Source organism: Actinoplanes sp. NPDC004185, assembly GCF_053603475.1.
Genome location: NZ_JBSGFR010000008.1, coordinates 1 through 221,345, shown reverse-complemented (window position 1 = coordinate 221,345; position 221,345 = coordinate 1). Strand labels below are relative to the sequence as shown.

Sequence of the window (221,345 nt, the reverse complement as noted above, 5' to 3'; positions counted from 1 at the left end):
CGTCTGGCTACACACCTACAACCACCACCGCGCCCACACCGCACTCGGAGGCCAACCACCCATCACCCGCGTCAACAACGGTCTTGGTCCCTACAGCTAGGTCCTGTTCGCGGCGGGTTCCCGCCGGCATCCGGCACAGGTAGAACGTTCGTTCTTGACAGTGGCGCAGGCTCTCTCTACGGTGGCAAGCAGAACGTTCGTTCCACCAGTGGGGGTTGATGACTCCTGCCGTCGGATCAAGGAGAGCGCCATGCCCACGAAGATCACGCTCATCATCGACAACCCCACGGACCCCGAAGCCTTCGAGCGGAGCTACGAGGACGTGAAGCGGGCCGCGGAGAAGTTCCCGAAGCTCCAGCGGCTCGAGTCGGCCAAGGTGTGGCCGAAGGAGGACGGCACGGCCACCCCCGCGTACCGGACCCTCGATCTGTACTTCGACAGCTACGAGGACGCCTCCGCCGCAGTCGCCACGGAGGCCGCCGCCGACCTCTTCGGTCGCCTCGTGGGAACCCAGGTCCCGTTCAAGGGAATTTTCTCCGACATCGAGGCGTAGCGTCGCCGAGGCGCCGGCGCGTTCGCGCAAGGCCGGACGGGCCGAATCCGATGCAGATCATCGAGCGGAGCGGGTCTGAACTCATGTTGGAACAACGCACATTCGCGATCGAGGCGTGGGCGATCCGGGAGACCGGGTTCGACCCCGGCAACCTCGGCCACACCGAGTCGGTCTTCGCTCTGGCCAACGGCCACATCGGACTGCGGGGCAACCTCGACGAGGGCGAACCGTACGGGCTGCCCGGCACGTATCTCAACTCGTTCTTCGAGTACCGTCCGCTGCCCTACGCCGAGGGCGGGTACGGCTATCCCGAGTCCGGGCAGGCCATCCTGAACGTCACCAACGGCAAGGTGCTGCGGCTCATGGTCGACGACGAGCCGCTGGACATCCGCTACGGCGACCTGCGTGGCCATGAACGGGTGCTGGACCTCCGCGCCGGCACCCTGACCAGGGAGCTGGAATGGGTCTCGCCCGCCGGCAAGGCGGTGCGCGTCCGCTCCGAGCGCCTGGTGTCGCTGGCGCAACGCGCCGTCGCGGCCATCCGGTACACGGTCAGCGCGGTGGACCAGCCCATTCTGGTGGTCGTGCAGTCCGAGCTCGTGGCCAACGAGGAGCTGCCCACCGGCGGCACCGACCCCCGGGTGGAGGCGGCGCTGGTCCAGCCGCTGCGGCCGGCGGCGCACTACCTCGACGACTCCGGAGTGACGCTGCTGCACCGTGTCGAGCAGTCCGGCCTGCGGATGGCCGCGACCATGGCCCACGAGATCGACGCCCCGGACGGCTTCCAGGTGCACACGTCGGCGCACGAGGACCTGGGCCGGACCACGGTCACCTGCCGGTTGCTGCCCGGTCAGCATCTGAGCATCGTCAAGTACCTCGCGTACGGCTGGTCGTCGCGGCGATCCCTGCCGGCCCTCAACGATCAGGTTCGCGCCGCCCGCTACCACGGCTTCGAGGGCCTGCTCGACGAGCAACGCCGCTACCTCACCGACTACTGGGACGGTGCCGACGTCGAGATCGAGGGCGACCCGCAGCTGCAACAGGCGGTCCGGTTCGCGCTCTTCCACGTGCTGCAGGCCGGGGCCCGGGCGGAGCGACGCGCGATCGCGGCCAAGGGCCTCACCGGTCCCGGGTACGACGGGCACACGTTCTGGGACACCGAGACCTTCGTGCTGCCGATGCTCAGCCACACCGCGCCCGAAGCCGCGGCTGACGCGTTGCGCTGGCGGCAGAGCATCCTCCCGCAGGCCCGGGACCGGGCCGGGCAGCTCGGCCTGTCCGGCGCCGCTTTTCCCCTGGCGCACCATCCGCGGCGCCGAGTGCTCCGGTTACTGGCCGGCCGGCACCGCTGCCTTCCACCTCAACGCGGACATCGCCGACGCGGTGATCCGGCACGTGCAGACGACCGGTGACATGGACTTCGAGCGGGAGGCCGGTGTGGAACTGCTGGTGGAGACCGCCCGGCTGTGGATGTCGCTCGGTCAGTACGCTCCGGACGGCGGTTTCCGCATCGACGGCGTCACCGGCCCCGACGAGTACAGCGCGGTGGCCGACAACAACGTCTACACGAACCTGATGGCGCAGCGGAACCTCGTCGGCGCCGCCGCGGCCTGCGACCGTCACCCCGGCAAGGCGGCTGAACTCGGTGTCGCCGCCGAGGAGCCGGCCGCGTGGCGGAGAGCCGCCGATAAGATGGTCATCCCCTTCGATGACAAGCTCGGGGTGCACGCTCAGTCGGAGGGTTTCACCAGCCATGGGCTGTGGGACTTCGCCGGCACCCCGGCCGGCCGGTATCCGCTGATGCTGCACTTCCCGTACTTCGACATCTATCGCAAGCAGGTCGTCAAGCAGGCCGACCTGGTCCTGGCGATGCAACTGTGCCCGGAGGCCTTCACGCCGGAGCAGAAGGCCCGCAACTTCGCCTATTACGAGCAGATCACCGTACGGGATTCCTCGTTGTCCGCTGCCACGCAGGCGGTCATCGCCGCCGAGACCGGCCACCTCGATCTGGCTTACGACTACCTGTGCGAAACCGCCCTGCTGGACCTCGGCGACCTGGCCGGCAACACCCCGCACGGCCTGCACATCGCCGCACTGGCCGGCGCCTGGAACGGCGTGGTCGCCGGCTTCGGCGGCCTGCGCCACCTCTCGGCCGGCCTCGCCCTCGCGCCGCGGCTGCCCGCGGCCCTGACCCGGATCGCGTTCCGGCTGCGCTGGCGCGGCCGGTGCCTGCGGGTGGAGATCACCCCGGACCAGGCGGTCTACCGGCTGGTGTACGGCGAAGACCTCCAGCTGCGTCACCACGGTGAGCCGATCACCGTGTCCCGGCACGGCTCGACTGCCCGAGCGATCCCCGCCCCGGGACCGGTCGAGCCGGTCCGCCAGCCACCGGGTCGTGAGCCGCTGGCCCGCCGCCTCCACAACGGACACGTCTGACCGCCGGCACGCTCCCCTCCGCATTGACGTAAATGAATCGCGCTGTTTGTATGTGTGCTAAGTCGGTCGTGCTGATGCTCGGAGGCGTGCGATGGCGTTCGTTCACGTGGGAGTCGTTGCGGTCATGGCCGCCGGTCTCCTCGCCCCCGCCCCGCCGGTGTATCCGCCGGTCGGCACGACGACCACCATCCTCGACCACGCCGCCCTGCTCGGCTCCACGCCGGAGCCGGCGTGGTACGAGGCGAACATCCCGTTCGTCGACGTGCCGGACACCGAGATCCGCGACACCTACTACTACCGGTGGCGCACCTTCAAGGAGGCCCTCAAGTACACCGGCCCGGCCGACGGCTGGATCGTCTCGGAATTCCTCGGCCCGGTCGGCTACTCCGCGCCCTCCGGTGGCATCGACGCGGCCGCCGGGCACCACCTCTACGAGGGGCGCTGGCTGCGCGACAGCCGCTACCTCGACGACTACCTGGACTACTGGCTCACCGGATCCGGCTCGGGCCCCAAGCCGGCCACCGAGGACCTGAACAGGAACACCACCGACTGGGCCCATCAGTACTCGTTCTGGGCGGTCGACGCGGCGGTCGCGCGGGCGCAGGTGAGCGGCGACTGGGGGTTCCTCATCGAGCGGCTGCCGGCGCTGCGCAAGCAGTACGAGGGCTGGAAGGCGACCAACTTCGACGCGGCCAAGGGCGTCTACTGGCAGACCCCGGTCTGGGACGCGATGGAGTACACCGCCGGGTCGTACCAGAGCTCGGATCCCTACCACGGCGGCGACGCCTACCGCCCCACGATCAACGCCTACCAGTACGGCGACGCCCGCGCCCTCGCCCAGGTGGAGCGCAAGGCCGGGAACCGCGGCAACGCCGACCGCCTCGACAAGCAGGCCGCCGACCTGCGCACCGCCGCCGAGAAGGTCCTCTGGGACCCGGAATCGTCGTTCTACAAGCACGTCCCGCTGGGCGGCACCGCCATCGCCGACCGGGAACAGATCGGGTACGTCCCGTGGTACTTCCACATGGCACCGTCGGGCAACGCCGCCGCGTGGGCCCAGCTGACCGACCCGCAGGGCTTTTCCGCCCCGTACGGGCCGACCACCACGGAGCGGCGCAGCCCGTGGTTCATGCACGACGCGCTCGCCGGCTGTTGCCGCTGGGACGGCCCGAGCTGGCCGTTCGCCACCAGCCAGACCCTGACCGCGCTGGCCAACCAGCTCATCGACTACCCGGCGCAGCCGTACGTGACCACCGCCGACTACGTCGATCTTCTGCACCGCTACGCCGTGACCCAGCGCAAGAACGGCCGGCCCTACGTGGCCGAGGCGCACCACCCCGACGAGGACCGCTGGATCTACGACGGGGCCGGGCACAGCGAGGACTACAACCACTCCACCTTCACCGACCTGGTGCTCTCCGGGCTGCTCGGCATCCGCCCGCAGGCCGGGAACACCGTACGGATCAACCCGCTCGCCCCCGGGTCGTGGACGCACTTCGCGGCGGAGAACGTGGCCTACCACGGGCACAACCTGAGCATCGGGTGGGACCGCGACGGGACCGCGTACGGCCGCGGCAGCGGCTTCCGGGTCTGGGTCGACGGTGTCCTGAAGCTGCACCGGCCCACGGTGGGCGACGTGACCATCGCGGTGCCGGCCGGCCCGTCCACGGCCCAGCCCGAGCTGGTGGACGATCTGGCCAACGTGACCGAGACCGGCTATCCCGCGGCTACCGCCTCCTACACCTGGTCCGGGGACACCCCGGCGAACGCCGTCGACGGCCAGGACTTCCACCTCGACGTGCCGACCACGCGCTGGTCCTCGTACGGCTCGCCGAACCGCAGCGACTGGCTCGCCGTCGATCTGGGCGCGGCCACCGTGATCTCGGACGTCCGCGTCGACTTCTACGACGACGGCGGCGGGGTACGCGTCCCTGACTCCTTCGCTCTGCAGTACCAGGACAGCGCCGGTTCCTGGCGCGACGTGCCCGGCCAGCAGCGGACACCGGCGACGCCGGTGGCCCGCGCGATCAACCGCATCCTGGTCGACCCACCCCTGACGACCGACCGGCTGCGCGTGGTGGCCGTCCGCGCCGACGGCGGCGCCACCGGCATCACCGCGCTGCAGGCGTGGCGGCGGCCCGACCCGCAGGTCTCGGTCGGCTTCGCCGAGACCTCGGTCGCCGTGAAGCCGGGGCAGCCGGTCACGGTGCATCCACAGGTACGGGCCGACCGGCCGGCCCGGCTCAGCCTCGAGGTGCCCCGCGGCTGGACGGCCCGGAAGCTGAACGACACCAGCTGGGCAGTCACCCCGGCGGCCGACGCGGACCCGGCTGCCGGTCTGCCGATCCGCGCGCTGGCCACCACGGATCGTGGCGTGAGCAGCGCGACCCTGGCGACCCGGTTCCAGTTCGACCCGGCCGACTATCCGGCCGTGGTGTGGGACGACGACTTCTCGACCGACCGGCTGTCCTCGTACCGTATCGACCGTCCGGCGGCCGAGCCCTCCCCCCGGCTCGCCGTGACCGACGGTGCGGTGGTCGCGACGGCGGACTCGCGCGCGTTCGCCGTCCTGGCCGCCCCGGTGAGTGGGGGCACCGTGGCCATCCTCGAGCCGTCCCGTTTCGCCGGCTCCGGTCCGGAGGACAGCGTGTTCCTGGGCTTCTCCTCCGGCGCCGCGAACAACGCACTGGCCTGGTACAACAACAATTTCGGTACGTCGGGCGCGGACGTGCGGACCGACGGCGCCGGCCGGCCCGAGGCGACCGGGGGTTGTTGCGCCGCGGTCCGGTGGAGCAGCGGTGACCGGATCGCCGTCCTGAACCGGTCCGGCAAGCTCACCACGTGGTGGGAACACGCCGGGCAGTGGTCGCTGCTGCACACCGCCCCGGTCGCGGCCGCGGTGCCTTCGAGCACGCTGGAGACCTGGTCGCCGGCCTTCGGGCTGCGGCTGGACGGCAACGCGCTGGCAGTCACCCGCTTCACCGTGCGCCGATAGCGCCGGCCCGGCCCGCTCCCCGATCCCTAGGTCAGATCAACGACCTCGTGCAGCCGCAGCCGCCGGTTGAAGGCGCCGGCCACCCGCGCGACCGCTCTGCGCGGCAGCAGGCGCGCGGCCCAGGTCATGAGCCGATTGATGCCGCGGCCCGGGTAGGAGGCGGTGCGGCCCCGGGCGTAGTCGTCGAGTGACTGGGCCGCGACGGTGGCCGGGGTGTCGGCGGCCGCCGGGTCGATCGTGGCCGAGGTGCCGTCGAAGAAGCCGGTCGCCACCGCGCCGGGATGCGCGGCCATGACGTGGACGCCGGTGCCGCGCAGCTCCTCGGCCAGGGCCTCGCTGAACGAGAGCACGAACGCCTTGGTGGCGGCATAGCTGGCCTGGTAGGGCAACGGCTGGAACGCCGCGGTGGAGGACACGTTGATGATCCCGCCGGAGCCGCGCGCGGCCATATCGCCGCCGATCGCGTGGGTCAGCGCGAGCACGCCGCTGATGTTGAGTCCGACCGTACGCAGCTGGGCCTCGAGGGGACGGCTGAGGAACGGGCCGGCGCTGCCCGAAATCCAGGCCGCGCTGGCAGGCAATCCCCTGGCGACGCTGAACGGCGACGAGCTACGCCGGCTCGTCATCCTGCTCAACCGCGCCCTCGGCACGACGCCCAGCCAGGGCTGAGCTCGCCGCCGGGTCTAAACATGGCCTCTGGCCACCCATCCCGCGACGGGTGACACCTACGAACAGCTGCACCAGGCCGGGCGATCTGTACGTCCGAGAATGTCGAGCGCGATGTCACGGCCACGCCGCGGTCAGCGGCCGTAGGTCTCCAGCAGGCGCAGCCACACCTCGCTGACGGTCGGGTACGACGGCACGGCGTGCCACAGCCGGTCCAGGGGAACCTCGCCGACGATGGCGATGGTCGCGGCGTGGATCAGCTCGGCGACGTCCGGCCCCGCGAAGGTGACACCGACGATCACCCGCCGGTCCTCGTCCACGACCATCCGGGCCTGTCCCTGATAGTCGTCCTGGTGCAGTGCGGAGCCCGCCACCGCACCCAGGTTGTAGTCGACGACCCGGGTCCGCAGTCCCGCCGCCTCGGCGGCGGCCGCGGTCAGCCCCACCGACGCCACTTCCGGATCGGTGAACACGACCTGCGGCACCGCCGCCTGGTCGGCCGTGGCCACGTGCCGGCCCCAGCGGCCGTCGTCGACCGCCTTACCCTGGGCGCGCGCCACGATGACGTCGCCCGCCGCGCGGGCCTGGTACTTGCCCTGGTGGGTCAGCAGCGCGCGCCGGTTCACGTCCCCCGCGGCATACAGCCAGCCGTCACCGTCGACCACGCGCAGAGTGTCGTCGACCGTGAGCCAGGTGCCGGGCTTGAGGCCGACGCTGTCCAGGCCGATGTCCACCGTGTTGGGCGTACGGCCGATCGCGACCAGGACCTCGTCGGCGTCGACCCGCTCGCCGTCGGTGAGCGTGAGGTGCACCGTGCCGTCACCGTCGCGAGTCACCGACGCGGCTTCGACTCCGGCGCGCACCGACACACCGGCTTCCCGGAGCGACGCGGTGACCAGCTCGCCCGCGAACGGCTCGGCCTGATGCAGGACACCGTCGCGGGCCAGCACAGTCACCGCGGAGCCGAGACTCGCGTACGCCGTCGCCATCTCCGCGGCGACCACGCCGCCACCGATGATGGCGAGCCGTCCGGGAATCTTGCTCGCGGCGGCCGCCTCACGGCTGGTCCACGGCTGCGCCTCCCGCAGACCCGGGATGTCCGGCAGCAGGGCGCTGCTGCCGGTCGCCACGACCACCGCATGGCGAGCGGTGAGAGTGACCACCGCGCCGTCGGCACCGGTCACCTCGACGACCCGGTCACCGGCGATCCGTCCCTGACCACGGTGCAGCGCGATCCCGGCCGACTCCAGCCAGGACACCTGACCGTCGTCCTTCCAGTGCGAGGCGAAGGAGTCCCGGCGGCGCAGCACGGCCGCCGCGTCCAGGTCACCGGTCACCGCCTCCCGGGCACCGGGCAGGCGGCGGGCCGCCCGGAGCGCGGAGGCGCTGCGCAGCAACGCCTTGGTCGGCATGCAGGCCCAGTACGAGCATTCACCGCCGACCAGTTCCCGCTCCACGATCGCGGCGGTCAGACCGCCCTGGACGACCCGGTCGGCCACGTTCTCCCCGACCGGACCGGCGCCGATCACCACGACGTCGTACGTGATGGTCTCCATGTCAGTTTCCCTTCGCGCCGCGGCCGAGCCGCAATGCCGAGATGAGGAAGAAGACGCCACCCGCGATGGCGTAGCCCGCCGCGTTCGCGAGCGTCGGATCGTCGGCACCGGCCGATGCGAGGAACGACCCACCGACCAGCACCGACAGGCCCCCGCTGATGATCATCGGCCACTGGCCGCCCAGCTTGCGGCGCGTGACGCCCACGATCAGCTGGACCAGGCCGGCCAGGATCGCCCACGCACCCCACACCCGCAGCACCGCCGGAATGCCGGATGCGGCGGCAGCACCCACGCCGATCGCCGTGACCAGGCTGACCGCCATGTTGACGTACAGCAGCGCGGGCGAGCCGGACGTGCGTGACGAACGCGCGTCGACGACGGCCGCACCGGCGTCGAACAACGGATACAGCACGAGCAGGACGGCCGCGAGCGGGCCGATCTCCTTGGCGGTCGTGAACAGCAGCAGGGCCCAGACGACGGCGAACGCGAAGCGGACGAAGTACAGCCGCCGGAGGGCGGACGCGGTTGGCGAGAGACCGGGCGAAGCAGTAATAGAGCTCATCGTGATCCTTCCTGAGCTGGGAAGAACGATCGTTCTGTCCAGATCACCATCGCAGGCCGGTCTCACGATTGTCAAGACGGAACGTTCTACCTATCGATGGGGAGGGTCTCGTAGCCGCCACACCCGCACGGGGGCCTTCAGGCCGATCGAAAGGCCAGTCGAACTGGTTCTAGAGTGGCGCGGTGAGCAGTGAGTCGGTCCGTGATGCTTACTCGGACATGTCGGAGCAGTACATCGCCTTGTTCGGTGGTGACTGGCAGGCACACGCGGAGGACACCGCCCTCGTCCGAGGCCACCTCGGCGGCATGGACGGCACGGTGCTCGATCTCGGTTGCGGGCCCGGGCATTGGACGGCCTACCTGCATGCACTGGGTACCGACGTGACCGGCGTCGACTGGGTGCCCGAGTTCATCGACTACGCCCGGACGCACTTTCCCGGGCCGGAGTTCCGGCTCGCATCGATGACCGGCCTGGACCTTCCCGACCGTTCGGTGTCCGGCATCCTCGCCTGGTACTCGACCATCCACCTACCGCCGGCCGAGCTGGACGCTGTGCTGGCTGGCTTCCACCGGATCCTCTCCCCTTCCGGAAGGCTGGTGATCGGCTTCTTCGACAGCGATGACGGGGTGGCCGCGTTCGACCACAAGGTCCATACGGCGTACCGCTGGCCTGTCGACGAGTTCTCCGCCCGCCTGAGCAGAGCCGGCTTCACCGAGCTTCAGCGCATCAGGCAGCAATTCCCGGACCGTCCGGACCGCAAGTACGCCGCCATCGCGGCAACGGCCGTCGCGTCATAGCCTCCGGCGGACCCGGTCAGTCCCGAGGCTGTGTACTGCCGGTACCACGGACGGACGGGTGTCTGCCCATCGCACCGCCACCGGCCGATCCTTGATCACATGACCACAGCACTGATCACCCGAACCGACCGCACCGTCCCGATCACCGTCCTTACTCGCACCTCCGCGAGCCCGGCGACGACGTTCCGGATCGTCGCGCCGATCGATCTGGCTCGTGTCTTCCGGCCCTTCGGCCCGCTGCCCGGGGTGGCGCGGGTGGAGGGCCAGACCGCCGCGTGGGACCGGTCGGGCGTGTCCCGCAGCCCGGTCTTCACCGACGGTTCGCGGGTTCGCGAGGCGCTCACCGAGTACGTCGACGGGCACGGGTTCGCGTACGAGCTGACCGGATTCACCAACGTCCTGGCCCGGTTGGCGGCCGGAGTGCGGGGCGAGTTCTCCTTCCTGCCGGACGGCACGGGCACGGTGATCCGGTGGACGTACGAGTTCAAGCCGCTGACCGGGCGCCGATGGGTCATCGCCGGCCCGTTCGCGCTGTTGTGGAGCCGGTACATGCAACGCGCGCTGGACCGGATGGCGGCCGTGGTCGAGGAGTCGGCGATCATGGAGGGGTGAACGTGGTGAGCTTCGGTGTGCTGCTGCGCGGGTGGCGGGACCGGCTGGACCCGGCCGACGCCGGACTGCCCCGGTCCCCCCGACGCCGTGCCCGTGGCCTGCGCCGGGAGGAGCTGGCCCAGCTGGCCGGCCTCTCGGTCGAGTACGTTCTGCGCCTCGAGCAGGGCCGCGCCACGAACCCGTCGGCACAGGTCGTCGCCGCGATCACCCGCGCCCTGCAGCTGACCCGCGGTGAGCGCGACCAGCTGTACCGGGCCGCCGGGCTGTTGCCGCCGCAGGACAGCGTCGTCGACGACCACGTGCCGCCCGGCATCCAGCGGCTCTGCGCGCGGCTCGGGGACGTTCCGATCGGGGTGTTCGCCGCCGACTGGACCCTGCTCTGGTGGAACGACATGTGGACCGCCCTGCACGGCGACCCCTCCACCGTGCCGGAACAGGAACGTAACCTCGCCCGAATGGTGTTCGGCACCGGCGAGGGACACGCCTACCTGCGGCCGATGCGTTCCTCGGCCGGGTGGGACAGGTTCGAGACGGCGCTCGTCGCCGATCTGCGCGACGTCGTCGCCCGGCATCCCGGCGACGCGCACCTCGCCACGCTGATCTCCGCGCTGCGCCGGACGTCCCCGTCGTTCGACCGGTTCTGGCGGACGGTGGCAACGGCCACGCTGGCCAGCGACGAGAAGACCATCACGCACCCCACCGTCGGCGAGATCACGGTCGATTGCGACGTCCTCACCGTCCCCGGTGCTGATCTGCGCATCGTCACCTACACGACGGCGGCCGGCAGCGAGAACGACGCGAAACTCGACCTGTTACGCAACACCGCCGCCAGGTTCCGAGCGGGCTGAACCTCGTCGGATCAGGTGCGGAGGGTCCAGCGCTGATTCGTACCACCGCTGCACGACCAGAGGATCAGCTTCGTGCCGTTCGCGGTGGCGGCGTTGCTGGCGTCCAGGCACAGGCCGGACTGGGCACTGGAGATGCTGCCGTCGGTGTTGACGTTCCATTGCTGGTTGGCCCCGCCGTGACAGTCCCAGATGATGACCGCGGTGCCGTTCGCCGTGCCGTTGCCGTACGCATCCAGGCACTTGTTGCCGTACACCGTCAGTTGCCTGCCGGTGCCGTAGGCCCACCGCTGCTTGCTGCTGCCGTCGCAGTCCCACAGCTGCACCTGCGTGCCGTTGGCGGTCGCGGCGTTGGGCACGTCGACGCACCGGCCGGACTGGCCCCCGACGAGCTGCCCGGCCTGCGGGGAGCCGCCGCCACCCTGCTGCCGGACGAGCGACCGGGACTCGGCCGACCGGTTGCCCTGGGCGTCGAGGACGAAGAGCCGGTAGTCACCCGGCGACGACGGAACAGCGATGGAGGTGGCGTTCCCGGCGGCCGAGGTCATCGTCGGCCCAGCCGTGAAGGTCGTCGTGCCGGACGGCGCCAGCCAGATCGTCCGGGTCGCGTCGCCGGTGCCACGGACGGGGATCGTGGCGCTCCCGCCGCCGACGAAGGTGCTGGCCGGCAGGACGTGATCCGGTACGGCGCGCGGGGCGAGGTCCCGGAAGGGCTCCTGCAACCCGGAGTTCACTGCGATGGCGTACGCCGTAGCCGGCCAGACATAGTCGGACGACACCAGGATGTCCTGCACGGTGCTGTTGGGCAGGTTCTTGTTCGACACCTTGTTGATCGGCCCGTATGTCGTCGTGATGCTCAGGTCGTGCTTGCGACCGAAGTCGTCGGAGTTGATCAGCCAGGTGACGTTCTTGTCGACGCTGAGGACGTTGTTCCGGAAGGTGAGGTACGCCGAACCCTCGTCGGGATGCAGGCCGTACTTGTGGCCGGCCGGCACGCCCTGCAGATAGTTGTCGGTGATGGTGGTTCCGGGCTGGCTGCCGAGCGTGTAGATCGGGGCCGTGTCGCTGAGGCGCTGCACCGTGTCGATGATGTGGTTGTGGCTGATCGTGTTGTTCCGCGCCGTCGTGGTGGGACGGTTCGGCGCGATCGAGCCGGATGACCCGTCGAAGTTCCACCAGCCCCAGCCGAGGGTGATGCCGGACCAGGGTGCCTTCTCGATCCGGTTGTACTGCACGGTCAGGGTGTCGACGAAGTACGCCGACACGGGACTGTGACCGTTGAAGAGCACCGCACTGTCGTACAGGTAGTTGTTCTTGATCTCGATGTTCTTCGGCAGCCCTTCGACCTGGGCCGGGTACTTCTCCCGGTTGGCGGAGGTGTGGTCGCCGATGTAGACGTGCTGCGGGTGCCCGACCGAGACTGCGGAGCCGGCCACATCGTTGGTGTAGTTGCCGATCAGCTGACTGCCCTGGACGTCGTTGAGCAGGCTGATGCCGTCGGCGCCGGTGTGCTGGAAGCGGTTGCGCTGAAAGAGAATTCCGTCGGCGTTCTGCACCTCGATCATGCCGGGGGTGACGTCGACGTTGCGGTAGTAGTAGACGTGGAAGTTCTGCTTGGCGTACGCGATCGCGCCGAGGTTGCCCTGCTGCGCCTGCTTGAACGACGATCCGGCCACGGTGAAGAGGTTCCAGTCGGAGTGCTGGACGGTGAGGCCGGAGAAGGTGATGTTGCGGGCGTGGCTGCTCGTCGAGGTGCCCGAAACCCGCAGCAGGGTGGTCACGTTGCCGGGTGCGAAGACCGACGCGGTCGACATGTTCTCGGCGTCGGCCTTGTAGTAGTAGAGCGTCCGGCTGGTCTTGTCGAAGAAGAACTCGCCCGGCGCGTCCAGGAACTCGTAGGCGTTCATCACCTTGTGGGAGCCGCCGACCTGTGCGTTGCCGTTGAAGGCGCCCTGGGCGATGGCCGCGCCCGGCTGCTGGAACAGCGCGATCCGGCTGCCGCCCTCGGTCGTCACCTGACGGACCCCGACGATGGCCGAGGTCCAGGTCGTCGACGTTTCGATCTCGAGGTCATCCTGGTTGGCGGCGATGGCCGGGAAGTCAGCCGTGCTGTATCGGGAGCCGGCGCACTGCGAGCCCGATTCCCACGCCCACGCCGCCTGCCCGGCGGTGATCGTGTACGACCCGTAGCAGCCGGACGAGGCGATCGTCTTCGAGGCCATGGACGCCCGCTTGTCGTTGACGTAGAGCGCGCGCAGCTTGTTGCTCCGGTCGAGCGGGGCCTTCCAGATGTTGCCGGCGTGCTGGCTCCAGCCGGTCACCCGGGTGCCACCCTCGAGAATCGGGGTCTCGCCGGGATAGGCGGCGTAGCTGACCCGGTAGTTGTTGGTCCCCGAATCGAGCGGCCCGAATTCGATGGTGCTGCCCACGGGGTAACTGCCACCGCGCACATACACCTGGATGTCGCCGGTCATGTTCCCGTTGACAGTCCGGACCACGTCGCGAGCGCGTTGCAAGGTCCGGAACGGTGCCGAGATCGATCCTGGGCCGGCGTCGTCCCCGTCGGCCGCGACGTAGTAGGTCGCCTGCACCGCGGCGGCGGCCGGAGCGCCGCGACCGGCCACACCCACCGACGTGGCGGCGATGACCATCGCGGCGGCCAGCAGCGACTTCCCCAGAATCTTCACGTGGCGCTCCCTCGCTTCATCCAGGATCGATCGCACCGTTCCGATGTCATTGAGCGCCGACAATATAGACAGATGATTTCACGCTTTACAAGGCGGCAACGTTAAGGGAATTCGGTTTACCCGGCGCTCTCGGCGTAACACTTTTTGAAGTCATTTTCATCGTTCGTCAAAACGCTTGCTTTCCCGATCGTGCCGCCCGCGAGCAGGAGCTCATCGATGCCCGGCCACCGATGCTGGCCGACTTCCGGGCCGATCGCGCCGGCTCCGGGGCGACCCCGACCAGCCGGAACTCTCACCGAGGCGTTCGCCGGCGTGCAGACCCTGTGGCTGCTCACGCCGATGGCCAGGAGGCGCCGCCGACGGCCCGGTGACCGGCCGGCGGATCCTCGTGACGGGCGGGCCGGCCGCGGCGGCGCCACGGTGGTGGCCACCGTCCGGCACGAATCGCAGCTCGCCGCGGCCCTGGATGCCGGCGACCACCACGGTCCGCTTCCTCAGCAACGACGACTTCCCGGAGGAGGCCAACGACCAGGCGGCCCGCGACCTGACCGACGCGCGGGTCGCCGCCGACCGCGCTGTCCGATGGCCGCGACCCTGCCGCTGACCGAGATCGTCCGGGCCCACGAACTGGTCGAGGACCACCCCACCGCCGGTCGCCTGGTGCTGGAACTCTTACCGGAAGCCCTGTCGGCAGTGGGCCGTACGGGGTCCCGCCCACTGCTGACAAGGCATAGGTTGACAGCAGGGGGTAGCCATGGACGCCAGGATGAGACTGCTCGGGGCAACCACGATGGCCGCCGTGCTGGTGCTGCCGGGATCTCCGGGGGTTGCGGCCGGTGCGACCCGAGGCGCGACGACGGTACGGGTGAGCGTGTCGACGACCGGCGCCCAGGGCAACGACTACGCCGACGGGCCGGCGCTGAGCGGCAACGGCCGGTACGTCGCCTTCTACGCCTCGTCGGCGAACCTGGTCCCCGGCGACACCAACGGCGTCGAGGACGTGTTCGTGCGCGATCGGCGGTCCGGTGTCACCCGCCGGGTCAGCGTGACGAGCAAAGGCCTGCAGGGCAACGCCGCCAGCGCCGAACCGGCGATCAGCCCGGACGGCCGGTTCGTCGCGTTCCACTCCGGGGCGTCCAATCTGGTGCCCTGCGACACCAACGGCGTCGACGACGTGTTCGTCCATGATCTGCGGTTGCGGACGACCCGCCGGATCAGCGTCTCCAGCGCCGGCGTCCAGGGCGACCAGGAGAGCGGATGGCCGGCGATGAGCCCGGACGGCCGCTTCGTGGTGTTCCACTCGCGGGCCACCAACCTGGTGGCCCGGGACACCAACGCCAACAGCGACGTGTTCCTGTACGACCTCCGGACACGGACGACCCGCCGGGTCAGCGTGTCCAGCAGCGGTGCGCAGGCTGTCGGCCAGAATGAGAACGCCGGGGTCAGTGCGGGCGGCCGGTACGTGGTGTTCTGGTCCACCGCGGACAACCTGGTGCGCCGCGACACGAACGGGCTGGTCGACGTCTTCGTCCGCGACGTCCGGGCCGGCACCACGACCCGGGTCAGCGTTTCCGACACTGAGCAACAGGCACTCTCGGATGGGCCGGCGTCCGGCAGTTTCTATCCGGGCATCAGCGCGGACGGCCGCTGGATCACCTTCGTGTCGGGCGCGTCCAACCTGGTCCACGGCGACACGAACAGGTTGGAAGACGCATTCGTGCGCGACCGGCGCCGCGGCACGACGACCCGGATCAGCGTCTCCAGCCGACGGACCCAGGCCGACGGCTACAGCTACCAGACCAAGATCACCCCCGGCGGACGGTACGTCGTGTTCGGCTCGGCGGCGTCCAACCTCGTGCCCGGTGACACCAACGCCGAGCAGGACGTCTTCGTCCATGATCTCCGGACCCGCAGGACAATCAGGGAAAGCGTCACCGCCCGAGGCGCACAGGCGAACAGCACGTCTCTGGAGCCGGCGATCAGTGCCGACGGCCGGCACGTCGGTTTCCTGTCGCTGGCCAACAACCTGGTCCCGAACGACACCAACGACAGGACCGACGTCTTCGTCCGCGACCTCTGAGCAGGGAGGCACCATGGGCAAGGTGGTAGCGCAGGCGATCATGTCGCTTGACGGGTACGTCGCCAAGCACGACAACACCATCGGCCGGTTGTTCGACTGGCTGCAGAACGGCGAGATCGAGATCCCGACTCCCGCCGGCGACTTCGATGTCCACCTGACGCCGTCGAGCGCGGAGCACTGGCAGCGTTGGGTGTCCTCGATCGGCGCCCTGGTGTGCGGCCGGACTTTGTTCGAGGTGACCGAAGGCTGGCAGGGCCGCCACACGCTGGACGTCCCCGTGGTCGTCGTGACCCACTCCGTCCCTTCGGACTGGGTCGAAGCGCATCCGGAGGCACCGTTCACCTTCGTCACGGATGGTGTCGCAGCCGCGGTCGCTCACGCACAGGCGCTCGCCGGCGACCGCGTCGTCGCTGTCACCGGTGGCACCATCGCCCGGCAGTGCCTGGAACTGGGACTGCTCGACGAGGTGGCCGTCGATCTCGTCCCAGTGGTGATGGGCGAAGGCAACCGCCCCTTCTTCGGCGACCTCTCCGGGCAGGACATCCTGCTCGACAACCCGACGACGTGCATCCAGGGCGATCGGGTCACGCACCTCGTGTTCCCGGTGGTGCGGTGACCCACGGCGTCCCTGCACCGCCGTTTCCTCCACGGACGAATGTGCCGCACTGCCGAGGCGCGGCAGTGCGGCACGGTCACGCCCTGCGTCAGGCCCGCGTCTTCATCCAGATGGCCGGAACCGTCGTGTCGGCGACGGTGAGCTGGTCAAGCGGTACGTGGGTGCCGCCGGGACGGTGGAACAGTCGTACACCGTCACCGAGCAGGACGGGTGCGATGAACACAAGGATCTCGTCGAGCAGCCCGGCCGCGAGGCATTGGGCCGCGACGTCCGCGCCGAGGATGTTGACGTACCGGTCGCCGGCGGCGGCCTTGGCCGCGATCAGCCCCCGGGTCAGGTCGTCGACGAAGGTGATGCCAGGCAGGGGGCTGCTGGGCGGGCGGTGGGTGAGCACGAACTGCGGGCCCGTCCACGCGCCTTCGAACGCACCCTCCTTGTCGGTGTTGCGATGGGGGTCGTCGCCGCGGAACGTGCGGGCCCCGATGAGCAGAGCGCCGATCTTTCCGACGATGTCGGCGGCCACCGGGTTGGGGCCACCGAGGTGTTCGGTGAGCCAAGACATGTCGCCGCCCGGCCCGGCGATGAAGCCGTCGAGGGACATGGTTGCGGAGTACAGAACTTTGGTCATGGTTGTTGAGACGGTGCTCGTCGGAAAGTTCATCGGTCGGGGCCGTCCGGCAGGCTCGGCGGTAGCAGAAACGCCGGGAAGAGCGCCGGCGTGTGGAACGCGGTGATCTCGACGATCTGGGTTGCTTCGATGTGCAACACACCGATCGCGAACGGCGCGTACGAGGGCTCGGCCGGATGCCGGACGTACGCCGCAACGGCAGGTTGGCCGTTGGCGCGCGTCGGTAGCATCCGGAACGCTCCTACGTACCCCGAGGAGCCGGCGTCCCAGCTTGCCGACAGAGCTGCGAGCACCGCCTCGCGGCCGGCGAACCACGTCAGATACGGCGGCATCGTCGTTCGTACGTCCTCGGCCAGGAGATCGGCGAGCCCGGCGAGATCGCCCCGCTCGACCGCCGTCATGTACTGGCGCAGCACCGTGCGCTCTTCATCTGTGGGAGGTGCGGACCGCCCCCAGTCCATCCGGCCCGGTGGCAGGTGCTGACGCAGCGTTGCTCGTGCCCTTTGCAGAGCGCTGTTGACCGATGCGACGCTCCCGTCCAGAACGTGGGCTGTCTGCCGGGCCGGCCAGCCGAGCACATCGTGCAGGATCACCGCGGCGCGCTGCCGGGGCGGCAGGTGTTGAATCGCCGCCAGGAGACCCCAGCTCCAACGTCTCCTTCGCGACGAGCGCCGCCTCCGGTTCACCCGAGCGGGCCGCGACCGGCTCCCACAGACGGTCGGGAAAGGGCTGCAGCCAGGAGATGTCTCGAGTCGCAAGGTTCGGCTGGTCCGGCTCATTCGGGGGACCGACGTGGTGCGGAAGCACGCGCCGCGATCGACTGTCGAGGACGTCGAGGCACGCGTTGGTGGCGATCCGATACAGCCACGCACGGAGCGAAGAACGCCCTTGAAACCCGTTTCGACCTCTCCACGCCCGCAGCAGCGTCTCCTGGACCAGGTCCTCCGCTTCGTCGAACGACCCGAGCATCCGGTAGCAGTGCACTCGCAACTCGTTCCGATGGCGTTCGGCACGTTCAGCGAAGCCCTTGTCATCGTTCACCCAGCGACGGTATCCGAGCCGGCAGATCGGAAATCCGAGTCTCCCTCGCGTCGGCCGAAAGCAGCCCGCTCATCGGCGATGAGGGCGCGGAGAAGATGTGCCCTGCAGCGTTGGGGGCGCGCCGTGCTGGGAGAATCAGGCAAGAAGGTGGAAGTCAGCGCCCTGTCGGACCGGTCGCTCCGGCCATAGCTTTTCCGGCATGACTGCACCGTCGAACACCGCCGGCCATGACGTGGATGCCACTCTTGACGCCTTCGCCAAGGGGCTCGCTTACACCTCACGCTCCCCCGTGCTTCGCACGCCCGCGGATGAAGGACTCGCGTATCAGGATCTGACGTTTCCGTCCTCGGATGGCGTACCGCTCGAGGCATGGTTCATCCCGCGCGACGACTCCGGCATGCTCATCCTGGCGATGCATGCCTTCGGCTTCAACCGGTACGGATTTCCCGCCCACCTCGAGCCGTTCCGGTCGGCCTTCGGGCCCGGTAACGACATTGAGATCGACTTCATCAAGGATTACAAGATCCTCCACGATGCGGGCTACAACGTCCTCGCGTTCGACTTCCGCAACCACGGCCGGAGTGCCGATGCGAACGGCGGGCTGTCGCTGGCCAACATGTTCGAGGCCCGGGACGTGATCGGAACGATGGAGTACATCCGGTCGCGGGCCGATCTCGCGGCGATGGAGGTGGGACTTTTCGCCCGGTGCATGGGCGCCAACGCCACGTTCCGCGCTGTGCACACCGAGCCGGCCCTCTTCGCCGACGTGCGCTGCCTGGTGGCACCGTTGCTGCTCTCCCCCCGCGCCTTTCTGGAGACCGGTCTGCAGAACGCGGGCCTCAGCGAGTACGCCGACGAGGTCGACCATCGCTACCACCTGCTCACCGGCGGCCGCTTGACCGACGGCCGTACGAGCGCATGGGCACCCGCCGTGACGATGCCCACCCTCACGTACGGCGTCCACGACGATGCCCTGACCAGGCCGTCCGACCTCGAAGAGGCGTACGCGGCGATCGGCGCGACGGACAAGGACATGTTCTGGATCAATGACACCCCTCGTCGCTGGGACGGTTACAAGTGGTTCCAGCGTCACCCGGACCGGATCCTCGACTGGTTCGCGACGTACCTGAAGTGACGCGATGAGGTGACGCGGAGGAAGTACCGTGGGGCACGTGAGCCTGGAGCGGATCGGCCGTCTGCTGGCGGCCATCGCGCCCACCGACACCACCGATGTCCCGGAGCTCGGCGTCCGGGTGCACGTGGCCCTCCATCCCTCACCGCCCGCTCCGGTGATCTTCGAACCGATGCTCTACCTGGTGTTCCAAGGCTCCAAGCGACTGCTGCTGCACGGTGGCGAGATCTCGTACGGCCCGGGTGATGTGGTGACGACGGCTGTGCACACTCCCGCCCTGGCCCAGGTCGTGACCGCATCGGCCGACCAGCCCTACCGGGCCCTCGAGATCCCGTTCGACCAGCAGCTGGTCACCGCGCTGATCGCCGAGCTGGGGACACTGCCGTCGACGCCGGCGGAGGTGGTCGCGGTGCACCCGCTGCCCGAAGCGGTCCTGGATCCGGTGCTCCGGCTGTTGCAGCTGGCCCACGACCCCACCGCAGCCAGAATTCTGGCCGACGGCGCCAAGCGGGAGATCTGGTACCGGGTCATCACCGGAGCCAACGGCGGCGCGTTCATCGACCTGACGAGGACCACTTCGACTCTGGCTCGCGTCCACGAGGTGACGACCTGGATGCACCAGCACCTCGACGAACCGCTCGACACCGGCCGGGTCGCAGCGCTGGCCAACATGAGTGTCACGTCGCTGTACCGGCTCTTCAAAGCGGCCACCGGCGCCAGCCCGGGCTCCTACCACAAGCAGCTGCGCCTCATGGAAGCACGACGCCGCGTCGCGGAACGGACGGACACCATCCAGCGAATCGCGTCTTCCGTGGGGTACGCGAGTGCCTCCCAGTTCACCCGTGATTACCGGCGGAACTTCGGAACGGCTCCGACGACCGATTTCCCGTCCCCCCGTTAGCCCGACGCCTCAAGAGTCGTCTCAGGTTCGCGCGGCAGGAAGAGGGTCCGTCCTGTGGCCTCTGGTCCCGGCCGGCCACCCTGAGCACCGCATTAATGATCGTCTCAGATTCGCTCGGTACGAAGTCGGCATCAGAAAAGCGATCCGTATGTAGGAGGCTCTTGATGTCAGTCAACGCAGCGTCGCCCACGAAGGCACCGCCCGGTCGGTGGATCCCGTGGCTGGTGATCGGCCTGTGGATAGCACTGGCGGCGGTCATGGTGCCGCTGAGCGGGAAGTTGAGCTCGGTCACCAAAGACAGGGCCGTGGACTCCCTGCCCGCCAGCGCCGAGTCCACCAAGGTGGCGACGTTGGAGGACAAGCTTCCCGGAGGCGAGGACAACACGTTCGTCTTCGTGTACCACCGCGCCGGCGGTGTGACCGACGCCGACCGCGCGGCGGTCGAGCGTCACTACCACACCCTGGCCAAGCGGTACCCGCCGAAGGAGGCGCCGCCGGCCGGCGAGAATGACGAGGGCCCGCCGACGCAACGCTCCAACGATGGCCAGGCGATGGTGTTCAGCCTCAACGTGAGCACGACCTACGGCGAACCGGCGGTCCTCATCGGCCCGATACGTGACACCGCGAAGGACCGCCCCGCCGGCCTGGACCTCGACGTGACCGGCCCGGCCGGGATCGACGCCGACATGGACGCTGTCTTCGACGGCATCGACGTGCAGGTCCTCCTCACCACCGTCATCGTCGTCACGCTCCTGCTCATTTTCACCTACCGCAGCCCGGTGTTGTGGTTCGTCCCGCTGTTGGCCGTGAGCGCGGCCGCACTGACCGCGATGGCGACCGTCTACCTGATGGTCAAGGGCTTCGGGCTCGTGATCAACAGCCAGAACTCGGCGCTGCTGACGATCCTGGTCTTCGGCGTCGGCACGGACTACGCGCTGTTGCTCATCGCCCGATATCGGGAAGCGCTGCACCACCACGAGAACGTCCGGGTTGCGATGCTCCACGCACTGCGCCGCGCGGCGCCGGCCATCGTCGCGTCCGCGGCCACCGTGGTCGCCGGCCTGCTCTGCCTGCTCGCCGCGGACCTGAACGAGACCCGCGGATTGGGGCCGATCGGTGCGGTCGGCATCGTGTGTGCGCTGGTGGCCATGCTGACGCTGTTCCCGGCGGTGCTGGTGGTGCTCGGCCGGCGAATCTTCTGGCCGGCGATCCCGCGGTTCTCCGCCACGATCGTGGAGCAGAAGCCGGGGCTGTGGGGACGTCTCGGCGCCGCCATCAACCGCCGCCGGTGGGTGGCGACGCTCGTTTCGCTCGGAGTCCTCGGCGTGCTCACCGTCGGGCTGTCGGGCAACACCAGCATCCTGCGGGAGCAGGACCAGTTCCTGTCCACGCCGGAGTCGGTCGCCGGCTTCACCGTTCTGCGTCAGCACTTCCCGGAGCTCGGCGGCCAGCCGATGACGGTCTTCACGCGGGCGGCGGACCAGGAGCGGGTCCTCAACGTCGTCAAGGGCGTCCCCGGTGTGGCCCAGGCAACCCCGGGTGAGACCAGGGGCGGCTGGGTCGACATCTCCGTGTTCCCGAAGGACGCGCCGGACACCACCGCGGAGTACGACACGATCAAGCGGGTGCGCACCGCCGTACACACGGTGAACGGGGCGGAGGCGATCGTCGGCGGGCCGAGTGCGGAGCACCTCGACACCGACGTGACCACCAGGCGCGACCAGAAGCTGGTGATCCCGCTGGTACTCGCCGTCGTCCTGATCATCCTCGGGCTGCTGCTGCGCGCGTTCGTGGCCCCGCTGATCCTGATGGCCACCGTGATCGTCTCCTTCGCCGCGGCCTTCGGCGGCAGCGTGTTCGTCTTCGACACGATCCTCGGGTTCAAGGGCATCGACTATTCGGTGCCGCTGCTGGCATTCCTGTTCCTGGTGGCGCTCGGCGTGGACTACAACATCTTCCTGACCCACCGGGCCCGGGAGGAGAGCGCGCGTCTCGGCACCAGAGACGGCATCCTCAAGGCCCTTTCGGCCACCGGCGGCGTGATCACCTCGGCCGGCCTGGTCCTGGCGGCCACGTTCGCGGTGCTCGTCTCACTTCCGCTGGTGATGCTGGTCGAGCTCGGGTTCCTGGTCGCCTTCGGCGTACTGCTGGACGCCCTGCTGGTGCGGTCGGTCCTGGTGCCCGCCCTCACCCTGCTGATCGGGCGGCGGATCTGGTGGCCGGGCCGGCTGTCCCGGCCGGTGGAGCTGCCGGACGACCGACCGGCGTTCGTGGATGAGGAGGAGCCCGCGCTGCAGCGGTGAGCCTTCGGCACAGACGAGATCCGGTACGGGCTCAGGCCCGTACCGGATCTTTGTCATGACCCGGCGGCGTCACCGTGCCCACCGCCCTGTCCGGCACCGCCCGCCGCGGCGGGTCAGCGCACCATCGTGTCCTCGCCGGCGATGGGCCGCGTGGTCCGAGCGGGCGAGGCAGCGGCGGGCAGGCCGACCTGCAGCAGCGCGCCGCCGCGGGCGGATCGGGCGACGGTGACCCGGCCGCCGTGGGCGTCGACGACCCGCTGGACGATCGACAGCCCCAGACCGGATCCCGGCATCGCCCGGGCGCTGTCGGCACGGTAGAACCGGTCGAACACCCGCGGCACGTCGGCGGCATCGATGCCCGGCCCGGCGTCGTCGACCTCGAGCACCGCCGAGACGCCCTCGGCGCGGAGCCGGACCTGGACCGGCTGGTCCGCGGGAGACCACTTGCCGGCGTTGTCGATGAGGTTGAGCACCGCCCGCTGGAGCGCGGCGGGACGCCCGCTCACCCACACGGACGTGACGTCGAGCGCGATGTCGATGTCGGGCGCACGGGAACGCGCGCGGGTCACGGCGGCCAGCACGACGTCGGCGAGGTCGAGCAGCTCGGTGCTCTCGTCGTTGACGTCACCGCGCGCCAGGTCGGTCAGCTCGGCGGCCAGGGTGCTCAGCTCGGCCACCTGGGAGCCGAGATCGTTGAGCAGCCGGGTCCGGCTCTCCGCCGGCAGCGCGCTGTCCAGGGTGCCGCGCCGATCGAGCCGGATCAGCAGCTCGACGTTGAGGCGCAGGCTGGTGAGCGGGGTCTTGAGCTCGTGGGCGGCGTCCTCGGCGAGCAGCCGCTGGGCCCGGCGGGAGTCCCGGAGCGCGGCGAGCATGTCGTTGATCGACCGGATCAACCGCCGGATCTCCCCACCACCCTCGTCCGGGATGTCGGCGTCGAGGTCCCGGGTGTGCGCGACACGCACCGCTGCGGCGGTCAGCCGGTCGATCGGGGCCAGCCCGGCCCGCGCCACGGTCCGCCCGACAAGGGCACCGCCGACCACGCAGAGCAGCCCGATCAGCAACATGCCGAACCCGAACTCGTTGATCGGGCTGTCGTCGGCGAGGTCGGCCACCTGGACCGCGCCGTTGCCCGCCGGCAGCGTGTAGATGCGGTAGCCGTCGTTCCAGTCGTTCGACTCCAGGGAGTCGGCCGACGCGCCGTGCGCCACGCGCGTGGCGCGCTCGCTGACCGGGGGCAGCTCGGGTTGGCCGGCCGGCGTACGGGTCGAGCCGTCGGGCAGGATGACGCGCACCAGCCGACCGGATCCCGGATACGGCGGCAGCTGGACCTGCACCAGACCGGCGCGCTCCGCGTTCGCCGCCAGGACGCGGGAGTCGGCGCGTAGCTGATTCAAGGCGGTGTCCCGCAGCTGCCGGTCCATGAGCTCGCTGGCCACCTGGAAGCTCACGAACACGCTGAGCGCGATGGCCGTCGCCGAGATCACCGTCATCCTGGTCCGCAGGGACTGCCGGCGCCACCAGCGGGTCAGCCGGCGCGGTTCCCGGCCGGCGGACCGGCTCACGGAGGAGTCTCCCGCAACGTGTACCCCAGGCCGCGCAGCGTGTAGATCAGTCGCGGCTCACCCTCGGCCTCCATCTTGCGGCGCAGATAGCTCACGTACACCTGAAGGTTGTTGGCGGTGGCGCTCATGTCGAAGCCCCAGATCGCCTCGAACAGCGCGTCGCGGGTCAGCACCCGGGTCGCGTTGCTCAGGAGGACCTGCAGCAGGGAGAACTCGGTCCGGGTCAGGTGCAGTGGCCGACCGCCCCGCCACGCCTCGAACCGGTCAGGATCGAGCCGGACGTCGGCGAACGTCAGGATCTGCGACTCGTCGTCGCCCGGCGCGCGGCGGCGCAGCAGGGCCCGGACCCGGGCCAGCAACTCCTCGGTGGCGAACGGCTTGGGCAGATAGTCGTCGGCGCCCGCGTCCAGCCCGGCGACCCGGTCGGAGACCTGATCCCGGGCGGTCAGCATGAGGACCGGCAGATCCTGGCCCGCCGCCCGTAACCGCCGGCAGGTCTCCAACCCGCCGAGGCGGGGCATCATCACGTCGAGGATCAGCAGATCCGGCGCGTCACCACCGACCCCGTCGAGCACGGCGAGACCGTTGGCGACGGTGCTGATGTCGTAGCCCTCGACCTGGAGCACCCGCTCCAGCGACTCCCGGATGGCCGCCTCGTCATCCGCGATCATGATCCGCACGCCGGACCGCCCTCCGCAGTCGATGCTTTTCGCTCATCTTCCCCGGCCAACCTGAGGCCAACATTAGAGCCGTCGCCGCTGCGGTGCCCGCGAGCTGTGCTTTTGCGGACGCCTGAGCAGCGAAACGTCAGCGAAGCCCGGTCACGCCGGCGTGGCGGTCTTCGGTGAGCTCATCAGCGACTCCGGCCGGCACAGCACGGTGATCCGGTACGACAGGCCGACGTTGGACCAGATCTGGCCCCGCAGGGTGAGGCAGATGCCGACCCGGTCCTCGTGCTCGGGGTGCTCGAAGAAATCCGCCCGCGGGTCCGCGATCGCGCCGACCAGACCCTGCGTGCCCTGCGTGGTGCCGGGCACCTGGAGCAGGCCCACGACAACCTGCACCTCGGCGTCGTCGAGCTCGGAGACGGAATACCAGTGGGTATCGGGCAGAAACAGTTGCGAGTCGACAGCGCGCCGCTGGTACCGCGGTCCCATCATTCCGGATGCCGGGTCGGGGATGTCGCCGATCCAGGCCGTCCCGGCGAAGTCGGTGCGCAGCCGCTGAGCGTCGGAGGGAAACACCGTCACGAGCGTGTCGAGGCGAGGCTGGGCGGCGAGGTACACGGATGCTTCGGTCACGATCGCACTCTAATCTCGGTCCGAATCTTCGCTTCTGCCGCGTGTCACCTCGGAGAACAGGGTGCGGGTGGTGTGTCCTCTGCGCCTAATGTGAGTCTGTGGACTTCGCCGGATCGATTCCCGCCATCTACGACCGCCATCTGGGCCGTCTGCTGTTCCAGCCGTACGCCGAGGACCTCGTGGCCCGGCTGGCCGCTGAGCGGCCAGGGCGGGTGCTCGAGCTTGCGGCCGGCACGGGCATCGTGACCGCCCGGGCGGCGCAGGCCCTGCCCGGCGCGCACCTCGTGGCCACCGACCTCAGCCCGGCCATGCTGGATGTCGCAGCCGGCCGCGAGGAAACGTCCGGGGTCATCTTCCAGGCCGCCGACGCCCAGGATCTGCCGTTCGACGACGGGAGCTTCGATGCGGTCCTGTGCCAGTTCGGCGTCATGTTCCTGCCGGACAAGGCGCGGGCGTACGGCGAGATGCGCCGGGTTCTGCGCCCTGGCGGCACACTGCTGATCAGCGTCTGGAAAGGCATCGAGGACAACCCGATCGCCGCGACCGTCCAGGCGGCGCTGACCGGCTACTTCCCCGAGGATCCGCCGCGGTTCCTCTCCCGGACACCGCACGGCTACCACGACTCTTCCACGATTCGCGGCGCGCTGCGCGCCGCCCGTTTCGACCAGGTCGACGTGGCGACGGTGACGCTGCCGAGCGTCTCGCCTTCCGCCGGGGACGCGGCCATCGGCTTCTGCCAGGGCACCCCGATCCGCAACGAGATCGTCAGCCGCGGCGCCGACCTGGCCGCGGTCACCGACGCGGTGCGCTCCGCCCTGACGGACACCTTCGGCGACGGCGAAATCCGTGCCGACATGGCCGCTCTGGTCGTCACGGCACGTTGATCGCCCCGCTCCTTCCTGCTCGAAGGGTGTTGCCGGTGTCTACTCTCCGCGCGTTGGTCCTGTGCTGCTCCCTCAAGCCGTCACCGGCTTCTTCCAGCTCAGAGCTGCTGGGCCGACAGGTGTTGACGGCCTCGCCACCCCCATCTGGATGGGGCAGCCCGCCAGCGTGTGCAAAATGGTGCTCGAGCGCCTGGACGCCGAGCTGTCGGAGACCGACGATCAAGGGCGCCTGCTGACGTACGGCAAGGTCGCCGCCGTCGCCGTCGTCGGCAACGAGGACGGCGCCCACCACGTCACCGCTGAGGTGCTGCAAGCGCTCAACGACGTCGGATTCAGCGTCGGGCTGCTACCGGCAGGCGCGTCAATCACTCGCCAAGGGTGACGTTTGCCGCCCTCGGCTTGCCGAAGACTGAGCGGGCCAGGGATGCCCGTTCCCGCCGCGTACCCGCTGTCGTCCGTCGTGCGTTCCTGGCTCGAGAGATTCGTTCCCCCAAGAGGGTGATTGCCGATGGCCGCCGAAGCCGCATACCAGCCGGGCATCCAGGTTGGCCCGACGAGTGAGTTCAGCCTGTTCTTCCACGTGAAGCCCGGGCACGGCGAGGCGCTGCGGGAGAGCCTGCGGACGCTGCAGGCGAGCCCGGGCTACCGGCCCGGCGACTACGACCTGCCGATCGCGACCATCCACGAGGCCCGGTTCGTGCCGTTCGACAACGACACCCGGCTGCTCTTCGCCACCAGCTTCGACGGCCCCTGGGAGGCCTACATGCTGGATTTCGCGTCCAAGCCGCTGCAGCTGTTCGCTCCATCTTCGCGCACGTGGAGGGCTTCGAAGGCCTGCCCGACCTGGAGGCGGTGAAGAAATTCATCTCGTCGGCGCAGGTCACCGCGGGCGGCTACGCGCGCAACTACGGCGGAACGGTGAAGGAGATCCGCAAGGCCGAGCGCGTGAACAAGGCGTTCCAGCGGGTCCTGGATGATCCGGCGGCGGCCGGGCCGCTGCAGTCGCCGGCCCTGGCCCCGTTGCTCGCCGTGGCGGCCGACTGAGCGCGGACGGTCGAGGAGGCAGGCATGTCTGATCACATCTCGGGCCCGCGCGCGCTGGCCGAGCCCATCGCCGACATCACCGACGTCTACGCGTTTCCCAGCCCGGAGACACCGGAACGCCTGGTCCTGGTCATGAACACCCTGCCGTTCGCGCCGCCCGACGGCCGCTTCTCGGACGGGCTGATCTACCGGTTCCGGCTCCGGCCGCTCACGCCGGCCGGCGGGCCGCCCGGATCGGCGCCGTTCGAGGTGGGCGCCGGGGAGTCGGTCGTCGACTGCGTCTTCTCCGACCAGTCCGCCGAGGCGGGACCCCAGTCGGGCTTCTGCCGCACACCGGCCGGTGACGAGGTGGTCTTTCCGGTGGGTGATCCCGAGGGAGGCAAGGGCGCCGGGGTACGGGTGTTCGCCGGCCCGCGCTGGGACCCGTTCATCCTCGACGCCCCTGCCGCGCTGAGGACGGTCGCGACCGGAACGCTGGCCTTCACCGACCCGTCGGCGATCTTCCTCGACGGTAAGAACGTGCTGGGCATCGTCGTCGAACTCGACTGCGCGCAGCTGCTCGGCCGGCGGACGGGACTGGTCGGGGTGGTCGCGGAGACGCTGACCCGGGGCCGGCACCACATCCGGATCGAGCGCACCGGCCGGCCCGAGGTCAAGAATCTGCTGCTGGGACCCCAGCAGTTCGATCGGGTCAACCGGGACCTGGAGATCCGCGACATCTACAACATGGAGGACGGGTTCCACCTGGCCGACGGCTATCTCGGCGCGTACCGGGCCCGGCTGAACGCCAACCTGGCCTTCTGGGACGGGCTGGACGGCGCCGTCGACTGGCCCGCCGACGACAACGGCGACCACCCGCTGACCAGGCTGGTGCTCGCCGACCACCTGGCGGTCGACATCGGCAAGCCGTATCAGGCGCACGGGTCGTTCCTGGAGATCGAGCAGGCTGTCCTGGCCGGGCGGGAGCACACGACCTGCGGCGGGCGGGCGCTCAACGACGACGCGATGGACACCTTCTTCACCCTGTTCATCAACGGCGGCAACGGGCCGGTGATCCGGGACGGCGTCGACCGGTCCTCGCGGCCGGCCACCGGCGTCTTCCCGTACCTCTCGCCCCCGAATCCCACGCCTCCCCAGCCACCCGAACACGTGTAGGCGGCCATGAGTGACGCTCTCGACCTCGACGACATCCAGGCCGGCGCTCTGCACGAGCGGCCCTCGCCGTACGTCGGCACGTACGTCCTGCTCCGGGTGAACGACCCGCAGCAGGGCCGTGACCTGATCCGCCGGCTGATCCCGCTGTTGTTGCCGGCCCGGTCCGTCCTGGACCGCACGCCGTCGCCGTGGATGACGGTCGCCTTCACCTATCACGGGTTGAAGGCGCTCGGCGTGCCGCGGGAGTCGCTCGACAGCTTCGCCCCCGAGTTCCGGCAGGGCATGGCGGCCCGCGCGGCCCAGCTCGGCGACGTCGGGGCGAGCGGCCCCGACGACTGGGAGGAACCACTCGGCCGCCCCGACGTGCACATCGCGCTGGCCACGCTCAGCCCGGACCAGGCGAGTCTCGACGAGTTGGTGGAACGGGCGCGGCGCGCTCAGGAAGAGTTCCCGGCGATCGACGTGATCTGGCGGCAGGACTGCTACCAGCTGGCGACCGGCCGTACCTCGTTCGGCTTCAAGGACGGGATCGGGCAGCCGGCCGTGGAGGGCGCCGGACGACCGCCGACCAACCGGAGCGAGCCGCCGATCAAAGCCGGCGAGATCATCCTCGGCTACCCGGACGAGACCGGGGCGCTGGCGCCGATGCCCGCACCGGACGTGCTCGGCCGCAACGGCACCTATGTGGTGTTCCGCAAGCTGCACACCCGCGTCGCCGCCTACCGCCGATATCTGCGGGACCGCTCGGCCAACCGGAAGGAGGAGGCGCTGCTCGGAGCGAAGATCGTCGGCCGCTGGCAGTCCGGGGCGCCGCTCGCGCTCGCTCCGGACCACGACGATCCCGAGCTCGGTGAGGACCCGGAACGCAACAACGACTTCGTCTACCGCGACGATCCGCGCGGCTTCAAATGCCCGGCCGGGGCACACGCTCGGCGGGCCAATCCGCGCGACGCTCTCGACGCCGAGAACTCCGTCGACGTCCGGCTGCATCGCATGATCCGCCGCGGCACGAGCTACGGCCCGCCGCTGCCCGACGGCGTGCTCGACGACGACGGACAGGACCGGGGCATCATCTTCGTCTTCGCCGGGGCGCATCTGGGGCGGCAGTTCGAGTTCGTCAAGACGCAGTGGCTCAACGACGGCATCTTCATCGGCGCCCCGCCGGAGAGCGACCCGCTCGCGGGCCCCCGGCACAGGACGGGAACCTTCACCGTTCCGCAGCGGCCGATCCGGCGCCGCCTGAACGACGTTCCGCCGTTCGTGGTCACCCGCGGCGGCGAGTACTGCTTCGCTCCCGGCCTCCGCGGCCTGCGCTGGCTGGCCGACCTCACCGAGGAGAGCCGATGACTCACACCACCGGCACGGACCGCTGGAAACTCCTGGACTTCGCGCCACCCGCACCCGACGACGCGGACCCCGCCGACTCGGTGCTGCTGGACTACACGTCCGGCGGCGCCGTCGCGGTCATCACCCTGAACCGGCCGCAGGCCGACAATGCGATCACCACTGAGCTGGGCGCCCGGCTCACCGAGGTCCTCCAGACCATCGCGGTGGAGCCGGCGGTCCGCGTCGCGATCCTCACCGGCGCCGGTACCCGCGCCTTCTCGGTCGGCAGCGACCTGCGCCAGCGCAAGAGCATGACCAAGCAGCAGTGGTTGCGCCAGCGGCAGGACTTCGACCGCACGCTCTACACCCTGCGTCAGCTCCGTAAACCGATCTTCGCCGCGGTCAACGGGATCGCCTACGGCGGTGGTTCCGAGATCGCGCAGAGCACCGACTTCATCATCGCCTCGGACAACGCCACCTTCGGTCAGCCCGAAGCGATGATCGGGCTCGCGGCCGGCGGCGGCTCACCGGCTCTGCTGCCCCGGGTCCTTCCGCCCGGCAAGGCTCTGCAGATGCTGATGACCGGTGACCCGATCACCGCCCAGGAGGCATACCGGTTGGGCATGGTCAACGAGCTCCATGCCGTGGACGAGCTGATGCCGGCGGCCCATCGTGTCGCCGCGAAGATCGCCGGCAACTCGCCGACGGCCGTGCAGGCGGTCAAGCGGGCGGTCCAGATGGGTGCGGGCCAGCCCATCGAGCAGGCGATCTCGATCATGATGGAGGCCCACTGGCGCTCCGCGGTGCACCCGGACCGGGTCGAGGGAATCGGCGCCTTCAACGACGACCGGGACCCGCACTTCCAAGATCCCGACTACTGATCCATCGAGGAGCGCTTGCCATGTCCCTCACCACCGCCGACGCGATCGCCGCGAACCGGGCCGCCCTGGTCATGATCAAAGAAGAGCCGTTCAACGCCGAGGCGCCGCACGCCGCCCTCCGCGATCACATCACCTCGACCGATGAGCATTACGTACGCAGCAACTTCGCACTGCCGGAGCACGACGGAACCCTGCATGTGGGCGGCGCGGTCGGCACGGAACTCGCGCTCACCCTCGACGACCTGCGGGCGCTGCCGGCCGTGGAGCACGCCGTCACTCTGGAGTGCGCCGGCAACGGCCGCCTCGACACCAGGCCATTGCCGACCGGTGAACCGTGGGGCGGCTACGCGGTGTCGACGGCCCGCTGGAAGGGCGCCCGCCTCGCCGACGTCCTGGCCCGGGCACGCCCCGGCGCGGACGGCGTCGAGCTGCGCTGCGCCGGGGCCGACCACGGCAAGTACCACCTCAGCTCGGTCCTTGACGACGTCGACGACCTGACCTTCGTCCGCTCCCTGCCGCTGACGCACGCGACGGACCCGGCCGCCGAGATCCTCATCGCCTACGAGATGAACGGCGAACCGCTGCGGCCCGACCACGGCGCGCCGTTCCGTCTGGTGGTGCCGCACTGGTACGCGGTCGCGTCGGTGAAGTGGCTGGCCCGGCTCGACGTGCTCACCGAGCCGTTCGTGGGCGAGTTCCAGACCGGCCACTACATCTACCAGTGGGCGGACCGGCCGTTCGAGCCGGTCACGCACATGCGGGTGCGGGCCCGGATCACCGACCCGGCGCCGGGAACCACCATCCCCGCCGGCACGTACACGATCCGCGGCAAGGCCTGGTCCGGCGCGGGCGCGATCACCGAGGTCGGGCTGAGCTTCACCGGCGACAGCGGCTGGGCGCCGGCCACCGTCGAGCCGGCCCGGAATCCCAGCCAATGGCAGGACTGGTCCTTCGACTGGCAGGCCACTCCCGGGCGGCACAGCCTCCGAGCCCGCGCAACCGACGCCGCCGGCAACGTGCAACCTGACGTGCCACCGTGGAACCGCCTCGGCTACGGCAACAACGCGATCGAGGTCTTCTATGTCGACGTCCGGTGAACCAGTGCAGCCGTCGAGCAGGGCATGAGCGACGTCACCGCTGGTGAGCTACCCGAGCTGACGTTCGTTCCCCCGACCATCCCGGCTTCCGCCGGAGCCCTGGTTCGTGGCCGCAAGGGCCGGTTGCTCATCCTGAAGCCGACCTACAAGGGCGGTTGGACGATTCCGGGTGGGATCGTCGAGCTCGGCGAATCACCCTGGGATGCGTGTCGCCGCGAGACCAAGGAGGAGTGCGGCCTCGACGTCACCACGGGGCGGCTCGTGTGCGTGGACTTCCTGCGCCCACGGCCCGACCGTCCGGGTGGCATGCGTTTCCTCTTCGACTGCGGCGTCCTCGACGATGCCGTGCTGGACACCGTGGTCATCCAGCCGATCGAGATCGCCGAGAGCCGGATCCTGCCGATCGACACGGCGCTGCCCTTGCTCAGCGGACCGGTCCGACGTCGGGTGCGCGCCGCCTGGAAAACCAAACGGGTGCGCTATCTCGAGGACGGTCGCCCGGTGGAGGGAATCAGCTCTTGACGATGCTTTGCCGCGGCGTGGCGGCGGCTGGATCATGGGTCGGCGACAGGCCGGGCGCGGGCCAGGTGGGCGGACAGCCAGTCGAAGGCGGGCGATTCCATCTGCCGCCAGACGGCGTGGCTGTGGCCGCCGGTGGGCAGCACCGCCGTCGTGGTGATCAGTGGGGCACGGGCCAGCCGTACGACCTCGCGCGAGCCCGCCGCCGCGTCGGTGTCGTCGGCTGCCCACGCCACGTACAGGGATATCGCCGGCGGCGGGAGGTGCGTGAGCCGCCAGGCCACGTTGTTCGTGGTTTTCTCGGTGCCGTCACCGATGGTGATACCCGGATCGGGGTAGCCCGAGAGGCTGGCCGCGGCGGCGTAGCCGTCGGGGTGCCGGAGGCCCAGGTTCAGGGCGCAGAAGCCGCCGGCCGAGTAGCCGATCAGGCCCCAACCGGCGCGGTCCGTGCGGACCCGCAGATGCGTACGGGCATAGCCGGGGACATCCCGGGTCAGGAACGTTTCGGTACGGGGCCCACCGGCCAGGTCCGTGCACTCGGTGTCGAGCAGCCGATCCGGTGTCTGATAAGGCAGCAGGACGACAGTGGGCGCCATCCGCCCGGCGGCCATCTCGGTGTCGAGGTGGTGCACGACGTCGAGACGCCGGACCCAGCTGCTGGGCGATCCCGGATAGCCGTGCAATGCCTCGATGACGGGGAACTGCCGGTGCAGTCCCTCCGGGGTCGAGTAGGCCGCCGGCAGATAGATGTACATGGACAGCCGCAGTCCGCTGGCAGCACCGGGCACCGTGACATTGAGCAGGCTGCTGCGGCCCGGCGCCGGGTGGCCCGGTTCGGTCGCGTCGCCCGCGCGAACGGGTTCGGAGGCGGTCAACGGCAGCGGGACGCCTTCGGCCGGTTGGCCCGTCAGCGAGGCCCAGGTCGGATACGTCTCAGTCAACCGGTTGAGTTGCAGCGCCGCTGTGGCAGTCAGGGTGAGCACCACCAAGGAGACCGCGAGGGCGCGACCGGGGACGCGACGGCGATCCCAGGTGCCGGCCAGCAAGGTGGTGGCGGCCAGCACCGCGATCACGCCGGCGGCGATGGTCAGGTGTCCATCGATGGTCACGATGGAAGCCGCATCGGCGGGGCCAGCGGTGCCGCGAGCCCGCTGACAGCCGTGTCCACCGCCGCCTGGCGCCGCGTCCGATGCACGGCCACCACCGTGGCGAAGCGGTCGGGCGCTCGGTCGTGCAGCTGCTGGGCCACCCGCAGGTATGCCGGATCCGCCACGACGGCCCAGCCGCGTCCGGTGACCCGGGCGTCGACATCCAGCTGATCAGCGACTGTGGCCATCGCCGCGCTGGTCGTGGCGTGGGTCGGTGACACGATCACGGTGACCGCGTCCGGCGTTCGCCCGGCCAGCGAGCGCACGACGGCCGGCTGGTCACCGGCGACCAGCAGGAGAACGACCGGGAAGGCGCGATCGGTGACCCGGTGATATCCGGGCGGCAGGATCAGGACTGGTGGTACCGCGGGGCGCCACGAGGTTGCGGCAGACGACGTCCAGGTCACTTCGGACCGCGCTTGATGCACCGCGCTGTCGAGACGACCCGCGGGTCGTGCGGCCGGCACCGCTGTGGCGCCGGTGTCCCCACCGAGCGCGCGCCACGAGGGGTAGAAACCCTCGACCCGGTTGGCCACGAGCGCGATGGCGACCACGCTGGTCAGCTCGAGCGTCACCAGCGTGCCCAGGCGTGCCGCAAGCCGCCACCGTCCGGCGCGCGACCACAACCGCACCGTCGCGACCGCCGCCAGCACCACGCTCGCGGCGGCGATCAGGACCACGGGCATGCCGGTCAGTGTCACTGCGAATGCGCCCGCTGCGGCAGGAACGACTCGGCGCCCAGCACGGCGAACGCGATCCGGGGCAGGTCCCGCGCCGACGGGAAGCACAGGAAGCGAGGCTGCCAGCTCGGCTGGTACTTGGCGTTGGCGCGGTACAGCGACTCGATCTGCCAGAAACGCGAGACCCGGCTCAGCACTCGCGACCACAGCCGGACAACCGGCCCGGCACCGAGTTGCTCGGCCCGGGCGAACACCGAGCGCAGGACGGCGAAGTTGAGCGAGACCCGGCTGATCCCCAGCGTCGCCGCCGCCTCGACAGCGGAGACGATCATGAGCTCGGTGAGCCCGTTACCCGCGCTTCGGTCGCCGCGCATGAGATCCAGGGACAGACCGTCGCGACCCCAGGGCACGAAATGGAGCAGGCCACGGAGCCGGCCCTCAGCATCACGGCACAGCACGTAGAGGCAGTCGGCGTCGGCGGCTTGACCGAGCCGGGACAACGCCATCGAGAAGCCGCGTTCCACCTTGCCGTCGCGCAAGGCGTTCGCACAGTGCACGGCCTCGGCGAGCACCTCGGGGCTGAGGTCGCGGCGGCGGATCACTTCGCAGGTGTAGCCGGCGCGCCGCATCCGGCCGACGGCTTGACGGACGCCGCGCATGGAACGGCCCTGCAGGGAGAAGCCGGGCACGTCCACGATCGCCTCGTCACCCAGCTCGATGACGTCCAGTCCGGCCCGCCGGTACGCCGTACCGCCGGGGGTGCCGCAGGCCAGCACGGCCGGGGTCCAGCCCTGCCGGGTGCAGTCGTCCAGCCAGGCGGCGATCGCCTCGGGCCAGGCCGACGGCGGACCGAGCGGATCGCCGGCGGCGAGGCTGACGCCGTTCACCACCCGGTAGGCCACGGCGGCCTTGCCGGAGGGCGCCCAGATGAGCAGCTTGTCCGTCCGCAGCGCGAAGTAGCTCAGCGAGTCACCGCTGCCGTACCGGTCGAGGAGGTTCCTCAGCCGGGCCTCGTCCTCGGGCTCCGGCCGCTGCCGGCGAGTGCCTGGGCGGAGCAGCAGAACGGCCGCGGCGGCGAAGGCCACCATGCCGAAGGCACCGGTGGTGATACTGACGGCCGCCGCACCCATCGGGTGATGGAAGTGCACAGGTCCGGTGACGCCGATCAGACCGAGCGCCGCGTGTTCGGCCCAGGCCACCACACCCGGGTGCCCCTCGAGCCGGTTCGCCCGTACCGCGATCTCGGCGAAGCCGAGCAGAAACCCGGCGCCGAGAAACAGTGCGCCCGCACGCACCGCACGCCACCGGTTGCGGAGGTCGCCGAGCGCGGTGAAGTGGTCCCGCTTCCAGATCAGCACGGCACAGAGTGCGATTCCGATCGCGGCCGCTCCGGCGAACCCCTTCAGCAGGTGCAGGAACGCACTGATGACGGACAGTCCCACGGCGAGCTGCCAGGCCCGCCGTTTCCCGCGTCGCAGACCGGCGCCGAGATACACCAGCAGGACACCGACGACTCCGGCGGCCGCACGGGCGGTGAGGATGCCCGCGGTGGGCACCAGGTCGGCCAGCAACGGCAGGTGGTGCCGGGCGGGCAACACCGAGAGCACAGCGTCCGCGGCGCCGACGAACTGGACGAACCGGGCCACCGCTGCCCGTGAAGACGGCGGCCGACGCGACCATGACCGCCCCGGCTCATCTGACGGAGTATCAATCGGATGCCCGCCGGACGGCCGTGCCAGCACGGTGTCCGCCGGCGGGCCGACGCGCTCAAGGACCATGCGGATCAGCGTGTCGCATCGCTGCGACCCGGGCATCCGCCTCGAGTCCGGTTCGACGACGTCCTCTGCGACCTTCGGCCGACCGCCGGATAAGCCCGTCACCTCGATACGGGCGGCGGAATCGGCCGGTCTTCGCGGGCACCGATGCTAGAAGGATATCAATTTACGCCGATTTCACCGCCTTGTCGGCAAGGTCCACGTCCGACCGCCGGACAGGGAGGAAATCGATAGTGCGTTCATTGAGACAGTGGGGGTGGGGTCTCGGCATCGCGACCGTCACCGCGGTGACCGCCTTCGGGGTGGCCTCGTGGCAGGCGTACGCGTCGCCGGGCACACCGTCCCCGTCAAGTCCGCCGCTGACGCTGCCCCGGGTGTCCGACCCGAAGGCCGGGCCCGAGCCGGCCGCCGGGACCGGAGACGATGCGCTGACCAGCGCCGAGGTCAGCAAGGCCCGCGCCGCCGCCGTCACCCCGCAGCTCGCCTCGGATGCCCGTGACGCGGCCGGAGCGGCCGGGCCGGAGTACCTGATGGCCGACCTCGACGAGGGCACCGGCCGGCAGGCCGAGTTGTACTACTACGACTACCGCACCGACAAGCTGATCAAGCAGGTCGTCGACGTGGCGACAGGCAAGCTCGTCAAGTCCTACTCCGCCAAGGGGATGCAGCCGCCGGCCTCGCCGCGGGAGGCTTCCGTGGCCTTCGACCTGCTGGTCGCCGACCCGCTGGGCGCCGATTTCAAGAAGGCCTACCACGACGCCACGGGCAAGGACCTCGCCGGCAAGGAGGGGCTCACCGTCACAGCTCACATCTACACCGCCAGGCCGGCCGACAAGGGCGCGCCTCAGTGCGGGGCCAAGCGGTGCGTGCAGCTCATCGTGCAGACCGCCGACGGTCACTTCATCAGCGTGAACGACCTGATCATCGACCTGTCCGGGCGCACGGTCGCCCGCCTCACGTGAACGGGGATCCCGGCCGCATGACGTACCGAAAGCCTGCCGGCGCCGCCGTGATGCTGGCCGTAGCCGCCCTGGGTCTGGCCGCACCGGCCCCGGCGCTCGCGGCGCCCGAGCCGTCACCCTGCGGCGCGGCGGCCATGGTCAAGGAGACGCTGCCCAACGGCACCACCTGGCAGCTCTGCTGGCGCATCAACGACCGGGCGGGACTGGTCCTGACCAACGTCTTCCTCTCCACCAAGCGTCAGCCCGAGCCGGTGCAGGTGCTCAACTCGATCCGGCTCGCCCAGCTCAACGTCCCGTACGACACCGGTGAGACCGAGTACAACGACCTCACCTCGTACGGCTTCGGCGGCTACGACATGGAGACGCTGACCGGGGACGACTGCAAGGGCGGCTCCGCGCGTACCGGATCGGACGGCGGTGAGGTCCCGCAGCAGCGCGAGCTGCTCTGTGTCAGCGCCGAGCCGGCCGGCCTGGCGAACCGCCTGCACGACTACGACTACAACGAGGAGACCGGGGAGGAGAAGGAGACCGTCTACTCCCAGCAGGGCCACGACCTGGTCCTGCGGACCATCAGCAAGGTCGGATGGTACGAGTACGTCTCCGAGTACCGCCTCGGTGACACCGGGCAGATCTCGGCCCGCCTCGGTGCGACCGGCGATCTGGCCCCGGGCGAGTACTCCGAGGCTGATCGCGGCTGGCCGATCGGCAAGCAGGCCCGCGACTACGCGTCCATGCACTACCACAGCGCGTTCTGGCGGGTCGACTTCAACATCGGCGGCCAGGGCGGTGAGACCGTCGAGCAGTACGACACGAAGCTCGACGGGCAGGGCACCATGGCCGCCAAACTGACCACCACGAAGAAGACGATCGCCAAGGAGGGCAGCTTCACCAAGACGGACCGCCGGTGGTGGCGCCTGGCCAGCAAGAAGAGCCTCAACGCCGACGGCCACCAGCGCTCGTACGAGCTGGGCCTGGGCGCCGACGACCCGTACGAGGGCCACCCCGAGACGCAGCCCGACGTGACCTTCACCCAGGCCGACCTGTGCGAGAAGTGGGCCAGCAGCAATGCCGCGGACCCGGAGTGCCCGCTGGACAAGAAGACGATCATCGACTTCGCCGCCGACAAGCAGAAGCTGGCCGACCCGGTGATGTGGGTCCGGGTGGGCTTCCACCACGTCCCCCGCGACGAGGACCAGAGTCCGATGCCGATGCACTGGCAGGGTTTCGACCTGCTCCCCCGCGACTTCACCGCGATCAACCCGATCGCCCCGGACGGCCGCGAGAACGTCAACGGCAATCCGGCCCCGGAGGAACCCTCCACGGAACCGTCCGCTCCGACGGACTGACCTGAAGCCGGCCCGGGTCGCGATGACCGGGCCGGCTCACCCTCGTACCGGAGGAAGTTCTCGTGGCTCTTCGCCGCCTCGCCGTCGTGCTGGTCCTGGCCCTCACCGGCCTGACCGTGTCCGTTCTGACCGGCCGCGCGGACAAGCCGGTCCCCCGGCAGCCGGTCTCGGCATCCGTCGTGGCGCCTTCCGGCGCCGACGTGCACTACGCGCAGATGATGGTGGACCATCACGAGCAAGCGGTACGGATGAGCCACACGCTCATCGCCAAGGCGCAGGTCCCGGAGCGGATCCGCCGGATAGCCGACTTCGTGGCCCACGATCAGCAACGTGAGATCGACGAGACGAACGCCTGGCTGACCGCGTGGGGATCACCGCCGCCGAGCCCGGGCCCGGGGCACGGCATGCTGACCGAGGCGCAGCTGGCCGGGCTCGACCGGGCCGGCACCCAGGAGGCCCCGGCCCTGTTCCTGCGCCTGATGATCGAGCACCACGAAGGCGCGATCACCATGTCCCGGTCCCTGCTCGACGGCCCCGCCGGCAACGTCTACGTCCACGGCCTGGCCAAGCACGTCATCAACGAACAGTCCGCGGAGATCGACGCCATGCGGGCGCTGCTGGCAGGCGGTTGACGGCACCGACCGGCCATCGTCTCAGGCGTGACGGACCGCGATGACCAGGCCTACACGGTGAGGCGCAGATCGGCCCACACGCGCTTCCCGATCTCGGTGTGCTGCCGTTGGACGCCCCATCGGTCGGCTATCGCCTCGATCAGACGCATGCCGCGCCCGTTGGGCCGGTCGACGCGGGGTGCCCGGATCGCGGGCCCGCGCGGATCGTTGTCGGCGGCGATCAGGCGCAGATGGTCACCGGTGTTGGACAATTGCGCCTCGCACAGCCCTCCGCCGTGCCGGACGGCGTTGCTGAGCAGCTCCGTGAAGACCAGGTCCACGTCGTCGTACAGGTCGCGGCGGGGTTGATCCGTCAGGATCTCCGGCAGCATGCGCCGAGCCCAGTTGCGCCCTTCGGTACTGATGGTGGCGGCCCGGGGGTGCGGCGGTCGCCAGGTGGCGCACCGCTGATCGCCGGTCTCCGGCGCCGGAGGTGCAGCGGTGACCGTCGCTATGCGGGAGGCGTCGAGTGCCTCGGCGGCCGATCGGGCGAACTGCTCGGCGGCCAGCACATCTTGCGGGGTGAACGGCTCGCGGGTGTCGAGCTCACGCAGCAGTGTCATGGCGCCCAGCACCGCGCCGGTCGAGGTGTACAGGGGCACGACGATGGAACTGGTGATGCCCAGGCGGCGGAACTGGGCCACTTGCTGCGGATCGGTGACCGCGGCATGCACCATCGTCGGTGCGACGTGAGGCATGTAGCGGGTCTTCCCGGTGGCGGTGACCCGTCCCGCGCCGTAGACGTCGCCGGTGCGTACCGGTCTCTCGGCGGCCCACTGCCGGATGATCGGCTCACGCTCGGCGTCGCGGTGACGCAGCGTGACCATTTCCAGCAGCTCGCCGTCGACCGGCTGGGCCAGGCCGAGCTCGGCCAAGGGAACAGCCGCGCCGGCGCGCAGGGCCTCGACGACGGAGGCCCGCACGTGTACGGCACACCAGTCCGCCAGCACGGGGACAAGTTCGTCGCCCAAACCGTCCGCGGTGGTGAACCAGTCGGCGGACGTCGGGAGCCGTTGCCCGGTGGGAAGGTCCATGCCCTTGCCTTTCGGCCAGGCGGCCGAGGCTTGCAGACAACTTCGGTCGCGGTTCGCGGCCCTATGCTGACACGCGCCGGCGATCTCGGGTCAACGAGGGGAGAGCTGCGCGGTACGGGCAGGGACCGCCGCACGACGGAAACGTTGCGTTCTGTGCCGGCGAAATATTGCGGCCGAAAAGGTCAAGTTCTCGCCGTCGCCGTCGATCGAGTGGCTGCAAACCTGACGACGAGATGACGGCCCCTCCCCCGGCCGCGCACCGGCGTCAACTGAAGGAGTGACCGATGCGGGCGAGAACCAAAGGCAGAACCGCAGCCACCGGGCTGGCAGCGCTGCTCACGCTCGGCGCCACTGTCGCCACAGCGACCCCGGCCGCAGCGAGCCGCGCAGCAGCCACGGCCGTCGAGGTGACCGATGAGTCAGTCGTGCCGGTGGTGGTGCGCGCCGACTCGCGCGCATCGATGACGGCCGCCAGCACGGTGGTGCGGCGCAGCGGCGGCACAGTGCGACAGGATCTGGCTCTGATCCAGGGCTTCTCGGCCACCGTGCCGGCCGCCGCGGTGGGCCGGCTGAGCGCCCTCCCCGGTGTACGGGTCAGCCGCGACGCCGCCGTACGGATGAAGGGCATGAACAGCTGGGCCGACCAGGTCGGCATCACCATGCTGGCTCCCGTCATCAAGGCCGCGGGAGGCGACAAGGCCGACAAGGCCAACCCTGATGACGGCATCGCGGCGACCGGATCGGTCCTCACCGGCGCCGGCGTCGGTGTCGCTCTGATCGACTCCGGAGTCGCGCCGGTGAAGGGGCTCTACAACGTGGGCCAGGTCGTCTACGGCCCCGACCTGTCGTTCGAGTCGCAGAGCGACAACCTGCGCAACCTCGACACCTACGGCCACGGCACCCACATGGCCGGCATCATCGCCGGCAGCGATCCCACCAGCAGCGGACTGCACGGCATGGCACCCGGTGCGAAGATCATCAGCTTGAAGGTCGCCACGGCCGACGGCGCCACCGACGTCTCGCAGGTCATCGCCGCCATCGACTGGGTGGTGGCGCACCGCGGCGACCCCGGGCTCAACATCCGCGTCCTCAACCTGTCCTTCGGGACCGACTCGGTGCAGCCGGCCGCGCTGGACCCGCTGTCGTTCGCCGTCGAGCAGGCCTGGAACAAGGGCATCGTGACGGTGGTCGCGGCCGGCAACGACGGCTTCGCCGCCGGCAACCTGACCATGCCGGCCGCCAACCCGAAGGTGATCGCGGTGGGCGCCGCCGACCCGATGGGTACGGAGGCCCGCGGCGACGACACGGTCGCCGCGTTCACCAACCGCGGCAACGCCGCACGGCACCCCGACGTCCTCGCTGCCGGCCGATCGCTCGTGTCGCTGCGGGCTCCCGGCTCCTACATCGACCGCACCTACCCCAGCGCCCGGATCTCGGCCACGCTGGATCCGGAACAGCGGCTGTTCCGCGGCAGCGGCACCTCGCAGGCCGCCGCGGTCGTCTCCGGCGCCGTGGCGCTGCTGCTGCAGCAGCGCCCCGCCTTGACGCCCGATCAGGTCAAGAAGCTGCTGATGTCCACCGCCGCGCCGATCAAGAACGGTGACCCGTACGCCGCCGGCGCCGGCCAGATCGACGTCGTCAAAGCCGCAGCCACGAAGACACCGGCCTACCAGCAGACCACCACCGCCGCCACCGGCCTGGGCAAGCTCGAAGCCGCACGCGGCTCGGCGCACATCTACGACTCCGTCACCGGCGCCGCGCTGGCCGGGGAAGCGGACATCTTCGGCAAGCCGTGGGTCGCGACGACATGGACTGCCGCGTCCAAGTCCCAGCGCAGCTGGACCGGCGGCACCTGGAACGGTTCCGCCTGGACCGGCACCGCCTGGGGCACCGCCGTGGTCGGCCAGCAGACCTGGGCCCCGGTGACCTGGAACGGGCGATCCTGGTCCGGCGCAAGCTGGACCGGGAGAAGCTGGTCCAGCGCGGTGTGGACCGGGCGCAGCTGGTCGTCCGACACCTGGCTCGGCCGGTCCTGGAGCGGTCGTAGCTGGTCCTCGGCCGGCTGGCCCGGCGAGCCCTGGCAGTAGTACGGCGAGTCACACCACGCCAGACCGGAAGACCGGGGATGCGGCTACCGGACGACGCCACCGTGCTGCTCGCCGCACGCAACTCCGCTTTCGGCACCAAGCTCCGACCTGGCCCTCTGGTAACGGACATCGGCCGTCGTCCTGCGGACTTGACAGTGCGCCGCGACGGACGATGAAAGAGTGTCCGAGACGGCTGGGCCGGAGCTCAGGCTACCGGCTTGCCCGGACGAGGCCGTCCGTCGAGGAAGGCCAGCAAGGTTCGGCTGTAGACCTGCGGTTGCTCGGAGACCAGGGCATGCCCGGCGGCCGCGACCGTGACGAGCTCAGCATCAGGCAGCAGATCTCGGTACTCCCGGGCGATCGGCGCAGGCACGAAGTCGCAGCTCCCCCGCATGATCAGGGCCGGTGCCCCCGCTCGGCGCAGCGCGGGCCGCGGATCGGGAATGGCGGCGAAGTCGGCGACGGTCAGCTGATTGACGTAGAACCCCTGGTGATTGCCGTGCACCGGGCCGGGTGCTACTCCGGGGCAGGTGCCCGCGTCCTTGCCGATGACGGCGAACCGGTGCATGAGCTCGTCGGCCTCGTCGTCGCCGACCAGACGGTGCGCGGCGTTGGGATCGATGCTCTGCAGGACACTCTGAGCGATCACGCGCGGGCTGCTGAACACCTCGTCGCGTTGACGAAGCTGCTCCGGCGACGCGTGCGCCCAGATGTCCCCGGTGCCGCCGCCGGGCCAGGCCGCCGGCCAGATCGGGCCAGGGCTGGTGAACACCGCCTTGTGCACGCGGTCCGGGTGCGCCGCCAGATACTGGGCTGCGAGCGAGGCGCCCCAGGATCGGCCCACCAGGATCAACCGGTCGGTGCCGAGCTGCGCGCGGATGGCTTCCAGGTCGGCCACCTGGCGGGCGACGGTGTACCCGGTGACGTCACGCAGCCGGGTGGAGCGGCCGGCGCCGAGCTGGTCGTAGGCGTAGACGTCGAAGCCGTCCGCGGCCAGGTCCGCAGCGACCGCGGGCAGGCCTTCACCGGGCGTTCCCGGCCCACCGTGCAGGAACACGACGGGATACGGCTTCGCCGGACCCGCCGCCGGCCGGTGCACGTAGGCGATGCGGGAGCCGGTCGTCAGCTGCCAGTAGCTGATCGGGTACGGCGGGGTTCCGGCGGCCGGTCGCGGGCCGGGCACCAGGACTGTCAGCGAGAACAGCGTGCCGACCGCGACCGCGGTGAGCACGGTGAAGCCGGCCGCGTACCGGTGGCGGTGCGTGCGGCGGGCCAGCGCCCAGCCGGGTCCGGCGAAGGCGTAGGTCACCAACGCGGTGGTCGCCAGCCCGCCGGCGCAGAGCAGCCGCGGGTCGGGCGTCAGAAATGCCGTGAGGAAGAACGCCGCCACACCGGCGACGCCGGCCACGACGGGTCCGATGATCAACAGCAGGACGGCGCCGAGACGGCGCAAGGGGTGGGTCATGACGTCAGCGTCACAGCGGGCCGGGCGCCGGGCAGCGCCCGCGCGACGGGACTTGCGGTATCGGAACATCCGCCTGTCCGGGGATGACACCCCCGCCGTACGGCGCCGGGGCGATCAGCCGGTCCCGGGGCGGACCAGCCCTCCCTCGTACGCGGCGATGGTCGCCTGCACGCGGTCGCGGACCCGCAGTTTGGCCAGCACCGCGGCGACGTGGTCCTTCACCGTCGCCGCGCTGATCCGCAGCTCCGCGGCGATCTCGGCGTTCGACAGTCCTCGGGCCACCAGGGTGAGGACCTGACTCTCGCGGGCGGTCAGGCCACTGAGCCGGGCCGTGTCGGCGGGGTCGGGTGCTGGGGTGAATCGGTCGACGAGGCGGCGGGTGAGCGCGGCGTCGAGCAGGGCGCCGCCGGTGACCGCGGTCCGCACCGCGGTCACCAGTTGTTCGGGTTCGGTGTCCTTGAGCAGGAATCCGCAGGCGCCGGCACGGAGCGCGGTGTAGACGTACTCGTCCAGGCCGAAGGTGGTGAGCATGATGATCCGGGTCGCCGGCCGCCCGGCGTGCACTGCCGCGGCCACCGCGACACCGTCCAGACCGGGCATCCGGATGTCCAACACCGCCACGTCAGGGCTCGTCTCGTGCACCAGGCGCAGCGCCGCTTGGCCGTCGGCGGCCTGACCGACGACGGTGATGTCCGGTTCGGCCTCGAGGATCGCGGCGATACCGGCGCGCACCACCGACTGGTCATCGGCGACCACGGTCCGGATCACTGCGGCGCGTTCGGGAGCCATACCCGGACGCTACCGCGGCCCGGGTCGCCGGCGAGGTTGCCGTCCGCGTCGGTCACCAGCCGCCGCAGCCGCCGCACGGCCGGCGGATCGAGCGACCGTCCCCGCCGCACCGTCAGGTCGACGCCGTCGGTACCCAGCTCCAGAAGCAGCTGGGCACCGTCACCCAGCAGCATGGCCGCAGTGCGGTACGCGACGACTTCCGCCGCGGCCGAAGGGGCGTGCGGAGAGCCGGTCACGGTGCACGCGGCGCGATGGCGTGCGGCCAGCGCGTGCAGCCCGGCGAGCCCCGGCGGCGGTTCCCGGTCGTCCGGCGGCGGGGCCTGGACCACCTCCCGCAGTGCGGTGAGGGCTGCCCTCGCGGCGGTGACGACGCCGCTGAGATCGGTCGCGTCGGCAGCGGTCACGACTTCCCGGGCCCGTCGACGGGCATCGCCGCGCAGCCGCTCGGCCAGTTGCCGGCGAGCCTGGCGAGTGGCGTCGTCGGCACGATCGCGTTCCCTCATCAGGCTTCGGGCGGCCGAATCGGCCCGGCGCCGGCGCCGGGCCCGGACGAGCAGTCCGGCTCCCCACACCGCTGTCGCCGGTGCCAGCACCACGCCGGCCAGAACCGCGGCGGCGGCCGGCCGACTGCCCTCGATACCCGGAGCCGCCGCCAGGGCGGTCCCGCCGAGTGTCGCCAGCGCTGCCGGCGCCCACCAGCTGCGCCACCCGCCCGCTCCGTACGCCGCGACCGAGTACACCAGCACGAGCTCGATCCACCAGGAGCCGAGGAACAGCGACGTACTCTCCGGCCCGCGCCATGCTGCCGAGATGGTGATCCAGACACTCAGCACAGCGATCGCCACCGTCGTCGCCCGGGCCGGCCGGGTCCTGCGCCACGCCACCGTCGACGCGTGAGCGAGGAGCGCGAGCAGCAGAAAGGCCGCCGGGCCCGGCTGCGCCAGGAGGTCGGTGTCGTCCGCGGCCGGCAGCAGGACGACGCTCAGCGAGGTGCCGGCGGCCAGCACGACCAACGCCCGGTCACGGACGACAGTTCGCCCGCGGCGAGGACCCGCGAGCGCTGCGTCCGACGCCGGCAGCGGCAGCGGCACATCGGCTCGTACTCGCCATCCTGTGCGGTAAGGGGCCGCCGTCACCGTCCCGCCCATGGTCCTGGCTCTCGCGGCCAGCCCGGCGAGTCCGTTCCCGCCCCCCAGCCCTTCCACGGAGGCTGCGCCACCGCTGTCGACGACCACGATCCGCAGGCGGTCCCGGTCGGCGGCGACGCGGACGCGCACCGCCGCTGTCGACGCGTAACGGCTGATGTTGGTGAGAGCTTCGCGCACGACGGCGTAGGCGAAGGCCTCGGCTTCCCGGTGCAGCCGCGGACCGGTACGCACGAAGTCGCCGGCCCCGGACGCGGCGACCAGTTCCTCGATCCGCTCCTCGGCATCCGGCCCGGGCTGCTCCAGTGACACCAGCTGGTCAAGTTCGTCGACGGCTTGCCGGCCCGCCTCCGCTGCGTACGCTGCCGCCTCCGCGCGGCGCAGCGGCTCGCCCAGCCGTAGCCCCGCGGCCGCCGCCACCGCGATGCCGGTCAACCGGTGCGCCGCCACGTCGTGCAGCTCAGCTGCGAGCCGGCGCCGTTCGGCCGCCGCCATCCACTCCGGTACGGCGGTTACGGAACGCTGGTACGTCCGCTCGGCACGTCGCCGCGCCCGCCGGGACCGGTGGCCGAGCCCGACCGCCCAGACCAGCGCACACGCCGCCCCGAGGAACAGGCCGATACCGAGGGCGGTGCGTGGTGGCGCTCCGCGCCCGGCCATCAGCACGGTGAAGATCACCGGAACCACACAGGCCGCGACCGCGGACGCCGTTCGTGACACCCGCGCGGTCAGGGCGAACAGAGTCACGACGACGGCCAGCGGCCCGGCGACCGCGTCGGCGGGCCGCACGCCGCCGTCCCCCAGCAGCGCGATTCCCGCCACTGTGCTGGTCACCGCCGCCGCGAGCGCAACCACCGGCACAGCTCGGCACACCACCACGGCCGCCGCGGCGAGGAAGCCGAGCAGGGTCACCGGCCACAGCGCCGCGGCGTCGACGGTCTCGCCGAGCCACGACGGCCCCAGCGGCCACCACAGAACCTGTGCGAGCACGACACCCGCACCCGACCAGGCCTCGGGCCGGCCCACTCCCCGCCACGGCTCCGTCTCCATGGCATCGCAGCGTACGGCTCGGCCGGGCGTTCGTCGTTCCGCCGGAAGTCGGCCCATGACCCCGCCGCGCGGCGGGGGTCAGGCCGGTCCGGTCCGGCCTCCGGACCGAGGTGCCGACCGGGTACGGGCACCTAGCGTCGGTGCGAACCGCCGCCCTTCGAGTAAGGAACCACCGCATGCGCCTCGGCCCGTTCACCGCGATGTCAGCTGTCCTGGCGACAGGTATGTCCCTGTGCCTGCCCGTCCCGGCCGAGGCGGGGCCGATGCCGGCGGTTACGCCGCCGTTGGACCCGACGGCGGTCCGCGCGTTCATCGACCGGACCGTACCGGCGCAGCTGGCGAAGTGGCACATACCTGGCGCCGCCGTCAGCGTGGTCTCGGCCGGCCGCCCACTGATGGCGGCCGGCTACGGCGTCACCGACCTGACCAGCACGCGGCCCGTGGATCCGGGAAACACCGCGATGGAACTGGGCTCGGTGGCGAAGGTCTTCACCGCTGTGGCCGTCCTGCAACAGGTCGAACGCGGCACCCTGGACCTCGACACCGACGTCAACCGCTATCTGCGCCGGTTCGCCGTCGCCGACACGTACCCCGGTCGCCCGGTCACGCTGGCGCATCTGCTCACCCATACCTCCGGGTTCCAGACCTTCACCGTGGGCATCGCGGCGGACGAGCCGGTACCGGCCGGGGATCTCGAGGCCTGGCTGGCGGCTCACCAGCCACGTCGCGTCCGGCCGCCGGGCCTGCTACCCGCCTACGACAACTACGGCGTCGCGCTGGCCGGGCATCTGGTCGAGCTGGCGTCGGGCGAGGACTTCGCCGGGTACGTCGACCGGCACATCCTGCGGCCGCTGGCGATGAGCGGCACCTCGTTCGCCCAGCCGTTGCCACCGCGGCTGGAAACCGGCCGGGCCACCGGCCACCGCTACCGGGGCGGACGCCAGGTGGTGGCCCGGGCCCGGTTCGGGCCACTCGTTCCCGCCGGGTCGGGACCGGTGACGACGGCGGCGGACATGGCCCGCTTCGCCGCCGCCCAGTTCGGCACAGCGACATCCGCACCGATCCTCAGCCGCGCCATGCTCGAACTGCTGCAGCGCCGCCGGTTCGCGGTGGACGACCGGCTCTCCGGCATGGCTCTGATCTTCGAGGAGCACCGGCACGGCAGCGACCGGATCCTGCTCAAGGACGGCACCACGACGGGCTTCCACGGCAAACTGGTTGTGGTGCCCGAGCGCGGCGTCGCACTGTACGTCTCGTACAACGGTCTGGGTGATGCCGGAGGTGCCCACCTCGCCGGCGCCCAGCTCGTCAGCTCGTTCCTGGACACCTTTCTCCCGTCGACCGCCGCACCGGCCGTCACCGTCACGGCGCCGGCCGACCGGTACGCCGGCACCTACCGCACCACCCGGACCCCCGCCGACATCACCCGCATCCAGGCGCTGTTCGACAACGTGACCGTCACGGCCCGCCCCGACGGCACCCTGAAGGTCTCCGGTGTGCCGACCCCCGACCCGGCCCAGGCGTCACGCCGGTGGCGCCCGATCGGCGACGGCCTCTTTGCGGACATGGCCGGCGCCGACCGCATCGCGTTTCACCGCGATCGGGCGGGACACCTCACCATGGTCGCCGGCCAGGAACCCAGCGAGGCCTACGAACGGCTCGGCCCGCTGGACTCCCCCGAGCGCGATCTGGGACTGCTGCTGACCGCCTGGGCGATCGCCGCGGTGACCGTCCTCGCCGTTCCTGGCCGCGTCGGCGTCCGGAGGATCGCCGGGCGATACCGGCGGGCCCGGCTTGACGGGCGCAGCGCGTCCCTGGGCCTGATCTGGGGCTCCGCGGTCGGCACGGTGGCCACCGCAGTGGTCCTGATCCTGCTGCTCGGTGACGACTCCTACGAGGCTCTGGTGACAGGGCGATCGCCGCTGCTGGTGACGCTGAAACTGCTGACGCCGGTAACCGCGGCTCTCGCTCTCGGCGCCACCTGTGGCCTGGTGCCGGCCTGGCGGCGACGTTGGTGGGGGCTGCCGACGCGGCTCGTCCTGACGCTCGCCGCGGCGGCTCCGGCGGTCGCGGTGCTGGTGATCAGCCGGTACGGGACAGGCCCCTGGTGAGACCGCGCCCTCAACGCCGAAGATCAGCGTATCTCGCCGCCGTCCTGCCGGACGTCGACCCGGTCGACACGTGGACTGGTGCCGTCCACGTATGGACCGTACATCGGTGTCGCTTGGGCCGGCGACGGCAATACAACGGACCCGCGCTCGGCGTCAGAAGAGGAAGACGGACGTCGATAGGGGTACGATACTTAATCGATGAGCATCAGTGGCCAGCATCGCAGCGTGCCCCAGAGACGCCTACTCGTAGTGGCCGGCCTGGCGCTCCTCATCGCGGTGTCCGGGACGGCGGCTTTTCCCCATCTCGTCGCGGCCAGCGCCGCTCCCGCGACCCTGACAGCGCTGCGGGCTTTGATCGTTCTCTGCTTCGCGGCGGCCCTGCTCCTAGCGGTAGTGGCCATCGTCAGGCGACTCGTACGCTGAACCCGCCCGAGCAGTCGGCGACTGCTGACATTTGAAGCGGCAAATGAGTGCGTAGAAAAATTCTCGAGCGCCAACGGCGTCGTCGGATGGGATGACGGATCGATCGGGTGACATCGCGGCGTTCCGGGCGCGCGGACGCAGGTCTCCGGCCGTCGGCGTTACGGTGCGTATCAACCGGAGAACGGCCATGAGAGCGGTCGGAGTGAGCGCAGGTTATCGAACGGCTGTCGTCCTCGCGACCGTGACGGCAGTGCTGGGTGCGGCGGTTACCTTCGCGCTGCGCATGAACTCGGCCGATGACCGGCGGTACGCGGCTGAGAGAAGGATGGACGGCACGACTCAGAGGCTCATGCAGATGGTGAACGACGAGGTTCGGCGCTACCAGGAGATCACCGGGTGGATCGCTGCGTCGTTCGGAAGCCACTCCAAGCTCGACGCAGCTACTTTCGTGCGCGTCACCGCGCCGTTCGAAACGGCCGTTCTGCCGGCCGCGTCGTCGATCGCCTTCATCGTCCGCGCCGACCGGAACGTTCAGGCTGCGCAGCACTCGTGGCGTTCCCGGGGCTCCCGACACCTTGTCCTGCGGGGGCATCCTGACAGAGCCGAGCACGCATTCGCGGTCCTCCGGACGAGCCTGTCGGGTCCCGGAGCCACCGGCGACGACATGGCGGGCGTGCCCGGCGGGATGCAAAGCCTTGCGGAGGCCGCGAGCACCGACTCGACGGTCGTCACCGGGTCTTATGCGACGGCGGGACCCGCCCGCAGGGCTATCGGCATCATTGCGCCGGTGCGACGCTTCGAGGAGGGCCGCGGGACGTTGACGGGCTGGATATGGCTCGAGCTCGTACCGCAGGCGCTGCTCAAGCAGATGGCGTCCATCACTTACGACCAGGTCGGCGCCACGCTGAGCGACTTCTCGGGCGGACTCGGGATGGTCGAAGGTGTCAGCACGGACGGCAAGTCGGCGGTCTGGCGGCGAACAGCCTCGTTTCCCGTGGCGAACAAAGTGTGGACGATAAGCCTGGCGACAACCGAAGATGCGATGTACGTCGATGACGGCGCGGATCTGCGGTTCCTCCTCGGGGCCGGAGCTGTGATTTCGTTCCTTCTCGCGGCATTCGTCTTCACCCTCGCCGCGGGGCGGAGCCGGGCCCGGATGGCGGCGGATGTCCTGCGGCGCAGCGAATCGATGCTGCAGCACCAGAAGTCGGAGCTGGCGGCTTTCGCGGGCGTGGTGGCACACGACTTGAAGGGTCCGCTGGCCGGTGTGGCCGCCAACGCGGAGGTGCTGCGGCACGGACTGGCAGGCGGAGGCGAGCCGGGCGTCCTTCAGCCGGCGCTCGGCAAGGTGATTGCCAGTGTCGTGCGGATGGGCGGCCTCATTGACGACCTGCTGGCCTATGCCGCGGCGCGCGATGCCGCCGTCCACCTTGTTGATGTCGACCTTCGTGCGCTGGTGGAACACGTCGCCACCGACCATCGGGACGCAGCTGTCACCAACGACGCGCAGTTGCCGCAGATCGAGATCGATATTGAACATACGGTCATGGCCGACCTCCCGATGCTCCGGCAACTGCTCGACAACCTCATCGGAAACGCGGTGAAGTACGCGATACCGGGCTGCGTCCCGCAGATCGCCGTCACCACCCGCCTCGAGGCGGACGCCGGCAAGGTGCACGTCATGGTCGCCGACAGGGGAAGGGGCATTCCCACTGGGCAGCACAAGAAGGTGTTCGATGCCTTCTACCGTGCGCACGACCACGCAAGTGTGCCGGGCACCGGATTGGGCTTGGCCATCTGCCGGCGCATCGCGGAGCGTCATGGCACCAGCCTCAAGGTCCGGGATGCCCCCGGAGGCGGTGCCGAGTTCAGCTTCGTGTTGACATCGGGCTTCGGCGTCGACCGCACACTTCGGAGAGAGTGATCATGGCAACGGTGGTGGTCGTCGATGACGACGGGGACCTCGCGGAGAGCTGCGCGACCTTGGTCCAGGCCCGTGCCGGTCTGGAGACGCTGTGGACCACGTCGCCGGACGATGCTCTTCGCCTCCTGGCGGAGCATCCGGTCGAAGTAGCCGTGCTGGACCAGAGGATGCCGGGGCGGACGGGAACCGACCTGCTCAAGGAGATGCGCCGGCTGAATCCTCAGCTGCGGTCGATCATGCTCTCAGGGGAGGCAACGGCGGAGGAGGTGGGCCGAGGCTTCGATCTGTTCAATGGCTTCGTGGCGAAACAGCGGATCTCGGAGCTGCCCGGCCAGGTGCTCAGACAGACAGTTGCCTTTCACGCCGCGCTGGCTGAGGTCGGATGCATCGGTGAGGTCATCCACGTCGAACGTAGGTACGGATTCCTGCGGCCTGTGATGGTGTACCGGCTGGTCCGATCCGACGTGCTCGACGACTACTACGTCGCCCCCGAAAGCTGGGAGTCGTACCTCCAGCTCGAGGCGGGCGAGTCCAGGAAGTATGTTCAGCAACGGTACAGCGGGCGCAAAATGCAGCTGGAGACGCAGAGCCGGGTCAGCCTCAAATCGTCCTTCGGCGCATCTGCCGCCAAGACGTTGTCGAACAAAATAGAGAATGCGCTCGAACGGACGAGGAAACATGTCGGAATCGACGAGCTTTCACGGACCGAGTCCACGGAGCGGAATCTCTCGCTGCCGGCGGAGCCGGCCTCGCTCACCAAGGTGTACGTCAAGTCCCGGCACCTCAGCCGAGCGCCCCTCTTCACCAGGGTGCGTGTCGTTCTCACTCGTGAATGCGTCTCCTGCAACGACAGGAAACTCGTGCCTGTTGTGCTGCACAAATACACCGGCTTCTACGCCACCCGGCACGAGGACCACACCAGCGACGGTCTGACCAGAATCACCGACACGGGACGGATTCCGGTCGCAGCGGCATAGCTGCGCAACCGTTACGTCCCTTCTACGCAGCCAGGCAACATGGTGATGAATACAAGGAGCTTGACGCCCGGTTTGCGAGGGTGCGCAACGTCCAACGGTCGGGTACCGGGTTGCGGCTCGGTTGGTGGCATGCTGCCGATGGCCCCGTAAGCATGCGTCTCCCTCAGCAATCCGATGCCGGGCACGCACACGACTTTGCTGGGGTCGGTCCAGGCAGACACAGGCTTCGGGCCAAATGCTCATCCACTCCGTGCCGTACCCGATGGTCAAATACCCCCAGGCCGAACCTAGTGGCACCGCCAGATCGCCGGCCGGCCGCGGCCGCCGCCGAGAACGGTGCCCCCGATGGTGTTGCCGTCGGCGCTGATCGCTGTCGCCATCGTCGTCTCACCGCCGGGGCCTCGCAGCTCGTCAACGGGAACCGGACCCTTGTTGTCGAGGCCGATCCGCCCGGCCGGCTTCTCCAGACCGTCCCCGGCCAGCAAGGCAGTACCGTCGGCGGTGCCGGCCCGGGCTCCGAGCTCACCGGCGTCGGGCAGGCTGGCCATGCTGAACAACGAGCCGTCCTGCAGTGCCCAGCGGGTCTCGACGCCGTCGCCACTGCCATAGACATACCGGCCCGCGATCGCCCACGCGACCCCGCTCTTGTTCTCGTCTCCCCACGGCGTTCCGAGCCCCTCCGGGGTGCCGTCGGGCCACCACAGCATGGGAAACCCGTCGGCCTCGCCGACGATCGTGCCGTCGTCGGCGATGTCGCGCGCAGTCCCCGAGCGCTCGCCCGGCCGGTTCGACGGTTGCAGCCGCAGCTTGTGCACTGTGCCGTCGGGCGACCAGGTGACGGGGACCGTGTCGTCCGGCGTCGGGCCGTAAACCCACCCGGCGATGACTCCCTTCGCGTTGACTGCGTGCGGGCGGGTCCACGAGTAGCCCTTGACCTTCGCCAGCGTGGTCACCTTCCCGTCCCGCCACACCCAGCCGGTGCTTTCGTCGTCCGGTGTCGTCGCATACCCGACGACCGTGTCGCCGACCACGTCCGCGATCGTCCCGGTCGCGCCGGTCGGCAGGTCGACCACCTTGCCGTCCCGCCACAGGATCGCCTGCGGGGGGTTCACGTCCAGCCGGCCGCCGACCTGCGCGCCGTCCGGGTCGATGGTCGTGACCGTGCCGGGAGCCCCGCCGGGTGTCTCCAGCAGCGTCGGCACGCATCGGCTCTTCGCCTGCGCAGGGGCGACGGTGCCCGGTGCGGTGGTGTCGTGCGGCCCCGCCCGCATAGGCGCGATCGCCACGATCGTGCCGACGGCGGCGAACACTGCTACCCCGGCCCCCGCGGCGAACAGCGCCCGACCACGGTTGCGCCGCCGCCCGGTCTCCATCGCCTTCCGCACGTCGGCGTCGCCCGGGGGCACCTCGACGGCCAGCATCAGGCCCTTGAGCTCGTTCTCATCCATTCCCGTGCTCCTCCATCGTCGCCAGCATCGACCGCAGTGCCTCCAGCCCGCGCGAGCTCTGGCTCTTCACCGTGCCCACGGAGCAGTTCAACGTCTCGGCCACTTCCTCGATCGGCCGGTCGAGCAGGAACCGCATGACCAGCACGGCCCGCTGCCGCGGCGGCAGCCGGCGCAGCGCGGCCACCAGGCTGTCCCGCTCGTCCACCCCGGCATGCGGGTCATCCCCGGTGACCTCCACCGGCCGGCCGCCCAGCTGGACCCGCGACCACGAGTGCCGCCGCTCGTCGACGACCGCGTGCACCAGCATCCGGTGCACATAGGCGTCGACGTTGTCGCTGCGCGACACCCGCTTCCAGTGCTGGTACAGCCGGGTGATCGTGGCCTGCACCACGTCGTTCGCGCGGTGGGCGTCCCCGCCGCACAACAGGAACGCGGCGCGTTGTAACGCGGGCAGGCGTGCCGTCACGTAGCCGACGTAGGGTTCGTCGCCGGTCCGGGAGTCTCCCCGCATCCTCGTCCTTCCGGTAGACGTTCACTCAACCGACGCTGCCGGCCCCACGAAAGGTTGAGACGACGCACTATCGAACCCGGGCACGTCACAGCATGCGGCGACGAAGTGATCCTGACGGTCACCGCGGCCCGCGCACGCAGCCATAGGATCGATTACCTTGGATCAGTGGACGCCAAGACAGCGATATCCCTCGTCTCCATCGCCATCGCCGTCGTCTCCCTGATCGTCTCCGGGACGCTCGCGCTCCGGCAGACCCGAACCACGATGGACGGTTACGCCCTGCCCGTCGTGCTGCAGGTCTTCAGCCGGTTCCGAACTCAGGAGTTCTTCGACGCTCAACAGTTCATCTTCGACGAGCTTCCCCAGCAACCGGTCCGGCCGTACACGGACCTGTCGCTGGAGGCCCGGTCCCAGTTGCGCATGGTGGGCGGACTCTACGACGACCTCGGCAAACTGGTCGCCCACGGCATCGTCAAGGAGGAGCTGATCATCGGCTCGAACGGCCCCCAGGCCCGGCGCATCTGGGAGACGATCGAGCCTTTCGTGCGCGCCGAACGCGACAAGCGCAACAGCAACCTGTGGATCTATCTGGAGGACCTGGCGTACCGCACCACCCAGAAACCGCCGGCCGTCATCCACGAGAAGCTCAAACTGCACCGGTACGCCGGGCCGAGTTACAAATCCCTTCCGGCGCCCTCGGAGTCCGCTGCGACGCCACGACCTCGAACGGAGCAGCAGCCGAACTAGCGGACGGGAGGAGGGGCGGGGGGGTGCCTGGCACGGGGTGACCGCGACGCGAACGCGGGCAGGTCATGGTGGGCGCGAACATGCCTTCCGTTGAGCCACGTCGCCGCAGGGGCGTCCGGGCTCGCGGGCTCTGCGGCAGAGCCGGATGCGATAACGGCGCCGATGCCGGCGTCAGTACGCTCGCAGGATGAATCCGGACTGGCGGTTCATTCGAGAGCGGACGCTGCACGTTCGCGCGGCCATCCGAGACAGACTGTCGCGCTGGCCGCTCACTCCGCTGGGCGTCCGTGAGCTCGCCGAGGCCGAAGCGCAGTTCGGTGTGAGGCTACCGATGGATACCGCGAGTTCTTGATACACGTGGATGCTGGTGGCCCCGGACCAGTGATCATGCGGCGGCTGTCATGCGAGGCGGGCCGCTGGCGCTGGCAAGGCGATCCGGACACCGACCTGAGCGCCCTGGGCACGTCGTTTCCCGAACAGGACGCCTTCGCGGAGGAGTACGCCGCCTTTTACGAAACGCCACAGCCGGTGTCGGACCTGGCTGCTCGGGCTCGGCGACACCGGGAAGAAGAGGAACTACTGCGAAGGCAGACCAGCGGAGCGATCTATCTCGGCGAGGAGGGGCACAACTTCTCGCTTCTGCTCATCGTCTCCGGTCCTCAGCGCAACACGGTGTGGTTCGACCGCCGCCCCACGACGGACACGATCATCCCTCTGTATACCTCTGACGGTCGGCCCGCCACGTTCACCGACATCTACCTGGACTGGCTCGAAGCGGCCGAGCACCTGATCGCGTCCGGTCGAAAGCGACTGGAGCTGCACGAGATCCGCAGTCCCATCTACGAGACCCGTTTCAGTGGATAACTATGGTCCGGCACGCAACGGAAACCTTGGCTCGGACATCGCAAACCATCGCGACGGTGCCGTTGCTGCCGCTTCATCACTCGGCGCCCGCACGAGGTCGAGCAGCGCTACGCCCGAGCGTCCGCCAGCGGCCGAGGCGGTATCGAGCTAGCGTGAGTCTCCGACCCCGAGGAGGCACGTATGAGTCTCGAAAAGGTGATCTTCGGCTTCTTCGTGCTCCTGGCCGCGACGCTCAACTTCGGGTTCTTCATCGGCGACCTGTCCGACCCGTCGTTGCACAACGTGTACGAGCTGTTCGCAGCCATCGTGGTCAGCCTCATCGCGACCGTGTTGAAGTTCGGTGACCGCACCCAGATCGGGGCGGTGCACCTGGCCACCAGCCTCGTCGCCGACCTGCAGCTGATCGCCGCCGCGCTGGCCTGGGGGTATGCCTCACAGATCGCGTCGAGCGGCCTCAACGGGGCGGCGATGGCCAGCGTCGTGTCGCTGTCCGGGGGCGCGCTGCTGGCCAATCTCGTCTCGGTCGTGCTCCTGGTGATCGAGACCGTGTCGTTCCACCGCCGGTGACGGGAGGAGCCGTGGCTGATTCGGCCTGGCGGCACCGGTTCCGGGACAGCGAGAACCGGCGGCAGCGGCGACCCCGGCGGGCGTTCTCCGCCCGGTCGACGGAGACGTCGTCCACGGTCTTCCTGATCCTGCGCCGCATGCGGGCGCCGCTGATCGTCCTGGTCACGATCTTCGCGGTCAGCGTGCTCGGCCTGACCCTGATCCCCGGCCGGGACGCCGCCGGGCACGCCACCCGGATGGGGTTCTTCGACGCGTTCTACTTCATGAGCTACACGGCCACCACCATCGGGTACGGCGAGATCCCGCAACCGTTCACCGGCGCCCAGCGACTGTGGGTGATGGCCGCCATCTACCTCACGGTGATCGGGTGGGCGTACGCCATCGGGTCGCTGCTCACCTTGCTGCAGGACCGGGCGTTCCGGCAGGCGCTGAAATTGCAGCGCTTCACCCGTACGGTAAGCCGGCTGCGCGAGCCGTTCCTGCTGATCATCGGGTACGGGCAAACCGGGCAGCTGCTCGGCCGCTCACTCGACGCCATCGGCCGGCGCTTCGTCGTGCTCGACGAGGCCGGGGAACGCGTCGACTCGCTGGACGTCGACTCTTACCACGCCGACGTACCAGGGCTGGCCGGAGACGCCGGCAACCCGCACACCCTGGCCGTCGCCGGTCTGGAGCACCCCGGGTGTGAAGGGGTGCTGGCACTCACCGACAACGACGAGGTCAACCTGGTCGTCGCGATGACCGCCGCGCTGGTCCGCCCGGACCTACCGGTCATCGCCCGGACCATCTCGCCTGCGATCGAGCACCGGATGCGGGCCTTCGGCTCGCCGACGGTCGTCAACCCGTTCGACCGCTTCGGTGACCACCTGGGGCTCGCCCTGCGCTCCCCCGCGTCGTACCAGCTGATGTCCTGGCTGGAGAGCGGCCCCGGCGCCGAGCTGCCCGAGCCGGGCCGGCTGCCCACTGCGGGACGGTGGGTCATCTGCGGTTACGGCCGTTTCGGCAGGAAGCTCTCCGAGGACCTACGCGCCGAGGGCCTGGACGTGGTCATCATGGACCGGCAGCCGGACGCCCTGGCGGGCACCTCGATCGTCGTGGGCGACGCATCCGAGCCCGCCGTGCTGGCGCGCGCCGGCCTGGAGCAGGCGGTGGGTTTCGTCGCCGGCACCGACAACGACACGACGAACCTGTCCCTGATCGCCGCTGCCCGCCGCGTCAACCCCGCCCTGTTCATCGCCTCGCGGCAGAACCGGCCCGCCAGCGCACCGCTGTTCGCGGCGATGGACGTCGACCGCCTGCTGGTGCCGACCGAGATGGTGGCGCGGGAGGTCTACGCCCAGCTGAGCACCCCGCTGCTGTGGCGCTTCCTGCAGAACATGCCGGCACGTGGCGACGATTGGGCAGCAGAGATCATCGGTCGCCTCCGTCAGCAGTGCGGCCGGCGCCTCGGCAGCGTCTGGAAGGTCGCCCTGGACGGTCGCGACGCGCCCGCGCTCGACTCCTGGCTGCGTGCGGGCGACGCCCGGCTGGGGGACCTGCTGAACAGCCCGCAGGACCGGAGCAGGCCCCTCGCCGCTGTGCCGCTGCTGCTGCAACGGGACTCCGAGAGCATCCTCGGCCCGGACGGCGACGTCACCCTGGCGCCCGGCGATCAGCTCCTGTTCGTCGGGCGATCGTCGGCGCGCCGGTCCCTGCTCGACACCATGACCCACCACGCCGTCAGCGAGTACGTTCTGACCGGACGGTCCATCCCGTCGGGCTGGCTATGGCAACGGATGACCGGCCGGGTGCCGCACTCCGCCGAGCGCTCCGGGGCCGCAGAGTCCCGCTCGACGCCACCCGAGTGACATCCGGCCGCCCCTCCCGAGCGGCGTGGTCAGAGTGCGAAATACAAACCGCGCCGGGCGCGGCACGAGCGTCAGCGCACTCCGGTCGGCGCCCGGACGATCAGCACGGCCAGCGTCGCCGCGCTCAGGACAGCCACCGCCAGATACGACGCAGTGTCACCGACGCTCTCGGCGAAGCGTGATCCTCCCGTCGAGCCGATGCCCTGGCCTACGGCCCACGCCAAGTTGAACAGGCCGAAAGCGAGCCCCTGAGGCAGGCCGGACGCCTCGGCTCCGTCGGACAGCAGCGCGGACGCCGGGGTCATCAGTATCCCGCTCATGGCCGCCGCGAAGACCACCACCACGGCCAGCAGCACGGCCCGGCCCGGCAGGGGCAGCAGCAGGCAGCCGGCCAGCACGCCGCCGAGACCGGCCCGCAGCGGCAGGAGCCGACCGAAGCGGTCGGAGAGCCGGCCCATCAGCGGGCTGCCCGCGGCTTCCACCGCGGCTGCGCAGAGGAACACCACGGCGACACCGGTGGCGCCGAGTCCCAGCTCGTCAAGGCGCAGCGGGACCAGAACGCCGGCGACGCCGAAGTACATGGCCGGCAGGACGGTGAGCCAGGCCCCGACCCGTACCGCCGGCTGACGCAACGCCTGGCGCAGCGTCCCGGTCTGCGGCGTGTGCTTCCGGGAGGGTGTCAGCACCACGGCGGCGGCCAGACCGAGCGCCACGACTCCGACCACGCTGAAGACCAGCCGGGGGCTGCTGGCGTGGGCGAGCGCACCCAGCACGGGACCGCCGATCGCGCCGGCGACGCCGGCTCCGAGCACCGTGCCGATCATCTGGCCACGCCGTTCGCGGGGCGCCTCCTGGACGAGCCAGGTCAGCCCCGCTGCCCACGACGCGGCCCCGCCGATCCCCTGCAGCAGGCGCGCACCGGCGAGGACCGCGAACGAGGAGCCCACACCGAACGCGACGCTGGCCAGCGCCAGCAGGAGCAGCCCCGAGATCAACACCCGCGGGGCGCCGCGCCGCGCGGTCAGCCGCCCGGCCGGCAGGGACGCCAGCAGCGTCCCCGCGGCGTAGGCGCCGACCAGCACGCCGGCCTGGCTCTTGGACAGGCCCAGCTCCACCACGTACGACGGCAGCAGAGGCGCCACCGCCGAGAAGAAGCACACATCGATCAGGACGATCACGCTGACCAGAACGACGACGCGGCGGGGCGAGGACGCACGGATACCGACGGGAGCCACCGTCCGATCATTCGGTACGCCGTCGCCGTCCGCCACCGGGTTAGGTCAGCGAGGCCGCGTAGATGTCTCGGCGGAGGCGAGTTCGCCCCGCCATGGATGGCAGCCGGGAGCCATGATGGTGATGTGCTCGACCTGAACCAGCTCGGACCGGTCCTGCGGCGGGTCCGGATCGCCCGTGACGGGCTCCTGCTGCGCCCATGGTTGCGACCCTCGCTGCTGGTTCCGTGGTCCAAGATCAAAGGCGTACGGATCGCGCCGGCCGATCGCTGGTCGGGCAAGGATGCCATTCCCGGTGGCCAGGGCAGCTACATGGTTCAGGTCAAGCTGGCCGGCGTCTGGCGACGGGTGGGCCACATTCTGTGGGTGCGACACTCCGTTCTGCCCCTGGTGGTCCGCGAGGAGCTCTTCGGCGAGGCGGATGCGTGGTCTTCCCAGGAGCAGATCTTGTTCAGCGCCTACGAACTGATCCGGTCGTTGTGGGAGAACGCCGGTGGGGAACCGGGAGACGAGGACGACAATTGGCCGCGACCCGGGGTTCGTTGATCGGTAGGTCGCCCGGGCCGGGTGCTTCACGTCGTTCACCAGGCCACGCTCGACCTGGTTGCGGCGACGGTAGGCGCCGAGGTCGAACGCGGGCCGGCGCGCTGGTTCACCGTGGCGGCGGCACCCGGTACGTATCGACGAGCGTGTCCATCACCGCGTCCAGGCGCACGTCCACCCGCTGCCGTGACGGGTCCGCGTCGTACCACTCGACGATCTCCCGGGCGCCCTGCTCGAATCGGACGGTGCACACGTAGTCCGGCACCACCGTCCGCAGTTTCGCGTTGTCGAAAATCATCGAGTGCGCCTTGTCGCCCAGCAGGCCCGCACCCCAGTCCGCGTCGGCCGCGGCGATCGCGTCCGAAGGTACGTGCACGATGCGCGGCTGCACTCCGGCGGCGTCGGCCAGGGCCTGGGCGATCTGGTTCCAGGTGAGGACGTCGTCGGAGGTGATGTGGAAGGCGTCCCCGATCGTACGGGGGTTGCCGAGCAGACCGACGAATCCGCGTGCGAAGTCCGTGTGATGGGTGAGGGTCCACAGGGACGTGCCGTCGCCGTGCACGACGATCTCCTTACCGCGCCGCATCCGGTCCACCACGGTCCAACCGCCGTCGAACGGGACGGTCGTGCGGTCGTAGGTATGGGAAGGTCGCACGATCGTCGCCGGGAAGCCTTCGGTGCGGTAGGCGTCCCCGAGCAGGTCTTCGCAGGCGATCTTGTCGCGGGAGTATTGCCAGAACGGGTTGGCCAGCGGCGTGGACTCCACGACGGGGACCCGGGCGGGCGGGGTCTGATAGGCCGATGCGGAGCTGATGAACACGTACTGCCGGGTCCGGCCACGGAACAGGTCGATGTCGGTGCGTACATGCTCAGGCGTGAAGGCGACCCAGTCCACGACGACGTCGATGTCCAGGCCCTCGATCGCCCGGGAGACCGACGCAGGATCGCGTATGTCGCCGTGCAGCACCGTGGCACCGGCCGGAACCGGGCGGTCGGTGCTGCGGCCACGGTTGAGCAGATACAGGTCCATGCCGCGCTCGACCGCGATCGCCGAGCAGGCGGAGCTGATGATCCCACTGCCCCCGATGAAGAGAACCCTCTGCGCGTCCATGTCTGCACGCTAGAGCCGCCGAGCAGCCGGCGCATGCCGGCGCACCATCGCCGACTTGGCTCAACTCGGGCCGCCGGATTCGCCTACCTGTGGAAATGGGTTCCGGAACCGGTTTCGCTTGACTGACTCGGATCGATCTATCAAGACTGTTAACACTTGTTACCTCTCCCCCGGAGGACATCCCCCATGCGAAAGTCAAGGTTCCTCATCGCCGCGGCAGCCGTCGTGGTGACACTCAGCGGCGGCCTCGCCGTCGCGTCACGCGGCGACAGAGCTGAAGCCGCCGTGGTCTGGAACGAGGAGTTCAACGGCGGCGCCGGCACCGGCGTCGACTCGTCGAAATGGAATTTCGACACCGGCGGCAGCGGCTTCGGCAACCAGGAGCTGCAGTACTACACCAGCGGCACGAACAACGTCGCCATGGACGGGCAGGGTCACCTGGTCATCACCGCGCGTAAGGGCAGTGGCGGCCACAACGACTGCTGGAACGGCACCTGCCAGTTCACCTCCGGCCGGATCCAGACCGCCGGCAAGTTCACCCAGCAGTACGGCCACATCGAGGCCCGGATCCAGGTCCCGAACGGCTCCGGCCTCTGGCCCGCCTTCTGGATGCTCGGCGGCGGCAACTGGCCGACCGACGGCGAGATCGACATCATGGAGGTCGTCGGCCGGGACCCCAACCGGCTGTTCGGCACGCTGCACGGCCCCGGCTACTCCGGCGGCGCCTCGTACGGCAACACCCTGGTAGCCGGCTCGCCGTGGTACCAGGCCTTCCACAACTACGCCGTCGACTGGTCGGCGAACCTGATCGTCTGGACCGTGGACGGCCAGGAGTACTTCCGGGCCACCCCGGCCTCGCTGACGGCCGCCAAGGGCAACGTGAGCTGGGTCTACAACCACCCGTTCTTCATCATCCTCAACCTGGCGGTCGGCGGTAACTTCGGCCAGGGCAACCCCGCCGGGCTGCCCGCCGAGAGCCGGATGCTGATCGACTACGTCCACGTCAACACGTCGGACTCCGGCCCGACCACGCCGCCGCCCAGCGGTGGCACCGCGCTCAAGTCGAGCCTCAGCGGCCGCTGTATCGACATCCCGGGGGCCAACCCGGTGGACGCCGCCCGGCTGCAGACCTACGACTGCAACGGCACCGCCGCGCAGCAGTGGTCGTTCAACAGCGACGGCACCGTCCGCGCGCTGGGCAAGTGCATGGACGCCGCAGCCGCCGGCACCGCCAACGGTACGGCGATCCAGCTCTACACCTGCAACGGCACGAACGCGCAGAAGTTCACCCTCTCGGCCGCCGGCGACCTGGTCAATCCGGCCGCCAACCGCTGCGTGGACATCGTGAACCGGGGCACCGCCAACGGCTCGCAGCTCCACCTCTGGGACTGCCTGGGCGCGAGCAGCCAGAAGTGGACCCGGGCCTGAGTCATCGGTAAGCGCCGGGAAGGTCAGCAGGCTCCGGCCTGCTGACCTTCCGCGCTCCTTCACCCCGGGCCGTCGAGCAGCGCCCGCACGGCGGCGGCGTCCGGCATCTCCAGGGCCACCCGCGTCAGCGCGGCCGCCGCTGCCAGGTCCGTGCCGCGGACGGCCTCCTTGATGGCCGGTACGCTCCGCGGCGCCACGCTGAGCTCCCGCACGCCGAGCCCGGTCAGCAGCGGCACCGCCGCCTCGTCGCCGGCCAGCTCGCCGCAGACCGCGACGGTGACCCGCTCGCCGGCGCCCCGGCACACCGCCTCGATCAGCCGCAGCACGCCAGGGTCGAGGCCGTCGGACAACGCGGCCAGCGCCGGGTTGCCGCGTTCAGCCGCCAGCGCGTACTGGGTCAGATCGTTGGTCCCGATGCTCAGGAAGTCGACGTACGGCGCGAACGCGGCGGCCTTGAGCGCGGCGGCCGGCACCTCCACCATGATTCCCACCTGCAGGCCGGCGGGCTCGCCGCCGCCCTCCCACGCCACGGCCTCGTCGAGCATCCGGCGGGCCTGCACCACCTCGTCCACGGTGCTGACCATCGGGAACATCAGGCTGACCGGCACGTCGCGGGCCACCCGGACGACGGCCAGCAGCTGGTCGGCGAGCAGCCGGGGATGCCGCAGCGTGTACCGCAGACCGCGGACGCCCAGGAACGGGTTCTCCTCGGCCGGTGCCGGCAGATAGCGCAGCGGCTTGTCGCCGCCGACATCGAGGGTCCGCACAGTGATCCGGCGTCCGCCGAGCGCCTGCGCGATCTCCCGCCACGCCGCCTCCTGCTCCTCGACCTCGGGCGCGGCGTCACGGTCCAGGAACAGGAACTCCGTACGGATCAGTCCGATCAGGTCGGCGCCGTGCTCCGCGGCGACGTGTGCCTCCGCCGCCGACCCCACGTTCGCGCCGACGGCGACTCGCACGCCGTCGCGGGTCACGGCCGGCACCGAAGCACGGCCGGCCGCCTGCTCGCGGCGCGCCGCCTGCCCGCGGGCCCGTTCGCGCAGTGTCGCCAGCGCCGCCTCTGACGGTGCCACCAGCACTTCGCCGGTGCTGCCGTCGAGCGCGACCGGCGTACCGTCGGCGACCTCGAGCGCGGCCGGCCCGGCCCCGGCGACGGCGGGGATGCCGCGGGTCCGCAGCAGGATCGCGCTGTGCGCGGTGGGGCTGCCGAACGCGAGCAGGACCCCGGCGATCCGCCCCGGATCGAGCGCCGCGGCCTCGGCCGGCGTGAGGTCGGCGGCGATCAGCACGCCGGACCCCCGCATGACCGCGGCGGGGACCCCGAGCAGGGCGCGCAGCAGCTGGTCGGCGACCGCGCGGACGTCGGCCGCCCGCGCCTTCAGGTACGGGTCGGCCAGCGCCTCGAACTCGCCGGCGACCCGGGCCGTGGCCGCCGCCCAGGCCGGGGGCGCGGCCTCGCCGGCGTCGATCCGCGACCGGACCTCGGCGAGCAGATCGGCGTCGTCGAGCAGCAACAGGTGCGCGTCGAAGATGGAGCCGGCGCCGGCCCGGAGCTTCTCCAGGTCCCGCCGCACGGACGCGAGGGCGTCGTCGAGGCGTTGCCTCTCCTGTGCCGGTCCACGCGCGGGCAGGTCGGGAATGTCGATGGGTGCGGAGGACAGGTGCCGGGCCGGCCCGATGGCGATCCCCGGTGACGCGGCCCGTCCCTGCGCGGCCGGGCCCTCCGGCTCGGCGGCGGGCTCGGTCTCGTCGAACGCGCGCCCGGCCAGCGCCACGATCCCGTCGACAGCCGCCTGCGCCTGCGGGCCCGACGCGCGTACCTGTATCCGGTGTCCGTGCAGCACGCCCAGGGTGGCGATCCGCGACAGGCTCGACGCCGGGACCCACGGCGACCCCGTCTCGGCGTTGCGGACCCGCACCTGCGCGTCGAACGACCGGGCGAGGGTGACGAGCCGCGCGGCTGGCCGCGCGTGCAGGCCGTGCCGGTTGAGCACGGTGACCGTGGCCGAGGGCCCGTCCCCCGTCCCGCCGCCGGTGTCCGGTGCACCGGTGAGCGGCCCGCCGAGCTGGGATTGCTTGCCCGCCAGCCCGGCGCCGGCCTCGGCGGCGACCTCGTCGCGGCCGGCGCCGCCGGCAGCCGCCACCGCGGCGGCCACCAGACCTTCGACCAGCGGCCCCGGGCACAGCACGACCCGATCGCGCAGGTCGTCCGCCAGCAGCTCGAGCGCGAGCTCCGCGGAGAGTACGGCGCTGCCGAGGTCCATCAGCACGACCACGCCGTCGCCACTATCAGCGGCGGTCACCGCCTCGGTGATGGCAACGGCGTCGGTGCCGTACGCCGTCTCGTCGAGCCCGGCGGCGACCTCGATCGGCACCGCCGCGCCCCGGATCATCTCCGCCGCGAGTCCCACCGCGGCGCGGGCCAGAGCCCGGCTGTGGCTGACCACCACCAGGCCGACCACGGCCTCAGTCCCCGCCGAGCACGGTCACGGCCGCGCTCAGCAGCAGCGTCACCGAGGTCGCCCCCGGATCCTGGTGTCCGGCACTACGCTCGCCCAGATAGCTGGCGCGGCCCTTGCGGGCCACCATCGGGATCGTCGCGTCCCGGCCCCGCTCAGCGGCGCCGACCGCCGTCCGCAACGCCTCGCCGAGCGGCTGACCGGCGGCCAGCGCCCCGTCCAGGGCGTCCACCGCCGGGGCCAGCGCGTCGTACATCGTCTTGTCGCCGGCCGCGGCCTTGCCTCGGGTGACCACCCCGTCGAGCCCGGCCCGCAGCACCTTCGCGAAGCCCGGCGCGTCGAGCGCGTCGGCGCCGCCGGCCGCGGCGGCCATCCGCAGGAACGCCGTGCCGTACAGCGGGCCGCTGGCGCCGCCGACCTTGCTGACCAGGGTCATCCCGGTCCGCTTGAGCACGTCGGCCGGGGTGGTGGGCGCTTCGCCGGCGAGCATCGCCAGGACCGCGGTCATCCCCCGGTCCATGTTGACGCCGTGGTCGGCGTCGCCGATCGCGGAATCCAGCTCGGTCAGCCGCTCCTTCTGGGCCGCGACGAGCCGGCCGAACTCCCGCACCCAGTTCGTCAGCGCCACGGCGTCCACGGTGCCGTCCATCGGGTCAGTTCCCCCACCGCAGGGCCGGGGTCCGTACCGGAGCGTCCCACAGCCGCAGGATCTCGTCGTCGGCCTTGAGCAGGGTGACCGAGCAGCCGGCCATGTCGAGGCTGGTGATGTACGGGCCGACCAGCGAACGCGCGACGGAGACACCGGCCTTGGCGAGGATCGCCGCCACCTCGTGGTACATGACGTACAGCTCGATGAGGGGGGTGGCGCCCATGCCGTTGACGAAGGCGATCACACCGTCCCGCCCGGTGAAGTCCAGGTCGTCGAGGATCGGGCCGACGAGCATCTCGGCGATCTCGGCGGCCGGCGCCAGCGGCACGCGGCGGCGTCCCGGCTCGCCGTGGATGCCGATGCCGACCTCCATCTGGCCGTCCGGCAGGTCGAACGTGGGTTTGCCGGCGGTCGGGACCGTGCACGAGGAGAGCGCCACGCCCATGCTGCGGCCGTTCGCGTTGACCTTGCGGGCGATGTCGGCCACCTGCGCCAACGGCCGACGCTGCGCGGCGGCGGCACCGGCGATCTTCTCCACCAGCACGGTCACCCCGACCCCGCGGCGCCCGGCGGTGTAGAGGCTGTCCTGCACCGCCACGTCGTCGTCGGTCACGACGGCCTGGACGGTGACGCCGGTCTCCGCCGCGGCGAGCTCGGCCGCCATCTCGAAGTTCATCACGTCGCCGGTGTAGTTCTTGACGATGTGCAGCACCCCGGCCCCGCCGTCGACGGCCTTCGTCGCCGCCATGATCTGGTCGGGCACCGGGGAGGTGAAGATCTCGCCGGCGCAGGCCGCGTCCAGCATGCCCGGGCCGACGAAGCCGGCGTGCAGCGGTTCGTGACCCGAGCCGCCCCCGGAGACAAGCCCGACCTTGCCCTCGACCGGGGCGTCGCCCCGGCGGACGATGCGGTTCTCATGATCGACGTGAAGCTCGGGATGGGCGGCGGCGATGCCGCGGAGCGCGTCCGCGACCACCTTCGCCGGGTCGTTGATCAGCTGGTTCATCGATGACTCCTCGCCGCTGAGTGCCGGAGGGACGACCTGCTACCCCACAAATTACGCCCGGATCTCCGAAAGGGAACCGTCTCGCGGTACGGCCTTGCCAGCCAGGCGGTGCAGCGCGATCCTGGGATCCTCGCCAGGAGGCCCCGTGGACATCGCGCAGCAGTTGTTCGACCTGTGGCGGGTGCCGCCCGGCGTGCATCCGGATCCGGTCACGGCCTTCGCCCGGCTCTACGCCGATCCCGTCGTCATCAACGGCGCCCCGATGTCCGTCGCCGACCTGGTGGCACGCGCGGAGGCGCTGCACAGCGCGTTCACCGACCACGTCATCGAGATCGTCGACCGGGTCGGCGCGCCGGGCAAGCTGACCATCGCGTTCCGGCACAGCGCGCGGCACACCGGGCCGTGGCGCACCCTGTTGGGTGTCCTGCCCCCGACCGGGCGCGTGGTCAGCGGCCTGGGCATCGACGTCCTCACCATCGACGCCGATCAGCGGATCACGCGGATCTGGGTGCTGGCCGACGAACTGCAGCGCATCCTGCAGGTGCACGACGTCCGGCCGGCCTGACCGAGGCGCCACCTCGGTTGCCGGACGGTGAGGTAGCCGCACCGGCGATGGGCGGCTGGCTCGGTGGTCCGCGCCGGTGCCGTCGGAAAGCATCGAGTCCGACGACGGTGCTGCTCCGGGAGGCGGACGATGAAACGGCATGGATCGACGGGACTGCAGCTCACAAGTTCGGCGCTGGTGTGCGCTCTGCTGATCGGGGCCGGCACCCCGGCGACCGCCTCGGCACGGCACCACTTCCGGCCGGGGTCAGCCGGGGTGGGCGACCCGTGGTATCCGATGGAAGGCAACGGCGGATACGACGTGGAGCATTACGCGCTCGATCTCACCTACGACCCGGCGAGCGGACGGCTGGACGGGGTCGCCCGGATCACGGCCGTGGCGACGCAGGACCTGTCCCGCTTCGACCTGGACCTGCAGCAGCTGACCGTCACCCGGGTGTCGGTCGGTGGCCGGGCCGCGGCGTTCCGCCGGGACGGTCAGGAGCTGGTGGTCACGCCGCGGCGGGGGTTGCCGGCGTCGTCGCGGTTCGAGGTGGAGGTCGCCTACGGGGGTGTCCCGCAGCCGTTGGGCGGAGACACGCCGTACGGGTTCGTGCGTACGGACGACGGCATGGTGACCTTGAGCGTGCAGGACGGCGCGTCGACCTGGTTCCCGTGCAACGACCATCCGTCGGACAAGGCGCGGTTCACCTTCACGGTACGCGTACCCCGGGGCCTGGACGTGGTGGCGAACGGACGTCGCGTGGGCCGCAGCACCCACGGCTTGTGGACGACCCACGACTGGTCGGAGCGCGCGCCCATGGCGACGTATCTGGCCACCGTTGACGTCGGACGCTGGCAGGTTCGCAGCGGCGCGACGCCCGGCGGGATCCCCGAGTACGTCGCGGTCGATCCGGCGCTCACCAGGCCGGATCTGATGTCGCACTTCTGGCGTACGACGGCCGCGGTCACCGACCGATGGGCGAGCAGCTTCGGTCCGTACCCGTTCGACTCCACCGGCGCGATCGTCGTGTGGGCGAGTCACGACGGTGTGCAGATCCCGTTCTCCGCGGAGACCCAGACCCGTCCCGTGTACTCGGCGGCGGACAGCGACACGATCGTCGCTCATGAGCTCGCCCACCAGTGGTTCGGCGACAGCGTCGGCTTCGCCCGGTGGAACGAGGTGTGGCTCAGCGAGGGCTTCGCCATGTTCGCGACCTGGTACTGGGACGAGCTGAACGGCCGGGCGAGCGCCCACGACCAGGCGCGGCAGATCTACCGGGACCACCCCGAAGGTGATCCCTTCTGGAGCGTGCCCCTCACCGGCCCGGCGCAACCGACCGACGAGGCCGGCGAACGGATCTACTTCGGCGGCGCCATGGTGCTGCAGCTGCTGCGCGAGGAGGTGGGCGACGCGACATTCTTCGCCGTCCTGCGGGCCTGGACGCAGACCTACCGGCACCGCACCGCGACCACGGCCGACTTCACCGCCACGGCAAGCCGCGTGTCGGGCCGCAACCTGGATGGCTTCTTCAGGACCTGGCTGTACTCCCCGGCGCGTCCGGCACTGCCGTGACGGCCGCAACGCGCCAGGGACGACCCCTCGTCCGCCGGCGAAGAGGTCATCGTGGCAGGTCTGCTCGGCGCAGGGGCTGGTCGGCAAGGGCGCCGCTCACGGTGTGGGTGGACCAGCTCACCGCGGCCAGGTAGACCTCCATCATGTCGTCGGCGTTGATGACGCCGCCGGCGGTCGGCTGCCCTTGTTCGTAGGCACGTACGGCGTGTAGAACGCGGCCGAGGTCTCCGGCTTCGGTGGTCAATGCGGCGACGACGTCATCGGCCAGGGGCAGCTCGGTGATCAGATCCGCGGGGTGTTCGGCGAGCAGGTCCGCGACACCGGACAGCAGTCCCACGGTGAAGGCCGCGCCACCGGACAGCCGGAGTCTCTCGGCGAGCAGTTGACACAGCCGGGCCCTGATCAGGGTGGTCATCACCTGATCCTCGGTGGCGTCGGTGAGGTCGCTGAACAGCATCAGCGTGACCCACTGCCGGATCGTCGCCGGTCCGAGCAGGGTGGCCGCCTGAGCCACCGAGGAAACTCGCGCGGCGAGACCGGAGGCCGCGGAGTTGGTGGCCCGCAGCAACCGGTAGGTGATCGCGGGGTCGCGGCTGATCAGCGACACCACCTCGTCGAAGTCCACCTCGTCGGCATTCAACGCGGCGATCAGCTGCAGCCGGGCGGCGCGTGTCGGCGACATCGACGCGGTCGACAGGACGTGCGGGCGCCCGAGGACGTGGCCTTGAAACAGGTCGAACCCCAGCTGCATGGCGTGCTGCAGCTGTTCCTCGGTCTCCAGCCGTTCGGCGACCAACTGGATGTGCGGGTATCGGCGGCACTGCTCGACCGTCTCCGTCACACCGGCCGGGTCGGCGTCGAGCATGTCCACCTTGACGTAGGTGGCCCAGTCGAGGAGGCGTTCGGCTCCGGCACCCCAGACGAAGTCGTCCAACGCGATGGTGAAACCTCGCTCGACCAGGGCCCGGGTCCCGTCGATGACCAGGTCGTCGACCTCGACGGTCTCCACGATCTCCAGAACGGCCTGGTCGGAATCGAACGGCACAGGCAGTTCGCCGGTCAGGAACTCGCGGGTGACGTTGACGAAGCAGGCCCTGGATCCGACCAGCTCGGCGAGACCGAACTCGGTGAAGGCCGCCACGATCACCTGGCTGGTGGCCTGCGCCGTGCTCCGCGAGGCGCTGCGCGCCGCAGCCGAGTCCCGGAACAGAAGCTCATAGGCGACCACGTCGCCGCTCCGGTCGTAGATCGGCTGCCGACCGACATGAATCCAGGAAGCCGGCTCGTCACTGTCGGCCGATGCGCGCATCACCCAGGCAGAATAGCCCTTAAAGGTATCAAAGTAGAGAAAATGGGCAAAGTTCAAACACCGTCACCCGGCCGAGTGCCGCACCGCTGGGCCGGCCAGGCGCGCCATCCGGATGCCCCCGGAGTTGTCTCGGCAATGTCAGCGTTCGCAAGTCAGGCCGCCGGACCTTCCTATAGTCCATGCCGTGAGCGCGCACGTGGTGGTCGCCGAGGACGACGTCCGGCAGGCCGAGGTGGTCCGGCGTTACCTCCGGGCGGCCGGCTACCGGGCGTCGGTCGTGCACGACGGCCGGAGCGCGATCGAGCTGGTGCTCCGGTCCCGGCCGGAGCTGCTGGTGCTCGATGTGATGATGCCGGGGCCGGACGGGATCGAGGTCTGCCGCGCGCTGCGCCGGGAGAGCAACGTACCGGTGCTGATGCTGACCGCCCGGCGCGACGAGGACGACCTGATCCTCGGGCTCGAGGCCGGCGCGGACGACTACCTGATGAAGCCGTACAACCCGCGTGAGCTGATGGCGCGGATCCGGACGATGCTGCGCCGCAACGACTGGGCGCCGGACGCCCCGCTGCGGGTGGGAGAGGTCGCTGTCGACGTACCCGGGCATCATGTGACCGTCGGTGGGCGCCGGGTCGACTGCACCCCCGGCGAGTTCGAGATCCTGGCCGCGATGGCCGCCGCCCCGGACCGGGTGTTCACCCGGGCGCAGCTGCTGGAGAGGACCCGGGGGTTCGAGGTCTCGGCGACCGACCGGACCGTCGACATGCATGTCGTGAAGCTGCGCCGCAAGATCGAGCCGGATCCGCGGCGGCCTTCGTACCTGCTGACCGTGTACGGCATCGGCTACAAGCTCACGGACGGGTCCCTGTGAGGTCCCCGAGCCTGGTGGGGCGCCTGCTGGCCATGTCTCTGCTGGTGGTGCTGTGTGCCGTGCTGGCCACCACGTGGCTGGTGGTGAACAGCACCACGGCCCAGCTGCGGCAGGAGCTGGGCCAGGGCATCGCGTACGACGCCCGGATCTATGAGGCAGTACTCGAGTACGCCGCCGAGCACCCTACGTGGTCCGGTGTGCAGCCGATGCTGGCCGAGCTGAGTGGGCTGACCGGCCGGCAGATCACGCTCACCGGTGAGGACGGCACCTTCCTGGCCAGTTCCGAGAGCAAGCGGCCAGACCTTCCGGCCCGGCGGTCGGCGCTGGTCACGCCTCTCCAGGTCGAGGGATTTCTCGCCTCCGACGAGTCGGACGCCAACGGTATCTACAACCGGGCGTTCGGGCCGTACCGCTTGACCGCCGCCGAGCACCGCATGCTGTCCGGCCGGCTTGTCCGCGCTGAGGAGTGCCTGGCCGAGCAGGGCATAGCCGCCGGGGCGGACACCTTCACCGCGGGCCGGCCGACGTTGGCGCCACTGTTCACGAGTGCCGACCTGGTCTCCGCGCAACTGGCCGACTGCTTTCGGAAGTCCGGCGCCGACGTGGTCACCGCCACCGAACGTGCGGCCCTGGCCGAGCTGACCGTGCTCACCAACGCGTGCCTGGTGGGAGCCGCAGCCGAGCCCGTGGTCACCGTACTGCCCGGCTTCGCCTGGAAGCCGGCCCGCCCAGCCCGCCTGGACCCCGGCCAGCCGCAGGAATGCATCATTCAGTCACGCCGGCGACAGCTCGCGCCGTACGTGGCCCCGCCCGCCTACCTCTATGTCGCCGGCCCGGACCGGGAAGCCGGCACGGTGTTCGACCTCTCCCGGGCCGGCACCGCGCGGGTCGCGACCGTGGCCGGGCTGGTCCTGGCCGTCGCATTCGCGGTCACGCTGCTGGTCGGCCTGCGGATCTCCCGGCCGCTGCGCGCGCTCACCCACGCCGTCGAGAGCGGTGCGAGCGACCTCCCGGTCCGGGGCCGCGACGAGATCGGCCGGCTCACGGCCGCCTTCAACGACCTCTCCGAGCGCCGGGAGACCGTCGAACGGCAACGACGCTCGATGATCAGTGACATCGCCCACGAGCTCGGCTCCCCCCTGACCAACATCCGCGCCTGGCTCCAGGCCGCCCGGGACGGCGTGGCCGAACCCGACCCGGAGCTGCTGGACCTGCTCGCCGACGAGGCCGAGCTGCTCCAGCACGTCATCGACGACCTCAGCGACCTGGCCGCCGCCGACGCCGGCCGGCTTCGCCTGCACCCCGAGCTGATCTACGTCAACGAACTGCTGGGTCAGGTCGCCGCCGCGCACACCGGCCGCACCGACGGCGTCACGATCGAGGTCGAGGCGGCGGGCGACCCGGAGGTCATGCTCGACCCGAACCGGATCCGGCAGGCCGTCGGCAACCTGCTCTCCAACGCTGTCCGGCACTCACCGCCGGGTGCCACCGTGACCGTCCGCTCCCGGCTCGACGGCGACCACCTGGTGATCGAGGTCGCCGACACCGGCCACGGCATCGCCGAACACGACCTGCCGTACGTCTTCGACCGCTTCTGGCGCGCCGACAAGTCGCGCACCCGGAGCACCGGCGGCAGCGGCCTGGGCCTGGCCATCGTCCGCAAACTCGCCGAGGCCCACGGCGGCACCGTCACCGCGACCAGCCGGCTCGGTCACGGCAGCACCTTCACCATGCGCCTGCCTACCTGACATCCCTTCATCCCCCACCGTGAGCGGCCCGGCCACTCGCGGCGATGACCCCTGCATTGGAGGCGGCCGATCGTGGCTGCGAAGACGAACCGCCTGCTGGCCCTGGACGGCCTGCGACTGCTGTGCGCTCTGGCGGTGGCCTTCCACCACCTCGGCATGGCGTGGTCGGTCGACGGCGTCCGGCCGACCACCGCGTACCTGCCGCAGGAAGTGAACTCGACGCTGATCTACGGCTTCCTCGGCGTCGAGATGTTCTTCATGATCAGCGGCTTCGTCATCTGCATGAGCGGCTGGGACCGGACCCCGCGCGACTTCCTCGCCTCCCGCGCCGCCCGGCTCTATCCCGCCTTCTGGGCCTGCGTCCTGATCACCGCGGCGGTCATGACCTTCCTGCCGCTCACCGACGGCATCCCCTCACCGCACGGCCTGACCGCCACCGACATCGCCGTCAACCTCACCATGCTCGCCAAACCGCTGAACGTGCCCTACGTCGACACCGTCTACTGGACCCTCTGGTACGAGCTGCGGTTCTACGCCCTGTTCGCCATCCTGGTCCTGATCGGCCCCACCCGCCGCCGGGTCATCGCCATCAGCGCCGGCTGGCTGGTCCTCTCCGTCCTCGTCCCGGCCGAGGCGCCGCTCGCCGAGCTGGTCATGCCCGACTTCGCCCCCTACTTCGTCGCGGGCATCACGATCTATCTTGTCCGCCGCCACGGCCCCGCCCTGCCGTTGTGGGCCCTGCTGGCCGCGGCTTGGGCGCTCAGCCTCTTCCGCGTACGCGAGCGCGTGCTCTTCGCGAACCCCGGCTTCCCGGTACCGGTCTGGCCCGCATGGCTGATCATCACCCTCGCGTACATCGCGCTGCTGGCCATCGCCCTGGGCGTCACCGACCGCTGGCGCCGGCGCTGGCTGGCCACGGCCGGCGCGATCTCCTACCCGCTCTATCTGCTGCATCCCCGCATCGGCTACACCATGATCCGGTACGCCTACGACCGCACCGACGTACCGGTGCCCGCCCTCATCATCGCCGCGGTAGCAATCCTGATCGTGGCCGCCTGGCTGGTCCACCGCCTGATCGAACGGCCGGCCGGCCCCGCCCTGCGCCGCTGGATCGCCACCGGCTCCGTCCGCCCGAGCCAACCGCAGACATCAGACGATCAGAGACCACAGCAGCGCGTCGCGTAGGCGAAAGTCCACCGAGGACTCAGGCGCGGATCTCCACGTCGTTGAACGACACCTGCGCGGGCGACGACCCTGTTGACTTGTTCAGCATGCCGAAAACCACGCGCCCGCTGGGGAACTGGGAATCCTTCCAGCTGCCGACCTCGGTGCCGTCGCGGCTGAACGACAGCTTGGGCCCGTCGGCGGTGATGGCGACGGCGATCGGCTCGCGCAGCCCCACCGGCTCGGCGAACGGGAACGACGCCAGCTCGGCCGTGTCGCTCACCCCGGTGGCACCATGGGTCATCAGCGTGTAGCCGTCGGCGCAGATCGCCAGCACGTAGCCGGCCTCCCGGTTCGCCGTGGCGTCGACCTTGTCGAAGCGGAGCCAGACGGCCGCGCACGCGCCCTTGGTGAGCAGCTTGGCCGTCACGGTGGCGGTGAAGTCGGTGAGCAGCCGCCGCGGCCCGGGGCACCTGTACGGTCCGGCCGACCGCTTCTCCACCACCAGCGCGCCGTCGAACTCACAGCTCGCCTTGTTCGCCGGATCCTGCACGACCCGCCAGTCCCGTTCGGAGGTCAGCGGGTCGGCGATGACGGTGTCGCCGTCCGGTGCGACCGACGGTCGCGCAGCCGAAACGCTCGGCGTGGCACTCGGCCCGGTCGCCTGGGGATTCTCGTCGTTGCCCCGATTCACCGGGATCAGCCCGGTCACGATGCCGACGAGCAAGGTCACCGCGATCACGGCGGTGCCCGCGAGGACCGCGGTGGCCGCCCCCCGGAATCTGCGCCGCGGGGCTGCCGCAGGCTCAGGGACCACCGGCGGCGCAATCACCACCGTCGGCTCTGCTCGCGCCGGGGCCTCCTCCGCGGCGGCTCGGCCCTGCAGGTTGAACCGGGTCGTCGGTGAGCCCGCCTCGCCCGGCGAGGGCAGCTGCATTGCGGCCGTACGCTCGCGGGCCTGCACGTCGTCGGCGGCACGCGCGTCGGCGACCGCCTCGCGCAGCGCGGGTTGCCGTTCCAGGACGGCGGCGGCGCCGCCGGCCCGGGACGGCCCGGTGTCCAGGAGCCGGTCGAGCAGCTCCCGCGCGGTGGGCCGATCGGCGGGGTCCTTGGCCAGTGCCTGTTCGACGAGGTCGCGCAGGGGTCCGGTGAGGCCTTCCAGGTCGGGTGGCATGGTCAGGATGCGCACCGCGACCATGTGCGGCATGTCGGCCGCGAACGGAGTGCGGCCGGTGCCGGCGTAGGCGATCACCGCGCCCCAGGCGAAGATGTCCGCGGCCGGGGTGAGGTTGCGGCCGGTGCTGGAGTCGAAGCGCTCCGGCGCCATGTAGGTCACGGTGCCGACCATCTGGTCGGTCCGGGTGTGGTTCACGGCTCCTTCGACGGCCCGCGCGATCCCGAAGTCGATGACCTTCGGGCTGCCGGGAGCGAGCAGCACGTTGCTGGGTTTGAGGTCGCGGTGGATCACGCCGGCGCCGTGGATCCCGGTGAGCGCCGTGGCCACCCCGATCGCCAGGCCGTGCAGGTTCGAGGAGGTCAGTGGCCCGTGTTCGGCGACGACCGCGGCGAGGCTGGGCCCCGCGACGTACTCGACGACCAGGTACGGCGGGGCGTGGTCGGGGTCGGCGTCGAGAACCTCGGCGGTGCAGAACGGCGGGACGTCCTGGGCCCGCTCCACCTCGGTGCGGAACCGCTGCCGGAACTGCGGGTCGTCGGCCAGATCAGACTTGATGATCTTGATGGCGACCCGGCGGCCCTCCGGCGTCGACGCCAGGTACACCGTACCCATGCCACCCTCACCGAGCCGGCCGATCAGCTCGTAGCGGCCCAGCTGCCGGGGGTCGCCGGGCAGCAGCGGCCGCCCGCCCGCCGGGCCCGCACCACCGGTCATGCTCTCGTCACCTGCGTCGCTTCCCCATCCGATCCGATGCCTGCCGGGCTGCGCAGTCGGGGCACCCACTGCGCCGGGGTCTCCTCGACCTGGTCCGCTCCAGTGCGGACGACGACGTGCGCGCCGTCCGGCCCGTCGCCGGGCCCGCCCGCGGCGGCCACCACGAGCGCGGCACCGGAGTCGCTGTCCGCCGGCTCGGCCCGCACAGCCACACCATGGCGGCGCAGCTCACGCAGGGCCGCCGCGACACTGCGGGAGACCCGCGGCCCCGCGTCGACGACCAGCTCGACCCCGTACGCCGACGCCAGCTCGGCCGCCGTCCGCAGGACGGCATTCGCCGACGCGTCGCCGGTGATCCGAGCGATGATCGCACATACCGGCGCCAGCGGTGGCCCGGCGAGCGTGATCACGGTCACCGGCGTCTCCTCGAGCACCGCGGGGGGCCGGGCTCCATCCCCGGTCACGACGACCAGGTCGGGTTCGCCCGTGCGCACCAGCTCGGCGAGCTCCGCCCCCGAGTCACCGGTGAACCGGGCCAGGACCGGCACCTCCAGACCTTCGGCCCGCACCTCGGCCGCCAGCCGGGTCAGCTCGCCCATCGCCTGGTTCATCTCCAGCAGGCCGCCGGTCAGCCCGCTGCCGATCTCCAGCGGCGCGGCCGGATACGGCACCAGCCGGGCCAGCACGAGCGTCGCCGGCCGGCGCGACCCGATCAGCGCGGCGGCCAGGCCGGCCACCGTCGCGGCCGCCGGCGCCGCCGCGGGTACCAGCACCAGGGCCCGATACCCGGCCGCACCGCCCAGCGCGGCGCGCTCGGCCTGGGCGATGTCGCGCTCCAGCACCCGCCGCGGGTAGATCAGGGCCAGCAACGGGCCCGCCATCACGGTGGTGACCAGCGCCATGACGACCATCATGGAGAAGATCTGCTGATCGATGATGGCCAGTTGCAGCCCGACGGAGAGGATGACGATCTCGGTCAGGCCCCGGGTGTTCATCAGCGTCGCCAGCGCCCCGGCCTGCCGGGCACCGACGCGGTTCAGCCGGGCACCGGCGTAGGCGCCGGCGAACTTGCCGCCGATGGCGACCACCAGGATCAACGCCAGCTCGAGCAGCGCGCCACCGCCGACCGTGGACAGATCGACCTGCAGCCCGGCGACCACGAAGAACACCGGCAGCAGCAGGAGCACGCTGACCTGCTCGAGGCGTTCGAGGATCTCGTGGCGCAACGCCTCACCGCCGGCCCGGGGCATCACCGCGCCGAACACGAACGCGCCGAAGATCGCGTGCAGCCCCATGATCTCGGTGAGGTAGCAGGAGACCAGCAGCCCGATCAGGATCACGGCGAGGACGTCGGGGGTCAACCGACCGGCCCGCTCCCGGGCCGCGGCCAGGCGCCGCAGCAACGGCCGGACCCAGCGGAACATGACGAACAGGTACGGGGCGACCGCGAGCACGTGCCAGGGCAGGCTGCCGTCAGCCGTGCCGACCGCCACCACCACGGCGAGCAGCGACCATGCGATCACGTCGTCCACGGCCGCGCTGGCCAGCGCGAGACCGCCCACCTCGGAACGGACCAGGCCCCGGTCCGCCACGATGCGGGCCAGGACGGGGAACGCGGTGACCGCCATCGCGGCGCCGATGAACAGGGCGAACGGCAGGACGTCGGTCACGCCGTGGCGATCGGCCAGCCACCACGCCAGCGCGGCCCCCAACCCGAGCGGGGCCAGGATGGAGCCGATCGAGACGCTCACCGCGATCCGCTGCCGCCCGCGGACCAGGGTCTGGTCCAGCTCGTAGCCGACGATGAACATGAACAGCACCAGGCCGACGTTGGCCAGCCCGGCCAGCGCGGGCCGGATGTCGACCGGGAAGAACCGGTCGCTGACCAGGGTGCCGAAGATGCTCGGGCCGATCAGGATCCCGGCGATGATCTCCCCGACCACCGGCGGCTGGCCGACCTTGCGAGCCAGGGCGCCCAGCGCGCGGGCCAGCACGATGATGACCGCCAGGCCGAGCAGCAGCTGACCCACCGCGTGCGAGGTCACGACCGGCCCCCATCGGTCCCCGGCAGGGCGTCGATCCGGTCGGCCACGGTGGCGGCGGCGGGCCGCTGTGCCGCCGGGCCGAGGCAGTCCCGCACCAGGGCGGCTATCGGGGCCGGCAGCGTGCCACTGACCCGGGGCGGGGTGGACAGGATCCGGCGCAGAGCCAGCAGACCGTCGAATTCCGGCAGGTCACCGTAGACGCCGGCACCACTGACCACCCGGTGCAGGAGGACGCCCAGCGACCACACGTCGGTCGCCGGGCCGGGGGGCCCGCCCAGCAACAGGGCGGGGTCGACGTACTCGATCGCGTCGAGGGCGCCCATCCCGGTGACCGTGACCCCTTCGGTGAAGACCTGCGAGAGGCCCAGGTCGGACAGCTTCCCGCCGTCCGGATGCAGCAACACGTTGCCGGGTTTGATGTCCCGGTGCGCGATGCCGGCGGCGTGCAATGCCCCGGCCGCCCGAGCCGCGGCGGCCAAGGCCCGCATGGCCTGCGCCGGGGAGTACGGCTCAGCAGGCTTGGCGAGTGAGCCGGCGGGCAGATACTCCATCGAGTAGAAGAAGGCGCCGTCCTGCTGCCCCGCGTCGATCGGGATGACCAGGTACGGCGAGCGGACCGCCGCGAACGCGGCCAGCTCCCGGGTGGCCCGGCGGAACGCCACATCGGTCGACTCCGCGTGCAGCACCTTGACGGCGACGAACTCGATGTCGAGCGGCAGCCGGCGGGGGCGCCGGGCCAGGAAGAAGTGCCCGTGGTTGCCCGAACCCAGGGGACGGATGAAGTCGTAGTCGGCGATGCCCTGCACCTGATCTGGTCCCTTCACGTCTACGGATTGCGGTGCGACTCGTAGCGGAACCAGCGCCGGCCCACGTCGACGCGGGCCCCCGGCGCGATCACCACGGGTACGCCGGGGGTGAGCTGTGCGGGCTCCGCCGTGCCGGGACGGTGCACAAAGGTGCCGTTCGCCGAGTGCAGGTCGACCAGCTCGACCCGCCAGCCCGCCAGCCGTACCCGGACATGCCGGCGGGAGACCCCGCTGACCGGGCCGGAGACCCGCAGGGGCCGGGCCCGGGCCGCGACGACGTCCGGGTCGCCGTCGGGTTCGCGGCCCACCACGTAGTCGCTGTCCAGGCGCAGGGTGCTGCCGTCGTCGAGCAACAGCACACCCAGCGGCGGGCGGGGCCCGAGCCGGGTCACCTGGGTCAGCTGGGCCATCGAGATGCCGCAGATCTGGCAGTACCGCTGATCCGGATCGTTGAAGTGGCCGTCGCGGCAGTACACCCCCTCGATGAGGGGGTTCGTCGCGGCCTCGTCGGCGGGTGGCTGGGGCGGCGGGCTGGGCGCCGGGGCGTACCCGGGCAGCACGATGACCGCCTCGAAGGGTGCCGCCCGGTCGAATCGGCGAGCCGGCGTCGACGGGGCGCCGAGCTGGGCGACGAGCCCCGCCCCGCGGACCACGCCGGCGTCGAGGGCGGTCCGCGGATCCGGCGCGCCGCTGCCCGGCAGGCTGAGCCGTACCGTCCGCAGTGGACCTTCGATGGTCCGGTGCGTCAGCGCCGGTCCGTGCAGGTGGACGCGACCGTGCCCGCCGTCGGTTTCGGCGGCCGCGGCGCCGCGGACCAGGATCGCGGGCGTGCCGCCGAACGCGGCCACGGCACACGCGACGCCGTCGGAGTCGAGCTGCCCGGCGAGACGGGCGATCAGGGCGGCCCCGTCGCCGCCGTCGTCGGTGGCGGCCCGGCGCACCAGCGCGACCAGTTCGTCGGTCTCCGCACCGCCGTCCGCGCAGACGGCGAGCAGATCACCGGCACGCACCACGAGCCCGGCACCGGGCAGGGGCTGTACACGCATGCTCATACCAGCCTCCCGCCGCGGAAGCGCCACCGCAGGAACGGCACCCGCATCGGCCCGTTGGCGACCAGCCAGACAACCACCCAGACCACGGCGAAGTGCGTGGCGAAGGCCCATCCGGGTGGCACGGTGTCGATCAGCGGGACCGCGCCGGCGCGCAGGAGCCACCAGAGCAACACCCCTTCGGGTACGCCGGTGAGCAGCCCGAACATTGACGGCCAGTCCTTCTCCCAGCGGAACTGCATGAGCAGGTGGTACAGCGCTTCCCAGGCGATGCCGAGCACGGCCACCGCGGCCAGCACGACGAACGCCACGCGGTACCGCTCCGACAGCGGTCCCGGCACCGGCAACAGCGGGATCAGCACCAGGGTGACCAGCGAGCCGACCAGCGCCAGCAGGAACAGCCGGGTCTGGATGCGGCCGATCAGGATCGGGACCATTGCGCACTCCCCTGCACCGGGCGGCCGAGACTCCAGCGGATCCACTGCGCGGTCGACCGCACCGGGCCGAGCCGCTTGCACCAGCCACGGCGGGCCAGGTCGTCGGTGATCTCCTGGGCGGCCACCTGCAACCCGAGGAAGGTGTCCACGCCGGGGAAGTAGCCGCCGAGCGTGGCGGTGCCGGAGGCGTAGACCGCCCCGTCACCGTTGGCCGTGCCTTTGACCTCGAAGGTCCGCTCCACATCGAGCCGGCCGAGCGGGTTGCGCCCGGCGCCGCCGTGGGTGAGCAGGTCGTCGAGGACCCGGTGCTCCGCGATGTCGGCCTCCAGCCCGGTGCAGTCGATGATGTAGTCGGACTGGATGTTCTTCAGGCCGTCCTCGCGCCGTACGACGCTCAGCACGGTGCCCTCCGGGCCCGGCCGGACCTCTTCCACGGTGCCCTGGAAGGCGCGGTACCAGCCGGCGTCGCGGCCGGCCCGCATCTGCTGCTGCCAGCGGCGCCGTTTCGGCGTGTTGGTGCCGCCCATCCGGCGGTATTCGGCGGCCCGCTCGTCGCCCTCGAGCCGGCGCATCTTGGCCTTGAGCTGCCCGCCCCACACCGACTTCGGATAGTTGAAGCCCTGGTAGGCGAAGCCGTGGCCGCCCCGGCGCCGGGACCACAGGTGCGGGCCGTGCGCGCCGGCCACGAACGTGCGGAAGATGTGCACGATCTCGGTCTGCAGCCCGTGCCGTTCCCGGTCGTCCATCAGCCGCTGCAGCACCCGGGACGCGACGATCCCGCCACCCCGCACGATCACCGTGCCGGGCGAGGTCTTGAGGAATTCGTAGACGTGCTCGTGCGGCTCGTACGCGTTGACCACGTGGTGGAAGTCGCGGTACTTCTCGCGGAAGGCCTGCAGGTCGGGCAGGAACCGCAGCCCGGGATAGCCGACCGCGAGGTGCACGAACTGGGACCGGTACGCGATCCGCTTGGTCGCGCTCCTGCCCGCCGGCGGGGTCAGGATCGTGAAGTAGCCGCCGCCGACCCGGCGACGCACCATCCGGACCACACCCTTGACCAGCATCTCCGGGTAGGCGATCCGCGCCGCCTCACGCTCCAGGCTGGCGAAGACGGCCCCGGCCCGCGGGGTCCAGTAGTCGGCGAAGATCGGCTCCCCGAGCACGTGCACCAGCGGCCGCAGCGTCCGGTCCCGCCACGCCTCGGCCAGCGCGTACGACGGAAAGCCCCAGATGTTGTCCGGCCGCGACGAGGAGTCCGAGCGGATCCGCTCCGGCGTAGGAATCTGCGACACCCTGGTTAAATACTGGTACGTCTGCCACGGATGGTCGATGTTCGACAGCACCGCGATCCGGTCCGTCGGCACCCCGGCAATGCGCAGATAGTCGACAGTGACGAAGGAGCCGATGCCGCCGCCGACGCTGACGAACGGGATGTCGCGGACCTCGATGCCGGACTCCTCGACCATCGCGTCGGACCACTGCGACTCCCCCAGCAGCCTGGGCGTCAAGTCCCCCGGCGCAGCGTGCTGTTGCAAATCCATCCTGTGTCCCCCGTTGTGCCGGGCAAATCATCACGCCCGATGTCCCCATACGGGTACCACACGCTGACAACGCGGCCACGCCATCCGAACCTTGCAGGGACTGCCGCGCGGCGCCCACACCACAGCGCTGCCGGGCCGGTCGCACATGCAGATTGTCGGTCAGGCTCCCCCACCGCGGGTCCTCGTCAAACACCACGCGGATGAAGCCCAGCGGCTCGGCGTCGGCCTCGGCGAGCGGCGTCATGCTGTCCCTGCCACCAGTCAGGCGAGCCACCCTGTAATCCGAACCAACCAATTCGCAACGGACCGGCAATGGCCCAGCTCGAATTCTCCTTCGCTAAGCGCAGCACCAGCGCCCGGACCGCCGCCTGCACCGGCGGGCGACCCGGCCGGCGTTGCGGGTAGGTCCGTCTCCGGACGTTCAAGTGCGGTGCCAGCGCAGCCCGCTACGGCCGCATCCACCAGGGCCTATCTGTATTCGTCGAGCTCGTCCAGCCTCAGCGCGCCGGCGTTGGGGTCGGCGACATAGCTGGGCATGTCCGCGTCGAGGACGAACGACACGGTATCCAACAGCTCGCTGAGGCGTGGCTTGCGCTTCCGCTCAGCGAGGTACTCATGCGTCACTTCCCTGAACGCCTCGAGCAGGCGACTGGTCATGTCGTCATCCGCGATCGCGGCCTGAGGCCGCCGAACGCCTCCGGCGAAGTGGGCGACGAGCCGTCGCGGAACACCGGATCCAGGGATTTCCTGGACGAGCTGCGGCGCACTTTGGAGCGCGCCGGCGATCGCCGCCAGCAGGGTTCGATGGTGGGCGCCGCGCAACGCCGCTGGGTGCCCATCAGCGCCATCTCAGCGAGCACCCGGCGGATCGCTTCGAGTTGATCTATAACGCGCCTGCGGAGCAAGATCATCCGCTTGTCGCTGACCGGGTCATGCTAGCGATTCATCACCTTCCACTTCCCCTCCTTCAACTCGATCCTGATGTTCTCTGCTCCAGGTACCGGGCCTGCTCCAAGGTAAGTCCCGTTACTCGCGGGCGCAGCCTAACGCCACCGATCAAACGACGAGGCCTACAACCGGTGCCGATACGCCCTAGGAACACGCCCTTCGCCAAACAAAGATCAACCGTGCAACGCCTACCTCCGCGAACGTGACCTCGCCACACCCCTGGACCACGCCCTCGCATCCGCGTTCACGCCGAACCGCATCGAGACACGATCCTCCGTCTGACCGACAGCCCGCAGCCGCCGCCCAGCGACGACAACACCACCCATGGCCGCCATCAGACTTGCCGCCTGTAACAAGAAGCTCGCCAGCTACCGCGCCGCCCTCGACGCGGCGCCGCTTCCGCCGGGATCACACAGACCATGAACGAACGCCAACGCATCGAGGGTCTGCCCGCCGCCACACCCCAGCCGGAATCCCGACCGCGACTATACCGAGACCAAATCACAGCCATCGCCAGCAATCGGCGAGATCACCACCGTCCTGGCCGAAGCAAACCCCCACCGACCGCGACCGAGCTCTACCGACGACTCGGGCTCAAACTCACCTACCACCCAGATCAAAAAGTGCGCGTACAGGCACAGTCCGACGCGGGCCCGTATGGGAAATGGTTCGTGTCCGAGGCCCAACAATCAGGTTATACACACAATGGTCATTTCCGTACACCTAAGCCTGGCTTCCCGATGGCAAGATCAGCAACAAGTGCTCACTCTCGCGAATCCGCCCTCGCGCATGTGAAGGCGGAAGCCAGTGAATCAGCCAAGACATCCTCCCATATACTTCTGCGTGCAAACCGACGCGCCGACCGCCATTCAACGACCTCATCACGCCCGTGACCGGCAGCTACCGAACATGCAATGACTCGGTCGGGGGGCTGACGGCACCTTCGAGATCCAGCAGTGTCTCGATCAGTTCGGCCGGCAAGTCGCTTGCGTCGGTGGCCCTAGCAATCGACAGGGGTGTAAGTTCCTTGTATCCAGCGGGAACGAGCCATTCGTTCAGCCGGGCAAGGACCAGTGCAGGCGAAACGATGGCAAGACGATCCATTAGCATATCGGCAGTCCGGCCACCAGCGATGGACAATCCCTCGGATTCGTCAGAGTTTCCGTCTCCGAATTTCACGCGATGCGCCTGAATCCGTTCATTACCCTCGGGAAACACGTCATTCACGGCATCGGCGAGACGATATGCCATGACGTCAACATCAGCACCGGATGCCCGGCTGAGGATCGGCCCCTGCAACAAGCAGTTCAACAATTCCCGCCAAGGCGAGACCTTCGCGTATACACCCGCCGCCGACAGTTCGGCAGCGACCTTGTTGTTGAAGGCAGGCGGCCGGCAATCTGAATTCAAAATACATGCAAAGGTTTCGACGTCGGTCAGAACATCCTTAGCCATCCAGACCAGGGGCGCACTACCGGCCCAATCAGAAAAAGACCTGATTGGAATAAGAGACACGTTATCTTCTGCCCAGATAGACCTAGCACCGACCGAGCGCGCCAGCGTTCTGATGATCCGGACGTCGTCCGCCTCTGCTGCAATTACCATTTTGCTGCGGGTCGCTCTGACCAGCGCCAAATTGTAGTTCGTTCCCAAGCCATCGGCAACCCCAGCAAGCTTCGACGGTGCAGTCACACGCTTTCCAGTGCGTTTTCCGCGATCGATCCAGACCACCGAAGAGGGAGGTGACTCCGTTATGACCTCGGACGAATGGGTGGCCAAGATAATCTGAGCATCGCAGTCATCGAGCAAACGGACCAGCCGCCGTTGCAAGTCCGGGTGCAGGTAAACCTCGGGCTCATCCAGAACGATGGTCGGCGAACCCTTTGTCCGGTATATGTGCCACACCAGCTGAAGCCAGATCTGAACTCCATCACCGGCCCAGGCGAGTTCCTTCGGAATGCGGCTGGCCCGCTCGCCATAGAAGACGCCGAGGCGATCAGCCGACGTGTCCAAGATGACCTCGCTTAAGAAAATTTCTGGCAGCCATGGCTCAGCGAAATCAATGAACTCCTGCAACCCACCGTTCTGCTTCATTAAGTAGAGGTGGTTGCGGAAATGTCGGCTGGCCAATCGTGTACTAACCATACTGTTGATGTACTTGGCGTTCTTTAAATCTTCCACCTGATCTAGTGGCGTCAGTACCGGGATTATGGTTATCGGCGAGAACAGCTTCGCAACAGCGGTGGCTTTCGGCTGGCCGCCATCCGCTTGCTCGAGCCAGAAAAAACCTTGTTGCATGCCATAGTCATCGCCTTCCGGCCACACCATATGAAGTCGCGCACCCGAGGACCAGACTACCGTTGCCCGCGCGCTCTCGCGAGAGAACTCGTGATGCACCGGATCGGTATCCGAGTCGGAAGCCTGAAAAGCATATGCATTTACACTCATTCCGCCATCAACGACACGCATGTTCGGCGTCTTGCGCTGAGCGATCCGCGTGCATTTATCAGCCAGGGCAAGCGCCTCGGCAATAGTCGACTTCCCAGCGCTGTTCGCACCGACCAAGACGGCACCAGAGGCAAACTCGACTTGAAACTTTCTGAATCCCCGGTACCGGAGGAATTCAACTCTCGATATCACCGAACACCTCAACTCACCCACAGCAATATCCGGGAACAGACCGGGTAGCCAGAAGATCTGGGTAGATCCGGCATCTGTTAATTAGTCTTCTACAGCAAGTTCGGATGGCATCCAGTCGAATCGCGGAAGGTCCTGACCGGCCAATGTCAAGCGACGCATGCTGCCATCTTCGCCCAAAAATGGAAGACCGGGCGACAGGTCATCCCGGTGAATCCGGTGCCTCGCGTTCTCCCAGCGCGTCGAACTGGTCGAATCCACAGGGGCACTGCTCAGCAACGAGACAGTACCAGCCGTGGCTATTGCGCACGCTCTATTGTTGGTATCAAGACCGACGGTCACCAGTCGCCAAGCGTCGTCCAGCGTCGCCACTTCGTGCTCATGACGACTAAGGTACACCGTAAGACGGCCACGGCGGGTTGTGGACTTCACCTCAAGATGCCACGTCCGGGAGCGGTGGGAGAACTGGATGTCATAGCCAAAACTGTCGTCGAATAGAGCAACATGGTCAACAGAACCAGGCCACTGCTCTTCAAGGATTGCGGCAAGCGCCCGCTCGCCCGCTGCACCAACGCGCGCTCTCTCCTTATAGTTGACTTTACGGCGAACGCGCAGGATCGCCATCGCAGCCTGTGCACTCGTTACGCCTGCGACCTCTGCGAGCCGGACTGCTTCCGACGGCAGATCGGCGGCGTCGGATATCAATTCATCGCCCGTCAGCAACCATGTCGGTGGCGAGTTCTCCAGCACTTCCGCGAAAAACTGCTGACCTAAGTAGTCCGTCCCGGCTCTGAGTGCCGTCGGGCTCAGCATCAGTCCGTGCGTAGTATCAATCAGCAGCGAGGTGGCCTTGAGCCATTCCACAGCCGAGGCATACTGGGTCTGAGTTAGATCGGCATAGGACGGCTCTGCCATAATCAGCGCAACCGCTTGGTCGAATGATGACCTAGTCATGAGATCAAGCCATCGCATAGCGGCACGCATCGTACCCTCAGGAGGTAGCACGGCCCAGATACTCAATCAGTTCACGAATATCGGCATTATCCATGCCGCCAGAAATAGTAGGTTCCTCCTCAAGGTCCCCTAGTTGCACCACCTCGGGATCATCCAGCACCTTGCCCATAAAATCCAGCTTTACCTTAAGGCGCCGCTCGACCATCTCGTCAATGGTTTCGTTCGCGACCAGAACTCGTACACGAGTAACGGTGCCAGGGTCCAGTCCGAGGCGATGGATACGATCGACGCTCTGGAGGAATCGCCCGGCAGCAAAATCACGGTCGATATAGATCATTTCATGACATACCTGATGCAGGCTTACGCCTTCACCTAATGTTGCCGGGTTCGATAGAAGAACCATGCAACTATCGTCGGAGCGAAACTTCTTAAGTTGCTCGTCACGATCTGTCGTGCCGCCGTGAATTAGTGCTGGATTGTAGGCTGACAACAAATGGGAAAGCGAGGTTAAGCTTCGGACGAACGTTGACCAAACCAGTGTCTTACGGCCATTATGAGCGTTATCAGAAATGATCTTCAGTGCCCGCACATATTTTGGCGCAAGCTCGTAATCGGGAAGGTCGCGCATGAGATCAGCCAACGATGAACCTGCGGACGGCTCAAGTGGGGGAAGCCGATAAGGCAACGGCTCGTATCTGCTTGATCCAACAGCGAGCAAGGCAGGTGTTGTCGCGGCCATTAAGAGGTAGAGCATCACTTTACCCAAAGCTTCGAGATCTTGTGCGCCACTCATCACTCGAGCCGACATCTGACCGATCAAGGAATTGTAAATCTCGCGATGCAACGGTGTCAGGTCTACTCTTTCCACCGTGCTGTGAACTGGCGGAAGTTCCAGCTCCGCCTTCGTGGTGCGTACGAACAGGGGCCGAAGTAGGCGGCTGGCGTTCCGCAGGTCGTTACCCGCGACAGCTCTGGAAACAGCGAGCCGGCCCTGGCCAGGCCAAACGAACGACATCAAGTTTTCGAGGTCCTGTGAACCGTTCGGTGCGGGAGTACCGGTCAGGATCAGACGGCCCGAAGAATACGGTCCCAGCGTGAGGCAAGCAGCGCCCCAAGCACCCGCCGCACCCAGTTTCGTACGATGCGCCTCGTCAAGGACAAGTAGAGTCGGCTGCCTGCGCAGCCATTCAATAAGCGCAGACTTAGCAGCGGGAAGCCGCTCGTAATTGATAATGACGATGTCGGCAACGGGAGGCTGTGCCGAGTTCATTACCGCGAGGTATGGAACATTTTCCGCTTGATAGCATTCGCGAATTTCGTTCTGCCAGCTCTCAAATGCCGACTTCGGGCATACGACCAACATTTTCTTGACTGTGCCGCGATCCCGGCGTGCCTGGAAAGTTGCCAGGGCAACTCTGGTTTTTCCGGCACCAGGGACACTGAAGTCTGCTCCATGAGACAGGCTGATCAGCTTGGACAAATTGCGTATTTGCAGGCTGTTCAAGCTTCCCTTCCAACCACCTTGGAGGGCTGGATGTCCGGACGGGGAAGTGGTATCAGCACCGTCGAGCCTGGTGGCCATGACAGCGGCGTCGGAGGCGTTCTGCTCGACGAGCGTAAGCAGCTCGGGCTGCCATGTGACATTCGCGTGGTCTTCCTGCGGCCACTGTGCTAGTTCATTCAAATTTACAAGCAGCTCTTCAATATCAACGTCGAAGGTTAAGGCGTTGACACTTTGAGCGCTGGGAAGCCGCCCCCGCAGTGTTTGCAGCGATCGAACGTACTGCTCGTCACACCTGACTTCAGCGCGGCCGACGACGGTGGAAAACCTGATGCTGAGCATCATGCATCCGTATCAGCGAGCCGGGCCGCCGTACGCAGCCAGGCAAGACCCGGGCGATCAGCTCCTGTGTCTACGCTACGAGAAACAAGCTGAGCGAGCTTGGCAAGGCTCTCCTGGACTTTGATTAGGGCCTCATCAAGGTCATCGGCGTTAAAATTGCCAGTAGCCCGGGCGTCTGCGACAGAGCCGGTCGCGGCATCCACACTGTCGGCGACGTCAGACAGGCGCTCAACCGGAGCGAATCGCCGCTTCTTGATCCTGCTGTTCTTGCCCGCCTTGTCCAAGGCGGAATCCATGGCGGCGTCCACCTTCTTCAGCACATCGCTCGCCTGCGTTATTTCGGCGGGAGTTGCGGCCGAAGGTGATTGCTCGAGAGCCCTCGCCTTGAGAACCGAGGTCGCAAAGTCCCGCAAAACCTGGAGTTCGTCACTGGCCGGCGCGGTCTTAATTGAGGTGCCCGGGATGGTTGACGGCGGAACCGGAGGCTTCGGGACCTGGACCGGGATCACGTTCTTAAGATACTTCGTAGCGAAATCGGCCTCGATCAGCCGAAGGTCCGTCTTCGACTTGTCCAGAACCATGGCGACGAGACGTTGCTCCTTGACCAGCTCAGCTTCGTCACTAGACTTCGCCTTCAGCTTGTTCCAGGCGTTGTACAACTCCTCGAGCTGTCCTTGGTCGGCCTCGAAGTCGATAAGACGGAGTGAAACTTCTGCCCCATCGCCAAGCCTTTGCCGACTTCGTTCAATAGCTTCCCGCACAAAACCGAGAATCCAAATATTGCGCTCGAATGTAGCCGGGCGCATGCGGAAGGCGCGCTGAATCTTGGACGGCTCCTGCCCCGCCGCAACACGTTCGTCCAGCGCCAGCAGAAGATTCATGAACGAATAGTCCCGCCGATGATCCTTTCGAAGCTGGAGTGCCAGCTCGACGTTCTGGATATCTTCAATTCCGGTGTCCGATGGAAGCACCGCGACACGAATATGTTCAGCACCGAGCGTCTTCAGCGCCGCACGCCGCGTATTGCCATTGATAAGAACACCCGAGCGAGTGATGATGCCCGGCTCGTTCTGCCCGTGCTCACGCAGATCTTCCTTCAAAGCCTCGAAGCTCGGGTCGACCTTACCAGGATTAGCTGGGCTGCCCATCAAAAGGTCATGTAGATATTTTTGAGCCACGACGCCATATGGCTCAGCGTCGAGAGCGGTGTCCCTCTCGGGATCCGTGGCACGCTGCGCGCGAATCCGATGGGTGTTGGGATTGTACGCCAGTGCATCGATAGGCATTTGAATAACCGGCAGCGAGGCCGGACGGCCGCGGAACTCGATTGTGAGCGTTTCCTGCAAGCTGCCCTTGTCGAGAGCTTCGAGTCGTTGCTCAACAACTTTTTGCACGTCGGCGGCATTCGCCGGAGCAGGCAGGCTCATCGGTATTCCTCTATAATGTCGCAGCGCTTGTCAGCTATATTTATATAGTATGGAGACCGATCACGCAACCAAGGGTGTTGAGCTTCCCCAAGGATATGAGACCATGTCGTCCATGGGGACGAACGACTGGCGCAATACCGACCTGTCTGGGATCAAGCGCGTCGCGCTCTGGCTGCATTCCGAGGTGCGAACGGATGGCGTGTTCACGAAGCAGCAGATGAGAATGGCCCTCAGCTCAGCCGCGAAGCAGGAGCAGGATGAGCAGCTCGACCGCCGGATGCGTGACCTGCGCGCCGAGGGCTGGATCATCGCCACATACAGGGAGGACAGGTCGCTCAATCCTCGCGAACTCCGCCTGGTGGCGGAGGGCGGTCCCGTGTGGGTGGACGGGTATCAGTCACGCAAGCAGAAGGCCGTCACGGCAAAGGAGCGATTGAGCGTCTTTGCCGCCGATGATTATCTATGCCGGTATTGCGGCATCGGCGCGGGTGAACCGTACCCCGAGGACACATTGCGGCTCGCCAAGCTGACGATTTCGAAGGCGCAGTCAGGGCTTGTCACATGTTGCGACCGCTGCCGCGCAGGCCAGATTGACACCGAGTCTGCCGAGCAGGTCCTCGAGGCGGTGCGCTCACTCGACGATGCCGACCGGCAGCGCCTCGCCCAGTGGATGACGAGAGGCCGGCGCGATGCTGACGCCGCCGCGTCTATCTGGTTGCGGTACAGCCGGCTTCCTGCTTCGCAGCGGTGGCTGGTTGAGGCGGATTTGCGTAAGAGATGAATACGTACCAGTCCGCGGCCGGTTGCCGACGCAATGGCGTCGGCCGGTTTGGCAGCTCTGCGCGACCGTGTAGCTGACCTCGGGCAGCAGTTCTGGCTTGGCCCGGACTGCGTCGGCGGTATGGTCGCCTTCTGGACCGACTCGACCGTGGTGCACCTGCTGGTCAACGGCGTCAGCTCAAGACCGTGCCGTCCCGGCTCACCGCCGCACAACTGCGGCGACTGCTGGACGACGACGCCGGGCCGCCACCGCCACGGACCGGTGAGCCGGCATGGCGATCGAGGTGGACCGGACTGTCAACTCCGTCGGTGCTGTCGGCTTGGCCGGGCGACAAAACCCGGTCGGCTACCACGATGAGCTGCTCACCGAAGTCACCCGACCACCCGCAAGAAACGTCGCCCGGTTCAAGGCCCGCAAGCTAACCATCGCGCAAACCACAACGTTGAACTCCCGTTTCACCATCGAAATGCCCCGCGAGAAAACCACCACCTGATCCATCATGGGCACGTGAAATGCGCCGAAGCCCTGGGCAAGGCCCGCGACGCAGCCGCTCTGTGGAGAGTCGGCTACGTCCGTGCTGCTGAGCTTGTCGAAGTCGCCTGCGACCTGCTCGTCGCCGGACATGACGGTCCTACTCTCGCCATGCTCGCAGGGGTGCATACCCGCCATGCCGACGACGAAGTCCCTGACCTGCTGGAAGCCGCCCTGCAGGAGGTCGGCCTGGAGTTCTACCCGCCGGGCAGCCGCGCTGGTGCAGAGGCCGCAGTCAAGGCACTCGCTCGGCGTGTCCTGGACGGGCTCATGGAGCCCAGTGCCTTGACCGTGTGGGCATACACAATCTTCGGTCACGACACGCTGGAACTGGCGGAGCGCCTCGTCGAGCTGGACGACATCTACGACTGCTTGGAGGTCACCGACATGACCGAACAAGACGTCGACGCCGACGTCATCGCCGAGGCACGCCGCATCGTCGGCTCCGCTGACCTCACGGCTACGGAACGTTTCTAGCCGGAGCTGTCACATTTCATCTGACCCAGATACGTAACGGATCAACCAGAAGCCTGCCCACCGCCTAAGGCAGCCAACATCCGTTTTCGCCATTGAGCGGGCATCAGGAGCGGTAGTCCTCGCACTCCGAGTAACCCACCCTGCCCAGTCGCTCGCCGATCTCCGACCAGCTGTCGGCTTCAACCTCCTGCACCCTCGCCGCGAGCCACGCTCGGAGCGCGCGCACGTCGATGTCTTCAACGCTGACAACGAGATGGTGTCGTGCGTCGTAGAGGCCGCCGACCTTACGACAGGCCTTGGCCAGCCACTGCGGCGAGCAAACGGTGACGTCGAAGGACTCCTCGTCCGGCGTCTCGGGCGGGCCGACGATCATGCGGACGAGCAACGAGGCGCGCGGTTGATGGTCGACCAACTGGTCGAGCTCGGAAATCGCCTCATCCTGGGTTCACGGTGTGGTGATCACTGAGAGGGCGGGGCCTTGGTCGAGTTGCCTGCTTGGATCATGATGAACGGGTGAATCTGCGCCGCCCCGCCGGCTCCCGGGCGCTCGCGGTGGTTTTCGCGGTGTTGATGGTGGGCTTCGCCGGCTATCTGGTGAGGCTGCAGGTCACTGTCGACGGCTCGGTGTCCGGGCGGCTTTGGACCGGAGCGGGCACACTGATCGCCCTGCTCATGGCGGTCGGCATTTTCCGGTACGCGCTGCAGCCGTTTCAGGTCGACGTCGACGGGGACGGCTGGACGGTGCGGATCGGCCGGTACCGGCGAGACCTGCGATGGGCCGAGATCGCGGCGGTCGTGATCGAGCACCGGGAGATCGTGGGGCGGGGTCGCCGGATGGTTCCCGCGCTCTACCTGGTGCCTGAACCGAGCGTCAGCCTGGACGCTCCGAGCGACCTGCGGGCCACCGTGGACGGGCGGCCGGCGGTGCGGCTGTTCGATCTGGCCGAGCCGAAGATCGAGGAGAAGCAGTTCGTCCGTGACCTCGCGCGCTTGGCCGGGGACCGCCTCGAAGTCCGGGTCTACCGCCTCGGCCTTATGCTGCTGAGCGAGGCCGCCCGGGAACGGCTGCAGGGAGCCGCCGGGCAACGGCCGACCGACGGGACCGCTCTCCCCGCCTTCCCGCCCGGGGCGCAGGGCCGCCGGACGCAGCGCTGGATGAACCGGCGGCGCTTCCTGCTGTTCGTGGGCTGGTACCTGTTTGCCGTTGTCCCCGCGCTGCTGCTCTCCGGCTTCGCCGCCCGGCGACACGAACTGCTCGGCGCTGCGGTCGCCGTGCTGTGCCTGCTCGCGGTCGTCGCCGCGTACGCCCAGTTCGTCACGCTGTTCAGCCATGCCGGCATCCTCGTCGACTCCGAGTTTGCGATCTCCGGCACGGAACTGGTGTGGGTGGCCGGCGACCGCACCTACCGCGACGACATGCACGACGGCAAAGCCGTGGTGCTGCCGCCGGGGGTGAGGCGGGGCTACGGCAAGGCATGGCTGCTCGGCTTCCCGCACCCCGTGGTGCTGCTCGGCGATCCGCGGACCGGACTGTTGCGCGATCACCCCGACCTGCGCGCCGTGTCGGCGGTGCTGCGTGAGTCACCTCATGAGACCGACCGGGCCGCCGGGCGGCAGGTCGACAGCCTGGCTGTGCAGTCCCAGGCCGGCCAGCGGGTGGAGCCGGGCGATGCCGCAATCACCGACCTGTGGATCTCGCTGACCAAGACCGGCCGTGTCCTGGCCTGGGCCGTCGTCGTGGGCTCCGTCCTGCTGACCGGCGGCTGGATGCTGGAGAGCACCCGGTACCTGGGCGGCGCGGTGATCTTCCTCAGTGTGCCCCTGGCCACCGGGTGGGCGGCATACGCGCTCTACCGCGTATTCGCCCTACTCGGCGCTGCCTGGCGAGCAGTCCGGCAGAAATGAGCCGCTGGGCCCCCACCCCGTCATCGCTCTACTCGAAGTGGCGATCACACCGCTTGCGATAGCCGTACCAGTGGCCCCACAGACCGTGACGGTCCTCCGCCGGCCGCCGCGCACGGTCGGCGGCATGAGACTAACTTCGGCGTGTGACCGACGACATCACGCTAAGGCTCGATCGGGCCACCGCCGAGGACCTCTACGTGACCTTGCACGAAGTCGGGGAACATATCGCGGCCGGCGCCGCGATCACTACGCCGACCGCTGATGTGGTCGAGCGGATCGGGAGCCTTCTGCGGGATCTCGGCCATCGCCTCGGCCGTCCCTGCTCGCCGTACTGTGACCACCTGAGTTGATGCGAAACCGCCTCCGGCCGCCTCACCGCAATGATTTGCGCTCGGGTTGCGGCGGATGAGCGCCCGCGATCTTGGCGGTGCCATCTTCTTCACTGGTCGTCGGCGCGTGCGTGAGGGCCGTACCGCGCGAACGGAGGACGGCCAGCAGCCGGGCATGTTCGGCCGCGGTCAGATCGCCGGTCGGCTCCCCCGCATCCTCCATGATGCGCATCATGGAGACGATCTTCGTTGCCCCTCCGGGAGAGGTGTAGAACCCGCACCAGGATGCCGGTGGCAAGTTCGTACCAAGGCGGAGCGCGCAGGCGCCCAGCACCGCCACTCGAGCGTCCGTCTGTCGCAGTATCCGGGCAAGCTCATCGGCGTACAGGGGCTTATGCCGCTGCCGTCCTCGGGAGGCCGCCCAGCCGACCGGCCTCATTATCCGGGATGGTCGTGTTCCCCGCCGGCCGGACTTTCACGCGGCCGGCGGGGATCACGAAAGGGCGAATGCGCTGCTGTTCAGCGGTGCTTGACCAACGACTTGGCGGCCGGCACCGGCGCGGTTGCCGCGGCGGTCGACGGCGCCGGGGGCGGCGTCACCGTCCAGTCCGGGTGACCGGGCATCGGCGGCGTCTTCGTGCCGTAGAGCCAGTCGTTCAGGAAGCCGCGCAGGTTCTGCCCGGAGATCCGGGACGCCAGCGCGATGAAGTCCTGGGTCGAGGCCGACTTGCCGCGGTTCCGGGCCACCCAGGCCCGCTCGAGCGTCTGGAAGTTCCGGACGCCGATCCGCTGCTGCAGGGCGTACAGGACGAGCGCTCCGCCGTCGTACACGTTGGGGTTGAAGACGTCCCAGATCGAGTCCGACCGCAGCGGGTGGGCCACCGGGCCGTAGCGTGCGCGGTAGATGTCGCCGCACGCGTAGGTGGCCTTGAAGTAGGCCTCCCGGTCCGGGCTGCCGGTGTACTGCTGGAAGACGCCGGTCTCCTCGGCGTAGAGCAGCTCGTACCAGGTCGCGTGGCCTTCGCTCTGCCACACGTCGCTCCACGACCAGGGCGCCACGCTGTCGCCGAACCACATGTGCGCCAGCTCGTGCGTCATCACCGGGTCGAGCACGAACTTCGGCGCGGCGAACAGGCTGGTGTCGTAGAGGGAGATGGTCTGGGTCTCCAGTGCGAAGCCCAGGTCGGTGTCGACCACGAGGGAGCCGTAGTTCTCGAACGGGTACCGGCCGACCTTGTCCATCATCCAGGACAGCTGCGGACGCTCGACCTCGGCCTTGGGCAGCAGGTCGCCGGCGAGGCGGCGCGGGACGACGTCGCGGATAGGTACGCCGTTCACCGGCGGCCGGGTCTGCACGACGAAATCGCCGACGGCCGCCTGGATCAGTTCGCTGGCCATCGGCTTGGACTCGCGGTAGACCGAGGAGACGTAGCCACCGTGGCGCCGGTCGCCGAGGTGCCGGCCGTTGGCGACCGCGGTCCAGCCCGCCGGGGCGGTGAGCGTGATCGTGTAGGTGGCCATGTCACGCGGGTGGTCGTTGCTCGGGAAGTAGTTGTGCGACTGGTCCGGCTGGCCGGCCATGAACGTGCCGTCGGTCGTGGTCACGAAGCCGGCCGGGGAGTCGGCGTTGGCCTCGATCGGCGTCGACTTGTAGTCGCTGACGGTGACCCAGAAGCGCTTGCCCCGCTTCAGGTAGTGCCGTGGCGTAATGACCAGTTCGTCGCCATCGCGGGTGAATCCGGCGGTGGACCCGTTCACCGCGACCTTGCCGACGGAGTCACCGCCGAAGTCGAGGTTGAAGCGGGAGAGGTTCTGGGTGGCGACGGCCGTGATCGTCACGGTGCCGGTCACCGCCTGCTTCGGATCCTTGTGGGGGTAGAGCACCTGGAGGTTGTAGTCCTGCACGTCGTACCCGCCGTTGCCGAGCAGGGGATACAGCCGGTCTCCGAGTCCGGCCGAGCCCGGTGCCGGGGCGCTGCCGCTCGCGTACGCGGGAGCGGCCAGCCCGGCGGTCGCGACGAGCACCGCCGCGCTGCTGGCGAAGAGTACAGACAGACGACTGCCTATGAACGTTCTCATGGCCGGTGACGTTACGCGCCCAGCCGGATACCGCAATGCACTTCCATCCGTCGATCGCGACAGCGATGACGACGGAGGTGCCGAGGCGCGCCGTCTCTCTCCTCCCGCGAAAGTATTTGGCCGGGTCGTGCAACCTTGCCGTGTCCGGCGCGCCTCTCACCGCGACGAAGGGAGTCGAGCGTAGTGGATGCCGAAGACGCGGAGAGTTTCCGCGAGTTCGTCCGCACCAATTTCGAACGGTTGCGCTCGCTGGCGTACGTGACCTGTGGCGATTGGCAGGCCGCCGAGGACGCGGTGGCCAAGACGCTGGCCAAGCTCTATCCGCGATGGAAACGCGTCGCCGCCCCGGATGCCTACGCCCGCACGATGGTGGTCCGCGCGGCCATCCATGAGAAGAGGCGACCGTGGCGACGGGAGCGGTCCTCCAGCGACTCCATGCCCGAGGTGGCGCTGGCCGACCACGCCGGCCATGTCGATGAACGGCTGCGGCTCCGGGCCGCTCTGAGCCGGGTGCCGGTACGGCAGCGCGCCGTTCTGGCTTTGAGGTTCCTCGAGGGCCTCAGTGTCGAATCCACCGCCGAGGTCTTGAAGTGCCGGCCGGGCACCGTCAAGAGCCAGTCCGCGCGCGGGCTGGCCACCCTACGGACATTGCTGGCCGCCGAAGACATCACCATGTACGAGGAAGAGGGACAGGATCGTGTCATACCGCATCGAGGACGTCTTGAAGTCGGTGCAGGAAGCACCACCGCCGCCGCACACGACCACTGACCACATCATCGCCCGGGCCCACCGGACCCGGACTCGCCGCAGGGCCGCGCTGGGCGGCGGTGCCCTGGTCGCGTGTCTGGCGGTCGCCGTGACGGTGCTGCCTCGAATGAGTCCTGCCGGCACCGGCGGTGCCTTCCCGGCAGCGCAGCCGTCAGCACCGGCCGCCTCGTTCTCACCGCCTCCGGCCACGCCGACCGACGCCCCGCTTCCGGTCAGGAAGATCAACTTCGGCACGAACCTCGGCCAGTACCGGGTGGGCGCGTACCAGATCGGTCCGGCGACTAAGGTGACCGAGGGGTACACCGAGTTGCCGGTCTACCACGACGGGTCGACCTGGCAGAACCAGCTCGGCGAGAAGTTTCCGCTGGCCGTGGCCACGGTCACGGTGTACGCCGACAGCGTCTACGACCCGGGCACCTTCGGCGGTGTCGGGGACACCCAGCTCACCATCGGCGAGCCGTACACGGTGCGGGTGAAGGGCCGCAAGGCCATCGGCCGGGACTGGAGCTACGGCTCACCACAGGATGGCGGCACCACCGTACCGGCCCTGGCGTGGCAGTGGGCCGACGATTCCTGGGCGACCTTCCTGCCCAGCTTCGGCGGGCCGAGCATGTCCCGCGATCAGGTGGCCAGGATCGCGGCGGGCCTGACCACGACGACCCGGCGGGATCTGAAGGTCCCGTACCGCCTGGGCTACCTGCCGAAGGGCTGGCAGGCGGTCTCGGTCGAACAGAACGCGGCGAAGTACGGCATGTCGGACTCGGTGGTCTTCCTGCACCCGGGTCCCCTCGCCGATCCGGCGACGCGGGTCGACGCCGTACTGCCCGGCCATCTGGTGATCGGCGTCATGCGGAAGCCGAAGCCCGGCGAGAAGAACGAGCACAGCACCGAGCCGGGCGTGCAGTGCTCCGTCGCCGCAGAATCCTGTTCGGTGATCCATGGTGACTACCTCGTCACCGTGGGCGGCTACGGCAACGTCCTGTCGCCGGACCAGATTCGTCAGGTCGCGACGGAGCTGGAACTGCGCGACCCGGCCCAGCCGGGCAGCTGGGTCAAGGTCGACTTCTGAGCCGAGAGCGCAGCGCGGTATCCGGTCGCCGGCCGGCCAAGCCGGTGACCGGATACTGCCGCGCCGTCGCGGAGACGGGCCCGTCCGCAAGCCAGCCAGGTTGCTCGCCGCGGCCGTCTCGCCCGTCAGGGTGTCCAGGCGGTCCCGGCTATCCAGCTGACGTCGTCGGCCCAGGCGGTGGCGGAGTCGAACGCGTTGGTCCCGCCGTTGCTCGCCGTGTAGACGAGGTTGGTGTAATGCCTGATGAAGCGGTCGGGGAAGTTCACCGAGGCAAACGAGTTGCCCTGGCCGTTACGCCCGGCCTGGGGGCAGAACGTGGCGTCCTGAGCGAACAGGGAGCTGCCGTCGTTGGCGTTCAGGTAGAGCTGGTAATTCTGGTGACGCAGGTAGTTCCCGGCTGTGTTTCGTGATTCGAAGGACACGCAGGCGTTGTTGGCCAGCCCGGCCCGGACGATCCAGGACGCGTTGGCCTTGGTCGTCGAGGGGCTGGACGAGCTGACCACGGCGGTGTTGACGGTGCTGCCGGAGTGGGAGATGTACCGGGTGGTGCAGCAGGCGGTGGTGGCTCGCAGCGAGACGCTCGTGCCCGGATTCAGTACGGGCCCGCCGCCGGTCACGGTGGTGGTGTAACCAGCCGCGGTGATGTTGGCCTGCACCGCGTTCTCGGTGGCGTCGCTCGGATAGCCGGAGGTCATCACGCCTTCGTAGAAGGTGCCGGCACCGCTGATGCTGTTGTCACCGCCGATGCCCAGAATGATGGCGCCCTCCTTCTTCATCGGGTTGTATCCCGGCACGTTCGGGCGTACCCCGTTGTAGAAGGTGGACAGGCCGCCTGATTGGGCGTTACCGCCGCGGATCGACCAGTGGTTCGGCTCGCCCTTCACGATCGCGGTCAGGAACCGGTGACTGATGCTCGGGTCGCCCGCGTTGTTGCGCTGATTGACTCCCGAGAACAAGCCGTTCTCCAGGTCGGCCATGATCCAGGGGCCGTTGCCGGCACCGGAGCCCCAGATGGTGTTGTTGCCGAAGTAGATGGTTTCCATGGTGCCATTGCCGTTGTCACGGCTGTTGGTCTCGGCGTTGCCGTAGTCGAAGCAGCAGCCGTTGTTGTAGTGCGTGCCGTCCAGGATCGCGTACATGCCTTCCGGTCGGTCACCCGTGGCTACCCCGTTGGTGTTGTTGTTCCGGTATCCGGTTCCGGGTGCGACGAAGACGCCGTAGGCCTTGTGCCCGCCGATCGAGATCGGTGCCGAGGTCGCGTTGGCGAGGTTGTCGTACCCGCCGGCCGCCGGCCCTCGGAAGCCCCCGGGTGGCGCCTGGGTGAGCCGGTTGTTGCGGCTGGTCTGGTCGTAGATGATCGTGATCAGGCAGCTGGTACCCGCGCAGAACGAGTCCTGGGTCGTGGCATCGGCGACACCACCGGCGGTGAGCACGCCGACGTCGCGGGTGGTGTTGTCGGAGGCGCGGCGGACCTGGTACAGCGGGCCGCTGTAGGAACCGAACAGTGCGCGGGTAGTGCTGTGTGCAGCGACGCAGGGGGTTCCCCCGGCGGCATAGATATCGCATGGGCCGCTGGCGGCGGCCTGGGCTGGTGCGGCACCGGTGAGCAGTGCCGCCACGAGGCTGCTCGCGGCGACGGCCCCGAGCAGTGTGGCCCGTAGGCGGGATCCTGTGGTCATCGTCTTCCTCCGCTGGTGTGGACCTGTAGGTGCGGTCACCGGCTACTGCCGGGTCCATTTCTGGTTGCTGCCGCCGTTGCAGTCCCAGATCGCCACCGGGGATCCGTTCGCCGTGGCGGCGCCGGTCACGTCCAGGCACCGGCCGGAGGCCACGCCGACGATCGCTCCATCGGATGCTGGTCGCCACTGCTGGTTGGCGCCCCCGTTGCAGTCCCAGATCTGCACTGCCGTGCCGTTGGCGGTCGCCCCGCCGGCGGCGTCGAGGCACTTGCCGCCCGGGGTACGAAGTTCCGTGGCGGCAGTGCTCGTCCACTTCTGGTTGCTACCGCCGTTGCAGTCCCACAGAGCCGGCAGGGTGCCGTTGGTCTGGCTTCCGCCGGGCACGTCCAGGCAGCGTCCCGAGCCCTGACCACGCCAGGCCGAGGTCGTACCTGTCGGCGGGGTCCCGCCGCCGCCGGTGACGATGTACATCGCTGCACCGTGGGACGGCACAGACGCGCTGATGGTCGGGCCGGCGGTGCTCGTGGTGTGTGCCCACAGGTCGCGGACCGAGTAGCTCGACGCGCTACCGAGGCCCAGCTGGGACGCCGTGGTGCTGATGTTCGCGGTGCTGCTCCCCCGGTTGAGCAGGACGACGGCGGCCGAACCGTTGGCCATCGGCTTGGACCACACCTCGGTGTCGCCGTTGTCGACGATCCGGTTTCCCTGCCGGCCGCCCCAGTCCTGGTTGACGCCGATGACCTCGGTGTTGGTCAGGATGCTCCGGGTCGCCGCGCTCATCGTCCGGAGGTCGTTGCCGGCGATCAGCGGTGCGTTCAGGAGGGCCCAGAGGCTGAAGTGGGCCCGGGACTCGGTGTCGGTCAGGCCGTTGCCGACCTCCAGCATGTCGGGGTCGTTCCAGGCGCCGGGCTTCGAGAACGACGCCCAGCCTGGCTGGCTGTCCAGGATGCCCATCACCGAGTTCCAGTTCCCGGCGATGTCGCCCGTGGTCCGCCACGAGTTGCCGGTGGCGGCACCCCAGGAGCCGACGTTGTCGTTGCCCCAGTTGCACAGCGCGTACAGGATCGACCGGCCGGAGCTCGCCAGAGCGTCGCGCATCGCGGTGTAGCGCTGCTGACCGGTCCGGCCCTGGGTGTCTCCGCAGTTGTCGTACTTCAGGTAGTCGATACCCCAGGACGCCCACAGCCGGGCGTCGCGTTGCTCGTTGCCCAGGCTGGCCGGATACCCGGCGCAGGTGGTCAGACCGGCGGAGGAGTAGATGCCCAGCTTCAGTCCCTTGCCGTGGACGTAGTCGGCCAGGGACTTCATGCCGTTCGGGAACTTCTGCGGGTCCGGCACCAGATCGCCGCTGCTGTTGCGGCTCCTCAGCGACCAACAGTCGTCGATGTTGACGTAGGTGTAGCCGGCCGCGGCCATCCCACTGGAGACCATGGTGTCGGCCGTCTGCCGGATCAGGCTGTCGGTGACGTTGCAGCCGAAGGTGTTCCAGTCGTTCCAGCCCAGTTGCGGGGTACGGGCGAGGCCGTTGTCCAGGGCCTGGGCCGGCGCGGCGAAGGCCAGGACGACGGGTACGGCGGTGGCGAAGAGCATCGCGGCCAGCGCGACGCGGAAGGGTTTGCGCACGGGATTCTCCTTGCTGTGGGGGCGGGCAGGAGTCGCGGCACGGGTGAGAGACCACCGTCGGTGCTGACCGCCCGGCGCAGGGCGTAGCTGTCCCCGCTCCGGTTCGGCGTCTCCTTGGAGGCGGCGCAGCGGGCAGATCGCCCGAAGTTACGAAGGCATTGCGGAAGGGTTGAATCCTTGTTGATTCTGTGATGTTACCGTTCACATCAGGTCTGTCAATACTTACATGTATGGATGTCTTGGCACTCAGCGGTATGGCCGTCCCGGATACGGTGCCCGGCCACCGTCGGCCTCCTGCAGCGACGGGACGAGCAGCCCCGACCGTAGAGCCCGGGCGAGCGTGGGCGCGAGCGGCAGGCGCGGCAACAGCACGGCCTGGACCGCGTGGTAGACGTCAGGTTTGCCGGGCCACACGGTCGTGGCGGGCGTGTTGCGCGGGTCGAGTTCGTGCCACCACGAGCCGCCCGTGCGGTCGAGCAGGTGACGCTCAGCGTAATCCCACCAGGCGGCGTAGCTGTCGGCGTACCGCCGCTCGCCGGTGCGTCGGTGCAGTGCCGCGGCGGCGGCGATCGCCTCGGCCACCACCCAGTGCATCCGCTGACGCACCAACGGCGTGCCGTCCCAGTCGGTGGTGTAGACGAAGCTCTCCGCGCCGTCGGCGCCCCAGCCGTCGCCGACGGCCCGGTCGAACAGCTGCACCGCCGCTGTGGCGAGGGCGTCGTCGGTGCCGGTCGCGGCCTCGACGTTCAACAGCAGACGTGACCACTCCAGGCCATGGCCGGGTGTGGCTCCGTACGGTTTGAAGGGGTCGTCCGGTTGGCTGCGGTTGAAGCCGAGATCGGGGGCCCAGTCCGGCCCGAAGTGTTCGGGCAGGCGCCCGTCATGGGCGGCGGCGAGCTCGACGACGAATCGTGCCGACCGCGCGGCCCGGTGCCGCCAGGCGGCTGCTCCCCCGCCGATGGCGGGCGCACCCGGGGCCTCGAGCACCTCGACGGCGTCGGCAACGGCGAGCAGCGCCTCGACAGAGTGCATCGTGGCGTTGAGGCCGCGGTAGTCAGCGAGCTGCGTGAAGTCCGCGTCCCAGGTGTCCACCGGGCGGCCGGCGTCGTCGTCCCAGAAGCGCTCGAGGTAGACGTCGGCGGCGTCGGCGAGCAGCGTGGTGCCTCCGGGCCGGCCGGCGATCGCCGCGGACGACGCGGCGAGCAGCACGAAGGCGTGGTTGTAGCAGGACTTGCCGGCGGTGCGGTCGGGGGCGCCGTCGGGTCCGAGGGCGTGGAACCACCCACCGTGCTCGGTGTCGCGCAGTCGGCCGGTCAGGGCCTTGAGCGCGGCGTCGGCGACAAGGGCGCTGCCGGGCACGCCGAGCAGCACGCCGAGCGAGTACGCGTGCGTGGTGCGGGCGGTGATCCAGGTGAGCACGCCGTGCGTGGGATCAGGCTCGCCAGTGGTGTCCAGGTAGGCGGCGCCGCCGTCGGGCAGCGCCGACCGCGCGCCGAAAGCGAGTAACCGGCGGCACTCGGTATCCAGCCACGCGTGGTGGGCGGGTAGGGCGAGCAGATTCACGGGGACGGCCGGGGTGGCTGTCATGAAAGGGTCCTCTCCGACTGGTCCAGGAGCGACCGTCAACCTCCTCGTCGAGCTTGCCGGCGAATACTTGCCCAAGGAAGTTAAGTAAATCCATGGGCAGTCGGCCGGCCCGCGCCCGCTGCTCGACGAGCGAGCAGCGGGCTGATCTCAATGATCCGCTCGGCCGCCACGCACGACGCAGGAGGCGCTGTTCTCCCAGCCCCACCCGTCACCATCAGGATCACTGCCCGCACTCGCGCAGTACGGGAACCCGTTCGGCGCGGTACCGCCACCGACCGGCGGCGTTGTCGGGTTCGTGGTACCGCCGTAGACCGACGCCTCGCGCGACGTGGCCCGGATGCCGTTGGCACCGTTGATGATCCGTTGACCCCAGGCGGTGAGGCTGGCGGCGTTGAAGCCGTTGGTCATGTCCAGGTATTCCACCGGGCTGCCGTTGCCGCTCCAGGACCAGCCGAGGTAGCCGATCCCCTTCTGCTGGGCGGTCGCCATGATGGTGTTCTCGTCGACGTCGCCGTCGGAGTGGTTGTTTCCGAACTCGCCGACGATGATCGGCAGGCGCGCGCTGATGAAGGCGTTGAGGTAGTTGTTGATGGTGGCGGCCTGGCCGTACACGCCGTACATGTGGATCGAGAAGACGGTGTTGCGCAGCGTGTCAGCGGCGAAGACGGACGGCGCGTTGGACCGCATCGTGTTGGACCAGTCCTGGCCCCAGTTCGGGCCGTCGACCACCAGCGTGTGCTGCAGGCCGGCATTGCGGATGGTCCGGATGGCACCGGTGGTGGAGCTGGTCCAGTTGCCGGCGTTGTTGTTGCCGAGCGGCTCGTTCCCGATGTTGATCAGCACGTAGCGTTCCTGGCCCACCAGGACGCTCCGGCGGGATACCCAGAAGTCGGCCGCCTGCGCCAGGGTGGCGTTGCCGCCGCCCGAGTCGCCATAGCCGGTGGTGTTGTGGATCTCCAGCATGCAGATCAGCCGGTTCGTCCGGCACAGGTTGATGATGGTGGTGATCTCGCCGGCGGACACGTTCAGGTCGAGCACGACCCGGACGGTGTTGGCGCCGGTCCGCTTGATGTCGGCGAACGAGCTGTTGCGCTCCTTGTACCAGGCGTACGCGTGGTTGACGCCGCGCATGACGAAGTCGTTGCCGTTGGCATCCAGCAGACGTCCGTTACTGATGGAGAACCCGGTGGCGGCCTGCGCGGGTTGAACGGCGAGCACGATCGACGCCACGACTGTGGCCAGGGCAGCGCCGGCGAAGGCGAGCTTTCTCAACATGGCTACCTCGGTGGATTGGTGGTGAACAGGAACGGGCGGATGCACGTTCCTCGGGTCAGCGGGTGACCCATCGCTGGTTCGATCCGCCGGTGCAGGTCCACAGGATCACCCGGGTGCCGTTGGCGGTGCCGGCGGAATCCGCGTCCAGGCACAGCCCGGACTGGGCGCTGGTGATCGTGCCGCCGGGGTCGACGTTCCATCTCTGGTTGGCGCCGCCGGTGCAGTCCCAGATGATGGCCCTGGTGCCGGGGGTTGTGCCGTTGCCCTCGGCGTCCAGGCACTTGCTTCCGTAGACCCGCAACTGCCCGGCGCTGGTGCGTTCCCATCGCTGGTTGGACCCGCCGTTGCAGTCCCAGAGCGCCACCGCGGTGCCGTTGGCCTGTGCTGCGTTGACCACGTCGACGCATCGTCCGGATGCCGCGCCGGCGATCGTGCCGCCGGCCGACGGCGGCGGGGACGAAGGGTTCGTGGGTCCGTAGGGGCATTCGCTCAGGTACCGCGAGACGCCGGTGGAGTCCGCCAGGGACGGGCACAGGAACTGCCCGTACCGGCTGTCGTTGTCGAGAAAGATCTTCAACCACGGGATCGTCCGCCGGGTGACCTGTGAGTTGCCCCAGGTCGGGAATCCGTGGCCCCCGCCGGTCAGCTCGACATAGGCGCCCTTGGTGGCGGCCGGCTTGCTGGCCCACAAGGTGTTGAGCGAGGACGGAGTCACCGTTCCGTCGTCGCGGGCGCCCATCATCAGCGTCGGCACCCGTACGTCGGACAGGCTCTGGGAGAACGACGCCGGTGCCATCGGCAGGGCGGCCTTCAACGAGGGCCGGCGCATGGCGGCGCTGATAGCGCCGCCACCGCCCATGGAGTGACCCAGTACGGCCAACCGGTTCGGATCGACCCGGTCCCGTACCGCGCTCTGCCCGGTGAGGTAGTCCAGCGCGGCCAGCAGCTGGGTGCCCCGGGCGGTGTCGAAATCGGTGGGACTGTTGGTGTCGATGCCGATCACGACAAATCCGAAGGACGCCAGCCAGGGTCCCATCCACGCCCCTTCAGCGGCCCAGGAAGCGGTGTAGCCGGGTACGGCCGCGATCGCGCCCCAGGTGCCCTGGCTCGTGTCGGTCGGGTAGTAGATCTTTCCGCCGTTGAACCCGAAACCACGCGGCACGGTGATCTCGGCGGTGGCGAACGTGCCTCGGCCGGCCGCCACGCTCTGCACCGTGGGATCCGGCCCACGCTGATAGGAGTTCTCGGCCGCCGAGGCGGAACCGGTCAGGACCGCGGCTGTCGCCGTGATCACGCCCAGCGTGACCGCGACCGCGGCCGTGGCGAGGCGTCGACCCGGCCGGTGCCGGGGCTCGTGTTCCGGCTGGTGGTCGCGTGCTCGGTCGCCGTGTCCGGCGCCCAGGTTCGCCTTCATGATCCTCACACCTTTCGTGTCGTCGCGCGGTTCATCGGCGTACCGGCCGGGTGGCGCGTTCGCGTCACCCGGCCGGCGGCGTCGGCACCGCTATCGCCTGGTCCATTTCTGGTGGTCGGCGCCGGTGCAGTTCCACAGGCCGACGGCGGTGCCGTTGGCGGTACCGGCACTGGTGACGTCGAGGCAGAGGCCGGACTCGCGGCCGACGACCGTTCCGTCGGGGTTGAGGTTCCACTGCTGGTTGGCGCCACCGTTGCAGTCCCAGATCGCGACACCGGCGCCGGGTGTGGTGGCGTGGTTGGTCACGTCCAGGCACTTGTTCCCGTAGACCTGCAGCGCACCGTTGGACAGCGAGGTCCACTGCTGGTTGGCGCCGCCGTTGCAGTCCCAGATGACCGGCGAGGTGCCGTTGGCGGTGCTGCTGTTCGGTACGTCCAGGCACCGGTTGGAGCCCACACCCCGCAGCACTGCCGCCGAGCCGCCGCCGGGCGGGGTGGTACTGCCCAGGCCCCAGCCGTACCGCAGCCGGTCAAGTCCTGACTGGTTGGTGATCGTCAGCGAGAGGTTCGTGCCGCTGCCGTTCAGTGACGTGATCGCACAGGACGCGTTGAAGCAGGGACCCGGCCCTTGGGTCTGGCCGGCTTCCTTGATGCCGGTCCACAGCAGTGAACCCATGCCGAGGCTGCGTACGGTGTCGGTGAGTGCGTAGAAGTACGAGACGTTGTTGTTGCCGTCGCGGGGGCCGTTGTAGTTGACGCCGGTGTTCATCGGAACGCCGAACTCGGTGAGCACGGCACGATCGGCGTATCCGCACAGCCGGCCTTTGAAGCTGGCGATCCAGTCGTTCTCGGTCGGATGCGTCTCGCCGCCGAGGGTGTACATGTGGATCGACAGCAGCGTGCCGGTCAGTCGCGGGTCGGCCCCGACGGCACACAGGTCGATGTCCGACCAGAGGCCGGGCACGACGATCCGGCCGCGCGGGATGGTCGAGTACCGCTGGAGGAATTGAGCGGCGAGATCGGTCAGCTCTGTGGCGCTGTAGCCCCAGGGCTCGTTGACGATGTTGAAGTAGAACCGGCTGTTACCGCCGTACTTGCGGATGACGACGTCCCACATCGTGTAGAACGCGTTCATGTCGCTGATCCGGCCGCCGGTCGGCGGCCAGGGAGCGATCATCACGTTCATGCCGAGCGCGTCGGCCGCATCGTAGGCGGCGACCAGGCTGTTCCACCACGACGACGACGTGGTCTGCGGGTTGATACCGAACCGGACCGTGTTCGAGCCGAAACTCTGGAACCCTTTGAGGATCGCCGTGGCCTTGGTGTACGTGGTCGCGTAGGTGTCCGACCTCGACAAGCCGACGGGGACGTTCGGATCGGTGAGGAAGTTGTCGCGGGGATCGGCCCAGTTGACGCCGTGGAACTGGTTGGTCGCCGCGTGCGCCGGCGTGCCACCGGCGACGCTGATGCCGAAGGCACCCACCAGGAGGGCGAGAACCAGACCGACTGATGACATCCGCCGCAAGCGGCGTCCGCTCGTTCTCATCGTTTCTCCGGAGCGTTCGAGCTTTGAATTCCGGTCAGTGCGGGCAGTGCACGGGCCCATCGCTGGTTGCTGCCGCCGTTGCAGCTCCAGATCTGCACCGTGGATCCGTTGGCCGTAGCGGCGCCCGTGACGTCCAGGCACCGGCCGGAGTTCACGGCGACAACAGTGCCGTCTGCGTTCAGCCGCCACTGTTGGTTGGCGCCACCGTTGCAGTCCCAGATCTGCACCGCGGTGCCGTCGGCGGTGGCCCCACCGTCGACGTCGAGGCACTTGCCGCCCGCCGTGCGAAGTTCATTGCCGGAGGTGCTGGTCCATTGCTGATTGCTGCCGCCGTTGCAGTCCCACAGCGCCGGCCGGGTGCCGTTGGCCTGATTACCGCCGGGCACGTCGAGACAGCGCCCCGAGCCTTGACCTCGCCAGGCCGACGTCGTCGAGGGCGTCGTGGGAGACGTGGCGTCGAGCCCGAAGAAGTGGATGGTCTGGTCGGCGAGGATCTGCAAGTTGTGCGGCTGACCGGTTTCCTGGATCGCCTCCACCTGGCTGCCGTAGCGGGTACGGGTCCATCCGGACCGCGGCTGGTTCTGCTCGGTGGAGGTCGGCGTCTGGCTGACACCGTGCACGTTGGTCCATTGCTTGATCTCCTCGCCGAAGTTGGCGAAGCGCAGGACGTCGTCCGTGGTGCCGTGCCACAGCTGCATGCGTGGACGCGCGCCGGAATAGCCGGGATAGGCGGCCCGCACCGCGTCTCCCCACTGCTGTGGTGTCCTGCTGATCTGGCCGTTGGCGCAGGCGGAGTTCCACGGGTCCGGGCCGGCGAAGCATCCGAACGGGACCCCGGCGTAGGCGGAGCCGGCCCGGAAGACGTCCGGATACGCGCCGAGAAGGACGTTGGTCATCATGCCGCCGGAGGAATGACCGGTCACGAACGTGCGGTCGGGGTCGGCGCCGTAACGCTGCCGGACGTAATTGACCATGGACACGATGCCGAGGGAGTCGCCGCCGCCGTTGTGGGTCAGCGACGCGGTCGAGTGCACGTCCCAGCAGCCGTCGCTGCTAGGCGCGGACGGATAGATGACGATGAAGCCGTACCGATCGGCCAGCGAGGCATATCCCGTTCCCTGGTAGAAGTCCTGTGCGGTGCCGTGACACCAGTGCACACCGACCAGGACCGCGGGGTTGGGTTTGACGCTGTCCGGTACGTAGAGAAACATCTTGGTGCCGGTGGGGTTGGCGCCGAAATTGGTGATCTGCTGCAGTGACGCGGCGGCGGCCGGCGGCGCGGCGACAAGGGTGCCGAGGGCGGCGGCGGCGAGGGTGGTCAGTGCCGCGATGACGGCACGGAGCCAGGTGGTGGTCCGGCTTCTGCTCATCAGTGGTCCGCCCTACCGCTGCGGACGACGCAGGAGGCGTTGTTCTCCCAGCCCCAGCCGTCACCGTCCGGGTCCGACGACGATCCGTTGGCGCAGTACGGGTAGCCGTTCGGCGCCGTGCCCCCGGAACTCGCGCCGGGATCGGCTTTCGAGCCCCGGATGACGCAGGAGGCGTTGTTCTCCCAGCCCCAGCCGTCACCGTCCGGGTCCGACGACGATCCGTTGACGCAGTACGGGTACCCGTTCGGCGCCGTGCCGGGCGGGGTCGGAGTGGTCGTCGAACCGAGCAGCCCGGTCAGCGCCGGATAGAACCTCGCCTCCAGCTTGCGGATGCCGGTGCCGTCGTTGGGATGCACGCCGTCGACGGTGTCCTGCGCCGGGTTGAATCCGGTGTACTGGTCGACCACCCGGACGGGCGAGCGGCTGGTGCTGTTCGCCGAGGCCCAGCCGGGGATGGCGGCGTTCAGGTTCTGCACGTTGGCGTTGCAGTTGCCGCATCCGCTGGGCGCCATCGGCAGGATCTGCGCGATCAGCACCTTGACGTCGGCGTTGTTGGCCCGCATCTGACCGAGCAGCTTGGTGTACGCGGCCAGGATCGCTGGTGTTCCCCGGTTGCCCCAGACGTCGTTGGTGCCGAGCATCATCACCACGACGTTCGGGTTGGTCGCCGACAACCAGCCCGGAAGCTGATTGTTGTCGGCGATACCGGTCGCCGTGTAGCCGCCGTGGCCTTCGTTGTCGGCGTCGAACGAGCCGGCACAGTACGTGTTCCGCAGTGTGCCGACGAAGTCGACGTTGGTGTGTCCGCTGGACTGCAGATGTTGCCAGAGCAGGGCGCGCCAGCAGCCGTTGGAACCGGTGATCGAGTCACCGAGCAGCATGATCCGGGTCGGCGCGGCAGCGTTCGCGGCCGGGGCCACGAGCAGGACCGACGCGACGACGGCGGTAAGGGCGATGAGCAGGCCCATGAGCTTCTTCATTGTTCTCACTCCTTTCGGTACGGCCGCGTTCCTACCGGAGGCTCGGCACTTCATCCCGGGTCAGGACGTATGAGCTGGTGTAGAAAGTGCGGATGTCATTGGCGGAGTTCTTGCTCGTGTCGGTGATCCAGGTGCTGTGCCAGGTGTTGAACAGGACCCACTTGGTGCCGCTGGACTGCAGCTGCGCCGGATCGGGGATCGGCCCGTTCTCGTGCAGAGCGATCGGCATGGTGCTGCCGTAGACGGACCTGGCCGCGTTGTACATCGAGGTCTGGGGGCCGTGGTCGCCGGCATAGGTGTCCGCACCGCCGATGTCCACATATTGCTTACCGGGATACCAGGCGGCAGCGGGGGCGCCGTTGAACGGGTGCAGATACACCAGGTTGTGGACGCCGGCATTGCGCATGAAGTTGTACGTGTAGATCCACAGGCGGTTGTACTGGCTCGCGCCTTCCTTGCTCCACCAGAACCACGTGCCGGACGCTTCGTGCCATGGGCGGAAGATGACAGCTCCGCCGCCGTTCTGAATGACCTTGAGTTGGTCGGCCCACTTCCTCAGACGGGTGTTGAGCCGGTTGTTGTCGGCGGTTCCGGAGGTCAGCGCGGCGCTGATGTTGGCGTTCATCTGTGAGCCGGCATAGCCGTCGGTGTCCTGCGCCGGTGAGCCCATGTGGTAGCCGACCATCGGGATTCCGCCGGCGTTCCACCAGGACAGTCCGCGGGCGCCGAAGTCCGGGGAGTCACCCATGTCCTGCCCCCGGATCGCCGGGTATTTCTTGGCGATGTTGTAGATGTAGTTCATCTCGTAGTCCGGGCCGCCGTTCCAGGTGGACTCCTGCTGGCCGGAGAGAATGTGGTTGCCGTAGACGCTGTAGAGGTAGCACAGCAGGCGCCGGGCCGAGGTCGTGGCCGCCGGGTCGGCCGGGGCCACCGAGCACGACGTGCTGCCGGCGCCGGGGTCGGCCGCGGACCCCCGGACGACACAGGAGGCGTTGTTCTCCCAGCCCCACCCGTCACCGTCCGGATCCGATGACGATCCGTTGACGCAGTACGGGTATCCGTTGGGAGCCGTGTCGGCTGCCTGGGCCACGGGTGCGGCCAGGAGTGATCCGCTGACCAGCAGGCCGGCCAGCACTGTGAGCATCATGGTCTTGCTTCGTCGCATGGGTTTCCTTCCGGGGACGGGGGCGACTGCCGGATACGGCAGCCGGACCGGAACGCGAGCCTCGCAACGGCGCCACCGGACGGAACGGCAGATCGACAATCGGCAATAAGCTTTCTTGTCACTGCCGAATGGCCCGGTCCGAACCGGTCGATCGGGGTGGTATCGGCCAGGCGGGAGAAGTCCGGCCACCGCGATGACGACGTTTCTCCACGCCGTCCATTGTTGCTGATTCGTAAACCTACGACCTCGGCGTGACCGGGTCAAGACATTGATGCATGTAAATGTTAATCACCGAGAAACGGGAATGCACGCACGCCGGGCCCACCCCGCGGAATCGGAAAGAACCGTTACCGCACGGGCAGGCATCCGTTCGCCGGCCGATATTCGAATGGGAGAGCGGCAACTACGGCATTCTTCTGTCAGGTGGTGCGGACCCGGTGGAGGACCACGAGATCGCTGCGATAGTCGGCGCCGATCGGCTCCCAGGCCGCGGGCCGGATGCCGACGGACATGAGAACGCTGCCGTACCACCGTGACCGGTGGGTGAGCCGGCCGTGCGCCGGCACGGCGACGCCACCGGCCACCACCTCGTAGGTCGCGTCCGGATCCAGCCCGGCGAGCCGGAGCCGGCGCGGACCGCTCTTGGCGTTTCCGAGCGGGTTGTAGACCAGGACCACCACCTCGGCACCGAGAACGTATTGCACCGCCGACCGCTCGGCGCCAGGGGCACCACCGAGCCGGTACTGGCGACCTTGCTGCACAGTCGGCCGGACCTGCTTGTACGCGTCGACCAGAGAACGCGCCTCGGCCAGCTCCTCGGCGGCCCACCGGCCGACGTCGGCACCGATGCCGAGTACTCCGGCCATCGCGACGTGGAACCGGTAGCGCAACGGCATGTCGCGATCGGTGTTCGGATTGGGCGTGTCCGTGACCCAGGCGCCCATGGCCGACGCCGGGTACAGCTGGGAGAAGCCGTGCTGCGCGATCTGGCGATCCTTGGCATCGGTGTTGTCCGACGGCCACACCTGGTCGACATGCTGGAGAATGCCCAGGTCGACGCGGCCGCCACCGCCGGAACACGCCTCGATGCGCAGAGCCGGGTACCGAGCGCGCAGGTCGTCCATCACCCGGTAGACGTTGCGGGTGTGATCGATCCACAGCAGATCCTGGTCCGCGGGCCGTTCCGGCCAGCCGGCCTGGGTGAACGGCCGGTTGACGTCCCACTTGAGGTAGTCGATGCCGAGCTCCGCGACCAGCCGGGTCAGCCAGCCGAGCGCCCAGTCGCCGACCTCCGGACGCGCGAAGTTCAGCACCAGCTGCTCGCGTTTCGTGTCGCGCCGCCGGTGGTCCATCCGCAGCACCCAGTCCGGATGAGCGCGATAGAGCTCACTGTCCGGACTGACCGACTCCGGCTCGACCCAGAGGCCGACACGCATGCCGAGGTCGCGGATCTCGTCGAACAGCACACCGAGCCCGTCCGGGAAGCGCTCCGGGTGCGGCCACCAGTCACCGAGCGAGGACGTCGCGTCGTCCCGGCGGGCGAACCATCCGTCATCGATGACGAACAGCTCCGCCCCGAGGGCCGCCGCGGTGCGCGCCAGCTTGAGCTGGCCCTGCGCGGTCGCGCCGAAACCGGTGGCTTCCCAGGAGTTGTAGAGCACCGGCCGCAGCTCATCGGCGGACGGCAGCACGTACGCCCGCGTGTAGTCGTGCCAGGCCCGGCTGGCCGCACCGAACCCGCCTTCGCAGTACAACCCGAGCGTCGGCGGACTGACCAGTTCGGTGCCGGGTGACAGTGGCCATTGCAGGCCCTCGTGCCCGAATCCGGCCGCCACGGCCGCGCCGCCTTCCGGACGTCGGGTGGCGGTCAGTCGCCAGCTGCCGCTCCAGACCAGAGCCACGCCGAAGACCGCGCCCTCGGTCTCGGTGGCGGTACCGGCATCGACCATGAGCCAGGGGTTGGACTGGTGTCCGGTGATGCCCTGACGGCTGGTGTAGGTCAGCTCGCCGATGGGCAGCCGGCCCCGTTGCAGCTGGAACTCCTCGGCCCAGGCGCCGGCCACGCCGGTGTAGCGGTAGTCGTCCGCGTCCGGCAGGAACCAGCTGCCCGAGAACAGCCGGGTGATGGTGATGTCGGGATCCGAACCCGGCAAGGCGGTGTTGCGCAGTGTCACCCAACGCTCGATCACGTCGCTGTCGGGCCGGGCCCGGAAGGACAGCACCACCTCGAGCGGGAAGTGCCGGTCGATCAGGCTCAGGTCGAGGCGCTCGTCGTCGGCCTTCGCCGACTGGAACTGCAGTTCCACCGAGCGGACCGCGCCGAAGGAGACTTCGAGGGCAGCTGATCCCCAGCGCCGTCCTCCGGTCACCGGCAAGAGTTCCTCGATCTCCACCGGCTCGGCGAAACTCGTCACGTGCCGCCCGGCCCCGTCCGGCGTCGACGGGCCTCGGGTGAGGCCCACGACCTGGTGGGCGGCGTCCACGGTGAGCGCGGGTCCCCAGTACTTCTGCAGGACGGACGCTTCCCCGGTCCGGGCGTCGGTCTCCACCGCGACGACGTAGCACGAGCCGGGCGTGCGCAGACACCACGAGTCGTGGTCCGGGCTGAGTGGCATGACGGGCACGGTGACATCCCAAATCATCGATGGAGTACCGGGACCGTAACCCGGTATCTACATGGCGTCAACAAAAGAGGCCGCTATGTCGGACCCGTACCGGCCTGAGGCCTTCGGAAGTCCTCTTTTACTTGACACCGTGAATAAACGGAGTGAGCATGTCTGGCGTGTTACACATCGATGCCACCAGGACCGCGAGCGTGACCGACGCCATGCGGTCAGTGTTCGTCGAGTTGCTGGTGCACGGACCGATGTCGCGGGCAGAGGTGGCGCGCCGGCTCGACCTGTCCCCCTCGGCGTTGACGAAGCTGACCAAGCCGTTGCTCGAGAACGGCTACCTGCGGGAACAGCCCGTCGAGACCCGCAACACGGTGGGCCGGCCCTCGCTGCCGTTGACCGTGGACGCGAGCCGGGCCCAGTTCGTCGGCATCAAACTCACCGCGGACGAACTGTTCGGCGTCCGGACCGACCTGTCGGCCACTGTGCAGGCGGAGGCCCGGCTGTCCCTGCCCAACCACGACGTCGAGGCCATCGTCGAGCAGATCGCGACCGCCGTCCGCCAGCTCAGCGACCCGGGCCACCGCATCGCCGGCCTCGGGCTGAGCCTGGCCGGCGTCGTCTTCCCCGGCGATCCGGTGGTGCACGCCTCCCCGTTCCTGGGCTGGCGGGACGTGCCCTTGGCCGACCTCGTGCGAGACCGGACCGGGCTACCCGTCGTCCTCGACAATGACGTACGCGCTCTCACCGCGGCCCAGCACTGGTTCGGCGCCGGCGTGGGGCAGCGTTCCTTCGCCCTGATCACCGTCGGCGCCGGTATCGGCTGCGGACTGGTCATCAACGGCCGGCTCGCCACCGGTCACAGCCGGGCCACCGGCCTGATCGGTCACCTCGTCATCGACGACCACGGGCCGCTCTGCGAACAAGGTCACCGCGGTTGCGCCCGCGCCTACGCCACCTCGACCGCGGTACGGCGCGGTATCCGGTCGACCCTGGACCGGCCCGACCTGACCTTCGAGGACTGCCTGGCCCTGGCGAGGGACGGCAACATCGTCGCCCGCCGGGTCATCGACGACGCCGGCCGCGCGCTCGGCCAGGTTGTCGCCACCGTCGCCAACCTGACCGGCCCCGACGTGGTCATCCTCTCGGGTGAGGCGATCGCCATGATCAGTATCGGCGACGCCGCGTTCCACGCGTCTCTCGACCAGCACACCCATTGGACTGCTGCTCCGGTACCCGTGGTCATCAGGCCCTTCGCGTTCAACGAATGGGCCCGGGGCGCCGCGGTTGCCGCACTGCAGTACCAGGTGACGGGCGAATGAGGACGGCGGCACGGAGCCGACGCCTCCGGGACGTACCCGCGGCCCTGATCTTCCTCGGCCCGGCGGCCGTCGGTTTCCTCACCTTCTACCTGTGGCCGGCCGTCCGCGGGCTCTACCTGAGCTTCACCGACTACAGCCTGCTCAGCGCCCCGGAATTCGTCGGGCTCGAGAACTACGAGCGCCTCATCGGCGACCACCTGTTCTGGAACGCCCTGGTGGTGACCCTCGAGTACGTGGTCATCAACATCGCCGTGCAGACGGTGTTCGCGGTGCTGCTCGCCGTCCTCATGCACCGGCTGACCAAGTCGCTGACCATCCGCAGCATCATCCTGCTGCCGTACCTGATCGCGAACGTCATCGCGGCGCTGGTCTGGTACTCCATGCTCGACTACCAGACCGGTGTGGTGAACCAGCTCCTGGAGTGGCTCAGCATCGACCGGGTCGCGTTCTTCGGCGAGACCACCACGGCGATCCCGACCATCGCCCTGGTGAACACGTGGCGCCACGTCGGTTACACCGCCCTGCTGGTCTTCGCGGGCCTGCAGGCCATTCCGAAGCAGGTCTACGAGGCCGCCGCACTGGACGGCGCCTCCGAGTGGAAGACGTTCTGGCGGGTCACGCTGCCGCTGCTGCGCCCCGTCATGGCGTTGGTGCTGGTGCTGACCGTCATCGGCTCGTTCCAGGTCTTCGACACGGTCGCGGTCACCACCACCGGCGGACCGATCAACGCCACCCGGGTCATCTACTACTACATCTTCGAGCAGGCCTTCGCCCGGTTCGATTTCGGCTACGCCTCAGCGCTGTCGTTCGCTCTGTTCATCATTCTGGCCGGGGTCGCGTACGCGCAGCTGCGGTTGACCCGCGCCTCCCACTCGGATCTGTCGTGAAAGGCCCAGCCATGGCCATCGCCGAGCCGCGACCGGACCGGCGGCGTATCCCGTGGGGCCGTACGGCCGGGTGGGCCACGCTCGTCGTCGTCATGATCGTGACGTTGGTTCCCTTCTACTGGATGTTGCGCACCTCGCTGTCGAACACCCGGTCGCTGGCCGCCGGCTCGGGCGAGCTGCTCCCGGTGGACTTCACCCTCGGCGCTTACAAGCGGGTGCTCGGGCTGTCCACCACCGCGGAGGCGATCTCCGAAGGAGGCTCCGGCGCTTCCGTCAACTTCTGGCTGTACCTGCGCAACTCGGTCATCGTCGCGACGCTCGTCACGGCCGGCCAGGTCTTCTTCAGCGCGATGGCGGCGTACGCCTTCGCCCGGCTCTCCTGGCCCGGTCGCGACAAGGTGTTCTTCCTGTTCCTCAGCGCCCTGATGATCCCGCCGATCTTCACCACACTGCCCAATTTCATCCTCATCAAAGACCTCGGCCTGCTGAACACCTACCTCGGCATCGTGCTCCCCGGGCTGCTGATGACGCCGTTCGCGATCTTCTTCCTGCGGCAGTTCTTCCTCAACGCCAGCCGTGAGCTGGAGGAGGCGGCGCGCATCGACGGCGCCGGGCACGCCCGCATCTTCTTCCGGATCATCGTGCCGCTCAACCAGGCACCGATCACGACGCTGGCGATCCTCACCTACATCACCGCATGGAACGACTACTTCTGGCCGCTGCTGGTGGGCAAGTCGGAGAACGTGCGCGTGCTCACCGTCGCGCTCGGGGTGTTCCAGTCGCAGACCCAGCGGGGCACGCCCGACTGGGCCGGCCTGATGGCCGCCACCCTCGTCGCCGCGCTGCCGATCATGGTGCTGTTCGCCGTTCTCGGGCGCCGGGTCATCAACTCCATCGGATTCACCGGCATTAAATGACGTCCCCTCTCCCCTCGGATCGGAAGACACCATGATGAAAGCGCGACGCGCCCTCGCCGCCGCAGCAGCCGTGGGGCTGCTCGCGGCCGGCGGCTGCACGGGCGGCGACGACAAATCCGCATCGGCTTCGGGCACCATCACCTACTGGCTCTGGGACACTTTCCAGCAACCGCAGTACCAAGCGTGCGCGGACGCGTTCCACGCGGCCAACCCCCAGTACACCGTCAAGATCACTCAGTACGGCTGGGACGACTACTGGAACACCCTGACGCCGGCCTTCGTCTCGGGCACCGCGCCGGACACGTTCGTCAGCCACCTGAGCTACTACCCGCAGTACGCCGCCCAGAACCAGCTTCTCGACATCACCGAGCGGGTCGCCAAGGACGGCATCGACCTGGCGCAGTACCAGACCGGTCTCGCCGATCTGTGGGTCGACCAGCAGGGCAAGCGGTTCGGCCTGCCCAAGGACTTCGACACCGTCGCGCTGTTCTACAACACCAAGAAGGTCGAGGAGGCCGGCGTCAAGCCCGCCGAGCTGCAGAACCTCACCTGGAACCCGGCCGACGGCGGCACCTACGAAAAGCTGATCGCCCACCTCACGGTCGACAAGTCCGGCAAGCGCGGCGACGAGCCCGGCTTCGACAAGAGCAAAGTCGCCACCTACGGCCTGGGCCTGAACAGCTCCGGCGGCGGCTTCGGACAGACCGAATGGAGCCCGTACGCGTTCTCCACCGGCTGGACACACGGCGACAAGACCCCGTGGCCGACCGCGTTCAACTACGGCGATCCGCGTTTCAAGCAGACGATCGCCTGGTTCCACTCGCTGATCGACAAGGGCTACATGCCGACGCTCGCCATCGCCAGCTCCGGCGTGAACCAGCTGGACGCGTACGGCGCCGGGAAGTATGCGATGGTCACCGAGGGCAGCTGGAACACCAAGTCCTACTGGGACCTCAAGGGGGTCAGGTCCGGGACAGCCCCGACCCCCGTCGGTCCGAGCGGCAAGCGGGCCAGCATGATCAACGGTCTGGCCGACAACATCTACGCCGGCACCAAGAATCCCGAAGGCGCCTGGCAGTGGGTGAAGTTCCTCGCCTCGCCCGCCTGCCAGCAGGACATCGTCGCGAAGCAGGGCATCGTCTTCCCCGCCATCAAGAGCGCAACCGTCGAGGCCGAGAAGGCCTTCGCCGCCAAGCAGATCGACGTGGCGCCGTTCACCGTGCACCTCAAGGAGAACACGACCACCCTGGCGCCGATCGCCGATCACTGGGCGGACATCTCGGCCCTGATGATGGAGACGATGGACTCCATCATGTCGGGCAAGAGCGGCGTCGACTCCCTGGACGGCGCCAACCGGAAGGCGAACGACCTCCTCAAGAAGTAGCACCTCGTCCCCCGACGAGAAACCCGGTCGGCCCGGTTGCGCTGTCCAGCAACCGGGCCGACCGGCGATCAGCACCAGCCCATCGAAAGGACTTTCATTCCGTGACCATCCCGGCAGGACATGCGTCGACCGACGGCAGCCCGGCAGATGATGCCGGCCTGATCCACCTCAGCGCCGGCGGCGTCAGCCTGGTGCTCGACCTGCGGGGCGCCAGACTCCCGGCGATCGTGCACTGGGGCGCCGCACTGGGTGAGATCTCCCAGCGGGACCTGCTCGATCTGGCGACGGCGGCAGCACCACAACCGATCGGTTTCTCGGTGGACACCCCGGTCCACGTGTCGATGGTGCCGGAGCAGTCGTCGGGTTGGCTGGGCACACCCGGGTTGTCCGGCCACCGCCAGGGCCGCGCGTGGTCGCCGGCTTTCACCGTCACCGGGTCGCGCCGGGAGCGGCACGACGAGACGGAGGCAGTCATCACCACGGCTCGCGACGACATCGCCGAGCTGGAATTGATGATCGAGGTCGAGCTGCACGCCAGTGGCGTGCTGCGGTCACGGGCCCGCCTGAGCAACGCCGGTGACGACGTCTACTGGGTGAACGACCTGAACCTCTTCCTGCCGGTCCCGGAGGACACCACCGAGTTGCTCGACTTCACGGGCCACCATCTGCGCGAACGATCGCCCCAGCGCACCGCGTTCACCCACGGTCTGCGAGTGCGGGAGAACCGCACCGGACGTACCGGCTACGACACCGCCTACCTGCTGTGTGCGGGCACGCCGGGCTTCGGCAACCGGCACGGCCGGGTGTGGGGCATCCACACGGCCTTCTCCGGCGGAACCCGGACGCTGGCCGAGCGCACCTTCCACGGCCGCTCTTCGCTGGGCGGCGGCGAGCTGCTGCTTCCGGGCGAGATCGGCCTCGCCGCGGGCGAGACCTATGCGACCCCCTGGCTGTACGCCTCGTACGGAGAGGGTCTGGACGACCTGTCCGGCCGCTTTCACCGGTTCCTGCGCTCGCGTCCGCAGCACCCGCGCTCCATGCGGCCGGTGGTGGTCAACACCTGGGAAGCCGTCTACTTCGATCACGATCTGGACCGGCTGACCGCCCTGGCCAGGGCAGCTGCGTCGGTGGGGGCCGAACGCTTCGTGCTCGACGATGGCTGGTTCGGTTCCCGGCGCGACGACACCAGCGGACTCGGCGACTGGACGGTGTCGGCCGAGGCGTGGCCGCACGGGCTGGAGCCGCTCATCACCGTGGTCAACGGCCTCGGGATGGAGTTCGGGTTGTGGGTCGAACCGGAGATGGTCAACCCCGATTCCGACCTGGCCCGGGCCCATCCGGACTGGATCATGGCGGCCGGTACCCGGGTGTCCCCCACCGCGCGTTCCCAGCAGGTGCTCGACCTGGGCAATCCCGATGCCTACGCGTACCTGCTGGAGCGGTTGGACGCGCTGCTGAGCGAGCATGCGATCGGCTACCTCAAGTGGGACCACAACCGCGACCTGGTCGACGCCGGGCATCCGGGCACCGGCCGCGCCGGGGTCCATGACCAGACGCTGGCGGTGTACCGGCTCCTCGACGAACTTCGCGTCCGCCACCCGGGACTGGAGATCGAGTCGTGCTCCTCCGGCGGCGGACGCGTCGACCTCGAGGTGCTGGCCCGCACCGACCGTGTCTGGGCGTCGGACTGCATCGACGCCCATGAACGCGTGATGATCCAGCGCTGGACCAGCCTGCTGATTCCGCTCGAGCTGATCGGTTCCCACATCGGCGCCCCGCGATCCCACACGACCAAGCGGGACCTTCCCCTGGACATGCGCGCCGGGACCGCCATCTTCGGCCACCTCGGCATCGAGTGGGACCTCACCCGGGCCGGCGAGGACGAACTCGACCGGCTACGGCAGTGGGTGATCCTGTACAAGCTGGTACGAGGTCTGCTCCACACCGGTGTCCTGGTCCACGGAGACGTCAGCGACCCGGCCTACGAGCTGACCGGGGTCGTGGCCCAGGACGGCTCCCAGGCCCTGTACGCGATCACCGCGACCGCCACCAGCGCCAGCTACCCACCCGGACGCGTCACTCTGCCCGGTCTGGACCCGGCGAGAACCTACCGGGTACGCCCGCAGCCGCCGGGCGACATCATCGACGGCAACGCCGCCGAATGGGGGGTGGCCCTCCCCTGGTGGTCCCCGGCCGGCGTACGCCTGTCGGGTCGCGCTCTGGAGACTGCCGGGTTACGCCTGCCGGTGCTCTATCCCGACCGGGTCGTCCTGATCCGGGTCACCGAGACCGAGGACCGCACGTAGTCGTCGGACGGGCGGGGCCGCGGGCGCGTTGCCCGCGGCCCCGCCGTCCTACCGGAGGCTCGGCACTTCGTCGCGGGTGACGACGTAGCTGTGGGTGTAGACCTTCCGCAGGAAAGCGGCGTCGTTCTTGCCGTAGAGCCAGTCACCGTTCCAGGTGTTGAAGGTGACCCAGCGGGCGCCGCTGGACTGCAGCTGGTCGGGGTCCGGAATGGCCCCGTTCTCGTGCAGGGCGATCGGGACCGTGCCGCCCACGATGGCCCGGGTGGAGTTGTACAGCGAGGTCAGCGGTCCGTGGTCGGAGACGTAGGTGTCCGCACCGCCGACATCGACGTACTGCTTGCCCGGGTAGAAGGACGACTGCGGGCTGCCGTTGTACGGGTGCAGCCAGACCAGATTGTGGACGCCCTTGGTCTTGGTGAAGTAGTCGAACTGGTAGCGCCAGAGGCGCTGGTACTGACTACCGCCCTCCGTGCTCCACCAGAACCAGGTGCCGCCGGCCTCGTGGTACGGCGCCCACAGAACGGCGACACCCTGAGACTGCAACTGCGCCAGCTGACCGGCGGCGGCATCGAGCTCGGCCACGTAGGCCCGGTTCTCGTTCGTGCCGGGGGTGAGAACCGCGTTGATGGAGGTACGCCCGGCGTAGTCACAGGCGCGGCCGGTGCCGGGAGCCCCGACGTGCCAGCCGATCAGCGGAATGCCACCCGCGTTCCACCAGGCGGCGGCCCGGCTGATCGCACCAGGACGGTCACACATGTCCAGTCCACGGATCGCCGGGTCCTTGCCCGTGGTCGTGCGGATGTGATTGAACTCGTCCTCGCGGCCGTTGGTCTCCCGCTGCCCGGACAGGATGTGGTTGCCGTACTGGCTGTACAGGTAGCAAAGCAAGTTACGGGCCTGTCGGGTGGCCTGCGGATCCACCGGCGCCACATTGCACGTGCCGTTGCCCGGCGGCGGCGTGGTCGGCGTGCCGGTGCTGGACCAGCGCTGGTTGGCCTGGCCGTTGCAGGCCCACAGGATGACCCGCGTCTCGTTGGCCGTGGCTCCCTGGTTCACGTCGAGACACAGGCCGGTCTGCGCGGCCACGATGCTGCCGTCGGTGTTCTGCCGGAACTTCTGGTTCTGCCCACCGTTGCACGGCCAGATCACCAGAGCGGCACCGGCGGCGGCATTGACCGGGGCGTCCAGGCACGCGGTCTCGTTGAACGTGCGCAGCTCACCGGCGCCGGTGAACACCCAGCCCTGGTTCTGGCTGCCCTGGCAGTCGTAGATGCCGACCGCGGCGCCCTGGGTGTTGCTGCCGCCGAGCACGTCCAGGCACCGGCCGGAGGCAGCACCGACCAACGGACTGCCGACCGCGGCGGACGCCGGCACGGCCACGAGGACACCGGTGACGAGGGCCGCGGCGACCGGAGCGGCCAGCACCGCCCAACGACGCCACCAGCGACGGGGATGGGAAGGGAACGAAGACACGAGGTCCTCCTGTCGAGGGAAACACACCATGCGGGAAGGGGGGTTGCCCGGGGATGTCCGGCTCCGGCGTGCGCGCTCGTTCTGGTACCGGCCGGGACATCGCTCATCATCGATCGGTACCGTAACCCGATTATCTGTATGGGGTCAATAAACTCCTTGACCCAACGGCATGAGGAGCGCTCCAGACGGGCATTCCATGGCCTGAATAGTTCACCGGAGAAACATTCGAGGCTTACGGACGGCTCGGCCCTGCCGAACCATCCGGCTTGTTCGGGGCCGCCACGGGGAGAAGGTCGTTGGCGCAACGCAGAGCGGCCGCGAAAGCCGACGGTTCACCGGCCGGCGACCGCACGCGGACAGTGACGGACCAGCCGGCCCGCAAGGTCATCATGCCGTCGTCCACGGTGGCCGCCGAAACCCGCCGTCCCGTCGGCCGGCACGGCGACGATCACCTCGCTCGCCGGATCCCCGAACGCCGCGACCCCGGCCGGGATGGTCAGTGTGGCCGCGCCCCGCGCGGGCACCGACGCCTCCAGCGTTGCCTCGGCGAGCACGGTGGCGTCGAAGCTTTCCCGCGTCACGGTGAAGGTGCCCCGGAACGGTTCCGCGGTGTCGTTGACGAGCACGAGCGCGAGCGTGTCGGGCTCCGGCTCGATTCCCTCCCACGTGGAGGCCCACGCCTCCGCGGACGCGCGGGGTTGCAGTGTTGCCAGGCGTGGGGCGTAAGCTGGTGCCCGGATCGGGCAGGTGGCCCTTCCAGCCCCGTTCGAGCTTGGCGTTGCCGGCCCTGGCCTTCTGGTGGACCAGCATCTGCGGGCCGAACGGATCGAGTGGTTCGTCGTGCACCACCGCGGTCAGGGTGGACCAGGCGGGCGGCCCCTGGAAGCCGAACTCGGAGACGAAACGCGGCTTGTACCGGGCGTAACCGGTGTAGTCCGTACGGTTCCACACGTCCCAGACGTGCATGGTGCCGTACCGTTCGTCGTTCGGATGCCGGTAATCGCCGAACGAATACGGGCTCGCCGGTGAGTAGGGGCGGGTGGGGTCGAGCTCGGCGAGCACGCGCGGCAGCAGGTCGCGGTAGTAGGCGTCGCCCCAGCCCTCGCCGTCCAATTGACCGGACCACCCCAGTCCACCGAGCCCCACGTGTTCTCGTTGTTGCCGTTCCACAGCACGAGGGACGGATGGCGGCTGAGCCGGGCCACGTTCTCGCGGGCCTCGTCCTCGATCTCGGCCCGCGCCGGCAGGTCCTCACGGTAGGCGGCGCAGGCGAACAGGAAGTCCTGCCACATCAGCAGGCCCTGCTCGTCGGCCAGGTCGTACAGGTCGTCGGACTCGTAGATGCCTCCGCCCACACCCGCAACAGGTTGATGTTGGCTTCCACAGCATCGGTGACGCGGCGGGCGTAGCGGTCGCGGTCGACCTGGGTGAGGAACGCGTGGTCGGGGATCCAGTTGGCGCCGCGCACGAGTATCCGTTCGCCGTTGACACGGACCACGAACGGCGCGCCGGCGGCGTCCGGCGTGGTGTCGAGTTCGATGGTTCGGAAGCCGACGCGGCTCTGCCATGTGGCGACGTGGCCCGCGACGGACGCCTCCACGCGCACTGCGTACAGCGGCTGGCCGCCGTACCCGATGGGCCACCAGCGTTCCACGTCGGGCACCCTGACGACGACGGCCGTGCAGGTACGTCCGGCGGCGACGGTGCCGGTGACGCGCAGCGCCTCGCCGCCGGGCCCGGTGAGGGCGACGGCGAGCGGTACGTCGGCGTCGGCATGCACGCCGTCGCGCTCGATCGGCGTGCGGCAGAGCGCCGTCCCGCTCGGCGCGGGCAACGGCCTCGGGCACCGGGGCGGCGAAGGTCACCGTGAGGGTGTTCTGACCGTTCCGCAGTGCTCCGCGCACGTCCCATCGGTAGCCGCGGTGCATGTTCTGCGTCCGTCCGACCAGGTGACCGTTGAGTTCGACGGTGGCGACGGTGTCCAGGCCGTACGCCACGAGGTCATGGCGTTGCGCGGCATCGCCGGACCAGGTGAAGGGGGCCGAGGAACGCCACGTGGTGTCGCCGATCCACTGCTGTTCGGCCTCGTCGCCGCCGTCGAACGGATCACCGATCAGACCCGCGCGCCGCAGGTCCAGGTGCGCTTCGCCGGGCACGACGGCGGGCACACCGTCAGTGAGGGCCGCGATGACCGCCGCGGGGGCGTCGCCGCTGATCGTGACGGCCGTCAGGCTCCAGCCGTCGTGCAGGGCGCGGAAGGCCGTTGACGGGTCACTCATCTGCTGTGCTCCTGGGCCGCCGGGACGTCCGACTCGGCCGACGGCACGCCGGTCCGTTCCCACCGGCTGGTGAAGTGGTTGTAGCAGGTGCTGTTGTCGATGGCGTCGCGGTCGACCAAGGCGGCTGCCGTGATGCGGGCGGGACGCTCGGGATCCGGTGCCGCGCCGGCCAGCAACCGGGTGTAGTCGTGCTGCGGTCGCAGGATGACCTCGTCGGACGGTCCGCGTTCCACGACCCGGCCGCGGTAGAGCACGATGATCTCGTCCGAGAAGTGCCGGGCGGTGGCCAGGTCGTGAGTGATGTAGAGGACGGCGAGCCGGTCCTCGCGCTGCAGGCGGCCCAGCAGGTTCAGCACGCCGAGACGGATCGAGACGTCCAGCATCGACACCGGTTCGTCCGCGATGAGCACCTCCGATCCGGGAGCGAGGGCGCGGGCGATGGCGACGCGCTGCCGCTGGCCGCCGGACAGCTCGTGCGGGCGGCGTCCCGCGACTGTCTCCGCCGGGCTCAGATTGACGCGTTCGAGCATCTGCAGCACCCGGTGGTGGGTCTCGGTGGCCGTGCGGGTGCGCCGGTGGATACGCAGCGGGCGGGCGATGTGGTGCTCCACCGAGTGGAACGGGTTGAGCGATGCGAACGGGTCCTGGAAGACCATCTGCACCTGCCGCTGGTACAGCGATCCGCGGACCGGGGTGCCGTCGTCGAGGCGGACGTCGACGGTGCCGGACGAGCGCCTCTCCAACCGGGTGAGGATCTTCGCGATCGTGGACTTGCCGGAGCCCGACTCACCGACGAGGGCGACGGTGCGACCGGGGATCAGGTCGAAGCTGACGTGGTCGACGGCGCGCAGCCGGGTGCGGCGCAACCCCGTCCGGATGGTGTAATCCTTGACCAGGTCGCTCACGTGAACGTGGGTCACGCCTCCTCCTCGAGGGTGCCGTCAAGCGGGACGGGCACATCGTCGACGCCGGTCCGGATGAACGCGCCGCGTGCACCGGACAGGCTGGGGAACGATCCGAGCAGCTTGCGCGTGTACGGGTGCCGGGCCTGACGGTAGATCTGGTCCGTCCGCCCGAGCTCGACGATCTCGCCGGCGAGCATGACGGCGATGCGATCGCTGATCTCCAGCAGCAGCGGCAGGTCGTGGGTGATGAAGATGACGGCGAAGTCCAGGTCGTCGCGCAGCCGCACGATCTCGCGCAGGATCTCCCGCTGCACGACGACGTCGAGCGCCGTGGTCGGCTCGTCCATGATCATGATCTGGGGCTCGAGGAGCATCGCCATCGCGATCATCACCCGTTGGCGCATGCCGCCGGACAGCTCGTGGGGGTAGGAGCCGAGGCGCCGGTGATCCACGCCGACCCGTTGCAGCACCTCCTGCGAGCGCCGGCGCACCTGGGCCCGGGACAGGCCCGGCCGGTGGGCCAGCAGGGTGTCGCGTAGTTGCGTGCGCACGGTCGTGACCGGATTGAGGGCGTTCATCGCCCCCTGGAAGACCATGGAGAGCTTCTCCCAGCGGAACGCCCGTAGCTGGGTGTCGCTCATGGCGAGCACGTCGATGTCCTCGCCGCCGCGGTCGTGGAAAGTGATCCGGCCGGCGGCGATGCCGGCCGGCGGGCGGTGCAGGCGGTTGATCGCGTACGCCAGAGTGGTCTTGCCGCAGCCGGACTCCCCGGCCAGTCCGAGGATCTCTCCGCGGTGCAGGGTCAGGCACGCGTCGCGGACGGCGGTGACCGCCGGTTCCACCTCGTACACGACGGTGAGGTCCTCGATCGTGAGCACGGTGTCCCGCCGGGGCGTACGGGAGTGGGCGGACTTGTCCTGTACAGCGGCCGGCTTCATCGCGGGGACACCTCCGAGGCGGTCGAGCGTGCGGTATCGGTCCCCGGGTGGCGTCGGGCCAGTGCCCGCTCCGTTCGCGCGGCCTTGCGCGCGCGTTTCCGGTACAGACGCAGGTTCTTCAGCTTGGGGTTGATGATCTCGTCGATGGAGAAGTTCACCAGCGACAGGCCCGTGCCGAACAGCGCGATCATCAGACCGGGGGGCACGAACCACCACCAGGCCCCCAGGGACAGCGCGAAGCCGTTCTGCGCGTAGAACAGCATCGTTCCCAGCGTCGAGGAGTTCGAGGCGCCCAGGCCGATGAACGACAGACCGGCCTCACCGAGGATCGCCGCGATGACCGCGAACACGAACTGGGACGCGATGACCGGCAACAGGTTGGGCAGGATCTCCACGACGATGACCCGCCACGGCTTCTCCCCCGCGATCTTCGAGGCGGCGACATAGTCGCGGTTGCGCACCGACATGGTCTGGGCGCGCAGCACCCGGGCCGACGCCGCCCAGCTGGTGACGGCCAGCACCACGACGATGGTCCACAGACCGCGGCTCTCCCGGGGCAGGAAGGTGGAGATCACGATGACCAGCGGCAGCCCGGGGATGACCAGGAAGACGTTCGACAGCAGGGAGAACGCCTCGTCGACGAAGCCGCCGCGGTAGGCGCCGTAGATGCCGAAGACCGCGGACAGGACGGTGGCCAGGATGCCGACGAGCACGCCGATCTGCAGCGAGCCGCGGGTGGCGTAGGCCAGCTGCGCGAGCACGTCCTGCCCGGTCTGGGTGGTGCCCAGCGGGAACTCCGCCGACGGCGGGGTGAGCCCTTGGTCGCGGATCTGGGCCGGGTCGCTGACGAAATGCGGGCCCAGGACACCGAACAGGGCGATCCCGGCGACCAGGATCAGACCGATGGCCAGCCACGGGGTCATGGACGGCAGCAGCATGCGCCAGCCCGCCCCGGTCCGGCTGCCCGGTGTGGCCGGCTGGGCCGGCAGGTCAGCGGCATCAGCCACGGTCGGCTCACCGGCCGGGTTCAGGTTCGTCATCGTGGTCTCCGCCGCTCAGTGCCGGGCGCGGGTGCGCGGGTCGATCACGCCGTAGAGCAGGTCGACGACCAGATTGGCGCCGAGCACGGCGAGGGTGATGAACAAGAAGACCCCTTGCATGAGCGCGTAGTCGTTGTTGGTCACGGCTCCGAGCAGGCGCCCGCCGATCCCGGGGTAGGAGAACACCTGCTCGGTGACGACCGACCCGGAGACCACGAATCCCAGCGAGATCGCGAATCCGGCCACTGACGGCAGGACCGCGTTGCGGGCCGCGTAGGAACGCAGGATCTTCCTCGGTGACAGGCCCTTGGCCTCCGCGGTCAGCACGTAGTCCTCCGACAGCGTGGAGACCATCATGTTGCGCATGCCGAGCAGCCACCCGCCGACCGACGCCAGGACGATGGTCAGGGCGGGCAGCACCGCGTACCACACCGCCGAGGCGAGGAACGGTGCGTTCCAGCCGGGGGTCAGCGCCACGTCGTAGCCGCCCTGCAGGGGGAACCAGCCGAGCACCCGGGCCAGCAGGTAGGTCAGCAGCAGGGCGAGCCAGAAGTACGGGACGGCGGCGAGCAGGGTCGTGGCCGGCACCAGTGAGTCGAGCCAGGTGCCGGGCCGCCACCCGACCAGCGCGCCCAGGACCACCCCGACGAGCGCGGCCAGCACGGTGGCGACACCGATGAGCACCACGGTCCACAACAGCGACGACATGATCACGTCGGACACCTTGGCCGGGTAGTAGCTGACCGAGATTCCCAGGTCGCCGTGGGCGAGGTTTCTCAGATAGCTCAGGTACTGGCTCCACAGGGGTTCGTCGGTGTCGCCGCCGAGCAGGAGCGCGTACGCCTTGCGCGTCGCCGGGGTGACCGTGCCGCCTCGCTGTTGCAGCTTGGCCAGCAGGATGTCGACCGGGTTCCCGGGCATCAGACGCGGGATGGCGAAGTTGAGGGTCAGCGCGGCCCACAGGGCCACCCCGTAGAACCCCAGCTTGCGAAGGAAGTAACTCACTGCGGCGCTCCTTCCGCGGAGGCGAGGGTCAGCTCTTGGGAGTGAGCCGCTTGAAGACCTCCGCGGCGTCGAACGCCGACCACACCGCGGGTACGGCGTACAGGTCCGCGTCCGAGGGCCAACCGGTGAACTTCGCGGTGTTCCACACGCTGGTGGTCCCGCCGGTCATGACGGGGATGTAGGGCATGTCCCGCACGATCGCCTGCTGGACGGTCGCGAAGTACGGCTGCCGGGCCGCCTGGTTGTCGAGCGGGAAGGTGGCCAGCTTGTCCAGGGCCGCGTCGACCTGTGGGTTGGCGTAGCGAGAGAAGTTGTTACCGGCGTCCTGGCCCACCTTCGCCCCGGATCCGGAATCGAAGAAGTAGGTGTACAGGTAGTACGGGTCCGGCGCCGGGCCCTGCCCCAGCGAGTCGATGACCAGCTGGAACTTGCCCGACCCCTTCTTCTGGGTCCACTCGTTCCACGAGGATTGGGCGGCGCGCAGCTCGATGCCGGCCGTCTTGAGCTGCGCGGCCATCGTGTCGATCGCGATGATGTAGTCGGTCCAGCCGGTGACGACCTCGACCGTCAGGGACAGCCGCCGGCCGTCCTTGGCGTAGATGCCGTCGGAGCCCTTGGCCCAGCCGGCCTGCTCCAGGATCTGTGCGGTCCTGTCCGGCTGGGCGGTCATCGCCGCGGTCTTGTCCTCGACGGCCGCGGAGACGAACTGGTCCTGGCTCGGCGTGAGCGCGAACGCGGGAGAGATCGCCCCTGCGGTCTCCTGGAACGCCAGCTTGTTCAGTTGCGTACGGTTGAGGGCGGAGTAGACGGCGTGCCGCACGGCCGGGTCCGTCTGGGGTCCCTTGCAGCCCATCGCGGCGCTGGAGCAGGTGGCCAGCACCATCTGGTTCACCCACTTCGTGTACGCCTCATAGCTCGGGAACCGCTTGTGGGTGTTCTTCATGTCGGGGATCGGCGAGGTCAGCCAGTCGATCGTTCCCGCCGCGATGCCGTCGGCCCCGGCCTGGTTGCCCGACAGCGCCACGAAGCGGATCGTCTTGACCTTGGGCGGACCACCCCAGTAGCGCGGGTTCGGCTCGTAGGCGAATGCCTGCGGCTTGAAATCCTTGAGCAGGTAGGCGCCGGTGCCGACGGGCTTCTCGACGACATCCTTGGTGGGGCTGATGGTCTTCCACAGGTGTTCGGGAACGATGGGCTGGCTGAGCACGTCGGGACCCTTGACGAAGGCAGGCGTCTTGAACGTGAAGGTGATGTGCGTGTCGTCGACAATGGCGGCCGTGCCGTCGTACCCGGTGTTGTTGATCGCCGGGTTCTTCTTCAGCAGGTCGAAGGTGAACAGCACGTCCTTGGCGGTGAACGGCTGGCCGTCGCTCCAGGTGACCTTCTCGCGCAGCGTCACCGACAGCACTGTGCCGTCGGCGTTCCAGGACTGTTGCGTTCCCAGCAGCGGTACCGGGTCGGAGACCTTGGCCTTGTTGTAGAAGAACAGCGGCTCGTAGATGGTGCCCAGGCCGCCGATCCGCGAGGGGGAGAACGGGTTGAAGTTGATCTGATAGTCGCCCGCCTGACCGGTGTAGGCCACGAGGGTGGCGTCGCCGCCGGCCGCGGGCTTACCGGCGTTCGAACAGCCGGACAACACGAGGCCGAGCGCCACGGTGCTCGCCAGCGCCGCGGCAAGACGTGGCCTGCCGGTGAGAACAGACATCTGCGGTCCTTTCGCCGTCGGAGGGCTGCCCGCCCGTCCGCCTGCGCCCCGGAGAAAGAAGCGCGGCCCGTATTATTCAAGTACTTAATTTCCTCAGTCAAGAAGGTCGGCGGCACCAAGACAGAAACAAGCAGGTCATGACCCGGAGATGCGTCGCGCTCCTCGACGTCTTAGTTCACCTTGGCAATGAATCGCCTCAGCGCTTCTCGGCGTCGGCGCGCCTACCGTCCACCGTGGAACGAGCTGATCCCGCAGCCTCGCTGACCTGGCGTTTCACCCCTCCCTTGCTTGACACCGTCAACAAAGGCGTTCAGGATGACCGCGTGTTGTCCGAGGCGCATCTGACCGAGGGCATGCGATCGGTGTTCGTGGAGCTGCTGGTGCACGGGCCGCTGTCGCGGGCCGAAGCGGCCCGCCGGCTCGACCTGTCGCCGTCCGCCCTGACGAAGCTGACCAAGCCGTTGCTGGGAAGCGGCTACCTGCTCCATCAGCCGCTCGACGACCGCGGCGCCATGGGTCGTCCGTCCCAGCCGCTGGCGGTTGATCCGGGCCGCGGGGCGTTGATCGGCGTCAAGCTCACCGAAGAGGAGCTTTTCGCGGTCCGCACCGACCTCCGCGCCGAGATACAACGCGAACTGCGCCGCCCCCTGGTCAGCCATGATGTCGAGGATGTCGTGGCCGGCATCGGCGATGCCGTACGCGACCTCACCGCATCGGGAGTCGCGCCGGCGGCGGTGGGCATCAGCTTGGCGGGCACCGCCTCCGGGGAAGACCCGGTCGTGCCCAACTCACCGTTTCTGGGCTGGCGCAACGTGCCCCTGGCCGACCTTGTCACGGCGGCCACCGGCGTGCCCGCGGTGGTGGAGAACGACGTACGCGCGCTGACCGCAGCCCAGCAGTGGTTCGGTGCGGGGGTGGGGCACAGCTCGTTCGCGCTCGTCACCGTCGGCGCCGGTCTCGGTTGCGGCCTGGTGATCGGCGATCGCCTCGTGCGCGGGGCCGGCCGGGGCACCGGCCTGGTGGGCCACATGTCGATCCACGACAACGGACCGCTGTGCGAGATGGGCCATCGCGGGTGCGCCCGGGCGTACGCCAGCTCGGCGGCGATCCGCCGCGCTGTCGCGGTGACCCTCGACCGTCCGGACCTGACCTTCGAGACCTGCCTGGCGCTGGCCGCCGACGGCGAGCCGGTGGCCCGCCGGATCTTCGAGGACGCCGGTAGCGCCCTCGGTCAGGTGGTCGCCACCGTCGCCAACATCACCGGCGTGGAGCTGGTGGTGCTGTCGGGCGAGGCGGTGTCGATGTACGACGTCTGCGCCGGTGCGTTCGATGCGGCGCTGGCCGCCCACACCCACTGGACCTCGACGCCCGTCGACGTGGTGGTCAAGCCGTTCACGTTCAGCGAGTGGGCTCGCGGCGCAGCCGTCATCGCCCTGCAGCACCGGATCCTGGCCCGCTGACAACCGGGCCCGGGGTCGGCTCAGCCGTCAGCGGCGGCCTGGAGCCAACGCGTCCATTCCGGCAGGTGCCGCAATGACTCGTGAAGGTCCGTGAGGACGTCCAGGGCGTGCTCGTATGCTCCGGCTCGCTCGGCGACAGTGACCGGACGGTGGCCCAGGGCCCGGAAGAGCAGGAACGCGGCGGCCATCAGCTGCTGTCGCAGAACTCCGGCGAAGCAGCCCCGCTCGGCCGGGAGCTGCCGGCCGCTGCCGGCCTGGTAGGCCCACAGGATCTGCTCGAAGCGACGGTGTTGCCAGCCGTCGTCGTCCCGGCTGAACGCCAGCGCCGCCCGGATGACCTCCCATTCGGCGAAGTCCAGTCCGGCGCCGTCCCAGTCGACCAGGACCGGGTCGGTCGCGGTGAGCAGGATGTTGTCGGGCTTGACGTCGCGGTGGGTGAACACGGGGGTCAGCCGGTCCCGGATCTCCGCCCGGTCCTGGTCGAGGATCCTCTTGGCCTGTGCGATGTCGGGCAGGTGGGCACGGACCGCGGTGAGGAACCCGGCCGGCACATCCGTGGGGGCGTCGCGCAGCCATTGCTGCCACTCGTGCGGTTCGTGCGGCTCGTGCATCATGGCGTCAGCTGCCCGCAGCCCGACCGGCAGCTCATGCAGGCCGGCCAGGGTTTCACCGACCCACCGCAGGACTTCAGGACCGGCCTCGCCGAGCACCTGCCCGTCACACCACTCGTGTACGCGGATACTGAGGACAGCGTCCGCGACGGTGCACTCGGCCAGCAGCGGCGCGACGGGGTCGGCTGGGAGCACCGGCCGCGGCATGGCGATCCCACGATCCCAGGCGGTCCGTTCGACCTGCGCGGCGATGCGATAGCCGTCCATCCACCAGGCCTCCCGTGATCGGTTCAGCACCTTGACGGCCCAGTCGCCGTCCTCGGTGCGCAACCGCCACATCAGATGCGACCGGCCGCCGCTGACCGGCAGCGGGTCAGCGACCGGAGGCCCCAGCCCGAACGCGTCGGCAACGGCAGTCGCGAAACGGCGGTGCCAGGGACCGGTCAGCTGGTCTGGCAAGCGTCCGGCCTCATTCCGTCCGGCGCTGCTCACCGGCTCTCCCGCACGACCCGCACCTCGTGACCCGGCACGATCAGCTCGTGATCGACGGTCTCCCCCGTCACCAGCTCCACTCCCCGCACCGCCACCCGGCGTTCCTCCTCGCCGTGGTTGAGGGCGAAGAGCCACGTGGTGCCGTCCTTCTCGCGGCGCACCACGTCCGGTCCGGCTGCGCCGCCGCGGGACTCGATGCCCGCGTCGTCCAGCACCTGGGCGACGAACTCGTCCAGGCTCTCGGCCTCGAGGGCGCAGGACACGTAATAGGCTGCGCCCGAGCCGGCGGCGCGGCGGGTCACGGCGGGTCCACCGGTCAGCGGCCCCTCGGTGTAGCGCGCGATGACCTCGCTGTCAGTGACATCCACGAGCTCCGACCACGAGTGGAACGTCGCTCCCGAGTCCAGGCGGCCGCGCTCACCGGGCTGCAGCGGGAAGAACTCCTGCGACCGTACGCCCAGCAGCTCGCGGAAGGCACCGGGGTAGCCGCCGGGCCGCACGGCGTTCTCGTGATCGACGATGCCCGACAGCCAGGTCACCACCACGACGCCACCGCGCTGCGCCACCGCGGCGACCCGCCCCGCGGACTCGTCGTCCACCAGGAAGAGGGCCGGCACGATCACCAGGTCGTAGGTGCTCAGATCAGCCCAGGGGGACACGACGTCGACCAGGACGCTGCGGGTCCACAGCGCCCGGTGCCAGGTACGCGGTTCGTTGCCGTGGCCGAGCTCCTTGTGCGGCTTGAGCCCTCGGGAGAGCGCCCACGCCGCCTCGTTGTCGAACAGCAGCGCGACCCGTGCTCGTTCCACAGTGGAGCCCCGCACCTCGGCGAGACGTCCCAGCACCGCACCCAGTTCCCGCACCTCCCGGCCGATCTTGGAGTCGGGACCGGCATGCGGCACCATGCCCTGCAGGAACTGCTCGGCGCCCCGCAGTGAGGCCCGCCACTGGAAGAACAGCGCGCCGTCGGCACCGCGCGCGATGTGCCCGAGACTGTCCCGGATCAGCTCACGCGGCGCCTTGGCCCGGTTGACCGGATACCAGGCGTGCGCGCTGACCGCGTGCTCCATCAGCAGCCACGGACCCCGGCCAGGGGTCATCCCCCGCACCCGGTCCGCGCAGAACGCGATGTCCTGCGCCGGCATCGGATCGGCCGGAACGGTGTAGTGGTCGTTGGCGACCACGTCCACGTGCTCGGCCCAGCGCGGGTAGTCGACGACGTCCTGATGGGGACCGACCATGAAGTTGGTGGTGATCGGCGTGGTGGGCGCGAACCGGCGGATGACGTCGCGTTCGGCCTTGAAATGGTCGAGCAGCGAGTCCGAGCAGAACCGGTCGTAGTCCAGCATCAGCGCCGGATTGTGCGCCTCACCGCCCCGCGGCGCCGGCACGTGTTCCCAGTCGGTGAGGTAAAGCCCCCAGAACGCCGTTCCCCAGGCGCGATTGAGGTTGTCGAGCGAGCCGTAGCGCTCACGCAACCACCCCCGGAACGCGGCAAGAGACTCGTCGCAGTAGCAACGCCCGTTGCCGCCGCCGATCTCGTTACTGACGTGCCACAGCACCACCGCCGGGTGTGCGCCGTAACGCTCGGCGAGTGCCCTGGTCATGCGCAACGCGTAGCGCCGGAACGTCGCCGAGTTCGCGCACCAACCGTCGCGCGCTCCCGGCTGGCGCCGCGTCTGGTCGGCGTTCACCGGCAGGATCTCGGGGTGGGCGGCGAGCAGCCACAACGGCGGCGAGGCGGTGGGGGTGGCCAGGTCAACCGCGATCCCGTTACGGTGCAGCAGGTCGATGACGCGGTCCAGCCACGTCCACTCGAACACGCCGTCGGCGACTTCGAGAGCGCCCCAGCTGAACACACCGAGGGTCACGACGTTCACGCCCGCCTCAGCCATGAGGCGCACGTCCTCGTCCCACACCTCCGGCGACCATTGCTCGGGGTTGTAGTCCCCACCGAAGCCGAGTCCCGGCGTGGGCCAGTGTGTTGCCATCCCTTGATCCTCCCGTCAGCGGGTCGAGCACCCGGGCACAGGACACGGGACCGTAGCTCCTTTATATGAACGCGGTCAACAAAGTAGGCGACGATCAGCGAACTCTGAGCAGATCAGCGCGACATGGTCGCCATAGTTACTTCACTTCAGCAACGTTTGCTTCAGATGGATGCCGGAGCAGGTGCACCTGCTCAAGCTGCACGCCGCTGTCGAGTACACCGTCGCCGAACCAGCCGGACAGCCGTAACATCACCGGCCTGACCCCGAACCGGCAGATCGGTTTCGATCCGCATATCCACGAGAGGTACCACATGAGGGCTGTACCCGCCCAGCGGCCTGCTCACGGCGAACCGGCCGGCCTCGCACAGCCGGCAGACGAGGACCTGCGGGCATTGTTCGGGCAGTCCATTGCCGTGTTCGCCGTCCTCGCGGGCCAAGGGCACGTCCTCGAGATCGCGAACCCGGCGTTCGTCGCGACCATCGGTGCGGACCGGGCCCGTCTCGGTGCCCCGCTGGCCGAGCTGATGCCGGAGCTGGCCGGTCAGGGCTTCCTCGATCTGCTGGACCAGGTCTACCGCACCGGCGAGCCCTACACCGGCCGCGACGCGCGCGTGGTGCTGGGCACCGGACCGCAGGCACGGGAGGTGTACTTCGACTTCACCTACGAACCGCGCCGCGACAGCACCGGCACCGTGATCGGCATCCGGGTCATCGGCGTCGAGACGACCCAGGTCAGAAACGCCCAGCGGCTGCTGACCAAGCACCGTGCTCTGCTGGAACAGATCGCCCGGCAGGCGCCCCTGGCCGAGGTGCTCGACGGGATGGCCCGCAGCATCGAAAGCCTCTCCCCGCACGGAGTGCTCGTCTCCGTCCTCCTCGCCGACCCGGACGGTCGGCACTTGCGCCACGGTGCCGCGCCGAGCCTGCCCGACTTCTACAATCAAGCCATCGACGGCATCGCCACCGGTGAAGGGGTCGGCTCCTGCGGCACTGCAGCTCACCGGCGTGAGCCCGTCATGGCCACCGACCTCGCCACGGATCCGTTCTGGGTGGACTTCCGCGACCTGGCCGAAGCCGCCGGGCTGGCCGCGTGCTGGTCGACGCCGATCCTGGCCCGCGACGGACACCTGCTGGGCACCTTCGCCATGTACCACCGCACCCCACGCACCCCGGAAGACATCGACCTCGCCCTGGCCCGTCTCTTCGCCGACACCGCGGCCCTGGCGATCGAGCGCCACCACATCGAACAGGCGAAACTCGCCGCTGAGGCAAGCGCCAAGTCGGCCCTCGAAGAGCTCGCAAAGACCGTCCGCGCAGAGCGGCAGCTCCGCGCCGACGCCGAGCAACGCGCCGAAGCTGCTGCGGAACTGAACGCCCGGATGCGTGCCGCCGCCGCAGCCCAAGCCAGCCAGCCCCACCCAGAGCAGTGTCAGCTCGGAGGCGCCGCTGACTGCACCGAACCAGCCGAACTCAAGATCGCCGACTCGTGGGGCGACTCGGCCTGGGGCTGCCCCGCCCACGTCGAGGAAGCCATCATCAACGTCCGATCGGTGTTCATCGCCAGCGAAGAACTCGGCGGCCTCAACGCTTACCTCCACCGCTCCGCCAGACCGTGAACATCACCGCAGCACGACCGCCGGCGTCCGATCCGTTGCACGGCCTTGCACACCGCGGGATCGGGGCATCGGAGAGCTCATCGTCGAGAAGTTCGGCGTAGCGGGCCATCACGCCGGCGTGTCGAGGCGCTGCTCGGCGGGGTCGTCGCTGGTCGTGGTGGTTGATCCGCCGAGGCGGCGCGCGGCATTGACCAGACCGACGAGGGTGAACGCCTGTGGGGTGTTGCCGAGCTGTCGCGCCGCGCCCGGGTCGTATTCCTCCGAGAGCATGCCGACGTCGTTGCGCAGGGTGAGCAGCCGTTCAAACAGCGTGGCCGCCTGTTCGCGCCGTCCGATGCCGTGCAACGCTTCCACCAGCCAGAAGGTACAGGCCAGGAAGGCGCCTTCGGTGCCGGGCAGGCCGTCGACGCCGTCGTGCTCGGGTCGGTAGCGCAGCAGGTAGCCCTCGTGGCACAGCTGTTGCTGAACGGCGTCGACGGTACCGATGACGCGGGGATCGTCGTAGGGCAGGAAGCCGACCCGGGGCAGCATCAGCAGCGCGGCGTCGAGTGCGGTGGATCCGTAGTACTGGGTGAAGGTGTTGCGGGCGGGGTCGTAGCCGTGAGCGCAGACGTCGGCGTGGATGGCGTCGCACGCTGCTCGCCATCGGTCGACCGGGCCGGGCAGCCCATGTTCTTGGACGGCGGTGGTGGCGCGGTCGAATGCTGCCCAGGCCATCACTTTGGAGTGCACGAAGTGCCGTCTGGGGCCACGAACCTCCCACAGGCCGTTGTCGGGGTCCTGCCAGTGGTTTTCGAGGAAGTCGAGCAGGGCGCGTTGGACGTCCCAGCCGTCGTCGGTGGCGGCGATGCCGGCCTCGCGGCTCAGGTGCAGCCCGTCGAGGACTTCACCCCACACGTCGAGCTGAAACTGCCCGGCGGCCGCGTTACCGACCCGGACCGGACTGGCGCCCTGGTATCCGGGCAACCAGTCCAGAGTGGACTCGGGTAGGCGGCGGGTGCCGTCGAGGCCGTACATGATCTGCAGGTCGGCCGGGTCGCCGGCGACCGCGCGCAGCAACCACTGCCGCCACGCTGTGGCTTCGGCGATGTAACCGGTGCCCAGCAGCGCCTGAAGGGTGAATGTGGCATCACGCAGCCAGCAGTAGCGGTAGTCCCAGTTGCGGACGCCACCGACCTGTTCGGGCAGCGAAGTGGTCGCGGCGGCGACGATGCCGCCGGTCGGCGCGTAGGTCAGCGCCTTCAGCAAGATCAGTGAACGGCGCACAGCGTCGGTCCACGGCCCGTCGTAGGTGTGCCGGCCGATCCAGTCATCCCAGTATCGGCGGGTGTCACGCAGCGCCTGCTCCGGGTGCGCCGACTTCGGCTCCGGAAGATGGGAGAGTTGATGGGTGAGCACGAAGGTGATGCGCTGACCGGCCGTGACGGTGAACTCGGCGGTGGTGCTGCGGTCACGGCCGTGCAGGGGCACGTCGGTGTGCAACCAGACCGCGTCGGGCCCGGCGACGGCGGAGATGCCGTTGTCCTGGTGCCGCACCCATGGCACGACATGGCCGTAGTCGAAGCGCAACGAGAGTTCCGAGCCCATCCGTACCGAGCCGGTGACGCCTTCGACGATACGGACGAGGTCGGCGGCTTCGCCGCGCGGTGGCATGAAGTCGATCAGCCGCACCGTGCCGTCGCCGGTGTCCCACTCCGTTTCCAGTATGAGCGTGTCGCCCGCGTACCGGCGGCGTGTTGCTTCACCGGCACCGGTCGGGGCGATGCGCCAGCGGCCGTTGCTGTCGTCGCCGAGCAGGGCGGCGAAGCAGGCCGGTGAGTCGAATCGGGGCAGACACAGCCAGTCCACCGATCCGTAGCGGCTGATCAGCGCGGCGGTGTGCAGGTCTCCGACCAGGGCGTAGTCCTCGATGTTCGACGGCACGCCGCGTCACCGTCCCTGGTCAGTGAGGGTCAGAACGACCTTGATGTCGTCCGGGCGGGCGGTCAGCGCGTCAGCGAAACGCTCGAGGGGTGTCCGGCGGGTGATCAGCTGATGCAGCCAGCCGAGATCGGCCTGTGCGAGCGCCTGCGCGGCGAGCTGGTAGTGGCGCAGATTGGCGTTGACGCTGCCGACGACGACGTCGTTCTCCAGCACGATCTGCCGGTTGTCGGCGCCGGCGTCGATGGTGATCGTCCGGCCGGCGGTGGAGACGCCGGTCAGGCAGGTGATGCCGTAGGTGGCGGTGTTGGCGATGGCGTCGAACACCACCGATCCGGCCCCGGTGGCCTCGATGACGATGTCCGGTCGCAGCTTGCCGGCGACGTCGGTGACGGGGTCGTGGTGGTAGGTGGCACCGAGCGCGGCGACGGCGTCGACCTTGGGCCCGTCGGTGACCCGGTCCAGGACGTGCACGTCCAGGCCCCGCTGGACGCCCAGCAAGGCGGCGAGCAGCCCGATCGGGCCGGCCCCGGTGACCAGTACCGTCTTCGGATCGTTCCAGGCGCGGGCGCCGATCCGGTCGATCTGTTCCCAGGCCTTGGCGACAACAGTGGTCGGCTCCATCAGCATCCCGACGTCAGCGAGCCGGGAGTCGAGGGTGACGGCGTAGTCGGTCTCGACGGTCCAGAGCTCGGCGGCGTAGCCGTCGAGCTGTTTGATGCCGCGTTCGGTGTAGCGGCCGTTGCGGCACATGTCGAACTCGCCGTGCGCGCACGCCCCGCAGGGCACCGGGTCAGGTCGGCGCACCACGCCGACGACCAGGTCGCCGGCGGTGAAGGCGCTGCCCGGTGGGGCCTGACGGACGCGGCCCAGCGACTCGTGGCCGAGGATGAGCCGGTCGCGGCCGGGCGGTGCCCAGCCGTAACTGCCGGCGACGATCTCCCGGTCCGTGCCGCAGACTCCCAGCGCCAGGCCTTCGACCAGCAGTTCGTGGTCGCCGGCGACCGGATCGGGAAGGTCGTCGATCCAGGCCGGGCCGGCGGTTCCCGGTTGCACGGTGAGGGCACGCATGTGGTCTCCCAACAGATCGATGCGAACGGTGAGATCCCGTTCGGGCTCAGGTGCCGGTGTGCGCCACTTCCGGATCGGCGGTGTCCAGCGGCACCGCGGCCCCCGGCACCAGGCCGAGCTGGGTGTCGGGACGGCGCCCGGCGGCGGCGAACAGCCACGCCGCGGTGGTCCGAACATGGTTGGCCGGCAGGGCGGCCAGGTGGTAGCCGCGGGTCACCGCCAGAGCAGGCAGGCCGGTCAGGGCCACCCCGAGCGGGTTCGCGGCGGCGGCTCGTCCGCCGAGATCGACGGCGAAGCCGAGGCCGGCGTCGACCACGAGCCGCCCCTGATCGGTAGGAAGGCCGATGGTCTCGACCAAGGGGTCCGGGCGCACGCCGACACACCGCACCAGCGTGCGGCTGGCCACGAACGTGCCGTCGTCCAGGTGCACGCCCGCGGCGGTGGCCTCGGCAATGGAGGTGCCGGTGCGGATCTCGGCTCCGCGTTCCCGCAGAGTCCGCGTGGCCGCGTCGGACAGGCGCCGGTCCAGGTGAGCCAGGATCCGCTCCCCCTGGTCGACCAGCAGCCAACGCGGACGCACCTCGGCCAACCGCGGGTGGCGGGCGGCGACCTGCGCGGTCAGCAGTTGCCCCTGGGCGGTGACTTCGGTGCCGGTGTACCCGGCGCCGACCACGATGACGGTGCACCGCGCCTGCCGCTCGGCGGGATCATCGCTCGCGGCGGCCATCTCGACCTGCCGGATCAGATGGTCGCGCAGGTAGAGCGCCTCAGGAAGACCGCGGAAACCGTGGGCGTTGTCGGCAACCCCGGGAACGGGTAGCAGTTTGTTGACGCTGCCGACGGTCAGCAGCAGCCGGTCGTAGCGCAGTTCGCCGTCGCGGCCCTCCGGGTCGCGGTAGACCATTCGTCGTTGACTCGGGTCGATCCCAGTGGCCTGGCCGAGGACGATGCGCACCCCGGACAGGGTGTCGGCCAACGGGACGGTGACCGGCCGAGGTTCGAGGACGCCCCCGGCGACCTCTGGTAGCAGCGGCGGGTAGAGGAAGTAGTCGGTCGGGTTCAGCACCGTGATCCGAGTCGTGCCGCGCAGGCGTTTCGCCAAGCGCCGCGCGGCGTGATAGCCGGCGAACCCAGCACCCACGATGACGATGTCCTCGTTGCCCACGGCGATCCTTCCCCTGGCGGACGTCTGGCGCGATCAGCGGGCGAGTCTCAGCCGCGCCGGCTGGGCCAGAACCAGGCTGCCGCGGTCGAGCTCGTAGGTCGTCGGCCGTTCGCCGCCGCTGATCCGCAGCCGATGCTCGCTGACCAGCTGGTAGGCCGACCTGGCCGGCTCCACGACCAGCGACGGGGTGAGCACGCGGATCGTCGGTGCGACCGTGGGCGGCTCGCCGGCGGCGAGATGCAAGTGGCGCAGTGCCCAGGTCACGAAGATCGGCGAGTCGTCCAGTCGCAGGACGAGGGCGCCGGTGAGTCGATCGGGGTCGTCGATACCGGGGAGCGGCGACGCCGGGTAGCCGCTGTGCGCCGGCGATCGTCCGAGATCACCGGATTCCGCGGTACGGCAGGACCAGCCGCCGTCACGGTCGCGGCTCATCCGCAACTCCCGGCTCCAGTCCGCGCCTGCGCAGGTCACTGTGAGCGCGTTGACCGCGTAGCTGGTGTCGATCTCGGCGTGGAAGCGAGTGGTATGGGGCAGCACCCCCGCGACCACGGAACATCCGGTTACGGTGCGCGGCTCCGTCTCGGACGGGAAGACGAGCTCTGTGCCGACTATGTCGGTGCGCTGCCACACCAGCGGCCCGTACGGGCCGCGGTCTCCGCCGGTGAGCACGGGTCCTGGCGTGTGAGTGATCCGGGCCGAGTCGACGCTCATGATCATCACCTTTCGGCGTGCGTGACATCTGCGGGGGCAGGAAGCAACGGGACGGTCGACGCTTGTGCCGTGACGGCGTGGAGGGTGGTGTCGGCGGTGTCGAATCGCGTCATCGCTTCGGCGCAGTGGTATCCGGCGTTGTCGAGCTGTCATCGCGGCGGCGGCGTCCGCGCGTCAGCCCTGCGACGATTCCCTCCACCATCTGTTCCAGATAGTTGAAATCCGGCACTGCGACTGCCTCGGCGCGGGCATGCAGGTTCTCCGAGGTCACGGTGTCGTCGATGCGAGCCACATGGTGTTCACCGTTGGCGTCCATGTGTCCTCCTCTTCTCTGCCTGTCGCACTCCTCCTACCGTGCACTAGACCATCATTGCACTATGCAAGTGTTCTTGCCAGGGCTGTCGCAGTGAGATATCAGCGCCGCGCGTCACGGGTCGATGGGCTCATGTGTCCGCGAGCGTCGCTTCGTCGTCTCCCATGTCGTCGCGGTGTGCGGCCCAGCCGAGCCACCAGTCCTTCTCGCCGATCTCCCCGGCCGCTTCGGCGAACGCGGTGAGCGCTTGAGTCACGGCCGGCTGCCACAGTTGTGCGGTGGCGGCGACGAGCTGTTCCAGATCGGCGCGACGGCGGGTGAGGACCTGCTCGACGACGTCGTGCCCCGCCGGGGTGAGCCGGACCCGTACGACCCGGCGGTCCGTCGTCGAGCGCAGGCGCCGGACCAGGCCCTTCCGGATCAGGCGGTCGAGCATGCGGGTGCCGGTGGACGGGTTGACCTGGAGTTCCTCGGCGATGTCGATACTGCGCTGCGGGCCGCGTACGGCCAGCACGACCAAGGCGCGGAACTGCGGCAGGGTGACCTCGCCCTCGACGGCAGCCAGGGAGCGCGCGGTCAGCCCGACGAACGCGCGGCTGGCCAGCATCAAAGCCTGCACGGCGGCCTCGCCGGCCTCCGAAGAAAGTTGTTGCATAGGGCCATCATTGCAGTGCGTTTTCGTCCTTCTCCCGCGGCTTCAGCCGATCCGCCGAGGAGAGCGGCCCTGTCCGGGAAATCGAGGACGCCGCGAGCGACGTTCCTCGCTGTCGGTGCTTCGGGTCCCGGGGTGAGCGCATCGATGCGCCATCGTTGATAAGCGGGTTGACCGGACCAGAATGCCGGAAAAGGCAAATGAGGGCCGGGTATGTCAATCGCCTTCTGGGGCGCTCCACACGGACCAGGATTTGCGATCGACTCGGCCAAAGCCTCCCCCGAGTCGTCGGCTGGCTCGCCAGGAGTCGCAGCGAGGGACAATTACGGTTGCTCTCCCCAGCGCTGAGTAAATGATCTCGTAACGCTTCGGCGGTCCGGTACACAGACGCGTTGCTCCGTTCGGACTGCGGTCGAGGCCAAATGTCGTCATTTCCCCTGGCGGCGGTAATGGTGGACCACCAAGGAGACGGCACAGGTGAGGGCCGTTGCGCCGAAAAGGGCCCCGACCACGGTACTGGCGGTGGTAGTACCGATCGAAGACGCGATCGCGTTGGCGGCGATGCTCACAAAGAGCAGCAGCCACAGCATCGGTCGTAGCGGGCTACTGTTCGGTGAAATGTGATCAGTCATGAATCCACGCTAGAACCACAGGGCGGCCAGAACGATCCTGCCACCGCGACAAAACGCAGTACAGCCTGCTGTACTGCGTCGCCCGTGGGCGTGGCATAGGGTCACTTCCCAACAGCAACTGGAGGGTAGAAATGCGCCGTTATGCAGGCGAGCGGATACGAGCCGCAGTCGACGCCATAGAACATTTGGTGGGGGGTCTCAGCACTGCCGTCCTTGCCCTCGCGGCAATGCTCTGCCTGTTCAGCGTGCTGGCCTTGAGCATCTGCGGCGTCGGAATCCTGCTCGTTCCGAGCGCCTTGCGGGCCGTGCGATCGGTTGCCGACCGCGAACGGGGACGCCTTTCCCGCTGGGGACCGGATGTCCTCAGTCCACCCCCGGTACCCGACCACGCCATCTCCGCGTTGCGGGATCCGGCCGTGCGTCGCGAACTCGTGTGGGTGCCGGTACACGCCATCTTCGGGCTCGCGGTGGGACTGCTCGGACTGACCTTGCCGCTCGCTGCGGTGCAGGATCTGACCTTCCCGTTCTGGTACCACCTGGTGCCGCCCGAGGCGGGCGCGCCAAGCCTGGTGTTCTGGAGAATCGACGGGTCAGCAGACGCCATCACCGTGTCATTGTTGGGCCTCGGCTTGATGGCAGTGCTCTTCGGCGCAGGCCAATCGATGGCTCGCATGCAGGCCTGGCCTGGTCGTCGCCTGCTGGCGCCTGTTGCCGGCACCGACCTCAGCTTGCGCGTCGCCCAGCTGACCGCCACCCGGGCTGCCGCTCTGGACGCGCACGCTGCCGAGTTGCGACGGATCGAGCGGTCCTTGCACGACGGTACCCAGAACCACCTGGTCGCGGTCGCTGTGCTGCTCGGCGCGGCCAGTCGGGCCTGGACACGTGATCCGCCGGCCGGCCGGGAGCTGCTCGACCGCGCGCAACAGGCCACCGAAAAGGCTCTCGGCGAACTCCGAACGGTAGTGCGCGGCATTCTGCCGCCGGTGCTCGACGACCGAGGGCTCGCCGGCGCGCTCGACGGCCTGGTCGCCGGATGCCCTCTCCCATGTCGTCTGGACGTTCACCTGCCCACCCGATGCGCCGTGTCGGTCGAAGCAACCGCCTATTTCGTGGTGGCCGAAGCGCTGACCAACGCGGCCAAGCACAGCGGTGCCACGAGCATTGCGGTCACTGTTGCCGTGGACCAGGAGACCAGTCGGCTTCGGCTCAGCGTGAGCGACGACGGCTGCGGCGGTGCCGATGAGAGCGGCGGATCCGGCCTGACCGGCATACGACGCCGGGTCGAGGCATACGACGGCAGATTCGAGCTGACCAGCCCGCCCGGGGGGCCGACGATGATGGATGTGAAGCTGCCGTGCGGATTGTGATTGCCGAGGACGACGCCCTTCTGCGGGAAGGCCTGGCACTGCTGCTACGGGCGGAAGGACTCGACGTGGTGGCGACCGCCGGCAGCCCGGCCGGCTTCCTGACCGCCGTCGACCAGCACGAGCCCGATGTCGCGATCGTGGATGTACGGATGCCACCCACCCATACCGACGAGGGCATCGTCGCCGCCGGCGAAGCTCGCCGCCGGCAGCCGGGGCTGGCTGTATTGGTACTCTCCGCCTATGTCGAGCACACCTTCGCCACGGAGCTGCTCGCCGGCGGCGCGGAAGGGCTCGGCTATCTGCTCAAGGAGCGGGTCGGCAGGGTAGAGGAATTCCTCACCGCCCTGCGACGCGTTGCGGACGGCGGCACTGCGGTCGACCCTGAAGTGGTCGGGCAGCTTCTCGCCCGCAGCCGCCCGGACACCGCCCTGGACCGGCTGACCCCGCGCGAGCGAGACGTGCTGTCACTGATGGCTCAGGGACTCGGCAACACTGCCGTCTCGGGGCGGCTGTTCATCACCGAGGGCGCGGTGCACAAGAACATCCGCAACATCTTCGCCAAGCTCGGCCTCACCGAGCTCGACCAGACCGACCGCCGGGTCACCGCTGTGCTCCGTTTTCTTGAGGACACACAGCGATAGTGGCGCGGAGTGGCTCAAGGCCTCCGGTCTGCCGACGACATGCCCTTTGGGGTGGGGAAGGAAGGGCACGAAATGGCAGGTCTACGTAGAGCTGTGCCTGACGACGCGGCTGCGCTGGTCCGACTCCGCGTCACCATGCTGGAGGCGATGGGGGCGCCCGTCGGCGACGCCACGGCGTCTTGGCGGGCCGCTGCCTTGGACTGGTTCGCCCGTTCGCTGAGCGACCCGCAGGTCTTCGCCGCGTTCGTGGTCGAAGATCCCGAACGCGGCATCGTGAGCAACGCCTCCGGCCTCTGCGACCGGCACGCGCCAGGGCCCGGCAATCCAGGAGGGCTGCGTGGTCATGTCTTCAATATCAGCACCGAGCCACACGCCCGCGGACGTGGCCACGCCCGGGACTGTCTGAACGCACTCCTCCGCTGGTTCGCCGACGACACCACGGTCAGCGTGGTGGACCTCAACGCCACTCCGGGCGGCGAGCGCCTCTACCGCACGCTTGGATTCGCGCCGCCCCGTCACCCCGCCCTGCAACTGCGCCGGGATCAGATGTAGGACTCCGGACCGGAGTTTCAGATTCTCGCTCGTGCCCTCCGCGCTCGTCGCTGCAGAAGGACTTGACGCCGACCTCGGTGGCCGGCTGACACGCGTCGGCTGTCAGTCAGAGTGGAACGTGAGGGTGGTCAAGGCCGAGGCGGTGGCGATGTAGGCCCGGACGGTCGTCCGCCGGCCGTCCGTTCCACCCCGCCACCGCCACGGCAACTGGGGTGCCTGCTGTACCAGGAGTTGCCCGCAGGCTGCATGGCCCGGCGCATCGCGTCGCCATAGGTTCCTTGCACACCTCTTGAGCAGCAAACCTTCGGGAAGGCAAGATCATGACCATCCACAGTGCCCCAGCCGTACGCCGCCCCGCAGTCGCCGAGTCCGACGCCGTGCGGGTGGAGGCACTGACCAAGACGTACGGCAGCGCAAGCCAGCCGGTCACCGCGCTCGCCGGAGTGGACGCGACGTTCGTTTGCGGCACGTTCACCGCAGTCATGGGCCCCTCCGGCTCCGGCAAGAGCACGCTGCTGCAGACCGCCGCCGGGCTGGACCGGCCCACGTCCGGTCGGGTGTGGGTGGGCGGCACCGAACTGTCGAAGATGTCCGAGACCAACCTGACCAAGCTGAGGCGCACCACGATCGGGTTCGTGTTCCAGGCGTTCAACCTGATCGGCGCGCTGAGCGTGGAGGACAACATCCTGCTCCCGTTGCGCCTGTCCGGCACTCGGCCGGACCGTGGATGGCTGGACGAAGTGGTCCGCCGGGTGGGGCTGACCGATCGGCTCCGGCACCGACCAGCCGAGCTCTCGGGCGGGCAGCAGCAGCGGGTCGCGATCGCCCGTGCGCTCGCGATGCGCCCCGAGGTGATCTTCTGTGACGAGCCGACCGGCGCCCTTGACACGCAGACCGCGGCCGAGGTGCTCGCGCTGCTGCGGTCCGTCGTCGACGACGCCGGCCAGACGGTGATCATGGTGACCCACGACCCGGCGGCCGCCTCGTACGCGGACCGGGTGCTCCTGCTCGCCGACGGCCGGATCGTGCGGGACCTGCCGCAGCCCGGCGCGGACCGCATCGCCGAACACCTGGCCTCGCTGGGCCACGGCCGGCACGTGACACAGGAGCGCTGAGCGATGCTGAAGTTGACCGTACAGATGCTGCGCCGCCGCGTCGGCGCCGTGACCGCCACCCTGATCGCCCTCACCGTGGGCGTCATGATCCTGATGAGTGTCGGCACGCTCGTCGAGTCCGGCCTGCGCTACCAGCCGGAACCCCAGCGGTACGCCGCCGCCGACGCGGTCGTCGCCGACCTCGAAACCTCGTTCACCGCCAAGGGGCCCGACGGCTCGGCCGAGACCTCCGCCGTGCCACTGCCCGAGGGCGGCACCCTTCCCGCCGCGCTGGCCGACCAGGTCCGGCAGATCCCGGGCGTCGCGTCCGCGGTCACCGACGTGTCGTTCAGCGTCGTGCCGCTGGCCACGCCCTCGGTTGCCGCCAGCGGCCACGGCTGGGCGAGCGCCGTGCTCACCCCGTACCGTCTGATCGCCGGCGCCGCGCCGGACGCCGCCGGCGAGATCGTCCTGGACGCTCGCCTGGCCGGGGCGCTCAAGCCCGGCGCCACCACCCAGGTGCTGGTCGGCGGCTCCGCTCGTAGCTACACCGTGAGCGGGATCGCCCAGGCGGACGACACCGGCGGACCGGCGGCGGTGTTCTTCACCGACAAGCACGCCACCTCCCTCTACCCCCACCCAGGCCGGGTCGCCGCGGTCGGCGTGCTGATCGCGCCCGGAGCGGACCGAGCCGCGGTCACCGCGGCGCTGCGGAAGCCGGCCGGCGACGCCGGCGGCGAGGTCTACACCGGCACCGACCGAGGCAAGCTCGAGGCGTCCGAGGAGATCGCCGCCAAGGGCCTGCTGCTCCAGGTCGGCTTCATCTTCGGGTTGTACATGGCGCTGATCGTCCTGCTCGTGGTCGCCGGCACGGTCGGACTGTCCGTCCGGCACCGTCGCCGCGACCTCGCGCTGCTGCGGGCCATCGCCGCCACCCCCGGCCAGATCCGCCGGATCATCATCGGCGAGGCCGCAGTGCTCGGCGTCATCGCGGTGGCGCTCGGCATCCCGGCCGGCATCCTCGCCACCGGCTGGACCCACGACGAGCTCGTGAACCGCGGATTCCTGCCCAGCTCGTTCCCGATGCACGGTGGCCTGCTCGCCGCTCTCGCGGTGGCGGCCGCCACCGTGTTGGTCGCGACCGGGTCGGCACTGATCGCGGCGCTGCGGGTGGCCCGCATCCGGCCCACCGAGGCACTCGGTGAGATCGCCGTGGAGCGGCGCCGCAGCGGCAAGGTCCGCCTCGTGGCCGGACTGGCCACGTTGGCCGGCGCGGCCTTCATGACCACGGTCAGCACCGCCACCAACGGCCAGACCGCCATCAGCGCCGCGCTCGGCATGCTCTGCCTGTTCGTGCTGGCGGTCGCGCTGCTCGGCCCGTGGGTCAATCTGGCTGCGGCCCGGCTGCTCGGGCCGGTGCTGCGGCGGGTGTGGGGCGCCAGCGGACACCTCGCCGCGGCGAACTTGCGGGCCAACGCCCAGGGCATGGTCACCGTGCTGACTGCCCTGGTGCTCTCCGTCGGCTTCGGCGGCTCGGTGTGGTTCCTGCAGGACAACCTGCAACGCCAGGCGGTGACCCAGAGCCGGGACGGCATGCTGGCCCAGGACGCCGTGATGTCGGCGACCGGGCTGCCCGACGAGGCGATCACCGCGGTGCGGCGGATCCCCGGCGTGCAGGCGGCAACCGGCGTGCGGAGCACCTCGGTCCTGGTGACCACGCTCGGCGCCGGCGAGGCGATCAGCGCCCAGGGCGTCGACCCGCAGGCCGTCACGCAGACCATGGACCTGCGGGTGTCCGAGGGCGCCTTGGCGGACCTGAACGACACCAGCGTCGCCGTGTCCACCCTGCAGGCCTCGACGCACGGCTGGAACGTGGGCGACAGGATCAAGCTGTGGCTCGGCGACGGCACTCCGGTCGAGCCGACCGTGGCGGCAATCTACGAACGCGGCTGGGGTTTCGCCGACGTGACGCTGAGCCGCTCCATGGTCACCGGGCACACCGCGTCCAACCTCGATGACCAGATCCTGGTCCGGTCCCGGCCCGGCGCCGACGTGGCCGCTCCGCTGGCCGCCCTGACCGAGCAGTTCCCCGGCACCGGGATCATCGACACCAAGACGCTCTCCGGCCAGATCGCGAAGGACATCGCGGTGAGCGCCTGGTTGAACAAGCTGCTCATCGGTGTGCTCATCAGCTACGCCGCGCTGGCCGCCGCGAACACCATGGTGCTGGCAGCGTTGGCCCGCGGCCGGGAGCTCGCCCTGCTGCGCCTGGTCGGCGTCACCGGCCGGCAGGTCAAGCGAATGGTGCATGCCGAGCAGATCGGTCTGCTGGGCACGTCGCTCCTGATCGGCGGCGCGGCCGCGGCCGTGACGCTGGTGTCGGTGGTCAACGTCATGACCGGCAACCCGGTGCCGTACGTGCCGCCCATGGGGTGGGTTGCGGTGATCGGAGGGACGACGCTGCTGGCTCTGCTGACGACAGTGCTTCCTGTGGGGAGGCTCCTGCGGATCCCACCGGTGCAGAACATCGGTCTGCGGGAGTAGGCCGAGCACGGCAAGATTTCCGGGCCGGCAGCCGAAAGAGGGCTGTCGGCCCGGTCACGGTCACGGCCGCTAAAGCTCTACAGCCATGGCAGTTCGTTGGGGACACGGTGGCGACATCGACACCGTCCGCGACGACGGCCGTTGGTCTGGCCGAGGGCGAGGGATGCCAGGAGCACGCCGTGGCGCTGCCCGCCGGTCGGGTGACGGGCGGGCAGCGCGGGCTGGGTGACGGGACTATAGGCCGGTGCTGGTGTGAGCGGACGACCGCGAGGACGTGACCTGTGTTGCCTCGCCCGGCGGGCGAGCAGTTGGTCGTCCCTCGATCCGAAGGATCCGGGGCGCCCGCCGTTTCTTGATCAGACTCCCGCTTGAATATGACGACGGCCGGGTCGCTGCGGCTACCGGCCGATGTCGAGGACGACCTTGCCGTAGATCCGTCCCTCGATAAGCGCCCGGATCCTGGTGCCGGCGTCCTTCCAGCTGTCGCGCCTAGCGATGCCCGGTGTCAGCGTGCCGTCCGTGACCCGCGCAGCCGACCACTCCACGTCTGCGGACAGCCCGGCATAGGGGCCCAGGAAGCAGGAAGCAATCTCACCCTCGCTGCCGTCGCACCGACAGACCAGCCCTGATCACGACGTCGCGGCGCTGTATGTGGGGCCCCGAAGCGGGTGGTGACGGCCTCGGTCGCCAATGCCGGCCGTGTCGAGAAGCGCTGCCCTACCGGAGAATTTGGGGATACCGTGCAGCAGGGCTCGATCGATCACTCGAGGCGGCCCGCGCAGAGGGCGGCGTCGACGATGCCGCCCCGCGCGCCGCTGACCGACTTGTCCTGCAGCGACCCGGTCATCGCGGTGACCGTGAGGGTCACTGCCCGGCCGTCTTCGGTCGCCCAGTCGACGGTCGAATAACCGGGGATGTCACCGCCGTGGCCCCAGGCGACGCCCCCGCAGGTCAACGGGGTACGCATCAGGCCGAGTCCGTAGCCGGCGCCCTCGCCCAGGTCGACGACGGTCCGCATCTGGCGGAACTGGGCCGCGCCGAGCAGCTTGCCGTCCAGCAGCGCGAGCAGGAACGTGTTGAGGTCGCCGGGTGTCGACACGATCTGACCGGCGCCCCAGCCCCAGCTCGGGTCCATGACAGTGAAGTCGCGCAGGTCGCCGCCGGGCACTCGCTGGTATCCCTTCGGGTGCGGCCCGCGGAGGCGCTGCTCGCCGACGCCGGGCACATACGTGTCGCGCAGGCTGATCCGATTGATGACCTGGGTGGTGATCAACTCGGCCAGCGGGCGGCCGGTGACCTTCTGCGCGATCAGGCCGGCCAGGACGTACCCGGTATTGCTGTAGGCCCAGCCGGCACCGGCCGGGCTGGGCTCCGCGGTCAGCGCCAGGTCGACCAGGTCGCGGGGTTCGTAGTAACGGTGCCGGGTGGCGAAGAAGTCGGGCAGCTCGGTGCCGGGAACCTCGGTGAACATCACGTCGGTGTAGTCCGGGAGCCCGCTGGTGTGCTGCAGCAGGTGGCGCACTGTGACCCGGTGCGGTTCGAAGCCGGTGCCGTGCAGGACGCCGGGCAGGTAGGTCTCCACGTTCTCGTCGAGCTTGAGCTTGCCCTCGCCGGCCAGCTGCAGGACGACAACGGCGAGAAACATCTTGCTCGCGCTGCCGATGCGCACCTTGCCGTTGACCGGCACGGGCGCGCCGTCGCGGAGGTCGCTGACACCGGCTGTGTAGTGCCGGGTGCGGCCCTGCCGGTCACGCACCGCAGCCAGCACACCCGGGTACCGGCCGGGTCCGACCAGGGTCTCGAGGCTGCGCTGTACCTCGTCGGGGCGCGCACCGGCCTGCGCGGCCGGCGCCGGCGCCACGGCGGCCAGACCGGCGGCCACCGCCACCGCGGCGACCATCCGGCTTACCGAAACGAATGTGGACATGGCGAACTCCTCAGAACGGGATCGGGAACGTCCCGAATCGTTCAATGTCGCTCCACTGTGCAGCAATCCCACCTGCGGGCCGGATCGCGGAGGTGCAGGCTGTACGGCGATCGGGGTGTGCATGGGATCGATGTCTACCGCGCTGCCGCACAGACTGATCGGGCCACATCGGACCGATCCCATGGGGGACCGCCATGTCACACCTGCTCGCCACTGCCACCCGCCGCCGGGGAGCCGCCGCGCTCACCGCGCTGGTGGTGCTGACCGGCCTCGCGCTGACCGCCCTGCCGGAAGCCGAGGCCGCCACCGTCCCCACCCACGACCGCGCCCTGCAGCAAAGCCTCGAACGCCTCGTTCGCAACCCCGACGTCCCGGGCGCGCTCGCCTCGGTACGGGACAAGGACGGACGAGTCACGAACTACACTGCCGGTGTCGCCGACATCCGCACCCGCGCCAAGGTACCGACCGACGGCTACATCCGGATCGCCAGCAACACCAAGATGTTCACCGCAGTCGTCGTCCTGCAGCTGGCCGGCGAGGGCAAGCTCAAGCTCGACGAAAACGTGGAGACGTACCTGCCCGGCGTGGTCCGTGGCAAAGGCATCGACGCCGAGAAGATCACCGTCCGGCAGCTCCTCCAGCACACCAGCGGCCTGCAGGACAACTCGTTCCTGAACAAGGGGATCCTGCCCATCCGCGACCGGTACTTCGAAGCCCGGGAGCTGCTCGACTCGACCCTGGCCCAGGGCCCGGCGTTCGCGCCCGGCACGGACTGGCAGTACAGCAACGGCGGCTTCGTCCTGCTCGGCCTGATCGCGCAGAAGGTGGCCGGCCGCCCGATCGCCGAGCTCGTCACGACCCGCATCATCGACCGGCTCGGCCTCTCCGAGACGTACTACCCGGGGCCCGGTGACCGCACCATCCGCAAGCCGCATGCGAAGGGCTACCTGCCGGTCGAGGAGGGCAAGCTGCTCGACATCACCGAGTACGACCCGTCCATCGCCGGCGCAGCCGGTCAGATCATCGCGACCCCCAGCGACGTGAACAAGTTCCTCGTCGGCCTGCACACCGGCAAACTGCTCCAGCCGCGGGAGCTGGCCGAGATGCGCAAGACCGTGGCGGCCAAGCTGCTGCCCGGCTGGACGTACGGCCTCGGGCTGATCAAGTTCGACCTGAGCTGCGGCGGCACCGCCTACGGGCACGGCGGCGACGGGGACGGCTACGAGAGCCGCGCCGCCATCACCACCGACGGCCGCGCCGTCACCGTGGCCATCACCAACGACCAGTCGGCCGGCGACACAACTCTGAAGCTCATCGAGGTCTTCGACGCCGCGCTCTGCGCCAAGAAGTAACCCGCCTGAGCCAGCAGCAGGACCGGATGGCCCTCGCCGTACGCCTTCGTAAGCGCGGCGAGGGCCTGCCGCTGTGCGGAAACGCTCACAGCAGGAGCTTCATTCTCGTGGCCGAAGAACGGGGGAGTCTCGAACCGGTTGCTTACCAGGTCGAATCAATTTCTCTTTGTAGCTGGGTACTACCGATCTCGACCGCATCTAATTCAACGTAACCGATGACACGACCAGCCCAGCATCTGCAACGATGGGAGCAGCACTGTGCCGCAAGCACCGAGGAGCGCCGCCTCGGATCGCTTGGACAGCGGGGCCCCCGCCTCCACAAGGCCGTCTACAGTTACATCCGAGCGAGTCACTCCCCCACCATCGGAGTCCCGGATGTCCGCGAGCCTGCTGACCACCATGGCGGACCGCCTCGACGCCGCTCCCGGGGCACCCCTCTACACGTTTCTCGATCGCCATGGCAAGGAGATCGACTCGGCCGACCACCAGGAGATCGTCCGGCGGGCGGCCGGCACCGCCGACTTCCTGCAGGCGGCCGGGGTCGCGCCCGGCGACCGGGTGCTGCTCATCTTTCCGCCCGATGGTCTGGAGTTCGTCGCAGGCTTCTTCGGGTGCATGCTCCTCGGCGCGATCGCGGTCCCGGTCGCCAGCCCCGACCCGCGGCATCTCGATCGGGAGCTGCCCAAGCTACGGCACATCGCCGAGGACAGCGGCGCACGCGTCGCCCTCACCCATGCGAAGTACCGCGCGCTCACCGCGCTGGCATCGGTACGCGACGGCGTGGCGGGCCGCTGGCGCGGCCGCGAGACGTCGAGCTGGCCCGAACTCACCTGGCTGCTGTCCAACCGCGTCAAGCGTGCGGAGCCGGAGGCGGCCGCGGTCCGGCTGGCCCACGCGGCCGCCCAGTTCGGCCCGGATGACATCGTGTACTTGCAGTACACCTCCGGCTCGACGTCGGCGCCCCGGGGCGTCGTCGTGCGGCACCGGAATCTGACGCACAATCTCCAGCTGATCGCACGCAACACCCGGGTCGACAGCGAGTCGGTGCTCGTCGGCTGGGTGCCGCTGTTCCACGACATGGGGCTGGCCGGCGGGATCCTCAACGCGATGTACACCGGGGCGCGCTGCATCGCCTTCTCCTCGATGACCTTCCTGGCCGCCCCGCGTCTCTGGCTCGAAGCAGTCGATCGCTATCGGGGCACCCACGTCGCCGGGCCGAACTCCGGCTACGACTACGTGCTGCGCGGTCTGCGCGACGGCGACTCGTTCGACCTTTCCTCGCTCCACTCCGCCCTGCAGGGCGGTGAGCCGATGCTGGCCGCCACGATGGACCGCTTCGAAGCCGCGCTCAGCCGGATGGGCTTCGATCCGGCGTCGTTCGGCAACGTCTACGGCATGGCCGAGGCCGTGCTGTTCGTCTGTGGTCGGGTCGGCCGGAAGCCGACGCTGCTCCACGGGGACCGGGCCCGGCTGGATCGCGACGGCGTGATCGTCGCGCCGGCCCCGGGCGCACCCGCGGTGACGCTCGTGGGCAGCGGCGTGCCCGACACGGAGTGGGGCGTTTCGGTGATCGCCGTCGACCCGGTGACCCGGCGGCCGCGGCCACCCTACGCCGTCGGTGAGCTGTGGATCTCCAGTCCCAGCGTGTCGGACGGTTACTGGGGACGGACCGAGGAGGAGAACGCGGCCGTCTTCGCCGCGCGCCCGGCGACCGGGGGCGGCCTGGAGGACGGGCGGCGTTTCCTGCGTACCGGTGATCTCGGGGTTATCGGCGACGACGGCGAGGTGTTCCTCTGCGGCCGCCTCAAGGACCTCATCATCGTCGGAGGCCGCAACATTCATCCGCAGGATCTGGAAGCGGCGGTCGTGGCGGCCGATCCGATTCTGCGGCCGGGCAACGCGGTCGCCTTCGGGGTACGGGTCGACGGCGTCGAGCGGGTCGTGGTGGCGGCCGAGCTGCGCAAGAAGGTCCTGCGGAACGGGAAGGCCATCCCGCTGGACCGCGCGGCCGCGGCGATCCGGGCCGCGGTGACGTCGCACTGCGGGGTGCAGTGTCATGAGGTCCTGCTGATGAGGCCGGACAGCATTCCGAAGACGACCAGCGGAAAGCTGCGACGCGCACAGTGCAAGCACCAGTGGACGGCCGGCTCGCTGCGGTCGTCGGCGATCTCGGGACAACGCAGGCCGACGCGGGAGACGGTGCCCCGGACGGGCCCGGGCGGCGAGCCGGACTACGTGCTCCGGCTGCTGCAGACCGAGGTCGCGGAGGTGCTGCAGCTGACCGACCCGAACGACGTATCGGTGGACCGGCCGCTTCTCGACGTCGGCCTCGACTCGCTCGGGTTGATCGGTCTGGCCCAGCGCGTCGAGGATCGGACCGGAGCGCGCATCCCGCCGGCGAGCTTCAGCAACGACTCGACCCTGCGGGCGATGGCGATCTCGGTGGTACGGCACTTCGAGTCGGCGCCCTCCGAGCCGGGAGAGGCTCCGGACACCGGTGACGTCCCGTTCAGCGCCGCGCAGCGCCGCGCCCTGGAGCTGGGGCAGTGGGACGGTTGGACCCGTACGGTCATGCTCGACGTCCATGGGCGGCTCACCCCGGACCGCCTCCATCGAGCCGCGTCCGCGCTGGTCGCCCGGCACGAGGCGCTGCGCCTGCGGTTCCGCCGGGACGAGGGCCGATTCGCGCAGCGCTACGGCGACATCGAGGGCGGTTTCGCCGTCGAGGCGGTCACGCTGGACCGGCCCGACGCGCTCCCGCCGCTCCTCAGCGAGGAGCATCGCCGCATCAGTGTCGAGCACGGCCCGCTGATGCGTCTCCTTCTGATCGATACCGGCTCCCGGCAACGCCTGTTCATCGCGGTCAACAACCTCGTCATGGACAGGGTCACGCTGCGCATCCTGGTGGATGACCTGGACCAGCTCTGCCGATGGGACGAACACGGCGAGACCCTGCGGCTGGCCCGGACATCGGCGCGCTTCGAGGTGTTCTCCGGCTGGATGAACGACTTCGCCCGCCGGGGCGCGAAGGCGGATCTACAGTTCTGGCGTACTCAGCTCACAGTGCCACCACCGGCCACCTACGAGCCGCTGGCGCATCCCGACGTGCGGATGGAGGAACTGGCCACCGCCCGCCAAAGCCTGCCGCCCGAGGAGACACGCGCGCTCCGCAACGTACGGATGACCGGGCCCGACCCGGGCCGCGCACCGCTCGCCACCACCCTGCTCACAGCGCTCGTGCGGACCGCTCAGCGCCAGTGGAGCTGCGGGCGTCTCGTGGTCGAACTTCCCAGCTCGGGGAGACAGACGGCGGTGCACGGCCTCGATCTCTCGCGGACGGTCGGTGATCTGCACTGCACTTTCCCGCTCGCCTTCGAGGACAGCCGGTCTCAGGACCCGGCCGAGACGCTGACCGCGGTGAGCGAACGGCTTGCCGGTGTCCCGTCCGCCGGTCTGTCGTTCGACGCCCTCAAATATCTGAGCGACGATCCGGACCTGCGACAGAGCCTCCGGCAGGCCCCGGCTCCGACCCTTTGTTTCACCTTCCAGGGCGAGATGCCGACCCGGAGCCGCAGCGGCCTCTTCTCCCTGAGTGCGGCCGCCGTCGGTGACGTGCGGGGTCCCGGGGCCGGCGTGCGGCAACCGCCGCTCCACGTCGAATGCACGGTCGTCGGCGGGGCGACCCGCATTGTCTGGGAATACTCGCCTCGGCGCCTGTGGTGGACCGGAACCGAGATCGATCAGTGGATGAACGGGTTCCGAAACGAGCTCCACCAGCTGATTCGGGAGCGCACGGACTTTCCGGTCCATCAGACGTCGCGGTAGGCGGCGAACCCGAAGCGCGGGAGGCACGACGCGGCGCTCGACCCGGTCCTCGGCGGCCGCGATCGCCTCGGCCAGACCGGCGTCCCTGCTGGCAGGGGCATCGGCTACGGCTGTTGCGAGCCCAACGCTCCCGATCTCGATGGCCGCGGCCCGGTTCAGGTCGGGTTCCCGCAACCGCTCGGTGATCTCCTCCCGCGACGCGTGGAGCCCGCCGGCCGGCAGTCGCTCCACCGCCGTACGGCCTGCCGCGTGCCCGCGTCCCTGCCGACGTCCGCGATGATCATGCCGCCGAGCATGTTGTCACCTGCGCGGTCAGACCGTTGGGCCGATCTTGAGGGTGAGAGACGGCGATCCTTGCACCACCGACCGACCATCGTGGCGTCACGATCAGTCGCTACGAGCGTCCGGCCGGCGCCCGGAGCGCGCATGCAAAACTACGCTGATGAAGAACCTGCTCGTCATCGGCGGCACGATGGGCGTCGGCAAAACCGCGACGTGTCGTGAATTGCAGAAGATGCTTCCGCGGAACGTATTTCTTGACGGTGACTGGTGTTGGGACATGCATCCGTTCGTGGTCACGGAAGAGACCATACGGATGGTGGAGAGCAATATTGCTCACCTGCTCAACGGGTTCCTCGGCTGCTCGGAGTTCGAAAACATCATCTTCTGCTGGGTGCTTCATGAGCAGAGGATCCTGGACGACCTCTTATCGAAGCTGAGTCACGGCGGCTGCGCAATCCATACCTTTTCGCTGGTCAGCAGCGCGGAAGCTCTGTCGGAAAGACTGAGCCGCGACATCGCAGCGGGAAAGCGGGAGCCGGCAATCATGGAAGGCAGCTTGGCACGCTTGCCGTTGTACGACGGGCTCGACACCGTCAAGATCGACGTAACCGATATCTCACCGGCCGACGCGGCAACTCGGATCAAGAATTTCCTGGCAAGCTGAGCGCCGTACGACTCATGCCCTTCCCGGCATGACGATGTCGGGGTGAGCACGACGGCGCTCCGGTGACCGGGATTTCACCGCCTGGAACACGTACTCCATCGAGTGGCGGGCTGATTTCGTCACCATCTCGCTGGATGGCGTCGTCATCCTCGACACCCGGAAGCTTCCCGAACCGGTGACCATTCCGACTGTCCCGATGTTCCTCTACGTGCAGATGGAACCGGGACCCGAAAGTCCTATTCAGCCCTGAACAACCAGACGCCGAGCCAGGTGACGGCCCATGTGCACTGGGCCAGGTACGCGAACTGACCGGCACCGTTCCCGTCAGGCCCGCGTAGCCCTGGCCGCGATCCGCCGGCCGGCCCCACCTCCATAACCTTCCAGCTGAAGACCTGATCGTCCGATCGAGTGTCCGCGCTTCCTCGACCGATGTCCCCGGACATCACACCTAGTTAGTACTGGCCCCAGACCGCCGTGGCGCCCGAGTCACCAGTCCGATACACGTAATAGCCGTTGACCGCGGCCAGCGCCACCATCACCACGGCCAGCCCCACGTCGGCCACCCGTGGCAGCGAACCGGGCCGGCGCTGGGTGGCCAGGACCAGGACCAGCGTGACCACGCCCAGGGCCAGCGAGAACCAGAACGTCCTCGTGCCGAAGCCCATGTGATCGTTGATGATCTCCGCGCCGCGTCCCTTGAGACCCTGCTCGAGCAGCCGCTCATGCAGTTGGTTGCCGGACAGCATGGCGACCAGCGCGGTGATCGGCGCTGTCACGGCGAGCAGCAGAACCGCCCAGCCGATCTTGGCGCGCCATCTTCCGACCAGGGCGTACACGATGGCGCCGAGCGCCAGCAGCGGCACGAACACGACGGCGGCATGCAGCACGAGGGCGTGCACCGGCAGGCCGTTCACCTGGTCGAACACCGAGCACCTCCTTGATCATGGACCGGGCGACCGGCCGGCGCTTCCCTGGACGGCTCTGCGTCGACTGCCATCAATAACCTCCCTACGTACGGGTTATCTCGCTCACCTGACGCCTCCTTCGTACCGAGCGAACCTGAGACGATCGTTAATACGGCGCTCAGGCCGGTTGACCGAATAGGTCCCGTCGAACACCGACCGCGCGGAACGCCTCGTGTGCGCGCTGGTGCGTTTCTCGGCGTCCGAGTCCCCCACGGCGTCGGGGAGTTTCGGCCGGTCGGCCGGCTCGCGCGTCGCGTCCGGGATGTCTTTCGGTCCGCCGGGACGTATTAACGGTCATCTAAGGTTCGCTCGATATGAAGGAGGCGTCAGATGAGCGATGTAACCCATATGTAGGAAGGTCATTGATGATAATCAATGCAAAGTCGTCCGGGAAAGCGTGGAGGTTCGGGGCGGCCACCATGGCGCTGGCGACGGCGTTCGCTCTCGCCGCCTGCGGGTCGGACGCCGACAACAGCGCGGCGCCCGCCGCAGCCGGCTCGCACAGCGCACACAGCGCACACGCGGGCGCGTCGGTGGGTCCGACGCAGCCGCTGCGCGCCGGCGAGCGGTTCGTCGACCTGAAGATGGCCGAGGCCTACACACCCGTACCGCCGGCGGGCGGCACGGACGAGTACCGGTGCCAGGTGATCGATCCGGGCCTGACCAAGGCGCAGTTCCTGACCGGCACCCAATTCGCACCGGAGAACGTCGCCATCGCGCACCACGCCATCGTGTACGCGGTGCCGCCGGAGCGCGCTGCCCTGGTGCGTAAGCATGACGCGAAGACGCCCGGCCTCGGCTGGCAGTGTTTCGGCGGGACCGGCGTGCCCGGCGCCGACGTGGAAGGCGAGGACCAGGGCGCGACGTGGGTGGACACCTGGGCGCCGGGCGCCACGGAGACGCTGTTCACCCAGGACATCGGCTTCAAGCTGATGCCGGGCAGCCTGATCATCCTCCAGGTCCACTACAACCTGCTGGCGACCGACGGCAAGCCGGCCGGGCCGGACCGCTCGTCGGTGCGGCTGCGGCTGACGGACGGCACGCCGAAGACCCGGGAACTCACGACGTTCCCGTTCGACGCGCCGACCGACCTGCCCTGCGCCGCCGACGAGTCGGGTCCGCTGTGTGACCGGGCGGCCTCGATCGCGGACGTGACGAAGCGGTTCGGAGCGGATGTCGGCGAGTCGGCGGACCGTCAGGTGGAGGAATGCAACCCGGGCGGCGTGCCGAAGCCCGGTAACACCCAGACCTGCGACAAGAAGGTGGAGGAGCCGATGACGCTGTTCGCCGGTTTCGGCCACATGCACATGCTCGGGCGGGCCATCAAGGTCGAACTCAACCCGGGTACGCCGAAGGCCAGGGTCGTGCTGGACGTGCCGCAGTTCGACTTCGACAACCAGCGGCTGATGAAGCTGCCATCGCCGGTGGATGTCGGTCCGGGGGACAAGCTCCGGGTGACGTGTACGCACGACGCGGGTCTGCGCAAGAAACTGCCGCAACTGAAGAAGCTGCCGCCGCGCTACGTGGTGTGGGGCGACGGCACCAGCGACGAGATGTGCACGGGCATCATGACGGTCTCCCTCCGCAAGTCCTGAAGAACCGTTGAACGTCAGCTGATCTAATCACGGCATGCCGCTCGATCCGTCGCTGACCGATCTGATCGGGCGGTACATGCCGCCCGCAACGGAGGCTTGCCCGACGTTCACCGAGAACTCAACGTACGAGCCGATCATCGACGGGGTCAGCTACTTCACCGACCTCGCCGAGCACGCCGCCGCTCTGGGTGCGGGCGATGCCGTCTACATCGCCAGTTATCAGGCCGACCCGCACCTGGACCTGTCCGGACGCACGAAGGACGAACCCGGCTACCGCGCGTTCACCGACGTCCTCGCCGAGAAGGCCGTCGACGGCACCGACGTCCGCGTCGTGCTCAGCGCCGCGGAGTTCTCCCAAGGCATCCCGTGGCTGCCGATCGGGCCGTTCCGGGCCAACACGCTCGCCGCCCGCGAGATGCGGGCGTGGCTGCCATCCACTCGTGACGTCGCGGCACCGCCGTTGCGGGACCGGGTACTGCTCGACTGGTCCGGACCGTTCCTGGGCTCCAACCACCAGAAACTGGTCGTGTTCTGCCACAACGGCGAGCTGACCGCGTACGTCGGCGGACTCGACCTCTCCCCGACCCGTTACGACCACAACCCGCACCATCATCTGCGGCTCGGACCGCACCGCTGGGGTTGGCACGACGCGGCCGCCAGGCTGCGAGGGCCGGCGGCCGCCCGTGTCCGGGAGACGTTTCGCTCCCGGTGGGAGAACGCCGCCGACCTCCCGCCGCGGCGCATCGCCCGCAACCTGCCGGCGCAGTACCTGCGCCTGCCCAGCGGCGGCCGAACGCTGATCAACCCGCCCGACGCGCCGCGGGACATACCACCCGTGCCCGTGCAACCGGACCGGCCCGCCGCCGGGACCGCGGTGCAGGTGCTGCGTTCGTACCGGCCGTGGACGCTGTACCGGCACCGCGGACTGCGCCGGGTCCGGCCGGCCAGCATCACCCGGGCCGGGATCCAGGAGGTCTTCCGCGCCCTGGTCGCGGCGATCGACGCGGCCGAACGCTACATCTACCTCGAGGACCAGTACTTCCACGAGGCGCCTGGCGGCGATCCGCGGTTCCAGCTGTACGGCGAGTTGCGAGCTGCCGCCCGCCGCGGCGTCAAAATCATCCTCGTCGGGTCCGGTCGCCGCGACCCGGCCGACGGCGGTGACAGCACGGTACGCCCGGTCGTCACGCGCGACCTTCGCCGCCGGGTGCTCGCACCGCTGCCGGTCGCCGCGCGACGCAACGTGGTGATGTACCGCGTCGACAACCTGACTGTGCACACCAAGCTGATGCTCGTCGACGACGTGTTCGCCAGCATCGGCTCGGCGAACTTCTTCAGCCGCTCGATGGTGGGTACCGACAGTGAGATCACGGCCACCTTCGTCACCACCGGGCCCGAGGTGCGCGACCTTCGCGTCAAGCTGTGGGCCGAGCACCTGCGCACCGCACTGAGCGATGAGCTGACCCCGATGCTGGCGAACCTGGACACGGCCCTGGGCATCTGGCGCACGCAGTGGCTGCCGGAGGATCACCCCCCGCACACCTGGCGCCGGGCCGGTTCGCCCAGCGGTTTCGCTCCGGCCGAGCGGGTCCTCATCGCGGCCCGCTACTCCGCAGCGGTGCTACGCCGGGAAGCTCAGCGCTGAGCAACGACGGCCGATGCCTGGCTCCTGTACCGCCGGCCGCACGGGACTCGAAGCCGGCTGGACTGCATCCGGACCGTGTTCGCACTGGCGGAGGTCGCGGCACTGCTTGTGCTGAGCGGCGCTCCTCATCAGGAGACGCCGAATTCGTCCTTCATGACCTTGGCCACCGGCGAATCGGGCCGCTCGCGGCGCACGCCGTCGACGGTCACGTCGACAACCTCGTCGAAGAATGCGACCAGACCGGCGAGCGGAGACGCGTCCGGCAGCGGGTCCGGGTAGGTCCAGGCGAGGTTCTCTCCCACCGCGAACGACAGGTACATGGCGCGGCCCTTGTACGGGCAGGCCGTCACCATGTCGCTGGGCAGAACCTCGGCTTTGACGTCCTCGCGCGGCAGGTAGAACCGTGGGTACACCTTCGTCTCGAACACGACTGTCGGGGTATGCGACTCGGCGAGCAGCACGCCGTCCCGCTCGATGCGCACGTGCCGGCTGCTGCGCCGCGCGTCGACGCGGGAGAACGGGTCGCGCGGGTGCGAGAACACGGGCTCGTCCTCCTCAGTCCAGTCGAACGCGTCGAAATCGAACACGACATGACCCGCGAGATCGGGGTCGTCAGGGCGGAACGCGGCGCGCTCGCGTACGTCGTCCCCGACGCGGACGTCGTACGTCTGTCCGGGCGTGGAGTGCACGGCGAAGGGAATGCCGGGGTGCAACACCGGTGCGCCGCTCTCCGGAACGGACTCGACGGGTGCGAGTTCGGCGCGGACATCCGTGTCCGGGACGGCGTAGGTAGGCACGATGCGGCGCGGTTCCCACAGCAGCAGCGCGGCCCGACTGTCGGCGACGAGCCGGCCGCCGAGCCGGGCGCGGACCCACTTGCCCGTCGGTTCGTGCCGCAGCACGCCGAGCAGCCTCATCATCTCGTCACCGACGTTCAGACTCATGCCGGCCAGTCTTGCCGCCGAACCCGGGCTGGGGCCCATTTCGATCAGATTCTCGACTTCCCGCGTTGATGCGGATAAGACGACGAGCCGGCTCAGCTGTTCAGGTCGTGTACGAGGGTTGCCTGGCGAAAGAGGCAGTGATGCAGCCGGTTCGGTGTCGGTGGCGAGAACCCATTCGTCGGCGTGCTCGTCGATGACGAGCCCCCGTTGTCGAATCACAGATCCAAACCGGCGGAGAACCCGTCGCCATCACGGCCGGTGATCACGGCGCCGTCGGTGTGCCGTAGATCGACAAGAGAGCACTCACCACATGCCGGTAGCCGGAATGGTGCAGCGCCGAGGCCACAGTGATCGACTCGTCTGGCAGACCCACGACGCCGGTGGCCGTCTGGTGGCAGCGGCGCTTCCCACTCGGACCACCCGCGGAGAACGCCAGGTGATGTGACGGCGATCACACACAACCGATGGAGCGCAAGCGTGCGTCTTCCGGGCGAACACCCACCACGCTCGAGGGGAACCGTCATGAACAAGCTCATCACCACCTCCGCCGTCGCTCTCGCTGCCGCCGGACTGGTCACCGGCATCGTGACCACCGCCGTGGGAGCCTCAGCGACTGTGGCTGAGCCCACCGCTTTCACCTCGGCAGCCGCGACGGCCGCCGTCACGCACCAGCAAAGCTCGCTGGACCTCGCGACGGCGCGGCTGGCGTACGTCCAGCGCGGGGCGACGGTCACGGCGTCGAAGAACGGCACCGCGGTCGCCACCATCACGCTGACGGCGGCCAGGTACACCGACACAGGTGGGCACCTCATGTTCACGGTGGACGCCCGCCGGCCGATCCTGATCGACACCGGCATGTTCATCGTCTACGACGCCCGCGGCAACGAGAACTCCCCCGAAGCGTCGCGGGCGGTCAAGCTCGCCACCGGTCGGCACACCCTCAAGCTCACCTATCGCGACACCGCACGGCCGGAGGCTGTCGGATGGGCCCCGGCGGACGGCTCAGCCGTCTGGGTTCGAGCCACCGACAAACCCCTGGACCTGGCGGCCGAGCAGCTGGCGTACGCCAAGCGAGGTGCGACGGTAACGGCGTCGAAGAAGGGCACCGTGGTCGCCACCATCACCCTGGCTTCGGCCAAGTACACCGCGTCGGGCGCGCGCCTCACGTTCACGCTGGACGCCCGTCAGCCGGTGCTGGTCGACACCGGCATGTTCATCGTCTACGACGTCCACGGCAACGAGAACTCCCCCGAAGCGTCGCGGGCGGTCAAGCTCGCCACCGGCCGGCACACCCTCAAGCTCACCTATCGCGACACCGCACGGCCGGAAGCCGTCGGATGGGCCCCGGCGGACGGCTCAGCCGTGTGGGCCCGCTGAACCACCGACCCGGGCCGGGGACCGCTCAGGTTCCCGGCCTCTTGCCGGCATCGACAACACTCAACGCACCGCCAGCTCGGGAAGAAAGGCAGGCCGGCATGCATGCCGAACTCGAGGAGTCCTTCCGCGCCGTCGCCGCAGCGGAAATGGGACCCCTTCGGCGGTTCGCCCGATCACTGACCCGCGACGCCCACCACGCCGACGACCTGGTGCAGGGCGCCCTCGAGCGCATGTACGTGGTCTGGCCACGTACCCACTCGGTCCGCGACCCCGGCGCCTACCTGCGTACGGTACTGGTCCGACTTGCCATCAGCGAGAGCCGCCGACCGTGGCGCAGGGAATACAGCACCGCTGCCTTGCCCGAGACCGCATACACCGACACCGGCTCGGCCCATCAGCTCGATCTCAGCCGCGCGTTGACCACCTTGAGCGTCAAACAACGCGCCATCGTGATTCTCCGGTACGTAGAAGACCGCTCGGTCGCCGAGGTAGCGGAAGTCATGCGCATCGCGGAGGGAACCGTGAAAAGGCAATGCGCCGACGCCGTCGCCAAACTGCGGCGCGTTCTCGGCCACGAATTCCTCGACGACCCGCCCGAGCAGCGCGGCAACACCCGACCCGGCGCTCTCGCTCCGGCCCCTGGAGGCAACCGATGAGCCAACAGCCCACCGGCACCAGCCTGTCCGACCGGCTCAAGCAATTGCACAACCAGCACGAACCACCGCACCCTCCGGCCTTCGGCCTCGACGACGTCGTACGCGGCGGCCGCCGCCGCCGGCACCGGCGCACCCTCGCGCAGGCCACGGCAGGCATCGTCGCCGTCGCAGCACTCGCCACCGGCATCGCCCTGCCCCAGCTGCGTGCTGAGCCGAACACCCCCGGCGTCGTCCCACCGGCAACCCGCGCCACATCAGCGCCGGCCCTACCGGCCGTCGACCTCGCCAACGACGCACACCTGACATACACCAAGTCCGGCGAGACGGTCACCGTCACCAAGAACGGCACACCGGTCGCCACGATGACCAGGCTGTCGTTCAGCTCCACGAAGACCTCTGGTCAGGCGGTCATCACCATCGAAGCGGCCCGCCGGCTCACTGTCGACACCGCACTGTTCGTGCTCTATGACGCCGCCGGCAACGAGAACTCACCCAGCCAGACCAAGAAGCTCGCGCTGGACGCCGGCAAGCATTCGATCACTCTCATCTTCACTCAGACCGGTAAGCCCGAGGCCGTGGGATGGGCGCCGTCCAACGGCTCCGCCGTGTGGGAGAAATAACCCTGCGGCTTCATATTTCGATTCAGCAATGACGGAGATGCGTACGGACGTTGCATCATGCAACAGTGCGGTGTGGTTGATAATCGTTGGGAACAGGTCCAGGATGCGTTACGGCGTAGTGGTACGCGTTTCATTGCGCTCACCCGGGCCTCGGCAGAGAATCCGGGCGCGATGGCGACGCGGGATTGGACCGTTGCGGATTCGGCCGCGCACGTCTTGTCCCTTGTCTCTCTCTACCTGACGTTCTTCGATCCGGGCGCCGAGAAGCTGCCCGTGCCGGACCTGCAACGCGTTCTCTCGGCGACCACGGTGGACACCGTCAATCGGGCCAACGCCATCGTGCTGGCCAATCTGCCGGATCGCACGCTGGAGCGGATGGCCGGGGACCTCGACAGCGCGCTGGAACGTCTGCTGAGGGCGAGCGGCGCATGCGATCCCGGAGTGCTGATCCCGTGGTTGGGCGACGCGCGCGTGCCGGCGGTGGGTGTGCTCGCTCATCTGGTCAACGAGTTCCTGGTCCACGGCTGGGACATGGCGCAGGCTCTGGGGCGTGCCTGGCCGATACCCGACGCCGATGCGGCCTTGTTCTTCGAGCAGTTCCTTGTGGGGATGATTCGCCACGATCACGGAATCCTGTTGGAGACTGGTTCCCGCACGTCGAGGCGGCCGATCGGTGTTGAATTCCGCTCCGCGCTCACCGCGCCGACATTGCTCGTCTTGGAGGGCCGCCGGGTACGCATCGGCGAGCGTGGTGAGCCCGCCGATGCGCGCATCACGTTCCGGCCGGCTGGACTCAATCTGATGTTGTTCGGCAGGGCCAGCATTGCTCGGGCGCTGGTTCGGCGAGACATTGCCGTCAGCGGTCCGCGTCCGTGGCTGCTCGTGCCGTTCATCCGGGTCATGCATCTGCCGCACAACTAGAGTTGTGGGTATGTGTATCGCTGCGCCGCGGCAGCGCCGCGGGTCTCGTGTGGCGCAGTCCGCCGGCCGACCGTCGCCGTGACACCGGGTCGGAGCGAGGTTGCTGTCAAGCCAGCCATCCGGGGTCCGTGCCGGAATGCAGGATCGGTCGGATCTCCACGACGCACGATGTTGCCTCGGACAGACGTGCCGCGATGGTTTCGGCTCGGTGGAGGTCTTCACAGTCGACGACGTCGTAACCAGCCAGGTATGCCTCGGCCTTGAGGTACGGTCCGTCCGTCGCTGTCCAAGCGTTTTCCATCTGCACCGTGCGGGAGCGGTCCAGGGCCGCCAGCATGCTGCCGTCGACGTATTCGCCCGAGTCGAAAAGCTCCTCCACCAGAGCTGCGCGATCTTTCGATCGTCGATCCTGCTCGGGCCACGACATGGCATCCTCGGCCCCGGTTGAACGGTAGATCAACAGCATGAATTTCATATTGCGCCTTCCTCGCGGGTGGTATCGGGTTTACCGGCCGGGCCGGGGATCGCGGCGCCCACCTTCAGCCTTGCGCGGCTCTGACGCGCAGCTTGAGCCGCCGACGCCCGGCGGCCCGGGACGAGATCGCTATTGCAGGACCTGACGAAGGGACCGCGAATCGCGGCACTGCAATTCGCGGTGTCGAGCATGGTCCTCGCCTTCGTCGTCGTGGGCGCCGCCGGCGGAAGCGCCGGCGGGACTGCGGCCGGGCGGGGGTCCCGGCCACAGTCCCTGCGCGCCGGTCAGTCGTGGGTGATGGCTCCCAGGACGTTCAGGCGCGCGGTTCGGATGGCCGGCAGGATGGCGGCGACAACGCCGACGAGCCCGGCGACCAGTAGGTAGGTGATCATTTGGCCCCAGGGCAGGACCAGCTCGGTGATGCCTTCGCCGTCGAGCGCCTGGACCACCGCTGTGCCGAGCAACGCCCCGACCACCACGCCGAGCAGCGCGCCGAAGACACTGATGATTACTGCCTCGACCGTCACCATCCGCATCGTCTGCGCCCGGCTCAGGCCCACGGCCCGCAGCAGTCCGAGCTCGCGGGTGCGTTCGAGCATCGACAACGCCAGCGTGTTCACCACCCCGAGCACCGCGATCAGGATGGCCAGTGCCAGCAGCAGCTGGATCATCATGATGATCTGATCGAAGCCGCTGGTCTGCTGGTCGATGAACACGCTGCGGTCGGCGGCCGAGACCTCCGGGCTGTTGGCGAGCAGTGCCTGCACCTGCGGCAGGACCTGGGCCACCGGCACGCCGTCACTCAGGCGGATGAAGCCGTAGATCGGCTGGGGGTTGCCGAAATCGGCGCTTGCGGCGGCCGGCAGCACATAGGCGGCCGGCAGCGTGTCCTCCTCATACGTGCCCACCAGCGTGTACTGGTGCACCGGGCCCCGAGAAAGCTGCACGCTGACCGTTTGCCCCACGCTGAGCCCGCGGTCTGCCGCCTCCTGCGCGCTCATCACGGCCTGGTCAGCGCCGAGAGTCGTCAGCGTGCCGGCAGCCGGCACGGCCCCGTACACGTCGGCAAGTTTGGCCAGATCGGTTGCTGCGTTGACCGGGCGGCGTTCGCCGTTGACCTCGGCCAGGTCGTATGAGAGACCGGCTGCGCCGCGTACGCCGGGCAGCGTGGCGGCGCGATCGAGCACGGAGGCGTCGAAGGACGGCGGCCAGGACGGGTTCTGTTCGCCGCTGATCACCAGCTGGGCCCGTACGGTGTCCTCGGCCTTGCCGGCCAGGCTGCTCTTGGTCGACTCGATCGTCACGGTGATGCCGGTGACCAACGCGATGCCGACCATGAGCGCGGCGGCGGTGATGGCGGTGCGGCGCGGGTTGCGGCCGGCGTTGAGTCGGCCGAGGCGTCCCGGCAGCGACCAGGCGAAGATGCGGCCGAGCACGGAGACCACCGGCTTGCTGATCAGTGGGGTCAGCATGGCGATTCCGATGAAGGTGACCAGCACGCCGCCCATGATCGTCGGCAGAACGCTGTCGCCGGTGGCTGCCACCAGACCCACGCCGAGCAGAATCACACCCAGTGCGGTGACCACCCCGCCGGCAATGGTGATCTTGGTGAGCGGCCGGTCCGGGTTGGCCACGTCCTGCATGGCGGCCACCGGGGGGATGCGCGAGGCACGTAGTGCCGGGAGCACGGCCGCGATCATCGTCACCAGGACACCGACGACCAGAGCGCTGATCACGGCGCTGGGCGGCACTCCGACGCCGGCGAGTTCCAGGCCACCGCTGAACGCGCTGAAGGCAGACGCCAGTGCCGCTCCGACACCGACGCCGAGGATGAGGCCGACCACGGCGGCGATGAAGCCGATGACCAGAGCCTCGAGCAGGACCGAGCCGATGAGCTGGCGCCGGTTCGCGCCCAGGGCGCGCATCAGGGCCAGCTCCCGGGTGCGCTGTGCCACGATGATGGAGAAGGTGTTGAGGATCAGGAAGATGCCGACGAACAGCGCCACGGCGGCGAAGCCGAGCAGGATGCTGTTGAAGAACGCCAACCCGGTCTGGAGGTCACCGGCGGCTTCCTCGCTGAGCTGGTCGCCGGTCAGGACGGAGTAGTCGGCTCCTACCGCGGAGGCCACGCTGTCGCGCAGCTGCGCCGGGGTGGTGCCGTCGGCGGCCGCGATCCGGATCTCGCTGTAGAGGCCGGACTGGCCGAGCATCAGCTTCTGCGCGACCGGCTCGGTGAACGCCACCTCCTGCACGCCGCCGAGGCTGTCTCGATCGCCGCTGTAGCCGAAGACGCCGACCACGGTGAACTGCTGCTTCGGGGACAGGGTCAGCACGCCGACCTGGTCGCCGACGTTGAGCTTGGCGGCCTTGGCCACTGCGGCGTTGACGGCGACTTCTCCGTCGGCGTTGGGTCCGCGTCCGGCGGTGAGCTTGACCAGGTCGTCCTCGCCGATCCAGTTGATGCCCAGCCGCGGTGTGCCGACACTGGCGAGGACCTTGCCGTCGGCGCCGATGACCCGAGCGCCGTCTGCGGCGATGCGGCCGGTCGCGGTGGCCACGCCGGGGACCGTGCGTACCTTGTCGAGGGTTGCGGCGGGGATGGTGCCGGGGACCTCCACGCCGTCGACCGTGGCGACGGAGACCTTCGGTTTGGCGAGCACACCGACGTCGGTGGTGGAGTAGACGTCGGAGAACAGGGCGTCGAAGGAGCGGCTGAGGGTGTCGGTGAGCACGAAGGAGCCCGACACGGACATCACGCCGAGGATCACCGCGATGCCGGACAGGATCAGCCGCAGTTTGCGGGCCAGCAGGCTTTTGAGTGTGGAGCGCAGCATCAGCGGGCCGCCGCGGGTGCCGTCGCGTTCTCGTCGCTCGTCCGCGGTGCGGCGACCAGTACGTCGAGGCGCTTCATGGTGTCCAGCACCGCCTCGGCGCTCGGGTTGTCCAGCTCGGAGACGATCTGGCCGTCGGCGAGGAAGACCACCCGGTCGGCGTAGCTCGCCGCGATCGCGTCGTGGGTGACCATGACGATGGTCTGGCCGTGCTCGCGGACGCTGAGCTGGAGGAATTTGAGCAGTTCGGCGCCGGAGCGGGAGTCCAGGTTGCCGGTCGGCTCGTCGGCGAAGATGACCTCCGGGCGGGTGATGAGTGCGCGGGCGCACGCGACCCGCTGTTGCTGGCCGCCGGAGAGTTGGCTCGGACGGTGTGAGAGCCGGTCGCGCAGGCCCACCGTGTCGATCACCGTGTCCCACCATTGCGGGTCCGGTTTGGTGCCGGCGATGTCGAGGGGTAGGCGGATGTTCTCTGCCGCGCTCAGTGTCGGCAACAGATTGAACTGCTGGAAGATGAATCCGATCTTGTCACGGCGCAGCCGGGTCAGCGCCTTGTCGCCCTGACCGCTGAGTTCGGTGTCGCCGATGTGCACCGTGCCTTTGGTGGCGACGTCGAGGCCGGCCAGGCAGTGCATGAGCGTCGACTTCCCGCTGCCGGACGGGCCCATGATGGCGGTGAACTGCCCCCGCCCGAATTCGGCGGTCACGCCGCGCAGGGCGGTGACCTCCGCCGCGCCGCTGCCGTACACCTTCCAGACGTCACCAGCCCGCGCCGCCGCTGTCACGTCGTTCTTTTCGATCACCGTCACCGGTCCACCTCATCGATATGGAATCCCGCCGGCCGCGAACTCCGGCCGGCCTCAGCCGTCTACCTGTTAGGACGACGGCCCGCGGGGAAAGTCATCGGTGATCTCGACACCAATGTCGAAAGGGGTTTTCCACCTCTGGGCGAGGTGGCGAGCCCGGGCCTGGCCTGCGGTCACAGGGGGATGTTGGTATGGCTTCCCCGATGCGCCGGCGCCGTGGCCAGAGCCCGCGCCAGACACTGGCGGGTCAGCGCCGGATCGATGACTTCGTCCACCACGTCGAGCGCAACGGCGCGCTGCACGCCGCCCGTGGTGGTCCGGTGCTGCTCGACCAGTTCGGCCCGCAGCGCCTCGCGCTCGTCGGCCGGGGCGGCGCTGAGCCGGCGCCGGTGCAAGACGCCCACGGCTGCGTCGGCGCCCATCACCGCCACTTCGGCGTCCGGCCAGGCCAGCACCGCCGTGGCGCCCAGCGCACGGGAGTTCATCGCGATGAACGCGCCGCCGTACGCCTTGCGGGTGATCAGGCTGACTCTGGGCACTCGCGCCTCGGCGAAGGCGTGCAGCAGCTTCGCGCCCCGGCGGATCACACCGGTCCACTCCTGTTCCACGCCGGGCAGGTAGCCGGGCACGTCGACGAGTACCAGCAACGGCACGCCGAGCGCGTCGCACAGGCGCACGAAGCGGGCGGCCTTCTCGGCGCCCAGCGCGTCGAGGCAGCCGCCCTTGCGCAGCGGATTGTTTGCCACCACGCCGACGGTGTGCCCGGCAAGCCGGCCGAAGCCGATGACGACGTTCGGTGCCCATCGCGGCTGTAGTTCCTCGAATCCGGTCGGATCCAGCACCGCGCCGAGCAGTTCTTTCACGTTGTACGCGCTGCGGCTGTTGGCCGGCAGAACCTCGCGCAGGTCGCCGTGGCGCGGCACAGCGTCCAGGTCGAATTCCCCCGTTCTGCCGAGCAGGCTGACGAGGGCTCGGGTACGCACGTACGCCTCGGCCTCCGTGTCAGCGTGCACATGGGCGACGCCTGACTTGCGATCGTGCACCTGGGGACCGCCCAGCGCTTCCATCTCGATGTCCTCGCCGGTGACCTGGCGGATCACCTCCGGGCCGGTGACGAACATCCGGGCTTCGGCGGTGGTGACGATGATGTCGGTGAGTGCCGGTCCGTACGCCGCTGCCCCGGCCGCCGGACCGAGCACCACGGACAGCTGCGGAATCTGCCCCGAGGCTGCCGTCATCGCGGCGAAGATCCGGCCGACACCGTCCAGCGACGCCACCCCGTCGGCGAGGCGGGCGCCGCCGGACTGCCACAGCCCCACCACCGGGACCCGCCGCGCGACCGCCTCGGCGATGGCACGAACGATGTGCCGGCACCCGGCGGAACCCAGCGCACCGCCCTTGACGGTGGGGTCGGTGGCGTACGCGACGACCGGGCGGCCGGCCACGGTGCCGGTCACCGCCACGGCTCCGCTGTCGTCGGGACTGTGCAACGTCAGCACGGAGTCGCGATCGAGCAGCCGGCGGAGCCGGGACAGAGGTGCGCGGGTATCCACGGGTGCCGGTTGCAGCCGGGGTTGCTGGGTGAGGGACATGGCGTCCTTTCCTGGACTGGCTCGGCCTGCCCACGGTCCGACGGGCGGGGCCGGCCGGAGGCGTCCGGATGAGTGCACGATGTGGGGGCCTGGCGAGAGGTGCGGTGGGACGTGGCCGGCGCCGGATCAGACCGTGGGGCTCGCCACCACGGGCTCGGACCGGTCGCCGTCGGCCAGCCACGACGGTCCCGGACCGGGGCGGCGCAGGGCGTGGCGCAGTACCCGCCACATCATGGCCGGACGCATCAGGGCCTGCGGCGGGTCGATGAGCCCGGCCACCCGCATGAAGCCCTCGGTGACCTTCGCGTCTTTGGTGGCCGCGTACTGCAGGCGGGCCATGTAGGCGTTGCCGATCTGGACCTTCAGGCTCCGTTCGCCCTGCACGCCGGGGAAGTCGAGGTCACCACCGGCGGAGATGTCCCACGGGGGGTCCACGGCACGGGACATGTCGGCCAGCACCCGCAGCGGGTCCGGCGTCACCCCCAGGCGCAGATGCTCGCGCAGGGTCATCGCCTCGATCGCCGCCACACTCATGCCCTGGCCGTAGACCGGGTTGAAGCTGCAGAACGCGTCGCCGGTCACGATCAGCCGGGCCGGGAACCGCAGCAGCCGTTCGTAGCGGCGGCGGACGCTGGCCGGGAACTTGAAGCAGATCGGATCGTCCAGCGGTTCTGCTTCGCGGACGGCCTCGTACACGTCGGGCACCGGCAGTGACCGGACGAACTCCAGGAACGCCGCCGGATCGGTGGGCGGGTGGTCGCCGAGCACCCCGGTCAGCGACAGGATGCAGGTGTCCGGGCCGACTTGGCCGAAGAACGCGCCGCGGGGGTGGGCGGGCGACGCCACCGGGTTGATGGACTGCACGCCGTCGAACATCTCCGGGCGCAGCCGGTAGTGCCGAGTGGTGTAGGCCAGGCCGACCTTGACCCGCTCCTCCTCCGGACGCTGGTAGCCCAGTTCCTCGAGCCAGGCCGGCGTGCGGGAGCCTCGGCCGGTGGCGTCGATGACCAGGTCGGCGTCGAGTGTCTCGGGTACGGCACCAGCGGCGCGGCGCTGTACCCGTACCCCGACGATCTGCTCGTGGTCATCGGTTGCCTCGAGGCCGAGGACATCGCACTGCTGAAGGAACGTCACATTGCCCAGCTGGGCGACGCGCCCGCGGACGTGGTTCTCCAGTACCGGGCGGGGCGCGGTCACCGAGACGAGGCCGGTGTGCGCGGGCTGGATGCGGCGACCATTGAAGAACCAGCGCATCTCACCGAGGTCGCCGGTCGGGACCCCGGCGGCGCGCAGCTCGTCGGTGAAACCGGGGAAGAGCTCCTCGAGGATGAGCTGACCACGCGCGTGCAGGCCGTGGGCGTGCACGGTGTGGGGTGTCCCCTTGCGCGGGACGTCGATACCGAGGACCTCGTCGCGATCGACGACCGTCACCTGTTCGTAGGCCTCGGCGAGCACCCGGGCAGCCAGCACACCTGCCATGCTCGCGCCCAGTACGACCGCACGCTGTCCGATGTGGCTCACGTGAGCGTTCCTTCCTGAAACGACGGCGCCGGCGTCGACGACCGCGGCGAATACTCAGCCAGCGTCGTCGGATCACCGGTGCCGCGCACCTCCGGGAATGCGCTCAGACGTTCACTTCAGCCGGATGCTCAACCCTTTTCCACCGAATTCCTTGGCGACGAACACGGGTTGCGCCGCAGTGCTGACGGACGGGTCCAGCTCGTAACCCACCTCGGTGAAGTCGCCCAGCCGATCGGTGCTGTCGATACCCTCGGTGATCAGCCACCTGGCGAACGCCCCACGGGCTATCTTGGCATGCACGACGACGAACTTGGTCTTTCCGGTCGCCGGGTCCACGGTGAGGAACTTCGGTGTCACGACTCTGCTCTTGGCCACGAACGGCGTCACGGTCCGGCTGTATTCCTGCGCGGCCAGATTGACGATCGGGACGTCGCCGGGCAACAGCTCGGCAATGGCGTCGCCCCAGAATTTGTAAAGGTTGGCGAATCGCGGGTCGGGCAGCCGGTAACCCATCTCCAGTCGGTACGGGCGGATGCCGTCGCTGGGGCGTAGCAGGCCATACATGCCGGACAGGATGAAGAGCTTCTCCTCCGCGTAGGCGCGCTGGGCCGGGGTGAACTCGTTGGCCTGCAGGCCGCTGTAGATGTCACCGATGAAGCAGTCCAGGGCCGGCCGCTGCGGGCCGTCGGCATTCCATTCGGCCATCTGAGCAGCTGTTTTCTCGGCCACGCCCGCGGTCACGCTCATCATCTCGGCCAGCGGACCGACCGCCATGGCCTGCACTTGGGCCGCGAGCACGCGGGCGCGGTCGAGCAGCGCCGGGGTCGTCAGCCGATGCCCGGCGTCGGCGGCGAACCGCATCGCTTTGGAGGAGTGCAGCAGGATGATCACTTGTCGATCATCTTGATCAATTCTTCGATGATCCGGCGAACGTCCGCCTTTTTGGCTTCGGCGTCGGCCAGATCAGTGAAGAAGAACAGCCGGCGATCGGGGTAGTCGCCGGTGAGGTGTTCACTGGCGATGGAGATGATGTGCGGGTTGTGGAACACCAGGAAGACGTCCTTGCGTGACCACAGGTTGAATGTGGTGAGGTATTGACCGTGGTACGAGAACGACGGCGCCTTCCATTTGATCTGCTCGGTGATCTCGCCGTTGGTCTCCTTGATGTGCGTCCTCAACAGCTCGATGCCCTCGGCGAACGGGTGCTCGAGCTTCGCCATGAAGTCGTCGACTTCCTGGGTTTTGTTGACGGTGTTATCAACCTTGCCCATCAGTCATTCCTCACGTCGGCCGCAAAAGTAGGGCTCAGTATACCGACGCTCCGTCCTCAGTCGAGTGCGGTGGGATCATGTCGCCCGGACATGGTGTCCGGAAGTGCTCAGCCGGACAGAGCCCTCCGGCCGCGCCACGCTGAGCGGCCGGAGGGCTGGTCCGGTGGCACTAGACCCGGTCGCGAAGATCCTCGGCGCGGACCTCGGTGTCCGGGCGGATGCCGGCGCTGTCGCCCGCTGCCGGGTCGGCGGCGGCCGGATCCCCAGTGGATTCCGGCGGGGCGCCGTGGCCCATGCCAGGCGGGCCGGCCATGGGGCCGACCGACCGCAGTCCCAGCGCGAGCAGCACAGCGAGGCCGAGCAGCAACAGCGCGGTGATCACGTTGACTCCGTGCAGCGCCTGGGTGAACGCGTCGCGGGCGGAGTTGAGCAGCTCGGTGCCCAGCGGCCCGGGCAATGAGGGTGCGATAGCGGCGGCCGCGGCGATGCTCTCCCCCGCGGGCACGGCCTGCTCCGGCGGCAGACCCGCCGGCACCTGAACCGCCGAGCCGTACACCGCGCTGGCGACGCTGCCCAGCAGCGCGACACCCAAGGCGACGCCGAGCTCACCACCGGTCGACGAGAGCGACCCCACGGCGCCCGCCTTCTCCGGCGGGGCGTTCGACATCATGACGGCGTTGGCCAGCGTGGCGTTCGGGCTGGAACCCAGGTAGAGGATGACCAGGCCGATGATGAGCGTGCTGAGGCCACCGGCCAAGCTGACCTGGGTCATCACCACGGCGCCCACGGAGGCGATGACCATACCGCCGGCCAGCACGTATCCTGGTTTGATCTTGCGGGCCAGGGCGGGGCCGAGGTTGCCGCCGACGATCATCGCCGCCGAGGGGATCAACATCCACACGGCCACCTTGACCGGCGTCATGCCCTCCACCAGCTGCAGATAGAGCGTCGTGATGAGCCCGGTGCCGCCCATGATGAAGCCGAACACCAGACCGAGCACCACGGTGGTGCCGATGACGGGGATCGCGAACAGGCGCAGGTCCAGCATCGGGTTGGTGAGGTGGCGCTGACGGCGTACGAACATCACCGCGAAGGCGACGCCGACGACCATGGCGGCCACCGGCTGGGCTGCCCAGCCCGCGCGGGCGACCTCCTTGAGCCCGTACACGAACGGCAGCAGCGCTGCCAGCGACATGACGGCGCTGAGCACATCGAGGCCACCGGCCTCGGGATTCGCGGTGTCGGGCAGCAGGCGTGGCCCGATCACCACGACCAACGCCATGATGGGAACGCCCATCAGGAAGATCGAGCCCCACCAGAAAGCGCCGAGCAGCAGCCCGCCGATCACCGGACCGAGGATGACACCCAGCATGATGGAGGTGCCCCAGATGCCCATCGCCGCACCCATCTGGGCGGGATTGGGGAACATCCGGCCGATGAGGGCGAGCACCGATGGCATCACGGTCGCCGCCGCGATGCCCATCACGCCGCGCGCGCCGAGCAGGACCCCGGTCGAGCTCGCGTAGGCGGCGACCAGGGAGGCGACGATGAATGCCCCGGCCCCGGCGACCAGCACCCGACGGTGCCCGATGCGGTCGCCGAGCGTACCCATCAGCACGATGAAGCCGGCGAGCATGAAGCCGTAGATGTCGGTGACCCAGAGCTGCTGGGACGCTCCTATGCCGAGGTCGGCGCTGAGCCGCGGCAGAGCCAGGACAAGGACACTGATGTCGACGGTGGTCAGCAGAGTGGGTAGGCAGAGCACGGCGAGGGCTATCCACTCCCGCCGTCCCGCCATGGGCATCGAGGGTTCTGTGGTCACGTTCTATGTCCTCTCGTCGTGAGGCCGCGACGATCCGGCACGGCACCGGGAGTACGTCGTTGTGTCGTTGCGCGCGCGAGGGTGTGCCGGTCACGCGCGCCGGGCGGACCCACTGATCCGCCCGGCAACTGTTGAGACGACGACCGCGGGCGGAAGTCATCGGTCCACGGCGAAAATCTCCGGCGGACCCCGCAGGATCAGCCTGCGGCCGGACGCACCTGGGCGAAGAAGGTGCGGATGTCCTTGACCAGCAGGTCGGGGACCTCCATGGCGGGGAAGTGTCCGCCGCGCTCGAACTCGGTCCAGTGCGTGATCGTGTCGAAGTCACGGTCGGCGAAGGCCCGCACCGGGTTGAAGCAGTCATGGGGGAACACCGCCACACCCAAAGGCACCGTCAGCGGCTGCTCCCGGTAGCCGTCGAGCATGTCGCCGTTGGCGTCGGCCGTCAGTCGGCGCTGGCTCTCGGTGATCTCGTAGTACAGCTGCGCCGAGGAGCCCGCCGTGTTGGTCAGCCAGTAGATCATCACGTTGGTGATCAGCTGGTCACGATCGATCACCTCGTCGGGCACGGCCCCGCCGGTCCACTCCTTGAACCGTTCCACGATCCAGGCGAGCTGGCCGGCCGGCGAGTCGTTGAGGGCGTACGCGACGGTCTGCGGTCGGGTCGAGAGCAGTTTGCGGTAGCCGGAACCGTCGGCGTCGAAGCGGGCCAGTCCGCCCAGCCGGGACAGATCCGCCTCACTGAGCCCGGCGAGCTCCGACTCGTCGCCGGAGGGAAAGACGGTGAGCATGTTGCAGTGCACGCCGACGACCCGTTTCGGATCGAGGCGCCCCACGGCCAGCGAGATCGGCGACCCGAAGTCGCCACCCTGAGCGCCGTAGCTGTCGTATCCCAGCCGCGCCATCAGTTCGACCCAGGCAGCGGCGACGCGGTCGATGCCCCAGCCCGGCTCGCTCAGCGGCCCGGAGAAGCCGAATCCGGGAATGGAGGGGATCACCAGGTGGAACGCGTCCTCGGCCCGGCCGCCGTACGCGACGGGGTCGGTCAGCGGACCGATGACGTCGAGGAACTCGGCGACCGAGCCGGGCCAGCCGTGGGTCAGCACCAGTGGAAGGGCGCCGGGTTCGGGCGAGCGGACGTGCATGAAGTGCACGTTGGCCCCGTCGATGGTCGTCGTGAACTGCGGGTAGCGATTGAGTTGGGCCTCCGCGGTCCGCCAGTCGTAGCTGGTCAGCCAGTGCTGCACCAGCTGCCGCAGGTAGTCCGCCGGCACCCCGCGCGTCCAGCCGACGCCGGGTACATCGGGGGCGTACCGGGTCTGCGCCAGGCGGCGGCGCAGGTCGTCGAGCTCGGTCTGCCGAATGGTGACGCGGAACGGCTGCATGCGGTTCTCCGTCTGTCGTTTCTGGTGGACGTCGCCCACGACGGTGGCACCCAGCCCGCAAGCCGCGCATCTCCACGAATGCGCTGCCTGCGCCCGCCTGCGCAGCGCACAGCCGGAGGTGCCCGGGGCACAGCGGCAGCCCAATCTGGTACGAGATCGGCAGACCAGGAGGCATCGCAGCGTGGCCAAGGACGCACTCGACCGCATCTTCGCCGCCCTGGCGGATCCGACGCGCCGGGAAATCATGCTGCGGCTGGTCGCCGGGGACACGACTCTGACGGATCTCACGGCGTCGTTCGCCATCAGCACCCAGGCGTTGTGGCGGCACCTGCGGGTCCTGGAGCAGGCGGGCTTGATCAGCCGTTCCCGCAACGCCCGGTGTCGCCCGTGTCGGCTGGAGAACGGCACCCTCGACGACACCGCGCGGTGGCTGCTGGCACTGTCCGCCGCCGGCCGAGCCCGCGAGGGCTGACCTCAGGTGTGGGCAGTTCAGAAGATGCCCGGCCGGTCGTAGCACTGACACGATCCACTCGTGCCCGATCGCCGGGGCAGCCAGGCCGGACCACCGCAGCACCTGCCGGATCGGCCGCTGCACGCGCCGCTGCTGGGATCGTCCGTCACCGCAAAGGGAGTCAATCGTCATGGGTAAACCAGTCGGAGACCGCGTCGTGGTGCTGGGAGGCAGCATCACGGGGCTGTTCGCCGCCAGCGCCTTGTCGGAGGCCTACCGTGAGGTCATCATCGTCGACCGCGACGAGATCGTCGGTGTGCGGGAGCCACGTCGCGGGGCACCGCAAGCACGCCACATCAACGGTCTGCTGGCCCGCGGCGCCCGGGCCATGGAGGAGCTCTTCCCGGAGATCACCTCCCAGATGATCACCGCAGGATGCCCGCAGACGGACCTGTCGGGAACGGTGCGCTGGTACTTCAACGGCATGCCGCTCAAGCAGGTCCGCGCCGGGCTGACCAACGTGGGCTGTCGTCGGCCGATCCTCGAGCATCATGTCCGCGAACGGGTGCAGGCGCTGGGCAACGTCACTTTCTACCAGCGCTACGACCTCACCGGGCTGGCGTTCGACGCCGCCGGCACGCGGGTCGTGGGGGCGAAAGTTCAGCGCCGGGACGGTGGCATCGAGGAGGTTCTCGAGGCGGACCTGGTCGTGGACGCCACCGGTCGAGGTTCGCGTACGCCGGTGTGGCTGGAGAACAAGGGATTCGGCCGGGTCGCGGAGGAGGGTTCCAAGATCGGCCTGGGATACGTCACGCGGCACTACAAGCTGCGTACCGACCCCTTCGGCAAGGACCATTCCATCATCTGCGTGGCCAACCCGGAGCTGCCGCGCGGCGCCATCTTCACCAAGACCGACAGCGGGCTGGTGGAGCTGACCACGTACGGGTTGCTCGGTGACCACCCGCCGACGGACCCGGAGGGTTTCAACGCGTTCGTCAAGACGCTGGCCGCCCCCGAGATCTACGAGGCCATCATCGAGGCGGAGCCGATCGATGATCCCGTGCTGTTCCGGTTCCCGACGACGCTACGCCGCCGCTACGACAAGATGACCAGGATGCCGCAGCGGCTGCTCGTGCTCGGCGACGCGGTCTGCACGCCGAACCCGGTCTTCGCGCAGGCGCAGAGCCTGGCCGCGCTGCAGGCGCTGGCGCTGCGAGACGAGCTGCGGGCGGGGCGGGTTCCCGACGCGCTGGAGTTCACCCGCACGGTGGGGAAGATCATCGACCCGGCCTGGGGCCTGACCGAAGGCATCAACCTGAGCTTCCCCGGCGTCGAGGGCAAGCGCACCCGGGTCTGGAAGATCATGCAGGCGTACATGCACCGGGTGCAGATCGCCGCGACCCGCGACTCCGGCGTGACCGAGGCGTTCATGCGCTCGGCCGGCCTGGTCGACCCGGTCGAGGCGCTGATGCGCCCGAGCATGGTGTTGCGCGTCATGCGCAATTCCAGCGCGGCGCGGCAGCCCGCGTCCGTTCAGCGCTGAGCCCGACAGCACCACCACATCCCGGACCATCGCCGTTCCGGGCGGCCTCGTGCCGCCCGGAACGGCTTTCCGTGGCCGCATCCGGCCGTGATCCACCTATCCGCGGCAACCGCCCCAGGAGGCAGACAACCATGACCGCTGTACCAACCACAGCCACCGGCGGGCGCAGCGCGCCGGCCGGCGGCCCGGGAGAGCGACTGCCGTCCCTGACCGGGATGCGCGTCCTCGCCGGCTTCGGCGTCTTCAGCACTCACATCATCGCGCTGGGCCTGTTCGCCGACCCGATGGCGATGATGAGCTACATCCACTACGCCGCTAACAGCGGTGTCTTCGGGGTGGGCTTCTTCTTCGTCCTCACCGGTTTCGTGGTGACCTGGACAGCTGCGACCGGCGACACGGCGGGCAAGTTCTGGCGGCGCCGGTTCTTCAAGCTCATCCCCAACCACGTCGTGGTCTACCTCATCATCCTGGCGCTGTGGCTACCCACCGAGGTACCGATCAACACCCTCGCCGCGATCGCCGGGTTCTTCCTCGTGACCGCCTGGTCCCCATCGCAGGACGTGCTGTTCGGCAACCTCAACGGCCCGATGTGGTCGGCGAACATCGACGTGCTGGCCTACGCCATCTTCCCGCTGCTGTACTTCCTGATCAAAAAGATCCGGCCGAGCCGGCTCTGGGCCTGGGCCGTGGCCATGGTCGCGCTGGCGGCGCTGGTACCGCTGGTGGCGCACAACTTCCTGCCCGGCGGGCCGCCCTCGCTGACCGCGCCCGACATCTCCTGGCCGCAGCACTGGTTCGGCTTCTACTTCCCGCTCACCCGGGCGATCGAGTTCGTGCTCGGCATCCTGATGGCGCGCATCCTGCTCACCGGCCGCTGGATCGGCATCACGGCACTGCCCGCGGCGCTGCTGACCGCCGGCGTCTACCTGGCCACCCTGGACGTGCCCATCTTCCACGGCTACACGGTGATCCCGCTGGTCCCGATCGCCATCCTGATCCCGGCCATGGCGTACTCCGACATGCTCGGGCACCGCACCCTGGTCAACAGCAGGTTCATGGTGTGGCTCGGCGACCGCATGTACGCGTTCTTCGTCACCCACATCACCGTGCTGTTCATGGCCCACGCCGCACTCAACGGTGAGAACGGTGTGGTCGGCATGTACACCCAGAAGCAGTTCGGTACCGGCACCGTGGTGCTGGTCGTCGCGGCCCTCTACGTGTTGTGCGTCCTGGTCGCGCAACTGCTGTTCGTCACTGTCGAGCGCCCGGCGATGCGCCGTTGGTCGCGTTCCCGTAAGGACCGCGCCGAGGCCCGGGTCCAGCGGGAACGGCAGCAGGCGGTACTGCAGAGCTGAGCACGCAGACGATGGGGCGCCCGGCGGGCGCCCCATCGTCGTGTCAGGGATCGAGGGTGACCGCGCCGTGGTCGCCGAGGACCAGCCGATGGCCGGCCGATCCACCACCGGTAACGACCGCGCCCCGACCCAGGATCGACCCGACGAGCCGCAGCACCGCGGTGACGCTCGCGCCTTCGAGCAGCACGGAGTCGGCGACCTCGCTGCCCCGCACCCGGCAGCCGGCGCCGACGGCGGTGTGCGGACCGAGCAAGCTGTCCTCGACCAGAGCGCCGGCGCCGACGATGGCCGGTCCCTGAATGCGGGAGCGCACGACGCTCGCCCCGGCCTCCACCACCACGCCCGGACCGATCGTGCTGTGGGTGTCGACGCGGCCGTCGATGCGACCCCATTGCCCACCCAGCATGTATCGGTTGCACTCCAGGACGTCGGCGACGGTGCCGACATCCTTCCAGAAGCCGGCGTACTCGTCGGCGCGGACGTCCGCGCCCCGGTCGACCAGCCACTGCACCGCGTCGGTGAGTTCGAGCTCGCCGCGGGCGCTGGGCGTGATGGCGTCCACGGCGGCGTGCACGGCCGCGGTGAAGACATAGACCCCGACGAGCGCGAGATCGCTGCGCGGTTCAGACGGCTTCTCCACCAGGCGCCGTACCCGGGCCCGGGCGTCGAGCTCCACCACACCGAACGCGCGGGGATCGGCGACCTTCTGCACGACCAGGTGGGCAGCGGGCCGATCCCGGCGGAACCGGGCCACCGTCTCGGCGATGCCGTCAGCCAGCATGTTGTCACCGAGGTGGACCACAAAGTCGTCGACACCGAGGAAGGGCCGGGCCACCCGCACGGCGTGAGCCAGTCCGAGGGGCTGGGACTGGGTCAGGTAGGTGAGACGCATCCCGTGGTCCGCCCCGTCGCCGAACGCCTGGCGGATGGCCTCGGCGCCGTTGCTGACGATGATGCCGACCTCGGTCACGCCGGCCGCGCGTACGTTGCCGAGCACGTAGGACAGCACCGCCCGGTTCGCCACCGGGATCAGCTGTTTGGGCAGGGAGTGGCTGAAGGGCCGCAGCCGGGTGCCGGATCCGCCCGCCAATACGAGTGCCTTCACGACGACGTCCTCTCGGAAAATAGGAAGCGGCGGCGGCCCGGCCAGAACCGGACCGCCGTCGCGGGGACGAACCCTCAGGGCACGAGCAGCAGCTTGCCGATCGTGGCTCGCGACTCAAGCGCGCGGTGCGCCTCGGCAGCCTGTTCCAGCGGATAGCGGGCGTGCACACGCACGCGCAGCGTCCCGTCGGCGACCAGGGCGAACACAGCTGCAACACGACGCAGCACCGCCGTACGTGTGTCGTCGTAGTGCGCCAGCGAGGGAGCGGTCAGAAACAGCGACCCTGCGGCCCTGAGTGCCTGCGGATCGAGCGGCGCGGCGCGGCCGCCGGTCGCGCCGTAGAGCACGTAGGTGCCCCGCGGGCGCAGACACGGCAGAGCGTCGGCTGCCGTGTCGTGGCCGATACCGTCGTAGACCACGTCGACACCGCCGGTCAGCGTCCGTACCTCCGCGGCGAACGCGTCGCCGCCGTAGGTGACGACGTGGGCGGCTCCCGCGGCGCGTGCCGCGGACACCTTGTCCGCGCTGCCCACCGCCGCGATGACGGTGGCACCGGCCCGGGCCGCGAGCTGGCACAGCAGGCCCCCGACGCCACCGGAGGCGGCCAGCACGAGACACGTCGAGGACTTCTGCAGCGCCACGACGTCGGTGGCGAGAAGGTGTGCGGTCATTCCGTGCACCAGCACGGCGGCCGCGTCGACGAGGCTGATCTCGTCCGGCACCGGCAGCAGCCGATCGGCCGGCACCAGGCAGTGGCTGGCGTAGGACGCCGCGACCCCGAACCAGGCGACCCGGTCCCCCGCGGCGACGCCGGTGACGCCCGGGCCGATGTCCATCACCGTGCCGCTGCCCTCGATGCCGGGAACCATCGGCAGAGCCACCCGGTAGGCCCCGCTTCGCTGGTGCAGGTCGACGACATTGACCCCGGCCACGGCCAGCCTAACCAGGACCTCGCCGGCGGCCGGCGGCCTCAGCCGGCCCGACCATGCGGTGAGGACCTCGGGAGGGCCCTGACGCACCAAACGCATCTGGCGCAACGCCGGCATCACCCGCCCGCCATCGGCGCGATGATGGTGACGGTCGCCCCCGCCGGCACGACGGTGTCCCGGCGCATATGCCGAGGGATGAGCTCGTCACCGACGCAGACGTTGACGTACAGCAGCGGCTCACCGGCCGCGTCGAGCAGGCGGCGGCGCATCACCGGATATGCCTCGGCGAAGCGCCGGATGACCTCGGGAAGCGGACCCTCGTCGGCTTCGAAATCGGTGCGCCCCTCCGGGTTCCAGACCGAGGGCACTTGGATCCTCACCACGATTCCTCCAGGTGTTCAGGCGTCCTGCACGCAACGGAAGCCGTGCGCGAAGGTTGACCAGCCGAGCGGGTCGCCGTGCATGCGTTCGCTGCAGCGCACCTGGTACCGAAAGTTCATCCAGGAGCCGCCACGGATCACGCGGTAGGTGCCCATGGCCTTGCGCACGGTGGGGTCGCACACGGTCGCCTCGTCGTAGAGCTGCGACAGCGTGGAGGTCCACTCATAGACGTTGCCGGCCATGTCGGCACAGCCGAACGGGCTGTCGCCCTGCGGGGAGAAGCTGCCGACGGCGGTGGTCTGGGGCAGCGGCCCGTCGCGGCGGCACACTGTCTGCCACCACTGCTGCCACGCCTCGAGCGTGGTGAGTCCGTTGGTGGCGTGCAGCTCGGCGGTGTTGGCGCGCTTGTCGTCCCAGTCATCGCCCCACGGCCACAGCCGGAACTCTGCGCCGCGCGCCGCGTACTCCCACTCCCCCTCGGTCGGCAGGCGCTTACCGGCCCACCGCGCGTAGGCGCTGGCGTCCCGCCAGGACATGTGCACGACGGGATGGTCGTCGGCAGTTACGGCGGCCGTGCCGGGTCCGCCCGGCTCCTGCCAGTGGACGCCGGAGCGCTCGGTCCAGCCGTGTTCGGCGTAGACCAGGCCGAAGCCCCGTTCCTCCGCGTCGGTGCGGAATCCCGTGGCCCGCACGAACGCGCGAAATTGCGCGACTGTGACGGGATACCGGTCGATGCGGTACGGGGCGAGGACCACGGGCCGCTGCGGCGTCTCGTCGGCGAACCAGATCCGCGGCAGTGGCTGGTCCTGGCTCATCAACCAGTCCAGCGCCGCCTTCGGCGAGCCCTGATCGAACGTCGCCGCGGGAATGAGCAGCATGTCTGCCACCGGACTCCAATCTCAGCAAAGCTGCCGGCGAGCCGCGTCGACGCCTTTGACCAGGGCCTCCACGTCCGCGATCGTCGTGTAGAGGTGGAACGAGGCGCGCACCATGGCCGGCACCCCGAATCGGGCGCAGACCGGCCCGGCGCAGTGCCGGCCGACGCGTACCTTCACACCGGCCTGATCAAGATGCGCACCGATGTCGTGGGCGTCGGCACCGGCGACGACGAACGCGATGACCCCGGCGCGATCCGGCGGGCCGAACAGGCGTAGTCCCGGAACGTCGGCCAGGCCGTCGACGGCGTGCCCGACCAGTCGCTGCTCGTGCCGGGCGACGGCGGTCATGCCCACGTCGTTGAGGTAGCGCGCCGCCGCGCCGAGGCCGACCGCCTGCGCGATCGGCGGAGTGCCGGCCTCGAAGCGCGCCGGCGAGGCCCGGAACGCGGCGCCGGTCATCGACGTGTCGGCGACCATGCCGCCGCCGGTGAGCAACGGCGGCATGGCGGCAAGCACGTCCGTGCGTCCCCACAGCACGCCCACGCCGGTCGGGCCACACATCTTGTGACCGCTGAAGGCGAGCAGGTCCACGTCGAGCACGCCGACGTCGACGGGGCGATGCGGCACGGACTGGGAGGCGTCGAGCACCGTCAGCGCTCCGACGGCTCGTGCCCGCGCGACGATGCACTGCGTCGGGTTGACCGTGCCGAGGATGTTGGAGACGTGCACCCAGGACACCAGCCGGGTGCGCGGCCCGATCACAGCGTCCAGGTCGGAGAGGTCCAGCCGGCCGTCGTCGGTCAATGACAGCCAGCGCAGCGTGGCGCCGGTGCGCTCACAAACCTGCTGCCACGGCAGCAGATTGGAGTGGTGCTCCATCTCGGTCACGACGATCTCGTCGCCGGGACCGAGCAGGAAGCGAGGATCGCCGCCGGTGTGGGCGCTGCGGGAGCGGAACGCCCCGGCGACAAGGTTCAGCGCCTCGGTGGCGTTCTTGGTGAAGATGACCTCGTCCGGATCGTGGCCGCCGAGGAAGCCGGCCACCTGTGCGCGGGCGTCCTCGTAGGCCGCCGTCGCCGCGGTGGCCAGCGTGTGCGCTGAGCGACCGACGTTGGCGTGGCAGCCACGCTGGTGGGCGTCCATCGTCTCGAGCACTTGGTGCGGCGTTTGCGCGGTGCTGGCGGAGTCGAGGTACACCAGGGGTTGGCCGTGGATCGAGCGGCCGAGGATCGGGAAGTCGCCGCGGATCCGGTTGATGTCGTAACCAGTCACGATGTCCTCGATGTCTTCCGGTGGCGTCCGATGTCCCGACCTTGTCATCGCCGCGGCAGCGGCGGCACCTCTGCGGATGCGGCCTTGGCGAGCGGGCTGTCGCATTCCAGAGGTGGACCCGATCCGGCGCTCAAGCGCCCAATGGTGGTGGGCCTCATTGCTGGTAGATGACTGGCAGCGGTGGGTGCGGAGGGGACGGAGCTGCCGACCGTCCCCTCCTTCATGCCCGATGCGCGCGGGGCGGCGCACACGCCGGCACGGCCCCCCACCGCCGTGGTGGGGAGCCGGTAGCGCGATGTGTGCCTCAGGCGGCGAACTTCGGACTGTTCTGGTAGGCGGCGAGACGCCACGTGCCGTCCTGCTTGACCACCAGCCAGGCGGCCCGCACGGCGTTGCTGTCGGAGACCTTGGTGTCGGCGCCCATCAGGAAGCCGCCGTCGGTATGCAGGATGGCGACGTCGCCGCCGAGGAACCGCAGGCCGATCGGGTCTCCGGTCACCTTCGTGTCCTTGTACGGCCCGGCGAACGCCTCGCCCATGAAGGCCCGGATCTCGTCGCGTCCGCGCAGGAACACGCCCGGCAGGATCATCGTGCCGTCGTCGGTGAACACCTCGGCGAAGCTGTCGGGGTCCTGCTCGGCCCACGCCTGCACGATGCGGTTGGGAAGGGTGGCGACGGCGGCGTGGTCGGCCACGCTGGGGTTCGTCATGGTCTGCTCCTTGCTCATGGCCGGCGGGGAACGACGGCCTGCGGGACGGTCACAGGTACTGGGTGTTGGGCGGCTGGCCGCAGAGGATCCGGCCGTACAGCTCCGCGTTGGTGTCGGGATGCATGAGCGCGTGCAGGCTCAGGGCCTGGATGTCGCGGCGGATGCGTTGGATGGGCACGTCGGCGAAGATGGAGGAACCGCCGCTGGCGTCGGCCAGGATGTCGACGGCTTCCCGGGCGAGCCGCACGGCCGCGCCCATGTCGGCGCGTGCCCGCACCCGCTCCTCGAGCGTCCAGAGGTGCGCCTGGGCGGCCTTGGTGTCCACCGTCGAGGTGAGCCGGTGGACGTGGAACTCTGCCTGGTCGATCTTCGTGGCCGCCTCGGCGACCTGCAGGTGGGTCAGCGGCGCTGCCTGCTGGCTGGCGTAGTCGGTGTAGGTGATGCGCCGGCCCTCGAGCCGCTCCAGGAAGGTGGCGTACGCCGCCTTGGCCAGTCCGAGGGTCGTGCCGGCCGACGAGGCGGACGCTACGGGAAGCAGTGGCGCGCGGTAGATGGCCCCCTCGGTGCCGCCCTCGCCGGTGCGGCCTTGGATGACCGCGCCGAGCGACATGATCCGCTGTTGCGGGACGAAGACGTCCCGGGCGATCGTGCTCACGCTGCCGGTGCCGCGCAGCCCGGAGGTCTGCCAGTCGTCGACGATCTGCAGGTCGGTCATGGGCACCAGCGCCACGATCGGCTCTGGCTCGCGATCCGGCTCCATCCGTACCGCGATGATCTCCTGCCACTGGCTGTGGGCAGCGCCGGTGATGAAACTCCACCTGCCGTTGACGACCACGCCGCCGGGTGCGGGCGCGGCCGTCGCGGTCGGACTGAGCGTGCCGCAGACCCGCACGTCGGGATCGGCGAAGACCTCGGCCTGGACCTCGGCGGGGAACTGCGAGGCGATCCAGGTCGGGATCCAGTAGACCGAGGCCACCCACGCGGCCGAGCCGTCCCCGCGTGCAAGCTCGGTGGCGACGTCGGCGAGGGTGCGGGTGTCGCACTCGAAGCCCCCGTAGCGCGCCGGGGTCCGCATGCGGAAGATGCCGGCCTGCGACATCGCGTCGATCACGTCGTCGTGCACCCGCCGGTTCTCCTCCGACCAGCCGGCGAACTTCTGCAACAGCGGCACGAGATCGCACGCCCGCCGGACGAGCTCCGGCCGCGTGGGTGGTTCGTGGGTCATCAGGGTGCCTCCTTGTAGCGGGATCTGCCGGTGCGCGGCACGCCGCCGCGACCGGGGTGGAGCGCGAGGGCCGGCTCAGGCGGCGCGGCCGACGAGCCCGGCGTGTTGGCGGTGCGGGCGGATCGGGGTCACGGTGCGCGCGTCGGGCAGGGCCAGCAGCAGCGGCGGGTCGTACACCCTCGCGGTACGCAGCCGGACGTTGGCGTGGACCGCGTTACCATCGTGGATACGGATCGGGCCGAAGCTGCCCACGCGCAAAGCGGGCGGATTCATGGTGTCGGGATCGACCGCCGGTGCGTCCTTGACGACGCCCTGGCACAGCAGGTACCAGATCCCGTCCGGCACCTTGTCGAGGATGAAGCGCCCGGAGCCGCGCTGGATGGCACAGCGGACCGGCCGGCCCTCTGGCACCCAGGTGTGGAACAGGCCGATGAAGGTGACGTCGACCTCCGCGGACGATGGCACCGAGATGTAGCCCGACACCACGCCCTCGGAGCGCTCGCACCCGTGTTCCTCGGGCTCGCCGCTGAGCACCATGGGGCTGACGCCGCGGCTGCGGCGGTACTCAGTCGGCGGGAGCCCGACGCTTCGGGTGAAGCGGGAACTGAAGGTGCCCACGCTGTTGTAGCCGACGTGGACACTGATGTCTGCCACGTTCATGCTCGTGGACAGCAGCAGGTCCTTGGCCTCTTGCAGACGCATGGCCGACAGGAAGCGGCCGGGGGAGATTCCGGTGACCCGCTGGAAGATCCGGGTGAAGTGAAACTTGCTGAACATCGCCGCGCGGGCCATGTCGTCCACTGTGACCGGCTCGCCCATATTGGAGCGCATCATTTCCACAGCGCGTACGACGGCATTCTCGAAGTGACTACCCATCAATTTCCCCCAGCGTGAAGATGCGTTGTTCACCGACGAATATGGACCAAATCCGACGTATTCCGGAACGCTGAACGCTCGTTTTAACGAGGTGTTGACTCGGGTAATCCTCTCGGGACCGGCCGCCTTGGGCATCTCAGAGATTGCCCTCAATACCGCATGTTGCGAGAGGATCGGTCCGGCCCGGATCCCGGATCCACTCCCCCGGCTCGCCACACACTCCTGGCCGGCCCGGACGAGGTCCGGGCCGGCCAGAAAGGGGGTGCTTACGTGCAGCTGGCGCTATCGATCAGCGGGCAGCGGCGGCACCGGCGGGAGTAGGTGCCGCGGACTGCCCGGCGGGTGCCACGACCGCGTCACGACGCTCGCGCCACCACAGCACCCACAGGCTGACACCGCGGATCAAACAGACGATGGTCACCGCGAAAAACAACGTGTAAACGATGTTGAAAACGAGGAGCAGACCATACACCATGGCCACACCGGAACCGAACATGAATTGATTCCTGGCGCGCGACGGCGTGGTTCCCGGATCGGTGATCATGTAGTTGGTGAACAACACGAATGCGACGCCCGTCATCGGGATCAGGGCCGCCCAGATCGCCACGTCCCAGATCCACCATCGCAGCAGCGCCTGAATGACGAAACCACCGAGCCAGCCGATGATGAGCGGTACCTTCTTGGTGAGCATGGCGTTGAGCACGGTGCCCGAGGTGATGATGACGACCGGGATGAAGATGCTGATCATGGCGGGCACGTTCTCGGTGAAGTGGTACGGCGGCGCCACGTTGACCCACGGGAAGAACAGCAGGGCGGCCGAGATGCCGAGGTTCGACGGGTTCATGAAGTGACGCATGCGGCCCTTGACCGGTGCGCGGAACAGTGTCTTCTGGCCGATACCGACCAGGACTGCGAAGCCGATGGGCCAGAACCGATCGTTGGCGTAGAGCAGCATGTTGGCAGCGAGCGCGGTGATGTGTGCCGGCAGCAGGAAGGTGAACCATCCCCGAAAGCCGTTGCCCGCGTACGCGGGGGCCCGGTTGTGGACCTTGGCCGTGATGGCCTCGATGAGGATCTCGGCCGTGTAGCCGATCGCGAGGGCGAAGAACGGCCAGGACCACGGTTGCTCGAAGCCGAGGACGGCGTAGCCCAGGATGTTGAAGACCGACATCGAGATGGCGAAGTTGCGCAGTGCCAGGTAACGGGGGTCCGGCTTTGCTTTCGGGGACACGGCCGGCGCTACGGCGCTGTCCGGCGGTGCGGCCGGGGCGAGAAGTTCGGTACGCGCGGGCTGCACAGTGGTCATGACGTCAGCTCCTCGATGTCGGCGGTCAGCATGAGGTCGTGCCAGCCGGTGCTGAGCGGGAGCGACCGGATGTGCGACGTGCCCTGCAGGTCACGCCAGGTGATCTCGGCGGTGACCGGGCGGGCGCCCTGGTCTCCGAGGCCGACGACCACGTCGAAGCTGCGTTTGCCGGAGTGACCCCCGCCGCCGTTGACCTGCGCCACCCGGACGCGCCCGTCGTCGGTGGTGACACGCACCTGAGCCCCGTACGCCGGAGTGCCGACGACGTCCGCCGCACCGCCGACCGCCGGCCGGTAGAGCCGCAGGCCGAGGAAGTCGCCGGCATCGGCGGTCGTGTTGCGGTAGAAGTCGGGCGCACCCCACTGACGTGCCACGGCGAAGTCCTGAGCCCCGTCGCCGTCGATGTCGGCGACCGCGACGCCGCGGCTGGGGGTCGAGTCGGTCATGCCGAGCTCAGGGCCGATGTTGGCGAAGCGGCCGTTGCCCTCGGCGGCCCAGAACGCGAACGGCTGCGATCCTGCGACGTCGTCGCCGGGCTCGGCCTTGGGCCACATCGCCGGGTTGCGCAGCATGAGGTCGTTGCTCATGGCCAGTTCCTGCAGCCAGGGCCAACGGTTGATGGAGCCCTTGATGAAGCCGAGCGCCTGCACCACCTCGACGTCGCCGTCGTTGTCGAAGTCGGCCATCTTGGCGTCCCAGCCCCACCCGGCCCAGGCCAGGTTCATGTCCGCCGCTTCGTTGCGGAACGGCGCGGTGCCCTCGGCCAGAGTGTTTCTGGCCTCGGCCGGGCTCGCGGCGGTGTTGAGCCAGACGAAGTTGCTCTCCTCCAGCCCCCACGACGTGGTGATGTTGCTGACGAAGAGGTCGTATCGGCCGGCTCCGAGCAGGTCGCCGAACTCCACCGACATGCCCTTGAAGGAGTCGTGGCCGAGCACCAGTGACTTGGGGGTGACCGCGTCGCGTTTACCGTCCACCAGCTGGAAGCGGATCTGCCCGGGACGCGAGATGTTGTGGAACATGCGGTCGTGGCCGAAGTCGTTGGCGAGGTAGAGCTCCGGCAGCAGGTCACCGTCGAGGTCCGCACTGTCGGAGCCGAGCGTCCAGCCGGTCGCGGCGGCCGGGTCGAGGGCCTGTTGTTCGGTGAAGGTGACCGACGGGCGGTCCCCGGCGGTGGCCGCGGTCCAGCGCATCACGTGTGCACCGCCGGCGTTGCGCGCGTGCGACATGGAGTCGTTCATCTGGACGTTGGCCAGGCCGTGCTCGTCGAGCACCTGGGTGTCGGGGAAGTAGTTGAAGATGCCGAGGTCGACGTGGCCGTCGCCGTCGAAGTCCGCCGCGGTGACGGCGTTGGTGTTCCACAGCGCACCGCGGTAGCCGGGCGTGGTGGCCTGCGGGATGAGCTCCGTCGGCTGGTACGTGGCGTTGCTCAGGGGTCCTGACCCGGCCCGGTGCAGGAACATGATCGGCGTACGTCCCCAGTAGTACACGAGCAGGTCCATCCGGCCGTCTTCGTTGAAGTCGCCCGGCAGGCAGCCCATCGGCGCCATCGCGTCGTGCACGGGCAGCGGTGCCGGGTTGAGGACGAACGGACGGTAGGTGCCGCCCGTACCGGGTGCTGGGGTGACGATCGCCGCGTCGCTGCGCGAGTCCACCAGGCAGAGGTCGTCGGCGTGGCCGCCGCTGTCGAGGTCGTTCACCGCGATCGCGGCGCCTACCGACGAGATCCAGGAACGGATGTGCTCGTATTCGGGATTGACGTCGCGGACCGTACGGTACGTCAGTCCTTCGGGCAGGGCGATCGGCAGTTTTGTGAACCCGAAATCGGAGGCCAGCGACGCCCGGTCGGCGCTCGAGGCCGACGGCAGCCGGGCCAGGCCGTAGGCGCCGGTCAGCAGAAGCAGGACGACGATCGCGGGTATGAGCCGACGCAATACGCCGACCGGTTGCGAGGACAAGAGGTCTCCCTTTCAGCGGCGATACCTTTTCGGCCCGACGCCGTGCGGCGACGCCGCGGCTCAGCACCGCATTCGGACATGAGGCGGTTTGAATTCAGCGTTCGCAGCTGATGATCGGCGAAGGCAGAACCGCGCGCCGTTTGCCCGCGACGCGAATGCGGCAATCGGCACTCCCGCCCAGGATGGCGATCGCCGGCATTCGCGCCGCGGTGGTATCACGATCCGTGTTCGCGGGTTCGCCCGACAGGACAAACGCGCGGCCGGATCGCCGACCGAGTTCGGGCTGACGGCAATCCCGTCAGGGCCCGATCTCGAACCACAGTCATCATCAGGGCGCCGGGCACTGCGTGTCTTCTCACCGATTGCTCTGCCATGATCACTGAACGTCATATAGCCGTTCGGCTGCCGGGGCGTCATCCGGCCGGACGGGCCCACCCCCCTGCCCTTCGTCCCAGGAGGCGATCAGGTGCTCACGCGCCATCCGTCGCAACGACGAGAGCGCCACCTCGTACAGGACCGCGCGGGCCACAGCCCGTCCGGCCTCCTGGGAGGAGTCGACGCTGCGGGGCAGCGCACGCTTCTCGAGATCGGCCAGGCGGGCCGCCGCCCGCGCGTAGGGCGCCAATGCCTCCACGTCCAGGTGGGCTCCGTCGCCGCCGAGCCGCTCCAGGGCGGTGAACACCCGGGACAGGGTGACCCGGCTCGGGGAATCATCGTCGACCTGCCAGCCCAGCTGGGCGAGAAACGCGTCGATGCGCTGCTGCACACCGCCCCGCATGGGCAGGTCGGCCGTGCCGGCCGGCTCACTGAAGAGGGCGGCGTTCACGACGCTGCACAGCCCGCGCACCTCGATGCCGCGCTCGTCGATCGCCCGCAGCGCGTCACGGGCCGCCGAGATCGTCATCCTCCCCATGACGGTCAGCGTCCTGATGAGGTGGATGCGCGACACATGGTCGTCGTCATACTCGGCGTGCCGGCCACTGGTCAGCCGGCCCGGAGCCAGCAACCCCTCGCGCACGTAGAACTTGATCGTCGGAACCGAAGCACCGCTCCGCCCACTCAGTTCGGATATGCGCATCTGGGTGCCTCCACGGTCATATTGGATCAATCGGTCACCCGGCGCACCGGGGCATCACTGACCCCATAGTGCTGAAGCGCCGCACGGCCGGCCCCCAGAGATGCAGACCCAGCGAAGGCTCGGCCCCCTGGAGCGTCGTGCACTGCCGATGCAGGTATTTACCGTTGACGCTGGACATTGCTGCCATTCGGGGCCCTGACCCATAACTCAGGGCAAGGGTGGATAGCGCAAATATCTGCCCAGCCCGTGGCGTTACCGGCCAGTATTAGACGCAAGGCCGACGGTAACTGGGTGTTGCTCCCCCCATAACGCACCGCTAGCATTGATCCGCACCCACCCGCAGGTTCTCGCCGGCCATTTCCTCGACCGGAGAATGACCGGTGGCTGCGGGTGCGACCGCAACACCGAGGCACCGGAAGGATTCAATTTGTCGACGGAAGAGGCGGTAGGGCGAGCCATTTCCATGATGCGGAGCAATGTGGGCGAAGAGTTATCGTTGGACGACATGGCCCGCGCCGCCATGTTCAGCAAATTCCATTTCAGCCGGGTCTTCCAGAGGGTAACCGGAATATCGCCGGGAAGATTCCTCACATCCCTGCGGATGGAAGAGGCCAAGCGGCTACTGCGGACGACCACGCGCACGGTCGCCGACATCGGCACGTCGGTGGGTTACACCAGCGTGAGCACCTTCAGCGGGCGCTTCAACCGCAGCGTCGGACTCACCCCGATCACGTTCCGCCGACGCGGCGAAGCCACTCTCTCCCGCGCCTCGCCCGCGATCCATCCCGCGACCATCAGTGGCCATCTGCGCACTCAATGTACGGATGATGGCGGCGCCGTATTTGTCGGACTGTTTCCGGAGTCGATAGCGGAGGGGCTACCGGAAAGCTGGACCGTCACATCGGCGCCTGGACCCTTTCGGCTGGACGGCATCCGGGCCGGAACCTGGCATCTGGTCGCGCATCCCGTCGAGTCGGGACGGTGCACGAGACGGCACGGCTGCGGGGCCCGCTCGGGGCCACTCGTCCTGCACCATCGAGCGTCGATGCGGACGGTCGACGTCGACCTTCGGCCACTGCGCACCTTCGACCCCCCGGCCGTGCTGTCGCTGCCGCGCTCGCTCGGTCCGGTCCTTCCATCCACCCCGCGCGCCGCCTGAGGTCCACCCGGCGAGGGTGTCTCGCGGATCCCGGCAGGATCCGCGAGACACCCTTCACGCCGCGTGCACTGTCATCGGCAGGCCGCCGCGCATCCGCAGCGACAACATCGGCTGGGGCTGCGGCCGGTGCCCCGCGGCGCTCACCAGCCGGAGCTCACGCGACAGCATGGCGATCACGAAGACCGCTTCCATCATGGCGAGGTTGCTGCCGACGCAGACTCTCGGGCCTGCACCGAACGGGATGTAGGAGTAACGAGGACGGCTCCGCGTCCGCGCCGGGTCGAAGCGCTCGGGATCGAAACGCTGCGGGTCGTCCCACAGCGCCGGGTGCCGGTGCAGCGTGTACGGGCACACCAGTACGTCCGCTCCGGCAGGCACCCCGTAGCCGCCGATCTCGTCCGCCGCCAGCGCCTGCCGCGGCAGCAACCACACCGGCGGATAGAGCCGCATCGCCTCCTCCACCACCATGGTGGTGTAGGGAAGCCGGCGCAGGTCCGCGTGAGTGGGCAACCGGCTCCCCAGTGCTGTGACCGCCTCGGCGTGCAGCCGCTCGCGAACCTCCGGATGCTGGTCGATCATCGCCAGCGTCCAGCTCAGGGTGCTCGCGGTGGTCTCATGGCCGGCGAGCAGGAGGGTCACCAGTTCGTCGCGCAGCCGGGTGCGCACCACGCGCGGGTCGTCTTCCTGGCCGGCCGAGACGATCAGCCGGGACAGCACGTCGTCGCGGCCGGCCGCGTCGTCACGGCGCCCGGCCACCAACTGGTCGACGACCATCTGCAGCTCGCTCCGAGCCCGGCGGAACCGGCGCTGATGGGCCAGCGGCACCCACATGGGGACCGTGCTCAACGACGTCAGCTCGAACATCGCCTGGTTCTGCACGGCGTCGAACGCAGCACCGAGCCCGCCGAAGGGGGTCAGATCGGCGTCCAGCAAGGTGCGGCCGAGGATGCCGAGCGTGAGGTCGGTCATCGCCGGCGCCATGTCGACGGCGTCCCCGCCGATCTGCTTGCGCAGCCGGCGGACCAGCCGTTCCGCCTCCTGGGCGACCGCGCCGGCCTGCCGGGCCAGACGCTTGGCCTGAAACGAGGGTTGGACCACCCGGCGCTGTTTATGCCACAGCTTCCCCTCGCTGGTCAGCAGCCCGTCGCCCAAAGCCCGGCGGGCATGGGTCAGGCCGATACCCTTGCGGTAGTTTCCGGCGTTGTCGGCCAACACGTGCCTCACGGTGTCCGGATGATTGAAGAAATGCAGGGTCTTGTGACCGACCGGGATACGGACGGCGTCGCCGTAGCCGGCCGCGGCGGCCGTCATCATCCCCAGCCGGTCGCGGGACATGACCATCAGCTGCCGCAGCGCCGACCATCGCGACGGACCCGGCGCCCGGGCGCCCGTCATGAGGACAGCTCCCCGTAGTGGAAGAGCAGTCCTTCGTCGTCGCCGCACTGCTCGGCGGTGAGCACCCGGCCGACGAAAATGGTGTGGTCACCACCGTGGTACCGGCGCCAGACCTCACACTCGAACCAGGCGAGGGCCCCGGAGATCATCGGTACGCCGGTGGTCTGCCCCGGCTCCCAGTCCACGTCGGCGAACTGGGCGGGACCGGTGGGGCGGTCGCCGTCGGCGAAATAGCGGGCCACCTTCTCGTGCCCGGCGGCCAGCACCGAGACACCGAAGACGGACGACACCTCCAGCCTCGCGTGCATGACGGCCAGACGGTCGACGCACACCAGCGCCAGCGGTGGATCCAGGGAGACCGTGGTGAACGAGTTGGCCGTCATACCGTGCGGGTTGCCACCACCGATGGTCACCACCGTGACGCCGGTGGCGAAGGCGCCGAAGGCGCGTCGTAGGTGCCGGCGCTCGTCGAGCACGGTGGCCCGGACCGTTTCGTCGTCGGGAGACCCCATCAGGCTCGCACCGCCGTGTACGGCGCCAGGGCCTCGACGAGCGCGTCGGGCACGCGGGTGGGCACCGTACGGGTGTTCGGGCCGCGCATGCAGGCGATGCGCTGGGTGCCACGAGCCACCAGAGTCTCGTTGCCGGCGGTCAGGCGTACGTAGTCGAACCCGAACTCGATCTGGGTCTGTGCCAGCTCGACCAGCCGCATGCGGATGGAAAGCTCGTCGAAGAGCGCCAGCTCGGCGAAGAACTCACAGTCGACCCGCAGCGTGAACAGCTTGAGGTCGTCCTGCAGATCGGCCAGGACCGCCGGGGCCCGCTCCCGGAGGAACATCTCCCGGCAGCGGCCCTGCCAGCGCAGATAGTTGACGTAGTAGACGTTGCCGACGAGGTTGGTCTCCTCGAAACCCACCACGTGCCGGTACTCGAAGTGACGGTTCATCCTGCTCGACGTCCTTCCGACAAGATCCCGAAAACGGTCTGGTCCGGTCCGCCGCGCAGAGCGGCGACAAACGTGGCGATCTGCAGCCGGCCGGAGGCGAACACCAGCCACCCCGGTTCATGCGCCGGCAGGACCGTCAGCGGCGCCGTCGGCGGCTGCCCGGCCTTCTGCAGGCACTCGAGCGCCACCCAGATCCGGGTCCCGGTGACGTCGAGCCCGGGCCCGTCGCCGAGATCGGCCAGCAGAGCGGCGTTCGTGCCGAGCAAGCCACGCCATTCGGTCAGCGAGCGCTCGGTGACCACTTCGATGTCGGCGCCCACCGCACCGGTACCGAGAACGCAGAGGGTGACCCCCGCGCCGTGCGCCATCGAGACCGTGCCACCGTCGATCTCGGGGCGCCCGTCCGTGCGGTGCCGCACCGGCGTCACCTGTCCCGTGAGCCGGGACAGGGCCCGGGCCGAGCGGGACCGCCTCGCCTCGACGTAGGAGAGCGGCCGCCGCGGGTCGGGCACGTCGTCCGGCTCCACGGACACCCGCACGCCGCTGCCGGTGAGTTGCCCGCCGACGCGTTCCAGGTACGTGCCCAGCAGAGGTGCCGCCCACCGGCCGGAGCCGTCGTTCTTGCGGACGGCCTGCAGGGTGAGTCCCTCCCAGCGCTCGACGACCTGGCCGTCGGCGTCGCGGACCGCGATGTCGTAGACGTAGGTGTCGCCGTCCTGCCGCCGCTCGGTCGCGCAATAGCGCAGCTCGCCGGTGCCTGACAGGGCCGCTCCGCCCGCGTACACCCGCTCGATGCCCGAGGGCAGCAGCGTGGCGTGCGGGACACAGACCTGGTTGCCATGCATCAGCGCGTCCCGTACTCCCGGGTCGCCCAGCAGCAGGCGGTCGGGCAGGTATCCGGCGAACCAGCCGGCCGGCGTCAGCTCCACCGTCGCGTCGACCTCGCGGGCGGCGGCCCGGTGATATGCCCGCAGCCGCTGGAACCGGCCGCCCTGGAAGAGGATGTCGCCGTACAGCTCGGTCTGCGGATCGAGCGGCACCAGCGGGAGCTGTTCCGCGGTCTGCTCGGGCGGGCCCTGCGGGATCTTCTCAGCGGTGAAGCACACCCTGGCCCGGAAATGCTCGGCGGCGTAGCCGGTCTCCTCACTGCGGATGACGACCTCGACGGTGTCGGTGTCGGTCACCACCGCGGCGACCCGGATGCGCGTCGTGCCGTCCGGCGGCACCACTATCGGCCGCAGGAACTGTGCGTCCTCAATGACCGGGGCCCGGTCCTGACCGGTGACGGCGGCAGCGACCTGGGCCATGGCCTCCATGCCCAGCACGGCGGGGAACAGCAGGCTGCCGTCCAGCAGATGGTCGCCGAGGTACGGGTCGGTGCCGACGCTGAGCTCGGTCTCGGTCACCAGTTCCACGCCCGCATAGCTGATCAGCGGCTGCTGTACGAAGCGGAGCAGCGGCAGTTCGGGCCGGTCGTAGCGGATCGTGTCGATGCCCGAGGTGCGCCCGCTGATCACGACCACCGGCGGCGCGTCGGCGTCGGCCAGCAGCCGGCGCAGCACGTCGACGCCCTGCGCCGGGGTGATCGGCGTGATGCCCTCCCGGGTCAGGTTCTCGATGACCGACAGCCGCTCGCCCATACCGACGCCCGACCACACCGACCACTCCAGGCACAGGCTGCGGCACCGGGGGTGGCGTTCGCCGAACTCGCGGGTCAGCCGGGCCATCCAGTCGTTGGCCACGGCGTAGTGCGCCTCGCCGCGCAGCCCGGAGCGGCCGATGATGCTGCCCAGGCTGACCAGCAGCCGCAGCTGTTCCGGGTCGAGCACGTCGAGCACGTTGCGCAGGCCGTCGACCTTCGGTGCGAAGGTGCGGCGCAGTTCGTCGGTACGCAGGCTCGGCAGCCCGGCCGGTTCGTTGCGGCCGGCGCCGTGCAGTACTGCCGTGATCGGTCCCAGCTGGGCGCTGAGTTCGGCCACCGCGCCGGCGAGCCGTGCCCGGTCGGTGACGTCGGCCCGCGCGTAGCGCACCGTTGCGCCGTGGCGGGCCATGCGCTCCAGGTTCGCGGCCAGTTCCGCATCGTGCTCAGGGTCCGAGCGGCCCAGCACGGCGATCTTCGCGCCGGTGTCCACCGCGACAGCCAGGGCGCACTCGGCGGTGATGCCCTTGCCTCCGCCGGTGACCAGAAGGACGTCGGTGGCATCGAGCGGCGAGACCTCTCGGGCCGCCCGGATCGGCATGGCCCGCAGCGTCGGCACCCGGCGTACGCCGTCCGCACCGTAGACGACCTCGGCGAAGTCCCGGGTGGCGCGCACTTCGTCCACCACGCGGGTGACCGCGTCGGCGGTCGGCGGGGTGTGCACGATCGTGACCCGCGTACCGGTGCTCTCCAGCCGCAGGGTCTTCGCCAGCCCGGCCGCACCCCGGCCGTGTTCGACCAGCACGAAGCGTTCTCCCGCGCCGCCGGTCATCGCCTCCTGGGCGCCCCGCAGTGCGAACTCCAGATGCTCTTCCTCGCATTCGGCGGGCAGGCACACCAGCACGCCCGCGCCGATCCCGGCGTTCTCGAGCCGGTGCCGCAGCTCCTCGGCGAACGGGTGATCGGGCTCGCTGTAGAGCCGCCACCGCCCGCTGACGCCGCTCTCGTGGCCTCCGGCGGTCAGTGGTCGCGGGTCGAGATCGATCGTCCAGGCCCGGGCCCAGCTGCTCGCACCGGCCACCGTGTCGGTGACGTTCAACGTGCCCGCCGCTGCGGCGGCCTGGAGTCCGTCGAGGGTTTCGGCGAGCTCGCGCACCGACGCGGTGGCGAAGTTCAGCGGCGTGCCGGCGGGCGGGATGCCGAGCCGGGCGGCCACCTCGTTGACAATCGAGCCCACTGTGATCGAGCTCAGGTGCAGCTCGTCCAGCAGCATGCTGTCCTCGCGGACCATCTCCACCGGCAGCTCGGCGCGGGCTGCGGCGAGCCGCCGCAGCAGGTCGGCGGTGGTCTCGACGACCTGCGCGTCGTCGCCCGCGACCGAATCGGCCGCGGTGTCGGCCGGACCGGGTCCCGCGGCGGCGGCCGGTGCCGACCAGGCGCCGTGACCGACGCCGCCGAGCACGTCCACCCGGGGAGCGTTCTCGCACGGGTTGCTGAGCACGTCGAGCTCGTCGTCGACCCGCACCGGGCGGACCAGCCGGTCGTCGAAGAGCACGGCGGGCAGGCCCGCGGCACCGCGGACGTACGCGGCGGCGACAACCCGCAACAGGCTGCGCATGGACTCGTCGTCGGTGTCCAGTGACACCGCCGGCACACCCGTCGCGGTCTCGGCCAGGCGGGAGAGGACCTGGCCCGGACCGACCTCGACGAACATGTCAACGTCGGCGGCGGCCGTGGTCACTGCCTGATGGAAGAGCACCGGCTGGGTCATCTGCCGATGCAGCAGGTCACCCAGATCGGTGCCGGCCTCCAGTTCGGCGCCGGTGACGGTGGAGATCACCCGCCGGCCGACCTGTCCGAACGCGAGGTCGGCCAGCGCCGCGGCGAACTGTCCGGCGGCCGGGGCCATCAGGGGCGAGTGGAAGGCGTCGGAGACCGCCAGGGGTACGGCCCGCAGTCTCGCGTGCGTGGCACGGCGACAGACCTCCTGCACGGCGTCCTCCGGGCCGGCGACGACCGTCTGAACCGGACCGTTGTAGCCGCTGATCACCGCGGGCAGTTCCGCGATCAGCGACTCCACCACCTCCGGTGGAGCCGCGATGCCGGCCATCGTGCCGGAGGCGGCGTTCCGGCTCATGACCTGGCCGCGGCGGGTGGCGACACGCAGCAGCGTGCTGTCGTCCATCGCGCCGGCCCAGCGCAGTGCGGTGAGCTCACCGAGGCTGTGACCGATCGCGACCGTGCCGGACATACCCAGCAGGTCCAGCGTGCGCAGTCCGGCGACCGATCCCGTGGTGATCCGCGGCTGGGCCACCTCGGTGGCGATCAGATCGCCGTGGGCGGGCAGTCCCGCGTCGGCGTAGACGTCGCGGATCTCGGCGAAGCGGCGGCTCAGGGCACCGCCGCTGGTTCCGGTACCGGAGCCCTGACCGGGGAAGAGCAGTCCCACCCGGCCCGGCCGGGTGACGTGGCCGAGGAAGACCGCTCCGTCCCCGCCGGCCAGGGCGTCCTGCCCGGTGTCGATGAGCTCACAGATCCGGCGCAGCCGGGCCTCGGCATCATCCGGCGACGTGACCACCGCGGCGGCCCGGAACGGTCGGTCCCCGGTTTGCCGGCGCAGCACGTCGGCGAGGTCACCCATCTGGGCAAAGGAGACACGTCCCACGACATCGGCAAGCCGGCTCACCTTGTCCCGGACGGCCTGCCAGCTGTCTCCGTCGAACGCGAGCAGCTCGGCGTCCTGGATGGAACCGGTCAACGCCGCGGTCCGGGCGTCCAGGCCGGGACGCCGCGTCGGCTGGGCGTTCTCCACCACGACGTGGGTGTTGATGCCGCCGAAGCCCATGGCGGTGATGCCCGCGCGGACCGGCTGGTCGGCCGGCCACGCCTCGGCGTGACGCAGCACCCGTAGCACCGCGTCGTCCGCGGTCAGCAGCTCCAGAGGCTCGGGGCAGCTCACCGCTGGTGGAAGCACCTCGTGGTGCACCGCCAGCACCGCCTTGATGAATCCGGCCACCCCGGCCGCAGCCTTGGTGTGCCCGATCATCGCCTTGACGGAGCTGATCGCGGCCGGGCCGGTGGTCGGCCCGGCGGCGCGGCGTGCGTCCGCCAGAGCCGCCAGCTCGGTTGCGTCGCCGACCTTGGTGCCGGTGCCGTGCCCCTCGAACAGGGCGACAGTGTCGATCGGGAAGCCGGCCCGCTCGTACGCGCGGCGCAGGGCCAGCCGGTAGCCGTCGACCTCGGGACGGGTGATGCCGCCCTTGCCGTCCGACGAGATGCCCCAGCCGGCGATCGTGGCGTACACCCGGTGCCCGGCGGCGCGGGCCTCGTCCTCGCGCATCAGTACGACCATGCCGCAGCCCTCACCGGGCCAGAAGCCGCTGGATCTGCGGTCATAGACGCGCATCTCACCGGTGGCCAGTGCGCCGGTCTTGGCGAAGCCCACCGTCTCCAGCGGATCGATGGACAGGTCTACGCCGCCCGCGACCGCCACGTCGACGTCGTCGTCGGCCAGGGCGCGGCAGGCGGTGATGATGGACAGCAGCGACGACGAGCACGCGCCGTCCACGCTGTATCCGCCACCCTTGAGATCGAAATAGTTGCAGATCCGGCCGGCGATGGTGTTGGACAGCGCACCGGCGAGTGAGTCCTCGTCGACCGGCGGGAACGGCGCCTTGAAATCGGCCTCCAGCCGGTCCAGGAACTCGGCGAGGCGATCCTCTTCCCATTTCTGCTCGGTCAGCGCGGCGGCCACGGTGCGCCGCACGTAGGGCCAGCGCAGCCGCAGCTGCCCGGCCCGCGAGAACTCGCCGGTGAGGCTGTTGCCCACGATCACGGCAGTGCGCTCGTGCGGCAGACCGGCCGCCATCGGGAAGCCCGCGTCGGCGAACGCCGCCGCCGCCACGTCCAGCGCCAGCCAATGGGTGAGATCCGTGGCCCGGTAGGTGCTGCCGGCGACCTTGTATGCCACCCGGTCGAAGGTCCAGCCCTCGAGCACCGCGGCGTTGCGCGCGTAGAACCGGTCCGGAGCCGCGGGATCGGGTGACCAGTAGTCAGCGAGCCGCATGCGCTGGTCGGGTAGCCGCCGGAAAGCGCGGCGCCCGGCGAGGGCGTTCTCCCACAACTCCCTGGGCGACGTCGCATCCGGATATCGGCACGCCATGCCGACAACGGCGATCCTCGTCATGTGTCCCCGAGCCTCCATATCGTTTTCGAGCCCGCAGCCGCGGTCGTGCGGAAGCGAGCGGCGCCGCATCAGCGCGAGGCGCCGAACTCACGCCGGATCCGCCGGCGCCAGAGTTCGTACGCGGGCATCTCGTCGTCCTCGTCGGCGGCCGGACGGGTCATGTCGCAGATTGCGGCGGCCTCGATCGCCGACATCCCGCACAGCACCTCGGTGCCCAGGTCGTTGTGCGGGACGACGAGACCCGCCCGGGCCCGCGCCGACGCGGCGAACGCGGAGCCCTGCGACAGGTGCGGCTGGTACTGCTCCGCGCGCCGCATCAGGTCGTGCAGTTCGGCACGGTCCGCCCCGCCGGCGTAGGTGGCCGCGAGCCCCACCCCGCTGTAGAGATCCGGTCGGCGTTCGGCGGGGAACGCCGTGATCAACCGGTGCACCTGCTCCACCGATGTGCCGCCCACGAACCACAGCGCGCGTCCGATGCCTTGGTCGATGCCACGGTTCGCGTACGGGTGCGGGTCACCCAGCGGATAGGGGAAGTCTGTCTCGCGGTAGTGCTCGTGCACGTATCGCTGGGTGCGGAAGTACGCCTGGTGGAAGCCGTAGCCGTCCATCACGAGCCAGCGCAGCAGCGGGTCAGGGGCGTGCAGGGACGCCCAGCGGAAGCGGGGCAGGCGCGCCATGGCCCAGCCGACACCGACGTAGGCCATGTAGACGTGCCGATCGCCGGCGCCTTCGAGCAGCTGCCGCACCAGGCCACCGCCGAAGGGCAGTGCGTCGCGAACGGCGAACCCCATGGCCGCGCCCTCATAGGCGAAACCGCGGAACCGGGTCGCCACCGTGTCCAACCCGGGCTCCGCGTCAGCGGCCGTGCGGGCCTCGGCGGCGCGGGCGTAGCCGTTGACGAAACTGGCGCCGATCGTCTCCAGCAGATCGCAGGCGGCCGGGCTCTTCACGTGGAAACCTCGCACCGCGACCTTGGTGTCCGAGACGTTCGGTGTGAGCACCCGCCGCCGTACCGTCGCAATCAGCCCCATTGGTAAAGCTCCTCATCGTGTGTTGTCGTCCGTGGAAAGCACAGGCGCGTTCGGATCAGCCGACGCCAGACCTCGTAGGCCGGCACGTCCGGGCCCTCGGCGGTCAGGCCGCCGACCGCCACGTCGTCGGCCAGTGCGGAGGCGGCGTCGACGCTCAGGCCGGCCAGTGCGGTCACGGCGGTGTGCGTGTGCTCGGGAACGGTCCCGGAGAAGGTGCGGGCCCTGGCGGCGAAGACTGCTCCCTGCCCGACGGCGGCGGCATGCGGTCCGGCGGCGTTCCGCATCGCCGTCAGCCCCGAGGAGTCGCAGCCGCCGGCGAAGGTCGCGGCCAGGCCGACACCACTCCACAGGTCCTCGTGCCGCTCACCGGGGAAGCGGGCGACCGCGGCGGTGACCGCGGCCGGCGCGGCGCCGTGGATGAACCAGAGCGCACGGCCGATGCCCTGGTCGACTGCGCGCAGGAAGTACCCCGGGGCGCCCTGCCAGGCGTACGGCCGCGGCCGGTGTTGGGCCTCGACCCAGCGCGGAGTGTCGAAGTAGGCGCGGTCGAAGCCGTACCCGTCGACGGCCAGCCAGCTCATCGTCGGGAAGTACGGTGTCCCGCTCAGGTCGGGCAGCACACCGCGCCACAGCGTCCTCGGCAACCGGGCCATTGCGAAGCCGATCCCGATGTAGTTCAGGAACGTATGCGGCACACCAGGTCCGGTCAGCAGCGCCTGCGCGCGGCGGCCACGTCCACCGGCCATCGCGTCGCGGACCGTCAAGGCCATGGTGGCGCCCTCGTAGCCGAAGCCGCGCACTCCGGCCTCCAGCAGATCGAGCCGGCGTTCCAGTTCCGACTGGCTGCGGGTCTCGATCCCCCATTCGAAACCGCAGACGACCGTCTGCGGGATCCGCTCGAGGGCGGTGACCGTCGGCGACGGCTCCACCGGAAACTTCCGTGCGGCGAAACCGACCGCATCGAATGCGGGCGTCAACGCGAGCCTGCGTAGGGATCCGACAACCGTGGGCATCGACCGACCTCACCGAGTAGGGCATCACCACGGGTCCGCGGCCGTTTCATCGTGTGGCAACCCGGTCGGCGAATCTTCTCCATCCGTGCGTTGTGCAGCTCCGGCGCACTGTGAGAGAGGACGGCCAATCGGCCCGATGGGCACGCTGACGCCATGACCGATACGACTGTGTTCGACGACCTGGCGGCCGACAGTGCGGAGCTGACCAGCCTGGTGGCGAATCTGACGCCCGCCGGCTGGGCGGAGCTCACCCCGGCGCCGGGCTGGACGATCCGCCACCAGGTGGCCCATCTGTGCGCGGTCTTCCGCATGGCGGCCACCGCGGCCGCAAGCCCGCAGGCTTTCCGGGACTCGATGGCGCACCTCGGACCGGATTTCAACGCCAACGTGAACGCGGCTCTGCGGCGATTCCTCGACGAGCCGGAAGCCCTGCTCAGCCGCTGGCAGGTGGAGTCGGTGGCGGCCGTGCAGGCACTCGCGGCCGTACCCGCGGACAGCGTCGTACCGTGGCTTGTCCGTCCACTGCCGGCCCGCGTGTTGGCCGCCGCGGGAATGATGGAGGTCTTCGCCCACGGTCAGGACATCGCCGACGCGCTGGGCGTGACCCGCCGGCACACCGACCGGTTGCGGCACATCGCCGAGTTCGCCGCGCTCACCTGGGACTTCGGTTACCACGCGCGGGGACTCCTGGTTCCGGCCACCGGTCCGCGTTTCGAGCTGCTGGCTCCGTCGGGCGACCGCTGGGTCATCGGTCCCGACGACGCTGAGACGGTCACCGGCGATGCCGTCGACCTGTGCCTGCTGGTGACTCGCCGCCGGCATCGCGATGACCTCGGGCTCTTCGCGTCCGGTCCGCTCGCGGAGCACTGGCTCAGCGTGGCCCAGGCCTATCGCGGCCCGGCGGGCGAGGACCGGCGCCCCGGCCAGTTCGCCGCGACCGCCCGCCGCTGACCTAATCGTTTCGGAGGAAGGAGACCTGCCATGGACGACGACCGACCCGTCGACTCGGTACCGACGCAGACCCTGGAGGCGTTCGCCGACACCATCATCCCCGGTGTCCAGCGATTCCCGGGTGACCGCGCGATCAGCGGGGTCGCCACGGAGGACGGCGCGGTGGCGGCCGGGGCGCTGGCCGTGCTCGCCGATCCGGCGCTGGGTCTGGCTGACGCGCTCAACGGGATGGCCGGGCTGCTCAACATGCACGCCGGGGATCACGCCCGCAGGCACAACGTCCGTCTCGACCCCACAGTTCCGGCTTTCGTCGCGCTGTCGTTCGACGAACGCACCGCGCTGGTGCAGGAACTGACCGACCCCGGCCACCCCGAGCGTGAGGTGTGGTTCGGTGCGGCGCTGTTCTGCACGATGGCTTTCGACAGCGCGCCGCACCTGTCCACGACCGACGCCCTCGAGCAGGGGCATCCGGGCCTCGCGCTGATCGGTTTCGCCGCCCCCGAGCCCGATGGGCTCTGGCGGTTCCCGCGATTCTCGTACGAGCGCGCGCTCGCCGACCCGCACCCCCACACCACCCCCACCGGGAGCCCGGCATGAGTGCCACGGAGAAGTTCGACGTCGTCGTGGTGGGTAGCGGCTTCGGCGGCGCCATCACCGCGTACCACCTGGCCGCCGGTGGTGCCAGCGTGCTGGTGCTCGAGCGCGGGCCCTGGCTGACCGGGGAGGACTTCGACCACGATTTCAAGCTCGGCTCGTCCTACACCCGGATCTTCGACTTCACCGTGGGCGACGGCATGAGCGTGCTCGCGGGTAACTGCGTGGGTGGCGGAAGTGTCGTGTACTTCGCCACGATGCCGCGCGCGCCCGGTTTCGTGTTCGAGCGCCACGGCAGCATCGGGCGCCGGATGTGGCCGGCCGCGATCGACCGGGCCGCGCTGGATCCGTGGTACGACCGGGTCAGCGAGGCGCTTCCGGTGACCGCCCAGGACTGGCGCGACGTGCCGTATGCCGGCGGTCTGTTCGCCGCGGCGTGTGCGCATGCCGGGCGCACCGCCAACCCGGTGCCGTCGGCCATCGACAAACCCAAGTGCACCAACTGCAACTGGATGATGGCCGGCTGCAAGTTCGACGCCAAGCGCTCGCTGCTGTTGAACTACTTGCCGGCCGCGGTCGCCAACGGTGCCGAGATCAGGCCGCTGCACGAGGTACAGCGGTTGAGCCGGACCGGCGATGGCGGCTACCGGGTGCACTACAACCTCGTCGACGACACCGACTATCGGCTCAGCAGCCCGGGCGGAGCGATCGAGGCGAAACTCGTCGTGCTGGCCGCCGGGGCCGGGGCCACCCCGGTGATCCTGCAGCGCTCGGAGGACGAGCTGGGCCCGATGCCGCACGCGGTGGGCCGGTATTTCTCCGGCAACGGCGAGCGGCTCAACACTGCCGTTATCAACGATGAGCGGGCGCGGGAGGTGCTCGGACTGGACCGCGGTGACGGGCGCGCGTACGGCGCACACCAGATCGGCAAGGGTCCGTGCGTCGCCTCCTGGGACAAACTCGACCCCGCGCTGCCCGAGTACAGCCGCTTCTCCCTGGAGCAGCTGTACTTCCCGCCGGGTCTGGGCACGATCCTGGCGCAGGCGCCCGGCGCGACCGGACCGACCTGGTTCGGCCGCGAGAAGAAGGAGATGCTGCGCGAGTGGCAGTCCTGGCTGACGGTTTTCGCCATGACCGAGGACGACAACGAGGGCGTGTTCGGCCCGCCGCCCGCGACCGGCAACGCCGAGCGCATCGCCCAGCAGATGCTGGGCCGCGGCGCGCTGAGCTACCAGCCGACCGAGAACACCCGGCGCGGCTGGGCGCAGTCCGACGCTGACGTGAAGGACATCCTGGAACGCGACGGCATCGCCCGCGTCGCGCCGTGGTCGAACGATCTTGTGGGGGCGTACACGGTGCACCCGCTGTCGTCCTGCCGGATCGGTGACGATCCGCAGACCTCCGCCCTCGACGATCGGCACGAGCTGCGCGGTCACCCGGGCATCTTCGTCACCGACGGCTCGGCGGTGCCGGGTGCGCTGACCGTCAACCCGGCGCTGACCATCGCCGCGCTGGCCGAGCGGGCCGTGCCCGGCCTGGTGCGGGCGGCTCAGCAGCGCGGAGTGAACGTCACCTACGGCGCCCCGTCGCCGAGCGCGGCACCCACCGTGGCGGTGGCCGGCCGTGGCTGACGAGAACAGCACTGCGGTGGGTCTGCTGGCCGGCGCGTCGCGTTACGTGACGATGACCCACATCCGGCACGTGCAGCCGATGAAGCCGCAGGGCGCGGGCGGGGTCGTGGGTCACATCTACCGGCGGGTGGAGCAGGACTTCGGCATGCTCGCCCCACCGATCGCCCTGCACGCCCCCGCACCGGAGCTGATCGCCGCCGGCTGGCTGATTCTGCGCGAGTCTCTGCTGGTCGCCGGGGCGTTGCCGCGAGCCGCCAGAGAGACCGTCGCCGCCGGGGTGTCGCTTCGCAACCGATGCCCCTACTGCGTCGATGTGCACGGCAGCGCTTTGCAGGGCCTGCTGTCCGGCTCGGATGCCCGCGCGGTCGCCGAAGGACGGCTGCACGACGTGGCCGACGACGGACTCCGATCGGTGGCGCGCTGGGCCCACGAGGGTGGGCCGCACGCCGCGCCGCCGGGCTGGAGCCCGTTGCAGCTGGTCGAGGGCAACGCCGTCGCGGTGGCCTTCGAGTACCTCAACCGCATGGTCAACGTCTTCCTGCAGCCGTCGCCGCTGCCGGCCGGCTCCGGCCGGGCCGGCCGCTGGGTCGGCGCACGGGTGATGGGCCGGCTGGCCCGCCGGACCGGCTCCCCCGGTACCGATCTGGACCTGCTGGCCCCGGCCCTGCTGCCGGCGGACATGACCTGGTTGCGCGAGCGCGCCTCCGTGGCCGAGGCCTACGCCCGGGCTACCGCCGCGTTCGAGCGAGCCGGTGAGCATGCGGTGCCGGCGGATGTACGCGACATGGTCAGGGAACGGCTGGCGGTCTGGGCCGGGCGGGCGCGGCCCCTCACCGGCGCCGAGTGCGACGACGCTGTCGACGAGCTGCGGCCCTGGGATCGTGCGGCGGGCCGCCTCGCGCTGACGGCTGCGGTGTCCTCGTACCGGGTCACCGACTCCATGGTGGCCGACTTCCGCCGTGGGGAACGGCGCGACCGGGAGCTGGTGGAGCTGATCGGCTGGTCGGCCTTCACCGCGGCCCGCCATGCCGGTACCTGGCGCGCCGGGCACAGCACCCCCGCGGGCGACGCGGCGCGCTGTCCGGTGCGGCCGCAGGAGCCCGCCGGATGACGGCGATGTTCCCGGCACCGATGGATTCGCCGACGATGTTGCGGTTCCTGATCGGCCTGGTGGTACTGCTGCTCGCTGCCCGGCTGCTGGGCGCACTGGCTCGGCGGCTGGGCATGCCGGCCGTGGTCGGCGAGCTGATGGCCGGGGTGTTGCTCGGCCCGTCGTTGCTGGCCGAGCTCGCGCCCGGCGTGGCCCACGCGCTGATCCCGGATGACGCCGCCACGATGCACGTCATCGACGGGGTCGCTCAGCTCGGCGTGTTGCTCCTCGTCGGCGTCACCGGCAGCCACCTGCAAACCGACACGATGCGCCGGCACCGTCGCACAGCACTGTCGGTCAGCCTGTGGGGGCTGGCCGTTCCCATGGTGCTCGGGGTGGGCCTGGGCCTGCTGCTGCCAACGCCGGGCGACGACGGCGCTGCCGACCGGTGGATCTACGCGCTGTTCCTGGGCGTCGCCATGGGAGTCACCGCCCTGCCGGTGATCGCCAAGACACTCGCCGACATGGATTTGCTGCACCGTCGGATCGGCCAGGTGATCCTGACCGCGGGCACGGTCGACGACACCGTCTGCTGGCTGCTGTTGTCCATCCTGGCGGCGGCCGCGACAGGGGCGGTCACGCTGGGCGGGATGGCCTTCGCGGTACTCGCGCCGATCGTGTTCGGGGCCGCCGCGGCGACCCTCGGGCGCGTGCTGGTGCGGCTGATCATGCGGCGGGCCGCCGCAGCCGAGGGCGCCGGGGCCAGCGTGGCGGCGGCGGTGCTGGTGGTGCTGGCCGGCGCCACGATCGCCCACGCCCTGCGCCTCGAACCGATCTTCGGGGCTTTCGTGGCCGGACTGCTGGTCGGCGCGCCGGGTGCCGCCGACCACACCAAGCTGGCGGCGCTACGGACCATGGTGATGGCGGTTTTGGCTCCGATCTTCCTCGCCACGGCCGGGCTGCGGATGGATCTGACCGCGCTGGCCGAGCCCGGGGTTGCGCTGACCGGGGCAGTCGTGCTCGTCGTGGCCATCGGAGGCAAGTTCGCCGGGGCGTACGTCGGCGCGCGGCTCAGCGGGCTCGGTGGCCGGGAGGGCCTGGCCCTGGGCGCGGGCATGAACGCGCGCGGGGTCGTCGAGGTGGTGGTGGCGAGCACCGGGCTGCGGCTGGGGGTGCTGGACGTCCCGGCGTACACCACCATCGTGCTGCTGGCCATCGTGACATCGCTGATGGCGGCGCCCCTGCTGCGGCTGGCCATGCGGGGGATCCCGGAGACCGGCGCGGAGCACGCCGCACGGATCGGCGACGACGCTCGGCCGCGCTCGCCGGCCTCCGTGGCCTGATCGGCTCAGCGGAACCAGACGGGGCCCCCGGATCTCTCCGGGGGCCCCGTCTCGTCGTCAGGTCAGAGCACATGCACGTCCGGCACGTACAGGATCCAGCGACCGCCCCGGTCGCGGAACTCCCGCTCCCGCTCGATGATCTCGTCGGCGTGGTTCCAGGCGAACAGCAGCGCGTAGTCCGGATACGGGTCGGTGAAACGCGCTGCCGGCTCCACCGGGATGTGCGCGCCCGGAGTGAGCCGGCCCTGCTTCTCCGGAGTGGTGTCGTAGATGACCGGGACCAGGTCGGTGCCGATACCGCAGTAGTTCGTCACCGTCGCGCTCTTGGAGGTGGCGCCGTACCCGGCGACCCGGAAGCCCGCGGTGCGCAGGTCGGTGAGCAGCGCGACGAGGTCCTTGCCGATGACGTCGAGCCGGGCGCCGAAGCCGGCGAACGTGGCCGGGTCACCGAGACCCAGCGCGCGCTCCTGCACGATCAACTGGTCCACCTGGGCCGCGCGTGACCGCGCACCGGCGCGGGCGACGGTGTATCTCATCGACCCGCCGTGCACGCCCAGCCGATCGGCGCCAACCAGCTCGAAGCCGAAGGTCGCGGCCACCTCGCTGACGGAGCGCACCGCGAACAGGTAGACGTGCTCGTCGTAGATCTGGTCGAAGGTGGTGTGGGCGATGATGTCGGCGAGATAGCGGTCCTCGAAGACGAAGACACCATCAGGGGCGAGCAGCGCGTCGACACCGCCGAAGACGGAACCCAGGTCCGCGATGTGGCTGATGGTGTTCGCCGAGAAGATGACCTTCGCCGGTCCGTCGGTGCGACGGATGTCGGCCGCGGTGCGCTCGTTGAAGTAATCGACGCGGATGCGGATGCCCTCCTGCACCGCGGTGTCGCCGGCACCGACGCAGGGATCCACCCCGAGATGACGTACGCCGGCCTCGCTCAGCGTGCGCAGCATGATCCCGTCGTTGCTGCCGACCTCGACCACAAGGTCGTCCGGGCCGGTCAGCTCGCCGGTGTGCAACATCCGTGCGACGCCGGCGAAATGGCGGCGCAGATGGGCCGACGTCGACGAGCGGTACGGGTAATCGGACCGGAACATCCGCTCGTGCTCGACCACGTCCAGCTGCTGCACCAGCGTGCACCGAGAACACATGCCGACCTCGAGGCGGAAGAAGGCCTCGTCGGCGACCTCCTCGGGCAGCAGGAAGGCGTTCGACACCGGCTGGAGCCCGAAGTCCAGGCAGCGGCGCACCGGTCCGCCACACACTCGGCAGACCGTCGGTTCCTCGGGAACGTTCTTGTCGTTCACGTCGCTTCACACTCCCCAATGTTCCTTCGGAACGGACCACGGCGATGCCGCCTTGCCATCGTCGGCTGGCCTGGCTGCTCGGAGCGCATCCGAGGTTGCTCTACCGCGCCGGTGTGCGGGCCCGGCCCAGGCAGCAGCGCATTCGCGAAGGTGCCCGGCCGTATTGCGGAAACGAGAATTCACCTGGGCCACCGGCCCGCGGCCGCGGCAACGGCAGCGGGCCGGTCGACGCCGCAGCCCGGACCGCCCGGCGTGTGCGGTCGTCGACGGCCCACCAAACGACTAAGGAGATCGCCATGCCGTGCCGGTCCGGACACACCTACCTCGAGACCGGGCGATGACGGCCGGGACGCGTCCGCTGACGGGCGCGGAGTACATCGAGAGTCTGCGCGACGGTCGTGAGGTCTACCTCTACGGCGACCGGGTGCGTGATGTCACTGCGCATCCCGCGTTCCACAACCCGATCCGGATGACGGCCCGGCTGTACGACTCGCTGCACGACCCGCAGCAGCGCGAGCTGCTGACGGCGCCCGTCGACGGCGGCGGTATCGGCTGGACGCACCGGTTCTTCACCACTGCGCGCAGCGCTGCAGACCTGGTGGCCGACCAGGCCGCCATCCGGCAGTGGGCCCGGATGAGCTACGGCTGGCTGGGTCGCAGCCCCGATTACAAGGCGTCGTTTCTGGGCACGCTGGGCGCGAACGCCGACTTCTACGCGCCCTTCGAGGCGAACGCCCGCGCCTGGTACCGCCGTGCGCAGGAGAAGGTCCTCTACTGGAGCCACGCCATCGTGCACCCGCCGGTGGACCGGTCCCGGCGCACCGACGAGGTCGGTGACGTCTTCGTGCACGTGGAGAAGGAGACGGATGCCGGGCTGGTGGTCAGCGGGGCCAAGGTGGTCGCCACCGGCGCGCCGCTGTCGCACGCCACGTTCCTGGCCCACTACGGGCTGCCGGTGGCCAAGCGGGAGTTCGCGCTGGTGGCCACTGTGCCGCTGGACGCGCCCGGGGTGAAGATGATCTGCCGTCCGTCATACGGCGCTGCGGCCGCGACGACCGGTAGTCCGTTCGACTATCCGCTGTCGTCGCGCTTCGACGAGAACGACACCGTCTTCGTGCTCGACAAAGTGCTCATCCCCTGGGAAAACGTCTTCATCTACGGCGACGTGGCCAAGGTGCAGGCGTTCGCGGGCAGCTCGGGTTTCACCGAACGGTTCACCTTCCACGGCTGTACCCGGTTGACCGTCAAGCTGGAGTTCCTGGCCGGACTGCTGGCCAAAGCCCTGGAGATCAACGGTACGGCGGACTTCCGCGGCGTCCAGGCACGCCTGGGCGAGGTGCTGGCCTGGCGCGACATGTTCGCTGCCCTGTCGGACGCGGCGGCACGCAATCCGACACCGTGGCACAACGGGGCGGTGCTGCCCAACCCGTTGTACGGCATGGCGTACCGGTGGTTCATGCAGACCGGCTATCCCCGGGTCCGCGAGATCGTGTTGCAGGACGTCGCCAGCGGGCTGATCTACACCACGTCCAGCGCCGACGACTTCCGCAACGACGACACACGCCCCTACCTCGACAAGTACCTGCGGGGTTCGCAGGGCGCGGACGCCCAGCAGCGGGTCAAGGTGATGAAGCTGCTGTGGGACGCGGTCGGTTCCGAGTTCGGCGGCCGGCACGAGCTGTACGAGCGCAACTACGCCGGCAACCACGAGAACACCCGGGTGGAGGTGTTGGCCGCGGGCGTGGCCGGCGGCCGGGTGCAGCAGTACAAGTCGTTCGTCGACGACTGCCTCGGCGAGTACGACCTGGACGGGTGGACCGTGCCGGACCTGTCGGACTTCGCCAAGCTCCGCCGGCGCGGTTACGACCTGCTCAACGACTGACCGCGTACACGACAACGCCGGCGCCGGGATGATCCGGCGCCGGCGTTCTGTCGTCCGGCAGGGGGCGTCTCAGCGGCGCCTGCGGGCCTCCGCGGTCAGGGTCTCGAGAACCGGCACGACGTCGGCGGGGCCGGGCAGGGCCTGCCACACGTCGTGCACCGCCTGCGCTCCCCGTTTGAAGGCCGGGTCCTGCAGTACGTGGGCAATGGTCTCGCGCAGCTCCGCGACAGTGTTCGCGTGGTGGTTGAGCCGGACGCCAGCACCACGGGAGATGACGTAGTTGGAGACGGGAGTGGCCTCCAGCTTCTTGGCCGGCATCACCCAGCGGATCGTCTCCTTCGAGGCCTCCTCGGGGTCGCGTACCCCGTACTCCACGCCGGAGCGGTAGACGCCGATGTCGTCCTGTGCGCCGTCCTCGGCGGCGTCGGGCTCCTCGAAGCGCAGCATGATGCTCTCGAGGGTGTCGCAGACCAGCTGGGGCAGGTTCGCCGCGATCGACGCCTGGAAGGTACCGAGCCCGCCGTGATGGATGACCGCTGAACACGTCGGCAGGATCTGGTTCAGCGGCAGATATTCCACCAGGCGCACGTTGGCCGGCGGCTCGGCGCCGTCGAGCTGGACGTCGTTGAGCGTGGCGACGACCTCCACGTCGAGCTCCGCGAGCGCCTCCAGCAGCATCGGCGCGCGGTCGAAGTCACCGCGGATGAAGCGGCGGTACGACTCGCCGAGCGTCAAGCAGATGCGCGGGCGGGTCGGGGGCTCGAGCAGCCACTGCGGGACCGTGGCCGCGCCGTTGTACGGCACGTAGCGCAACGGAACCTTCTTGGTGGTGGTGGGCAGGCTCAGCCCCGGCGGAGCGGTGTCCAGGGTCCACTGCCCGACCAGCAGCTCCTGGTCGAGTTCGACGCCGAAGCGGTCGGCCAGCGGGCGTACCACGGTGGCGAGGGGGTTCTCGTCGAGGCCGGCGTCGCGCAGCTCGTCGGCATGCCCGGCGAGCCGGTCCAGGCTCCAGCCGACCGGGTCCCAGGCGAAGACCAGGCGGGCGGAGGCGGCCCCGCAGGCCCGGGCCGCGATCGCGCCGGCGGCTTGGGTGAGGTCCCAGATGACCAGGTCGGGTTTCCAGTCCTGGGCGAACTTGACCAGTTCCTGCGCCTCCGGACGGTCCACTCGCAAGTAGTCCGAGATCGGGGTCAGCAGATATTGGTAGAACAGGTACCAGTATTCGCGTTCCTCGGCGTTGAGACCCATGATGTCGGCGTAGCGCTGGGCGTCGACCGGGCCGTTGGGCTCCAGCGGGTCGTCGGCGACGCGGGCCGCCCAGGCGGCGTCGCCGAGCTGCACCGGGGTCAGGCCGGTCTCGGCGATGCGCTCGGCGAAGCCGCCGAACGAGGCGAGCCGGACCTCGTGTCCGGCGTTCTGCAGCGCCCAGGCCATGGGCACCATCGGGTAGAGGTGGGCGATCGACGGGTCGACAGCGAACAGAACTCGCATGAGCACTTCCTCGCGGCTGGCAGGGATGGAGATGGTTAGCGGCGTACACCGACGACCAGGGGGCGACCGGCGAGGCCGGTGGGCAGGAAGTCCATGCCGCAGCCGGCCGCGGCGAGCACCGTCGCGTAGTCGGCGTGGCCGAAGGCGTACAGGGTTCGCGTGTCGCTGATGTGCCGGACGCCGTCCTGCTCGGCGATCAGGGCATGCCGCTGCACGACGTGCCCACCGTCGCGCGGTGCGCCCTGATACACCGCCGACACGGTCCGGCCGTGGCCGTCACGTCCGGTCCGGGCATCCGTGGACCGGCGGGTCGCGTGGTCCGGCAGCCAGAACGGTTCGATCAGCAGCAGACCGCCCGGGTTCAGGTGCCGGGCGAGGACCGCCACCGCGGCGGCGAGACCCGACAACGGCAGCGTGGCCAGAGCCGTGCCCAGTGCGGCCGCGACGTCGAAGCGGCGGGGCAGGTCCAGATCCTCGACTGCGGTCTCGTGGATCGCCGCCGATGGCAGCGCCTGGTGTGCGGCCGTTCCGGCGGCGGCCGAGGTGGTGACGACTTCGACATGCTCGAAACGCCGTCCGAGCTGGGTCAGGTACGCGCTGGCGACCTCGGAGACCTCGAGCAACGAGGTGGCCGACGGCCGACGGGCCGCGACGAGCCGGAACACGGCCGCCACGTCCGCCTCGGGATCCGATCCAGCGCGATCGGGGAGTAGATGGGGGAATTCGGTCAGGACTGCCTCTGCGGGCATCGCCACCTCCGGGCACGGGGCTCCCGGCCGGTGCGCACGCGCACCGGCCGGGAATGTGGGTGATTGAGCATTCTCATGGTCCTGCCGGACGCCGCCGGGATCACCTTCGCCGGTGCGGCGCCGCGGTGTCCCTACAGGCGTCCCGGGTTGTCGAGCAGCCTGGCCAGGGTGCGGTTGTAGCCGTTCACGAGATCGTCGATGGACTGCTGCCGGAACTGGCCGCGGCCGTATCCGATGCTGCCGAAGGTGCGGCCCTGCGCGTCGAATTCGATCGCCCACAGCGCGCCGTCGGGGATCTGCGAGCCGCGTGCCTGCGACAGCAGGCGCCGGCGCATGGCTCGGTAGCCGATGTCCCCGACCCGCTCCCCCACCGCGATGTACGGCGACTGGACGAGCTGGAAGACGCACGACGCGTGCCACTCGTCGGCGGCGGCGCGCATCAGCTCGGGTGCTTCGTGGAGGATGTCGAGGAAAGGCAGCTCGTGGGTGTACGCCGCCAGGCACTGTGCGCGCACCCGGGCGACGACAGCCGCGAAGTCCCGGCAGCCGCCGAGGTGGACCCGGAGCGGCAGCATGTTGAAGAACGACCCGACCATCTCCGCCGTCCAGGCCGGTCGGCGTCCTGCCCCGAACGTCGGCACGACCACGTCGTCGGTGCCGGTGTTCTCTCGCAGATGCAGCAGGTACGCGGCCAGCATCACCATGAAGGGTGAGCTGCGCTGGGCGGCGGCGTACGCACGGACGGAGTCCTGTACACCCGCACCGCTCTCGTAGCGGTGCCAGGCGGTAGTGCCGGGGGTCTGCAGGCTACGCGGCAGGTCCATCCGCAGCGGGGTGACCTGCGCCCCGGCGAGGTTGTCGCGCCAGAATCGGCGCGCCCGGGCCACCTGCGGCTCGTCGGCCGACTGCTGCTGCCAGCGCACGTAGTCGCGGTACTGGCGCACGGCAGGCAGCTGAGGTGTGCTGCCCGCTGCGCGGGCGGCGTAGCACGCGGCGAGATCGCGGACGACGACCTGGATGGACCATCCGTCGACCGCGGTGTGGTGAGCCGCCAGCACGAGCACCGCGTCGTCGCCGTCGAAGCGGGCCAGCACCGCACGCAGCACCGGAACCCTGCTCGGCTGCAGCTCCTGAGCCTCGGTCTCGTTGAGCAGTTCCTCGGCGCGCCGGTCCCGGCCCTGCGGCGATCCGCCGGCCAGGCTGAGCACGGTCAGGTCCGGTGCCACCTGGTCGTGGGTGAGCTGCCCGGCGCCGGCCGTGTCACGGACGATCGTCGTCCGCAACGCCTCATGCCTGTCGATCACGTCGCCGAGCGCGGCGCGCAGCCGGCCGTCGTCGACGGCGCCGGTGAGTCGCCAGCCGCCGACGATGGTGTAGCGCGGACCGAACGGTCCGAAGCCGTCGCTCTTGTCCACCAGGTGCAGGAAACGCTGCTGGCTGGAGAGCGCGAAGCCACCTGAGATGGTCGGGCCGGTGGTCGTGTCCGGGCCGCTCCACAACGTCGGCCCGGTCATGTCGCGGCATTCCCGGCCGGCCACGACCAGTGCATGCCGTCCGGGGAGGGCACCAGTCCGCCATCGCGCACCGGCATCTGCTCGTCGGTGTTGCCGCCGGTCGCCGCCTGCGCCTGCACCCGTACGCCCTCGCGCAGGACCCCGCGCATCATCGGGGTGCGCAGCAGGTCACGGTCCTCGCCGGCGATTTCGACCTCTGTGTCCACGACCGCGGCCAGATCTCGTACGTCGGCGTCACGTGAGCGCGGCACCGCGGTGCTCGCGATGAGCGCGTTCTCGCTCGACGCGACGCCGCCCACGAGCTCGACGAAGGACTCCTGGGCACTGGCGGTGTGGTTGTCGCTGACCTTCTTGGCCTTCCAGAAGTAGGAGTCCTCGTCCTCGTGGGTGTCGTAGAACGCGACCAGGAAGTCGTGGAAGAGCCGGTACTCGCGGCGGTAGCGGGTCTCGAACTCGGTGAGGCATTCCTGTTCGCTCACGTCGCCGGCCAGGCAGGTGTTGATGGTGCGGGCGGCGAGCAGCGCGCTGAGTGTGGCCAGATGCACGCCGGAGGAGAAGACGGGGTCGATGAAGCAGGCGGCGTCGCCCACGAGCATCATGCCCGGCCGGGTGAATTGGTCTTTGAGATACGACCAGTCCTTGCGGATGCGGATCTCGCCGTACGGTCCCGTCTCGACCCGCTTGGCGTCGGCGAGGAACTCGGCGATGAGCGGGCACTCGGCGATCAGTTCGGCCAGGGCGGCTTCGCGGTCGCCTTGGGCCCGTTCCAGCGCGTCGCTGTGCAGAACGACGCCGACGCTGGTGAGCGTGTCGGTGAGCGGGATGTACCAGAACCATCCGGACTTGAACGCGGCGGCGAGGATGTTGCCCTGGTTCGGTGCGGGCAGTCGGCGTCCGCCCTCGAAGTAGGCGAACAGCGCGAGGTTGCGGAAGTAGTCCGAATAGTTGCGGGGTCCGCCGACCCGGCGGTGGATCCTGCTCTTGTGGCCGGAGGCGTCGACGACCCAGCGGGCGCGGATCTCCTGCGGGCCACCGTCGGGGCCGGCGGCGCGCACGCCGATGACGCGGCCGTCTTGCTCGACGACGTCGAGTACTGACACCTGCTCGCGTACCTCGACGCCCTTGCGCCGGGCGTTGTCGAGCAGGATCTGGTCGAACTTCATCCGTTCGACCTGGTAGGCGGTCGCGGCGTCGCCGGACATCCGCGAGGAGATGCCGAAGGCGAATGTCCAGGGCTGCTCGTTGCGGCCCCAGCGGAAGGTGCCGCCGCGTTTGACCATGAAGGAGGCCGCTTTGAGCTCGTCGGTGACGCCGAGCAGTCGGCAGATGCCGTGCACGGTGGACGGCAGCAGGGATTCGCCGATCTGGTAGCGGGGGAAGGTCTCCTTCTCCAGCAGCAGGACCCGGTGGCCCTGCATGGCCACCAGGGTGGCCACGGTGGAGCCGCTGGGTCCGCCACCGACCACCACGAGGTCGTAGTCGTCTCGTGCGGTGTCACTCATCGTCGGTTCCTTTCGCCGGGTTGACGGGTGGCGGGCCGGGTCAGCACAGTTCCACCCGCGCCGCCGTGACGGCGTCCAGGAGCTCGCCGCGGGCGAGTGCGCCGCCGATGGCCTGGATGTCGTCGGACATGTAGCGGTCGACGTCGAGGGTGGGCGCGATGGAACGGGTGAGGTCATATGCGGCGCGCCCGGCGGCGCTGAGCCCGTCGTAGCGTCCGGAGACGTCGACGGCCTGGGCCGCGGCGAGCAACTCGACGGCGAGGATGAGGTCGTTGTTGTTGAGCACCCGGCGTGCGTTGCGGGCCGAGATCAGGCCCATGCTGACGATGTCCTGGTTGTCGCCGTTGGACGGCACGCTCTGGGTGCTGGCGGGGCCGATGGTGCGGTTCTCGGCCACCAGCGCGGTCGCCGGGTACTGGGCACCGGCGAAGCCGCTGTTGAGGCCTGGTTCGCCGGCGACCAGGAACTCAGGCAGGCCGTAGCTGAGGTGCCGGTTCAGCATCCGGTTGGTGCGCCGCTCCGAGATCACGCCGAGCTGGGTGAGGGCGATCGTGAGGTAGTCCATGACGAAGGCGACCGGCTGACCGTGGAAGTTGGCGCCGTGGAAGACTTCGCCGCCTCCGAAGAACAGCGGGTTGTCGTTGGCCGAGTTCAGCTCGGTCTCCACGACGCGCCGGGCGTGCGCCAGGGTGTCGCGTACGGCGCCGAGCACCTGTGGCACAGCGCGCAGCGAGTACGCCTTCTGCAGGTAGAAGTCGGTGCGCTGGACGGTTTGGTCGGGGTTCTTGCGCTCAGCGAACTGGTGCCGGAGTTCGGCGTGCGAGACGGTCAGCGCGCTGTCGCCCAGCAGCGCGCGCATGTTGGCGGCGGACTCGATCTGACCGTTGTGGGGCTTGGCGATGTCGTGGCCTTCGCTCTCGAAGGGGCCCATCGAGCCCTGCAGTGTCTCGATCACGAACGCTGAGATGATCTCTGCCTGGCGGACCTGTTCCATGGCCCGGACCACGACCAGTGAGCCCAGGCCGGTCATCGCCGAGGTGCCGTTGATCAGCGCCAGGCCCTCCTTGAAACGCAGCTCCATCGGCTGCAGCCCGTGCGTCTGCAGGACCTGCGCGGTGGGTACGGCCACGCCGTCGCTGAGCACGTAGCCCTCGCCGAGCACGGTGCTGGCGATGTGCGAGAGCGGGGCCAGGTCTCCGCTCGCACCCAGCGAACCGATCTCGGGGATGGCCGGGGTGATACCCAGGTTGAGGTACGTCTCGAGCCGGGTGATCAGCTCCGGGCGGACCGCCGAAAAGCCCTTGGCGAGGGCGTTGAGCCGCGCGGTGAGGATGGCGCGGGACTCGATCGCGGAGAACAGCGGGCCGACGCCGGCGCTGTGGCTGCGGACCAGGTTGGTCTGCAGTTCCACCTCCTTCGACGGATCCACCATCATGTAGATCATTTCGCCGTAACCGGTGGTCACGCCGTAGACGGGTACGCCGTCGCGAACGATCTTCTCGAACTGCTCCCGGCTGAATGCCGCCGCGTTGAGCGCGTCCTGCGGTACTGAGCATCGGGCGCCCCATTCGGCGACCCTGCGGACGTCCTCGGCGCTCAGTGTGGTTCCGTTGAGCGCGACCCGGGAGGTGTTCCTACTCGTGGTGGCCATGCTGTGCATCCCATTTCTGCTCGGCGTCAGCGTTCTCGACCACCGCCGCCATGCCGGCGACCGTGGGGTGATCCAGGAGGTCCCTTACGTCCGTGCCGGTTGCCGCCGCTACCCGTAGCAGCGCCGCGGAGTCCCCGCCGGCGGCGAAGAAGTCGGTGTCCTTGCCATGGCTGTCGACGCCGGCAGCTGCCCAGAGGGCCACCACCCGGCGTTGCGGATCGGTCAGCGGCCGGTGCCCGGGGTCGTCGCCGGCCCCGGGCACCGGCAGGCGCGCCCGGTCCACCTTGCCGGCGACGTTGCGCGGCACGACCTCGATCGTGGCGAACGTCAGGCGCAGCAGGGCAGGACCGAATCGGCGCCGGAGGTGGGCGCGCCAGCTGCCGTGGTCGGCGGCGCCCGGTGCGACCACGTAGGCGATCAGGTGGTCGACGAGCCCACTGGAACCGATGACCGGCAGCACCGCGCAGTCCGCGACCGTCGGCAGCTCGGTGAGCGCGGCCTCGACCGCGGCCAGCTCCAGTCGGCTGCCGGCCAGTTTGACCTGGTGGTCGCGGCGGCCGGCGTACTCAAGCGTGCCGGTGAAGGTGCGCCGCGCCAGGTCTCCGGTGCGGTATGTCGGCTGCTCGGCGGCCAGGCCGGCCACCGGCCGGAATGCCGGGTGCGGGCCGGCGGCATGGCCCAGGTAGGCCCGGATGGCAAACGGGCTGCGGATCACCAGCTCACCGACGACACCGCGCGGGCAGGGCCGATCGGCGGGGTCCAGCACGAGTACGGCTCGTCCGGGGATCTCCCGGCCGATCGGTACCACGTCGCCGGGATCCGCACCGTCCAGTTCGTGCCAGGTGGCGGCGATCGTCTCGGTCGGACCGTAGAGGTTGATCAGGCGGGTGGTGGGCAGCGCCGCGGCGGCGGTGGCGGCGAGATGCCCGGACAACGCCTCGCCCATCAGGACGAGCACCTGCAGGGCGGATGTTCTGCCACGCTCGGCCAGCGACGGCGCCAGTTCCCGGGCGAAGGTCGGCACGATCTGCAGCGCGGTGATCCGTTGCTCGGTCAGCCAGGCGGCGAAGCGCTCCGGGTGCTTGCGCACCCGGTCCGGCACCGGGCAGAGGGTGCCGCCGGCGATCAGCGTCGCGAACGTCTCGCAGATGCTGGGGTCATGTTCGACGGCGACCCAGAGCGCAAGCCGGGCTGCCGGGCCCAGGCGCAGGGCGGTGGCCAGCCAGGTGGCGAACTGGGCCAGTGCCCGATGGGTCTGCGCGATTCCCTTGGGCCGGCCGGTGGAGCCGGAGGTGTAGGCGGCGTACGCGACCGAGTCCGGTTGCACCGCGGCCGGCGGGATCATCGCACCGCTGTCTTCGTCGGTGGCCGCCAGGACCGCGCCGTATCCCTGCTCGCGGTACCAGCCCGCCAGTGCGGCGGCGGCCGGATCGTCGCGGTCCACGAGCATCAGTGGTGGACGCAGGTCGTCGATGACCAGCCGGGCCCGTTCCTCGGCGTCGCCGGGGGCGAGCCAGGTCACGGATCCGCCGGCCCGCAGCACGGCCAGCGACGCGACGATCTGACGGGGCCCGTGAGCCTGGTACACCGCGACCGTCGCACCGCGGACGAGCCCGGCGTCGGACAGACGCGCGGCCAGTGTCCCGGAGCGGTCCCACAGCCGGCCGTAGGTCAGTGCGTCGTCGCCGTCGACCGCCACCGCGGCCGGCCGCCGGGCAGCCTGCGCGCCGATGAGGTCGACGACCGTGTCGTCGCTGCCGGGCACCGCGACGGTGCCCGGCACCATGTCCGGCCGCTCCAGGGGAAGGTCGGTGATTCGCGCGCTCGGATCGCGGACGGCGGCGCTCAACAGTGTGCGCAGCTGGTCCATCAGCCCCATGGCTTCGGCCTCGCAGAGAAACCCCGGGACGTAGCTCACCGTCGCTCCGGTGCCGTCGAGGCACAGCGACAGCCCGGCGACGGGTGATCCGGTGTGGGCGTCTTCGCGACACCATCGCAGCCCTGGCGTCTGCGGCGCGCCCGATGGTTCAGCGGCGGCGAGCAGCACCTCGCACAGCGGTAGCCCGGACGGTGTTCGGGGTGGATTCACCGCCCGTACGAGCCGGGGGAACGGCATTCGCCGGCGCGCGGCCGCGTCGCGCGCGGTCCCGGTCAGCCGGCGCACGAGCTGGTCGAACTGCGGGGCCCCGGACAGGTCGGCGGCGATGGGCTGCGCGGTGGTGAACGGGCCGACCAGCTGCTCATCGCCGGGACCACGCAGGGAGATCGGTAGGGCGACTGTGGTGCCGTACCGGCCGTCGTGACGGGCGAGCAGCACGTGCAACCCGGCCAGAACAACGCACAGTGGTCGGGTGCCTTCGGCCCGGGCCAGCATGCGCAGGGCGTCGCTCAGCGCCGCGCCCCACTCGAAGCGCAGGTTGCGGGCCGGTTGGGTGATCTTTCGGCCGGGTGGCAGGCCACCTGTGGGCAGGTTCGTGGCCCACCAGCGGGCCAGGCGGTGCGCGGCGGGGCCACGCTCGGCGGCTTGTTCGAGGCGGACGTGATCGACGTACTGGCGGGTGCCGGTGGGCGGCTCGCCGGACGCGTAAGCACGGCCCAGCTGGTCGATCGCGACGGACAGGGAGTCCTCGTCGGCGACGGCGCGGTGAGCGACGAGGATCAGCAGGTGCTCGTGCTCGGCGACGGCGATCAGCGTGAGCCGGGCAGCCGGGCCGTGGGCGAGGTCGAGCGGCTCGCGCAGCGCCGCCGCGCGCTCGGCCGCCGATCCGCTGGTGTGATCCAGATCGATGAACCGGAACCCGTCGGTGGGCGGGGCCGGCGCGACCCGCGGTACGGGCACGCCGCCGGCATCGGCCAGGTTCGAGCGGAGCACGTCGTGGCGGCGCTGCACGGCCTCCCACGCCGCCCGCAGCGCCATCGGGTCGACCGGTCCTGCGATGCGATACGCCCGTGCGATGGTGAGCGGGATGTCCGATGGCCACAGCCGGCTGAGGTACCACAGTCCTTCCTGGACGCGGGACACCCCGGTCGTACCGCCGTCATGCGGCGCCGCGGACGGGTCCAAGGGCGTTGGGATCAGCACGCCTTGCAGTCTTCTGCGCCCGGCCGGAGCGGGGCACCTTGCCAAGTGCGGCGCCGCTCAGGCGGTGCGCACCGGCGAAGATGCGACCGGCCAGGCGCCGCACCGACCCTGACTACCAGCGTTTCCCGCAGCGACGAGAGCCCAGAAGAGTGAGGGACATCCACATGCAGAGCCCCGACGAACGGACCCCGGCCGAGCTGGAGCGGCGCATCGCCGGTATCTGGCGTGATGTGCTCGGCGACGGCGCTGACCGCGCCGACGCGACTTTCCTGGAGCTGCACGGGCAGTCCATCTCAGCGGTGCGCATCGTGGCGCGCATCGAGGATGAGCTCGGTCTGGACGTGGACGTGGCCACGTTGTTCGAGGATCCCGACCTGCGTACGTTCGTCGGCATGGTGCTGGCCGGCACCTCGCACGGCGCCTGAGGGTGGTCCAGGCCGGTCAGCCGGACGTCGGCGATCAGCATCCGCTCCGTGTCGTGGGTCTCCCCGGCGAAGCCCACCC

Annotated in this window: 180 protein-coding genes and 3 pseudogenes; 80 read left to right on the top strand and 103 right to left on the bottom strand. The window is 69.5% G+C overall.

The window, feature by feature from the left end; translation table 11 throughout:
- The first annotated feature begins 250 nt into the window (after positions 1–250).
- From ACWEOZ_RS11195 to ACWEOZ_RS11185, 3 genes and pseudogenes are all read left to right on the top strand, one after another.
- A complete protein-coding gene (locus ACWEOZ_RS11195) occupies positions 251–553 on the top strand; it encodes an EthD family reductase (protein WP_451910586.1) in 303 nt (100 codons plus the stop codon).
- A gap of 83 nt (positions 554–636) precedes the next feature.
- Positions 637–2,989 (top strand): annotated as a pseudogene (locus ACWEOZ_RS11190) (glycoside hydrolase family 65 protein).
- A gap of 91 nt (positions 2,990–3,080) precedes the next feature.
- Complete coding sequence (locus tag ACWEOZ_RS11185; RefSeq protein ID WP_451910585.1) at positions 3,081–5,984, top strand: MGH1-like glycoside hydrolase domain-containing protein; 2,904 nt, start codon at positions 3,081–3,083, stop codon at positions 5,982–5,984.
- 26 nt (positions 5,985–6,010) lie between these two features.
- Here ACWEOZ_RS11185 and ACWEOZ_RS11180 read toward each other — a convergent pair whose 3' ends face one another.
- Positions 6,011–6,544 carry an SDR family NAD(P)-dependent oxidoreductase gene (locus ACWEOZ_RS11180; RefSeq protein ID WP_451910592.1) on the bottom strand — a complete coding sequence of 178 codons (534 nt, stop codon included), beginning with the start codon at positions 6,542–6,544 and terminating at the stop codon, positions 6,011–6,013.
- Here ACWEOZ_RS11180 and ACWEOZ_RS11175 point away from each other — a divergent pair.
- Positions 6,474–6,653 (top strand): hypothetical protein, encoded by a 180-nt coding sequence (locus tag ACWEOZ_RS11175; RefSeq protein ID WP_451910593.1) that lies wholly within the window; start codon positions 6,474–6,476, stop codon positions 6,651–6,653. The two genes, ACWEOZ_RS11180 and ACWEOZ_RS11175, sit on opposite strands and share 71 nt — an antisense overlap.
- A gap of 131 nt (positions 6,654–6,784) precedes the next feature.
- Here the strand turns inward: ACWEOZ_RS11175 and ACWEOZ_RS11170 are convergent, their stop codons facing one another.
- Positions 6,785–8,206 (bottom strand): dihydrolipoyl dehydrogenase family protein, encoded by a 1,422-nt coding sequence (locus ACWEOZ_RS11170; protein WP_451910584.1) that lies wholly within the window; start codon positions 8,204–8,206, stop codon positions 6,785–6,787.
- A 1-nt stretch (position 8,207) separates the two neighbouring features.
- Positions 8,208–8,834: a hypothetical protein gene (locus ACWEOZ_RS11165; RefSeq protein WP_451910591.1), complete on the bottom strand. Its 627-nt coding sequence runs from the start codon at positions 8,832–8,834 to the stop codon at positions 8,208–8,210.
- 116 nt (positions 8,835–8,950) lie between these two features.
- On the opposite strand from ACWEOZ_RS11165, the gene ACWEOZ_RS11160 reads away from it, so the two are divergent.
- From ACWEOZ_RS11160 to ACWEOZ_RS11150, 3 genes are all read left to right on the top strand, one after another.
- Entirely contained in the window at positions 8,951–9,565 is a 615-nt protein-coding gene (locus ACWEOZ_RS11160; RefSeq protein ID WP_451910583.1) for a class I SAM-dependent DNA methyltransferase, read from the top strand.
- A gap of 99 nt (positions 9,566–9,664) precedes the next feature.
- Positions 9,665–10,177 carry an SRPBCC family protein gene (locus ACWEOZ_RS11155; protein ID WP_451910582.1) on the top strand — a complete coding sequence of 171 codons (513 nt, stop codon included), beginning with the start codon at positions 9,665–9,667 and terminating at the stop codon, positions 10,175–10,177.
- Positions 10,174–11,025, top strand: a complete 852-nt coding sequence (locus tag ACWEOZ_RS11150; protein WP_451910581.1) for a helix-turn-helix transcriptional regulator — start codon at positions 10,174–10,176, stop codon at positions 11,023–11,025. Before ACWEOZ_RS11155 ends, ACWEOZ_RS11150 begins: the two co-directional genes overlap by 4 nt.
- 11 nt (positions 11,026–11,036) lie before the next feature.
- On the opposite strand, the gene ACWEOZ_RS11145 is transcribed toward ACWEOZ_RS11150, so the two are convergent.
- Complete coding sequence (locus ACWEOZ_RS11145; RefSeq protein ID WP_451910590.1) at positions 11,037–13,673, bottom strand: ricin-type beta-trefoil lectin domain protein; 2,637 nt, start codon at positions 13,671–13,673, stop codon at positions 11,037–11,039.
- Positions 13,674–14,175: 502 nt separating this feature from the next.
- On the opposite strand from ACWEOZ_RS11145, the gene ACWEOZ_RS11140 reads away from it, so the two are divergent.
- The 3 genes from ACWEOZ_RS11140 to ACWEOZ_RS11130 all read left to right on the top strand — a co-directional run bounded on the left by ACWEOZ_RS11140 (position 14,176) and on the right by ACWEOZ_RS11130 (position 16,405).
- Complete coding sequence (locus ACWEOZ_RS11140; protein WP_451910580.1) at positions 14,176–14,313, top strand: hypothetical protein; 138 nt, start codon at positions 14,176–14,178, stop codon at positions 14,311–14,313.
- 162 nt (positions 14,314–14,475) lie between these two features.
- The gene (locus tag ACWEOZ_RS11135) at positions 14,476–15,789 is read left to right on the top strand and encodes a TolB family protein (protein WP_451910579.1); all 1,314 of its coding nucleotides are present in this window, start codon (positions 14,476–14,478) and stop codon (positions 15,787–15,789) included.
- Between the two features lie 13 nt (positions 15,790–15,802).
- Positions 15,803–16,405, top strand: coding sequence for a dihydrofolate reductase family protein (locus ACWEOZ_RS11130; RefSeq protein ID WP_451910578.1), 603 nt, complete (start codon positions 15,803–15,805; stop codon positions 16,403–16,405).
- 88 nt (positions 16,406–16,493) lie between these two features.
- Here the strand turns inward: ACWEOZ_RS11130 and ACWEOZ_RS11125 are convergent, their stop codons facing one another.
- The 3 genes and pseudogenes from ACWEOZ_RS11125 to ACWEOZ_RS11115 all read right to left on the bottom strand — a co-directional run.
- Complete coding sequence (locus tag ACWEOZ_RS11125; RefSeq protein ID WP_451910577.1) at positions 16,494–17,033, bottom strand: dihydrofolate reductase family protein; 540 nt, start codon at positions 17,031–17,033, stop codon at positions 16,494–16,496.
- A gap of 29 nt (positions 17,034–17,062) precedes the next feature.
- Positions 17,063–17,626, bottom strand: coding sequence for a nuclear transport factor 2 family protein (locus ACWEOZ_RS11120; RefSeq protein WP_451910576.1), 564 nt, complete (start codon positions 17,624–17,626; stop codon positions 17,063–17,065).
- Between the two features lie 256 nt (positions 17,627–17,882).
- Positions 17,883–18,002 (bottom strand): annotated as a pseudogene (locus ACWEOZ_RS11115) (sigma factor); the annotation flags it as partial.
- Positions 18,003–18,171: 169 nt separating this feature from the next.
- On the opposite strand from ACWEOZ_RS11115, the gene ACWEOZ_RS11110 reads away from it, so the two are divergent.
- The 3 genes from ACWEOZ_RS11110 to ACWEOZ_RS11100 all read left to right on the top strand — a co-directional run bounded on the left by ACWEOZ_RS11110 (position 18,172) and on the right by ACWEOZ_RS11100 (position 22,410).
- Positions 18,172–19,209, top strand: coding sequence for an alpha/beta hydrolase family protein (locus ACWEOZ_RS11110; protein ID WP_451910575.1), 1,038 nt, complete (start codon positions 18,172–18,174; stop codon positions 19,207–19,209).
- Positions 19,210–19,246: 37 nt separating this feature from the next.
- On the top strand, positions 19,247–20,107 hold the full coding sequence (locus ACWEOZ_RS11105; RefSeq protein WP_451910574.1) for an AraC family transcriptional regulator N-terminal domain-containing protein: 861 nt from the start codon (positions 19,247–19,249) through the stop codon (positions 20,105–20,107).
- Between the two features lie 95 nt (positions 20,108–20,202).
- Entirely contained in the window at positions 20,203–22,410 is a 2,208-nt protein-coding gene (locus ACWEOZ_RS11100) for an MMPL family transporter (protein WP_451910573.1), read from the top strand.
- A 113-nt stretch (positions 22,411–22,523) separates the two neighbouring features.
- On the opposite strand, the gene ACWEOZ_RS11095 is transcribed toward ACWEOZ_RS11100, so the two are convergent.
- From ACWEOZ_RS11095 to ACWEOZ_RS11085, 3 genes are all read right to left on the bottom strand, one after another.
- Positions 22,524–23,972, bottom strand: coding sequence for a HAMP domain-containing sensor histidine kinase (locus tag ACWEOZ_RS11095; protein WP_451910572.1), 1,449 nt, complete (start codon positions 23,970–23,972; stop codon positions 22,524–22,526).
- Positions 23,969–24,643 (bottom strand): response regulator transcription factor, encoded by a 675-nt coding sequence (locus tag ACWEOZ_RS11090; RefSeq protein ID WP_451910571.1) that lies wholly within the window; start codon positions 24,641–24,643, stop codon positions 23,969–23,971. The genes ACWEOZ_RS11095 and ACWEOZ_RS11090 overlap by 4 nt, the downstream gene beginning before the upstream one ends.
- Before the next feature lie 150 nt (positions 24,644–24,793).
- On the bottom strand, positions 24,794–25,273 hold the full coding sequence (locus ACWEOZ_RS11085; RefSeq protein ID WP_451910570.1) for a hypothetical protein: 480 nt from the start codon (positions 25,271–25,273) through the stop codon (positions 24,794–24,796).
- Positions 25,274–25,371: 98 nt separating this feature from the next.
- Here ACWEOZ_RS11085 and ACWEOZ_RS11080 point away from each other — a divergent pair, with 98 nt between their 5' ends.
- From ACWEOZ_RS11080 to ACWEOZ_RS11040, 9 genes are all read left to right on the top strand, one after another.
- Positions 25,372–26,157: a class I SAM-dependent methyltransferase gene (locus tag ACWEOZ_RS11080; RefSeq protein WP_451910569.1), complete on the top strand. Its 786-nt coding sequence runs from the start codon at positions 25,372–25,374 to the stop codon at positions 26,155–26,157.
- 175 nt (positions 26,158–26,332) lie between these two features.
- Positions 26,333–26,539 carry a hypothetical protein gene (locus ACWEOZ_RS11075; protein WP_451910568.1) on the top strand — a complete coding sequence of 69 codons (207 nt, stop codon included), beginning with the start codon at positions 26,333–26,335 and terminating at the stop codon, positions 26,537–26,539.
- Between the two features lie 126 nt (positions 26,540–26,665).
- Positions 26,666–27,013 carry a hypothetical protein gene (locus ACWEOZ_RS11070; protein ID WP_451910567.1) on the top strand — a complete coding sequence of 116 codons (348 nt, stop codon included), beginning with the start codon at positions 26,666–26,668 and terminating at the stop codon, positions 27,011–27,013.
- Positions 26,974–27,201, top strand: coding sequence for a hypothetical protein (locus ACWEOZ_RS11065; RefSeq protein WP_451910566.1), 228 nt, complete (start codon positions 26,974–26,976; stop codon positions 27,199–27,201). Before ACWEOZ_RS11070 ends, ACWEOZ_RS11065 begins: the two co-directional genes overlap by 40 nt.
- Positions 27,202–27,225: 24 nt before the next feature.
- Positions 27,226–28,356, top strand: a complete 1,131-nt coding sequence (locus tag ACWEOZ_RS11060; RefSeq protein ID WP_451910565.1) for a DUF4331 family protein — start codon at positions 27,226–27,228, stop codon at positions 28,354–28,356.
- 6 nt (positions 28,357–28,362) lie between these two features.
- Positions 28,363–29,703: a Dyp-type peroxidase gene (locus ACWEOZ_RS11055; protein ID WP_451910564.1), complete on the top strand. Its 1,341-nt coding sequence runs from the start codon at positions 28,363–28,365 to the stop codon at positions 29,701–29,703.
- Entirely contained in the window at positions 29,700–30,563 is an 864-nt protein-coding gene (locus ACWEOZ_RS11050; protein WP_451910563.1) for an enoyl-CoA hydratase/isomerase family protein, read from the top strand. Before ACWEOZ_RS11055 ends, ACWEOZ_RS11050 begins: the two co-directional genes overlap by 4 nt.
- Before the next feature lie 20 nt (positions 30,564–30,583).
- Entirely contained in the window at positions 30,584–31,660 is a 1,077-nt protein-coding gene (locus ACWEOZ_RS11045; RefSeq protein ID WP_451910562.1) for a sulfite oxidase, read from the top strand.
- Between the two features lie 24 nt (positions 31,661–31,684).
- A complete protein-coding gene (locus ACWEOZ_RS11040) occupies positions 31,685–32,182 on the top strand; it encodes an NUDIX domain-containing protein (RefSeq protein WP_451910561.1) in 498 nt (165 codons plus the stop codon).
- A gap of 32 nt (positions 32,183–32,214) precedes the next feature.
- Here ACWEOZ_RS11040 and ACWEOZ_RS11035 read toward each other — a convergent pair whose 3' ends face one another.
- The 3 genes from ACWEOZ_RS11035 to ACWEOZ_RS11025 are packed head-to-tail and all read right to left on the bottom strand — an operon-like array spanning position 32,215 to position 35,653.
- Entirely contained in the window at positions 32,215–33,288 is a 1,074-nt protein-coding gene (locus ACWEOZ_RS11035; RefSeq protein ID WP_451910560.1) for an alpha/beta hydrolase, read from the bottom strand.
- Entirely contained in the window at positions 33,285–34,013 is a 729-nt protein-coding gene (locus tag ACWEOZ_RS11030; protein WP_451910559.1) for a hypothetical protein, read from the bottom strand. Before ACWEOZ_RS11030 ends, ACWEOZ_RS11035 begins: the two co-directional genes overlap by 4 nt.
- An 11-nt stretch (positions 34,014–34,024) precedes the next feature.
- Entirely contained in the window at positions 34,025–35,653 is a 1,629-nt protein-coding gene (locus tag ACWEOZ_RS11025; protein WP_451910558.1) for a phosphatidylglycerol lysyltransferase domain-containing protein, read from the bottom strand.
- A gap of 371 nt (positions 35,654–36,024) precedes the next feature.
- Here ACWEOZ_RS11025 and ACWEOZ_RS11020 point away from each other — a divergent pair, with 371 nt between their 5' ends.
- The 3 genes from ACWEOZ_RS11020 to ACWEOZ_RS11010 all read left to right on the top strand — a co-directional run bounded on the left by ACWEOZ_RS11020 (position 36,025) and on the right by ACWEOZ_RS11010 (position 38,722).
- Entirely contained in the window at positions 36,025–36,744 is a 720-nt protein-coding gene (locus tag ACWEOZ_RS11020; protein WP_451910557.1) for a hypothetical protein, read from the top strand.
- A gap of 17 nt (positions 36,745–36,761) precedes the next feature.
- On the top strand, positions 36,762–38,090 hold the full coding sequence (locus tag ACWEOZ_RS11015) for a copper amine oxidase (protein ID WP_451910556.1): 1,329 nt from the start codon (positions 36,762–36,764) through the stop codon (positions 38,088–38,090).
- Between the two features lie 62 nt (positions 38,091–38,152).
- Positions 38,153–38,722: a DUF305 domain-containing protein gene (locus tag ACWEOZ_RS11010; RefSeq protein WP_451910555.1), complete on the top strand. Its 570-nt coding sequence runs from the start codon at positions 38,153–38,155 to the stop codon at positions 38,720–38,722.
- A gap of 50 nt (positions 38,723–38,772) precedes the next feature.
- Here the strand turns inward: ACWEOZ_RS11010 and ACWEOZ_RS11005 are convergent, their stop codons facing one another.
- Entirely contained in the window at positions 38,773–39,795 is a 1,023-nt protein-coding gene (locus ACWEOZ_RS11005) for a GAF domain-containing protein (RefSeq protein ID WP_451910554.1), read from the bottom strand.
- 284 nt (positions 39,796–40,079) lie between these two features.
- Between ACWEOZ_RS11005 and ACWEOZ_RS11000 the strand changes: the two genes are divergently transcribed.
- Entirely contained in the window at positions 40,080–41,882 is a 1,803-nt protein-coding gene (locus tag ACWEOZ_RS11000; protein ID WP_451910553.1) for a S8 family serine peptidase, read from the top strand.
- Positions 41,883–42,087: 205 nt separating this feature from the next.
- Here the strand turns inward: ACWEOZ_RS11000 and ACWEOZ_RS10995 are convergent, their stop codons facing one another.
- The 3 genes from ACWEOZ_RS10995 to ACWEOZ_RS10985 form a co-directional block, all read right to left on the bottom strand.
- Complete coding sequence (locus tag ACWEOZ_RS10995; protein ID WP_451910552.1) at positions 42,088–43,347, bottom strand: alpha/beta fold hydrolase; 1,260 nt, start codon at positions 43,345–43,347, stop codon at positions 42,088–42,090.
- A 114-nt stretch (positions 43,348–43,461) separates the two neighbouring features.
- Positions 43,462–44,136, bottom strand: a complete 675-nt coding sequence (locus ACWEOZ_RS10990; RefSeq protein ID WP_451910551.1) for a response regulator — start codon at positions 44,134–44,136, stop codon at positions 43,462–43,464.
- Complete coding sequence (locus ACWEOZ_RS10985) at positions 44,112–46,331, bottom strand: DUF7134 domain-containing protein (protein WP_451910550.1); 2,220 nt, start codon at positions 46,329–46,331, stop codon at positions 44,112–44,114. The genes ACWEOZ_RS10990 and ACWEOZ_RS10985 overlap by 25 nt, the downstream gene beginning before the upstream one ends.
- A 176-nt stretch (positions 46,332–46,507) precedes the next feature.
- Here ACWEOZ_RS10985 and ACWEOZ_RS10980 point away from each other — a divergent pair, with 176 nt between their 5' ends.
- The 3 genes from ACWEOZ_RS10980 to ACWEOZ_RS10970 all read left to right on the top strand — a co-directional run bounded on the left by ACWEOZ_RS10980 (position 46,508) and on the right by ACWEOZ_RS10970 (position 51,766).
- Positions 46,508–48,442 carry a serine hydrolase domain-containing protein gene (locus ACWEOZ_RS10980; protein ID WP_451910549.1) on the top strand — a complete coding sequence of 645 codons (1,935 nt, stop codon included), beginning with the start codon at positions 46,508–46,510 and terminating at the stop codon, positions 48,440–48,442.
- Positions 48,443–49,106: 664 nt separating this feature from the next.
- On the top strand, positions 49,107–50,789 hold the full coding sequence (locus tag ACWEOZ_RS10975) for a sensor histidine kinase (protein ID WP_451910548.1): 1,683 nt from the start codon (positions 49,107–49,109) through the stop codon (positions 50,787–50,789).
- A 2-nt stretch (positions 50,790–50,791) separates the two neighbouring features.
- Positions 50,792–51,766 carry a response regulator gene (locus ACWEOZ_RS10970; RefSeq protein WP_451910547.1) on the top strand — a complete coding sequence of 325 codons (975 nt, stop codon included), beginning with the start codon at positions 50,792–50,794 and terminating at the stop codon, positions 51,764–51,766.
- Between the two features lie 287 nt (positions 51,767–52,053).
- On the opposite strand, the gene ACWEOZ_RS10965 is transcribed toward ACWEOZ_RS10970, so the two are convergent.
- Both ACWEOZ_RS10965 and ACWEOZ_RS10960 read right to left on the bottom strand, forming a co-directional pair.
- Positions 52,054–53,214, bottom strand: coding sequence for a hypothetical protein (locus ACWEOZ_RS10965; protein WP_451910546.1), 1,161 nt, complete (start codon positions 53,212–53,214; stop codon positions 52,054–52,056).
- Positions 53,207–53,725 carry a SigE family RNA polymerase sigma factor gene (locus tag ACWEOZ_RS10960; RefSeq protein WP_451910545.1) on the bottom strand — a complete coding sequence of 173 codons (519 nt, stop codon included), beginning with the start codon at positions 53,723–53,725 and terminating at the stop codon, positions 53,207–53,209. The genes ACWEOZ_RS10965 and ACWEOZ_RS10960 overlap by 8 nt, the downstream gene beginning before the upstream one ends.
- A gap of 165 nt (positions 53,726–53,890) precedes the next feature.
- On the opposite strand from ACWEOZ_RS10960, the gene ACWEOZ_RS10955 reads away from it, so the two are divergent.
- The 4 genes from ACWEOZ_RS10955 (at position 53,891) to ACWEOZ_RS10940 (ending at position 57,750) form a co-directional block, all read left to right on the top strand.
- Positions 53,891–54,472 (top strand): DUF4760 domain-containing protein, encoded by a 582-nt coding sequence (locus ACWEOZ_RS10955; protein WP_451910544.1) that lies wholly within the window; start codon positions 53,891–53,893, stop codon positions 54,470–54,472.
- A 387-nt stretch (positions 54,473–54,859) separates the two neighbouring features.
- Positions 54,860–55,336: a hypothetical protein gene (locus tag ACWEOZ_RS10950; protein WP_451910543.1), complete on the top strand. Its 477-nt coding sequence runs from the start codon at positions 54,860–54,862 to the stop codon at positions 55,334–55,336.
- A 180-nt stretch (positions 55,337–55,516) separates the two neighbouring features.
- Complete coding sequence (locus tag ACWEOZ_RS10945) at positions 55,517–55,903, top strand: DUF6394 family protein (protein WP_360553786.1); 387 nt, start codon at positions 55,517–55,519, stop codon at positions 55,901–55,903.
- Between the two features lie 11 nt (positions 55,904–55,914).
- Positions 55,915–57,750, top strand: a complete 1,836-nt coding sequence (locus ACWEOZ_RS10940) for a potassium channel family protein (RefSeq protein WP_451910542.1) — start codon at positions 55,915–55,917, stop codon at positions 57,748–57,750.
- A gap of 71 nt (positions 57,751–57,821) precedes the next feature.
- On the opposite strand, the gene ACWEOZ_RS10935 is transcribed toward ACWEOZ_RS10940, so the two are convergent.
- Positions 57,822–58,985, bottom strand: coding sequence for an MFS transporter (locus tag ACWEOZ_RS10935; RefSeq protein ID WP_451910541.1), 1,164 nt, complete (start codon positions 58,983–58,985; stop codon positions 57,822–57,824).
- 123 nt (positions 58,986–59,108) lie between these two features.
- On the opposite strand from ACWEOZ_RS10935, the gene ACWEOZ_RS10930 reads away from it, so the two are divergent.
- Complete coding sequence (locus tag ACWEOZ_RS10930; RefSeq protein WP_451910540.1) at positions 59,109–59,528, top strand: PH domain-containing protein; 420 nt, start codon at positions 59,109–59,111, stop codon at positions 59,526–59,528.
- Positions 59,529–59,634: 106 nt separating this feature from the next.
- Here the strand turns inward: ACWEOZ_RS10930 and ACWEOZ_RS10925 are convergent, their stop codons facing one another.
- Positions 59,635–60,636: an SDR family oxidoreductase gene (locus ACWEOZ_RS10925; RefSeq protein ID WP_451910539.1), complete on the bottom strand. Its 1,002-nt coding sequence runs from the start codon at positions 60,634–60,636 to the stop codon at positions 59,635–59,637.
- 186 nt (positions 60,637–60,822) lie between these two features.
- On the opposite strand from ACWEOZ_RS10925, the gene ACWEOZ_RS10920 reads away from it, so the two are divergent.
- A complete protein-coding gene (locus ACWEOZ_RS10920) occupies positions 60,823–62,064 on the top strand; it encodes a ricin-type beta-trefoil lectin domain protein (protein WP_451910538.1) in 1,242 nt (413 codons plus the stop codon).
- A gap of 59 nt (positions 62,065–62,123) precedes the next feature.
- On the opposite strand, the gene ptsP is transcribed toward ACWEOZ_RS10920, so the two are convergent.
- The 3 genes from ptsP to dhaK are packed head-to-tail and all read right to left on the bottom strand — an operon-like array spanning position 62,124 to position 66,178.
- Positions 62,124–64,526 (bottom strand): phosphoenolpyruvate--protein phosphotransferase, encoded by a 2,403-nt coding sequence (ptsP, locus tag ACWEOZ_RS10915; protein WP_451910537.1) that lies wholly within the window; start codon positions 64,524–64,526, stop codon positions 62,124–62,126.
- A gap of 4 nt (positions 64,527–64,530) precedes the next feature.
- Positions 64,531–65,172, bottom strand: a complete 642-nt coding sequence (gene dhaL / locus ACWEOZ_RS10910; protein WP_451910536.1) for a dihydroxyacetone kinase subunit DhaL — start codon at positions 65,170–65,172, stop codon at positions 64,531–64,533.
- Positions 65,173–65,176: 4 nt separating this feature from the next.
- Entirely contained in the window at positions 65,177–66,178 is a 1,002-nt protein-coding gene (dhaK, locus tag ACWEOZ_RS10905) for a dihydroxyacetone kinase subunit DhaK (RefSeq protein ID WP_451910535.1), read from the bottom strand.
- 145 nt (positions 66,179–66,323) lie between these two features.
- Between dhaK and ACWEOZ_RS10900 the strand changes: the two genes are divergently transcribed.
- Entirely contained in the window at positions 66,324–66,743 is a 420-nt protein-coding gene (locus ACWEOZ_RS10900; RefSeq protein WP_451910534.1) for an ester cyclase, read from the top strand.
- A gap of 177 nt (positions 66,744–66,920) precedes the next feature.
- Positions 66,921–68,297: a M1 family metallopeptidase gene (locus ACWEOZ_RS10895; RefSeq protein WP_451910533.1), complete on the top strand. Its 1,377-nt coding sequence runs from the start codon at positions 66,921–66,923 to the stop codon at positions 68,295–68,297.
- A gap of 46 nt (positions 68,298–68,343) precedes the next feature.
- Here ACWEOZ_RS10895 and ACWEOZ_RS10890 read toward each other — a convergent pair whose 3' ends face one another.
- Entirely contained in the window at positions 68,344–69,663 is a 1,320-nt protein-coding gene (locus ACWEOZ_RS10890; RefSeq protein WP_451910532.1) for an EAL and HDOD domain-containing protein, read from the bottom strand.
- A gap of 127 nt (positions 69,664–69,790) precedes the next feature.
- Between ACWEOZ_RS10890 and ACWEOZ_RS10885 the strand changes: the two genes are divergently transcribed.
- The 3 genes from ACWEOZ_RS10885 (at position 69,791) to ACWEOZ_RS10875 (ending at position 73,407) form a co-directional block, all read left to right on the top strand.
- Positions 69,791–70,474 (top strand): response regulator, encoded by a 684-nt coding sequence (locus ACWEOZ_RS10885; RefSeq protein ID WP_451910531.1) that lies wholly within the window; start codon positions 69,791–69,793, stop codon positions 70,472–70,474.
- Positions 70,471–72,222: a sensor histidine kinase gene (locus ACWEOZ_RS10880; RefSeq protein WP_451910530.1), complete on the top strand. Its 1,752-nt coding sequence runs from the start codon at positions 70,471–70,473 to the stop codon at positions 72,220–72,222. The genes ACWEOZ_RS10885 and ACWEOZ_RS10880 overlap by 4 nt, the downstream gene beginning before the upstream one ends.
- Positions 72,223–72,294: 72 nt before the next feature.
- Positions 72,295–73,407 (top strand): acyltransferase family protein, encoded by a 1,113-nt coding sequence (locus ACWEOZ_RS10875; RefSeq protein ID WP_451910529.1) that lies wholly within the window; start codon positions 72,295–72,297, stop codon positions 73,405–73,407.
- Positions 73,408–73,426: 19 nt separating this feature from the next.
- Here the strand turns inward: ACWEOZ_RS10875 and ACWEOZ_RS10870 are convergent, their stop codons facing one another.
- The 11 genes from ACWEOZ_RS10870 to ACWEOZ_RS10820 form a co-directional block, all read right to left on the bottom strand.
- Positions 73,427–75,277, bottom strand: a complete 1,851-nt coding sequence (locus ACWEOZ_RS10870) for a serine/threonine protein kinase (protein ID WP_451910528.1) — start codon at positions 75,275–75,277, stop codon at positions 73,427–73,429.
- On the bottom strand, positions 75,274–77,322 hold the full coding sequence (locus ACWEOZ_RS10865; RefSeq protein WP_451910527.1) for a cation:proton antiporter: 2,049 nt from the start codon (positions 77,320–77,322) through the stop codon (positions 75,274–75,276). The genes ACWEOZ_RS10870 and ACWEOZ_RS10865 overlap by 4 nt, the downstream gene beginning before the upstream one ends.
- Complete coding sequence (locus ACWEOZ_RS10860) at positions 77,319–78,146, bottom strand: protein kinase domain-containing protein (protein WP_451910526.1); 828 nt, start codon at positions 78,144–78,146, stop codon at positions 77,319–77,321. Before ACWEOZ_RS10860 ends, ACWEOZ_RS10865 begins: the two co-directional genes overlap by 4 nt.
- Positions 78,147–78,148: 2 nt before the next feature.
- Positions 78,149–79,180 (bottom strand): FHA domain-containing protein, encoded by a 1,032-nt coding sequence (locus tag ACWEOZ_RS10855; RefSeq protein WP_451910525.1) that lies wholly within the window; start codon positions 79,178–79,180, stop codon positions 78,149–78,151.
- Positions 79,177–79,614, bottom strand: a complete 438-nt coding sequence (locus ACWEOZ_RS10850) for a hypothetical protein (protein WP_451910524.1) — start codon at positions 79,612–79,614, stop codon at positions 79,177–79,179. The genes ACWEOZ_RS10855 and ACWEOZ_RS10850 overlap by 4 nt, the downstream gene beginning before the upstream one ends.
- Entirely contained in the window at positions 79,599–81,155 is a 1,557-nt protein-coding gene (locus ACWEOZ_RS10845) for a hypothetical protein (RefSeq protein WP_451910523.1), read from the bottom strand. Before ACWEOZ_RS10845 ends, ACWEOZ_RS10850 begins: the two co-directional genes overlap by 16 nt.
- Positions 81,156–81,623: 468 nt before the next feature.
- Positions 81,624–81,977 (bottom strand): hypothetical protein, encoded by a 354-nt coding sequence (locus ACWEOZ_RS10840; protein ID WP_451910522.1) that lies wholly within the window; start codon positions 81,975–81,977, stop codon positions 81,624–81,626.
- Between the two features lie 1,026 nt (positions 81,978–83,003).
- A complete protein-coding gene (locus ACWEOZ_RS10835; protein ID WP_451910521.1) occupies positions 83,004–84,743 on the bottom strand; it encodes an ATP-dependent nuclease in 1,740 nt (579 codons plus the stop codon).
- Positions 84,744–84,824: 81 nt separating this feature from the next.
- Positions 84,825–85,712 (bottom strand): protein NO VEIN domain-containing protein, encoded by an 888-nt coding sequence (locus ACWEOZ_RS10830; protein WP_451910520.1) that lies wholly within the window; start codon positions 85,710–85,712, stop codon positions 84,825–84,827.
- 19 nt (positions 85,713–85,731) lie between these two features.
- Complete coding sequence (locus tag ACWEOZ_RS10825; RefSeq protein WP_451910519.1) at positions 85,732–87,537, bottom strand: DEAD/DEAH box helicase; 1,806 nt, start codon at positions 87,535–87,537, stop codon at positions 85,732–85,734.
- Positions 87,537–88,964 carry a hypothetical protein gene (locus tag ACWEOZ_RS10820; protein WP_451910518.1) on the bottom strand — a complete coding sequence of 476 codons (1,428 nt, stop codon included), beginning with the start codon at positions 88,962–88,964 and terminating at the stop codon, positions 87,537–87,539. Before ACWEOZ_RS10820 ends, ACWEOZ_RS10825 begins: the two co-directional genes overlap by 1 nt.
- Before the next feature lie 49 nt (positions 88,965–89,013).
- Here ACWEOZ_RS10820 and ACWEOZ_RS10815 point away from each other — a divergent pair, with 49 nt between their 5' ends.
- From ACWEOZ_RS10815 to ACWEOZ_RS10805, 3 genes are all read left to right on the top strand, one after another.
- A complete protein-coding gene (locus ACWEOZ_RS10815; protein ID WP_451910517.1) occupies positions 89,014–89,745 on the top strand; it encodes an HNH endonuclease in 732 nt (243 codons plus the stop codon).
- A 271-nt stretch (positions 89,746–90,016) separates the two neighbouring features.
- A complete protein-coding gene (locus tag ACWEOZ_RS10810; RefSeq protein ID WP_451910516.1) occupies positions 90,017–90,238 on the top strand; it encodes a hypothetical protein in 222 nt (73 codons plus the stop codon).
- A 14-nt stretch (positions 90,239–90,252) separates the two neighbouring features.
- The gene (locus ACWEOZ_RS10805) at positions 90,253–90,753 is read left to right on the top strand and encodes a hypothetical protein (protein ID WP_451910515.1); all 501 of its coding nucleotides are present in this window, start codon (positions 90,253–90,255) and stop codon (positions 90,751–90,753) included.
- 103 nt (positions 90,754–90,856) lie between these two features.
- Here the strand turns inward: ACWEOZ_RS10805 and ACWEOZ_RS10800 are convergent, their stop codons facing one another.
- Positions 90,857–91,165, bottom strand: coding sequence for an Imm8 family immunity protein (locus ACWEOZ_RS10800; RefSeq protein WP_451910514.1), 309 nt, complete (start codon positions 91,163–91,165; stop codon positions 90,857–90,859).
- A 101-nt stretch (positions 91,166–91,266) separates the two neighbouring features.
- Here ACWEOZ_RS10800 and ACWEOZ_RS10795 point away from each other — a divergent pair, with 101 nt between their 5' ends.
- Together ACWEOZ_RS10795 and ACWEOZ_RS10790 are read left to right on the top strand one after the other, a co-directional pair.
- The gene (locus ACWEOZ_RS10795; RefSeq protein WP_451910513.1) at positions 91,267–92,658 is read left to right on the top strand and encodes a hypothetical protein; all 1,392 of its coding nucleotides are present in this window, start codon (positions 91,267–91,269) and stop codon (positions 92,656–92,658) included.
- Positions 92,659–92,801: 143 nt separating this feature from the next.
- Positions 92,802–93,008, top strand: coding sequence for a hypothetical protein (locus ACWEOZ_RS10790; RefSeq protein WP_451910512.1), 207 nt, complete (start codon positions 92,802–92,804; stop codon positions 93,006–93,008).
- 22 nt (positions 93,009–93,030) lie between these two features.
- On the opposite strand, the gene ACWEOZ_RS10785 is transcribed toward ACWEOZ_RS10790, so the two are convergent.
- Together ACWEOZ_RS10785 and ACWEOZ_RS10780 are read right to left on the bottom strand one after the other, a co-directional pair.
- Positions 93,031–93,222 (bottom strand): hypothetical protein, encoded by a 192-nt coding sequence (locus ACWEOZ_RS10785; RefSeq protein WP_451910511.1) that lies wholly within the window; start codon positions 93,220–93,222, stop codon positions 93,031–93,033.
- Between the two features lie 284 nt (positions 93,223–93,506).
- Positions 93,507–95,066 carry a M1 family metallopeptidase gene (locus ACWEOZ_RS10780; RefSeq protein ID WP_451910510.1) on the bottom strand — a complete coding sequence of 520 codons (1,560 nt, stop codon included), beginning with the start codon at positions 95,064–95,066 and terminating at the stop codon, positions 93,507–93,509.
- A gap of 183 nt (positions 95,067–95,249) precedes the next feature.
- Here ACWEOZ_RS10780 and ACWEOZ_RS10775 point away from each other — a divergent pair, with 183 nt between their 5' ends.
- Together ACWEOZ_RS10775 and ACWEOZ_RS10770 are read left to right on the top strand one after the other, a co-directional pair.
- A complete protein-coding gene (locus tag ACWEOZ_RS10775; RefSeq protein ID WP_451910509.1) occupies positions 95,250–95,834 on the top strand; it encodes a SigE family RNA polymerase sigma factor in 585 nt (194 codons plus the stop codon).
- A complete protein-coding gene (locus ACWEOZ_RS10770) occupies positions 95,764–96,903 on the top strand; it encodes a hypothetical protein (RefSeq protein WP_451910508.1) in 1,140 nt (379 codons plus the stop codon). The genes ACWEOZ_RS10775 and ACWEOZ_RS10770 overlap by 71 nt, the downstream gene beginning before the upstream one ends.
- 125 nt (positions 96,904–97,028) lie before the next feature.
- Here ACWEOZ_RS10770 and ACWEOZ_RS10765 read toward each other — a convergent pair whose 3' ends face one another.
- The 10 genes from ACWEOZ_RS10765 to ACWEOZ_RS10720 form a co-directional block, all read right to left on the bottom strand.
- A complete protein-coding gene (locus tag ACWEOZ_RS10765) occupies positions 97,029–98,582 on the bottom strand; it encodes an alpha-L-arabinofuranosidase B (RefSeq protein ID WP_451910507.1) in 1,554 nt (517 codons plus the stop codon).
- 42 nt (positions 98,583–98,624) lie between these two features.
- Complete coding sequence (locus tag ACWEOZ_RS10760) at positions 98,625–100,205, bottom strand: ricin-type beta-trefoil lectin domain protein (RefSeq protein ID WP_451910506.1); 1,581 nt, start codon at positions 100,203–100,205, stop codon at positions 98,625–98,627.
- A gap of 246 nt (positions 100,206–100,451) precedes the next feature.
- Positions 100,452–101,792, bottom strand: coding sequence for an AGE family epimerase/isomerase (locus ACWEOZ_RS10755; RefSeq protein ID WP_451910505.1), 1,341 nt, complete (start codon positions 101,790–101,792; stop codon positions 100,452–100,454).
- Between the two features lie 147 nt (positions 101,793–101,939).
- The gene (locus ACWEOZ_RS10750) at positions 101,940–103,067 is read right to left on the bottom strand and encodes a cellulase family glycosylhydrolase (protein WP_451910504.1); all 1,128 of its coding nucleotides are present in this window, start codon (positions 103,065–103,067) and stop codon (positions 101,940–101,942) included.
- 55 nt (positions 103,068–103,122) lie between these two features.
- Entirely contained in the window at positions 103,123–104,481 is a 1,359-nt protein-coding gene (locus ACWEOZ_RS10745) for a lectin (RefSeq protein ID WP_451910503.1), read from the bottom strand.
- A 90-nt stretch (positions 104,482–104,571) separates the two neighbouring features.
- Entirely contained in the window at positions 104,572–105,996 is a 1,425-nt protein-coding gene (locus tag ACWEOZ_RS10740) for a ricin-type beta-trefoil lectin domain protein (RefSeq protein ID WP_451910502.1), read from the bottom strand.
- 26 nt (positions 105,997–106,022) lie between these two features.
- Complete coding sequence (locus ACWEOZ_RS10735) at positions 106,023–107,396, bottom strand: extracellular catalytic domain type 1 short-chain-length polyhydroxyalkanoate depolymerase (protein WP_451910501.1); 1,374 nt, start codon at positions 107,394–107,396, stop codon at positions 106,023–106,025.
- Positions 107,396–108,376: a GDSL-type esterase/lipase family protein gene (locus ACWEOZ_RS10730; RefSeq protein ID WP_451910500.1), complete on the bottom strand. Its 981-nt coding sequence runs from the start codon at positions 108,374–108,376 to the stop codon at positions 107,396–107,398. Before ACWEOZ_RS10730 ends, ACWEOZ_RS10735 begins: the two co-directional genes overlap by 1 nt.
- A 31-nt stretch (positions 108,377–108,407) precedes the next feature.
- Positions 108,408–109,541: a glycosyl hydrolase gene (locus ACWEOZ_RS10725; RefSeq protein ID WP_451910499.1), complete on the bottom strand. Its 1,134-nt coding sequence runs from the start codon at positions 109,539–109,541 to the stop codon at positions 108,408–108,410.
- Between the two features lie 419 nt (positions 109,542–109,960).
- Positions 109,961–112,156, bottom strand: coding sequence for an alpha-galactosidase (locus tag ACWEOZ_RS10720; protein WP_451910498.1), 2,196 nt, complete (start codon positions 112,154–112,156; stop codon positions 109,961–109,963).
- Between the two features lie 158 nt (positions 112,157–112,314).
- On the opposite strand from ACWEOZ_RS10720, the gene ACWEOZ_RS10715 reads away from it, so the two are divergent.
- The 5 genes from ACWEOZ_RS10715 (at position 112,315) to ACWEOZ_RS10695 (ending at position 118,969) form a co-directional block, all read left to right on the top strand.
- On the top strand, positions 112,315–113,475 hold the full coding sequence (locus ACWEOZ_RS10715; protein WP_451910497.1) for an ROK family transcriptional regulator: 1,161 nt from the start codon (positions 112,315–112,317) through the stop codon (positions 113,473–113,475).
- The gene (locus ACWEOZ_RS10710) at positions 113,472–114,362 is read left to right on the top strand and encodes a carbohydrate ABC transporter permease (protein ID WP_451910496.1); all 891 of its coding nucleotides are present in this window, start codon (positions 113,472–113,474) and stop codon (positions 114,360–114,362) included. The genes ACWEOZ_RS10715 and ACWEOZ_RS10710 overlap by 4 nt, the downstream gene beginning before the upstream one ends.
- Positions 114,363–114,373: 11 nt before the next feature.
- Positions 114,374–115,279 (top strand): carbohydrate ABC transporter permease, encoded by a 906-nt coding sequence (locus tag ACWEOZ_RS10705; RefSeq protein ID WP_451910495.1) that lies wholly within the window; start codon positions 114,374–114,376, stop codon positions 115,277–115,279.
- 34 nt (positions 115,280–115,313) lie between these two features.
- On the top strand, positions 115,314–116,663 hold the full coding sequence (locus tag ACWEOZ_RS10700; protein WP_451910494.1) for an ABC transporter substrate-binding protein: 1,350 nt from the start codon (positions 115,314–115,316) through the stop codon (positions 116,661–116,663).
- A 101-nt stretch (positions 116,664–116,764) separates the two neighbouring features.
- Positions 116,765–118,969, top strand: coding sequence for an alpha-galactosidase (locus ACWEOZ_RS10695; protein ID WP_451910493.1), 2,205 nt, complete (start codon positions 116,765–116,767; stop codon positions 118,967–118,969).
- Between the two features lie 48 nt (positions 118,970–119,017).
- Here the strand turns inward: ACWEOZ_RS10695 and ACWEOZ_RS10690 are convergent, their stop codons facing one another.
- The 8 genes from ACWEOZ_RS10690 to ACWEOZ_RS10655 form a co-directional block, all read right to left on the bottom strand.
- Positions 119,018–120,442 carry a glycosyl hydrolase gene (locus ACWEOZ_RS10690; RefSeq protein ID WP_451910492.1) on the bottom strand — a complete coding sequence of 475 codons (1,425 nt, stop codon included), beginning with the start codon at positions 120,440–120,442 and terminating at the stop codon, positions 119,018–119,020.
- A 332-nt stretch (positions 120,443–120,774) separates the two neighbouring features.
- Positions 120,775–121,068 (bottom strand): hypothetical protein, encoded by a 294-nt coding sequence (locus tag ACWEOZ_RS10685; protein ID WP_451910491.1) that lies wholly within the window; start codon positions 121,066–121,068, stop codon positions 120,775–120,777.
- Between the two features lie 228 nt (positions 121,069–121,296).
- Positions 121,297–122,721 carry a glycosyl hydrolase 2 galactose-binding domain-containing protein gene (locus ACWEOZ_RS10680; protein WP_451910490.1) on the bottom strand — a complete coding sequence of 475 codons (1,425 nt, stop codon included), beginning with the start codon at positions 122,719–122,721 and terminating at the stop codon, positions 121,297–121,299.
- Positions 122,718–123,641 (bottom strand): ABC transporter ATP-binding protein, encoded by a 924-nt coding sequence (locus ACWEOZ_RS10675; protein WP_451910489.1) that lies wholly within the window; start codon positions 123,639–123,641, stop codon positions 122,718–122,720. The genes ACWEOZ_RS10680 and ACWEOZ_RS10675 overlap by 4 nt, the downstream gene beginning before the upstream one ends.
- Positions 123,638–124,564 carry an ABC transporter ATP-binding protein gene (locus ACWEOZ_RS10670; RefSeq protein WP_451910488.1) on the bottom strand — a complete coding sequence of 309 codons (927 nt, stop codon included), beginning with the start codon at positions 124,562–124,564 and terminating at the stop codon, positions 123,638–123,640. The genes ACWEOZ_RS10675 and ACWEOZ_RS10670 overlap by 4 nt, the downstream gene beginning before the upstream one ends.
- On the bottom strand, positions 124,561–125,604 hold the full coding sequence (locus ACWEOZ_RS10665; protein ID WP_451910487.1) for an ABC transporter permease: 1,044 nt from the start codon (positions 125,602–125,604) through the stop codon (positions 124,561–124,563). Before ACWEOZ_RS10665 ends, ACWEOZ_RS10670 begins: the two co-directional genes overlap by 4 nt.
- A gap of 15 nt (positions 125,605–125,619) precedes the next feature.
- Positions 125,620–126,609, bottom strand: coding sequence for an ABC transporter permease (locus ACWEOZ_RS10660; RefSeq protein WP_451910486.1), 990 nt, complete (start codon positions 126,607–126,609; stop codon positions 125,620–125,622).
- A 28-nt stretch (positions 126,610–126,637) separates the two neighbouring features.
- The gene (locus ACWEOZ_RS10655; protein ID WP_451910485.1) at positions 126,638–128,314 is read right to left on the bottom strand and encodes an ABC transporter substrate-binding protein; all 1,677 of its coding nucleotides are present in this window, start codon (positions 128,312–128,314) and stop codon (positions 126,638–126,640) included.
- A gap of 137 nt (positions 128,315–128,451) precedes the next feature.
- Between ACWEOZ_RS10655 and ACWEOZ_RS10650 the strand changes: the two genes are divergently transcribed.
- Positions 128,452–129,774, top strand: a complete 1,323-nt coding sequence (locus tag ACWEOZ_RS10650) for an ROK family protein (protein ID WP_451910484.1) — start codon at positions 128,452–128,454, stop codon at positions 129,772–129,774.
- A gap of 20 nt (positions 129,775–129,794) precedes the next feature.
- Here ACWEOZ_RS10650 and ACWEOZ_RS10645 read toward each other — a convergent pair whose 3' ends face one another.
- Both ACWEOZ_RS10645 and ACWEOZ_RS10640 read right to left on the bottom strand, forming a co-directional pair.
- Positions 129,795–130,844, bottom strand: coding sequence for an aminoglycoside phosphotransferase family protein (locus ACWEOZ_RS10645; RefSeq protein ID WP_451910483.1), 1,050 nt, complete (start codon positions 130,842–130,844; stop codon positions 129,795–129,797).
- A gap of 29 nt (positions 130,845–130,873) precedes the next feature.
- A complete protein-coding gene (locus ACWEOZ_RS10640; protein WP_451910482.1) occupies positions 130,874–132,868 on the bottom strand; it encodes a beta-galactosidase in 1,995 nt (664 codons plus the stop codon).
- A gap of 392 nt (positions 132,869–133,260) precedes the next feature.
- On the opposite strand from ACWEOZ_RS10640, the gene ACWEOZ_RS10635 reads away from it, so the two are divergent.
- A complete protein-coding gene (locus tag ACWEOZ_RS10635; RefSeq protein WP_451910481.1) occupies positions 133,261–134,484 on the top strand; it encodes a GAF domain-containing protein in 1,224 nt (407 codons plus the stop codon).
- A gap of 108 nt (positions 134,485–134,592) precedes the next feature.
- On the opposite strand, the gene ACWEOZ_RS10630 is transcribed toward ACWEOZ_RS10635, so the two are convergent.
- The 7 genes from ACWEOZ_RS10630 to ACWEOZ_RS10600 form a co-directional block, all read right to left on the bottom strand.
- Entirely contained in the window at positions 134,593–136,407 is a 1,815-nt protein-coding gene (locus ACWEOZ_RS10630) for a glycoside hydrolase family 15 protein (protein ID WP_451910480.1), read from the bottom strand.
- Positions 136,408–136,413: 6 nt separating this feature from the next.
- On the bottom strand, positions 136,414–137,475 hold the full coding sequence (locus ACWEOZ_RS10625; RefSeq protein ID WP_451910479.1) for a glucose 1-dehydrogenase: 1,062 nt from the start codon (positions 137,473–137,475) through the stop codon (positions 136,414–136,416).
- 46 nt (positions 137,476–137,521) lie between these two features.
- The gene (locus ACWEOZ_RS10620; protein WP_451910478.1) at positions 137,522–138,640 is read right to left on the bottom strand and encodes an NAD(P)/FAD-dependent oxidoreductase; all 1,119 of its coding nucleotides are present in this window, start codon (positions 138,638–138,640) and stop codon (positions 137,522–137,524) included.
- 33 nt (positions 138,641–138,673) lie between these two features.
- Positions 138,674–139,351, bottom strand: coding sequence for a putative glycolipid-binding domain-containing protein (locus ACWEOZ_RS10615; RefSeq protein WP_451910477.1), 678 nt, complete (start codon positions 139,349–139,351; stop codon positions 138,674–138,676).
- A gap of 109 nt (positions 139,352–139,460) precedes the next feature.
- Entirely contained in the window at positions 139,461–139,667 is a 207-nt protein-coding gene (locus tag ACWEOZ_RS10610; RefSeq protein ID WP_451910476.1) for a hypothetical protein, read from the bottom strand.
- Between the two features lie 127 nt (positions 139,668–139,794).
- Positions 139,795–140,319, bottom strand: coding sequence for a MarR family transcriptional regulator (locus ACWEOZ_RS10605; protein ID WP_451910475.1), 525 nt, complete (start codon positions 140,317–140,319; stop codon positions 139,795–139,797).
- A gap of 425 nt (positions 140,320–140,744) precedes the next feature.
- Positions 140,745–140,948: a hypothetical protein gene (locus tag ACWEOZ_RS10600; protein WP_451910474.1), complete on the bottom strand. Its 204-nt coding sequence runs from the start codon at positions 140,946–140,948 to the stop codon at positions 140,745–140,747.
- 131 nt (positions 140,949–141,079) lie between these two features.
- Here ACWEOZ_RS10600 and ACWEOZ_RS10595 point away from each other — a divergent pair, with 131 nt between their 5' ends.
- From ACWEOZ_RS10595 to ACWEOZ_RS10575, 5 genes are all read left to right on the top strand, one after another.
- Positions 141,080–142,315 carry a sensor histidine kinase gene (locus tag ACWEOZ_RS10595; RefSeq protein WP_451910473.1) on the top strand — a complete coding sequence of 412 codons (1,236 nt, stop codon included), beginning with the start codon at positions 141,080–141,082 and terminating at the stop codon, positions 142,313–142,315.
- Positions 142,303–142,956, top strand: a complete 654-nt coding sequence (locus ACWEOZ_RS10590; RefSeq protein ID WP_451910472.1) for a response regulator transcription factor — start codon at positions 142,303–142,305, stop codon at positions 142,954–142,956. Before ACWEOZ_RS10595 ends, ACWEOZ_RS10590 begins: the two co-directional genes overlap by 13 nt.
- A 93-nt stretch (positions 142,957–143,049) precedes the next feature.
- Positions 143,050–143,508, top strand: coding sequence for a GNAT family N-acetyltransferase (locus ACWEOZ_RS10585; RefSeq protein ID WP_451910471.1), 459 nt, complete (start codon positions 143,050–143,052; stop codon positions 143,506–143,508).
- Between the two features lie 320 nt (positions 143,509–143,828).
- A complete protein-coding gene (locus tag ACWEOZ_RS10580; RefSeq protein WP_451910470.1) occupies positions 143,829–144,623 on the top strand; it encodes an ABC transporter ATP-binding protein in 795 nt (264 codons plus the stop codon).
- A gap of 3 nt (positions 144,624–144,626) precedes the next feature.
- Positions 144,627–147,146, top strand: coding sequence for an FtsX-like permease family protein (locus ACWEOZ_RS10575; protein ID WP_451910469.1), 2,520 nt, complete (start codon positions 144,627–144,629; stop codon positions 147,144–147,146).
- 398 nt (positions 147,147–147,544) lie between these two features.
- Here ACWEOZ_RS10575 and ACWEOZ_RS10570 read toward each other — a convergent pair whose 3' ends face one another.
- Together ACWEOZ_RS10570 and ACWEOZ_RS10565 are read right to left on the bottom strand one after the other, a co-directional pair.
- Positions 147,545–147,691 carry a hypothetical protein gene (locus ACWEOZ_RS10570; RefSeq protein ID WP_451910468.1) on the bottom strand — a complete coding sequence of 49 codons (147 nt, stop codon included), beginning with the start codon at positions 147,689–147,691 and terminating at the stop codon, positions 147,545–147,547.
- Between the two features lie 215 nt (positions 147,692–147,906).
- Positions 147,907–149,073, bottom strand: coding sequence for a serine hydrolase domain-containing protein (locus ACWEOZ_RS10565; protein ID WP_451910467.1), 1,167 nt, complete (start codon positions 149,071–149,073; stop codon positions 147,907–147,909).
- A gap of 194 nt (positions 149,074–149,267) precedes the next feature.
- On the opposite strand from ACWEOZ_RS10565, the gene ACWEOZ_RS10560 reads away from it, so the two are divergent.
- The 4 genes and pseudogenes from ACWEOZ_RS10560 to ACWEOZ_RS10545 all read left to right on the top strand — a co-directional run.
- Positions 149,268–150,425 (top strand): serine hydrolase domain-containing protein, encoded by a 1,158-nt coding sequence (locus tag ACWEOZ_RS10560; protein ID WP_451910466.1) that lies wholly within the window; start codon positions 149,268–149,270, stop codon positions 150,423–150,425.
- Positions 150,426–150,800: 375 nt separating this feature from the next.
- Positions 150,801–154,250 (top strand): AMP-binding protein, encoded by a 3,450-nt coding sequence (locus ACWEOZ_RS10555; RefSeq protein ID WP_451910465.1) that lies wholly within the window; start codon positions 150,801–150,803, stop codon positions 154,248–154,250.
- A 442-nt stretch (positions 154,251–154,692) separates the two neighbouring features.
- On the top strand, positions 154,693–155,196 hold the full coding sequence (locus ACWEOZ_RS10550; RefSeq protein WP_451910464.1) for an AAA family ATPase: 504 nt from the start codon (positions 154,693–154,695) through the stop codon (positions 155,194–155,196).
- Between the two features lie 85 nt (positions 155,197–155,281).
- Positions 155,282–155,446, top strand: a pseudogene (locus ACWEOZ_RS10545) (hypothetical protein); the annotation flags it as partial.
- Positions 155,447–155,648: 202 nt separating this feature from the next.
- Here ACWEOZ_RS10545 and ACWEOZ_RS10540 read toward each other — a convergent pair.
- Positions 155,649–156,122, bottom strand: coding sequence for a DUF2231 domain-containing protein (locus tag ACWEOZ_RS10540; protein ID WP_451910463.1), 474 nt, complete (start codon positions 156,120–156,122; stop codon positions 155,649–155,651).
- Positions 156,123–156,475: 353 nt separating this feature from the next.
- Between ACWEOZ_RS10540 and ACWEOZ_RS10535 the strand changes: the two genes are divergently transcribed.
- Together ACWEOZ_RS10535 and ACWEOZ_RS10530 are read left to right on the top strand one after the other, a co-directional pair.
- Entirely contained in the window at positions 156,476–157,756 is a 1,281-nt protein-coding gene (locus ACWEOZ_RS10535) for a monooxygenase (RefSeq protein ID WP_451910462.1), read from the top strand.
- Between the two features lie 34 nt (positions 157,757–157,790).
- Positions 157,791–159,401, top strand: a complete 1,611-nt coding sequence (locus ACWEOZ_RS10530) for a phospholipase D-like domain-containing protein (protein WP_451910461.1) — start codon at positions 157,791–157,793, stop codon at positions 159,399–159,401.
- 128 nt (positions 159,402–159,529) lie between these two features.
- On the opposite strand, the gene ACWEOZ_RS10525 is transcribed toward ACWEOZ_RS10530, so the two are convergent.
- On the bottom strand, positions 159,530–160,564 hold the full coding sequence (locus ACWEOZ_RS10525) for a DUF427 domain-containing protein (RefSeq protein WP_451910460.1): 1,035 nt from the start codon (positions 160,562–160,564) through the stop codon (positions 159,530–159,532).
- Positions 160,565–160,867: 303 nt separating this feature from the next.
- On the opposite strand from ACWEOZ_RS10525, the gene ACWEOZ_RS10520 reads away from it, so the two are divergent.
- From ACWEOZ_RS10520 to ACWEOZ_RS10505, 4 genes are all read left to right on the top strand, one after another.
- The gene (locus ACWEOZ_RS10520) at positions 160,868–161,722 is read left to right on the top strand and encodes a hypothetical protein (protein ID WP_451910459.1); all 855 of its coding nucleotides are present in this window, start codon (positions 160,868–160,870) and stop codon (positions 161,720–161,722) included.
- A 98-nt stretch (positions 161,723–161,820) separates the two neighbouring features.
- Positions 161,821–162,378 (top strand): SigE family RNA polymerase sigma factor, encoded by a 558-nt coding sequence (locus ACWEOZ_RS10515; protein ID WP_451910458.1) that lies wholly within the window; start codon positions 161,821–161,823, stop codon positions 162,376–162,378.
- The gene (locus ACWEOZ_RS10510; protein ID WP_451910457.1) at positions 162,375–162,998 is read left to right on the top strand and encodes a hypothetical protein; all 624 of its coding nucleotides are present in this window, start codon (positions 162,375–162,377) and stop codon (positions 162,996–162,998) included. Before ACWEOZ_RS10515 ends, ACWEOZ_RS10510 begins: the two co-directional genes overlap by 4 nt.
- Positions 162,999–163,169: 171 nt before the next feature.
- Positions 163,170–163,919: a maleylpyruvate isomerase N-terminal domain-containing protein gene (locus tag ACWEOZ_RS10505; RefSeq protein ID WP_451910456.1), complete on the top strand. Its 750-nt coding sequence runs from the start codon at positions 163,170–163,172 to the stop codon at positions 163,917–163,919.
- Between the two features lie 106 nt (positions 163,920–164,025).
- Here the strand turns inward: ACWEOZ_RS10505 and ACWEOZ_RS10500 are convergent, their stop codons facing one another.
- The 9 genes from ACWEOZ_RS10500 to ACWEOZ_RS10460 all read right to left on the bottom strand — a co-directional run bounded on the left by ACWEOZ_RS10500 (position 164,026) and on the right by ACWEOZ_RS10460 (position 175,622).
- Positions 164,026–164,394, bottom strand: coding sequence for a YciI family protein (locus ACWEOZ_RS10500; RefSeq protein WP_451910455.1), 369 nt, complete (start codon positions 164,392–164,394; stop codon positions 164,026–164,028).
- A 284-nt stretch (positions 164,395–164,678) separates the two neighbouring features.
- Positions 164,679–167,228 carry an ABC transporter permease gene (locus ACWEOZ_RS10495; protein ID WP_451910454.1) on the bottom strand — a complete coding sequence of 850 codons (2,550 nt, stop codon included), beginning with the start codon at positions 167,226–167,228 and terminating at the stop codon, positions 164,679–164,681.
- On the bottom strand, positions 167,228–168,034 hold the full coding sequence (locus ACWEOZ_RS10490) for an ABC transporter ATP-binding protein (RefSeq protein WP_451910453.1): 807 nt from the start codon (positions 168,032–168,034) through the stop codon (positions 167,228–167,230). Before ACWEOZ_RS10490 ends, ACWEOZ_RS10495 begins: the two co-directional genes overlap by 1 nt.
- Before the next feature lie 170 nt (positions 168,035–168,204).
- Positions 168,205–169,623, bottom strand: coding sequence for an acyl-CoA carboxylase subunit beta (locus ACWEOZ_RS10485; RefSeq protein ID WP_451910452.1), 1,419 nt, complete (start codon positions 169,621–169,623; stop codon positions 168,205–168,207).
- A 126-nt stretch (positions 169,624–169,749) separates the two neighbouring features.
- Positions 169,750–171,144 carry an FAD-dependent oxidoreductase gene (locus tag ACWEOZ_RS10480; protein ID WP_451910451.1) on the bottom strand — a complete coding sequence of 465 codons (1,395 nt, stop codon included), beginning with the start codon at positions 171,142–171,144 and terminating at the stop codon, positions 169,750–169,752.
- Between the two features lie 111 nt (positions 171,145–171,255).
- Positions 171,256–172,035, bottom strand: coding sequence for a YaaA family protein (locus ACWEOZ_RS10475; RefSeq protein WP_451910450.1), 780 nt, complete (start codon positions 172,033–172,035; stop codon positions 171,256–171,258).
- Positions 172,032–172,415: a DUF1801 domain-containing protein gene (locus tag ACWEOZ_RS10470; protein ID WP_451910449.1), complete on the bottom strand. Its 384-nt coding sequence runs from the start codon at positions 172,413–172,415 to the stop codon at positions 172,032–172,034. The genes ACWEOZ_RS10475 and ACWEOZ_RS10470 overlap by 4 nt, the downstream gene beginning before the upstream one ends.
- Before the next feature lie 169 nt (positions 172,416–172,584).
- Positions 172,585–174,237, bottom strand: coding sequence for an MFS transporter (locus ACWEOZ_RS10465; RefSeq protein WP_451910448.1), 1,653 nt, complete (start codon positions 174,235–174,237; stop codon positions 172,585–172,587).
- A gap of 197 nt (positions 174,238–174,434) precedes the next feature.
- Positions 174,435–175,622, bottom strand: coding sequence for an epoxide hydrolase family protein (locus ACWEOZ_RS10460; protein ID WP_451910447.1), 1,188 nt, complete (start codon positions 175,620–175,622; stop codon positions 174,435–174,437).
- A gap of 181 nt (positions 175,623–175,803) precedes the next feature.
- Here ACWEOZ_RS10460 and ACWEOZ_RS10455 point away from each other — a divergent pair, with 181 nt between their 5' ends.
- The 3 genes from ACWEOZ_RS10455 (at position 175,804) to ACWEOZ_RS10445 (ending at position 178,971) form a co-directional block, all read left to right on the top strand.
- Positions 175,804–176,094: an ArsR/SmtB family transcription factor gene (locus tag ACWEOZ_RS10455; protein WP_451910446.1), complete on the top strand. Its 291-nt coding sequence runs from the start codon at positions 175,804–175,806 to the stop codon at positions 176,092–176,094.
- Between the two features lie 169 nt (positions 176,095–176,263).
- Positions 176,264–177,616: an FAD-dependent oxidoreductase gene (locus ACWEOZ_RS10450; protein WP_451910445.1), complete on the top strand. Its 1,353-nt coding sequence runs from the start codon at positions 176,264–176,266 to the stop codon at positions 177,614–177,616.
- A gap of 131 nt (positions 177,617–177,747) precedes the next feature.
- Positions 177,748–178,971, top strand: a complete 1,224-nt coding sequence (locus tag ACWEOZ_RS10445) for an acyltransferase family protein (RefSeq protein WP_451910444.1) — start codon at positions 177,748–177,750, stop codon at positions 178,969–178,971.
- Between the two features lie 43 nt (positions 178,972–179,014).
- Here the strand turns inward: ACWEOZ_RS10445 and ACWEOZ_RS10440 are convergent, their stop codons facing one another.
- The 11 genes from ACWEOZ_RS10440 to ACWEOZ_RS10390 form a co-directional block, all read right to left on the bottom strand.
- On the bottom strand, positions 179,015–180,076 hold the full coding sequence (locus ACWEOZ_RS10440; protein ID WP_451910443.1) for a glucose-1-phosphate thymidylyltransferase: 1,062 nt from the start codon (positions 180,074–180,076) through the stop codon (positions 179,015–179,017).
- Between the two features lie 74 nt (positions 180,077–180,150).
- The gene (locus tag ACWEOZ_RS10435; protein WP_451910442.1) at positions 180,151–181,104 is read right to left on the bottom strand and encodes a quinone oxidoreductase family protein; all 954 of its coding nucleotides are present in this window, start codon (positions 181,102–181,104) and stop codon (positions 180,151–180,153) included.
- Positions 181,105–181,121: 17 nt separating this feature from the next.
- Positions 181,122–181,385, bottom strand: a complete 264-nt coding sequence (locus tag ACWEOZ_RS10430) for a MoaD/ThiS family protein (RefSeq protein WP_451910441.1) — start codon at positions 181,383–181,385, stop codon at positions 181,122–181,124.
- 18 nt (positions 181,386–181,403) lie between these two features.
- Positions 181,404–182,264, bottom strand: coding sequence for a formylglycine-generating enzyme family protein (locus ACWEOZ_RS10425; protein WP_451910440.1), 861 nt, complete (start codon positions 182,262–182,264; stop codon positions 181,404–181,406).
- A 21-nt stretch (positions 182,265–182,285) separates the two neighbouring features.
- Positions 182,286–183,584 (bottom strand): aminotransferase class V-fold PLP-dependent enzyme, encoded by a 1,299-nt coding sequence (locus tag ACWEOZ_RS10420; protein WP_451910439.1) that lies wholly within the window; start codon positions 183,582–183,584, stop codon positions 182,286–182,288.
- Positions 183,585–183,840: 256 nt separating this feature from the next.
- Positions 183,841–184,245, bottom strand: coding sequence for an SgcJ/EcaC family oxidoreductase (locus ACWEOZ_RS10415; RefSeq protein ID WP_451910438.1), 405 nt, complete (start codon positions 184,243–184,245; stop codon positions 183,841–183,843).
- A gap of 49 nt (positions 184,246–184,294) precedes the next feature.
- Entirely contained in the window at positions 184,295–185,470 is a 1,176-nt protein-coding gene (locus tag ACWEOZ_RS10410; protein WP_451910437.1) for an acyl-CoA dehydrogenase family protein, read from the bottom strand.
- A 75-nt stretch (positions 185,471–185,545) separates the two neighbouring features.
- On the bottom strand, positions 185,546–186,346 hold the full coding sequence (locus ACWEOZ_RS10405; protein WP_451910589.1) for a helix-turn-helix domain-containing protein: 801 nt from the start codon (positions 186,344–186,346) through the stop codon (positions 185,546–185,548).
- 289 nt (positions 186,347–186,635) lie between these two features.
- Entirely contained in the window at positions 186,636–187,577 is a 942-nt protein-coding gene (locus tag ACWEOZ_RS10400; RefSeq protein ID WP_451910588.1) for an enediyne biosynthesis protein, read from the bottom strand.
- Between the two features lie 71 nt (positions 187,578–187,648).
- Complete coding sequence (locus tag ACWEOZ_RS10395) at positions 187,649–189,583, bottom strand: CRTAC1 family protein (RefSeq protein ID WP_451910587.1); 1,935 nt, start codon at positions 189,581–189,583, stop codon at positions 187,649–187,651.
- Between the two features lie 400 nt (positions 189,584–189,983).
- Positions 189,984–190,685, bottom strand: a complete 702-nt coding sequence (locus tag ACWEOZ_RS10390; RefSeq protein ID WP_451910436.1) for a MerR family transcriptional regulator — start codon at positions 190,683–190,685, stop codon at positions 189,984–189,986.
- 322 nt (positions 190,686–191,007) lie between these two features.
- Between ACWEOZ_RS10390 and ACWEOZ_RS10385 the strand changes: the two genes are divergently transcribed.
- Positions 191,008–191,844, top strand: coding sequence for a helix-turn-helix domain-containing protein (locus ACWEOZ_RS10385; RefSeq protein ID WP_451910435.1), 837 nt, complete (start codon positions 191,008–191,010; stop codon positions 191,842–191,844).
- Positions 191,845–191,898: 54 nt separating this feature from the next.
- Here the strand turns inward: ACWEOZ_RS10385 and ACWEOZ_RS10380 are convergent, their stop codons facing one another.
- The 6 genes from ACWEOZ_RS10380 to ACWEOZ_RS10355 form a co-directional block, all read right to left on the bottom strand.
- Positions 191,899–193,239, bottom strand: a complete 1,341-nt coding sequence (locus ACWEOZ_RS10380; RefSeq protein ID WP_451910434.1) for a cytochrome P450 — start codon at positions 193,237–193,239, stop codon at positions 191,899–191,901.
- A complete protein-coding gene (locus ACWEOZ_RS10375; RefSeq protein WP_451910433.1) occupies positions 193,236–193,751 on the bottom strand; it encodes a flavin reductase family protein in 516 nt (171 codons plus the stop codon). Before ACWEOZ_RS10375 ends, ACWEOZ_RS10380 begins: the two co-directional genes overlap by 4 nt.
- Entirely contained in the window at positions 193,751–194,185 is a 435-nt protein-coding gene (locus ACWEOZ_RS10370) for an acyl-CoA thioesterase (protein ID WP_451910432.1), read from the bottom strand. Before ACWEOZ_RS10370 ends, ACWEOZ_RS10375 begins: the two co-directional genes overlap by 1 nt.
- Positions 194,182–200,010 carry an SDR family NAD(P)-dependent oxidoreductase gene (locus ACWEOZ_RS10365; RefSeq protein ID WP_451910431.1) on the bottom strand — a complete coding sequence of 1,943 codons (5,829 nt, stop codon included), beginning with the start codon at positions 200,008–200,010 and terminating at the stop codon, positions 194,182–194,184. Before ACWEOZ_RS10365 ends, ACWEOZ_RS10370 begins: the two co-directional genes overlap by 4 nt.
- Positions 200,011–200,078: 68 nt before the next feature.
- Positions 200,079–201,041: a DUF1702 family protein gene (locus ACWEOZ_RS10360; protein WP_451910430.1), complete on the bottom strand. Its 963-nt coding sequence runs from the start codon at positions 201,039–201,041 to the stop codon at positions 200,079–200,081.
- A complete protein-coding gene (locus tag ACWEOZ_RS10355) occupies positions 201,032–202,054 on the bottom strand; it encodes a DUF1702 family protein (RefSeq protein ID WP_451910429.1) in 1,023 nt (340 codons plus the stop codon). Before ACWEOZ_RS10355 ends, ACWEOZ_RS10360 begins: the two co-directional genes overlap by 10 nt.
- Positions 202,055–202,207: 153 nt before the next feature.
- Here ACWEOZ_RS10355 and ACWEOZ_RS10350 point away from each other — a divergent pair, with 153 nt between their 5' ends.
- The 5 genes from ACWEOZ_RS10350 to ACWEOZ_RS10330 are packed head-to-tail and all read left to right on the top strand — an operon-like array spanning position 202,208 to position 207,663.
- The gene (locus tag ACWEOZ_RS10350; protein ID WP_451910428.1) at positions 202,208–203,005 is read left to right on the top strand and encodes a TIGR03084 family metal-binding protein; all 798 of its coding nucleotides are present in this window, start codon (positions 202,208–202,210) and stop codon (positions 203,003–203,005) included.
- A 30-nt stretch (positions 203,006–203,035) separates the two neighbouring features.
- Positions 203,036–203,602: a DUF5987 family protein gene (locus ACWEOZ_RS10345; protein ID WP_451910427.1), complete on the top strand. Its 567-nt coding sequence runs from the start codon at positions 203,036–203,038 to the stop codon at positions 203,600–203,602.
- Complete coding sequence (locus ACWEOZ_RS10340) at positions 203,599–205,230, top strand: FAD-dependent oxidoreductase (protein ID WP_451910426.1); 1,632 nt, start codon at positions 203,599–203,601, stop codon at positions 205,228–205,230. The genes ACWEOZ_RS10345 and ACWEOZ_RS10340 overlap by 4 nt, the downstream gene beginning before the upstream one ends.
- Positions 205,223–206,341, top strand: coding sequence for a carboxymuconolactone decarboxylase family protein (locus tag ACWEOZ_RS10335; protein WP_451910425.1), 1,119 nt, complete (start codon positions 205,223–205,225; stop codon positions 206,339–206,341). The genes ACWEOZ_RS10340 and ACWEOZ_RS10335 overlap by 8 nt, the downstream gene beginning before the upstream one ends.
- Positions 206,338–207,663, top strand: a complete 1,326-nt coding sequence (locus ACWEOZ_RS10330; protein WP_451910424.1) for a cation:proton antiporter — start codon at positions 206,338–206,340, stop codon at positions 207,661–207,663. Before ACWEOZ_RS10335 ends, ACWEOZ_RS10330 begins: the two co-directional genes overlap by 4 nt.
- Positions 207,664–207,725: 62 nt before the next feature.
- Here the strand turns inward: ACWEOZ_RS10330 and ACWEOZ_RS10325 are convergent, their stop codons facing one another.
- Entirely contained in the window at positions 207,726–208,970 is a 1,245-nt protein-coding gene (locus tag ACWEOZ_RS10325; RefSeq protein ID WP_451910423.1) for a methyltransferase domain-containing protein, read from the bottom strand.
- A gap of 337 nt (positions 208,971–209,307) precedes the next feature.
- Here ACWEOZ_RS10325 and ACWEOZ_RS10320 point away from each other — a divergent pair, with 337 nt between their 5' ends.
- A complete protein-coding gene (locus ACWEOZ_RS10320; RefSeq protein ID WP_451910422.1) occupies positions 209,308–210,852 on the top strand; it encodes a 4-hydroxyphenylacetate 3-hydroxylase family protein in 1,545 nt (514 codons plus the stop codon).
- A gap of 69 nt (positions 210,853–210,921) precedes the next feature.
- On the opposite strand, the gene ACWEOZ_RS10315 is transcribed toward ACWEOZ_RS10320, so the two are convergent.
- The 6 genes from ACWEOZ_RS10315 to ACWEOZ_RS10290 form a co-directional block, all read right to left on the bottom strand.
- Positions 210,922–212,343: a nucleotide disphospho-sugar-binding domain-containing protein gene (locus tag ACWEOZ_RS10315; RefSeq protein WP_451910421.1), complete on the bottom strand. Its 1,422-nt coding sequence runs from the start codon at positions 212,341–212,343 to the stop codon at positions 210,922–210,924.
- Between the two features lie 35 nt (positions 212,344–212,378).
- A complete protein-coding gene (locus ACWEOZ_RS10310; protein WP_451910420.1) occupies positions 212,379–213,008 on the bottom strand; it encodes a hypothetical protein in 630 nt (209 codons plus the stop codon).
- A 215-nt stretch (positions 213,009–213,223) separates the two neighbouring features.
- Positions 213,224–214,606, bottom strand: coding sequence for a condensation domain-containing protein (locus tag ACWEOZ_RS10305; RefSeq protein WP_451910419.1), 1,383 nt, complete (start codon positions 214,604–214,606; stop codon positions 213,224–213,226).
- Positions 214,603–216,108, bottom strand: a complete 1,506-nt coding sequence (locus ACWEOZ_RS10300) for a tryptophan 7-halogenase (protein WP_451910418.1) — start codon at positions 216,106–216,108, stop codon at positions 214,603–214,605. Before ACWEOZ_RS10300 ends, ACWEOZ_RS10305 begins: the two co-directional genes overlap by 4 nt.
- A 40-nt stretch (positions 216,109–216,148) precedes the next feature.
- Positions 216,149–217,759: a tyrosine 2,3-aminomutase gene (cmdF, locus tag ACWEOZ_RS10295; RefSeq protein ID WP_451910417.1), complete on the bottom strand. Its 1,611-nt coding sequence runs from the start codon at positions 217,757–217,759 to the stop codon at positions 216,149–216,151.
- Positions 217,743–220,841, bottom strand: a complete 3,099-nt coding sequence (locus tag ACWEOZ_RS10290; RefSeq protein WP_451910416.1) for an AMP-binding protein — start codon at positions 220,839–220,841, stop codon at positions 217,743–217,745. Before ACWEOZ_RS10290 ends, cmdF begins: the two co-directional genes overlap by 17 nt.
- A 164-nt stretch (positions 220,842–221,005) precedes the next feature.
- Here ACWEOZ_RS10290 and ACWEOZ_RS10285 point away from each other — a divergent pair, with 164 nt between their 5' ends.
- Positions 221,006–221,266, top strand: coding sequence for a phosphopantetheine-binding protein (locus tag ACWEOZ_RS10285; protein ID WP_451910415.1), 261 nt, complete (start codon positions 221,006–221,008; stop codon positions 221,264–221,266).
- The last annotated feature ends 79 nt before the right edge of the window (positions 221,267–221,345 follow it).

Excerpts from the sequence above, each read along its gene's own strand:
- ACWEOZ_RS11195 (WP_451910586.1), top strand. The coding sequence starts at position 251 with ATGCCCACGAAGATCACGCTCATCATCGACAACCCCACGGACCCCGAA.
- ACWEOZ_RS11185 (WP_451910585.1), top strand. The coding sequence starts at position 3,081 with ATGGCGTTCGTTCACGTGGGAGTCGTTGCGGTCATGGCCGCCGGTCTC.
- ACWEOZ_RS11175 (WP_451910593.1), top strand. The coding sequence starts at position 6,474 with ATGTTGAGTCCGACCGTACGCAGCTGGGCCTCGAGGGGACGGCTGAGG.
- ACWEOZ_RS11170 (WP_451910584.1), bottom strand. The coding sequence starts at position 8,206 with ATGGAGACCATCACGTACGACGTCGTGGTGATCGGCGCCGGTCCGGTC.
- ACWEOZ_RS11155 (WP_451910582.1), top strand. The coding sequence starts at position 9,665 with ATGACCACAGCACTGATCACCCGAACCGACCGCACCGTCCCGATCACC.
- ACWEOZ_RS11145 (WP_451910590.1), bottom strand. The coding sequence starts at position 13,673 with ATGGTCATCGCCGCCACGTCGGTGGGTGTGGCCGGTCGCGGCGCTCCG.
- ACWEOZ_RS11140 (WP_451910580.1), top strand. The coding sequence starts at position 14,176 with ATGCCGGCGACCACCACGGTCCGCTTCCTCAGCAACGACGACTTCCCG.
- ACWEOZ_RS11135 (WP_451910579.1), top strand. The coding sequence starts at position 14,476 with ATGAGACTGCTCGGGGCAACCACGATGGCCGCCGTGCTGGTGCTGCCG.
- ACWEOZ_RS11130 (WP_451910578.1), top strand. The coding sequence starts at position 15,803 with ATGGGCAAGGTGGTAGCGCAGGCGATCATGTCGCTTGACGGGTACGTC.
- ACWEOZ_RS11125 (WP_451910577.1), bottom strand. The coding sequence starts at position 17,033 with ATGACCAAAGTTCTGTACTCCGCAACCATGTCCCTCGACGGCTTCATC.
- ACWEOZ_RS11100 (WP_451910573.1), top strand. The coding sequence starts at position 20,203 with ATGATCGTCTCAGATTCGCTCGGTACGAAGTCGGCATCAGAAAAGCGA.
- ACWEOZ_RS11090 (WP_451910571.1), bottom strand. The coding sequence starts at position 24,643 with ATGATCGCGGATGACGAGGCGGCCATCCGGGAGTCGCTGGAGCGGGTG.
- ACWEOZ_RS11075 (WP_451910568.1), top strand. The coding sequence starts at position 26,333 with ATGGTGCTCGAGCGCCTGGACGCCGAGCTGTCGGAGACCGACGATCAA.
- ACWEOZ_RS11070 (WP_451910567.1), top strand. The coding sequence starts at position 26,666 with ATGGCCGCCGAAGCCGCATACCAGCCGGGCATCCAGGTTGGCCCGACG.
- ACWEOZ_RS11060 (WP_451910565.1), top strand. The coding sequence starts at position 27,226 with ATGTCTGATCACATCTCGGGCCCGCGCGCGCTGGCCGAGCCCATCGCC.
- ACWEOZ_RS11055 (WP_451910564.1), top strand. The coding sequence starts at position 28,363 with ATGAGTGACGCTCTCGACCTCGACGACATCCAGGCCGGCGCTCTGCAC.
- ACWEOZ_RS11050 (WP_451910563.1), top strand. The coding sequence starts at position 29,700 with ATGACTCACACCACCGGCACGGACCGCTGGAAACTCCTGGACTTCGCG.
- ACWEOZ_RS11045 (WP_451910562.1), top strand. The coding sequence starts at position 30,584 with ATGTCCCTCACCACCGCCGACGCGATCGCCGCGAACCGGGCCGCCCTG.
- ACWEOZ_RS11040 (WP_451910561.1), top strand. The coding sequence starts at position 31,685 with ATGAGCGACGTCACCGCTGGTGAGCTACCCGAGCTGACGTTCGTTCCC.
- ACWEOZ_RS11030 (WP_451910559.1), bottom strand. The coding sequence starts at position 34,013 with ATGCCCGTGGTCCTGATCGCCGCCGCGAGCGTGGTGCTGGCGGCGGTC.
- ACWEOZ_RS11015 (WP_451910556.1), top strand. The coding sequence starts at position 36,762 with ATGACGTACCGAAAGCCTGCCGGCGCCGCCGTGATGCTGGCCGTAGCC.
- ACWEOZ_RS11005 (WP_451910554.1), bottom strand. The coding sequence starts at position 39,795 with ATGGACCTTCCCACCGGGCAACGGCTCCCGACGTCCGCCGACTGGTTC.
- ACWEOZ_RS11000 (WP_451910553.1), top strand. The coding sequence starts at position 40,080 with ATGCGGGCGAGAACCAAAGGCAGAACCGCAGCCACCGGGCTGGCAGCG.
- ACWEOZ_RS10995 (WP_451910552.1), bottom strand. The coding sequence starts at position 43,347 with ATGACCCACCCCTTGCGCCGTCTCGGCGCCGTCCTGCTGTTGATCATC.
- ACWEOZ_RS10990 (WP_451910551.1), bottom strand. The coding sequence starts at position 44,136 with ATGGCTCCCGAACGCGCCGCAGTGATCCGGACCGTGGTCGCCGATGAC.
- ACWEOZ_RS10985 (WP_451910550.1), bottom strand. The coding sequence starts at position 46,331 with ATGGAGACGGAGCCGTGGCGGGGAGTGGGCCGGCCCGAGGCCTGGTCG.
- ACWEOZ_RS10980 (WP_451910549.1), top strand. The coding sequence starts at position 46,508 with ATGCGCCTCGGCCCGTTCACCGCGATGTCAGCTGTCCTGGCGACAGGT.
- ACWEOZ_RS10970 (WP_451910547.1), top strand. The coding sequence starts at position 50,792 with ATGGCAACGGTGGTGGTCGTCGATGACGACGGGGACCTCGCGGAGAGC.
- ACWEOZ_RS10965 (WP_451910546.1), bottom strand. The coding sequence starts at position 53,214 with ATGGATGAGAACGAGCTCAAGGGCCTGATGCTGGCCGTCGAGGTGCCC.
- ACWEOZ_RS10960 (WP_451910545.1), bottom strand. The coding sequence starts at position 53,725 with ATGCGGGGAGACTCCCGGACCGGCGACGAACCCTACGTCGGCTACGTG.
- ACWEOZ_RS10950 (WP_451910543.1), top strand. The coding sequence starts at position 54,860 with ATGCGGCGGCTGTCATGCGAGGCGGGCCGCTGGCGCTGGCAAGGCGAT.
- ACWEOZ_RS10945 (WP_360553786.1), top strand. The coding sequence starts at position 55,517 with ATGAGTCTCGAAAAGGTGATCTTCGGCTTCTTCGTGCTCCTGGCCGCG.
- ACWEOZ_RS10925 (WP_451910539.1), bottom strand. The coding sequence starts at position 60,636 with ATGGACGCGCAGAGGGTTCTCTTCATCGGGGGCAGTGGGATCATCAGC.
- ACWEOZ_RS10920 (WP_451910538.1), top strand. The coding sequence starts at position 60,823 with ATGCGAAAGTCAAGGTTCCTCATCGCCGCGGCAGCCGTCGTGGTGACA.
- dhaL (WP_451910536.1), bottom strand. The coding sequence starts at position 65,172 with ATGGACGGCACCGTGGACGCCGTGGCGCTGACGAACTGGGTGCGGGAG.
- dhaK (WP_451910535.1), bottom strand. The coding sequence starts at position 66,178 with ATGAACCAGCTGATCAACGACCCGGCGAAGGTGGTCGCGGACGCGCTC.
- ACWEOZ_RS10870 (WP_451910528.1), bottom strand. The coding sequence starts at position 75,277 with ATGACCGGTGGTGCGGGCCCGGCGGGCGGGCGGCCGCTGCTGCCCGGC.
- ACWEOZ_RS10855 (WP_451910525.1), bottom strand. The coding sequence starts at position 79,180 with ATGAGCATGCGTGTACAGCCCCTGCCCGGTGCCGGGCTCGTGGTGCGT.
- ACWEOZ_RS10850 (WP_451910524.1), bottom strand. The coding sequence starts at position 79,614 with ATGGTCCCGATCCTGATCGGCCGCATCCAGACCCGGCTGTTCCTGCTG.
- ACWEOZ_RS10845 (WP_451910523.1), bottom strand. The coding sequence starts at position 81,155 with ATGGATTTGCAACAGCACGCTGCGCCGGGGGACTTGACGCCCAGGCTG.
- ACWEOZ_RS10830 (WP_451910520.1), bottom strand. The coding sequence starts at position 85,712 with ATGCGATGGCTTGATCTCATGACTAGGTCATCATTCGACCAAGCGGTT.
- ACWEOZ_RS10825 (WP_451910519.1), bottom strand. The coding sequence starts at position 87,537 with ATGCTCAGCATCAGGTTTTCCACCGTCGTCGGCCGCGCTGAAGTCAGG.
- ACWEOZ_RS10820 (WP_451910518.1), bottom strand. The coding sequence starts at position 88,964 with ATGAGCCTGCCTGCTCCGGCGAATGCCGCCGACGTGCAAAAAGTTGTT.
- ACWEOZ_RS10815 (WP_451910517.1), top strand. The coding sequence starts at position 89,014 with ATGGAGACCGATCACGCAACCAAGGGTGTTGAGCTTCCCCAAGGATAT.
- ACWEOZ_RS10810 (WP_451910516.1), top strand. The coding sequence starts at position 90,017 with ATGGCGATCGAGGTGGACCGGACTGTCAACTCCGTCGGTGCTGTCGGC.
- ACWEOZ_RS10785 (WP_451910511.1), bottom strand. The coding sequence starts at position 93,222 with ATGATGCGCATCATGGAGGATGCGGGGGAGCCGACCGGCGATCTGACC.
- ACWEOZ_RS10780 (WP_451910510.1), bottom strand. The coding sequence starts at position 95,066 with ATGAGAACGTTCATAGGCAGTCGTCTGTCTGTACTCTTCGCCAGCAGC.
- ACWEOZ_RS10765 (WP_451910507.1), bottom strand. The coding sequence starts at position 98,582 with ATGACCACAGGATCCCGCCTACGGGCCACACTGCTCGGGGCCGTCGCC.
- ACWEOZ_RS10755 (WP_451910505.1), bottom strand. The coding sequence starts at position 101,792 with ATGACAGCCACCCCGGCCGTCCCCGTGAATCTGCTCGCCCTACCCGCC.
- ACWEOZ_RS10750 (WP_451910504.1), bottom strand. The coding sequence starts at position 103,067 with ATGTTGAGAAAGCTCGCCTTCGCCGGCGCTGCCCTGGCCACAGTCGTG.
- ACWEOZ_RS10745 (WP_451910503.1), bottom strand. The coding sequence starts at position 104,481 with ATGAAGGCGAACCTGGGCGCCGGACACGGCGACCGAGCACGCGACCAC.
- ACWEOZ_RS10740 (WP_451910502.1), bottom strand. The coding sequence starts at position 105,996 with ATGTCATCAGTCGGTCTGGTTCTCGCCCTCCTGGTGGGTGCCTTCGGC.
- ACWEOZ_RS10735 (WP_451910501.1), bottom strand. The coding sequence starts at position 107,396 with ATGAGCAGAAGCCGGACCACCACCTGGCTCCGTGCCGTCATCGCGGCA.
- ACWEOZ_RS10730 (WP_451910500.1), bottom strand. The coding sequence starts at position 108,376 with ATGAAGAAGCTCATGGGCCTGCTCATCGCCCTTACCGCCGTCGTCGCG.
- ACWEOZ_RS10725 (WP_451910499.1), bottom strand. The coding sequence starts at position 109,541 with ATGCGACGAAGCAAGACCATGATGCTCACAGTGCTGGCCGGCCTGCTG.
- ACWEOZ_RS10720 (WP_451910498.1), bottom strand. The coding sequence starts at position 112,156 with ATGCCACTCAGCCCGGACCACGACTCGTGGTGTCTGCGCACGCCCGGC.
- ACWEOZ_RS10715 (WP_451910497.1), top strand. The coding sequence starts at position 112,315 with ATGTCTGGCGTGTTACACATCGATGCCACCAGGACCGCGAGCGTGACC.
- ACWEOZ_RS10710 (WP_451910496.1), top strand. The coding sequence starts at position 113,472 with ATGAGGACGGCGGCACGGAGCCGACGCCTCCGGGACGTACCCGCGGCC.
- ACWEOZ_RS10705 (WP_451910495.1), top strand. The coding sequence starts at position 114,374 with ATGGCCATCGCCGAGCCGCGACCGGACCGGCGGCGTATCCCGTGGGGC.
- ACWEOZ_RS10700 (WP_451910494.1), top strand. The coding sequence starts at position 115,314 with ATGAAAGCGCGACGCGCCCTCGCCGCCGCAGCAGCCGTGGGGCTGCTC.
- ACWEOZ_RS10680 (WP_451910490.1), bottom strand. The coding sequence starts at position 122,721 with ATGAGTGACCCGTCAACGGCCTTCCGCGCCCTGCACGACGGCTGGAGC.
- ACWEOZ_RS10670 (WP_451910488.1), bottom strand. The coding sequence starts at position 124,564 with ATGAAGCCGGCCGCTGTACAGGACAAGTCCGCCCACTCCCGTACGCCC.
- ACWEOZ_RS10665 (WP_451910487.1), bottom strand. The coding sequence starts at position 125,604 with ATGACGAACCTGAACCCGGCCGGTGAGCCGACCGTGGCTGATGCCGCT.
- ACWEOZ_RS10655 (WP_451910485.1), bottom strand. The coding sequence starts at position 128,314 with ATGTCTGTTCTCACCGGCAGGCCACGTCTTGCCGCGGCGCTGGCGAGC.
- ACWEOZ_RS10650 (WP_451910484.1), top strand. The coding sequence starts at position 128,452 with ATGACCCGGAGATGCGTCGCGCTCCTCGACGTCTTAGTTCACCTTGGC.
- ACWEOZ_RS10640 (WP_451910482.1), bottom strand. The coding sequence starts at position 132,868 with ATGGCAACACACTGGCCCACGCCGGGACTCGGCTTCGGTGGGGACTAC.
- ACWEOZ_RS10625 (WP_451910479.1), bottom strand. The coding sequence starts at position 137,475 with ATGCGTGCCCTCACCGTGCAACCGGGAACCGCCGGCCCGGCCTGGATC.
- ACWEOZ_RS10615 (WP_451910477.1), bottom strand. The coding sequence starts at position 139,351 with ATGAGCGTCGACTCGGCCCGGATCACTCACACGCCAGGACCCGTGCTC.
- ACWEOZ_RS10610 (WP_451910476.1), bottom strand. The coding sequence starts at position 139,667 with ATGGACGCCAACGGTGAACACCATGTGGCTCGCATCGACGACACCGTG.
- ACWEOZ_RS10605 (WP_451910475.1), bottom strand. The coding sequence starts at position 140,319 with ATGCAACAACTTTCTTCGGAGGCCGGCGAGGCCGCCGTGCAGGCTTTG.
- ACWEOZ_RS10600 (WP_451910474.1), bottom strand. The coding sequence starts at position 140,948 with ATGACTGATCACATTTCACCGAACAGTAGCCCGCTACGACCGATGCTG.
- ACWEOZ_RS10595 (WP_451910473.1), top strand. The coding sequence starts at position 141,080 with ATGCGCCGTTATGCAGGCGAGCGGATACGAGCCGCAGTCGACGCCATA.
- ACWEOZ_RS10580 (WP_451910470.1), top strand. The coding sequence starts at position 143,829 with ATGACCATCCACAGTGCCCCAGCCGTACGCCGCCCCGCAGTCGCCGAG.
- ACWEOZ_RS10575 (WP_451910469.1), top strand. The coding sequence starts at position 144,627 with ATGCTGAAGTTGACCGTACAGATGCTGCGCCGCCGCGTCGGCGCCGTG.
- ACWEOZ_RS10565 (WP_451910467.1), bottom strand. The coding sequence starts at position 149,073 with ATGTCCACATTCGTTTCGGTAAGCCGGATGGTCGCCGCGGTGGCGGTG.
- ACWEOZ_RS10560 (WP_451910466.1), top strand. The coding sequence starts at position 149,268 with ATGTCACACCTGCTCGCCACTGCCACCCGCCGCCGGGGAGCCGCCGCG.
- ACWEOZ_RS10555 (WP_451910465.1), top strand. The coding sequence starts at position 150,801 with ATGTCCGCGAGCCTGCTGACCACCATGGCGGACCGCCTCGACGCCGCT.
- ACWEOZ_RS10550 (WP_451910464.1), top strand. The coding sequence starts at position 154,693 with ATGAAGAACCTGCTCGTCATCGGCGGCACGATGGGCGTCGGCAAAACC.
- ACWEOZ_RS10535 (WP_451910462.1), top strand. The coding sequence starts at position 156,476 with ATGAAGGAGGCGTCAGATGAGCGATGTAACCCATATGTAGGAAGGTCA.
- ACWEOZ_RS10530 (WP_451910461.1), top strand. The coding sequence starts at position 157,791 with ATGCCGCTCGATCCGTCGCTGACCGATCTGATCGGGCGGTACATGCCG.
- ACWEOZ_RS10520 (WP_451910459.1), top strand. The coding sequence starts at position 160,868 with ATGAACAAGCTCATCACCACCTCCGCCGTCGCTCTCGCTGCCGCCGGA.
- ACWEOZ_RS10515 (WP_451910458.1), top strand. The coding sequence starts at position 161,821 with ATGCATGCCGAACTCGAGGAGTCCTTCCGCGCCGTCGCCGCAGCGGAA.
- ACWEOZ_RS10510 (WP_451910457.1), top strand. The coding sequence starts at position 162,375 with ATGAGCCAACAGCCCACCGGCACCAGCCTGTCCGACCGGCTCAAGCAA.
- ACWEOZ_RS10505 (WP_451910456.1), top strand. The coding sequence starts at position 163,170 with ATGGCGACGCGGGATTGGACCGTTGCGGATTCGGCCGCGCACGTCTTG.
- ACWEOZ_RS10500 (WP_451910455.1), bottom strand. The coding sequence starts at position 164,394 with ATGAAATTCATGCTGTTGATCTACCGTTCAACCGGGGCCGAGGATGCC.
- ACWEOZ_RS10495 (WP_451910454.1), bottom strand. The coding sequence starts at position 167,228 with ATGCTGCGCTCCACACTCAAAAGCCTGCTGGCCCGCAAACTGCGGCTG.
- ACWEOZ_RS10485 (WP_451910452.1), bottom strand. The coding sequence starts at position 169,623 with ATGTCCCTCACCCAGCAACCCCGGCTGCAACCGGCACCCGTGGATACC.
- ACWEOZ_RS10470 (WP_451910449.1), bottom strand. The coding sequence starts at position 172,415 with ATGGGCAAGGTTGATAACACCGTCAACAAAACCCAGGAAGTCGACGAC.
- ACWEOZ_RS10460 (WP_451910447.1), bottom strand. The coding sequence starts at position 175,622 with ATGCAGCCGTTCCGCGTCACCATTCGGCAGACCGAGCTCGACGACCTG.
- ACWEOZ_RS10450 (WP_451910445.1), top strand. The coding sequence starts at position 176,264 with ATGGGTAAACCAGTCGGAGACCGCGTCGTGGTGCTGGGAGGCAGCATC.
- ACWEOZ_RS10445 (WP_451910444.1), top strand. The coding sequence starts at position 177,748 with ATGACCGCTGTACCAACCACAGCCACCGGCGGGCGCAGCGCGCCGGCC.
- ACWEOZ_RS10435 (WP_451910442.1), bottom strand. The coding sequence starts at position 181,104 with ATGCGTTTGGTGCGTCAGGGCCCTCCCGAGGTCCTCACCGCATGGTCG.
- ACWEOZ_RS10425 (WP_451910440.1), bottom strand. The coding sequence starts at position 182,264 with ATGCTGCTCATTCCCGCGGCGACGTTCGATCAGGGCTCGCCGAAGGCG.
- ACWEOZ_RS10420 (WP_451910439.1), bottom strand. The coding sequence starts at position 183,584 with ATGACAAGGTCGGGACATCGGACGCCACCGGAAGACATCGAGGACATC.
- ACWEOZ_RS10415 (WP_451910438.1), bottom strand. The coding sequence starts at position 184,245 with ATGACGAACCCCAGCGTGGCCGACCACGCCGCCGTCGCCACCCTTCCC.
- ACWEOZ_RS10410 (WP_451910437.1), bottom strand. The coding sequence starts at position 185,470 with ATGACCCACGAACCACCCACGCGGCCGGAGCTCGTCCGGCGGGCGTGC.
- ACWEOZ_RS10405 (WP_451910589.1), bottom strand. The coding sequence starts at position 186,346 with ATGGGTAGTCACTTCGAGAATGCCGTCGTACGCGCTGTGGAAATGATG.
- ACWEOZ_RS10390 (WP_451910436.1), bottom strand. The coding sequence starts at position 190,685 with ATGCGCATATCCGAACTGAGTGGGCGGAGCGGTGCTTCGGTTCCGACG.
- ACWEOZ_RS10380 (WP_451910434.1), bottom strand. The coding sequence starts at position 193,239 with ATGACGGGCGCCCGGGCGCCGGGTCCGTCGCGATGGTCGGCGCTGCGG.
- ACWEOZ_RS10375 (WP_451910433.1), bottom strand. The coding sequence starts at position 193,751 with ATGGGGTCTCCCGACGACGAAACGGTCCGGGCCACCGTGCTCGACGAG.
- ACWEOZ_RS10370 (WP_451910432.1), bottom strand. The coding sequence starts at position 194,185 with ATGAACCGTCACTTCGAGTACCGGCACGTGGTGGGTTTCGAGGAGACC.
- ACWEOZ_RS10365 (WP_451910431.1), bottom strand. The coding sequence starts at position 200,010 with ATGACGAGGATCGCCGTTGTCGGCATGGCGTGCCGATATCCGGATGCG.
- ACWEOZ_RS10360 (WP_451910430.1), bottom strand. The coding sequence starts at position 201,041 with ATGGGGCTGATTGCGACGGTACGGCGGCGGGTGCTCACACCGAACGTC.
- ACWEOZ_RS10355 (WP_451910429.1), bottom strand. The coding sequence starts at position 202,054 with ATGCCCACGGTTGTCGGATCCCTACGCAGGCTCGCGTTGACGCCCGCA.
- ACWEOZ_RS10350 (WP_451910428.1), top strand. The coding sequence starts at position 202,208 with ATGACCGATACGACTGTGTTCGACGACCTGGCGGCCGACAGTGCGGAG.
- ACWEOZ_RS10345 (WP_451910427.1), top strand. The coding sequence starts at position 203,036 with ATGGACGACGACCGACCCGTCGACTCGGTACCGACGCAGACCCTGGAG.
- ACWEOZ_RS10340 (WP_451910426.1), top strand. The coding sequence starts at position 203,599 with ATGAGTGCCACGGAGAAGTTCGACGTCGTCGTGGTGGGTAGCGGCTTC.
- ACWEOZ_RS10330 (WP_451910424.1), top strand. The coding sequence starts at position 206,338 with ATGACGGCGATGTTCCCGGCACCGATGGATTCGCCGACGATGTTGCGG.
- ACWEOZ_RS10320 (WP_451910422.1), top strand. The coding sequence starts at position 209,308 with ATGACGGCCGGGACGCGTCCGCTGACGGGCGCGGAGTACATCGAGAGT.
- ACWEOZ_RS10315 (WP_451910421.1), bottom strand. The coding sequence starts at position 212,343 with ATGCGAGTTCTGTTCGCTGTCGACCCGTCGATCGCCCACCTCTACCCG.
- ACWEOZ_RS10305 (WP_451910419.1), bottom strand. The coding sequence starts at position 214,606 with ATGACCGGGCCGACGTTGTGGAGCGGCCCGGACACGACCACCGGCCCG.
- ACWEOZ_RS10300 (WP_451910418.1), bottom strand. The coding sequence starts at position 216,108 with ATGAGTGACACCGCACGAGACGACTACGACCTCGTGGTGGTCGGTGGC.
- cmdF (WP_451910417.1), bottom strand. The coding sequence starts at position 217,759 with ATGGCCACCACGAGTAGGAACACCTCCCGGGTCGCGCTCAACGGAACC.
- ACWEOZ_RS10285 (WP_451910415.1), top strand. The coding sequence starts at position 221,006 with ATGCAGAGCCCCGACGAACGGACCCCGGCCGAGCTGGAGCGGCGCATC.